General features: G+C 63.2%; 193 protein-coding genes and 1 pseudogene. 130 read left to right on the top strand and 64 right to left on the bottom strand.

The genetic code is table 11. From position 1 onward, the window contains the following. From QRD43_RS21340 to QRD43_RS21140, 41 genes are all read left to right on the top strand, one after another. A partial coding sequence (locus QRD43_RS21340; protein ID WP_285984537.1) for a ribonucleoside-diphosphate reductase subunit alpha occupies positions 1-1,548 on the top strand: 1,548 nt, incomplete at its 5' end. 78 nt (positions 1,549-1,626) lie between these two features. Beyond that, on the top strand, positions 1,627-4,068 hold the full coding sequence (locus QRD43_RS21335; protein ID WP_285984536.1) for an ATP-binding protein: 2,442 nt from the start codon (positions 1,627-1,629) through the stop codon (positions 4,066-4,068). Positions 4,069-4,151: 83 nt separating this feature from the next. Beyond that, positions 4,152-4,580 (top strand): hypothetical protein, encoded by a 429-nt coding sequence (locus QRD43_RS21330; protein ID WP_285984535.1) that lies wholly within the window; start codon positions 4,152-4,154, stop codon positions 4,578-4,580. A gap of 256 nt (positions 4,581-4,836) precedes the next feature. Then, positions 4,837-5,694: a methyltransferase gene (locus tag QRD43_RS21325; protein WP_285984534.1), complete on the top strand. Its 858-nt coding sequence runs from the start codon at positions 4,837-4,839 to the stop codon at positions 5,692-5,694. Positions 5,695-5,701: 7 nt separating this feature from the next. Then, positions 5,702-6,247 carry a hypothetical protein gene (locus QRD43_RS21320; protein WP_285984533.1) on the top strand — a complete coding sequence of 182 codons (546 nt, stop codon included), beginning with the start codon at positions 5,702-5,704 and terminating at the stop codon, positions 6,245-6,247. A gap of 32 nt (positions 6,248-6,279) precedes the next feature. Beyond that, positions 6,280-9,054: an ATP-dependent DNA helicase gene (locus QRD43_RS21315; protein ID WP_285984532.1), complete on the top strand. Its 2,775-nt coding sequence runs from the start codon at positions 6,280-6,282 to the stop codon at positions 9,052-9,054. Beyond that, complete coding sequence (locus QRD43_RS21310; protein WP_285984531.1) at positions 9,017-9,445, top strand: DUF4031 domain-containing protein; 429 nt, start codon at positions 9,017-9,019, stop codon at positions 9,443-9,445. The genes QRD43_RS21315 and QRD43_RS21310 overlap by 38 nt, the downstream gene beginning before the upstream one ends. Continuing rightward, on the top strand, positions 9,423-10,484 hold the full coding sequence (locus QRD43_RS21305) for a hypothetical protein (protein WP_285984530.1): 1,062 nt from the start codon (positions 9,423-9,425) through the stop codon (positions 10,482-10,484). The genes QRD43_RS21310 and QRD43_RS21305 overlap by 23 nt, the downstream gene beginning before the upstream one ends. A 75-nt stretch (positions 10,485-10,559) precedes the next feature. Further along, the gene (locus tag QRD43_RS21300; RefSeq protein ID WP_285984529.1) at positions 10,560-11,579 is read left to right on the top strand and encodes a hypothetical protein; all 1,020 of its coding nucleotides are present in this window, start codon (positions 10,560-10,562) and stop codon (positions 11,577-11,579) included. Further along, positions 11,576-12,322: a hypothetical protein gene (locus QRD43_RS21295; protein WP_285984528.1), complete on the top strand. Its 747-nt coding sequence runs from the start codon at positions 11,576-11,578 to the stop codon at positions 12,320-12,322. The genes QRD43_RS21300 and QRD43_RS21295 overlap by 4 nt, the downstream gene beginning before the upstream one ends. A gap of 1 nt (position 12,323) precedes the next feature. Next, entirely contained in the window at positions 12,324-13,811 is a 1,488-nt protein-coding gene (locus tag QRD43_RS21290; protein WP_285984527.1) for a DNA cytosine methyltransferase, read from the top strand. An 86-nt stretch (positions 13,812-13,897) separates the two neighbouring features. Continuing rightward, complete coding sequence (locus QRD43_RS21285; protein WP_285984526.1) at positions 13,898-14,440, top strand: DUF262 domain-containing protein; 543 nt, start codon at positions 13,898-13,900, stop codon at positions 14,438-14,440. Further along, entirely contained in the window at positions 14,437-14,796 is a 360-nt protein-coding gene (locus QRD43_RS21280) for a hypothetical protein (protein ID WP_285984525.1), read from the top strand. The genes QRD43_RS21285 and QRD43_RS21280 overlap by 4 nt, the downstream gene beginning before the upstream one ends. A gap of 267 nt (positions 14,797-15,063) precedes the next feature. Next, complete coding sequence (locus QRD43_RS21275; RefSeq protein WP_285984524.1) at positions 15,064-15,453, top strand: hypothetical protein; 390 nt, start codon at positions 15,064-15,066, stop codon at positions 15,451-15,453. A gap of 32 nt (positions 15,454-15,485) precedes the next feature. Continuing rightward, a complete protein-coding gene (locus QRD43_RS21270; protein WP_285984523.1) occupies positions 15,486-15,719 on the top strand; it encodes a hypothetical protein in 234 nt (77 codons plus the stop codon). Positions 15,720-15,745: 26 nt separating this feature from the next. Continuing rightward, entirely contained in the window at positions 15,746-15,886 is a 141-nt protein-coding gene (locus QRD43_RS21265; RefSeq protein WP_285984522.1) for a hypothetical protein, read from the top strand. Positions 15,887-15,905: 19 nt separating this feature from the next. After that, positions 15,906-16,118 carry a hypothetical protein gene (locus tag QRD43_RS21260; RefSeq protein ID WP_285984521.1) on the top strand — a complete coding sequence of 71 codons (213 nt, stop codon included), beginning with the start codon at positions 15,906-15,908 and terminating at the stop codon, positions 16,116-16,118. A gap of 17 nt (positions 16,119-16,135) precedes the next feature. Continuing rightward, complete coding sequence (locus QRD43_RS21255) at positions 16,136-16,417, top strand: hypothetical protein (RefSeq protein WP_285984520.1); 282 nt, start codon at positions 16,136-16,138, stop codon at positions 16,415-16,417. Positions 16,418-16,432: 15 nt separating this feature from the next. Next, positions 16,433-16,663: a hypothetical protein gene (locus QRD43_RS21250; protein WP_285984519.1), complete on the top strand. Its 231-nt coding sequence runs from the start codon at positions 16,433-16,435 to the stop codon at positions 16,661-16,663. Positions 16,664-16,682: 19 nt separating this feature from the next. After that, entirely contained in the window at positions 16,683-16,916 is a 234-nt protein-coding gene (locus QRD43_RS21245) for a hypothetical protein (RefSeq protein WP_285984518.1), read from the top strand. A 17-nt stretch (positions 16,917-16,933) separates the two neighbouring features. Further along, a complete protein-coding gene (locus QRD43_RS21240) occupies positions 16,934-17,119 on the top strand; it encodes a hypothetical protein (RefSeq protein WP_285984517.1) in 186 nt (61 codons plus the stop codon). A gap of 19 nt (positions 17,120-17,138) precedes the next feature. Beyond that, positions 17,139-17,330, top strand: coding sequence for a hypothetical protein (locus QRD43_RS21235; protein WP_285984516.1), 192 nt, complete (start codon positions 17,139-17,141; stop codon positions 17,328-17,330). Positions 17,331-17,420: 90 nt separating this feature from the next. Continuing rightward, positions 17,421-17,807 carry a hypothetical protein gene (locus QRD43_RS21230; protein WP_285984515.1) on the top strand — a complete coding sequence of 129 codons (387 nt, stop codon included), beginning with the start codon at positions 17,421-17,423 and terminating at the stop codon, positions 17,805-17,807. 52 nt (positions 17,808-17,859) lie between these two features. Then, positions 17,860-18,129, top strand: coding sequence for a hypothetical protein (locus QRD43_RS21225; protein ID WP_285984514.1), 270 nt, complete (start codon positions 17,860-17,862; stop codon positions 18,127-18,129). Between the two features lie 15 nt (positions 18,130-18,144). Further along, positions 18,145-18,624, top strand: a complete 480-nt coding sequence (locus QRD43_RS21220) for a hypothetical protein (protein ID WP_285984513.1) — start codon at positions 18,145-18,147, stop codon at positions 18,622-18,624. Between the two features lie 21 nt (positions 18,625-18,645). Next, positions 18,646-18,966, top strand: a complete 321-nt coding sequence (locus tag QRD43_RS21215) for a hypothetical protein (protein WP_285984512.1) — start codon at positions 18,646-18,648, stop codon at positions 18,964-18,966. A 15-nt stretch (positions 18,967-18,981) separates the two neighbouring features. Continuing rightward, a complete protein-coding gene (locus QRD43_RS21210; RefSeq protein ID WP_285984511.1) occupies positions 18,982-19,248 on the top strand; it encodes a hypothetical protein in 267 nt (88 codons plus the stop codon). A 14-nt stretch (positions 19,249-19,262) separates the two neighbouring features. Further along, on the top strand, positions 19,263-19,502 hold the full coding sequence (locus tag QRD43_RS21205) for a hypothetical protein (protein ID WP_285984510.1): 240 nt from the start codon (positions 19,263-19,265) through the stop codon (positions 19,500-19,502). Between the two features lie 14 nt (positions 19,503-19,516). Beyond that, entirely contained in the window at positions 19,517-19,846 is a 330-nt protein-coding gene (locus tag QRD43_RS21200) for a hypothetical protein (RefSeq protein WP_285984509.1), read from the top strand. Positions 19,847-19,860: 14 nt separating this feature from the next. Further along, positions 19,861-20,052, top strand: coding sequence for a hypothetical protein (locus tag QRD43_RS21195; protein ID WP_285984508.1), 192 nt, complete (start codon positions 19,861-19,863; stop codon positions 20,050-20,052). A 16-nt stretch (positions 20,053-20,068) separates the two neighbouring features. Next, entirely contained in the window at positions 20,069-20,440 is a 372-nt protein-coding gene (locus QRD43_RS21190; RefSeq protein ID WP_285984507.1) for a hypothetical protein, read from the top strand. Positions 20,441-20,464: 24 nt separating this feature from the next. After that, positions 20,465-20,941, top strand: a complete 477-nt coding sequence (locus tag QRD43_RS21185; protein WP_285984506.1) for a hypothetical protein — start codon at positions 20,465-20,467, stop codon at positions 20,939-20,941. Positions 20,942-20,963: 22 nt separating this feature from the next. Then, the gene (locus tag QRD43_RS21180) at positions 20,964-21,194 is read left to right on the top strand and encodes a hypothetical protein (RefSeq protein ID WP_285984505.1); all 231 of its coding nucleotides are present in this window, start codon (positions 20,964-20,966) and stop codon (positions 21,192-21,194) included. Between the two features lie 19 nt (positions 21,195-21,213). Then, positions 21,214-21,783 (top strand): hypothetical protein, encoded by a 570-nt coding sequence (locus QRD43_RS21175; protein WP_285984504.1) that lies wholly within the window; start codon positions 21,214-21,216, stop codon positions 21,781-21,783. A gap of 23 nt (positions 21,784-21,806) precedes the next feature. After that, a complete protein-coding gene (locus tag QRD43_RS21170; RefSeq protein ID WP_285984503.1) occupies positions 21,807-22,094 on the top strand; it encodes a hypothetical protein in 288 nt (95 codons plus the stop codon). 510 nt (positions 22,095-22,604) lie between these two features. Further along, positions 22,605-22,775, top strand: a complete 171-nt coding sequence (locus QRD43_RS21165; protein ID WP_285984502.1) for a hypothetical protein — start codon at positions 22,605-22,607, stop codon at positions 22,773-22,775. After that, complete coding sequence (locus tag QRD43_RS21160) at positions 22,776-23,027, top strand: hypothetical protein (RefSeq protein WP_285984501.1); 252 nt, start codon at positions 22,776-22,778, stop codon at positions 23,025-23,027. 16 nt (positions 23,028-23,043) lie between these two features. Further along, positions 23,044-23,250 carry a hypothetical protein gene (locus tag QRD43_RS21155; protein ID WP_285984500.1) on the top strand — a complete coding sequence of 69 codons (207 nt, stop codon included), beginning with the start codon at positions 23,044-23,046 and terminating at the stop codon, positions 23,248-23,250. 381 nt (positions 23,251-23,631) lie between these two features. Continuing rightward, positions 23,632-24,018 carry a hypothetical protein gene (locus QRD43_RS21150; RefSeq protein WP_285984499.1) on the top strand — a complete coding sequence of 129 codons (387 nt, stop codon included), beginning with the start codon at positions 23,632-23,634 and terminating at the stop codon, positions 24,016-24,018. Positions 24,019-24,155: 137 nt separating this feature from the next. After that, on the top strand, positions 24,156-24,638 hold the full coding sequence (locus tag QRD43_RS21145; protein WP_285984498.1) for a hypothetical protein: 483 nt from the start codon (positions 24,156-24,158) through the stop codon (positions 24,636-24,638). A 14-nt stretch (positions 24,639-24,652) separates the two neighbouring features. After that, on the top strand, positions 24,653-24,964 hold the full coding sequence (locus tag QRD43_RS21140) for a hypothetical protein (protein WP_285984497.1): 312 nt from the start codon (positions 24,653-24,655) through the stop codon (positions 24,962-24,964). 62 nt (positions 24,965-25,026) lie between these two features. Here the strand turns inward: QRD43_RS21140 and QRD43_RS21135 are convergent, their stop codons facing one another. Beyond that, entirely contained in the window at positions 25,027-26,202 is a 1,176-nt protein-coding gene (locus tag QRD43_RS21135) for a DNA-binding protein (RefSeq protein ID WP_285984496.1), read from the bottom strand. Positions 26,203-26,216: 14 nt separating this feature from the next. Then, the gene (locus tag QRD43_RS21130) at positions 26,217-26,450 is read right to left on the bottom strand and encodes a hypothetical protein (RefSeq protein WP_285984495.1); all 234 of its coding nucleotides are present in this window, start codon (positions 26,448-26,450) and stop codon (positions 26,217-26,219) included. Between the two features lie 246 nt (positions 26,451-26,696). Here QRD43_RS21130 and QRD43_RS21125 point away from each other — a divergent pair, with 246 nt between their 5' ends. Further along, positions 26,697-27,296, top strand: coding sequence for a hypothetical protein (locus QRD43_RS21125; protein WP_285984494.1), 600 nt, complete (start codon positions 26,697-26,699; stop codon positions 27,294-27,296). Positions 27,297-27,461: 165 nt separating this feature from the next. Here the strand turns inward: QRD43_RS21125 and QRD43_RS21120 are convergent, their stop codons facing one another. After that, positions 27,462-29,048 carry a Fic family protein gene (locus QRD43_RS21120; protein WP_285984493.1) on the bottom strand — a complete coding sequence of 529 codons (1,587 nt, stop codon included), beginning with the start codon at positions 29,046-29,048 and terminating at the stop codon, positions 27,462-27,464. 236 nt (positions 29,049-29,284) lie between these two features. Here QRD43_RS21120 and QRD43_RS21115 point away from each other — a divergent pair, with 236 nt between their 5' ends. The 3 genes from QRD43_RS21115 to QRD43_RS21105 all read left to right on the top strand — a co-directional run bounded on the left by QRD43_RS21115 (position 29,285) and on the right by QRD43_RS21105 (position 33,529). Further along, on the top strand, positions 29,285-29,641 hold the full coding sequence (locus tag QRD43_RS21115) for a helix-turn-helix domain-containing protein (protein ID WP_285984492.1): 357 nt from the start codon (positions 29,285-29,287) through the stop codon (positions 29,639-29,641). Then, positions 29,638-30,846 carry a tyrosine-type recombinase/integrase gene (locus tag QRD43_RS21110; protein ID WP_285984491.1) on the top strand — a complete coding sequence of 403 codons (1,209 nt, stop codon included), beginning with the start codon at positions 29,638-29,640 and terminating at the stop codon, positions 30,844-30,846. Before QRD43_RS21115 ends, QRD43_RS21110 begins: the two co-directional genes overlap by 4 nt. A 172-nt stretch (positions 30,847-31,018) precedes the next feature. Further along, positions 31,019-33,529 carry a DEAD/DEAH box helicase gene (locus tag QRD43_RS21105; protein ID WP_285984490.1) on the top strand — a complete coding sequence of 837 codons (2,511 nt, stop codon included), beginning with the start codon at positions 31,019-31,021 and terminating at the stop codon, positions 33,527-33,529. Between the two features lie 506 nt (positions 33,530-34,035). On the opposite strand, the gene QRD43_RS21100 is transcribed toward QRD43_RS21105, so the two are convergent. The 3 genes from QRD43_RS21100 to QRD43_RS21090 all read right to left on the bottom strand — a co-directional run bounded on the left by QRD43_RS21100 (position 34,036) and on the right by QRD43_RS21090 (position 35,760). Continuing rightward, positions 34,036-34,866, bottom strand: coding sequence for an ATP-grasp domain-containing protein (locus QRD43_RS21100; RefSeq protein WP_285984489.1), 831 nt, complete (start codon positions 34,864-34,866; stop codon positions 34,036-34,038). A gap of 163 nt (positions 34,867-35,029) precedes the next feature. Continuing rightward, positions 35,030-35,368, bottom strand: a complete 339-nt coding sequence (locus tag QRD43_RS21095) for a hypothetical protein (RefSeq protein WP_285984488.1) — start codon at positions 35,366-35,368, stop codon at positions 35,030-35,032. Next, a complete protein-coding gene (locus QRD43_RS21090; protein WP_285984487.1) occupies positions 35,335-35,760 on the bottom strand; it encodes a GIY-YIG nuclease family protein in 426 nt (141 codons plus the stop codon). Before QRD43_RS21090 ends, QRD43_RS21095 begins: the two co-directional genes overlap by 34 nt. A gap of 123 nt (positions 35,761-35,883) precedes the next feature. Here QRD43_RS21090 and QRD43_RS21085 point away from each other — a divergent pair, with 123 nt between their 5' ends. The 13 genes and pseudogenes from QRD43_RS21085 (at position 35,884) to QRD43_RS21030 (ending at position 48,691) form a co-directional block, all read left to right on the top strand. Then, complete coding sequence (locus QRD43_RS21085) at positions 35,884-36,390, top strand: HAD domain-containing protein (protein ID WP_285984486.1); 507 nt, start codon at positions 35,884-35,886, stop codon at positions 36,388-36,390. A 67-nt stretch (positions 36,391-36,457) separates the two neighbouring features. Next, positions 36,458-37,183 carry a metal-dependent phosphohydrolase gene (locus QRD43_RS21080; protein ID WP_285984485.1) on the top strand — a complete coding sequence of 242 codons (726 nt, stop codon included), beginning with the start codon at positions 36,458-36,460 and terminating at the stop codon, positions 37,181-37,183. 80 nt (positions 37,184-37,263) lie between these two features. Further along, entirely contained in the window at positions 37,264-38,232 is a 969-nt protein-coding gene (locus QRD43_RS21075) for a recombination-associated protein RdgC (RefSeq protein WP_285984484.1), read from the top strand. A gap of 1 nt (position 38,233) precedes the next feature. Further along, the gene (locus QRD43_RS21070) at positions 38,234-39,307 is read left to right on the top strand and encodes a hypothetical protein (protein ID WP_285984483.1); all 1,074 of its coding nucleotides are present in this window, start codon (positions 38,234-38,236) and stop codon (positions 39,305-39,307) included. Positions 39,308-39,335: 28 nt separating this feature from the next. Further along, entirely contained in the window at positions 39,336-39,581 is a 246-nt protein-coding gene (locus QRD43_RS21065) for a hypothetical protein (protein ID WP_285984482.1), read from the top strand. Positions 39,582-39,598: 17 nt separating this feature from the next. After that, positions 39,599-39,733: a DUF7352 domain-containing protein gene (locus QRD43_RS22760; RefSeq protein ID WP_434063917.1), complete on the top strand. Its 135-nt coding sequence runs from the start codon at positions 39,599-39,601 to the stop codon at positions 39,731-39,733. Then, positions 39,730-40,980 (top strand): hypothetical protein, encoded by a 1,251-nt coding sequence (locus QRD43_RS21060; protein WP_285984481.1) that lies wholly within the window; start codon positions 39,730-39,732, stop codon positions 40,978-40,980. The genes QRD43_RS22760 and QRD43_RS21060 overlap by 4 nt, the downstream gene beginning before the upstream one ends. Beyond that, positions 40,977-41,735: a hypothetical protein gene (locus QRD43_RS21055; protein WP_285984480.1), complete on the top strand. Its 759-nt coding sequence runs from the start codon at positions 40,977-40,979 to the stop codon at positions 41,733-41,735. The genes QRD43_RS21060 and QRD43_RS21055 overlap by 4 nt, the downstream gene beginning before the upstream one ends. 35 nt (positions 41,736-41,770) lie before the next feature. Then, positions 41,771-42,346 (top strand): hypothetical protein, encoded by a 576-nt coding sequence (locus QRD43_RS21050; RefSeq protein ID WP_285984479.1) that lies wholly within the window; start codon positions 41,771-41,773, stop codon positions 42,344-42,346. Between the two features lie 482 nt (positions 42,347-42,828). Next, positions 42,829-44,340 (top strand): annotated as a pseudogene (locus tag QRD43_RS22755) (DNA cytosine methyltransferase); the annotation flags it as partial. Between the two features lie 1,136 nt (positions 44,341-45,476). After that, positions 45,477-46,724, top strand: a complete 1,248-nt coding sequence (locus QRD43_RS21040; protein ID WP_285984477.1) for a DNA methyltransferase — start codon at positions 45,477-45,479, stop codon at positions 46,722-46,724. Between the two features lie 15 nt (positions 46,725-46,739). Then, complete coding sequence (locus tag QRD43_RS21035) at positions 46,740-47,840, top strand: phage Gp37/Gp68 family protein (protein ID WP_285984476.1); 1,101 nt, start codon at positions 46,740-46,742, stop codon at positions 47,838-47,840. Continuing rightward, positions 47,837-48,691, top strand: a complete 855-nt coding sequence (locus QRD43_RS21030; protein ID WP_285984475.1) for a methyltransferase domain-containing protein — start codon at positions 47,837-47,839, stop codon at positions 48,689-48,691. The genes QRD43_RS21035 and QRD43_RS21030 overlap by 4 nt, the downstream gene beginning before the upstream one ends. Before the next feature lie 90 nt (positions 48,692-48,781). Here QRD43_RS21030 and QRD43_RS21025 read toward each other — a convergent pair whose 3' ends face one another. From QRD43_RS21025 to QRD43_RS21015, 3 genes are read right to left on the bottom strand one after another with little or no spacing between them, the layout of a single operon-like run. After that, positions 48,782-50,200 carry an ATP-binding protein gene (locus QRD43_RS21025; RefSeq protein WP_285984474.1) on the bottom strand — a complete coding sequence of 473 codons (1,419 nt, stop codon included), beginning with the start codon at positions 50,198-50,200 and terminating at the stop codon, positions 48,782-48,784. Beyond that, positions 50,187-50,834 (bottom strand): response regulator transcription factor, encoded by a 648-nt coding sequence (locus QRD43_RS21020; RefSeq protein WP_285984473.1) that lies wholly within the window; start codon positions 50,832-50,834, stop codon positions 50,187-50,189. Before QRD43_RS21020 ends, QRD43_RS21025 begins: the two co-directional genes overlap by 14 nt. Positions 50,835-50,861: 27 nt before the next feature. Further along, on the bottom strand, positions 50,862-51,890 hold the full coding sequence (locus tag QRD43_RS21015) for a fatty acid desaturase (protein ID WP_285984472.1): 1,029 nt from the start codon (positions 51,888-51,890) through the stop codon (positions 50,862-50,864). 334 nt (positions 51,891-52,224) lie between these two features. Between QRD43_RS21015 and QRD43_RS21010 the strand changes: the two genes are divergently transcribed. Further along, on the top strand, positions 52,225-52,629 hold the full coding sequence (locus QRD43_RS21010; RefSeq protein WP_285984471.1) for a hypothetical protein: 405 nt from the start codon (positions 52,225-52,227) through the stop codon (positions 52,627-52,629). Between the two features lie 51 nt (positions 52,630-52,680). Here the strand turns inward: QRD43_RS21010 and QRD43_RS21005 are convergent, their stop codons facing one another. Both QRD43_RS21005 and QRD43_RS21000 read right to left on the bottom strand, forming a co-directional pair. Then, positions 52,681-53,379, bottom strand: a complete 699-nt coding sequence (locus QRD43_RS21005; RefSeq protein ID WP_285984470.1) for a hypothetical protein — start codon at positions 53,377-53,379, stop codon at positions 52,681-52,683. 2 nt (positions 53,380-53,381) lie between these two features. Next, positions 53,382-53,801, bottom strand: a complete 420-nt coding sequence (locus tag QRD43_RS21000; RefSeq protein WP_285984469.1) for a hypothetical protein — start codon at positions 53,799-53,801, stop codon at positions 53,382-53,384. 48 nt (positions 53,802-53,849) lie between these two features. Here QRD43_RS21000 and QRD43_RS20995 point away from each other — a divergent pair, with 48 nt between their 5' ends. Next, entirely contained in the window at positions 53,850-54,755 is a 906-nt protein-coding gene (locus QRD43_RS20995; protein WP_285984468.1) for a phosphoadenosine phosphosulfate reductase domain-containing protein, read from the top strand. Between the two features lie 514 nt (positions 54,756-55,269). Here QRD43_RS20995 and QRD43_RS20990 read toward each other — a convergent pair. The 11 genes from QRD43_RS20990 to QRD43_RS20940 form a co-directional block, all read right to left on the bottom strand. After that, complete coding sequence (locus QRD43_RS20990; RefSeq protein ID WP_285984467.1) at positions 55,270-56,196, bottom strand: DUF6685 family protein; 927 nt, start codon at positions 56,194-56,196, stop codon at positions 55,270-55,272. A gap of 110 nt (positions 56,197-56,306) precedes the next feature. Continuing rightward, on the bottom strand, positions 56,307-56,963 hold the full coding sequence (locus QRD43_RS20985; RefSeq protein WP_285984466.1) for a hypothetical protein: 657 nt from the start codon (positions 56,961-56,963) through the stop codon (positions 56,307-56,309). Continuing rightward, on the bottom strand, positions 56,963-57,826 hold the full coding sequence (locus QRD43_RS20980; protein ID WP_285984465.1) for a hypothetical protein: 864 nt from the start codon (positions 57,824-57,826) through the stop codon (positions 56,963-56,965). Before QRD43_RS20980 ends, QRD43_RS20985 begins: the two co-directional genes overlap by 1 nt. A gap of 8 nt (positions 57,827-57,834) precedes the next feature. Further along, positions 57,835-58,941, bottom strand: coding sequence for a hypothetical protein (locus tag QRD43_RS20975; RefSeq protein ID WP_285984464.1), 1,107 nt, complete (start codon positions 58,939-58,941; stop codon positions 57,835-57,837). Between the two features lie 2 nt (positions 58,942-58,943). After that, positions 58,944-61,880, bottom strand: coding sequence for a TraM recognition domain-containing protein (locus QRD43_RS20970; protein ID WP_285984463.1), 2,937 nt, complete (start codon positions 61,878-61,880; stop codon positions 58,944-58,946). A 28-nt stretch (positions 61,881-61,908) separates the two neighbouring features. After that, positions 61,909-62,577 (bottom strand): hypothetical protein, encoded by a 669-nt coding sequence (locus QRD43_RS20965; protein ID WP_285984462.1) that lies wholly within the window; start codon positions 62,575-62,577, stop codon positions 61,909-61,911. Between the two features lie 21 nt (positions 62,578-62,598). Then, positions 62,599-63,597, bottom strand: coding sequence for a thioredoxin fold domain-containing protein (locus QRD43_RS20960; protein ID WP_285984461.1), 999 nt, complete (start codon positions 63,595-63,597; stop codon positions 62,599-62,601). A gap of 26 nt (positions 63,598-63,623) precedes the next feature. Then, positions 63,624-65,093: a secretion/conjugation apparatus DotM-related subunit gene (locus QRD43_RS20955; RefSeq protein WP_285984460.1), complete on the bottom strand. Its 1,470-nt coding sequence runs from the start codon at positions 65,091-65,093 to the stop codon at positions 63,624-63,626. Positions 65,094-65,126: 33 nt separating this feature from the next. Next, on the bottom strand, positions 65,127-65,582 hold the full coding sequence (locus QRD43_RS20950) for a hypothetical protein (RefSeq protein WP_285984459.1): 456 nt from the start codon (positions 65,580-65,582) through the stop codon (positions 65,127-65,129). Positions 65,583-65,701: 119 nt separating this feature from the next. Beyond that, the gene (locus QRD43_RS20945) at positions 65,702-66,115 is read right to left on the bottom strand and encodes a hypothetical protein (protein ID WP_285984458.1); all 414 of its coding nucleotides are present in this window, start codon (positions 66,113-66,115) and stop codon (positions 65,702-65,704) included. Positions 66,116-66,231: 116 nt separating this feature from the next. Further along, positions 66,232-66,471, bottom strand: a complete 240-nt coding sequence (locus tag QRD43_RS20940; protein WP_285984457.1) for a hypothetical protein — start codon at positions 66,469-66,471, stop codon at positions 66,232-66,234. Positions 66,472-66,562: 91 nt separating this feature from the next. Here QRD43_RS20940 and QRD43_RS20935 point away from each other — a divergent pair, with 91 nt between their 5' ends. Next, entirely contained in the window at positions 66,563-67,936 is a 1,374-nt protein-coding gene (locus tag QRD43_RS20935; RefSeq protein ID WP_285984456.1) for a Fic family protein, read from the top strand. A 12-nt stretch (positions 67,937-67,948) separates the two neighbouring features. Here the strand turns inward: QRD43_RS20935 and QRD43_RS20930 are convergent, their stop codons facing one another. The 5 genes from QRD43_RS20930 to QRD43_RS20910 are packed head-to-tail and all read right to left on the bottom strand — an operon-like array spanning position 67,949 to position 72,672. Further along, the gene (locus QRD43_RS20930; protein WP_285984455.1) at positions 67,949-68,812 is read right to left on the bottom strand and encodes a hypothetical protein; all 864 of its coding nucleotides are present in this window, start codon (positions 68,810-68,812) and stop codon (positions 67,949-67,951) included. A gap of 45 nt (positions 68,813-68,857) precedes the next feature. Beyond that, on the bottom strand, positions 68,858-71,206 hold the full coding sequence (locus QRD43_RS20925; RefSeq protein WP_285984454.1) for a DotA/TraY family protein: 2,349 nt from the start codon (positions 71,204-71,206) through the stop codon (positions 68,858-68,860). Positions 71,207-71,230: 24 nt separating this feature from the next. Then, complete coding sequence (locus tag QRD43_RS20920) at positions 71,231-71,770, bottom strand: hypothetical protein (RefSeq protein WP_285984453.1); 540 nt, start codon at positions 71,768-71,770, stop codon at positions 71,231-71,233. A 1-nt stretch (position 71,771) separates the two neighbouring features. Next, complete coding sequence (locus tag QRD43_RS20915) at positions 71,772-72,308, bottom strand: hypothetical protein (RefSeq protein WP_285984452.1); 537 nt, start codon at positions 72,306-72,308, stop codon at positions 71,772-71,774. A gap of 52 nt (positions 72,309-72,360) precedes the next feature. Then, entirely contained in the window at positions 72,361-72,672 is a 312-nt protein-coding gene (locus QRD43_RS20910; RefSeq protein ID WP_285984451.1) for an HU family DNA-binding protein, read from the bottom strand. 183 nt (positions 72,673-72,855) lie between these two features. On the opposite strand from QRD43_RS20910, the gene QRD43_RS20905 reads away from it, so the two are divergent. From QRD43_RS20905 to QRD43_RS20865, 9 genes are all read left to right on the top strand, one after another. Continuing rightward, the gene (locus QRD43_RS20905) at positions 72,856-73,311 is read left to right on the top strand and encodes a hypothetical protein (protein ID WP_285984450.1); all 456 of its coding nucleotides are present in this window, start codon (positions 72,856-72,858) and stop codon (positions 73,309-73,311) included. Between the two features lie 25 nt (positions 73,312-73,336). Further along, complete coding sequence (locus QRD43_RS20900; RefSeq protein WP_285984449.1) at positions 73,337-73,876, top strand: bactofilin family protein; 540 nt, start codon at positions 73,337-73,339, stop codon at positions 73,874-73,876. A 19-nt stretch (positions 73,877-73,895) separates the two neighbouring features. After that, positions 73,896-74,654, top strand: coding sequence for a hypothetical protein (locus tag QRD43_RS20895; RefSeq protein ID WP_285984448.1), 759 nt, complete (start codon positions 73,896-73,898; stop codon positions 74,652-74,654). A 25-nt stretch (positions 74,655-74,679) separates the two neighbouring features. After that, positions 74,680-76,386 carry a DNA primase gene (dnaG, locus tag QRD43_RS20890; RefSeq protein WP_285984447.1) on the top strand — a complete coding sequence of 569 codons (1,707 nt, stop codon included), beginning with the start codon at positions 74,680-74,682 and terminating at the stop codon, positions 76,384-76,386. 213 nt (positions 76,387-76,599) lie between these two features. Then, the gene (locus QRD43_RS20885; protein ID WP_285984446.1) at positions 76,600-77,277 is read left to right on the top strand and encodes a bactofilin family protein; all 678 of its coding nucleotides are present in this window, start codon (positions 76,600-76,602) and stop codon (positions 77,275-77,277) included. A gap of 54 nt (positions 77,278-77,331) precedes the next feature. After that, positions 77,332-77,994 carry a hypothetical protein gene (locus QRD43_RS20880; protein WP_285984445.1) on the top strand — a complete coding sequence of 221 codons (663 nt, stop codon included), beginning with the start codon at positions 77,332-77,334 and terminating at the stop codon, positions 77,992-77,994. A gap of 4 nt (positions 77,995-77,998) precedes the next feature. Further along, the gene (locus tag QRD43_RS20875) at positions 77,999-78,964 is read left to right on the top strand and encodes an ATP-binding protein (protein WP_285984444.1); all 966 of its coding nucleotides are present in this window, start codon (positions 77,999-78,001) and stop codon (positions 78,962-78,964) included. A gap of 16 nt (positions 78,965-78,980) precedes the next feature. Beyond that, positions 78,981-80,924 carry a hypothetical protein gene (locus QRD43_RS20870; protein ID WP_285984443.1) on the top strand — a complete coding sequence of 648 codons (1,944 nt, stop codon included), beginning with the start codon at positions 78,981-78,983 and terminating at the stop codon, positions 80,922-80,924. A 202-nt stretch (positions 80,925-81,126) separates the two neighbouring features. After that, complete coding sequence (locus QRD43_RS20865; protein ID WP_285984442.1) at positions 81,127-82,293, top strand: CAP domain-containing protein; 1,167 nt, start codon at positions 81,127-81,129, stop codon at positions 82,291-82,293. Between the two features lie 53 nt (positions 82,294-82,346). Here QRD43_RS20865 and QRD43_RS20860 read toward each other — a convergent pair whose 3' ends face one another. The 20 genes from QRD43_RS20860 to QRD43_RS20765 form a co-directional block, all read right to left on the bottom strand. Continuing rightward, positions 82,347-82,814: a hypothetical protein gene (locus QRD43_RS20860; protein ID WP_285984441.1), complete on the bottom strand. Its 468-nt coding sequence runs from the start codon at positions 82,812-82,814 to the stop codon at positions 82,347-82,349. A 196-nt stretch (positions 82,815-83,010) separates the two neighbouring features. Next, positions 83,011-83,790: an N-acyl amino acid synthase FeeM domain-containing protein gene (locus QRD43_RS20855; RefSeq protein ID WP_285984440.1), complete on the bottom strand. Its 780-nt coding sequence runs from the start codon at positions 83,788-83,790 to the stop codon at positions 83,011-83,013. An 11-nt stretch (positions 83,791-83,801) separates the two neighbouring features. After that, the gene (locus QRD43_RS20850; RefSeq protein WP_285984439.1) at positions 83,802-84,869 is read right to left on the bottom strand and encodes a c-type heme family protein; all 1,068 of its coding nucleotides are present in this window, start codon (positions 84,867-84,869) and stop codon (positions 83,802-83,804) included. Positions 84,870-84,891: 22 nt separating this feature from the next. After that, positions 84,892-85,596, bottom strand: coding sequence for a DUF8082 domain-containing protein (locus QRD43_RS20845; protein WP_285984438.1), 705 nt, complete (start codon positions 85,594-85,596; stop codon positions 84,892-84,894). 26 nt (positions 85,597-85,622) lie between these two features. After that, positions 85,623-86,333 (bottom strand): superoxide dismutase, encoded by a 711-nt coding sequence (locus QRD43_RS20840; protein WP_285984437.1) that lies wholly within the window; start codon positions 86,331-86,333, stop codon positions 85,623-85,625. 1,643 nt (positions 86,334-87,976) lie between these two features. Beyond that, positions 87,977-89,437, bottom strand: a complete 1,461-nt coding sequence (locus tag QRD43_RS20835) for a pilus assembly PilX N-terminal domain-containing protein (RefSeq protein ID WP_285984436.1) — start codon at positions 89,435-89,437, stop codon at positions 87,977-87,979. Between the two features lie 33 nt (positions 89,438-89,470). Further along, positions 89,471-90,028 carry a type 4 pilus major pilin gene (locus tag QRD43_RS20830; RefSeq protein ID WP_285984435.1) on the bottom strand — a complete coding sequence of 186 codons (558 nt, stop codon included), beginning with the start codon at positions 90,026-90,028 and terminating at the stop codon, positions 89,471-89,473. A gap of 22 nt (positions 90,029-90,050) precedes the next feature. Further along, positions 90,051-91,214, bottom strand: coding sequence for a type II secretion system F family protein (locus QRD43_RS20825; protein WP_285984434.1), 1,164 nt, complete (start codon positions 91,212-91,214; stop codon positions 90,051-90,053). After that, complete coding sequence (locus QRD43_RS20820) at positions 91,211-91,747, bottom strand: lytic transglycosylase domain-containing protein (RefSeq protein ID WP_285984433.1); 537 nt, start codon at positions 91,745-91,747, stop codon at positions 91,211-91,213. The genes QRD43_RS20825 and QRD43_RS20820 overlap by 4 nt, the downstream gene beginning before the upstream one ends. A 4-nt stretch (positions 91,748-91,751) precedes the next feature. Then, positions 91,752-93,632 carry a GspE/PulE family protein gene (locus tag QRD43_RS20815; RefSeq protein WP_285984432.1) on the bottom strand — a complete coding sequence of 627 codons (1,881 nt, stop codon included), beginning with the start codon at positions 93,630-93,632 and terminating at the stop codon, positions 91,752-91,754. Positions 93,633-93,650: 18 nt separating this feature from the next. Beyond that, positions 93,651-94,151 carry a hypothetical protein gene (locus QRD43_RS20810; protein ID WP_285984431.1) on the bottom strand — a complete coding sequence of 167 codons (501 nt, stop codon included), beginning with the start codon at positions 94,149-94,151 and terminating at the stop codon, positions 93,651-93,653. 145 nt (positions 94,152-94,296) lie between these two features. Then, entirely contained in the window at positions 94,297-95,619 is a 1,323-nt protein-coding gene (gene pilO2 / locus QRD43_RS20805) for a type 4b pilus protein PilO2 (protein ID WP_285984430.1), read from the bottom strand. A gap of 18 nt (positions 95,620-95,637) precedes the next feature. Then, positions 95,638-97,407 (bottom strand): hypothetical protein, encoded by a 1,770-nt coding sequence (locus QRD43_RS20800; protein ID WP_285984429.1) that lies wholly within the window; start codon positions 97,405-97,407, stop codon positions 95,638-95,640. Between the two features lie 21 nt (positions 97,408-97,428). Continuing rightward, a complete protein-coding gene (locus QRD43_RS20795; RefSeq protein WP_285984428.1) occupies positions 97,429-97,965 on the bottom strand; it encodes a TcpQ domain-containing protein in 537 nt (178 codons plus the stop codon). Continuing rightward, positions 97,962-98,390, bottom strand: coding sequence for a hypothetical protein (locus QRD43_RS20790; RefSeq protein ID WP_285984427.1), 429 nt, complete (start codon positions 98,388-98,390; stop codon positions 97,962-97,964). Before QRD43_RS20790 ends, QRD43_RS20795 begins: the two co-directional genes overlap by 4 nt. After that, the gene (locus QRD43_RS20785) at positions 98,380-99,651 is read right to left on the bottom strand and encodes a type IV pilus twitching motility protein PilT (protein ID WP_285984426.1); all 1,272 of its coding nucleotides are present in this window, start codon (positions 99,649-99,651) and stop codon (positions 98,380-98,382) included. The genes QRD43_RS20790 and QRD43_RS20785 overlap by 11 nt, the downstream gene beginning before the upstream one ends. Positions 99,652-99,665: 14 nt before the next feature. Continuing rightward, positions 99,666-100,496: a type IV secretory system conjugative DNA transfer family protein gene (locus QRD43_RS20780; protein WP_285984425.1), complete on the bottom strand. Its 831-nt coding sequence runs from the start codon at positions 100,494-100,496 to the stop codon at positions 99,666-99,668. 47 nt (positions 100,497-100,543) lie between these two features. Continuing rightward, the gene (locus QRD43_RS20775; RefSeq protein ID WP_285984424.1) at positions 100,544-101,020 is read right to left on the bottom strand and encodes a DotD/TraH family lipoprotein; all 477 of its coding nucleotides are present in this window, start codon (positions 101,018-101,020) and stop codon (positions 100,544-100,546) included. Positions 101,021-101,301: 281 nt separating this feature from the next. Continuing rightward, positions 101,302-101,655 carry a DUF6283 family protein gene (locus QRD43_RS20770; RefSeq protein WP_285984539.1) on the bottom strand — a complete coding sequence of 118 codons (354 nt, stop codon included), beginning with the start codon at positions 101,653-101,655 and terminating at the stop codon, positions 101,302-101,304. A gap of 76 nt (positions 101,656-101,731) precedes the next feature. After that, positions 101,732-103,366, bottom strand: a complete 1,635-nt coding sequence (locus QRD43_RS20765; RefSeq protein WP_285984423.1) for a replication initiation protein — start codon at positions 103,364-103,366, stop codon at positions 101,732-101,734. A gap of 525 nt (positions 103,367-103,891) precedes the next feature. Between QRD43_RS20765 and QRD43_RS20760 the strand changes: the two genes are divergently transcribed. Beyond that, a complete protein-coding gene (locus QRD43_RS20760) occupies positions 103,892-104,449 on the top strand; it encodes a hypothetical protein (protein WP_285984422.1) in 558 nt (185 codons plus the stop codon). Positions 104,450-104,831: 382 nt separating this feature from the next. Here the strand turns inward: QRD43_RS20760 and QRD43_RS20755 are convergent, their stop codons facing one another. Then, entirely contained in the window at positions 104,832-105,857 is a 1,026-nt protein-coding gene (locus QRD43_RS20755; RefSeq protein WP_285984421.1) for a ParB/RepB/Spo0J family partition protein, read from the bottom strand. Then, positions 105,854-106,489 carry an AAA family ATPase gene (locus QRD43_RS20750; protein ID WP_285984420.1) on the bottom strand — a complete coding sequence of 212 codons (636 nt, stop codon included), beginning with the start codon at positions 106,487-106,489 and terminating at the stop codon, positions 105,854-105,856. Before QRD43_RS20750 ends, QRD43_RS20755 begins: the two co-directional genes overlap by 4 nt. Positions 106,490-107,172: 683 nt before the next feature. Between QRD43_RS20750 and QRD43_RS20745 the strand changes: the two genes are divergently transcribed. Together QRD43_RS20745 and QRD43_RS20740 are read left to right on the top strand one after the other, a co-directional pair. Beyond that, positions 107,173-108,294 (top strand): ParM/StbA family protein, encoded by a 1,122-nt coding sequence (locus tag QRD43_RS20745; protein WP_285984419.1) that lies wholly within the window; start codon positions 107,173-107,175, stop codon positions 108,292-108,294. An 868-nt stretch (positions 108,295-109,162) separates the two neighbouring features. Next, positions 109,163-110,419 (top strand): hypothetical protein, encoded by a 1,257-nt coding sequence (locus tag QRD43_RS20740; protein ID WP_285984418.1) that lies wholly within the window; start codon positions 109,163-109,165, stop codon positions 110,417-110,419. A gap of 652 nt (positions 110,420-111,071) precedes the next feature. Here QRD43_RS20740 and QRD43_RS20735 read toward each other — a convergent pair. Then, on the bottom strand, positions 111,072-111,722 hold the full coding sequence (locus QRD43_RS20735) for a competence protein CoiA family protein (protein ID WP_285984417.1): 651 nt from the start codon (positions 111,720-111,722) through the stop codon (positions 111,072-111,074). Between the two features lie 494 nt (positions 111,723-112,216). Here QRD43_RS20735 and QRD43_RS20730 point away from each other — a divergent pair, with 494 nt between their 5' ends. The 5 genes from QRD43_RS20730 to QRD43_RS20710 all read left to right on the top strand — a co-directional run bounded on the left by QRD43_RS20730 (position 112,217) and on the right by QRD43_RS20710 (position 119,404). After that, entirely contained in the window at positions 112,217-112,804 is a 588-nt protein-coding gene (locus QRD43_RS20730) for a hypothetical protein (protein WP_285984416.1), read from the top strand. 114 nt (positions 112,805-112,918) lie between these two features. Then, positions 112,919-114,886 (top strand): UvrD-helicase domain-containing protein, encoded by a 1,968-nt coding sequence (locus tag QRD43_RS20725; RefSeq protein ID WP_285984415.1) that lies wholly within the window; start codon positions 112,919-112,921, stop codon positions 114,884-114,886. A gap of 33 nt (positions 114,887-114,919) precedes the next feature. After that, positions 114,920-116,122, top strand: coding sequence for a P-loop NTPase family protein (locus tag QRD43_RS20720; RefSeq protein ID WP_285984414.1), 1,203 nt, complete (start codon positions 114,920-114,922; stop codon positions 116,120-116,122). Positions 116,123-116,484: 362 nt separating this feature from the next. After that, a complete protein-coding gene (locus tag QRD43_RS20715) occupies positions 116,485-118,701 on the top strand; it encodes a hypothetical protein (protein ID WP_285984413.1) in 2,217 nt (738 codons plus the stop codon). 139 nt (positions 118,702-118,840) lie between these two features. After that, a complete protein-coding gene (locus QRD43_RS20710) occupies positions 118,841-119,404 on the top strand; it encodes a hypothetical protein (RefSeq protein WP_285984412.1) in 564 nt (187 codons plus the stop codon). A 321-nt stretch (positions 119,405-119,725) separates the two neighbouring features. On the opposite strand, the gene QRD43_RS20705 is transcribed toward QRD43_RS20710, so the two are convergent. Genes QRD43_RS20705 through QRD43_RS20695 form a run of 3 tightly spaced genes read right to left on the bottom strand, consistent with a single transcriptional unit; the run spans position 119,726 to position 122,371 of the window. Next, positions 119,726-120,100, bottom strand: a complete 375-nt coding sequence (locus tag QRD43_RS20705; RefSeq protein WP_285984411.1) for a hypothetical protein — start codon at positions 120,098-120,100, stop codon at positions 119,726-119,728. A gap of 4 nt (positions 120,101-120,104) precedes the next feature. Next, positions 120,105-120,494 (bottom strand): hypothetical protein, encoded by a 390-nt coding sequence (locus QRD43_RS20700; RefSeq protein ID WP_285984410.1) that lies wholly within the window; start codon positions 120,492-120,494, stop codon positions 120,105-120,107. A 26-nt stretch (positions 120,495-120,520) separates the two neighbouring features. Further along, positions 120,521-122,371 carry a hypothetical protein gene (locus QRD43_RS20695; protein WP_285984409.1) on the bottom strand — a complete coding sequence of 617 codons (1,851 nt, stop codon included), beginning with the start codon at positions 122,369-122,371 and terminating at the stop codon, positions 120,521-120,523. Positions 122,372-122,602: 231 nt separating this feature from the next. Here QRD43_RS20695 and QRD43_RS20690 point away from each other — a divergent pair, with 231 nt between their 5' ends. From QRD43_RS20690 to QRD43_RS20660, 7 genes are all read left to right on the top strand, one after another. Continuing rightward, on the top strand, positions 122,603-123,019 hold the full coding sequence (locus tag QRD43_RS20690) for a hypothetical protein (protein WP_285984408.1): 417 nt from the start codon (positions 122,603-122,605) through the stop codon (positions 123,017-123,019). A gap of 689 nt (positions 123,020-123,708) precedes the next feature. After that, positions 123,709-125,025, top strand: coding sequence for a metallophosphoesterase (locus QRD43_RS20685; protein WP_285984407.1), 1,317 nt, complete (start codon positions 123,709-123,711; stop codon positions 125,023-125,025). 20 nt (positions 125,026-125,045) lie between these two features. Continuing rightward, positions 125,046-126,083, top strand: a complete 1,038-nt coding sequence (locus tag QRD43_RS20680; RefSeq protein WP_285984406.1) for a GTPase-associated system all-helical protein GASH — start codon at positions 125,046-125,048, stop codon at positions 126,081-126,083. 2 nt (positions 126,084-126,085) lie between these two features. Then, positions 126,086-127,132: a TRAFAC clade GTPase domain-containing protein gene (locus QRD43_RS20675; RefSeq protein WP_285984405.1), complete on the top strand. Its 1,047-nt coding sequence runs from the start codon at positions 126,086-126,088 to the stop codon at positions 127,130-127,132. Next, the gene (locus QRD43_RS20670; RefSeq protein WP_285984404.1) at positions 127,129-127,995 is read left to right on the top strand and encodes a TRAFAC clade GTPase domain-containing protein; all 867 of its coding nucleotides are present in this window, start codon (positions 127,129-127,131) and stop codon (positions 127,993-127,995) included. The genes QRD43_RS20675 and QRD43_RS20670 overlap by 4 nt, the downstream gene beginning before the upstream one ends. Positions 127,996-128,005: 10 nt before the next feature. Beyond that, complete coding sequence (locus tag QRD43_RS20665) at positions 128,006-130,063, top strand: GAP1-N1 domain-containing protein (RefSeq protein ID WP_285984403.1); 2,058 nt, start codon at positions 128,006-128,008, stop codon at positions 130,061-130,063. 298 nt (positions 130,064-130,361) lie between these two features. Then, the gene (locus QRD43_RS20660; protein ID WP_285984402.1) at positions 130,362-130,748 is read left to right on the top strand and encodes a hypothetical protein; all 387 of its coding nucleotides are present in this window, start codon (positions 130,362-130,364) and stop codon (positions 130,746-130,748) included. Positions 130,749-130,776: 28 nt separating this feature from the next. On the opposite strand, the gene QRD43_RS20655 is transcribed toward QRD43_RS20660, so the two are convergent. Further along, on the bottom strand, positions 130,777-130,911 hold the full coding sequence (locus tag QRD43_RS20655) for a hypothetical protein (protein ID WP_285984401.1): 135 nt from the start codon (positions 130,909-130,911) through the stop codon (positions 130,777-130,779). Positions 130,912-131,064: 153 nt separating this feature from the next. Here QRD43_RS20655 and QRD43_RS20650 point away from each other — a divergent pair, with 153 nt between their 5' ends. From QRD43_RS20650 to QRD43_RS20585, 14 genes are all read left to right on the top strand, one after another. Then, positions 131,065-131,409 (top strand): hypothetical protein, encoded by a 345-nt coding sequence (locus QRD43_RS20650; protein WP_285984400.1) that lies wholly within the window; start codon positions 131,065-131,067, stop codon positions 131,407-131,409. A gap of 186 nt (positions 131,410-131,595) precedes the next feature. Then, positions 131,596-132,558, top strand: coding sequence for an SOS response-associated peptidase family protein (locus tag QRD43_RS20645; RefSeq protein ID WP_285984399.1), 963 nt, complete (start codon positions 131,596-131,598; stop codon positions 132,556-132,558). 59 nt (positions 132,559-132,617) lie between these two features. Beyond that, positions 132,618-132,860 (top strand): AbrB/MazE/SpoVT family DNA-binding domain-containing protein, encoded by a 243-nt coding sequence (locus QRD43_RS20640; RefSeq protein ID WP_285984398.1) that lies wholly within the window; start codon positions 132,618-132,620, stop codon positions 132,858-132,860. Further along, complete coding sequence (locus QRD43_RS20635) at positions 132,857-133,252, top strand: type II toxin-antitoxin system VapC family toxin (protein ID WP_285984397.1); 396 nt, start codon at positions 132,857-132,859, stop codon at positions 133,250-133,252. Before QRD43_RS20640 ends, QRD43_RS20635 begins: the two co-directional genes overlap by 4 nt. Positions 133,253-133,266: 14 nt before the next feature. Further along, a complete protein-coding gene (locus QRD43_RS20630) occupies positions 133,267-133,536 on the top strand; it encodes a hypothetical protein (protein ID WP_285984396.1) in 270 nt (89 codons plus the stop codon). A gap of 2 nt (positions 133,537-133,538) precedes the next feature. Continuing rightward, positions 133,539-133,934 (top strand): hypothetical protein, encoded by a 396-nt coding sequence (locus QRD43_RS20625; protein ID WP_285984395.1) that lies wholly within the window; start codon positions 133,539-133,541, stop codon positions 133,932-133,934. Between the two features lie 109 nt (positions 133,935-134,043). Beyond that, a complete protein-coding gene (locus tag QRD43_RS20620; protein ID WP_285984394.1) occupies positions 134,044-134,364 on the top strand; it encodes a hypothetical protein in 321 nt (106 codons plus the stop codon). 83 nt (positions 134,365-134,447) lie between these two features. Next, positions 134,448-134,774: a hypothetical protein gene (locus QRD43_RS20615; protein ID WP_285984393.1), complete on the top strand. Its 327-nt coding sequence runs from the start codon at positions 134,448-134,450 to the stop codon at positions 134,772-134,774. 415 nt (positions 134,775-135,189) lie between these two features. Continuing rightward, entirely contained in the window at positions 135,190-135,330 is a 141-nt protein-coding gene (locus QRD43_RS20610; RefSeq protein ID WP_285984392.1) for a hypothetical protein, read from the top strand. Positions 135,331-135,374: 44 nt separating this feature from the next. Next, positions 135,375-135,584, top strand: a complete 210-nt coding sequence (locus tag QRD43_RS20605) for a hypothetical protein (RefSeq protein WP_285984391.1) — start codon at positions 135,375-135,377, stop codon at positions 135,582-135,584. A 20-nt stretch (positions 135,585-135,604) separates the two neighbouring features. Next, the gene (locus tag QRD43_RS20600; protein WP_285984390.1) at positions 135,605-136,018 is read left to right on the top strand and encodes a hypothetical protein; all 414 of its coding nucleotides are present in this window, start codon (positions 135,605-135,607) and stop codon (positions 136,016-136,018) included. Between the two features lie 14 nt (positions 136,019-136,032). Then, positions 136,033-136,359 (top strand): hypothetical protein, encoded by a 327-nt coding sequence (locus QRD43_RS20595; RefSeq protein WP_285984389.1) that lies wholly within the window; start codon positions 136,033-136,035, stop codon positions 136,357-136,359. Positions 136,360-136,382: 23 nt separating this feature from the next. Next, on the top strand, positions 136,383-136,688 hold the full coding sequence (locus tag QRD43_RS20590) for a hypothetical protein (RefSeq protein WP_285984388.1): 306 nt from the start codon (positions 136,383-136,385) through the stop codon (positions 136,686-136,688). A gap of 120 nt (positions 136,689-136,808) precedes the next feature. Then, positions 136,809-136,961, top strand: a complete 153-nt coding sequence (locus QRD43_RS20585) for a hypothetical protein (RefSeq protein WP_285984387.1) — start codon at positions 136,809-136,811, stop codon at positions 136,959-136,961. A 410-nt stretch (positions 136,962-137,371) separates the two neighbouring features. Here QRD43_RS20585 and QRD43_RS20580 read toward each other — a convergent pair whose 3' ends face one another. Genes QRD43_RS20580 through QRD43_RS20565 form a run of 4 tightly spaced genes read right to left on the bottom strand, consistent with a single transcriptional unit; the run spans position 137,372 to position 140,133 of the window. Then, positions 137,372-137,695: an HU family DNA-binding protein gene (locus QRD43_RS20580; RefSeq protein WP_285984386.1), complete on the bottom strand. Its 324-nt coding sequence runs from the start codon at positions 137,693-137,695 to the stop codon at positions 137,372-137,374. After that, a complete protein-coding gene (locus QRD43_RS20575) occupies positions 137,692-137,955 on the bottom strand; it encodes a hypothetical protein (protein ID WP_285984385.1) in 264 nt (87 codons plus the stop codon). Before QRD43_RS20575 ends, QRD43_RS20580 begins: the two co-directional genes overlap by 4 nt. Continuing rightward, entirely contained in the window at positions 137,949-138,749 is an 801-nt protein-coding gene (locus tag QRD43_RS20570; RefSeq protein ID WP_285984384.1) for a Mom family adenine methylcarbamoylation protein, read from the bottom strand. The genes QRD43_RS20575 and QRD43_RS20570 overlap by 7 nt, the downstream gene beginning before the upstream one ends. Next, complete coding sequence (locus QRD43_RS20565; protein WP_285984383.1) at positions 138,742-140,133, bottom strand: replicative DNA helicase; 1,392 nt, start codon at positions 140,131-140,133, stop codon at positions 138,742-138,744. Before QRD43_RS20565 ends, QRD43_RS20570 begins: the two co-directional genes overlap by 8 nt. A 662-nt stretch (positions 140,134-140,795) precedes the next feature. Here QRD43_RS20565 and QRD43_RS20560 point away from each other — a divergent pair. The 16 genes from QRD43_RS20560 (at position 140,796) to QRD43_RS20485 (ending at position 160,756) form a co-directional block, all read left to right on the top strand. After that, positions 140,796-141,635, top strand: coding sequence for a hypothetical protein (locus QRD43_RS20560; RefSeq protein WP_285984382.1), 840 nt, complete (start codon positions 140,796-140,798; stop codon positions 141,633-141,635). Beyond that, positions 141,635-142,228: a hypothetical protein gene (locus QRD43_RS20555; RefSeq protein ID WP_285984381.1), complete on the top strand. Its 594-nt coding sequence runs from the start codon at positions 141,635-141,637 to the stop codon at positions 142,226-142,228. Before QRD43_RS20560 ends, QRD43_RS20555 begins: the two co-directional genes overlap by 1 nt. After that, positions 142,225-142,503 (top strand): hypothetical protein, encoded by a 279-nt coding sequence (locus tag QRD43_RS20550; protein WP_285984380.1) that lies wholly within the window; start codon positions 142,225-142,227, stop codon positions 142,501-142,503. Before QRD43_RS20555 ends, QRD43_RS20550 begins: the two co-directional genes overlap by 4 nt. Positions 142,504-142,530: 27 nt before the next feature. Continuing rightward, the gene (locus QRD43_RS20545) at positions 142,531-143,139 is read left to right on the top strand and encodes a DotI/IcmL family type IV secretion protein (protein ID WP_285984379.1); all 609 of its coding nucleotides are present in this window, start codon (positions 142,531-142,533) and stop codon (positions 143,137-143,139) included. Between the two features lie 32 nt (positions 143,140-143,171). Continuing rightward, positions 143,172-143,426 carry a hypothetical protein gene (locus QRD43_RS20540; RefSeq protein WP_285984378.1) on the top strand — a complete coding sequence of 85 codons (255 nt, stop codon included), beginning with the start codon at positions 143,172-143,174 and terminating at the stop codon, positions 143,424-143,426. Positions 143,427-143,436: 10 nt separating this feature from the next. After that, positions 143,437-144,516 (top strand): DotH/IcmK family type IV secretion protein, encoded by a 1,080-nt coding sequence (locus tag QRD43_RS20535; protein ID WP_285984377.1) that lies wholly within the window; start codon positions 143,437-143,439, stop codon positions 144,514-144,516. Beyond that, positions 144,513-145,922, top strand: a complete 1,410-nt coding sequence (locus tag QRD43_RS20530; RefSeq protein WP_285984376.1) for a DotG/IcmE/VirB10 family type IV secretion system protein — start codon at positions 144,513-144,515, stop codon at positions 145,920-145,922. The genes QRD43_RS20535 and QRD43_RS20530 overlap by 4 nt, the downstream gene beginning before the upstream one ends. A 1-nt stretch (position 145,923) precedes the next feature. After that, a complete protein-coding gene (locus tag QRD43_RS20525; RefSeq protein ID WP_285984375.1) occupies positions 145,924-146,910 on the top strand; it encodes a hypothetical protein in 987 nt (328 codons plus the stop codon). Positions 146,911-146,962: 52 nt separating this feature from the next. After that, on the top strand, positions 146,963-147,475 hold the full coding sequence (locus QRD43_RS20520; RefSeq protein WP_285984374.1) for a hypothetical protein: 513 nt from the start codon (positions 146,963-146,965) through the stop codon (positions 147,473-147,475). Between the two features lie 81 nt (positions 147,476-147,556). After that, entirely contained in the window at positions 147,557-147,955 is a 399-nt protein-coding gene (locus QRD43_RS20515; protein ID WP_285984373.1) for a DUF6750 family protein, read from the top strand. Positions 147,956-148,044: 89 nt separating this feature from the next. Next, entirely contained in the window at positions 148,045-148,764 is a 720-nt protein-coding gene (locus QRD43_RS20510) for an HNH endonuclease signature motif containing protein (protein WP_285984372.1), read from the top strand. Then, on the top strand, positions 148,764-150,044 hold the full coding sequence (locus QRD43_RS20505; RefSeq protein ID WP_285984371.1) for a hypothetical protein: 1,281 nt from the start codon (positions 148,764-148,766) through the stop codon (positions 150,042-150,044). Before QRD43_RS20510 ends, QRD43_RS20505 begins: the two co-directional genes overlap by 1 nt. Beyond that, positions 150,031-150,405, top strand: coding sequence for a hypothetical protein (locus QRD43_RS20500; RefSeq protein ID WP_285984370.1), 375 nt, complete (start codon positions 150,031-150,033; stop codon positions 150,403-150,405). The genes QRD43_RS20505 and QRD43_RS20500 overlap by 14 nt, the downstream gene beginning before the upstream one ends. A gap of 42 nt (positions 150,406-150,447) precedes the next feature. Further along, positions 150,448-153,450: a hypothetical protein gene (locus tag QRD43_RS20495; RefSeq protein ID WP_285984369.1), complete on the top strand. Its 3,003-nt coding sequence runs from the start codon at positions 150,448-150,450 to the stop codon at positions 153,448-153,450. 567 nt (positions 153,451-154,017) lie between these two features. Next, positions 154,018-154,641: a hypothetical protein gene (locus QRD43_RS20490; protein WP_285984368.1), complete on the top strand. Its 624-nt coding sequence runs from the start codon at positions 154,018-154,020 to the stop codon at positions 154,639-154,641. A 184-nt stretch (positions 154,642-154,825) separates the two neighbouring features. Further along, complete coding sequence (locus tag QRD43_RS20485) at positions 154,826-160,756, top strand: strawberry notch C-terminal domain-containing protein (RefSeq protein ID WP_285984367.1); 5,931 nt, start codon at positions 154,826-154,828, stop codon at positions 160,754-160,756. A gap of 95 nt (positions 160,757-160,851) precedes the next feature. On the opposite strand, the gene QRD43_RS20480 is transcribed toward QRD43_RS20485, so the two are convergent. After that, positions 160,852-162,096 (bottom strand): hypothetical protein, encoded by a 1,245-nt coding sequence (locus QRD43_RS20480; protein ID WP_285984366.1) that lies wholly within the window; start codon positions 162,094-162,096, stop codon positions 160,852-160,854. A 214-nt stretch (positions 162,097-162,310) separates the two neighbouring features. Between QRD43_RS20480 and QRD43_RS20475 the strand changes: the two genes are divergently transcribed. The 14 genes from QRD43_RS20475 to QRD43_RS20410 all read left to right on the top strand — a co-directional run bounded on the left by QRD43_RS20475 (position 162,311) and on the right by QRD43_RS20410 (position 172,363). After that, entirely contained in the window at positions 162,311-163,828 is a 1,518-nt protein-coding gene (locus QRD43_RS20475; RefSeq protein ID WP_285984365.1) for a DNA topoisomerase, read from the top strand. A gap of 14 nt (positions 163,829-163,842) precedes the next feature. Further along, the gene (locus tag QRD43_RS20470; protein ID WP_285984364.1) at positions 163,843-164,358 is read left to right on the top strand and encodes a DNA topoisomerase; all 516 of its coding nucleotides are present in this window, start codon (positions 163,843-163,845) and stop codon (positions 164,356-164,358) included. Between the two features lie 78 nt (positions 164,359-164,436). Then, the gene (locus tag QRD43_RS20465; protein ID WP_285984363.1) at positions 164,437-164,757 is read left to right on the top strand and encodes a hypothetical protein; all 321 of its coding nucleotides are present in this window, start codon (positions 164,437-164,439) and stop codon (positions 164,755-164,757) included. Positions 164,758-164,820: 63 nt separating this feature from the next. Further along, positions 164,821-165,006, top strand: coding sequence for a sigma factor-like helix-turn-helix DNA-binding protein (locus QRD43_RS20460; RefSeq protein ID WP_285984362.1), 186 nt, complete (start codon positions 164,821-164,823; stop codon positions 165,004-165,006). A 12-nt stretch (positions 165,007-165,018) separates the two neighbouring features. Further along, entirely contained in the window at positions 165,019-165,537 is a 519-nt protein-coding gene (locus tag QRD43_RS20455; RefSeq protein ID WP_285984361.1) for a hypothetical protein, read from the top strand. A gap of 21 nt (positions 165,538-165,558) precedes the next feature. Continuing rightward, positions 165,559-166,017 carry a hypothetical protein gene (locus tag QRD43_RS20450; protein WP_285984360.1) on the top strand — a complete coding sequence of 153 codons (459 nt, stop codon included), beginning with the start codon at positions 165,559-165,561 and terminating at the stop codon, positions 166,015-166,017. Further along, a complete protein-coding gene (locus QRD43_RS20445; protein WP_285984359.1) occupies positions 165,981-167,318 on the top strand; it encodes a hypothetical protein in 1,338 nt (445 codons plus the stop codon). The genes QRD43_RS20450 and QRD43_RS20445 overlap by 37 nt, the downstream gene beginning before the upstream one ends. Then, positions 167,284-167,925 (top strand): hypothetical protein, encoded by a 642-nt coding sequence (locus QRD43_RS20440; protein WP_285984358.1) that lies wholly within the window; start codon positions 167,284-167,286, stop codon positions 167,923-167,925. The genes QRD43_RS20445 and QRD43_RS20440 overlap by 35 nt, the downstream gene beginning before the upstream one ends. Beyond that, entirely contained in the window at positions 167,834-169,201 is a 1,368-nt protein-coding gene (gene traW, locus QRD43_RS20435) for a conjugal transfer protein TraW (RefSeq protein WP_285984357.1), read from the top strand. Before QRD43_RS20440 ends, traW begins: the two co-directional genes overlap by 92 nt. Positions 169,202-169,206: 5 nt before the next feature. Continuing rightward, complete coding sequence (locus QRD43_RS20430) at positions 169,207-170,193, top strand: hypothetical protein (protein ID WP_285984356.1); 987 nt, start codon at positions 169,207-169,209, stop codon at positions 170,191-170,193. A 96-nt stretch (positions 170,194-170,289) separates the two neighbouring features. Next, positions 170,290-170,718 (top strand): hypothetical protein, encoded by a 429-nt coding sequence (locus QRD43_RS20425; protein ID WP_285984355.1) that lies wholly within the window; start codon positions 170,290-170,292, stop codon positions 170,716-170,718. Between the two features lie 53 nt (positions 170,719-170,771). Further along, positions 170,772-171,029, top strand: coding sequence for a hypothetical protein (locus tag QRD43_RS20420; protein WP_285984354.1), 258 nt, complete (start codon positions 170,772-170,774; stop codon positions 171,027-171,029). Then, entirely contained in the window at positions 171,023-171,265 is a 243-nt protein-coding gene (locus QRD43_RS20415) for a hypothetical protein (RefSeq protein ID WP_285984353.1), read from the top strand. Before QRD43_RS20420 ends, QRD43_RS20415 begins: the two co-directional genes overlap by 7 nt. 45 nt (positions 171,266-171,310) lie before the next feature. Beyond that, positions 171,311-172,363, top strand: a complete 1,053-nt coding sequence (locus QRD43_RS20410; RefSeq protein ID WP_285984352.1) for a M41 family metallopeptidase — start codon at positions 171,311-171,313, stop codon at positions 172,361-172,363. Here QRD43_RS20410 and QRD43_RS20405 read toward each other — a convergent pair. From QRD43_RS20405 to QRD43_RS20385, 5 genes are all read right to left on the bottom strand, one after another. Then, positions 172,348-172,629, bottom strand: coding sequence for a hypothetical protein (locus QRD43_RS20405; RefSeq protein WP_285984351.1), 282 nt, complete (start codon positions 172,627-172,629; stop codon positions 172,348-172,350). The genes QRD43_RS20410 and QRD43_RS20405 overlap by 16 nt on opposite strands. Positions 172,630-172,726: 97 nt before the next feature. Then, entirely contained in the window at positions 172,727-173,188 is a 462-nt protein-coding gene (locus tag QRD43_RS20400) for an HD domain-containing protein (RefSeq protein ID WP_285984350.1), read from the bottom strand. A 16-nt stretch (positions 173,189-173,204) separates the two neighbouring features. Further along, positions 173,205-174,209 carry a hypothetical protein gene (locus QRD43_RS20395; RefSeq protein WP_285984349.1) on the bottom strand — a complete coding sequence of 335 codons (1,005 nt, stop codon included), beginning with the start codon at positions 174,207-174,209 and terminating at the stop codon, positions 173,205-173,207. A gap of 20 nt (positions 174,210-174,229) precedes the next feature. Continuing rightward, entirely contained in the window at positions 174,230-175,660 is a 1,431-nt protein-coding gene (locus QRD43_RS20390) for a type II toxin-antitoxin system HipA family toxin (protein WP_285984348.1), read from the bottom strand. Positions 175,661-175,675: 15 nt separating this feature from the next. Beyond that, positions 175,676-176,065 carry a helix-turn-helix domain-containing protein gene (locus QRD43_RS20385; protein WP_285984347.1) on the bottom strand — a complete coding sequence of 130 codons (390 nt, stop codon included), beginning with the start codon at positions 176,063-176,065 and terminating at the stop codon, positions 175,676-175,678. Between the two features lie 307 nt (positions 176,066-176,372). Between QRD43_RS20385 and QRD43_RS20380 the strand changes: the two genes are divergently transcribed. Continuing rightward, a partial coding sequence (locus QRD43_RS20380; protein WP_434063914.1) for a ribonucleotide reductase barrel domain-containing protein occupies positions 176,373-177,743 on the top strand: 1,371 nt, incomplete at its 3' end.

Here is a 177,743-nt window from a genome sequence, read left to right as displayed (position 1 = left end):
GAGTCCTGGCACCTGGACATCGAGGAGTTCCTCGAGCTGCGCAAGAACACCGGCGACGACCGCCGCCGCACCCACGACATGAACACGGCGAACTGGATTCCCGACCTGTTCATGAAGCGCGTGGTCGAGGGCGGTGACTGGACCCTGTTCAGCCCCTCCACCTGCCCGGACCTGCACGACCTCTTCGGCCAGGCCTTCGAGAAGGCCTACGTCGAGTACGAGGCCAAGGCGGACCGCGGCGAGATCAAGCTCTTCAAGCGCATGCCCGCCAAGGACCTGTGGCGCAAGATGCTCTCGATGCTGTTCGAGACCGGCCACCCCTGGATCACCTTCAAGGACGCCTGCAACGTCCGCTCGCCGCAGCAACACGTGGGCGTGGTGCACTCGTCCAATCTGTGCACCGAGATCACGCTGAACACCAATGACAGCGAGATCGCCGTGTGCAACCTGGGCTCGGTCAACCTGCTCCAGCACCTGAAGGACGGCCCGGATGGCAAGAAGGTCATCGACCACGACAAGCTGAAGAAGACCGTCCGCACCGCCATGCGCATGCTGGACAACGTCATCGACATCAACTACTACGCCGTCAAGAAGGCGCGCGACTCCAACCTGCGCCACCGCCCGGTGGGCCTGGGCCTGATGGGCTTCCAGGACGCGCTGTATGCGCTGCGCACGCCCTACGCCTCCGCTGAGGCCGTGGAGTTCGCCGACCGCTCGATGGAAGCCATCTGCTACTACGCCTACTGGGCCTCGACCGAGCTGGCCGAGGAGCGCGGCCGCTACAGCAGCTACCGCGGCTCGCTGTGGGACCGCGGCATCCTGCCGATCGACTCCCTGGACCTGCTGCTCAAGGAGCGCGGCGGCTACGTCGAGGTGGACCGTTCCTCGTCCATGGATTGGGACAGCCTGCGCCAGCGCATTGCCACCCACGGCATGCGCAACAGCAACTGCGTGGCCATCGCCCCGACCGCAACCATCTCCAACATCATCGGCGTGGACGCCTCCATCGAGCCCTGCTTCGGCAACCTGTCGGTGAAGTCCAACCTGTCCGGCGAGTTCACGGTGATTAACGAGTCGCTGGTGCGCGACCTGAAGCAGCTGGGCCTGTGGGATGACGTGATGGTCATGGACCTGAAGCACTTCGACGGTTCGCTGCGCCGCATCGACCGCGTGCCTGAAGAGCTCAAGGCCCTGTACGCCACCGCCTTCGAGGTCGAGCCGCAGTGGCTGGTCGAGGCCGCCTCGCGCCGCCAGAAGTGGATCGACCAGGCGCAGAGCCTGAACATCTACATGGCTGGCGCCTCCGGCAAGAAGCTGGACGAGACCTACAAGCTGGCCTGGCAGCGTGGCCTCAAGACCACCTACTACCTCCGCACGATCAGTGCGACCCAGGCCGAGAAGAGCACGGTCACGCGCTCGGGTCAGCTCAACGCGGTGGCTATCGGCGTTGCGGCAGAAGCCACGGTCGCCCCCGCAGAAACTGAGCTGCCGGCGACTGACATGAAGTTCTGCTCTATCGACAACCCCGAGTGCGAAGCCTGCCAATAGGCCGGTTGCTCGTGATCGTGAGCCGGCCCGATTCCCGTTCTTGGGTCGCCGACCCATTACATCCCTAGAGGTGAAGCAATGCGACTTCCATTCACCCTCGATCCTCAAATCATCCACCACGTTATCTACAACCAGGCTGGGTCGATCGGGAAGGCGATCATCGAGTTGATCATGAACTCGATCGACGCCGGTGCCACTGGCGTGCAGATCACGATGACCGAGAGTGGGTTCGAGTGTGTGGACGATGGCCGTGGCTTCGCAAGCCGTGAAGACGTGCTGAACTACTTCGGTCGCTTCGGCACACCACACCAGGAAGGCGACGCCACTTACGGCCGGTTCCGCCTTGGGCGTGGGCAGATCATGGCGCACGCTCGCACGATCTGGACGTCGAACGCCTGGACGATGTCGGTGGACACCAAGGTCATGGGCTACCACTATGACCTTGACGACGCGACAGAACCCCGGGCCGGATGCTCCATCACGGGTGAATGGTACGACCCGCTAACGAATACTGAGCTGCTGTCGGCTGTTCAGGAGATCCGAGATCTCGTGCGCTACACGCCGATCTGCGTCGAGATGAACGGCCGCGCCATCAGTCGCGACCCAAAGGCTGAGAAGTGGGACTTCGAGGACGAGTTTGCCTACTACCGTGCAAAGCCGGAGGGCGCGGTGTCGATCTACAACCAGGGCGTGCTGGTTCGTCATGATGCCAGTCAACTCTGGGGCGCCGGCGGACTGATCGTCAGCAAGAAGGCAATCGACCTCAATGTCTCGCGCACGGAGATCTTGCGCAAGACCTGCGCTGTCTGGAAGCCCATCGCCAAGCAGTTCGCCAAACTGGCCGAAGCTGTGGCGGCCAGACTCGGAGAACATCGCAAAACCGAGGCTCGTCGGGAGAAGTGCGCGCATTCGCTGCTCAGCGGCGACCCGAAGGCCTACGAACTCTTCGACAAGGAGGAGGTCATCACGATTCTTCCTGGCAAGCGCCACTTGAGCCTCAGGGCGTTCCTGGAGAAGGTGCGGCAGGGCGGCCCCAGCAATTGCCGGGCACGCGACACCTATACGGTTGTTCTCAACGGCTTCGACGTGCCCAAAGGTGAGGCCATCGCAGCCGCCGACGTCGTGATGGTGTTGCACCCGAATACGCTGGAGCGCTTCGGCTGCTATAGCGTTCTGGAGTTCGAGGAGAGCCTCCGCCGTGTGATGGAACACGTCGAAACCGTGGCCCCGGCTTGGTGTCAGCGCCATTGGCACCGCTACTCCCTGCCCAATGCAGTTGACTTCGAGACCATCCGCGATGCCTTCGTTCAGCGCATGAGCATCGTTTCCGAGAAGACGTTGACGGACAGGGAGACTCGTCGGGCATGGACCGCCATGCGATGGTGCCTGCAGAACTACGCGGGCTTGGCAGCGGGTGGACATGCTGCCTACAAGGATGGCCGGCTGGCCTGGAATGACCCTCAACGGGTGCAGATCTTGCTGGGTGAATCGAACACCGCTGAGGCTTGGACGGATGGTGAGAGCTATATCGCGTTTGACAGGAAGGTGGTTGAACGCCTGAAGGTCGAACCGCTGCGAACCGCCAACCGCTTGTTCTCGCTGGCCGAACACGAAGTGGCGCACCAGGGGGACAGCGTGGACAGCGGTCACGACGAGGCCTTCTACCAGCGCTACCACGACATCTCCATTTCGATGAGCGAAATGCGGGCACGCTACCTTCACATCTTCCTGTCCAAGCTGCACAGGAGCATGGAGGCCGAAGGCAAGCCCAGGGACAACTACAAGGCGTACTACGAGATGCAGTTGGCCAAGCGAGTGGGCGACGGCAGGCAAATGCGTGGACTGCCGCCGGCGATTGAAGACGTTCGGGACGATCCTGTCGTCACGTCGCAGGTGCCCGCTGAGAACCTAGCCTTCATCGACCTGGTGAACAGCCGGCTCGTGCAGGCCGGCGTGTGCCCGCCGCCTCCTGATCTCAGCGACCTCATCGAGCGGGCGCGCAAGCAGCAAGAGGTCCTCAATGCTGAGCGCGCTGAGCAAATGCTCCAAGAGCGGACGATGCTCGAAATGGAACTGGAAGAAAGCGAAGCATGGTACGAGCTCCAGCGCAGACGCCTTGCACAAGTGTTGGGCGTCCCGATCAATGAGATCTGCAGCGAGGACGTCCTCGACCTGGAAGGCCTGGCGGACGAAGCACTTGAGGCCGCTTGGGCGCAACGACCTCGGGAGGAGGACTGCGGCCCATCGAATGTTGGCTTCGGCCATCTGGGTCAAGACGAGGAAGCGCGGAGACCGATCGACACAGAGCGTCGGATTGGAACGACGGCCAGTGACGCTCAACCCGCGGTTCTGAACCGAGATGCCGAAGAGATGGCAAGCCTCAGGAGTGAAGTTGGAGAGAGCCTCTCGGCAACCATCGAGCCGCATGAGACCAAGTGGAGCCTCGAGCGCAACGCTGCGGCCGCCGGCTTCTTCGGTATCGCCGACTACCTTGCCTGGCGTAAGGAAGCCGCTTCGTAGATCGCTGCCGTCCAGCAGGGACCTGTGCGCCGCCGCTCATGTAGACGCGGCCTGGTCCAATTCACCGACATGGAGACCGCCCCATGAAACTCGACATGAAAGCCGTCACGCAGCTGCTGCAGGAGCTCGCGCAATGCGCAGGCGGCATGGTCAACGGCAACAGGCTGGCCGCCCGGGCCCAGGAGCTCCTGGACGGTCCGCCTGGCGGTGCGCGCGTATGGCACCTCTTCCATGTCGAAGGGGATGTAGGCAATGACGTCGACGGCGACCAACCCGTGTCCTTCCTCGTCAGCGCGGAAAGCGGCAGCCAGGACCTGGCTGTTGGCCTGGCACGCGCGGCAGTCGAAGATTTGCTTCCCGAAAGTTCGACGGTCGACGCGCCGCGCTTCATTTGCGCTTGCGACGCCGATGTCTTTGTGCAGGTGAGCGGTGATGCCTACTTCGAGGCTGGCGAAAGAGCCCTCGTGGGGCTGACAGATTACGGGCCGCCGGATCGAGCAGCTCCTGGCTAAAGGAGAATAAACGATATCGCCTATTCGCCATGGCTTCGTTGTTGGTCTGATTAAGCGGTATCGGATAAGTGGGCGCCTGAGTAGTCCAGTCTTGCTGTCAGCGGTGATGGCTCGAATAAGCGATACCGCATAAGCGAGAAGCGAAGGGTTGACGCAATTAAGCGATATCGCTTAATTGCGACCAATCTTCGCCTGTTTGACGGCGATCTGCTCTTCATTCAGACTTGCGTAATACCAGCTACGCAAAATGAAAAACATGAGCAAATCGGCCGCCAAAGACTTTGCCAACCCTGCTGAGGATCGCGCTGGTCGCCGGATCGATCCCGACGTGCTGAGCGTTCTTCGCAGCTGTACTGCCGACGAGGAAGGCGTGACGCTGCCGCCGACCCAGCTCGACCGCAAGCTCTACGTCCGGGTCAACGAGGTGCTGACCGCCCTGGGTGGCAAGTGGAACGGCCGGCGCAAGAAGCATGTCTTCGACGAAGACCCGCGCGAGATCCTCGCCGTCGCGCAGTCCACTGGCAGCTACATGTCGCCAAAGGATTTCGGGTTCTTTCCTACGCCTCCGGATCTCGCCCGCCAACTGATCGAGTTCGCCGACCTCGAGCCTGGCATGCTGGTGCTGGAACCCAGCGCAGGCCACGGCGCGCTCCTGGACCTCGCGGCTGCAGTCGTCGGCCGTGAGAACGTGGTTGGCGTCGAGTTGCTCGAGGCCAACCTGAAGAAGCTCGCGGAGAAGGGCTACGCCACGATGGCAGGTGACTTCCTGAGCATGGAGCCCGAGCCGATTTTCGACCGAGTGGTGATGAACCCTCCGTTCTCGGGCCTGGCCGACATCGCGCACGTCCAGCATGCGGCCCGCTTCCTGAAGCCCGACGGCAAGCTGGTGGCGATCACGTCCCCGAGCTTCACCTACCACAGCAGCAAGAAGGCGCAAGCCTTCCGCGACCTGCTGGACAGCGCTGGCGAATTGCTAGCCGAGATCGAGGCGGGCGCCTTCAAGTCCTCGGGAACGGACGTCCGCACGGTGATGTTGACTCTGGACGCGGACCGTCTGCCCTGGAACCTCGACGAGACCGACTCCCAGAGCTCCTCCGAGCGGATGGCAGCCTAGACGCAGCATGGTCGCCTCGCTATCACCCTCGTTCACTTCATCCGCCGTTGGCCTCGCCACGAGGCCGGCCGCGCCCACGCTCGAGGAGTTCGAACGCGAGGTACTGGTGCTGGCCACTGAGGAGCAGTGTGGGGATGCCGGCGGGCCGCGGGCCGCAAGAATCTGCGAGGACGCGCAGACGCGGCTGCGATACGGTGCGGACGGCGTGCTGGGACTGCTGCTGGAACTCAAGCGATGGTGCCTGGCGGCGAAATCGGGTGAGGTCGAGCTCGGCGCCGGCCAGGCCACGGAGCTGATGGACAAGCTGCTCGCCTCGGCCGCAGCGAATCTTTGCGTGTACTGGATGGCGCCGGCCGCCATCCCAACGACCAGGCCGGTGGTCGTTGTGCGGCGCTCGACCCTGGCGGCTATAGGCCGGCGCGCAGTGCTCAAGGCCATCTGGGAACACGAGCGGGCGGCCGCGGCGGGGCAGGGGGGGGATGAAGAGCGGGGATCGCTCTACGACCCGCTCCATCGGTCTTTCGACGACGAGCCCGAAGCTCCGCAGGGCTGATTGGGCCCGCAGATTGACCGAACGAGACAGCCATGTCGGAATCACCTTTCGCACGCTTGACCAACCGGGCTCGCACGCAGTCTTCTGGGCAACGTCCACATACTCAGCCGCAACCTGCGCCCGATGCTCCGGTCGCTTCGCCTGCAGCGCCAGATCGCGAAGAGCTTGAGCAGGAGCTCCAGCACCTGATCGAGGTCACGTTGGAGACCGCCAAACAGCGTGAGGAAGCTACTCATGCGCCCGCGCAGATTGCGGAGTCGTCTGCTCAAGTTGCAGAGTCGGGCACGGCGGCCACTGCGCATCGATCGAAGGCGGAATCGTTGGCGGCGCTGGCCAGCCTGCGCCGCCAAGGCGCGGCACAGGCGAGGGCGGCAAGCCAGGCAGAAGTGGTCGGCATGCTGGAGTCCGTCAAGGTCTTCAACGCCTGGGGCATTGGCCGCGTGTGGACCGAGAACTCCGAAGAGGTCAAGATCACAGGTGCAGCCGTTGCGGACCTGGTGACCGGCCGCGACTACCGGTTCATTGGTCAGTTCCGTGACCACCCCAAGCACGGTCGCAGCCTCGACGTGCAGGTGGCGGCCGAGTATGTGCGCCTGAACGAGGGCGCGATCTTGCGGTTCATCAGCCAGAACTTCAAGGGCGTCGGCCCGAAGACGGCCCAGAAGTTTGTGGACAACTGGAAGAAGACGAAGGGCGCCGACGCACTTGAATTGCTTCGTCAGACCCTGATGCGCGAGCCGTGGACGGTGGACTTCTCCGAGGTCACTGGTCGTGACACCGCCTTTGCTGAGAACCGCGATGAAACGCTGTTGAACTACGTGCAACGAGATCTCGCGCTGCGGCTGGGCAGCCTCACGGGCGTGAAGGACGGCGTCATCAAGATCCTGTCCAAGTTCCTGGCTGAGAGCGTGGCAAACGAGGCCCGGGCCAAGGTGCGCGGGAAGGGGCAGTCCAGCGGGCATGCCAAGGACGAGGAGGCCCAAGTCAGCAAGGAACTGTTCCAGCCAGGGCAGGATCCCGTACAGACCTGCTGGGCTCGCCTCGTGCAGGACCCCTACGCGCCGATCAGCTCGGTTCCGGGCTACGGGTTCCTGACGGCCGACGCCATCGGCCGTTCCGTGAACATTCCCAGGGATGCCGAGCCGCGTCTTGCCGCGTTGGTGGCCCATGCACTCTCCGACTACTGTGAGGGTTATGGCCACAGCTTCCTGACCGAGCACCAGGTGCACACGCATGTGCTGCGCTTGGATCCGACCATCGATCCCAAGAAGGCCATTGCCCTGGCGCTCCAGCGCGGCACCATCGCCGTGTCCAGCGAGCTGGATGGCGTCGTGCGCTTCTATCCCTTCGAGCTCCTCGAAGCGGAGACCGAGCTGGCGGAGCACATCGCCGAGATGCTCGGGTCACGTGGCGAGGCCTTGACCGAAGGGAAGCAGTTCGCGCGCAACGAGACCACGCTCCACGCCCACATCCAGGTCACGGCAAAGAGCACGTCATCGAAGCTGGCCGAGAAGGGGCTCAACAAGGACCAGGTCAAGTCGCTGGCTAAGATCCTGACATCGACCAGCAGGCTCCACACGTTGACAGCCGGGCCCGGCCGAGGAAAGACGGCGCTGATGGAAGTCCTGGTGCGCCTGCTTCCCGACAAACAGATCCGCTTCTGCGGGCCGACGGGCATGTCGGCCAAGGTGCTCTCACGCCGCGTGGCCCACCTTGGCTGCAAGGTCTCGACGATCCATTCCATGCTGCAGGGCGCGGACCGGAAGTCCTTTGCGGTCAATGGTGAGCGGACGCTCGAAGAGGATGTCCTGGTCGTCGACGAGGGCGGCATGCCCGACCTTGAGCTGTTCTGCTCGGTCTTCGCGGCGCGTAATCCTCGTATGCACATCATCGTGCTGGGCGACGTGAACCAGTTGCCGTCCATCCGGCCCGGGCAGGTCCTGGCAGACCTCTTGCAGATTCCTGAGATTGACCACAACCGGCTGCACAAGTCCGAGCGCAATAGTGGCGGCATCCTCGAGGTCGTTGAAGAAGTGGGCAAAGGCGATCTGAAGCCTGTGAGCCGCGATGCCGTGATGTTCTCGAACGGCCTGGGAGAGGCAAGTTGCGACTTCAGGCGCGTGATGGGCGCCTATCTCGACGCCGTGCGCCGCTACGGCATTGAGAACGTGAAGCTGATGCTGAGCCGTCGCAAGGGCGAAGTTGGTACGCCGGGCTGGAACACAACCTATGCGAACGCCGTGCTGCGAGACGTGTGTAACCCGAACGCTTCCAAGATCCCGGGCACTTCCTTCCACGTCGGCGACCGCATTTCCATCCGCGAGAACATGTCCCTCGAGCAGCCGGCGCGTCGTGAAGGCGGCGAGCCCACCACCGAGCGAGTCGTGAATGGCGACGTCGGACGCATCACTGGATTCGAAGAGGACAAGGGATCGCAGCGCAAGGCGGGAGCGCAGACTCTGCAGTTGCTTCTCGATGATGGCCGCTCGATCACCTATCCCGCGACAGCTGTGTCGGCATTGGCGCTGGCCTATGCGCAGACCGTGCATTCGGCCCAGGGCAGCGAGTACCAAGAGGTCATTGCGGTGATGACGCCTGGCCAGGCCAGCTTCATCAACCGGAACATGCTGTACACCGGCGTGAGTCGCGCGCAGCAGCAGCTGAAGATCTACGGTGACGACGCAGTACTGCGCCAGATCGCGCGGACACCCTTGCCCGCACGCAACTCCGCGCTGGTGGATCGTGTACGGGTGCTGCTCGATCGCGACGATGAACGCGACGATCACGACCTGGCGCCGGTGCACTGAGATGGCAGTCTACGTCGACGACATGTACCTCGAGCCGATGGGAGCGTTCGGTCGGATGAAGATGTCCCACCTCATTGCCGATACCGACGAGGAACTGCACGCGATGGCCGATCGCATCGGTGTTTCGCGGCGATGGCACCAGGCGCCACCGAAGTGCAGCCATAGCCACTACGACATCGCCATGAGCAAGCGTCAAGAGGCCATCAAGGCCGGCGCGATCCCGATCTCGCTGCGCCAGTGCTCCGCCATGGCCACTCGATGCCGTGTGAAGGGCCATCTCGGGAAGCCGGAGGACGCCCTCGACTGGCTTCGGAGCTGGCGCGAGGCGCGTGCCGCTGCGAGGGCAGCAGCCGTGTCGGAGGTGAGCAGTGAACCCCAACCTGGAAATTGAGATGAGCAACGCCCCCGAAGGTCCAGCCCGTGCCCACTTCAACCGTTCTGTCCAGCCGGCGGCCGCCGGTTCACGCCAGGAGGCCATCGAGTCTGCGCTGGCCGCACTGGGATTCCGGATGGAGCCCAGCCTCTCCAGCCTTGATGAACAAGGCGATGCCATCATGGTCATCGGCACCGGCGAAATGGCTGACGACGACCAGTTGACGCCCGAGGTCCTGGCCATGGCCGAAGAGTGGACAGGCCTGACTACCCCGCCGGCGCCGACGGCAACCGCGGCCCAATTCGAGATCCGTGTCGCGGGCCACAGGCTGTTGCGCGGCGATGAGGTCACCATCAGCGTCATGCTGGGCAACCTGGACGGATTGAACTTCAAGGCGCCCCATGTCGAACAGACCCATGGGCAGTGGCTCGCCTACATGGCTGAGACTACCGGCATCGAGTTGGAAGTGGGGTTGCCATTCCTGGAGCTGAATGAGCAAGGGGCCGTGATCTACCAGGGGCTAATCGGCCTGGGGCCACAGCTCCAGGGCAGATCGGCACATCCTGCATTCACGGACACCCTGCTCGCCAGCGATGTGGCAGAGCGGCTCTCCCGCGGCGAGCGGGGTGACGATCTCCCCGTGCTGATGGAGGCATTCGGCTGTGACTACGGGGATGCCTGCGACCAGCTCTTCGGCGGCCGCCATGTGGACGCATTGGTGGCGCTCGCCAACGCTGCGCTCCCCAACAGCGACGTGATTTGGGGCGCTGGTCTGCGCGACAGAGACATTCGGCCCGTGCACTACGTCGTGAAGGACGAGCACACCCTGGGCTACATGCAGGATGGAACCAATCGAATGGACGTCCTCGCTGGCAGCGTCATCAAGGGCGGGCACAACTGGAAGAATGGCTCGGTGTCCATCTTAGGCTCGAGGATCCGCCGGGCAACCGCGGCCGACTTCGAGGCCTACCGCGTGCAGCCGCCCGCGGGCTGGATCGACGGCCATGTCGATGCTGACGCTGACGCAGTACCAGCATCAGAAGTTCCGAGATATTGATAATTGACTTCGCATAGCGTATAGCGCGCAAAGCCAAACTAGGCATAATTGAGCCTCCACTCTGGAGGATCAGTCATGTCGGCAACACTTCAAGCCCTTGGCCGCACGCTGCGGCAGGTCGGCGAACTCACCAGTGAGCGCTTCGCGGCGGGCGGTATGCGACAGCGCGCCATGCTGCTGTCCGGTGCGATCGCCCTGGCCGCGGCTGCACCTGTGCACGCCCAGACGTACGGCCAGACCATCACCAGCTCGGCTTCGGCAGGCTATGGTCAAGCCCAGAACGCTTCTATCGGCCAGCCCTACGCCCAGGGCCAGGTCAACCAGACCCAGGCGGAACGTGATGCGAACACCCGGACCACGGGGCGCGTCGTCGGCGGTGTCCTTGGCTTCGTTGCCTCGGCCGCCACCACCAAGAACACCTGGGGCCGCCTGGCCTCGACGGCCGTCGGCGCCGTCATCGGGGGGAGCATCGCGGACAGCTCGGTCAAGGCCGACCAAGCCAAGCGTCAATCCGCCCAGGCTCAGCAGATGCAGCAGGCGCTCTCGACCAATGCCCTGACCCGCTTCCAGTACGAAGGCAGTGGCGCTGCGCCGGTCGGCTACGCGCCTTCCTCCGCGTCCGTGCCTGCCAACGTGAAGCCGCTTCCCGAAGCGCTGCGCGCGAGGCTGACGTCGATGGTGGTTGAGTCCGCCGCTCGCCGCGTGGTTGCCCAGCACCAGCTCGAGCGGCTCGACGAGGCCGAGCTGGCGTCGGTGACTGCACCTGGCGACCTCGAGGCGCGCGCTGCAATGGCCCAGGCCAAGGCGAATTACCAAACCCGCTTCAACGACCTCGCGCTGTCGCTCACCGAGCTCAACAACGCGCTGGTGGCCGTTTCCAACAAGGGCTACGACGTGCGTGCCTACGCCGCTTCGCTGCAGGAGATGACCGCCAAGATGGAGGGCAACTCCCCGCTGCAGCTGGACAGCCCGGCTGTCATGGCCAAAGTGACCGAGATCGAGCAGGCTCCGGGTGCGACGGTGCAGCTGACCGCGGCGCGTGACCTGCAGCAGGTCACCCGCCAGGCCACCGGTCACGCTCCCAAGATGCATTGAAGGGGACGGCTGTGCTGCAATCTGAAACCTCTGCCCAGGCGCGCCTGGGCACCGAATCCGCTGTTCTGGCGGCACCGGCCGATCTGGGCGACGTCCAGTTCGACGAGATCGAACTGCTGAAGGCCGTCCACGAGAGCGGTGTCGCAGACGAGTTCCCCAGCCTTGAAGTCGAGGACCGCCTGCGTCTGGCCAGCATGAGCATGATCATCTGCTCGCTCGCCAGCAGCGCTGACTCGATGGCGCAGTTCGAGCAGGGACTTGATGAGCTCGAATTGCCTGAGGACGCCGAAGAGCTGGCCTTCATGTTCGGCTTCAGCGAGCACGTCCGCTGCGACCTGCTCGCTTCTTTTGAGGACTCCGAGGAAGCGAATGTGCTGCGCCTGATCATGCGAGGGCGCCTGGCCCGCGCCAGGTCGGTCGCTGACGGCAGTTCCGCGGCCGCGAATCCGGCCTCCGCCGCTTCGGCCGCACTGAACGACGTCGTCTACCGGCTCTCGGCCTACTTCCAGGAAGCGTTCGGCGACCTGGGCGCGGACGAGATCCGCGCCATCATGGCATTCCAGGACGAGGCTGGGAAAGCGTTGCACGATCTGGCGAGCGCCGAGCAGGCCTCTCGGATCAAGCCCGGTGATCGACTGGCCGAGGAAGTACTCAGCGCCGCCGTCCGCAGCACGTCCGCGGTCGTGACGACGCTGGACGCCCGCTTGGCGGATCTGGCCGCCAACAACCAACGCGCGAGCTGACGTGGCCACGTCAGCTCGCAACGGACCGAGTGTCTGGGTCAAGGGCGTCGGCCATCATCGCGGCGCGCCTCGCGTCTACTTCGATGGCCTTCAAGCCATCCGTGCGGGCTTCTCGCCAGGGGATCCCTACGAGGTCGTGCTTGAAGGGGAGGGGGAACGACAGCGCGTGGCCATCATCAAGTGCCCGGAGGGCACGCGCATCGTCTCTGCGAAGCCGGCGAAAGCTGCAAGGGGGGCTCGCGGCGATGGCGCTGACCCAGCACCGCTGGTGCCTGTGGTCGACATCAACAGCAAGGACCTGCTCGCGATCTTCGAGGGAATGAACGCGATTCGTGTCGTCGTGACAGAGCAGGGGGTCTACCTGCTGCCCCTGGCCTCCGAGCGGAAGAAGCGCGAAAGGTTGTCCCGCCTCTCCAACAAGCTCACTCAAGGCCAGCCCTTGCTGATGGGCAGCTTGTCCCACGGTGGCGGTGTTCTCTCTCACGCGATCCATCAGGGGCTCACCGACGCCGGCGTCAAGTGCGATCTCGCATTCGCCAATGAAATCAGGGAGGACCTGCTGCTGCAGGCCATGGAGCACAACGACGCCTGGTCGCCGGCGACGATGGCCCTGAACCTGCCGATGCAGGAAGCTGCACAGGATGACTGGCTGCTCGGCCAGCTGCCCAAGCTCGAAATTCTGGAGCACGGCCTGCCTTGCAGTGGTGCTGGGCGTGCTGGCCGCGCCAGACGTGGGCTGACAAAAATGGAGGACCATCCAGAGGTCGGGCACCTGGTGTTTGCGGCGCTGGTCATCCTGACAAAGGTCCAGCCAGCGGTCGTCGTCCTTGAGAACGTGCCGCTCTATGCCGAGACCGGCAGCGCCATGATCCTGCGCCACCAGCTGCGCGACATGGGCTACGAGTGCCACGAGGCTGTGCTCGAAGGCAAGGACTTCGGCAGCCTTGAGGATCGGGAGCGCTGGTGCCTGGTTGCTGTCACGCAGGGCGTCGAGTTCAACTTCAAGGACCTGGTGCCATCCGTGCGCATCGTGAAGACCGTACGCACCGTGCTGGACCCGTCGATTGGTCCAGACGATCCGCGCTGGCGCGCCATGGAGTATCTGAAGATCAAGCGTGAGCGCGACGCCGCCAAGGGCTCCAACTTCAAGATGCAGATTGTCGACGCGGACGACACCAGCGTGCCCACGCTGCGCAAGGGCTATCACAAGGGTGGCTCCACCGATCCGCTGCTGCAGCATCCTGAAGATCCGAACTTGCTCCGCCTGTTCACGGCCGAAGAGCACGCGCGCATCAAGCAGGTGCCGCCCCACCTTATGGCGGGCCTGTCCGACACGATCGCCCACCAGCTGCTGGGCCAGGGCATCGTTTACGAGCCCTTCCGGGCTGTGGGCCGGCGCATCGGTGAGGTAGTCGGCGAACTGATCGCCGCGGCCGACGATGAGAGCTACCAGTTCGAGCAGACTGCCCCACGGCCTGCGGTGGGCTGAAATCAAGGAAGCACATGACCTCGCCTCGGATGCCGCGACCATCGCGTTCCCCCTTTGTATCTCCCTGCGCCATCGCGGTTCTGCGGATGGGGCTGGAACGGTTCCTCGCTGATGAAGCCGAGATTCGCGCCGAATACCCTTGGGCCGATCGGTTCGTGATGGGGATGCCGTTGGCACCGTGGCAGCGCGAGTTGAAGTGGGACGAGGCCCAAAGCCGACGCTTCATCACCAGCGCCTGGACGGGCATCCCTCTCGGGGTCTACTCGGTGACGGACATCGATTTCGAGAAGTCTGATCAGGTCCGGTACTCGCGACTGTCGAACTGCGTGCTCGACGGCCAACAGCGCCTCCACGCGCTGGAGTTGTACTTCACGAACAAGCTGGCCGTGCCAGACGCCGCCGGCGTTCTGGCGCTTTGGTCCGAGCTGGACCTCGTGGAGCAACGCTGGTTTGAGCGGCGGATTTTCGAGCGCGGCTTGGTGCCAATGTCGGACGAGCAAGACCTGCGTCAGTTCTACGACCTGATGAACTTCGGCGGCGTGCCGCACGAGGAGCACGAGCGTGCACTCGCGCATTGCGATCGGCAGCCCGTCGCCGACGACGAGCATTGCGGGGCGCCTCGTCCATGAGCCGCTCGCAAGGCCGCCAGATGGGCCTGTTGGACATGAAAAGGCTCGGTGAGCTTCTGATCGCGGCTTCCTCAATTCAGGATCCTGCCGAGGGTTCAGGGATGCTGATCAGCGCGCCTGGCGCACTCACGATCGCGGCGCGCGCCTTGAACGACATGGCTGCGCCGCTCGACCCAGCTGCTTCTGGGGAACTGCTGCGCGATGACTTCGAGCAGCGCCTTCAAGAGGTGCAACCCCGCATGGCGGGCTACACCCTCGAGACCTTTGCCAAGCACCTGGCTCTGCTCCGCTCGGCGGTTGAGGCGGGAGATTCGGCGACGGTTGGCAAGTTCTTCCGTCTCTACGCGTTCGAATAGCCCGGCAGCCAGCGCCGTGCTGGCCAGCACATCGCAAAAAAAGAAAACCCCGACTCGTCAGAGCCGGGGTCGCAAAGCCTTATCGCTGTCATTACGTTAAGGCTCCTGCCCAGGGAGGAAAAGCAGGGAGCCGAAGCCCAAGGCCAGTATAGCAAATTTTCCTATGCGTTTTGCAATCGCATATGTTGGCGAAACTTAACATTTTCCGCATCCGAGGTGATCTGAACTTGCCCACGCCAGGGTCCGGCTGCACCCTCCGATGTCGGCTTGGCCATCCTCGATCTTTCCGAGATTGCGATCTCGGAGAGGCTGAAGCTCGGGCAAGGCGTCACCGCCTGGCGCTCCCGGTGGCGCGGCCTGGTGTTCCTGACCAACGACGGCCGACCCTTCACGCTGACCACGCGCGAGATCGGCGCCGGCAACACGTCCCGGTCCTGCGAGTCGCTGAACAGCATCCGCAAGCTGCACGACCAGGCAGGCATCGAAGGGGCAGGCGCCACGTCCACGCGGCGCACGTTCGGCGTGCGCCTGCACCGCGATGGCTACGACCTGAGGCACCTCCGCGAGGTGCTGGGCCTGGCCATGCTCTCCGCGGCCAAGGCGTTGTGCGAAGGCGACCCGGTGAATCTCGGTCGAATCGTTTCCAGGGTGATCTAGCCAATACAGGATCACCGTGATACGCTAGCGTCATGACCAATGATGAATTCAGGGCCGTTGAATCGGCCGTTGCTGATGGGCACGCCGACATGGCAAGGCGACTGGGAATTTCGGAGGTGTCGGTGAAGCGTTATGCCACAGGCACGCAGCCAGTCCCGGAGCACATTGCAAAGCTGACCGTGGCCCTCCTGCTCGTCCAGCGTGAGGGGCTGCAAAAGAAGTTTGAATCCCTGCTTGACAAGTATCACAGTGATACTGATAATTGAGCTATCAACAGAGCAAGGAAGCGCTCATGTTCACCAAGAGCACCTACGCCGCAGCCATCGCCGACTTGCGCGGTCTGCTGGGCAAGATCGGCCGGCATGAGTTCCGTGCCTACGGCTATGTGCCGCAGATCCGCGAGTACCGCGCAGCTATGCGCGCCGCAGCCTGACCCAATGAACCGAGGCGTTATGAACATTGGGCAACTGATCGAGGACTTGCATTGCTACGGCTGGCCCCAAAGCCGCATGCTGACGGAGCAGGAGCGCTGCGACATCGTGGAGTTTTCGATCACGTTCGAGGAATGCAGCTACGAGCGCGGCGACTTGGAGGGTATGGACGACAAGGACTTGGTGCAGGTGAGCTACTGGATCATGGCGGAGTACGCCAGTGGTCAGATCTAACCAAACGGAAGAGAGTCGTGAGCAAGAAGGTCTGGAACCTCATGTACGTTGTCGGCAATCCGGCCATGTTCACCCGGGTGACCGCGAACGCCGACAACCCCTTGTCGCGTGCGGAAGCGCTGGCTGCGGCCGAGACGGTGGCTAGCAACGGCTGGCGCGTCTGGGTGGAACACCGTGACCGCCCGGAGCGCATCTTCGAGTCGCAGGCCGAGAAGGACCACAAGGCCGCTCATGTGGCCAAGCGCCTCATCGACTTCGCCGAGGCCAACGTTCCTGGCTACAGCGCCGCTCGCGGCTGAAGGAAAGAGAGAGCAATGAGCAACTACACGACCATCGTATTTCGTACGCCGTCTGACGCCGCCGGCAGGGCTGCGGTGCAGCAGGCGCTGAAGCTCTTGGAGCCCTACCAAACGGCGATGTCGTTGGAAGACGAGATGACCCTTCTCGAACTGATCGAACAGCATCCCGAATTCGATAACTCCATCGCAGAGGACGCACGCTGCCAGGTCGCCGAGCTCCACAAGAGAGCCGAGGCTGCGGTTTGAACACCGAGGAAACGATGCCATGCACGAACACGAACTGCCTTCCATCGGTGCTGACGCTGCAATCCGCGCGATGAAGAACGGTGCGACGCTCACGCCGTTGGGTACCACCTTCTGCACGGCTGGCGGCACGTCGTTCACTCATTCGCTGGCCACCAAGCGTGGCACCATCTATCGCGTATCGAAGCGCGTTGCGGCGGCGCTGTTGACGGTAAGCGCACCCGCAGCGCAAACCAATCTGCAGGCCTCGGCCTGACGCAAGGAAACGACCCCATGGGCATCTATGACGAAATGCGCCGCGACTTGAACGAACTGGTTAGTCTGGTGCGCCAGAGTGAGCGCTACATGACATCCATCTCGGCAAATCCCAAGCTGGCCTCCGAGGCCACGCACACTGCCGAGCTGCAACGCGAGCACCGCATTGCCGAACTGTCGGCACGCTACGGCATCACTGCCTGACTACAGGAAAAGAGCACTCATGGCATCGACCGACAACACCCCGCAGAAGCTCGCACCAGGCGCGTACTGGTACGTGGTTCCTGGCAAGGCGCCGGCGATCTGTGAGAAGCGTGCAGGCGAAGACTTCGTGCGCTTCACCAACGGCAGCCGACAGACCTGGGCCCGCGAAGGTGAGAAACTCGTCGGACCGCTGCCGGCGCCGACCAACTGAACAGGAATCAGGCGGGCGTGGCGGAACTTGAACGCTGGTGCTATCTCTGTAGCCTGATCAAATCAACCAACAAAACAGGAGAGGAATCCCATGAACAAGATCGCTGCTAGCGCCATTGTTGCGTCCGCCATCTTCGCAATCACAGCGCATGCGCAGGGCGACGTGGTCGTCATCAAGGACACGCGTCAGTACGCACCCTTCAACAGCTCGGTCAGCGGCCCTGTGGGTTGCACCATGCCCAAGGATCTCGACCACCCCAACCTTGAAGATGAGAACGAATGCCGCGTCACCCGCGGCAAGCTGACCACATCGGGCGAACTGGTGACCCGTAGTAATTCTCGCGGCGTATGCGTTCGGACGGTGTTTTCTGGCGGCACCAGGCGAATGGGCGGCGACCCTGCCAGGGAAGTGATCCCTGACCAGAGCATGAGCGAAGAGACCTTCAAGTGCGACTCGGTTGGCGCTCGCGTCAGCTGAAAGAGGGAGCAGTCGCGCCGCCGCGACGCACCACTGAGCGAAGGAAACAGCCATGCAGCACGTCGAACATGACGACCGGGTGCAGGTCAGCGCGGATAGGCGAACTGTCTGGGTTCATGCCAACGACGGCTCCACGGTGGGCCGCTTCTCCAAGGTGTTCGGAATGGACGTTCACACGACGGTCACCGAGCAGCTGGCAGGAGCTAGTCAGTGTCTGCGCTGCACCCACGGAGCGCCTGGTCAGGCCGATTGGGTCGAGTTCTGCGACCTGATGCAGACGCACTACGGGATCACCGTCGAACGCTCTGCGTTGACGTTCTAACTAAGGAAACGACGAGTGAAGCCAATATCCCCAGCGCTTGCTGCTCTCGCCATTTCGGCAATCCTCATTTTTCCTTCGGTCGTTGTAGCCTCGCCAGGTGCTCCTGCACCGCAGAGCATCGCGGCTGCACAGGCGAAGGTCGCTCAATGGATGAAGCCCGTCGAGATCGAGCACGCAAGGATTGCAGTAGCTTTTGAGAAGCATGATGTTGTCTACCTTGAGCGTGCCGAGAAGCGAATGGCTTCTGCTCCAGGGCTTCCTGGTGGCGACTTGCTTATGCAGGACGAGTACGCCCCATTCCTGAAGTGCGATACCGCTGCGAGGGACCTCGCAATACTTGTGGGTGCCATGTCCCGATACCTCGCTCGGCCCAGCGATGCACTTCGCAAAATCGTCAGCCTGGAACAGGATGACTATGACCGAAGTTCTGCCGCTTGCAGGCGCCGGCTCTCGATGAAGCCGCAAGAAGCCTGGGCGGCCTACGATGCCGAATGACATGGAAAGAGGGAGAACACTATGGACCTACTCGACCTGGCAGACGGGGTGATCCCCGGGCACATCTTTGAATCCATCGTCAACAACGTGGCGGTCGAGTTTCGACAGGCGGCGGCCAGCCGCCGCGCTGCAGTAGCTCGAGGTGCTGAGACCCCTCAGTTCTCGGCAACGCTGCTCGATCGGTACGGCACTGCTCTCGCCAAGGCTCTCGCTCTTACCGGCATTCGATCAGACCTGCAGCAGGAGGTCGACGCGGCAGTGCGGGAGATTGATTCCGACTTTGAGGCGAATCGTCGGGCACGTTGGGCGGCCAAGCCGGCGAGCTTGTCGATCACCGTCTGACCATCGGAAAGAGCTATGGATCCGAAAGATCAAGTTCAACGTCGAGTCTGGCGCACCAACCGGATCAATGCCCTTCGTGCTGAACTGCAGACGCTGCTTGACGAGGAGGTTCAAGATCTGCGAGGCGCCGAACCTCTAGATCATGCCGCCCTCCGTGCCGAGTGTGCGCGCCTCAAGAAGCAGGGCGGCCACGGCGTCATCCAAGCCATCAAGTTCTACCGCAGCAAGACCGGACTCTCGCTCAAAGAGGCCAAGGACGCGGTGGATCTAATCCCGGTTTGAAGAGCGAAAAGGCCATGACTGCCACCGCTTCCATTCGCCTGCATGTGATCGACAAGGACGGCAACGTCCTCGGCAGCATTGCGTGTCGCGTGGGCCTTAGGACTTACGCTGGCCCGATCACCCGGCATACCGACAAGACGGTATGGACCATGAGCCGTTCTGGCATCGAACTCAAGCATCGCAAGTACGACGGCAACATGCCGAGCGTTTACAAATCCAACGCACCGGCCGCTGAAGTGGCCTGGCTGAAGTAGACAGGAAGGGCGCCATGACGACGAAGACTCAGCAAGCGATGGCGTGTGCGATTGACGCGCTGCTTCGCGCCGGCTTCGAGCCCGACGGGAGGACGCGCGAGGAGGTGGTGCGCGTGCCCACCAAGGCCTCGCCGCTCCTGGGTTTGTCAGGTGGCGAGTTGGCGAAGTTTGGCGGGCGGCAGCGCTTCGCGAAGACAGGGACCAACATCAAGGCCACGGTCGGGCCGCGCACGACGGCGATCTACCGGATTGAAGGCGCCGGCCTTGAAGGCGTGCGGGGTATCGCCTCGCACGACACCAGCGACGGCCAGGCGCTGCACGCGACCCTTGCGGGTCTTGCATAAGGCTGCCTGGTGCGATGGCAACGACAACCACAATCAAGCTGGGCCGCAAGGCCTACCGGGTTGTTCATGACGACCAGGGCGTGATCCGCATCGAATACACAAACGCCGTTCTCGGAGACTGCAATTTGTACCTGGACGGCGCCATCGCCAAGAAGGTGCTGGCCGAGTTCACCAAGTCTCGGGCCTCGGCCAACCCCACCAACTGAGAACGGAAACAGCGACATGCCCGCAGCCTCCATCTCCATGCAGCCCGCCAGGGTCTTCGTGCCTCACGGCAAGAAGCCCCCGCGCGGCGTGCTGTGGGCCAGCTGCGAAGCATTGCTCTATCACGCAACGCGCAGCTACTACAGTTGCATGCTGGGCCAGGATGTGCCCGCCGAGCCGGCTCGCCTGGAAGAGTTCCGCCAGGTCATTCGCAACTACGTTCAGGGCAAGTGTCTGACGGGTGGCTGGGACTACTACAAGGGGCGCCGGCTCGCATGCCCATATCGCTGCGCCATCGACAGCACGACGTGCCCAGTCGATGTGCTGGTCGAAGAGATCAACAAGCCCAGACCTGCTCGTCGGCATGCCGGCGACCTTGCTGCGGCATAGCCACGCAATGAGAGCCAACCCATCATGAACGACAACATTTGGCAAGACGAACAGGCGATGACCATTCTCCAAGAGGCAAAGGAGAAGTTGCAGGCACTTGGTGCAGTCTGTGAACTGACTCCAGCCGGCGTTCCTGGCGAGGGTGTTGTTGCCGCTCTCTTTTGCAGCTCCACCAAGCGAGGCCTGTCTGCCAGCCTGGTCGCCCAAGACCTCGGGGTTGAGCGGGCTGCTTCTGAGAGCCGCAAGCTCTTGGACACTCGCATCGAGCAGTGGAATCAGGACCGCGAAGTCGAAGCGTCGATGGCCAAGTCTGCCGCGGCTGACATTCCAGGCACGTCTGCACGCAACGGTTGGCGCAATGTCGGCGTGCAGGCCCAGACCTTCACCCAAGGGTCCGCGGACCTTGCGCGCCTTCAGTCGCTCTACAGCAATGGCGACGCGGAACGGATGATCGCGGGAGGTGTGATCGTGCAGACGACTTATCCGCGCGCCGAGGACTGATCCAAGGAGGTCGGGGACAGTCATGCGCACTTACACATCGGCCGAATTCGCGGCCGCTCTTGCTTCGGGGAAGCGAACGGCAACGGGCATGGTGTATTCGACGCATCTAGCCGGCAAAAAGACTGCTGGTATCGTGCTTTTCAAAGAAGCCCATCACACCAGCAAAGACACGCAGGCGGCCCGGCGCGATCTGGAGAGCAAGTTTCGCTTGGTCGAGATCGAGACAAGGGTGCCAGCGAAGGCGGCACCGTGATGCCGAGGGAACCAGCGCGATGACAATGACTCCCGAAGAGCGAGACCAGCGCCGCGCGCTCGTTCTGAAACTCAAACGCGGTGGGAAATCGTTCGCTGAGATCGGTGCCGCTATCGGCGTATCGGCCAGTAGAGCTCAGCAGCTGTACCGCGGCGCCTTTCGTTTGGAGCAGGCCTGCATCGTTGGCAGTCTTCCTCCAGGACTGAGTCTGCCTCTTTCCAGGCGAGGCCTTCACACTGCAGCGCAGATCCTCGCTGCGTGGAACGCCGGCACTATCCGCATGGGCGACGGCATTGCGGAGGGGAAGATGCGTGCCCTCGACAGCTGGGCGCTTAAGCAACCAGGTGCAGCGCGAGGCGAATCGCCCCAGCATGCGCTGCGGCTGACGAGCAAGCAGATAGCGAAGGCAGCTCGCCTGTACTCGCTCGCCCTGGCAGCACACGTCGGCGGAGCCGAAGATGATGAGGCGCAGGCAGCTGTGAAGCAGGCGGCCCGGGATGCGGCGCATGAAGCGCTCGGGCGGCTTGGATTCGAGGCGGGCCAGCTGGTGACCGTCGGAGACTGCATCAATGCCGTCTGCAACTCATAAACACCTGACCCTAGGAGAGCGCGGTGTATAGAACCCTTACCTTCGCCGCAGTGATCTACGGTATGTTCCTTATGGGCGGCGAAGCCATCGCGCTCGTCTTCCGTGTTGGGATTGCCTGGCCCGGACTTTTGGCTACCACGGTGATCATCATGGCAGCGATCGTCGGCGCACTGACCTTTCGCGTACTCAACGCGCAGCCGGACGTCGTCGCCCGCGGCGATTTGGCATCGTTCCAGTTTTCGAAGGGCCTACAGGCTTCGGCCCTTGCTACGCCAGCAGACGTATCGCGGATCAACGAGGCCTCGGCCTGATCATGCAAGGAAAGAGTTCGATGTCGGCCGACCCAGCAGACCCTCTGTTCGATGCCATGGCCAGTGAAACGCACCTGGCAACGGAGGTCATGCTCCGGGAGGTGCTGGAATACCTGCAGCGCTTGCCTGCTCACCCCATGACGACGGCGATGCTGCGCAAGGTGCAGGCGCACCTGGACTCCCCGGCGGCCGGAATAGTCCGAGACCGCGACAGGCGCAGAGTCGCTGCAGCCCGCGCCGTTGACCTGGGCCGGGGCGGGCAAGGTGGATATGTGACGGAGGGGTATCCTGAGCTATGCGTGTCGGTAGCCGAAGATGTGGTTCTCGTGGCTTCGCCCGCGGCAGAGCGCTTTGGCACTACGTCGAGGGGCCGGGCGTTCGCCCTGGTTCTTGCCGCGCAACTGGCGAAGGGCTACCGGATCGATCTGTCCCCTCTCCACGATGAGCGAAATGAAGCAGCTCGCCGCATAGCGCAGCGAGGCACATCCAATGCAAATGGAGGTAGGGGCCATGACGAAGACTGACACCGACTTCGACGACTGGTACACAAACCTGCAGGTGCACTTGCTGGACCGTACCGGCGTGGAATACCGTGACGTCGACGCGGCTCGCGTCGACTTCGACGCCGGGCGCGACGTGTTCGATGTCGTCGACCAGATTGCGGCCGAGTACGAAAGCTGAATGGAAACCACTATGAACATGGATACGCCGGACCCTGCAGGGGACGCAACCTGCCCGATCAAACAAGCCGAGACCAATCTGGCTGCTGCAAGGGCTGCCGTTTTGAGTGAGCTGGAGCAAGACGCCATGCGCTCTGAAGGGAGTGGTGCTCAGGAGCGCCGCCGAGAAGAGCACATGCAACGTCTTCGTGACGAGGAATACCGATGCGAGCGCGCCCTGGAAGCTGTCAAAAGGTCCAAGGGAGTTGATTGAACTTCGAAGAAAGAGCATGAAGAGACCATGCTTCCCGTCGAAATGGCTCAGCAAGCTTGAGTTGGAGCGCCGCGCCCTGCTCATCCAGCTCGGCGGGTACGAGAACAAGGGCGAGCTCATCTTCTATTCGGAGAGCGGCAAGCTGCATCTCGCCGCAGTGACAGCGCGCAAAGAACGCATTGCGAAGATGGCCGCTCTGAGCGCGACCGCCACCACCCATTGACCAGGAAGCCAACTATGCCGTCGTCGGTCCGTATTGGAGTCACGTATGGTGCCTTCAGGTGCAAGGCCTGCGGCGCGACGGGCGGCACTTCACGTGAGATGACTGTCGTCGGCTTTCAACGCGCGCTCCGCGCATTCGAGCGCAATCACAACGGGTGCCTATTGGCTAAGAGCGTTATGGATGCGCGTGCCGTCATTGCCAGAATGCGCAGCGGGTCAGCATAGGTCCGGGCTTCATCTCTCAAGGAAACACCATGCAACGGACCTACAGAGAATGGCGCCGATCCGCGCTCAGCAACTGGCCGCCATTCTGCTGGACAACCTGGACAGTTTGCACAGCAAGGGTCTCGAGCGCCATCACCTGATGCCTTGAAGTTAGGAATTGAACATGGAACATGGTGCAATCATCATCAAGGACGTAACTGGAGACTGGCCTGTCTACCCCGGGCATCCTCTGGTGCTGGCCACGGCGATCATGAGCGTATTCCCGAGGTTTGAGGACGCGAACAGGCCAACTGAGCACGGCTGGTGCCAAGCTTTGGCCGATAGTCGCATCCCTGGAGCTGGCGATCACGTCGGCGCGGCAATGCGAGTCCTCGGACTGGGCGCAAGCGGCGCGGGGACAGATGATATGGTCAAGGCCGCCATGGACTACTGGGACAGCGGCAACGCTGGCGGCCATCACAAGAACGTCGAGGCGGGCCGCGCTCAGGCGCAGGCAGTTGAGCACCGCTTTCGGGAGATGGCGGCGGTCTGGTTTGCACAGTGACCGCGAAAAACCGGCACCATGATGTCGCTCCATCGAGCCGGCTTGGCGAGTAGGGACGATCAAGGGTGCTGGTCAGCCACGGCCAGCGGCAAGGCCATCACGGCCAAGCTTGGGCTTTAGTCGAGGCAAGGAGCGGCATGCAGCATCAGCCTGGTCAATTCTTCGCTCGTGACGGGCGCCATAGAGAACTGGTTGCCGTGCGCGCCGGCAGCAGGCACAGCTCGACACCGTCGGTCGTCTGGCGCAAGCCGGGCGACTTGTGGCGCTCGCGTTGCTGCAGCTTTGAGGCCTGGTCCCGCTGGGCCAAGGGCGCGCAGGAGATCGACCCTGCGAATCTGGCCCTGACTCCTGCGGTTGTGCAGTTCGTCGAGGACCTCGGCTATGCCGGGGTCTGCTTGCGCACCGGGCGCGGCCTGTGCGGCGTGAAGTCCTACCTCCACACCTGTGCCGTGGTGTTCAACATCGGCTGCGAAGAGCACGGCGGACGCTACTGCTATGCCAGCCTCGCCGAGGCCTTCCATGCCCTGAACCATTGGAGCGGCGCGGGTGATCCGCCAGGCCTTTGGATCAAGCTCATGAGCCGAAGCGAAGAGCGGCCCGGTCCTGGCGGCAACGGCTGAGGAGGGGAGCAGTCGTGATCGCTCTTCAGCATTACCAGCTCCAGATGGCTGGCATCAAATCCCTGAAAGCTGTTCTCGTCGAAGAAGCGAGCCACCGGCGAGGTCGAACCTTCGAGGAGTGGTCTAAGGCGGAAGCCTCCGCGGTTTGGTTGGCCGCGCGCGACTTCGCACAGCAGCATGACCTCCGCGTGCCGCTGCTGGCAGAAGTTGTGCAGGTGGAGCGGCTGGCATGCGGGCACTGCGACTACAGCTCGAAGTGGGCGCAGTACGTCACAGATTTGATGTGGCGCGGGCAGGATCGCCGGCAGAAGCCGACGCCATCTTGAAGCGCGCAAACAGCGGCGTGGGCCGAGCGGGCCGATTCTGCAATTGACTGAGGTCGGTCCGCTTAGCTTTCCCGGCGCCCCGACTTGGCGCTGATCTTTGGCACTGCGGCCAGGATCGACCTGGCCACCAGTACTTCTACCTTCCCCAGCCCTTCGAAGGTTCCTTGCCCCCCTTGATCCAACCAGCTGAGCAGGGCCACGTAGTCGAAAGCTTGCTCTTGAATCTGCGCGATCTGCTGCTGGTGCTGCTGACGCGACGACGCGAGTTCAGCTTCGGCCTTGCCTGCACGCTCCACTGCGGTCGTCATGGCTCCCTTGGCTGATTCCAGTTCGTTGGCCAACTGATCGCGCCGAGCGATGGCTTCGGCCAAAGCCTGCTCGGCTCGTGCGCGCGCCAGATCGGCCTCCACGCGCTCGTCGACGGCCGTCTCGCGTGCCAGGCTTGCTGCGTCGCGTTCGCGCAGCAAGCGGGTTTCTGTGGCCTCGTGGGCACGGCGTGCCGCGTGGAGGCTTTCCCGGTGCTCCAGGGTTTGGCGCGCCAGCCGATCCTGCAGTTCCTGAACCTGGTCTGCGTGGCGCGCGCCGGCGGCCTCTGCTTCGGCTCGGAGGCCTTCGATGGAGGTGGTCAGGCTGGCTACCCGGTCCGTCAGCGCGCCTCGCTCAAGTGCCAGGGCCGTCACCTGGTCCCTGGCGAGCTGCAGCTGCTCATGCGCGGCCGCAGCGTCCTGTTCTGCCCGCCTGCAGGCCGCATTTGCCGCCTGCAATTCCTCATGTTGAGCCGCGAGGCTTGTTCGGAGCTCCCCCAGGGCCTGGGCATGTGCGCGGCGATCTTCCTCGAACTGGGCATGCGCTTCTCTGCGAGCCCCGGACCAAATCTGCGTGACGAGGTCCGACGCCGCGGCCGCAAACTCCTCTGGAACTTCGTCGCCCATGTCGAGCCGGAACTTGACCTTGCGGTGGAGGGCGGCCCGGAAGTCCACGATCGCGGCCTGGGCTGTGGTCTGTGAGCCGCCGCCAGCGAGCTCACGTAGCTGCTTGGCATTGAGCAGTTGCACATAGTGGCGGAAGGCGTAGTCCTGGATCGCCGCGTAGCGCTTCGGATAGTCGCCGAAGGTCTGCGTCCGGGCGTACTTCGCCAGGTCATCCCAGAGAGCCTTCGCTTGGTCGATCACCTGGTGCGCATCCACATCGGAAGCCGGCCCAACCTGCTGCTCGGCTGCCTTGGGTTCGGAGCTCATCGTGACCTCCGGCTTCAGAGCGTCGTCGCCGGCGTGCCGGTCGAGAACAGCACCGAGTCCAGGGCGGGCTGTGCCAGGGTGCGGTTCAGCGCCTTGACCAAGCTGGCCAGCGTTTCGCGGCCTTCCTCGAGGTTCAGGGCTGCGTAGAGCAGCAAGCCCTTGTGCAGGACCGGCGCGGTCGGATTCGTCTGGCCAGAAGCCTGCATCAGCGTGCGCTGCACAGCCCAAGGGTTCGTGGTGTCGAGCATTTCGCTTCTCCAACGGTGGGTTTACCGCCGATGACCGCGTTCGGCCGGGCGTGTAGAGAGCATTCTAGGCACGCCGGCATCGGCATGTAAATGCAGCACCGCTGTTTTTATTTGTGCTCGCTTGAATTCCATATGACATAACGAACATAATGTCATTTCTGAAGTGAGGCGCTGTTTGGCAACCGCTTAGTCATCAGGGCCAGATCGCCAGGCCACATTAAGCGACATCGGATATTGGAGAACGACATGAAAGCTGAATCCAAGTTCTGGCGCGAGGTCGCCCAGCAGCTGAACCCGGGCTGGGCCATCGAGCTGCCCCTCGACGGCGCCAGCCTTGCGGCCGCGCACGACTATCTCTATGTCGTCGATGCCAGCACGGGATGGCTCAAGGCCGGCGCGATCCCCGTGGCAGAAACCACTCGGGTCTGCGACCAGATGCGCAATGCGGGCCAGAAGATCCGCGACAGCGCACCTGGTGCGGCAGCGGAAGCCTTAACGGCCGTCATGTCAGTTCGAGGCACCGACACGGAGGCCGAGCGAGCCAGAGATGCGTTGTCAGCGTCGATGCTGGCGGTGACCCAGACTGAGACCTTCCGACTGGCCAGCGGCAATCGGAACAAACTCAATGGGCGCTCGCTGCACTGGATCTACATCGTCTACCGCCTGCAGCGAGGCGTCTTCGTCGGTCGGCCGGCTGCGATCGCATTGAGCACGACAGGCTTCGCCTCGCCCGAGGAGATCACTTCGCTGGTCTCGGCCGTCATGGCACGGGACTTGGACCCGACGGCAAACACCGACGTGGCCAGGCAGCTTCGCGCGGACGGGCCGCTGTTGCAAGCTGCCTAGGCAGCTTCAAATGGGCGGCACCGATCGGTGCTATCCCAGTCGCTCTCCGTCCACCAGCTGGCGCTGCCCATCGCAGGCAAATGCGAGGCCAGCTTTGCTGCGGTGGACGCTTGCAATCTGGCTACGACCTGACGCCGGCGGCCATCGTAATCACCGGCTATTGAGTCAGTTGCGCGGCGCCGGCCCACCGCCATCGTCCTCCACGATCTCGATCGCCTCGCGATCCTCGAAGGCCGACTGCACGGCCTCGACGACGCGAATCTGCATCGCCTCGTCCTGCAGGAAGGGGTACTCACCGAGCAACTTGTTCGACACCCGCCACTGGCTGTCCTTGATCGAGCGGATGATCCGCGCCGCATCGGGATTGGGCATCTCGACCAGGTTCTTCAGGCGCTGGGTCGCCTGGTCGAACCGGACGAGGATCCTCGCCTCGTTGGCCATCTCGCGGGTGATCGTCTTTTCGACAAGCTCGGCCGTGTAGATGGCGTGCTGCGTCAGGTCCGGAAAGCGCCAAGCGTGCGAAGCCTCGTCGTAGGCATCGAAGTAGAAGTTCGTCGGCGTACCGTCCTCTGCGGTGTACTGCTCCCCAAAGCGGCATGCACTGCCGTACTGGGCCATCAGTGGCTTCGAAAACACCTCTAACACCTGGTCATACTCGGCTCGCTCCCGCGTCGAGTTGGTGATTGTGGCGGACACCGGCAGAATCACATTGGCTGGAATGGCCTTGTCTCGCTGCAACGTGTCATTGATCAGGAAGCGGTGGATCCGTCCATTGCCGTCCCGCATTGGATGCACGTAGACGAAGGCGAAGGCGATCACAGCCGCGCGAACCAACGGCGACGTGCCTCGCGTGGCCACCTCAAAGGCCTGCAGGCCTGCCAGCATCGTCGGCGCGTCTTGGTAGCGCGGTGCCACGTAGTGCACGACGTTTTGGTACATCGTCTCCTGGCCAACGAAGATCGGGGAGCGCCGGATGCCCTTGCGCAACGCGTTCTCACCCAGGATGCCCTCCTGCAGCGTCTCCAGCGATGCGATGTCCAGCGGGTTGTCGATGCGGCCCGAGTGTTGGGCGATCACATGCGCGAAGCGCTTGATTCGCTCTGCCTTGTCAGCCTCCCGCTCGATCAAGAAGCTGGCCTGGGATTCCTTGAGCGTGAGCCAGCTGGCGCTGCGCATCAAGACATCGGTACCGAACTCCACATCGAGCTTCTCGATCTCGGCCTTCGTGTCGAAGGCCGCAGCCGTGGTCAGCTCTTGCGAGAGGCGAACCAGCGGGCAGAAGTCGGGTGTGCCCGGCAGGTTGTCCACGACACGCCAGCGACGGTTGCGCAGCAACTCTGCGCGCGTGATGTACTGGTCGGCGGGCAGCGCGTCGACGTAGTTGCCGGTGGCGCGATCAGGCACGCCGAGCTGCTTGGTCGTGATCCACTCGTAGAGGAAGCCAGCCCGGCGCGCATAGGATCCCGTCGGCTCCCTGTTGATCCAGGCCTCGAGCTCGGCTGGATCGATCTTGCTGAACAAGCGCGAGAGAAACTCGAGGTGGATCTCCTCGTACTTCAAGCCGAATTCGAATTGGCCCGCGAAGGAGTCCGCAGGCTCGTAGACGGGCGTGAAGACCTGCAGCACCTGGTCGCGGGTCTGCGAAGTGCTCTTTGACTTGCCGATGAATGAGATCGTCCGCAGGGGCTGCGCCAGACGGATGTCGAAATCGTCGGCTAGCTTCGCGAAGCCGACTTTGTTGCTCGGTTCCATGAATTTCAATTTGGAGAATACAAAATGGGTTCCGGACGGTGCATTCTCGTGAAATTCGAATTGGATGACAATTACCAAACCGCTTCAGCCCATCGAAAAATGCTTTGTGATCTTGTTGACACGAAAAATCAGCTTAGAGGTGCTCGCTCCGAGGCCTCAGCGCCGCCCGTGCCCACGTCTTGAGCGCCGACAAATCGGCGATTACACTGCTTTAGCAGTCACATGAGAGCGAATTGATGCCCGCCAACGACCAGCACCCTGCCGCACCCGCCGCGGCCACCATCGGCCGCGGCCTGCGCCAGGCCCGCCAGCGGCGGCGGGAGTCCCAAGAAGAAGCCGCCAGGCGCGTCGGCGTTGCCGTCTCTACCTGGCGGCGCATGGAGGCCGGAGACCCGACGGTCGCCTGGGGCGTCATGCTCAATGCGCTCACCCAGTTTGGCTTCGAGAAGCAGGTCCTCGCGCTAGGCGATCCGACCCTCGACACCGAAGGGCAGATGCTAGACAGCCAGAACCTGCCCAAGCGAGTTCGACGTCGCGCCGCGGCTGAGGGCCCAGCCTCAACGGGGCCTACTGGCCAAGCAGGAATCCCATGAGCAGCCGTCGAGATCGCGACCTCGAATGTGCTGCCCCACTCCCTGCCGTTGGCGCGGCTGACCAAGTCATCAGCGGCGCAAAGCCAGGGAACATGGTCGACGGGAGCTGGGTTGGCCAACCCAGCACGTCGACCCGCACCGACGCCGATCTGATCGAGCAGTTCCTGCGTGAGCGCTGCAGCCGCTCCGCGCACACGGAGAGCAGCTATCGCGCGCAGCTGCGCCGTCTCGGCTGGTTTTGCCGGTGGAAAGGCCTGCGCACGGTACGTGAGATGCAGCGAGAGCTCTGGAGCGACTTCCGGGACTACTTGAAGCGGCCGCCGGCGGAGCACGTCATGGTCAGGTCCGTAGGTTACGGCAACCCGGCCTGGGCGCCCTTCCGCACGCCGTTGTCTGAGCGCAGCGCGCAGCAGGCCGAGGTCATCGTGCGCGGCTTCTATGCCTGGCTTGCTGACCCGGCGATCGGAGAGATCGCGATCGACCCGGTGCGCAGCATCCGCACGCATGTCGCGCGGCGATCGGCCACCAAGGCCGGCGTGCATCGGTTCCTCGGCGAAGAGCAGCTCGCCTACGTGGAACGCGCGATCGCCCAGATGCCGGCCGACACCGATGTTCAGCTGCGCATCAAGGCGCGCGCAAGCTGGGTGGTTGAGCTCGCGCTGAAGACAGGCCTGCGCGCCTCTGAGATCGCGCGCGCCGACAGCTCGATGATCCAGCCCAGCGCGTCCGCCGGCGAAATGGTGCTGCACATCTCCCGCAAGGGCGGCATCGAATCTGAGCTGCCGTTGCTCATCGAGACCGTGCTGGCCTACGACGCCTATCTGGCAGCCTACGGCCTAGTCTTCCGCCGCTCCCCTGCCCTGCCCCTGGTCTTACCCGTCCGGATCAGCGTCGAGGCGCTGCGTAGTGCGCCCAAGGGACTCACGCGCAACCACGTCTGGAAGGTCTTCAAGGACATCATGCTGGCCAGCGCGGACCTGGCCGCCGTCGAGGGCAACGAGCATGCTGCCGACCGGCTGCGCCAGGCCTCGACGCACTGGATGCGCCACACCTTCGGCACCAGCTTGGTCGACGCCGGCGCCGACATCCGTTCGGTGCGAGACCTGATGGACCACGGTTCAATCACGACGACGAACCAGTACATGCACCGGCCGGCTGACAAGCTGCGCGCGGACCTACGGCTGCTGGTGCACAAGAAGACCTGAACGCCGAAAGGCGCACGGACTCTTGATCTGCCGGGATCGAGGCGAGGCACCGCATTGACTTCTATTAGTTTTGCTAATTATTCTTTATGCGAAAGAATTAGATAAGGTATCTGGTTCTCTTCCGCGCGGCCGCGGACGCTGCATCTGACCCGCCTAAACACGAAGTCACCCCATGAACGCGCCCCTCTCCCCCACCCTGCTGACTTCCGCGCTGCGCGCCGCCGACAGCCCTCGTCGCCCGCGCCCGCACCAGAGCGCCGCCCTGGGCGCCCTGTCGGCCGAGCTCATGCTCGCCGACCGAGCCACGGCCGTGATGGCCTGCGGCACGGGCAAGACCCTGGTGGGCCTGTGGCTCGCTGAAGCGATGGCCGAGCAGATCGGCGCGCGCCGCACGCTGGTGCTGGTGCCCTCGCTGGCGCTGATGCGCCAGACCATGCTCGAGTGGCAGGCACACACCGCGTGGAACGAGGGCACCGGTGCCGAAGGCTCCAACCGCATGCTCACCTGCAGCGTGTGCTCCGACACCTCGATCAGCGCCGGAGGCCCGGCAGCCGCCGGCGCCAAGCCGCGCGGCCGCAAGGCCTCGGCCGTTGAGCAGGAAGACGACATCTCCGTCGCCCATCTGGGTTTCCCCGCGACGACCGATCCCGAGGAGGTGAGGCGCTTCCTGGCCAGGCCGCTGTTTGCTGGAGACCACCAGGTGATCTTCGCCACCTACCAGTCCGCCGAGGTGGTGGGTCAGGCCTTGCGCTTGCTCAATGAGGCGCTGGAGAAGGAAGACGCGATCGCATTCGACCTCGCGATCTTCGACGAGGCCCACAAGACGGTGGGCCCGGCCGACGGCTTGTTCAGCTACGCGCTCTATGACGCGAACCTGCACATCAGGAAGCGCACCTTCTTCACGGCCACGCCGAAGCACTACAAGGTGGCCAAGCGCGATGCGAACGGCGACTTCCCCTTCACGTCGATGGACGACGAGAACCTGTACGGCCGCAAGGCCTTCAAGCTCTCGTTCGCGCAGGCGGCCGAGCAAAAGCTCATCGTCCCGTACAAGGTCATCATTTCGGTGATCGACAGCGCCCGGGTGGATTCTGAGATGCTGGCACGTGGTGCCGTGATCGCCGACGGCCCGGAAGGGGGCCGCATCGTCGACGCAAAGCTTGTCGCCGCCCAGATCGCCTTGCAGAACGCGATCATGCGCTACAAGACCAGCCATGTGATCACCTTCCACTCGACGGTTGCCGCGGCCCAGGAGTTCTCACGTCAGTTTGGGCACCAGGGTCTCAACCACGGGGTTGAGACGTTCCACGTATCCGGCAAGCAGCCGACGCTCGAGCGGGAGACACAGATGCAGGCCTTCGCCGAAGCGCCGCGTGCCGTGATCTCGAACGCCCGATGCCTCACCGAGGGTGTGGACGTGCCCGCGGTGGCGATGGTGGCCATCCTCGATCCCAGGTATAGCGAGATTGATGTCGCGCAGATCATCGGCCGCGCGATGAGGCTGGCCATGGGCAAGAAGTTCGGCTATGTGATGGTGCCGCTGCTCCTCGATCTGGCTCAGGGTGAGACCCTGGATCAGGCTGTGGCCCGATCCGGCTTCCAGGGCGTCATCCAGACCATCAACGCGATGCGAGAGATGGATGAGATGCTCGAGGTGCGCATCCGCGAGGCGAAGCCGGGCGGCAGATGGATGGATGGGCTCGTGGAGGTGATCGGCGACGATCGCGGCGGGAGGCATGGCAGCTCAGGTGAGTTGCTCGATCTGCATCTCCTCAAGCAGGCCGTGGGCACCCGGCTCGCGGAGAGCTTGCAGTCGAGGTTCGATCAGAGGGTGATTGAGCTCAGGGAGTTCAAGAGGGTCAATGGACATGCCAACGTGCCGAGTACTCAGCCAGGCCTGCAGACGTGGCTGATCCGCATGCGCAATGAAAGGCGCCGGGGAAGGCTGTCGGCGGATCGGATCGCCAGACTCGATGAGATCGGAGTGGTGTGGAATCCGTATGCCGACCACACGACCTTCGACAAAAGGGTCGATGAGCTACTAGCATTCAAGCAGAAGCATGGGCATGCTAACGTGCTGAGTTCCCAGCCTGGACTGGGGGTGTGGCTAAACCTGATGCGCAAGAAGAGGCGCCAAGGGAAGCTGTCAGCCGACCAGATCGCTAGACTCGATGAGATCGGAGTGAATCCGCATGGCAGCCACAGGAACTTCGACCAGTGGACCGAGGAGCTCCGATCCTTCAAGGAAGAGCACGGGCATGCTAACGTGCCAACTTCCCAGCCTGGGCTGGGGCCGTGGCTGTCATGCATGCGCATGGCAAGACGCCAAGGGAAGCTGTCAGCCGACCAGATCGCTAGACTCGATGAGCTCGAAGTGGTGTGGACTCTGAAGGGCGCCCGCAAGACCTTCGACCAGTGGGCCGAGGAGCTACGAGCCTTCAAGCAGAAGCATGGGCATGCCAAAGTGTTCAGTAAGAAGCCCGGGCTGGGGCTGTGGATTACCAGGATTCGCGATGCCAAGCGCAGGGGCGAGTTGTCAGCTGCTCAGGTCGCCAGGCTCGATGAGATCGGGTTGGTATGGGACCCGCCACTTGGCGCGTGGATACGGTCAATCGAATCGATATCGCCTGCTCCGTCAGTGAGAGAACTACCCGACGAAACAGATACGGATCGGCCCAGGTAGTTCAATCACTTTGCCAACGACGCTGGCCTCGAATCCATGACTTACCGGATCGACGCTCTTGAGGCACGCGGCGTCGCCCTGCATGCAGGCAGGCTCGATGCGCTTGAGTGGTAGGCCGTCGTTGGCGGACTCACCGCCAGCGAGCAAGGCCAGCTGGCAAGCGGCCTTGCTGGCGCCCTGGCCCGCGCTCCCGGTACGACAGCAAACACAGGGACCTGCCCAGGCCGCGCGGCACATGTAGCACGGGACCAAGCTGCGACCGGATCGGCGGCGCTCACCACGCTCTTCGCGGCTGCAGCGGGTCATCTGAGGCCGGGAGGCCGGGGCGACGGCAGCCGGAACCTGGCTGGCCTGTCGATCGGAAATGCCCCGCTATTGAAGAAAGTCGTAACCGATCGAACGCGTAGCCACTTTTTTTTTTCTCCGCCTATCCAAGAAAATTGTCCGAAAACGGCGTTCTTGGCATTTTTTTATCTTGACTGGCGGTCGCACTGCACCTCACTTCTCTAGGCCATCTCGCAAATGCCGCACAGGAGCAGCTGTCGCCAGCGGGCGGTCAGCAGTTCGACGTAGTGCCGCGGCGCTGGGCCGCCGCCGTACAAGCCCAGGGCCCAAGCGTCGTTGGCTTCCACCAGCACCGTCTGACCGGTCGACAAGACCCCGAGATCCAACGCGTAGGCGACGGGCGCGTCATCGCCGGTTCGCTGCATGGCCGCGATCGCGGCATTGAGGACGTGGATGTCAGGCGCCGGCGCGGCATCAAGACCGTCAGCGTCGTATCGCGCCGCGCCGATCACCTGGTGGTCGAGGACGTAGTAGCGCCATTCGCAGAGGAAGTTCACGGGCTCGGCAACCCAGATTTCGGTATCGAGGGGCAAGGATTGCAGCACCCGCAATTGCTCGGCGTCGTGCTCGCCATAGAGTTGCAGATCCTCGTGCGCCGTCTGGCCGCGGGAAGCGTGCCACATAAAGCCGGTGAAGAGCTTGGTCTGTATCGGCTTCACGAACCAAGTGCCCTGTACCTGGCCGACAGGCATCGACTGCAGCCAGCGGCCCAGAAAGGGCCTCAACGCCGGCGGATAGCTCATGGACTCCGGTTCCCGGATCCCCGCGACCTCCATGGCCGTTCTGAGGAACTCGACGCTGCCGACCGGGAGCGCGCCGCTGACCAGCATGCCCTTGAAAACGGCCGGCTGGTCGACCAGCTGCTCGATGCCCACCATCTGTACAGGCAGGTCGAGCATCAGACCAGCCTGCCGGACAGTTCGCGCCTCGGTGGACTGATTCGAGAGCCGCTGGCAGAGGATTGAACTGGGGAGTCGCGTGGCTTCAGTCATGTGAGGCGCCATTCATGTTTACTTGCTGACCGTGAACCATCCTCAGATGGTCGGCGTCAAATAAGCGACACCGCTTATTCGTGCACGAGACACCCTCAAGCACGCCATTGGACGGTACGCATCGGATTGCTAAAAGCGACGTCGGTTATTCAGCCTCCGACTCTCAGGATTTGGTCTTGGCTCGTCCGCGACCACCGGTACCACCGCTCCGTCGTGCCCCCCGAGCCTGCACGGCCCCGATGACTGCCAGACCCAGTGTGGCCAGCAGGGCCCCGAGGACAACCATCAGCATCTCCACCTGGCTCCGCGGAGCTGCGAAAGTCCAAAGGGCAAAGCCCATCAGCACCGTCGAGGCCAGGGCCTGCCAACAGCACAGCCGATCCAGCGGACCGCGGGCCTGCATGGCCGAGCTGGTCATGACCAGCACGCTGCTGATGGCGCTGAACGTCGCAGCGATCTCGAAAGCACTCAGCGCGTGGTGCATGGTGTCGGGGCCAGGCATGTCGCCTCCTCATCGAAGTCATGGTCGTGGTCGGCCGAATCGGACATCCCCGAGTCAGCCTCGAAGAACTGCGGCTTCAGCCGCCGTGGCAGCTGCTTGAGTTCGTATTCAGCCTTGCTGGCCAGCGAGCGGTCCGTGTAGGGGCGGGTCGCAATCACCCGCAGCGGTGGATTCGCTCTGGTGAATTTGGCCCCCATGCCACTCAGGTGCGCCTTGAAGCGCGCCTGCACGTCCTTGGCGATCCCTGCATAGAACTTGCCGCCCCGGCATTCCAGCAGATAGAGGTGCCAGTCGTCTTGGGCTGGCAGCGCCTGCCGAGCGTCATCGGCGCCCTCCTGGGGGCTCGTCGCGGACGGACTTGTGACGCATGGCATTTTCAGATGTTCGCTCACTAGATTTCACTTTGCCAGCTTAGTATCATGTAAAACAAATTCTAGCGACATGAAGCCTTTGATCTCAATGGCGATCACTCCCTATCGCTGGAAACGACAGCTGGAGCTTTTCATCGTATGCGCGTGTTGTGTTTGGACTTCGACGGGGTGCTGCACCCCGTCTCGGCCGTCAAGGACTGGGCCCGTGATGGCCGGACGTTGCGGGAGCTGCGCTACGCCCCCGACAAGCAGCTCTTTCGCTGGCTCGACCGGCTGAGCCAGATGCTCGACCAGCACCCCGAAGTGGCGATCCTCGTGCACAGCGGCTGGAGGACCATGAGCCGCGACTTCGAGCTGCGCGAGTACCTCGGCCCGCTGGCCGACCGATTCATCGGCAGCACGTCCAAGTCAATGCAGCGCTTCGCAGGAATCGCGGACGTTCTGAGCCGGATCGGCACGACGGACTACGTGATCCTCGACGACGCCACACACGAGTTCCCGGAGGGCCTGCCCGAGCTGATTGCCACCGATCCCGAGCTCGGTCTCAGCGAGCCTGGGATCCAGACGCGGCTGCAAGCCTGGCTGGACAACCCCAAGGACGAGCTCGCGACACACGACGAGTTGGTCGCCAGCTCATCGCCGACGTGCTGACCTCTCGAGCGCCACTCACCCGATGGAGAAACCCATGACCGCGAATTCCTCGTTGACAAGGCCCCGGATGAGTCCACGTTCTGCTCAGTCGCAGCCACCCGGCGTCAAGGGCTCGACCATCCACATGGCCAACGGCCACTACTTCGACTACCGACGCCCGGGCGACTCGCTCATCGACATCGAGACCATGTCGCACTCGCTGTCGCACATGACCCGCTTCACAGGTCACTGCAGCGTGCTCTACGTCGTCGCGCAGCACTGCTGGCTCATGTCGTACATCGTGCCGCGAGAAGACGCTTTCTATGCCCTGATGCACGAGGCTGCAGAGCCAGTGACAGGAGACATCAACAAGCCGCTCAAGATGCTGCTGCCGGACCTCGAGGTGATCGAGAACGAATCACAGCGCGCGATCCTGCTGCAGTTCGGCCTCGACCCGGACAAGCGCCCGGCCTCAATAAAGCCAGCTGACTGGCGCTTGCTGGCCACGGAGCAGCGCGACTTCATGCCCAAGCGCCGCGCCACGCGCTGGGATGCCCTCGGCTTCGCGATTGAGTGGGAAGACCTTCCCCCGCAGCAGTGGACGCTGACTGCAGGCATCACGCCGCTGCCCGATCGCATCGTGGCCTGGACACCCGAGCACGCCAACCGCATGTTCCTCGCCCGCTTCCGCGAGCTGGTGCTGGAAGCCATGCCTCACCTCGGCGCGCAGGACGCCCCCACCTTCAACCGGCCGCCGCGCTTTGACTTCCGGGCCGCCGTCATGCCGGTGGCTGGCGCAGCGACCAGCCACTAGGCCACCGACTCCACATCCTCCGCAGCCCTGCAGAGGCCTCTCACTGCCCCGAAGCCCTTCGGGAGAACAACAGGACCGACATGTTCAAGAACCTCATCATCTACCGCATCGCCGAGGGCTGGAACACCGATGCCGCCCAAATCGCTGAGCAGCTGGGCAAGACCCCATTCGAGCCGTGCATGCCGACCCAATCGCTGTCGGTAGGCTGGGCCCCACCCCGCGGATTCGAGCACGCGCCGTTCGTCGAAAGCATCGACGGCCACTGGCTCATCAAGCTGCAGCGGGAGCAGCGACTGCTGCCGACGTCAGTCGTCAATGAGCGTGTGGAGGAACTGGCCGAAGAGATCGAGGAGCAGACGGGTCGTAAGCCCGGCAAGAAGGCGCTGAAAGAACTCAAGGAACAGGCCACGCATGAGCTGCTCCCGCGCGCCTTCACGAAAGGCTCGACAACCCAGATCTGGGTCGCACCGAAGCAGCGCCTCCTCTTTGTGGACGCCGGCAGCAGCGGCCGCGCCGACGAAGTCATCACGTTGCTGATCCAGGCCTGCGCAGGCCTGTCCCTGCAGCTGCTGCAGACCGCCGAAAGCCCGGCTGCCGTCATGGCAGCCTGGCTGATGGACGGCGTGACGCCCGAGGGATTCCAGATCGATCGCGAATGCGAACTGAAAGGCAGCGACGAGATGAAGCCCGTCGTCCGCTACGGCCGCCACTCGCTGGACACTGATGAGATCCGCGCGCACCTGACCGCCGGCAAGATGCCGACCCGCCTCGCGCTGAGCTGGAACGAGCGCGTCTCCTTCGAGCTCACCGACGGCCTGGTCCTCAAGAAGATCAAGTTCCTCGACCTGGCGTTCGAGGGCCGCGACAAGCCGAGCAAAGACGAGGCCTTCGATTCGGACGCGGCATTGGCTACCGGCGAGCTCAGCAAGATGATCCCGGCGCTGATCGAAGGCCTGGGTGGTGAGCACGCTGGCCACAGCGCGCTTCAGGACCTCGGGGCTGCAGTCGTCGAACGTGACTCCGGGCAGCAACTGCAGGAAGGGGCCTGACATGAACACCGTCTCCATGATCCCGAAGGCTCAGGCGCGGGGTGAGCTGCAGGCTCGCATCCAAGACGCCATCGACTCGTCACACCTGTCATCCGAAACCGAGCTGTTGCTGCGCGACTGCTTGGCTGCCATGGCAGCACCTCACGGCGAAACGGTCGCCTACCTGATGACGAACATCGAGACCGGTGACGTCGTCGCCACGGTCGACACGGAAGGCTACGAGCGCTCGAAGTGGAGCAGATCTCCCCTCGTCCTGGCCGACGTGCATGCTGAGCCCGGCTTCTACAACGCGCAGCAGATCAAGGACAGCCACCGCTTCTTTGCCTACTGCCCCGAGATCGGGGCCGTCTGGCACGAAAAGCCTGACGACGCCGCCCAGGATGCCGCCATGCGCATCGCCTACTACCGCAGCGCGGCCAATGACGACGGCGAGTGGAGCGGGGACGTAGAGGAGGTGTACTGGGGCGAGCTCAGGGGCCGGGCAATTGCCAACGTCGACGCGAACGGCACCGACTACAGCCTTGAATCGATCGAAGGCGCGGGCGAAGCGCAGGCGCTCGAACAAGTGGCCTGCGACTCCTTCGAACGCCTGGGCTCCGCCGAGGTGTGGAACATCGTGCACCAAGTGGCCCGGCAACTTGCCGCCGGCACGGCGAAGCTATCCGACATGCTCACGGCCGTCGACGCCTACGGGCTTGCGTGCAAGACCGAGGCCAAGACGCCTGCGGGCTTCGTCAAGGCCGACCAGACGCTGCACGTCGAGACCATCTTTGCCGAGCTCCGCGATCTGTGGACCGAGGCCTTGGCCGTCGACAAAGCGACTGGCCGGCCCGTGGCGCTACGTGAACGGATTGCCAAGCTTCGGGACGCCGTTGGCCAGGCCGCGAACGGCTACATCCCGCTGGGCGGCAAGCTGCGCCCCATCCACATCACCGTGCTGCTCGACTGGCTGTCCGAGCGCTACCGTGCCGCCGGCGGCAAGGAAGGCATCACCGACCTGTCGGCCTGGTCAGAGGAGGTCATGCGCTGGACCGAGCGCCAGCACCGCATCAGCTTCGAGGAGGCCCAGGGATGACGGCCGCCAGCAACGAAAGGACCAAGACATGAACGACGTCACCAAGCAGCTGGTCGCGCAGCTGCAGCACAACATCCCCCGCGACGAGTGGGTGCGCCGGTTCAAGGTCCGAATCGCGCAGCAGCTGGGCACCGCGGATCACAACATCGCCGAGGCGGAGCTGGAGAGCTGGCCCGAGCTGGACGAACACCCCAGCGAGGGCATCCCGCCCGACTGGATGACCTCCACACCGGAGGACGCTGCCGACGAGAGCCCTGCCTGTGGGCTTGCTTGAAGGTCGGCACACCGCCTGTGACGCATCACTTCCGCATCGCCTGCACGGGGCGAGACCTCAGGCCCGGCGTAGGCCAGCACATCGACAGCTTCCAGCTTCACGGCTGGTCGCTTGTCTTTCACATTTTCGCTGACGAGGGGACGACACCATGAGCATCCACGACAAGCTGAGCCAGTTCGAACGGGCCATCGTCAGCAAAGAACACCTGTTCTTGTCCCACCTGGGACAGGCGATACCCGGCGACATCTACCACGCCTTCGCAATGCTGCGAGACGAAATCATCCCCACGCTGCGGCGCGAGCTTTCCGAAGCGCTGGCCGCCCACGAGACCCAGCAGCCGCCCACCCCGCAGGCGGTAGAGACAGTACAGGCGGCGTTCGTCGCATGGCTGTCCGGCACATATCCGGACGCATGGCCATTAGAAAGGGCCGAGCAAGCTTGGCGGTTCGATCACGTCGCTGCCCTTGCCTGGCAAGAACAGGAGCGCCGCAAGCGTGCAGCCATCCTCGCCGCCCACGAAGCCGAGAAGCAGGCCGGGCCGGTGGCAGTTCAAGCCTATGCGCCTGCGCCTGACGTTGCCGCCCTCCAGCGCGATCTCGCTCGGGCGCATGATTCGGCGACCGGTTTCGTGGCCGAGATCAAGCTGCTGAAGCAGCACATCCGCGAGCTGCGCGCCTTCCAGGCCATGGTCAACCGCTATGCGCCCGAGTTCCCCGTGGACCCGGATGCGCCACGCGATGTCTGGTACTGGCAGGGCGACGGACACGACCACCTGGAGAGCATGGTTCATCAGCTCCCGGTCGTCATCCGTGCGGAGCAGTTGCGCGAGCTGCTGGCCGCTGCTCAAGCCCCCGCGGCAACACCTGCCGCCCCGCCCTCCGAGCGCGCACCTGTGGAGCAAGCGGGGCCGGTGGCTGCACCTGATGGCTGGCGCATCGAGTTCGGCGTGGCTGAGGTCGCGCTGCACCAGCGTGGCACCGCACAGCCGACGTACTACCCTGAGGGAACCGTCGAATACGCGCTGCTCCGCGACATCGCGGCCGGCGCCCAGGTCGAGGCGCCCGACCTGCTGCGCATGGTGCTCGATGACATCGCCGTCTGCATCGACATGCATGGCGAGCACAGCACCGAAGTGTGGGAGTCCAAAGAGCTGAGCACCGAGACGGTCGAGACGCTGGAGGCGCTTCGCCGCAAGCTCAAGGCGGGCGCCTCTCCAGCCCCCGCAGTAAAGGCGGAGTCTGAGGATGCGTTGGCCGAACGGCTGCGCAACGCCTACCACTCGCAGACACGCATCGGCCACCCACTGTGGCAGAACCTGGACGCTGATCGCAAAGAGCCGTGGCTGGCCGTGGCCCGTGCCGTGATTTTGAAGCCCCCGGTACAGGGGAGCGAGTCGTGAGCCGCATCGTCTGCCAGTTCTCCTGCGGCGCTGCCTCGGCCGTCGCCACGAAGCTCGCCCTGGCCAAGTACGGCGACCGCTGCGTGATCCTGAATGCCTTCGTCAAGAACGAGCACCCCGACAACCGGCGCTTCCTGGCCGACTGCGAGCGCTGGTTTGGCCAGCCCATCACAGTCCTGCGCGATGAGAAATACGGCGCCGACACCATCGAGGTGTTTCGCCGCCATCGATTCATGGTGAGCTTCCGTGGCGCCAAGTGCTCGACGCTGCTGAAGCGCGAGCTGATGGACGCATGGAAGCAGCCGGGCGACGTGATGGTGCTGGGCTACACCGCCGAGGAACAGGATCGTCTTGACGACTTCCGGGAGCGCTTCCCAGACCGGCCAATCCTGGCGCCGCTGATCGACGCCGGCCTAGGCAAAGAGGACTGCAAGGCGATGGTGGAGCGTGCCGGCATCGGGCTGCCGCTGATGTACCGCCTGGGCTATGACAACGCCAACTGCATCGGATGCGTCAAGGGTGGCATGGGCTACTTCCGCGCGATCCGCGAGGACTTCCCGGCCGAGTTTGAAGAGCTGTGCCGCGTTCAGGACGAGATCGGCCCCGGGTCGTGGTTCATGCGCCACCGCAGCGGCCCACTGAAGGATCAGCGCTTCCCCCTTCGTGAGCTGCCTGCCGGCCCGGTGCGGCGCAACGAGTCCGTGCCCGCGTGCGGCTTCGTCTGCGAGACAGCCGAGGCGCTCTATGCCGCCTGATATTCCAAGCCACTCACAGGACACGGAGCCCACCCATGAGCAATGACAAGCTGTTGAGCAATATGGATCGCGCAGTTCTTTGCATGCCCCTTGAACTGGCATTTGCCGGAGACGTGGCCCAGTCGCAGTACCACGATCGAGTCCAGGCGCTCATTCGTCGAATTGATGCTGCCGAGGCCGAGAAGCAGGCCCCCTCTGACGACTTCGTTGAGGGCTTCAAGCTGGGGGCGATGCCCGCCCTTTGCGGGGCCGAGAAGCAGGCCAATCCCGGCTTTGATGAATGCATCGCATCAGGAGAATCGTGCAGCTACGGGCCGCACGGCCCGTCTGGCGAAATGCAATGCTGCAACTGCGGGAAGGCGAAGGCCGAGAAGCAGGCGGGGCCGGAGGCTGTGCACGCCTCCGTGCCTGCGGCTGGCTGGAAGCTGGTGCCGGTGGAGCCGGATGAATCGATGGTTGCCGCTGGCTATGACGCCACGCGCAAGGAAGACGGCACGCCGCAATTTTTCAAAGACGGCTTCTGCCTCGGACACGCCGCAAAAATTTACCTTGCCATGCTCGCCGCAGCTCCTGCCACCTCTTTGCAGTCCGAGGAAGGGCGCGGCTCATGAGCCAGCAACCACTACTCCTCGAAGCCTGGCACCTCTTCGCCAACTGGGGCTTCGGTGATGGCGACATGCTTTGCGAGCATCCCGTCTACCTTGAAGCCGCAATCGAAGCGGGGGTGAACGAGATTGCCCCGCTGGTCAATCACCGTGATGTCCTGGCCGACTTGATCGAACGCTTCCTGCTTCCCAAGCTGCCCAGCTCCGTTCAAACCGAACGCTACACCACTCACAACCCGGTCCGCGTCGTCGAGGAGTCCCGTGGTCGACGCGGTGAGTTCGAGGGCATCACCGTTGAAGTGAGCCGTCAGCAAGTCGTCGACGTCCTTCGTGAGCAACGTCGAGCAAACCTCGCTGACTCCGGCCGGGTCGAGTCCAGCACGCGGCCGCACCGCCTGCGAGTGGTCCCCAACGCACAAGGCACGGGGTCCAAGAAGTCGAAGGGTCGGCGCCTCACAGGGCCTGACGGCCATGGAGGGAGACAACGCCTGCTCCCGATTGCCGATGAGCTGATCATCGACAACTTCGCCGGCGGTGGTGGCACCAGCGAAGGTCTTGAGCAAGCGTTCGGGCGGCCCGTGGACATTGCGATCAACCACGATCCCGAAGCGTTGGCGATGCACGCCATCAACCACCCGCAAACGCTGCACTTGTGCGAGAGCGTGTGGGATGTTCAACCGCTGGCGGTCACCAAAGGTCAACCGGTCGCGCTGGTCTGGCTCTCGCCCGACTGCAAGCACTTCTCCAAGGCCAAGGGCGGAACTCCGGTGGAGAAGCGAATCCGCGGTCTTGCCTGGGTCGGAATGCGCTGGGTGGCAACCACCAAGCCCCGCGTCTTGATGCTGGAGAACGTCGAAGAGTTTCAGGACTGGGGCCCCCTGATGGAGGTGGAGCATTGGTGGGTTGACGACTTCGGAGAGCGGCACAAGAAGTCGGTCTGGCTACCCGACCCCAAGAAGAAGGGCGTCACCTTCCAGTCCTTCGTGAGGCAGCTCCGCGGCCATGGCTACGAGGTCGAATGGCGTGAGCTGCGGGCCTGCGACAACGGCGCTCCGACCATCCGAAAGCGCCTCTTCCTGATCGCCCGTCGCGATGGACTACCCATCGTCTGGCCCGAACAGACGCACGCCGAACCGACCCACCACGAGGTGATCGCGGGCCGCATGGCGCCGCAGCGAACTGCCGCCGACTGCATCGACTTCACCCTGCTGGCCCAGTCCATCTTCGGCCGCAAGCGCGACCTCGCTCGCAACACTTTGCGTCGCGTTGCCAAGGGCCTCTGGCGTCAGGTCCTGACCAAGGCTGAGCCGTTTCTTGTGAACACGCGCAACGGCGAGCGCGTTGGCCAAGATCCCCGGACGAGACCCATCGACGAGCCCTATTGGACCGTCACCGGCCAAGGCTCGCAGGGCGCACTGGCACGGCCAGTGCTGGCACCGTTCATGTCTGCCGCCGGCAGCCCGGCAAATGCCGGCAAGCCGGTGGATGGTGATCAGCCCTTTGGCATTCTCACAACCGAGAACCATCGGGCAGCGGTTCTGTCACATCTGCAGCCACTGGCAGCACCCTTCCTGACCGAGCACGCCAACAGCAGCAACCAGAGGACGATGCCTGCAGACGAACCGCTGCGCACGATCTGCGCGCAGGTCAAGGGTGGGCACTTCTCCTTGGTGGAGCCCTACCTGGCGCCTTTGATCATGACCAACACGAGCGGCCATCATGCGCTGGTTGCCCCAGTCATCGCCCCGTTGCGCGGCACCGAGGAAAGCCACCTTGCTGGCGACGACATCGGCCAGCCCCTGTCGACGATATCTGCCGGCGGCACGCACCATGCGCTGGCCAGCGCGTGCATGGAGGCGCTCTACCTGACGAAGTTCAATACCGGCAGCATCGGCTCCGGTCTGGACGAGCCCGTGCGCACCATCACAGCAGGCGGGACGCCGAAGCGACCCAGCACTGGCATCCAGATGGGGCTTGTCGGAACACAGATGGTGGAGGCGACCGCTCACCAGGTGCCCATCATCGCCGGCCTGGCTCATGGCTCGCACGCGGATCGGCCCGACGCCGGCGATCGCTCGCACGTCGTCGACGAGCCCCTCAGGACCGTCCATGCCGGTGGCGGCAACCAGGCCGTCGTGGCGGCCCACCTCGTGGATATGGGCCATGGCGAGTCCAGCCAAACCGGCGCGACACGCTGGAGCCACGGCGTCCGGAGTTTGGACGTGCCGCTCAACACGGTCACCGCGAGCGGCGCGACCAGCGCGCTGGCCGCGGTGCACTTGACCCATCTGACCCATCACGGCGAGCGCAGCGGCTACGGCGCCACCGAACCGATCAAGACCATCACGGGGGCTCATCGGGGCGAGCAGGCGATCGTGGCCGCCTGCCTAGAGCAGGCCTACGGCGGCTTCTCGGTGGACAACAGCGGCCGTTCGGTCGACGAGCCGGTTTCGACGATCATGTCCAAGGGAGCCAACCAGCGCTTGATCAGCGCATACCTCGAGCAAGCCAACGGCGGGTTCTATCGCGGAGAAGGCCGACCGGCCAACGAGCCGATGGCCACGATCTGCGCGTCCGGCAGCAAGAAGATGCTGGTGACCGCCTATATGGTCCAACAGCCGCAGGCCCTCAACGAGGTCAATCCTGCCGCAGCAGCCGGCCGCGGCCGTCGAGCCAAGGTCACCAAGGTCTCGCAGAAGGATGTCCAGACGGCCCAGTCGATCTGGGTACCGGAAGACTTCCTCCCCCAGGAGCAGCTGGAACGCGCCAAGCTCTGCGCCCAACTGCTGCATGACCATCTGCCGGAGCAATTCCCCGAGTCGGCCGACTTGATTCTGGTCTTCCAGAAGGGTCGCTGGTGGGTGGTCGCCGACATCACCTTGCGGATGCTCAAGCCGCGCGAGCTCTTCAACGCCCAAGGCTTCCCTCGCAGCTACATCATCCACGAGATCCCTGACCCTGCCTTGCTCTTCGTCAACGGCATTCAGGTCGCAAACCCGCTGCAGATCCCGCGCATCGCCCTCTCGGCCACCGCCCAGGTTCGCATGTGCGGCAACTCCGTGAGCCCCTACCAGTCCTATGCCCTCGCGAAGGCGAACTTCCGACACGAGGACTCCTACCGTATGCAGGTGGCAGCATGACTTCGTTTCAGCACGCCCAAGGCGACCTCTTCGAGCACATGCTCGAGGCCTACTCGGACAAGGGCGGCACACTCAGCAACGCTGAGCTCTATCGCGATCTGGGCGCGCGCGCTGGCATCCCCGCTGACGCGTGGGACGAGCAGCTCGACCTCGGCCCCGACCAGCCTGGTCACAGCGTCCTGAAGCGCAAGGTGCGCTGGTGGCAACAGAGCCTTCGCAAACTCGGACTTCTGGAGCGCGACGAAGCGAGCGGCCGCGGCTTCTGGCGCATCACGCCGGCCGGCCGAAGGAAGCTGACGCCGGCGACGCCCGGCCGCGTCCTGCTGGGCTTCTCGACCGACCTCGGTGTGGCCCTATGGGCGGACGCGAACGACGTCTTCCCGACCCTCGACGCGCCGATCGCGCTGTGTCTCAGCAGCTTGCCCTACCCGCTGTCACGTCCGCGCGCCTACGGCAACCCCACGTCACACGAGTTCGTGGACTGGACGATCCGCTTGCTCGAGCCGATCACGAAGCACCTGATGCCGGGCGGCAGCATTTGCCTCAATCTCAGCAACGACATCTTCGAACCCGGCTCGCCGGCGCGCTCCGACTACCTCGAGCGACTGGTGATCGCTCTCAAGGACCGGCTGGGCCTCTGGAAGATGGCGCTCGACCCCTGGGTCAACTTGACGAAGCCGCCGGGCCCGATCCGCTGGGCCAGCATCACCCAGCAGCAGCTGAACGTAGCTTGGGAGCCCGTCTACATCTTCTGCAACGATCCAGTGCTGTGGATGGCCAGGAACCAGCGCGTGCTCGAGCCGCACAGCGAGCGCCACCTGGCCTTTGTGCGCGGCGGTGGCGCCAAACGCGCGAAGTCCAATGGCGATGGTGCGTATCGCCTCTACCCGGGCAGCTTCGGGCGCGAGACTGCCGGCCGCATTCCGAAGAACGTGCGGATCCTTCCGCATCGGTGCGCCGACAAAGATCGCGCCCGCAAGATGGCCATCGCCCAGGGCCTGCCGGTCCACGCGGCGACCATGCCGCTCAAGCTGGCGCAGTTCTACATCGAATACCTCACCGAGCGGGGGCAGGTTGTGGTGGATCCCTGCTCTGGCTGGGGAACGACCGCCCTGGCGGCGGAGTTGGCCGGGCGCCACTGGGTCACGACCGAGTACATGGGCGAATACGTCCTTGGGTCCTCGAATCGCTTCCTCGCCGCACCCGGCTTCGAGCTCTTCGGTGGCCTTCAGCTCACGGCATAGCAGGGATCGAGCAACATGGCAGAGACCGTCATCGAATGGGTCCACACTCCCGACGGGGAGGTGGGATACACGCACAACCCCTGGATCGGCTGTGAGCACATCTCACTCGCCTGCGACAACTGCTACGCCGAGGTGGACGCGCCTGCTCGCGTGCTGCGAGCCAAGGGCATGGAGACCTGGGGGCCGCACGCCTCGCGGTACCGCACCTCAGATGCCAACTTGAAGCAGCCGGGTCGTTGGAACCGCAAGGCCGGCACATTGGGCAAACGTCTTCGCGTCTTCTGCGCCTCCCAGTCTGACTGGCTGGACAACAAGGTGCCGGTCCGATGGCTTGTCGACTTGCTGGAGGTCATTCGCCAAACCCCGAACTTGGACTGGCTGATGTTGACCAAGCGCATTGGTATCTGGCGCACCCGTTTGGAGGAAGCCTGCTCTCTGGCCAGCAGCATCGGGCTGACCGATCTCGCCACCTGGATCTCCGACTGGCTTGCTGGCAAAGCGCCTGACCACGTCTGGCTGGGGGCGACGGTGGTCAACCAGGTGGAGGTCGATCGGGACGTCAAGAAGCTGCTGCGAACGCCGGCCACCAGGCGCTTCTTGAGCATGGAGCCGCTGCTGGGCCCGGTGAGCTTTGAGGGTTTGTTCGCCAACTTCAGCAACCCGGCCGACGGCACCAACGCACTCGAGGCGCTGGACTGGGTGATCGTCGGCGGCGAGAGCGGTCCAAACGCCCGGCCCATGCACCCCGACTGGGTTCGCTCGCTGCGCGATCAGTGCGATGCGGTCGACGTGCCCTTCCTCTTCAAGCAGTGGGGCGCATGGCTCCCCATCAACCAGCAGGACGAGGCTTTCACCAACCGCCTCTACGTGTCGAACCGGAAGGCCAGGCTGCACCAGGATCAGGGCGTGCTCGATGACATCTATGGCCGTCGGTGCACCGTCCCCTTCGCGGTGGTCCATGCCGATGGCTCGGTTCACGAGCCGATGGAACCATTGGCATTCCTTGCCGGTACCGGCGCTATGACGACCTTCAAGGTCGACAAGAAGGCAGCTGGACGGCTGCTGGACGGGCGGCTGCATGACGCCTCGCCGCAGCCCCAGCTGCTCACCGCATGACTGCTATCGACCTCACCGATTCGGGCGAGCAGCGCAAAGCACTCGGCCAGTACTTCACGCCGCGATGGGTTGCGGAGGCGATCATCGACCGCCACTTCTCCGACCTGACGCCGGGCTCGACCGTGATCGAGCCGTCATGCGGCGACGGTGTCTTCCTGCACGCGCTGCCATCGCACCTGAATGCCGTGGGCGTGGAGATCGACCCGCGCTGGGCGGAGAAAGCTCGACAGGACACCGGCCGCACCGTGCTGCTCGGGGACTTCCTTACCGTGCCGCTGCCGTCCAGCGTCGCAGCTGTGGTCGGCAACCCTCCGTTCCAAGCCGAGACGGTTGCGCGCTTCCTGGGCCGCGCCCACCAGCTGCTCGAGGAAGGCGGAAGGTGCGGACTGATCCTCCCAGCCTATGTGCTGCAGACATCGAGCAAGGTACTGGCCATGTCTGAGCAGTGGTCCATTGAGCAGGAGCTCATGCCGCGGAACATCTTCCCCCGCCTCAGCGTGCCCATCGTCTTCTCGATGTTCACGAAGGAGGCCCGCCGGCGGCTCTTCGGCTTCTTCCTCTACCGGGAGGCCGCCGAGATCAGCGCGCTGAGCAAACCCGCGCGCCAGGTGCTGGAGCGATCAGGCAAGGGCGGCTCGGTATGGCGCCAGGCCGTGCACGCTGCGTTCGACCTCGTCGCCCAGGATGTCGCGCCTTTGGACGCGCTCTATCGAGCTCTGGAGGGCCGCAGGCCCACGGAAAACCAGCACTACCAGGCCAAGATCCGCCAGACCCTGCAAGTCTATCCAGAGTTCGAAAGCGTCGATCGCGGCGTGTGGCGCCGCCAGCGGGTCCGGAGCGCCGCTGCCTGAGTGAGTCTATCCACGGCATCCAGGTGCCCAACTCGGCCCCTGCGGGTGCGGCAAATGGCCCGCAATGGCCAGCATTCAGCTGGAGGCGTCTCAGTCCTTCTGCTCGATGGGAATGGCCACGTGGATGCTGGTGCCAGCCCCTGGCGCGGATTTCACATCCAGCTTTCCCGCCAGCGCGCGTGCGCGCTCGTGAAGGGAGGCTAGTCCAAGGCGCTTGCCAGGAATCGGTTTTGAGTTGTCGAAACCCTTACCGTCATCACTCACCGTCACCAGGAGGTGAGTCGAAGTTTCGCGCAAATCAACCACTACCGCGCCAGCGTCTGCGTGTTTGCTGACGTTGGTGAGCGCCTCTTGGACGAGTCGCCACACGGTCAGAGCTCGACCATTTTCCAGCCCAGATTTTCCATCCCTGGAAAGGGTTTCGAGTCCAGTGACAGAGAAACTGCATTGCGGCATCGCGGCACGATACTGATCCACCAAATCTGAAACGGCGTCGCCAAGGCCAGTTCGGTCCAGCAGCTCAGGACCGAGGGCCTTGATGGCGCGCCTTGTTTCCCGATACAGCTTATCGACGCTCTGACTGAGCAAATCAGTAGTGCGGGCAATATTTAGTCGTTGCTCTTCGGTGACTGGCCCGTCAGATACAGCATTCTTGATCATCGACAGGTATTTGCTCATCGCTGCTGTTTCTGCACCGAATGCATCATGCAGCTCAGCCCGCATTCGAGCGCGTTCATCTTCAATTTGATGATGGAGACGCTGAAGAAGCATCTGGACTTGCGAGTTAGCCTCTGCGGAGTTCTGCAGCGAAATCTTCAACTCCGCAGTTTTTTTGTCGACCTCCTTTGAAATATGGTCTCTCGCGTGTCCAAGTGTCTTCACCAGACGCCAGAAGAGTTTGCTATGCCTATAAAGCAGCCACCCAGCCCCCAGCGAACTCAGAGCAAACACCAAATAGAAACTGAGCAAAGGCGCGACCAGCCCGGGCTTGGGGCCGGAAATCATGCCGCTGGACTGGGCGATGAAGAGAAGCGTAAGTCCGATGGTGGAAATCGCACCCGTCGCCATGGCTGTTCGGCTTCCGCCTAATGTGCCGCTGATAACGACAACGGACGTCAGTGCGCCAATTCCGGAGGTCGAAAATCCCATGCCCGTCGAGAACGCCGTGCCGAAGATCATCGCTAGAAAACCGAAACAGCAGACGCGAGCCGTGGTCTCAAGTCCGTATTTTCGATAAATTATGGCAGCAATGCCAACGATCCCAAGTCCGACAGACCAAGAGATTAATCGCCCAATACGTTGCTGTTCACCACCGTGCGTGTCGAATGCGGCGGCCAAAACCGACAGGAAGCAAACTGACCCCATCAGGATGAACAAGACGATTCCAGAGTGCCTGATATCGTCATGATGAGCAATCTCCGCCTCCTCCAGCGTCATCTGGGGAGGCTCTTCGCCCGGAGGGAACGGCTCTGAGGCCCTTCCCTTTTGCATCAAATCAATGGAGCGCATTGGGATTCACCAGGCCAAGGCGAAGCGCCATAAAGGTGAACTGCAAGGGCCGATCGAATCCCAGCGTTTCCTTGAGATGGGCTGTCATCTTTGTCACTGTTCGCAAAGCCAACCCCATCTCCTCAGAGATTTCTTTGCCAGTCTTTTGAAGGGCAAGAAGGCGAAAAAGATGTTGCTGATCTGTGGAAAGCATCTCGTATTTCGAGCGCTCGCCAATCGAATCCAATCCAAGAGCAGCCAATACGTCGGGGTGGTAGTAGCGCTGTCCGGAAGCGGCTTGGATGATTGCCCCGATAAGGATGCTGTTATCAATGTCCTTTGTTAGATATGCCATCGCTCCCATGTTGTAGGCGCGGCGAACCAGGCTAGCGAGGTCATAACTACTCAGAAACACAATAGAGGCGGCTTTGTGCTTCATGAGCAGCTGTTGAGCAGCCTCGATCCCAGCGATGGTATCGCCACCAAATGCGACATCAAGCACCACCACATCAGGTTTCAGCTCTTCATACTTCGCCAGCAGTTCGCTTGCGGCACTGACCTCTCCTACAACCTTGATGCCTGACTGCGACGACAGGAGCATCGATGTGCCTTCGCGAAGAATCTGATGATCGTCGGCCAGAAGCACATTCACCATGTTTGTTCCTCCACACGCTCTGTGTTTTTAGTTGATCTTTCCGCGGGACATGTCCGTCAAGAAGCGCCAATAGCTTGGATAGCCATTGAAAACATTTTCTTGAATCACCAATCCTTCTTTTTGATAAATTTCATGGACCTTTGGCAACGCTGAGAACGGTATTCCCGGATGCCAATGATGATAGGGATGCAGGGTGAAATTGAGATTGGGGAGCAAAACGCGAGCAATGGGCCCGGGCAGAATCAACGGCGTGCTTGATTCAATAGTGTCGTTTGGCTTTCCATAGACATGCTCGCAAATAGCGCCCCAACGGACAATGGCGGACATCACCGTGAGCAGCGGCAGTACCCAAAGCACAGCAAAGTAGAACCAAGCATGCAAAAGGGTGAGTGCAATGGCGAGGGAAACCAGAAATGCGGGTCGAACCCATTTCGGAGTTGCATTCGGTCGCTTGAACTCCTGGTATTCGATAGCGGCAGCCTTCCCCTTGAATAGACTGATAACACTCAACCCAAGAAGATCTTTGAGCAACAGCGAAGCCAGGCGGCCGGCCGGCATAGGGAATGTCCAGTCACGGCCACTCTTGCGGGCAAAGTCGGGATCCGTCTTTCCAAAATAGTCACGATGGTGGGCCAGGTGGATCTGGGCATAGGTCTCCACTGTCAGACCCAGTAGTGGGTAGCCGGCGAGCAAATTCACGACGGTGTCGCCCCAGCGCCCTCTGTAGCCGCACAGGTGAGCCTGATCATGGACAAGCAGGCCCAGGATGTTCATGCGAGTGGCAACGATCACTGCCGCGACGACATAGACCACTGGGGAAGAGGAATAGATAGCCGCAGCCCATGCCAGGGCGATGACAACCCACGAACCTATCAGCTGCCATGTGAAGGCAGCAGGCGCTGCACCATTGAGTGCATTGATGTCGTCGAGCGCTGCCTTGCTCAGCGCCCGCTTGTCATAGCGCAACGCTGTGGGTAGTGCTAGGGAAGCACTTTGAGCCGCCGCCTCATCGCTCACACCATGATGGGATGCAGTCGCGGTCTGGAGGGTGGACATCGAATCGATCTCCTGAAGCCATGGTTTAAGAAAGCACGCACCGTGCGCTCTGAAGGCACGGCAGCGACACGAGTACTGCTATCGTGGCGGCGGTCTGAGCGCACCAGTTTAGCAGTGGCCTTGTCGTGGAGGCTTGCCAGTAATCCCGAAGTTCCTGCACTCCGAATGCATGCAAAGTGGACTTGTCTTGAGTCACTGCAGCGAACTACCACAAGCACGAGCGATCCGCAATACGCACAGTTTACGCACTCTAAGCGCACTTGACGTGCCATTTGAAGGCAACAATCGTGCGCACCGAACGCACGTGATTTGTATCAATTGATGGAGGGGACTGATGAACGGTGTTTGTGAGCAGGCGGCAGCCGAGAAGAACAGTTCAAGCTTCGCGCCGTCGTTGCTGGACAGAGCTCAGCATCATTTATCCGGCGCAGACACCACGGTTGCGGCTGCGCCTGCACTCCCCTTGGCAGCTTCCCAGAAGGCGGGAGCGCACCCGGGCATCGCCATGGCGCTTGCCTCCCCTTCGTGCATTGCGGAGTATCTGGGCTTCATGCGAACAGCTGAGGAGCTCTACCCCGACTTCTTCGCCCAGCTCGAAGCCTTCGGAGGCATGACCACGTGGTCCCTGGAGCAGATTGAAGCATTCGCGGCAACGGCGCCCCATCCGTTCCTGGCCGGCTGGGTCTGGGGGCGGATGTTCGAGATGCTGTCGGCAGGTCAGTTCACGCGGGCTTCGTGATCCTCAATAGAGGGAAGCCATAGGCGCCTGATTTCGGCGCCGAAACTGCCATCAGGGAGCCGGAGCCGCCTGCGCCCCCTGACAGCGAGAAGCGCCCAGGGGATCGCCCTTCTCATCGACAGCGCAGACCTGCACTACGTCGAGGCTTCCGACCTCAAAGCTCACGGTGAAGCGCACAACCTGCAGCAGACCATCGCCAGCCTGGCCATCGGCCTTTCGCGGAGCGACGAAGACGGTCCGGGTCCAGGCAGTGGCCCCGGGCCCGTCCAGGTAGTCCCATCCATTGGCCGCCTCCACACGGACGTCGTCACCGAAGTCGAAGTCGACGAAGGCCTGGTCAGCAGCCGCGCGGCGTGCTTCCTCCAGGCAAGGGCTATCTGATCGGAGATTCAAAGTCGCCATCAGTTTGAGCCCGAGCTGTGTGAGCTGATGGTTCGACTCGAGCTTCTTCAGCGCTTCGTCAATCATCGTCTCAGAGGACTTGCTCTTGGAGATCGCCAGTCGTCCGAAGCCAGGTGGCAGACCGTAGATCTGCTCTGGGAAGGTGAAGCTGTCGAAATCCTGCTTCTGGCTCCGGATTGCTCCTCTGATCCGCTCGGGACTCAGGTTTGCGCCGAGGCAATAGGCCATGACGTTGCGGCCGGCCTCCGTTGCGTCCCTTCCCCAGCCGTAGAGGTGGAGGGTCTTGGTAAGTCCCAAGGCCTGAGCGTGGACCTGCTCCTGCAGGTCGATAGTGATGAGGTGGATCATCTTCAGCCTCCAGCGGTGTGCTGGTGGTTCAGGTCACCCGACTCCTCATCAGCCACCGGATCGATGCGCTGGGCAATGTCGAGCAGCCATGCCTGTTGTGCCTGGGATAACGGGCGACAGGTGTTCAGTCGATTGCGACACGAGTTGATGAAGCTGCGCTCGTTCGCGGGGAGTTGGTCGAGGGCATTCAAGCACCTTTCGAGCGCTGCCTTCAGCTCGTGTTCCTCCTCTTCGAGCCTACGTTGCTCTTCCTGACGGGCGCGCTCTGCCGCGGCCTTGAATACCGGATCGTTCAGTGTTGAGAAGTTGATCGCTGTCGTGATATCGGTGGGAACTTGTCGAGCCTCTGCGACCGGCGCCGGCGGCACTGCTCGCGACTTCACCAGCTTGGCGAACGGGGAGTTCAGGTGTTCAAGGCTCATTGAATTCCTCTGTCTGGGTTGCTAGTATCGTTTTGCATAATATGTATTATGCATTTCATTTTCTACAGGACTGCAGGAATGCCGACCGCCTCTCCGCTCGCCTTGCCACCACAAATCGAGGATCTGATCAGCCGAGGCGCCTTGTTCGCCGTCAACCACAGCGGCGGGAAGGACAGCCAGGCGATGTACCTCTACTTGCGGCAGTTCGTCCCGGCAGACCAGATCGTCCACATCCACGCCAACCTGGGGGTGGTGGAGTGGGCAGGCGCAGTCGAGCACATCAAGGCAACCACAGCCGGTGAGCCGCTTCGCGTCTGCTCAGCCCGACGCACCCTGCTGGAGATGATCGAAGAGCGCGGCATGTTCCCGTCGCCGACGCGGCGCCAGTGCACCAGCGACCTCAAGCGAGGGCCCATCGAGCGAACGATCCGGAAGATCACACGCGAGCGCCAAGCCCTCGGGTTGGAGGCCTGGGGGCTGGTCGTCAACTGCATGGGAATGCGGGCCCAGGAGAGCCCCAAACGCGCGAAGCTGAAGCCCTTCCAGTACAGCGTTCGCAACAGCAAGGCGAACCGGGAGTGGTACGACTGGCTGCCGATCCACGACTGGACTGAGAAGCAGGTCTTCGAGGCGATTGCCCAGGCCGGCCAACAGCCCCACGTCGTCTACTCTCTGGGCATGCGGCGCTTCAGCTGCGTCTTCTGCATCCTTGCCAGCGAAGCCGATTTGAAGACGGCTGCGCGGCTGGCCACCGAACGGCCCGAGTTGCTCAACGATCCGCACCTGTATCGCAAGTATGTGCATCTGGAGCGCAGCACCGGTCAGGTCATGCTCATGCCGGACAAGAAGCGGGGGCGCCGCACCCTCGAGGACATCACGGGCGTTTACATCGACCCGGCACGCACCATCACCAAGGCCAGCTTCACGCCGGATATGCAGACATCCGCCGCCTGACCATTGGAGCAACCATGACCGAGGATTTCCCATCCAGCCGGCCTGAACATCGCAAGGTGCTCAATGCGTACACCATGGGGGACGCCGCCCAGCCCCAGCCCAGGGGACCGGATCGTGGGTAGCCGTCCGTTCAAGCTCGGCGGCACCTGGCGCGGCCTCACCACTCCGAAGTGTTCCCGTTGCCCAGCATGCCAGAAGAAGGGGCTCGGTCCATGGAAGGTCCACCAAGACCGCACCTACTGCGAGTGCCGGTATTGCCTCCATGTCGAAGCGAAGGACATCACATGAACGTTCTGCAACTTCGAGCCCTCTGGTCAGCTGGCACCGCCAAGCGCAACACGCGGCCCAGCGAGGCCCGCATGCTGCGAAGTTCTGGGAGCTCTTCGAGCGCTTCGATCTCGGCGTGACGCGTCTGATGATCACGCGCATCATTTGAGAGCCAGGCCGCGATCGCAATGGACCTTCGGCGATCGAAGGGTGTCTGCAGCTGGCTGGCCATAAGGCGCCGGCTGCCCTACCCGTGGTACCGATTGGCGAGGAAGCCTGGGTCCTCCACACCGTAGGTGTTGCGGTTGTTGATCAGCTCTAGGTGCCTTATCCACTTGTGCTGATTGCTGCACAGGCTTTCGAGATGCCCCAGCAGCTCGATATGGCCGGCCTCGTTCATCACCGCTGCGATCTTTTGGCCACGGCTCGTGCTGATGTCGATCGTGTAGATCACTGAGTAGCGCTCGTCCGGCGATTCAGGGAACCGAATCACCTGGCTGATGTCCCGGGCACTGCCAGAAGCACCGCCGAAAACGCGGACCGCGTCCTCCAGCTCACTGAACCCACTCTCAGAGATGCGAAAGGCACGGTAGCGTTTCTTGACCTCTTGGATCTTGAAGATGTTCAACCGACGCACCTCAAGCTTGCCAGTCATCTCGATCTGCTGGCCGAGCTGGCCGGCGACGTACTGCGCGGCCGCGAAATGGCGCGAACCGCCGTCGTTGGAGAGGTAGATCCGGCCATCCCAGGCGTTCACCATGAAGGTGCGCATCGGATCCGTATTGAAGTTCTTGCCTCCGTCGTGCTCCTTCAGCCGCTGCAGGCCCTCCAGCGAGACGTCGTTGAGCAAGCTCGGGAAGTCCGCCCGGACCATCTCCTCGAGGCTCGTAAAGCGACGCAGATCAGACTTCGAAGCGGCCAGGCCGAAAACATCACTGATGTCACAGGTCCAGTCCTCGATCACCTCGGTCGCCCCAACCACTGAGTTGTCGCCGTAGTCACGACAGAGGAGCTGATCCCACTGCATGCGGCCGCGCAAATCGATGCCCGCCTTGCTGTCGTCTGGCATTGGCAGAGGATCGCCGAGCGCCTGCATGGCGCCCCGAACAATCGTGGGGATGCCGACCAGGTCGCCGGCGAAATCGAGGAAGTGCTGGGAGAACGACTTGGTCATTTAGGCCGCGCAAAGATCACTATGCGCAGATTATCCTCAGCCCAAGCCTCAAATGAAAACTCGCCTGGTGCTCGACGCAACCAGGCGAGTCATAGGCTTGCGCACGGCGGTCAGATGAGGACTTTGATCTGATCCATGTAGCGCGCCTCCGCCGCCATGATGCGCGTCGGATCGGGCTTGAAGCTCGCGATCATCAGCGTGTCGCTGCGGGTTCGATCGAACTGCTGGATGACAGGATGCATGATCATGTACAGGTCCTCGCTGCGGCGCAAGAACTCCCGTACCGCCCGCGGCTCGGCCGCCAGGAACTGCTCCCAGTCGAGGCGCTCAAGCCCGATGAGATGCGGCTCCGGCCGATACTCACGGATGATGGTCATCAGCTTCTCACGCAGCTCCTGGCGGAACTTGGAAGCAATGCGCGCAAGATTGAGCATGCCCTTCGCACGCGCCTCGTCCATGCTGGAGATGAGCGCGCCCCCGGTGGCCTCATTGGTCTGGTACCAGGCCTGCAACAGCACCATCACCTTCTTGTTGGCGGTAGCAAAGTTGTTCGCGATGAACATGCCCGATTGAAGTGCATTCGAGCCGAAGATCCCCCAGGGCATGTCCACACCCGAGGGTTCGGCCTCGCTCCCCTCGTAAGGAATCAACCAATTCCGGAAAACGAGAGAGTCAGGCAGCTTGCCGTCGAGGAAGGCAAAGGTGCAGACCATCGCCCACCCCTTCTGACGGTGGTAAACAGGATGCAAAGGCTTGATCGGTTTCATCAGGTCTTCGTCTTAGGGTTGGGCGACTTGGCGACCTTCTTGACAGCAGGCGCCTTGGTCGTCTTCTTTACAGATGGGGACTTGGCGGCAGGGTTGACGCTCGCCTTTTCATCCACCCCGCCGGCCTTGCGCTTGATGATCTTCTTGATCACCGCGTCGTCCGCAGCGGCCTTGCGGCCCTTCGTTGGCCCTCTCTTGCCTGGAATGGGCGGGTTCTTGAGGTCGGGCAGCGGGAACTCGTGATCGAAGTCGAGGCCACGCAGGCCGTATATCTGGCGGGCCAGTTCCTCGGCAAGTGCCCGCGGGTTCTCCAACTCAGACAGCTTTTCCATGGCCCGCAGGGTCACCCGCTCTGCCTTGCCGTTCGACTCCACCCAGCGGCGCACAGCGTCCGCATACCGACCAAACAAGGCTCCGAACCGTGAATACAGCATGGCCTTCGCTGGCTTCTTGGAGACATCGCCGAACTCATCGGCAAGCTGACCATAGAAGCGCTCGAACATCTGCTTCGGCGTGACGACCACCCACGGCGCCGGCCTCGGGTGACGGGCGTAGATGCGGAGCAGCAGCTCGAACTCGATCTTCAATGGACCGCTCGTGCCCGCATGCTTCTTGAAATGAAACGGCGTGACGAACGCCAGCGCATCAGCGGCGGTATTGAAGGAGAGCTGGTTTCGAACGCGGAACTGCTCAACGTCGTGCCCCGTGAGCGGCCGGCGCTCGGGGTCAGGCTGTGCAATCCAGTCTACCGGCGTCGAATGATCGTTGATGACCGCCTGGAAAGCCTCAGAAGCCCTGTACTGGGCACCCCGAGGCGGTTTCACTGCAGTTTTGCCGCGCCCCTTCGACACGGTTGCATTCATCGAAACTCCTATTGCTGAATCTTGGGCGCCTCCGCGTCATCGCCAACATCCATCTGATGGATCCTGGCCAAGCGCGCAAATGGCGACGTCGAAAGACCCTTCATTTCCTCGCCAGATGGGCTTTCTTTTTGTTTTGCAGAATATACAACACCTGCTTCCGTATCACCATGGCCAACACCCTCGGCAGACCTGAACTGTTCGAGGTCCGGAAATTTGTCGACAGCCAGTTGATATTTCTCGACGGCGCCGAGCAAAACCTTGGCAGCCGTCGGCTTCTCGATACCGAAGGTCTCAGCCGCGTCGACCAGCGACTTCATGGCGACGGTGGCCATCTCGGCCTGGGCGTCCAGGAAGATCACGTTCTCGCGCATGGCCTTGAGGCTTCCTTCCTTGTCCAGCATCGACTGGACCATCGGACTCGCGAGCATTTCCTGGATCGATTCCTTGGAAGCGCCCTCACGCTCGGCCAAGTCGGAAATCATCTTGTCCAGCTCTTCGCGCTTGATCTGGGCCTCCTGCTGGTTGGCTGCCAGGATCTTGCAGAGATCATCGACCATGCGCTCGAAGTATTCGACGGCCGGCTCCTTGAAGATCACGTCGGGATCTAGGGGCATCGTGGCATCGACGTGCTCAGCCAAACTCGACGCAGCCTGCATCAGAGCGGAGTCGGCCATGGCTGGCTCGATCGGGACTGCCTTGCGTCCAGAGAGCGCCCCACTTACCTGGTCCGCAGTGGCGGCCTCAGCCGCCACATGCAAGGGCTCCTTGCCCTGCAGCTGCGCATCGGTCGGCTCGCTCGTCGCGACCACGTTGCGACCCAACGCGAATCCGATGCGACGGAGAAAGGCGCAGATCCATTCGTAGATCTTGCGGGCCAGCGCCGCGGCCTGTTCAGCGGTGAACATGGTCGCCTTGCCGCCGACGCCGCCGACCTTCTGGATGGCCCCCCAGGTCTTCGAAAGCGCCGGAGTGACATCGATGTTGCCGATGGAACGAAGGCGGGTGCCGAAGCCATGCTCGGGCGGTTTGATGGGCGAATCCCCGGCCGCATGGTCGGGCGCAAGCTCAGCCGTTGCTGCGGCGATGGGAGACAGGGCGGGAGCAGCTGCAGACATGGTCATCCTCCGTGGTTGGCAGCGGTATCAAGGTCATCGAGCAGCGCAGCCAACATGGCATGGTCGAGCTCGGTGGTTGCGGAAATGGTCGGGGTGATCTGGCGAGAGATCTGCGCTTCGATCTCGCGAGTCGCCCCCTTGGGGTCATCGTTGCCAAGTGCCGTGTGAAGGCGCTCAACGCTGGCGATGGTTTCAGCCGTGAATCCGACAACGGTTGACACGGCCGCCGTGCTCGACTCCGCCGACGTTTGGGGTTCCTGTGCAACGCCCGCGTCGACCGACTGAGCAGGCGAGGCCGCCGGCGTCGTGATGTCCTGGTTGACCACGTCGAAGGCCTGAGCCACCCAGGACTTGGCCGCCGGGCGCGGCGACGTAGATGCAGCGACCGATGACGGCGTCTCGACAAGGTCTGCAGGCGCACCGGAAGGGGCCAGCACCGCCATCGCCACAGCGTCCAGCACAGCAGTCCCGGACAGGTCACTGCTGCCTGCCGCGGCCATAGACAGAGGCAGAGGAGGCATGTTGAAGACCTTCAAGCCGGCCAGGAACGCATCCACAGGATCAGGAGACCGCGCCTCCGGCTCAGCGGCGACCGCCGGCACAGCCGCCCAGGCCGACGCCGGCGTGGCCACGGCCGACACCGGCTTGCGCTCGAAGGGAAGGAGATCTGCGAGCAGTGCCCCCTGCTCGTCGGCCAAGGCCATGATGTCGGCCTTCTGGGCACTTTGGGCATTGGCCACGACTGCCGGCCTCGCAGCATCGTCCGCTCCGAGATAGCTCGCCGCCACCTCCGCACTCACGACCGCTTGGCCTGCTTCAGCCTGCTGGGGCCGCTCGGGCGCCTCACCTTGGCTTTGTTGCTTGTTCCTGTCATCTTCAGCCAGCAGGGCGTCCTTCGCGGCCGTGTAGAGCGCGATGGCGCGCAGCGCGCCTCCGACATGAGGCGACAGCTTCGCCGAGCATTGCTGGACCGCAGCAAGAACCGAATCGCTCGGTAGCTGCGGCCGCACGAACTTGATGTCGCCGCAGATCCTTTGCTTGAGCACCTCACCTTTGCGGAACTTACTCTTGAAGACGTCCCGGTCGAGGCTGAAGTTGTCCATCTCATCCTGCTTCGGAGATGGAACCTGCAGGAAGCGCAGGACGAAGAAGTCGTCGTTCTGGTGCTTCTCGAGGTCCTTGGCCATGTACAGCGACTTCATGCGCATGGTCTGGCCCATTGAGTTCAACACGCACTCGCCACCCTTCATCGCCTGGAACTCGGGCAACGACACGACGTCCACTTCACGCACGTCGACCTCGCCGCCCTTGCGACGCCACCCACTGCCCGTCACTTCGTAGGCGCTGCGCACCGCCACCGTCACCTTCTGCAGCGCGTTCTGGATGAACTCCCAGGTCTTCTTCGCATCGTCAATGCGCATGAACACCTTGTTCACCTGGTTGCCCATCATGGCGCCGGCCTCAGCAGCGCGGTTGCCTTCGGTGAGCTTCTCCAGATCCTGCGCCGCGGCGATCATCGAGAAGCCCAGGCTCCGCGCCTGGGCGAAGATCACGGCGATGCCGTCGGCGAAGTAGTAGGCCAGCTCGTCGAGCGCGACGATGTACGGGTAAGGTGACTTCGTGACCTTGCTCTCGATCAGTTCCTGGCGCGAACCTTCGATGTCGGCGCCAAGGTTTCGGCCCATCATGACCCGAAGGCACGCGATCGCCAGCTTTCCCAGGTTCTCGGCCTCCTGGGCGCTCTTCTCGAGCGACGGGATCAGCATCGTCATAATGCGGTTGTTCAGCGTAACGTCGAGCATGTCGATCTCGCTGAACTTTGCGCGGAAGATGTGGCCGTAGGTCTTGTCCAGCAGGTTCATCACGGGGATGAGCTGCGAGGTCCGGTAGGCATGCTGGTTTGCCGTTTCCGGATCCTGGTCCGTTGTTGCTTTCGTGCCCGGGCGCGCCGGCGCGGGCATGTCAGCCAGGCCATGCTTGGCCAGCAGGCGGTCAATCTTGTAAGGGATGCCGGTTTCGAGGTAGGACTTGATGCCTGTGAAACCCAGCGACCACTCACCGTTGTTGCTCTGGGCCTCGCGGTAGCCCTCGACATAGAGCTCCTCGACACGGTGCAGCGCCAGGTAGTCGATGATGGTCGTCACCGAGACCTCGAAGCCCTGCGTGTCGCGCTTGTGGCACAGAGCGGCCACCGCGCCGCGCCACAAGTTCAGCGCCTTCTCCTGCCAGTTCTTGCCTTCGCCCTCGACCTTCGGGAGCATGTTGGCGCCCATCTGGATGATGGTGTCGGCATCGGCACTGGAGAACGGGTTCATACCGTTCGTGCGGCGTCGACGAGACTTAGCGATCTGCTGCGGCGTCTTCCCGCCCAGCAGGAAGTTCAAGCTGAGCATGTCGTCGTCTCGCCCCACGCTGCGCACCATCGTGTGCGAATCGGTGGGCAGCTTGTTGTCAGCCTTGCCGTCCGCGATGAAGTAGCCCGACGACCAACACAGGGCGTTGAAAAAGATCGCCTTCAGCATCTCGCTCTTTCCCGAACCCGTCGAGCCGATGATCAGCATGTGCTTGCGCAGATCGTCGTCGGAGCTCCATATCTCCTTGAACTTCTCGTAGGGTGATCCGGAGTCGATATTGCCGTGGAGCAGGATTCCGTCCCCCTGCTTGCCTGTCTTCGGGTCCGGCTCCTTGTTGATGACCGGATATCGAAGCGGCAATGTCGGCTTCGACGAGCGATGCAGCACGATCAGCCAGGTCAGCACCCCCAGCAATGGGAGCGCCAGGATTGGGATCGCCGCAGCAAAGAGCAGCACGGGGATGCCCAGCAACAACAGGGCGAATTTCTGCCCCATGAACTCGGCGAACTTCACATCCCAGGGACGCACATCCACGACGCGATCGCCGATCTTCAGTGCATGCCTGGACTCGATGAAACGGCTCATGAGCGGTTCTTCCTCAACAGCCGATTTGTCAGTGAACGCCGGGCCTGGAAGCCGAATCACCCAATCCGTCGGGTGCGTCCTTGCCCGCCCCCAAATCGGTGGCGTGAAGTCCGGCTCCGATGGCCCCTTCGGGCGCGCCAGCAATGAACTCAAGCGTGGTCAGCGCCGGCGCCAGCGTGGCGACGACCGCCAGCCGCAAGTCCGCGCCAGGCTGACTGGCTCTGCCCTTCTTTGGCATCGCAGCCGCATGCGCCCTCGCCTGCTCCTCCAGCAAGTCCGCGATGCGATGTGCGTCACTGGTCTCGCCAGTCGCACCGGCCGGCATCCGGCCGGTGTCCACCCACGACTTGATCGCTTCGTCGATCAAGGCCATGCTCGTATCGTGGGCCGGTCGGACAGGCAGCAGTACGGCCTGCAGGATCGCCTCCAGCGCAACGCCGGCCAGCCTTTGGCCATTGCGCGTCATCGGGTGGTCCGCCAACGCGGCTTTCCCCGGGAAAAGGGGCCCGGCAACGCCCGTGACGAACTCAGAGAGTTCCGCCGGCGTGCCCTCTTGAAGAAGCCTGAGCGCCTCCCCATGGTGCTGCGTCCGCACCTTCGCCAGCAGTGATCCAGATTGCCAGACCTTGCGGGTCTCTCGGCATGCCATTGCATAGGCCCCGGAGGCCAGAGGCTGGTCGTGAGTTTTGGCTGCCACGTGGTGACCTCTTGATTCGAACTATCGGCTGTGGCCAGCCACCCAGGCCACGAGGACAGGGGTGTCGGCCGCGCCCGCCGCGAGGGTGCCGTTCGGCGCCACCAGCGTAGGCGTCGCCGTGCCACCGATCTGCTCGAAGAGCACCTTGTTGGCATCCACCAGGGCCAGGCCCTTGTCGCAAGGGCCGTTGCCAGGCCGCTTGCCGGCCTGCATGTAGTCGGCCCAGGCCTTGCCGGGATTGGTCGAGCAGAGGATCGAAGCAGCCAGGTCGCGCGACCCCTCCTTGTAGGCCACCGGGATGACCGTCAAGCCCGTGTTGCCGTCGAACCGCGACGCCTGCATGTCCAGGTCGCGGCAAGAAGGGCAATTCGGGTCGCTGAACGCTACCAGCATCTTCTTGCCCTCACGAACCAGGACGCGGCCTGCACTTGCCACCTTCTTGGCCTCCTCGTCCGACAGGACGGCCTGCTGCTGCTTCGCCCCTGCACCAGGCGCCGCGGCGGAAGTCTGGGCCTGCTGCCGCGCAAGCGCGGCGCCCGTGTCGGCCAGCGACATGCTTGCGGCCGCCGCTGCGGCGCCCTGGTTGCTGCTGGCTCCCGGCGAGAAGAAGAAGGCCAGGGCCACCACGACCGCGGCGCCGCAGGCGAACGGCCAGAGGAACGAGCGCATTCCGACCTTGGCCGTTCCAGCGGCCGAGATCACCTGGCGCCAGGACTGGATCGTCTCCAGGTAGAACTCCCGGGCCTTCACGACATCGCTCAGGTCAAAGCGATGGTCCAGCACGGGCAGGGTCATGTCCGATCCGCCCCCGCCCAGATGGGCCACTCGGACGACGAACTTGGACACTGCGTCGTCGAGCTGCAGCGAAGCCTCGAACGCCATGCCACTCGACAAGTGCAGGATGGCCTTGTCACCAGAGACCCGCAACGAGCCGACCGCGGTGACCTGAAGTGTGTCGGACGGGTCCCGATTCCCAAGAATCCGCTGGATGACGTCACGGATCCGCTTGATGATGTTCATCTGTTCCTCTCGATTGATGGATAAGTTCAGAGTCGGGACAGGACATCCATGCCCTCGCCGCCTCCACTGAGATCGGATTGCGTCATGCGTGCCATGGCGGCCGCAGCATCCGCGTCAGCCTGAGCATTGGTGGGGAGCTTCAGCTTTTGGTTCAGGTCCTCAATGCCCTGCAAGTCATTCCAGGCGTCCTTGCTGCGCCACCACTCGTCGTTGTCATCGGTGCCGTTGAACCAGTGCAGCCAGGCGGCCTTCAAGCCCTCGACGGCGCCCAGAACGAAGATGCTCGGAACCAGCTTGTCTTGCTTCTTCCCGTCCGGGCTTTCGGTGACCTCGATCTGGCACGGCACCTTGCCCAGCTCCGCGCAGCGCACCTCGAAAGCATGCTGATTGAACGCGGCGGCGGCTTCTGTATGGGGCGTCATCCGACCCACGGTGTTCAGCACGTACCAGAGCGTGCGATTCATCGGCCGAAGCCAGAGGAATTCCCAGTGCCCGCACTTGCCTTGCTTCTTCGCTTGCATCAGGAGGCTGAAGAGGTAGGTGTACTCCCAGTGGTGCATGTTGAAGAGGCGATGCGCCATCTCATGCTGCCGGTAGGTCGTGTAGATCCACTGCGCGACAGTGATGTTGGCCATGCCACTGCGCGCGCCGCGGCATGAGTTATTCAGCTGGTCACGGGCGCGGCAGTAGTCCTGCTTGCCACGCTCGCCTCCGAAGGCCTGAGCCACCAGCATGCCGAAGAGGATCTTGCTGATGTCGCTCATCCGGTCAGCAAAGACGCCCGCACCTTCCTTGCTGAAGTGCCTGGTATCCGACGCCATGTCAACGATCTGTCGGCCGAGGCTGGTCGACACCAGTCGGTTGCCGTTGCCCTTGGCTCCTTGCACGATGCCCTTCAAGTAGTTCTCGACGTTGGCGTCGTAGAACTGTCCGGTGTGCTCATTGACCAGCTTCTGCCCACCGAGCTTCTTGTTCCCTTCGAGCAGGAACTCCTCAGGAAAGGTCTGGCGACGCCACAGAGGGTCGGTGTTCTTGGCCAGGGCCTTGCGCAGGTGCAGGATGGGTGCGACGCCCGTGAAGCGGTAGGACATCATGCGCAGCAGCAGGTCCGCGTCTGTGAACCGACGGAAGACGTTGCTCGTGGGCAGCAGCAAGGACCTGATGAGCCAGACCAGGTACAGGAGGCTGAGCAGGATGGTCAGCGGCGCCATCGCCAGGTTGACAAAGGCAAGCCAGCTGAACAGGGACACGTTCGCGGGCGCTGCGAGCATCCGATGGGTGGTGATCGCCACGTTGGCACCATTTCGGATGAACAGATCGACAGGCACCCAGCTCCATGCTGCTCCGATGACCTGGAGGATCGGAGCCCAGAAGACGACGATCTTGTCAGACGCCGCCAACCAGACAAGTCCGATGATGAAGCTGATGGCGAACAGCACGAGCCCGATCTGCTCGAGCACGCCTTCAGGTTTGTCTTTGTCGCGATGTGAGGCCATGGGGTTTCGAGGAACTTGGCAGCAGGCTGGGCCCTAGCTGAAGAGGTGCATGAACAGGTCCTGGCGCCCCAGGTAGACGTGGAACTTCATCAGGCGGCGCTGCTCGAGCTGCGCCTGAAACAGGCCGAACTGGAGAGTGCGGATCAGCCCCATGATCACGAAGAGGGCCGCGGCGGGCGCAATGACGAAGAGGATCCAGACGGGGACAAGGAACATGCTGGCCATTGCCAGAACCGTGCCCGCCACGCTGCCGCAGATCGCCATCAGCTTCGTGCGGCGCACTGCGAGCAGCTGGCGCTCCAGCTCTGAAGGTGTCCAGCCGTTCATGACCACCAATGCCTCGAAGCGATCCCGGTCGCTCATCGTGGCCAGGTCTGTGCCTTCCTGCACCGAGGCTTCGTCCTGCTCGGCCCGCCGGCGCGCGCGAAGCGCACGGTAGTCGCGGACGTCGGACGAGATCCGCCGGCTGCTGGCCACGATGGTTTCCATCGGGCGAATCACCGGATAGGCAAGAAGCCGGCCGAAGCCCCGGAGTATCCGACTGACCATTCCCATTCAGATCCCCTCTCTTCTCACCTTGCTCATCTGCTGCTCCATGGCCGCGTCGCTTACTGGCCCTGGGCGCGCAGCGCCTCTTCTTCGAAAGCCTTGGTCAACGCCTGGAGATTCCCCCGCTCGAAGATGCTCGCCATGCGCTCTGCGCGCTGCAGATGCTTCTGGTGGCGTTGAAGAGAGGGGATGCTTTCAATGGCGTCCGGCGCGTTGGCCTCAATGACCTCTGCCACCCGCAGCAGCGAGTCCCCCCCCAGCAGAGGCATCACCTCGCGCTCCATGAACGTGCATAGCGCGTGAATCTCCTGCCGGTTGGCGTCTTTCAGCCGCCCGCATAAGGCGTCGGCGAGACGCCGTTCGAGCAGCTCGGCGTTGGGCTGCTCTGCCTCCGGTATGGGCGCCGCAGACGCGGCTTCACCCGAGCCGAACAGCAAGGCAGCAAGGCGGGATCCGAAGCGGGGGAATTTCATGAGCTTGCGCGGTCCGGCCGACATGCACGGCCGCTCCATTTACTTGTGCATGATGATATTTGTGCATCACGATTTCCGCCATTTCGCTGAGATTCCATGGCGGTGGTTCTGCAGGCCTAGTCGTCCTCACCTCGGCTCCGGCGTTGTGCAGCGCACCCTGCGACAGCATTCACCACCAGCGCCCTGGGTCCTTCGAAGACCTTGCGTGCCGAGGTGGACATGAGGTCCAGCACCACGGAATCAGGCGACCAGCAGACCGCGATCGCCACAACGGCAACAGCGAGCCATCCGAGCGCACGATTGAGCCATGCTCCTTCGGCAATGGGATGGAATTCAGGTTCGACGCCTGCCGTCATCAGCATCTCCTAGTTCAATGTGCCGTATTTAGTGTTGCATGATTATAGTGATGCAAAATCATCCTATTGTCACGCGAGACTGAAATCAAGCATGCATGCCCACCACAACGTCGATGAAATGGCTGCCCGCGCGGCACATGCCATCCTGTCCAGCCCCGGGTGCAGTCGCGGCCAGGTCATGGAAATGCTGGCTGAAGACGCCCGGGCCCGAGGAATCCACTTCGACTCCGCGCCCATCACCGTCCTTCGGTGGATCAACCGCGCGTTGTCGCTGGGCCTGATCCAGAAGACCGGCGAAGGCAACCGCACGCGCTACAACGCCTCGGGCCTCGCTCGGCAGGCCCACGTCGAGGCGCAGCTGAAGCTGCCCCATACATCACGTCCCAAGGCGGTCTACCAGGAATCGTTTCTCGAAAGCTACAAGCCCAACGAGACCTTCTACCTCGACGAGCGGCAGCGGGAGTGCTTGGCGGCACGCTGTCCCGTCGGCAGCGCACCGCTCAGCCGACTGGGCGAACGCGACGTGAAGTCCTTCCTGTACGACCTGACGTTCTCCAGCTCACGACTGGAGGGCAACACCTACGATCACGCCTGCACGGTGGATCTGATCGAGCACCAGGTGAGCAAGCAGGGGGCCAGCCACACCGACAAGGTGATGATCCTGAATCACCGCGATGCGATCCAGTACATCATTGACAACGCCTGCGCCAGCTCGATCGCCACCGGCCATGCGATCAGCACGCGCGAATCGGACATCCGAACCCTGCACGCACTACTCTCGTCCGACTTGCTGAAGGATCCGCGCGACTCTGGCGCCCTGCGGCTCTCGCCCGTGGAGATCGGCCGGTCGGCCTACATTCCCCCGCGTTCTCCCTCGCAGATTGCCTCTCTCTTCCAGGCCATCCTGGCCAAGGCTGGTGCGATCGAAAACCCTTTTGAGCAGGCCTTCTTCCTGAACGTGCACCTGCCCTATCTGCAGCCCTTTGTGGACTGCAACAAGCGCACCGCTCGCGTGGCCTGCAACATCCCATTGTTGCGCGCCGGCGTGACGCCTATGAGCTGGATGGACGTGGACTACCACGCCTACACCGACGGCATCCTGGCCGTCTACGAGTTCAATGAGCCGGCCCTGCTGTCAAAGGTCTTCGTCGAGGGCTACCTGCGCAGCTGCGAGCGCTTCGAGCTGATGCGCAAGGATCGCGAGCCGTCACGCATCGCTGTCGACTACAGGCAGGAAGTCCGCGCGGCCGTGAAGGCCCTGATCATCAGCGACGAGGACCTCGTGCCCGAAGGGGTCGATCAAGATCGGGTGGTCGAGTTCAAGGCCTACGTGGAGGACCAGGTGCGCGCCATCTACAGCAATCCATTTGGCGCAGCGCGCTTTGGGGTCTCGGCAGATGACGTGCACGCCCACCTGGAGCGCATGGCCTTCACCGAGCAGACCGAGCGCATGCCCTCGCGCTGAACGTAGCGGCGATCACACTTGTTGATCGTCAGGGCCACCTAGCGGAGACACAGAGACCAGTTCCTCGGGACCATCGGGCACCCAATCATCCTGCCCGTGGTCCAGGGGATGCCCCCCGTCGTCAGGCACCACCTCATCGTCGACGCCAGCGCCGCCATCGAAAGAGCCCGACGTACCTTGAGACGCGCCAGCGAGGCCGCTGGCACCATGGGACGCGGGCTTGTAGGTCAACATGAAGGTCGCACCGGCCAGGTCGACGGCCTTCCATCTCTGGTCTGGCAGCGCGGCCGTGTAGGCCCAGGCGGAGAGTCCGGCGTCCGACACCCGCTGGCGAAGGCCCGCGTCCTGCACCAGTGGGTTGTTAGGGGCCACGCGCCCCAACTCTGCCCGGAAGGCCGCACGCTGGGCTCGGTGCCGCACCGTGTCCTCGAGCAGCCCCTTGTAGCGGCCCTCCAATTGGGCATGGTTCGACTTCAGCTCTGTCACCTGCGCATTGGCTGCGACCAGCGCCTTGGCCAGCGCAGCGAAGGAAACACCACCCTCGACACCGGGCACCGCCAGACCGCCAGCCAATTGCGCCACCTGGCGCAACGTCGCGCCGGACTGAAAGGCGTCCATTCCCTTTTCGCACACCGCATCGCGCAGGCGCTCATCGTTCAGGATGGGGTGCCGCGGCTCATAGCTGCTCAGGGTCTTCTCGATCACGCTCAGCAAGGCTTGCAGTCGGCCGCACTTCAGCCCTGCGCGCCGCAAGGAAGCACGGGCAGACTCCAGTTGTTCCTCGAGCGACTGAACTTCGTTGGCGTGACGCTCACCTTGCAGATTGCGTTCGAAGTCGAACAGCATCCAGTCAAACTCTTGCTGTGCATTGAACATCTACGGCACTCCGGGAACAGGAAGGGTCAGAGGAAGTCAAGCTGATCAGGCGGGAGTATCCCTCGGCGCGCCCTTCTTGCCCCCGCCGCCGCCTTTCGACTTGTCCTTCCCGGCGGGGGGCTTACCACCACCGAAAATCCCACCCATCGCAGCACTAGCGCCACGCGAGAAGTTAACGAACATGCCGTGGATCTTGCCTTCCTGGTCGCGGCCCAGCTCGCTCGTGTGGCCCGCGCCCATGTAGCCAAGCACCTGGTCAGGCAGCAGATGGATCATGTTGAAGAGCGCCTGGATCAGTGTCCACATGGAGATCAAAAAGATGATCAGCAAAGCCACGAGGCTGACCAGGCCCGTGATCGAGTTGCCCTGCGAATTGGCAATTGCGCTGGCAAACATCTTGAACTGGAATGCGCCAACCAGCACGACCAAGGCCGAGGCCATGAAGAAGCCCAGCAGCATGAGGGCCGGACGCGCAAGTGCGTTGAGCAGGAAGATGTAGAAGCGCTCCGTACGCTGGCCCATGCCTTCACCCTCAGCCTCCATGTGAGAGAGGGCGCCAATGGCCGCCGCGACCAAGCCTTCAACCACGACTACGAAGTACTGCACCAGTGCGCCCATCCATGTCAGATAGGGCACCAGCGGGATGTAGACCGACATGACCGTGCCGATCAGCAGGAATGTGCCCGCAACCATCATCAGCACGCTCAGCAGGCCAGAAACGAGGGATGCCGCATTCGACACCTGGCTGACACCCGGGATCGATTTGGCCAATGAACTGTCACCCACGGCCTCTACGGCCTTGCCAACGCCAGAGAACTTGAAGGCCGCCACCGCTCCGTAGCACGCCTCTCCGAACACCATGAGGTAGTCGCCCATGTTTTTGAACATGATGACCGGATTGACAGCCCCGTCCGAGGCCCCCACGCCGAGTCCAAAGCTACTGTTCATGAGGATGGCCTGACCCATGGACCAGTTGCCGGTCGGGGTCTCCCAGCCAAGCTTCGTGGCGATCCACTTCTTGATTGGCGCAAAGCTGCCTCCCTCATCATTTTGCGGGGTGGAGGAAGCCGCGCTCTGATCTGCCTGCTTTCTGATCCCCTGGCGAACCGCCTTGAGTGCATCGGCTACCTGGCCGTTGCGATCAAAGGTACCCTCCTGTGGATCCAATACCTGGACGGCGAAGGCATGGACCGCGTCGTTCAGGGCCGAGTTTGCTTCAGCGAAGGTAGCAAACCACGCACCCGCCGAAGACCAGCCTTCAGCACGCATGGTCTGCATCGCGCTTTCCGTGATCGCACTGCGGGTCTGGGACGTCGCGTTCGACATATCACTCGACATCGAGGTCGCGAAGGCCGTCGACGCTGCCTCCAACTCCTCCGACGGCACCGGCGGCACGTCTTCGCCCGATTGAAGCGCTGCCTCGCGCGCCTTGATCCACGCCGTCGCCAGCTGCGATACCTTGGTCTGAAAAGCTGGGAACTTGGAGACGTAGGCCCCCCTGACTTGCTCTGTAACAGCTTCGTAGTCGACGGATGCAACTCGGAAGCCGAAGGCGCTGCTGGACGAGCGCCCCGAACCCACGGGGAGGATTGCCACCCCACCGCAACGGGCCGGGTAGTAGGCGCTCCCGAACTGGAAGTCGACCAGCGAGCCGTACACGTGCCGCTGCACCTGCCTGTCGAGCAGCGAGACCACATCGGCGTCCTGCTGCTGCTTGTCGACGGCCTGCCGGCAGACCTCGGTCTGGAAAATCCCGTAGGCTGCCTCGCGCATCGAGACGCCCTTAGGGTTGGTGGCCACGACGGGAGAAACGACTCCCTGAAATTGGCTCGCGGCGGCGATAGCTCCAGACCACATCATGTTCGCCATGCCGATGCCCATCGTCGCGCTCAGCACGACGAGGACCTGGAAACCGTTGTAGCCACCGAAAATGGGAACAGACCCGACCAGTCCGGTGACCATCCTGATTGGCATCCAGACGGCGCTCATGCGCTGGCCCAGGACCTGGCCCTCATGGGCCGATGTCAAGATGCCACGGCCGACGCCATAGGAGCCCCACAACACCGAGATGCAGAAGATGGCCCCATTGAAGATCACGAACATGGAGCCCAGCACCGTGCTCGAACCGCCGACGGTCGAGAGCGGGTTCGTGAAAAAGCTGCCCAGAGCGCCAGTGAAAATCTTGATCGATGCGTCGTTCCCGCCGTTGTTCGCGGCATGCATCAGCTGATCAGGCGTGATTGGGCTACCGCCCTGAGCGTGCGCAACACTGGTCCACAAGGCCAGGCCGACAAGGAAGCCGAGATTGCAGACCAGCCAACCGAACCAGCTCGGCCCGCTTTGAAGCGAGCGCTTTGTGATGAAGATCGGGAGGGCTTGACGTGGATGCATCATGGACAGTCTCCGGTATCTACAGCCTCAAGCAGGCCGCAGACGAGCAGGCGGTACGTGCGCGCCCAGGTCGGTGAGCACAGACGGCTCGATGGCGAAGAGCTTCAGTGGGTCGGTAGGGAGGCGCCAGGCCTCATCAATCTGCAGGCCGGCCTGCAGCGCCCGAATGACTTCAAGTACACGCACCTCATAGCCGCCCATGAAGGACTTGGGCAGTAGGTCCCCATCCTCGAGCTTCTCCGCATCGGTCGCGAACATCCACTCCAGCTGGACCAGGGCGTTGGCACCAGGATGACCAGCCACATTGGCATCTGGCTCAAGACTGAGTCCTTCCATCCCCGCCGCAACCTCGAATGCCGTGGCTGCGACTTGCGTGAACTCGTGCAGGCTGACGCTGACCAGGCCTGTCGATTCGGTCCGGCGCGACCGGACCGCGGTGATTGCAGTGGCGAGATTCAGGGCCGCGAACTCCATGTCCTGAAAACGACGACGCCCGACCAGGTCGGGCAATCCTTCGACGAAGCGAGCCAGCGGGTGCTTCAGGTGAAATTGCTGGGCAGGGGTCATGTCAACCTGCCCGCGGCTGATTGCGATGCGCCGGCGCCGCGCGGTAGAACGCCAGGGTTGCCTCCGGCACTTCCTCTCCTCGCTGCACAGCCGCTTCAACCTCCAGCCGATGCATGGCCTGCGCTACTGCAGTGCGGCCATGCGCATCGATCACGTCGATCCGCGCAATCACCATCGGCTTGCCGCCCGGCAAGCGGTTGTAGAAGGCGTCGCCAGCCATCTCACGAGACATCAGGCCCATGAACAACCGAGTTTCGATGTCCTCGACGGATGCCAACAGGCGGCCTGGGGCGCGGGTGAAGTTGCGCGCCACACGCGCCAGCTCGTCACGCAGATCACCCAGGGCCTCGGATTCCTGCGGCGGAACCACGATGCGCCTCGGCGAGGCCGGATCAGCGTTCGGCGCCACGCCCAGCACGATGGCGTAGTTGGCAAACACCTCGGGCGAGATCTGCGCCAAAGGCATGGAATCAAGCGGCGTGTCGTGGAGCATGGTGAAGCAAGGCCAGGGTGTGACAGATGGCAGATATTGAGCCATTTCGCGCCATTCTAGGCCTCTATTCGTATTGGAACAATATAACTGTGCAATGCTAATCATCCTCATCGACCTGGCATTTCTCGGCAACCACCTGCAGGACCCGGGTCAAACGCCCCGCCGGCGCAAACCGGACCACCAGCTTTTCGGGGATGAAGATCACTGCTCCCGATGATGGACTTCGGCCATGCCGGGCAGCCCTGCGCTTCACGCGCAGCGAACCCGTGCCCGGCAGGTTCAGCTTCCCCGTGACCGCCAACTCCTCGGTGAAGGCGTCGAAGATCGACTCGGCCAGTGCCGTCAGCTCAGATGGATGGCGTGCCGGGAGGTGTCGCTTCAGAACGCGCATCAGTAGCGACTTGCTCATGGATTTCAGGACTCCTCGACGCTTGAGCCCCAATCGAGATCCGGGGCACTCGCAACTCCTGGTTGCTTATTACGTTTCGCGTTGTATTATCTCTACGCAATGCTTTCAACGCCAGCCCCCCACAATCCAATGCCAGTCACGAGGCCGAATGCCGTCGCATTGGGAACGCCACAGGACATCGCTGTGGCCCTGCATGGCGCAGAGGCCGTCACGTTGCGCGGCTTCAACGCCGAGCCCTTGCCTCCGAACTGGATGCGCAACGACGTCAGCTTCGTGGCCGCATCGGTGGGTCCGACCGACCTCATGCGCGCCGAGCAAAAACGGCACCGCACCACGCTGACTCTTCTTGTCGCGAGTGCTTTGGCCGCCCAAGTCGCCCTGCTGCTGACGTGGGTCGTCCTCCGCCCGCACACGAACGACGACAGCACCAACACAGGCAAGGCCTGGCATGTCAGTGCCGTGCAAGCCCGAGGCGTCGAAGTCTCCACCGGCGGCATATCCGGCCAGCGACCGATCACCGCATTCGTTCCCGTGGGCTCGCGGCTTCCCACCGGGGAGGTCCTTCAATCGACCGTCCCAGAGAAGAATGCCTACATCACCAGCACCGCAACCGTCGTGCTCCGACCAACGCAGCGCTAGACCCCACTTACTACCAGTGTTACTCATGGATCAAGCCCGCAACCCGATGCCCCCCGCGCACGCGCCGAACGCGGGCAGCACGACCGCTCCAAGCAGTCGCGCTTCTGAGCGCGCCGCCAAGGTCGACACACTGACCCTGTCGCTGCGAGAGCACGGCGTCGGCTTCTTCGTCCCCCCCGGCGCCACCATGCAAAGTGCTCGGCTAGTGATGCCATATGGTGCACTGATCAGCGGCACTTTCATCGGCGACCTGATCTGCGAGGCGGGCAGCGTCATCATCACGAAGGGCGGCATGGTCTGTGGCAGCATCGTCGCCGACCGGGTCTATATCGAGGGCGATGTCGCCTCCAGCAAGAGCAAACGCTCCCTGGTCACCGGCCGCGCACTCGTCGCCGCTTCCTCGACGGCACGCATCAACGGTGACCTCAAGAGCGCTGCCTTTGCCATCCACAAACCACAGCTTTGGGGCCAACTCATCAGCGTCGACGAACCGGCCCCGAAGTCCAAACCGGCGGCAGAGATCGAGAGTGCAGCCGCCAAGGCGGCTCAAAGGCTCACCGCCTGACAAGCCCCGGAGCGGCCCGATGAAGAACCTGCGCCACTTCGCAAGGCAGTCTCCGCTGATCATCTTCGGCGTCTCGCTGTTCATAGCCGGGATCGCCCTCGGCGCGGCAGCGACCGCCTGGGCGTCCCTTGGCACGACAGCTCAGTTGCGCGCTGGCCTGGTCGAAGCCGCTGGCCGTGAGCAAGCCCTGACGGATCTCCTGCGTGCCGCCTTGAACAATCAGACCGAAGACAACCTCATCGCCAAGGCGAGCGGCCTCGCATCCGCCTCGGGCCAGCCACTCCAGGCTCCAGCTGCAGCCTCGACCCCTGGTGCCGAAGCCAGTCAATCCGCCCCCACTTCGACCGCTGAGGCCCCGGCGACACAAGCCCAAGCACAACGCCCCTTAGCTGCACCAAGGCAGAAGGCCGCGGCATTTCTTCCAGCAACCCCGTCGCGCCAGAAGGCTCAGCTTCACGAGGGCGCCACACCTGCTCCCAGCAAGCAGCCAGCAGCATCATCAGTTGAGCCAGCAACCACCCAGATCGCTGTCATGGCAAGCCCTGCTCCAAGCGCGCCTACGTCGACTCTCGCAGCCACCCCGCCCACCAATGGGCGCCTCGAAGCGGTAACCGCCGCCAAAGCGCAGGTCGATGCACTCGACAAGGCCTGGGTGCGAATGACCAACGGCCAGACCATCCGAGTCAACGAGAAGTTTCCCTCTGGCGAGACGCTGATCTCGGTCGATCCCGCGAAGAGCCAGATCGTCACGGATCGGCGCGTACTCCTGATTCTGTGACGGGCAGCAGCCCCACACCAGTCCAGTGACCTCAAGTGCCAACCACGGCTTCGGCCGGGTTCCCGATGCATTCCTCGACACGCTGAAGGACCGCACAGACGTTGTGGCCCTCATTGGCCGCCGGGTCGAGCTGAAGAAAGCAGGCGCCACCTACAAGGGTCTGTGCCCCTTCCATTCCGAGAAGTCGCCCAGCTTCACCGTCAGCCCGAGCCGACAGACCTATCACTGCTTTGGCTGCGGGATGCACGGCGGCGCCCTGTCGTTCCTGATGGAGTACGAAGGGACGCCGTTTCGAGAGGCCGTCGAAGCCCTGGCAGCCGAAGCCGGCATCGCCCTGCCAGCAGAGATGACAGGCAGCGGCACACATAGCGTGGACACCAAGCCGCTGTTTGCCGCGATGGAACGGGCCGCCCGCTTCTACCGCTACTCGCTCGGCCAAAGCGAGGAGGCAAAGGCCTACCTCAAGAGTCGTGGCGTCATCAAGGAAACGCTGAACCGCTTCTGCATCGGCTTCGCGCCAGCAGGGTGGCGCAACCTCAGAGAAGCCTTCAGCGACTACGAGCGCAACCAACACATCCTCGATTGCGGCCTGGTACGTGAAAAGAAGGCCGATGCCCACGAGGGCAGCGGGACACCCTCGCCAAGTGCCCGGGCCAGCCGCTATGACTGCTTTCGCCGCCGGATCACCTTCGGCGTGAGGAATTCGCGCGGCCAGCTCGTAGCGTTTGGCGGTCGGGTCATCGATCCCGAGGAGGGCCCCAAGTACCTGAACTCGGCCGAATCAGCCATCTTCGATAAGAGCAGCACTCTGTTCGGCCTTTACGAGGCCAGAGAGCACATTCGCACCAAGCGTGAAGCGCTGGTCGTCGAGGGCTACATGGACGTGGTGATGTTGAGCCAGTCCGGCGTCCGCAATGTGGTGGCCGCGATGGGCACTGCCTTCACAAGGCTCCACCTCGAGCGACTGCTTTCTACGACCAGCCGCATCATCTACGCCTTCGATGGAGATGCGGCCGGACGCCAAGCGGCATGGCGGGCGCTCGAGACCACAATGACCGTGCTGGAGGACGAGCACGATTTCCGCTTCCTGCTGCTGCCCTCAGGCCTTGATCCTGACGAACTGGTGCAACAGGAAGGGCTCAACGCCTTCGAAGCACGAGCCGGCAAGGCACTGAGCCTGTCTGAGTTCATGGTCCGCGAACTGACGGAGCGCCACAACGGCCTGGCCACGCCCGAAGACCGGGCGCGATTTGAATCCGAGGCCACCGAGATCGTCTTGAAGATCTCGTTCAAGACCAAGCTGCGCCGCATCCTGCTGAGCCACATCGCGGCCGAGGCGCGCTCACCAGGATCAACAGCTCGGGCAATCCGGTCAGCGGCAAGGCCGCGCCCAACACGCAAGACGGTCTGGGCAGCGCTCACCGAGGCTGCGCGCCGCGCACCTGCCACAGCCGCCAATCTCGCCCAGACGATCGTTCCCCTGCTCGACCTGAGCGCGCCAGACGAGGCCGCGTTCTGCCAACTGCTGACCGACCTGGCGCGCCAGGCGGGCACCCCATCCTCCGACGTAGCGGACGAGGTCATCGCACGCGACACGCTGCATGCCGCGGTGGACATGATCGTCGGCTACCGCGAAGAGCAGGCCAAGGCGGACCTGGTACGTCAGTTCAACGCTGGTGAACTGGACGAGGCCAGCTACTTGCGCAAGCGTCAGGCGATGTTCTGCTCTTGAGCGAATGCCAGGGCATGCCTGGCTGGGATTTGCGGCGACCCAGAGTGCATGACGGCACGTCTTCCAAGGCACAAAACCTCACTGAACCAAGGACTTCGCCTCTTGGGCGCGATCTCATGCCCTTGATTTATTAGTTTCGCACAATATCATGTCTGCACATTGATTTCATTCCCTGCTGCGCAGGGCCTCATCGACCTCACCGAGCACCTCAACATGGCCCAGATCACCGAATCCTCCAAGCCGATCACCAACGAGCAGCTGCGCATCACCGATGCGGACCAGATCATGACCGCGATCGACGAGGACACCGTCGTCGAAGGGTCGATTTCGACCCGCAATGGCCGCGGCCTGCTCATCCTCGGCGAGGTGCGCGACGGCGTGCACTCGGAGGGCACCGTCGTCATCGCCGAAGGCGGCCTCGTCTCCGGCCCCATCTATGCCAGCCGCATCGTGGTCGCCGGCACCATCGCCGCAACGGCCAACGACGATGCAGCGAACCCCAAGGGCATTCACGCCGCGATGGTCCTCGAGGCTCTCCCCACCGCGCAGATCAGCGCCCACCTGATCACCTACGGCGAGATCGAAGCGCATCGCGGCGCACAGATCCATGGCCGTCTGGAGGCCCTGCCGAAGCGCGCTCAAGCTGCCGCCCCGGCGACCGTTGCCAAAGTCACCTCCCTTCCGATCCCGACCACCCAACGTGCCCGCGTCGAATCCGAGACCCCCTCGGATGCCGCGGCCACCAAGGCACCCGCCGACGGCTCGCACGTCACTCCGCCTCCGGCCTCATTGACGGGCAGCCTGCCGGAAGACCTCACCCTGGACGTTCCCGAAGCCGAGCCCCAGGACCAGGAAGTGACCTACACGCTGCCGCTGGCCGCTGGCCGTTAAGCCTTCCGTCGAACGACGAGCCGACGCCCCGTCCCTTGCACCACGGAGTGCCACATGCTTGCAGCTGCTCCATCGCATCCTTCCGACGCGAAGGGCCTCCAGCCCCACGCAGCCACACGTCCTGCGGCGCTGCGATGCCACGCTTGCCGCGTGCTGCTCCGGCGCAGCGATGGCGATGACGTAGATGCTGGCTTCTGCGGCGGGTGCAAAGGTACGGAGGCCGCTGCAGAACTGGCCCAGTCGATGCTGCCGCCCGCGTCATCGACTGGAACCACCCCCTTTTCGCAGATGGTGCAAAGCGCCTCTCGGTCCGGCCTCGGCGCTACCGTTGATGGCCGGGTAGTCTCCCCGCTGTCCAGCCCGCGACAGTTCACCTCAGCGGATCTCTCGTTGATCAAGAAGGTCGGCCGCTTCATGCCGCAACCCCAGCTCCTGAAGATCCTCAACGACCGCCTCCGAATCGACGCCGGCGACAGTGCCGCATCTTTCACGCCGGAACAGCTCCAGCAAGAACTTGCCAGACAGGGCGCCGTCAACGCCGGCGGTGGCCGCGACTGGACCAGCCTGCGCAAGCGTCTGGCGATCGCCCGCCGTGAGGGCGTCCTCGCCACGATCACCGAGCAGGTCATCAATGACTTCGCCATCGTCTACCAGCTCAACGCCAAGCAGGTGCTGGAGCTCAAGGACATCGTCCTCCCCGCCAGCCGCGAGGAATGAACCCATGAGCTCAGACGCCACCTTCGGCGCGATGCACGCCGTCATCCAACGCACCGAGATGCTGAGCGCCCAGCTCACCTTTGGGAGCGTGAACATCTCCCTGGCCGAGTACGCAACCACTGGCCTTCTCTCCATGGGCGTGGGGCCGCGCGGCTGCGGAAAGACCAACGTCGGTCAGGTCATGGCGGAGCAGCTCTCCGGACAGGGCTGGGTGGCCGTGATCTTCGACCCTGAAGGCGAGATGGAGCTGATGTACGGCGAGGCCGTGACTGATCCTGAGGACCTGCGCGAGAAGCTGACCTCTCGCAATACGCCGATCATCGTCGTGCGGGCGGCCAATGCGTCCGAGTTCGTCCCTTATGGCCGAGTCGTGCTCGAGGTGGCCGACAAGCTGCGCAAGCCCATGCTGGTGGTCGTCGACGAAGGCCAGGTCTTCAGTGCACCTCGCAAGAGGTCCGAGAGCCTGGGCGAAGCCGTGGACCTCATCAATGAGTTCGCCGATCGCGGCCGCAAGCGCGCCGTCGATCTCTACATGACGGCGCTGCGGTACACCGGCAGCGTCCATCGCACGCTGTTCTCAAACACCAACCTGACCTTCATCGGCTGCCAGAACGACGCCGCCGGCTGGTCCGCACTTTCCCCGCAATTCAAGTCAGCCGGGATCACCTTCGGAGACCTGAACAGCCTGGCACCAGCTGAGTTCTTCTGCATCAGCCGCTTTGGCATCGAGAAGGTGAAGATGCAGATGGCCGAGGCGTTAAAGAAAGTTGCGCCGGCCGTCGTGCAGGTGAAGAGAAATCTGCCGGCAACATACAGCCAGTGGGATCGAGCGATGCGCGAAATACCCACAGAGCGCCTGCAGGCGCTATCGGAACCCGTCACCGCCTTGCTGGGCCAGATTGCCGGCCTGACGGCCCAACAGATGATGGCCGGCCAGGAAGCGCTGGTCGACGAGCTCGAGTGCCGGTGAGGCACTGCATGTGCGCGTGGACGACATGGCCATCCCAACGAACGATTCCGATTGGAAGACGTTCGTCCTGATCCATGGAGTAGGAGCCAAGGGGCGCGATCTCGCCGCCGTCCTTGGACGATCGTTGGACGAAATCTTGCTCATCAGGAGAACGGATTCAACGGCCAGATCATCCGGGCAACGGCACCGTGGCTTGGCATTCGACGAACTCTTCACCCGCTGGCATGGCCGCGCGCCCTCCGAAGAGGAGTGGCCGAAGCCGCGGTTCATGCCTGGCCGCGGCGCCTATGAATGGCTGCCGCCCGAGATCACCTTGCTGGCCACCCTGGTGGGCCAGCTCGGAAAGAAGGAGATCGTCCAGGTCCTCACGGAACGACTGCGCGTCATCACCGGTGACCCGGCGGCGCAGCGCGATCCGATGGGCGTGCAGAACCGAGTCACTCGCCTGGGCCTGCAGTTCCGAGATGTCCTGGGCGGCATTGCTCTGTCGGAGGCCGGTCGAGAGATTGGCTCCTACCAGCTGGTTTCGCAGGCGAAGTCCAACGGCGAACTCGAGACTTTCCGCGTTGGCTCGATCGACGTCGTGCCCCACAAGGCCTGGGAAGCGTTCAAAGCCAAGAAGCAACTGCCGCCCGAAGGCTATGTGCAACTCAGCACGCTCCGCGAACGACTCTGCATTGCCTCTGACAAATTGAGCGAGTTCGCCCGCATGGGCTATGTGCCGGGCGCCATCCGTGTGAGACCCTTCTGCACACCAGGTGCGAGGAGCACCAAGTTCGGCACCTGGTACGTGCCCGCGGCGCTGGCCGACCAGCTGCTGGAGGATCGACGCGCCGGGCGGCCCATGCCATGGCATGGCAAGCCCATCATGGACAACCTGAAGGCCACTTTCCGCACCTGGCAGGCCAGAAGGCACCCGATCCACTGCACAACCTGTACAGGCATCTGGGGCGCGCGCGGCGCGCCGGCGGACTTCAAGGCCTATATGGAGCAGTACCCGCCACTGGACCACGGCAGCAAGCGTCACCTGACGATGGCATGGAAGCCCGGGCTCACACCCGAGGAGGTCGCGGCTCAAGCGCAGGTCAACGCAGACGCTGTCCACACTGCCATCTCCAACGGGGTTCTCGAAGCGAAGGCCATCGACGGCGAGACTCGCATCACGCGAACCAGCGCCACGCTATGGATCGCCAGGAAGTGCCCCTCGGGCGAGAGCCGCAAGTCATGGGTCTCCGTGGAGATGGCCATCAAGCAGTACGGATTCACGCGTGAAGAAATCGTCAGCATGATCGAGCGCGATGAGATCCGCAGCAAGCTGGGCATGCACGGCGGCATGCGCGGCATCGTCTACCTGCTACGCCAGCAATGCCGAGACATCCGCAACCGCGTTGGCTACTCCGAAGAGCAAGCCGCGGCACTGGCCAAGGTCAGCGTGCCTGAGCTGCGCGGGCTGCTCGAGGGCGTGAACTGGCGCGGCGCCATGGGCATACCACACTCCACGCTGCAGGCAGTCATCAAGCGACGGGACAGCTACCACGGCCGCACCATCGAGGAAGCCGCAGCAGCCCTCGAAGTCTCGACGGACAAGATCCAGGCGTTGATCGATGAAGGGGTCATTCGACTCAGTCGCGCCAGCTGGAGCAGCCGCGTCTACGTCACCAACCCGATGTTTGAACGGCTCAAGGTAGCGCTGAATGCGCCTGCGAGGCCTTCCAGGCTTCCTACCGACGAGTGGGTGCGCGTATCTCAGGCATCCAACCTTGCTGGAGTCAGCATGGCCACCCTGATTCGCTGGGCCGAAAATGGCGAGGTGATCCGGGAACCCAGGCCGTCTGGGCAGTTCTACCTGGTTCGCAGCGTACAAGAGCGCGCCCGACGGTATTGGCTCAACCCGCGGCTCACCCGGGCAACTCGACCGGCCTGGCTGCTCGCAGAGCAGTCCTGCTCGACGACCGATTGAGGCTTCGCCCTCCACCGTCATCCACCCGGCGCCACAAGCTTGTCACGGCATTGCACCCAAACATCGAGTTAGGAGCGCGGAATCTGCATCGCCCTAGCCGGTGCTATTGAGTTCCAGGAATTGGATTGCGTATAGTAATTTTCATGCTCCACGCAATTCAGCGTCCACACCGAGTGCAAATCTAGCAAGGGACCAAATGAATATGAACCAGACCCACACCACTCGCCTGGCCCAGCTGGCGACGTCCGTCCTGCTGGCCGCCACCTTGGCTCTGACGGCCTGCGGCGGCGGCGGGGGTGGTGCGGCCGGACCGTCCACCCCGACGCCCGCCGCACCGACATGCCCAGCTGGCCAGACCGAAATGACGGCACCGACCTGGAATGGCTCGGCCTGGGTGGGCCAAGTCTGCGCGTCCACGCCCGTCGTGGCTTCGACCGGTACGCTGACCACCAGCGTCTCGACTGCGACCTACGCAGACAACAGCCTGCAGCAATCGGCCTTCAACGCCCTGAACCTGGTTCGCAAGAACGCCGGCGCCGGCCTCGTGTCGCAGCATGCCGCGCTGGACACCTCGGCTGGTGCCCACGCCAAGTACTTGACGACCAACATCGCCACGGCCTTCACCGTCAACGCCCACACCGAGGACCCATCGAAGCCTGACTTCTACGAAGCGACGGTCGGCATGCGCATGGCCAAAGCCGGCTTCAGCGTGGGCAGCTACTGGACCGAGGTCATCGGTGGCACCGGCGCATCGCGCCAGGGCTCGGATTGCGTCCTGGGCCTGCTGGGCACGGTCTATCACGCGGCCGCCCTGCTGAGCCAGGCCACCAACGTCGGCATCGGCTTCGGCACGGACACCGCCAACATTCCGATGTGCGTGGTCGACCTCGGCTCGCAGTCAAACGAAAGCTACCCGCAGGTAGCGCCTTCCGGGCAGATCGTTGCCTATCCCTACGATGGCCAGACGGGCCTGTTTTACTCCTTCGACATTGCCTTCGAGGTCCCCCGCCCGCCTGTGGCCCTGTTCCCGAACGCCACGTCCGGCACCCCGGTCATCGTCAACATCCGCAACGCGGATTTCGTCAACTACAAGGCCGCCGGCACGCTGAACGCCGTCGTTTCCAAGTTCGAGATGAAGGACGCCAATGGCAATCTGGTGCCCGTCGGCATCTTGGCCAGCCCCGGCATCGGCGCAGCAAATGTCAGTCTGACTTCTGACGGCAACCTCGGCGAAGGCTTCGTCGTGCTGGTGCCCATCGCTCCGCTGAACAAGGGAGGCACCTACTCGGTCACTTTTGCCGCGACTCTCAAGGCCGGTGGCAGTTCCTTGAGCAAGACCTGGCACTTTGTTGCTGACCGTGATCGTTGAGCGGCGGTCAGCAAAGCGATTTGAGGGGCTGGCATGTATGCGCCGGCCCCTTTTTATCTGCGCCAGTCCGTCAATACTTCCAGGGGCTGCGTGTCTGCAAAGTCTCGCGCCTGCAGTGGATGCCCGGTGTCCGCTGGGAACAAATCGGCCATCAGATTGGAAGCTGGCGCGAAGGGCAAATTCGAACCATCCTTCTTTGAGATGGAGCAGAGATCCTCAGATTCTTGGCCGTCGGCAGCGCTGCGCTGCTCTGCGAACGCTTGAGCTCTCATCTCATGCTCTTGGGCCTTGCGGCGCATCTGCAGGTGCAGGAGCCCCAGTTCACCGCTCAGGTGCTGTCCGCCCCCCAGTCTTTCAAGCTGGCGCAACGCATGGCTGAGGACCTGCGCGGGGATGTAGGAGAAGGGATCCACCTTGGCCAGCTTCAGCGTCTGCTCGACGATGACCAGGTGCTTCAGTGTCGACCTGGCGGCCGGATGCTCGTTCAGCAGCGCCGTCAGTGCAACGGCAGAAATGGGCACGGCCCGTTCCACAGATCGGCCCTCGGGAACATCCATCAACACGGAGTCCCGAAATACCTCAGAGCCCGCGGGAACACTTTCACGCAGCTTGCGAAGAGTGGAACTCTTTCGGCGATGCTCCTTCCACGATCCCCAGGCACACCATAGGGACGCAAGGAAGCCGCGACGCATGTCACCGGGCCTGTAGTGCTGGGGTTCACGTTGCGTCATTGGCGGCCTCCGTCAACGTCCTGATGCGGCGGACGATGCCCTCCTCTTCTTGCGACGAGAAGCAATAGGCATACAGGCTCTTTGCAGGCCATTGCCCGCCCCGTCCGCCAAGCCTGCGAATCTGCCTCTCGGCGTGCTCTAGCGACAGCTTCAGGAGCACCGCAGGAGCATTGGCGCGATCGCATTTGCGCTCGGGACCGGCCAGCTCGAATCCCAGAGAACGCACGTAGAACGGTACATGCCTGGGATTCACTTCGGCTAGCAACGTCGTTCGACCATTGAGGACTCGCGCATAGATGTAGGCGATGTGGAACAACGATGCCAGGATGTGCTTATTGAGGTCCGTCGGGTCCATCGCCAGGCTGGTGATCTCGCAGAGCCGAACATCAGGCCCGCGGAGCTGGGCTACCTCAGCTGGATAGGCCTTGTCGCACAAGAGCCCCGTCTCACTGTCCAGACCGAGCGTCACGGTGCCCAACGGCCCGTTGTGACTGTCTGCAAACAACGTGATGACATTGGGCCTTCTCTCCCTCGCCAGACCGGGCACGTCATAGCCGCGCCAGCTGTAGCGCCGTTCGATGAGCAGGCTCGCTGCTCCACGCTGATCGTAGCTGTCAGCCACACGAACCTGAAACCGTCCAACAGCTCCGGCGGGTGTCGGTGGATGTGGAATTCGCGTATGGCGCGTTCCACTTGAGGACAGCACGATGTCAATGATCTCTGAATCATCGATGGTGCTGTCAGCGTAGACCTGTTCTGCGGGCATGATGGGACCTCCTAGGGACTCGAGGGAGTCACGTTGCTTGGCTGACCTCGGCTCTGCCGATGCAGCAAGCGGATGGACTGGTACATGGCCTTGATGGCGGCACTCAGGCGATGCACTTCGTTGTTCGAGCCATGCTCGTCGTCGATGAGGTGCAATTTCCCAATGTCGCTGCCAAGCTCAGAATGAGCGGCTCGCTCGGCATACGATTTGAGTTGGCGGACCGGCCCGATGATCGAGCGCTGGACGTAGGCCAGCACGCACAGCGTCGACAGGAAGAACGCCCCCACGGCCAGCCAAGTCTTCCAGCTGAACTCGCTTACCAGCTGCTGGGGTTCATAGTTCAGCGCGATCGCGACGCTGATCACGCCGGCGACTTCACCTTCCTTGTAGCCATAGCCCTGCAAGGCTCCGTAACGCGCCCGCACGGCCTGAGGTGCCTTCTCTGCGGTGTCGTGACACTTCAGGCATGCCGAAGTCGCGATCACGCTTCTGGCGTAATGGAGTTCGTCGCCACGCACTTCAGAGTATTCGGTCTGCTTCGTGGCGCGCAACGTCTCGATCGCCGCCAGCTCGAACTTCGACGGCGCGTTGTGGGGATTCATGGGCTTGTCACTGGTCATCCGGAACTTGACCTTCGAAGTGGATGCCTGGGTGACGTCACTGAGCTCTCGCTGGACCAGGGCCGGGTTCTTTCGGTGGTAGGCCGCCAAGCCGCTTTCAAGGTCATCCAGATCCTCTTGCGAAAGCACGGGGGTCCGCGCAGGCATAGCGCGCGCGCTCGCACCTGGTGCAGATGAAGGCGCTACTGCCGGTCGCGGATACGCCAGCTCGCGCTCGAGATGGTTGCCCACCTGGAGGCCTACGTCAGACGGATCGCTCTTGACCCAAACGCCCTTGTACTGGCTGGCCCAAGTCCCCACGTGCTCCACGAAGTCCGCTTCAATGCGCGCTTGGTTTCTCGCCTCGTTGAGGTAGATGGTTTCGCCTACCTGGTAGGCACATATGACCCCCAGCACCGTTGCCAACGCCAGCAGTGCCGTCAATTGAGCCGCAATGGGCAAACGCTTCCAAAGCTTCATGTGATCCTCTCCTCTGCGGCGCTCAGGCGCCAAACTCGGCGAGGAAACGATCGCGTTCGCGCGAGTCCTCAATGGTGGCCGCTACGGCGTTGACCAGTGCAAGCAATGACGCGCCTTGCGGCTGCCGCTTGAGTAGTGAGCGAAGGGCTCGATCCACGACATCGTCAGCGGCCGGACCGACGAACTTGCGCAGTCCGAGCTTCACCCGTCCCAGACCCGCCACGCTCACCATCGCCCCACGATCGTCAGGGAATGGCGTGTTGGCCGCGGACGTCGCCGCAGCGAGCATCGGCAAGGTGCCTGATTTGAGCCCTGTGACAGCCAAGTGAAGTGCGGCTTGGGTCCTTGCCACGAGGCCGACAGCACCTTGGCGCTTCGTGTAGGTTTCGTCGTAGACCGTGACCTGCTCTGTCATCAGGAAGACTGGGGGGACGTCGGCACGCGACTTCAGAGAATTGGCAAACCGGAAGCCACTCTCAGCTGGCCCCAGTTGCCCCATGTCGCAGAAGATCGCATCGAATCTACTCCGGTCCAGATGCTCCAGGCCTTCGCGACAGGTGCGCACGACGGCGAATGCAAGCCCCTGCGGTGGAAGCCGGAACCGCTCGGGAAATGCCGTGATGATGAGAAGGGCCAACAGACGCTCTGGCTTGGGATCACGTCCGGCCACGGTCTGTGGCCCGGCCTCGTCGGCGAGCGGAGTTTCCTTGCGCAGCAATCGAATCATGGCGTGTCTCCCGAGCAGCAGGGGGATTACAGGTGGGCGAGGTTTGCTTCAACGAAGCGCCAGTCGAGCAGGTGGTCGAGCACGGCCGCCGCGTACTCGCTACGGCGGTTTTCATAGTCGACGTAGTAGGCGTGTTCCCAGACATCCAGCACCGCAAGCGGCTCGAATGCGACCGATGCGATCGGTGTCTCTGCGTTGCTGGTCTTCATCAGCGCCAGGCGCTTGGTCGCCTTGTCGGCGACGAGCCAGACCCATCCAGAGCCGAACTGCCCCGCGGATGCACTGAGAAAGGCCTTGCGGAACTCGCCTAAAGAACCGAAGGATTCGTTCACCTTCTCCAGCACCTCCAGGCCAGGCTTGCCGCCACCTTTGGGAGTCAGGCTCTGCCAGAAGAACGCATGATTCCACCCCTGTGCCGCGTTGTTGAACAGTGCGGTCTTGTCGGCCAGCCCACTGGTGCCCCGGACGATCTGTTCGAGGGTGTGGCCCTCAAACCCACTGCCTGGCATCAGCTTGTTCAGGTTGTCGAGGTAGCCGGCGTGGTGCTTCCCATAGTGGAGGCCCACTGCGCGACTCGACATCACGGGCGCGAGGTCCCCCGGCTCCCAAGGCAGCTTGGGAAGATCAAAAGGAGGAACGGCTGGCTTGGATTGCGGATCCCCAGCCCAGCTGCGCCCTGCGGCACAAGCGACGCCCGATGCAGCAAGCACCATGATGGAACGACGTGGCATTTTCATTGGGTCACTCTCCTGAGTGGTTAGCGCCAAAGCTCATTGGCCAAGCGCCGTAGAAGGAGCTGCCGCAGGTGACCGACCCCTTCACGTGTCGGGGCCGGTCGACCGGATCGGCAATGGTTCAGCGCTGAAGCCGGATGGAAATGGTCTTGGAGATTCCCGGCGGATTGCCGCTCTCGTCAGCGACATACATCCACCACCTGCTGCAGGACCAAGACGTCTTGCCGACCTTGCCGGCCCGGTATCGATAGACGCACTTGTCAGAGCTGCCTCCGCCGCCTGCCAGGGGCGCGCACTGATCGGCCCAACTCGACACAGAGAGGCTGTCACCATCACATGCGCTGGCGGCCAGCCCATAGGCTGAGCTGGCCTCGGCGTCGATGGAACCGGACACAGACTCGCAGCGCAGCCAATCGGGCGTGCCTGCAGAAGTCACCCACACGCAGTCCGTCGATCCGGATGAGGTCACTGACATGGGGCCATAGGACGACGACGCGCCGCTGGAGAAGGTGCCGCTCCAGTAGAACCATGCCCAGGAAGAGGTCGAGCTGAAGATGTAGTCGATGGATGCCGGGATCGGCGGTGCGCTAGGAGTGCAGACCTGCCCCACCCAGGTGCTGCCATTCCAGGTCGGTGCCGTCGTCTGGGTGTAGCCAGTTCCACAAACAGGCGGCGGCGGCGGCGCGACCGGGCTGCAGACCTGACCCACCCAGGTGCTGCCATTCCACGTGGGCGCAGTGGTTTGCGTATAGCCAGCTCCACAGCTGGGCGGCGGCGGAGGGGCTACGGGTGTGCAAACCAGTCCCACCCAGGTACTGCCGTTCCAGATGGGCGCAGTGGTTTGCGTGAAACCACTGCCACAGGTGGGTGCCGGCGGTACTGACGGGGGAACGCAGGTAGGAGCAGACCACGAGGTGCCGTCCCAAACGGGGGCAACCTGCATCGTGTATCCCGAAGGACATGTCGGCGCGGGGGGGGGTGTCACTACCGTGCAGGTGGGCATTCCCCAGGTGCCTGTCGAGCTGTTCCATACGGCTGCAGATGTCTCGGTGGTGCCGGGCGGACATGTCGGAGGCGGCGATGCGGGAGTGCACACTTGGCCCACCCAAACGCCACCGGCATAGGTCGGCGCCGTCGTCTCCGTGTACCCTGCGGGGCAGCTAGGCTTTGGCGAGCTCGGTGCACACGTCGGCGCAGTCCATGCGCTACCCGTCCACACCGGAGGTGAGGTTTGCACGTACCCGCTGCCGCAGGTTGGCGCGGTTGGCTGGTCACAGTCCGGTGAGGTCCACGACGCACCGGTCCAGACAGCTGGACTCGATTCGACGTAGCCGCTTGGACAGCTCGGCGCGGGGGTGTAGTGGCATGTCGGCGCCGTCCACCTGGATCCAATCCACTTGGCCGGGGACACACTCACCCAGCCATCTGTGCTGGAGCAGGTCGGCGGCGCTGCAGCAGCTCGCAGCAGCGTGGTGTTGCATGCGCTGTCCTGGTAGCCACCAGTGCATGCCACAGGCCGCCCGCCTGCTGACTTGGGCGGCGGGGCATCACTGACTTGGGCCGATACCAACTGGCTGGCCAACAACCCGGCGGCAGCGCACAGGGCAAGCACAGCCGCCTTCGCGGTTCGCATCATCGCGATCTCCTTAGAGGTAAGCACAGTAGGTCTCCACCTGTGCGGTTGCCCCGGGGACGGGGATGTTTGATCCATCACGGATGTTGATCGTCCAAGGGCCGCTGCCAGGTCCGGTGAAGGAGATGGCGGCCGTTGGGTTGATGTAGAAGGTGGCGGGCACCACGATGATCTGGGGCGTTGCCGTTGCAGGACAGCCCGGGCTCGGAACCACTGCACCGTCAGAGGCGATGTAGAACGTCTGCTTCTGTTGCCTTCCGCCTACTGGGCGCCAAACGCCCGACACGCAGCTCAGCAGCGTCCCGGATGTATCAACCGTGAGCGCACCCACGTTGCCAGTGGTCGATGAGCAGGCGGCACCCGAAGTCCCCTTGGCGTTAAGCCCGATCACTCCATTGCTGGCGACCATGAAGTCGCCCGCAGCCCCTTTGATCGTCCCATCGCTCTTCATGGCCGCAGAGACCGTTCCGCCAGCTCCCGCACCAATGTTGGAGTGGGAATAGACGTCACCGGTGCTCACGCCACCTGCCCATCCCGAGGGCATGTCCGTCGGGGCGTAGCAATTGGTACCGACACGCCCGCTGGCATCGACCTGAAAGCAGTTGCTGGAGTTCTTGAAGGTCTCCCCGACGACGGCCCCACCTGCGGTCACTGTCGTCGTTGCATTGATCGTGTTCCCAGCGAGATTCGACGGAGTTGAAATGTTGCCGGCTACGCTGAGCGCACCTTGAAGGTCAGGGTTCCGGGAATCCTGAATTCGGACAAACTGGCTGGTGGTGCCACTGGTAGTGCCGAAGTAGGCGCCAGGCACTCCGGCCGGAGAACCTCCCACGGGGTTCGGAACCGCCCACGAGCCGCCATAACCGGTGATGGTGCCCGGGCTGACGGGCAGGCTTACCCCACCCTTCACTCCGAGCTTGCTGAGAATCGCCCCGACCACAACACCATCGAACTGCCCCGAGACAGCCGAGTCCTTGACAGCACCGTTGAGGACCACAACTCCGTCGACGCCGCAATTCACGGGAACGCAACCCGTGGGGCTGCGCTTGAAGCTGACAGAGTAGCTGGCGTTGTTCAGCGTCGACTTGGTGATGGTCCAATTCGACGTGAGGTAGTTCATCGCCTTGAGGTCGGCGATCGAAACGCTCCACACAAGGTCGGGGCCTACCGATGCCGGGGTGACAGTCACCCCGGCTTTGGTAATGGGATTGCCCTTCTGGATCTCGATCAGCTGTTCCAGCACCATGCTGTTGCCGGCATCCGCCAGAGCAGCCAAGACGCCGCCCTCAGCTGCGCCGGCACTGAGCTTCTGGTTCATGAGTTCCGTCTGCAGCGTCGTTGCCGCCACCAGAGCCCCGACCACCAGTGCCATCAGTGCATAGACCAGCGCATTGCCACGTTCAGCGTGCGTGCCAAGCCGGCCGCTGCCGCGGGCGCGCTCTGAGGCCCAAGACGGGTGCAAGGCGTACATCATCGTCAGCCCCTTCCTATGGGTTGCATCTCGCGGTCAGGTGCGGCCGATGATCCAGGCGATGGACGCGGTCGCTGCGGAGTTGCACTGCGTCGCCAGCGTCCCCGGAATGACCTTGCCGTCCAACGGCTTGACGTCCGTGCCGTTCACCTGCACCTGGCGGGCAAGCGACTGCGTGCCCATCACGATTTCCTTGCACTGGTCGGCATCGACGTTGGTGTAGGTCAGAACGGCGGTGCCAACGGTGCTGCTGTTGTTGTCGACGAGCGTGATCGAGCCCGAGAACTTGTTCGTGGCGGCAGTACCACTGGTCGCGCGATTCCGGGGAATGGTGCCCCCCGCGACTGCGATGGGGGTGGTGAGGCCCACATAGCCGATCTGACCGTCGTTCGATTTGGCATTGCCAATGGTGGCCGCCACTTCTGCAACCACCGAGCCAATGCTGGCGCTGCGCTCTGCATCGGTGTATTGAGAAATGCCGACGGCCACGAGGACGCCGCCAACGACCAGCGCCAGCAGCGTGAACACCAGCGCATTGCCGCCTTGCTTCGGACGGCTACGCATGGAACGGAGATGGGCTTGCTTCTTCATCATGGACTCCTTCAGTCGGATGCATTTAGGGGTTGGAAGGGAGAACTGGATCGGGTGCATCGATCGGGTGCGCAGCTTCATACTCGGCCTTTGCAGCCATCATTGCGGCCGGCTGCATGACGTTGCTGAACTTGCCGACGGCCGTCACCGAGGCGATGCCAAGGATCACGGCCGCGGTTGCGAAGACACCGGTCACCGACGAACCTGCCAGGATGGCTGCAAGGCGAACGCGGCCGACCAGGCGGTCGCCTTCAGAAGTGCCAAGCTGGACCAGCACATCGCTGAACGTTTTGTCCTTGCCAGTGCTTCGGTATAGGGTCGATGCGCGGGCCACCATGTAGGGCGAAAACACGCCACGGCTGAATGCCTCCACGGCACGATTGGGGGCGTCATCCAGCGATTGCAGGACGCGGCCAAGGTGCCAGCGCAGCACCGGGGAAGCGCGCAGGGCCAGGTCCTCGATCGATCCGCGCAGCGTGCCCCCCGCTTGAAGAAGCATCGCGATGGAGCTGCAGAGAAGGCCCGCCTGATAGTCCCGATACAGCGAATAGACCGGGAGCTGCTCGGCCCTCAGACGCCATGCCCCCTTCCAGCGCGGCAAGGAATGCACGAGCGCCATGAGCCCAATGGCCGTGACGACCATCAAGGCCGGACCGTAGTCGATGGAGATGTCAGCGATCCACTTGGCCAGGCCATTGAAGCCAGTCCAGATTGCGTCGCGGACATAGACCGGAGCATTCTGATCGACCTTGCGAAGCAGCCCAGCTACCGTCCAGATGAGCACGGAGCACAGCAGAATCACCACGATGGGAAGCGCACTTGCCACGACAACAATGCGGCGCATTTCGTCTTGCTGCTCGATCGTCCTCTTCATCGAGCGCAGCGCGGCGGGCTTGCTGTTCGCGCGCTCAACAGCCAGTAGCATCAGGGCGTCGCTACTTGGCACGATCCCGTTGAGCAGGTACTCCAGGCGTCCGCCTTCTGCGCCGGATTGATAGCGCGCCAGCATGAGGCGCAGAGCGACAGCCCGACTGCGCATTCCGGTTCGCGAGGCATTCTGAATTTCGCCCTCGAGGAAGCTGAGCATCGATTCACCACGTTCGAACATCTCAGCCAGGTCGCCATAGAACTCGGCCCGATGGAGGTTGAAATCGAAGAGGTCAAACTTGCGCTGGATGGCCTTGATCACGGTTGCGCCTCTTGAGTATTGGTCGCGCGAACGGCGGGGATGATGGCTGTGCGATTGATGCGAGATGCGCTTGCCAATACGCGCTGGACGTAGCTGCTACCGCCCGGCGAATCGGAGGCGAAGCCACGAGTGAGATTGCCGCTGTAGTAGCAACTGAAGGACTGCTGAAGAGCAACCTGGGGATCACGGGCTCCCGTGAGCGCGCGGCCATAGCATTCACTCAAGATGACGCCGCCCACGCGAAGGCTCGTGCAAGCATCCAAGGCGCTCTCGTAGGAGACACCTCGACGCTCCAGCTGATAGCGATTGATTTGCGCAGCCCCGACCGAGAAGTTCCAGCCGTTCTTGATGAGTTCGCGAATCGTTGCCAAGGCTTCGGCAGAGTTGCGTGGCTGGCGCTCCAGCCGCCCCCCCACGACACCAATCGCGTAGGGGTTCAGACCAGACTCCACGTGCACGATCGCGGCCATGGTCACGGGATGCACATTGGGGGCGCATTGCTGGGCCAGGATGAGAAAGTCGACTGGAATCATCGAATCACCCTGCCACTCTGAGGACTGGGGACGTACCACGCGCGCGCTGATGCGCCACCGTCGGCCCGGACAACTCGAAGCGGTCGAAGGTCTCGAACTCCGCGCATTCACGCGGGTCAATCTCACCTCGGATCGCCCGCAGCAGCGCGTGCTCGAACACGGTCTTGCCGGTCATGTCGTCGCTGCACAGATCACCATCCGACAGCGAGCGATAGTGGGCGAGAGCGGCATGGTCATCGCCTTGCCGGACCAACTCGAGCCAGGTTCGGTCAGGCTGGAACAATTCGGCGACCAGACGACGGCCGATGGCCCCTCGGCCCTTGCAATGGTGGCACCCCCCCACGCGTCGGAAGCGAACGCCATCGACCGGCACCTGGAACTTGGTTTGGAGCAGCTCGACAATCTCGACCAGCTCTTCCGCGCTGCTTGGCTCCTGCACAGCCTCTTCAATCGTCTGGCAGCAGTGCTTGCACAGCAGCGGCACCAGTGCCTGATAGGCCAGCAGGTTCAGGATGTGAGGGCCGGTCAGTTGTTGGCGCGACAGACCGATGTCCTTGTTCGTCAGGCGTGGCACGATGTTGGTCAGCATGTGCACGTGCACGGTACCGAGCCCCAGATGGCCAGTTTCGGCCATCTGCAGCAGGAAGTTCCCGGTCATCCCGTCACGCACCTCGCCCACCGAACAGACATCGAGGTCGCTTCGCAGCAACCCCTTGAACACCCGCCCATAGTTCTGCAGCGTCACGGCCTCGTCGATCAGGTCCCGCTGTACTTCCATCTGGTGGCAGTCGTGGATCTCATACTCGATCGGATCCTCGACCGTGTAGACGGCCTTCTCGTGCAAGCCCGGCAGCGTCTCAATGAAGTTCTTCAACTGCGTCGTCTTGCCTGAACCAGTGACGCCCGCTATCAAGACCATGCCCTTGCCGGCGGCTGCGGCATTGCGAAGAAGCCTGATGTGCGAAGGTGCATATCCGGCGGCTGCATAGATCTGCTTGTACGGCCGCGCATCGGCCAGTGATGGCCTTTGCCACGTTCCGTCCGAAGTGGCCGGAGACTGGACCCGCACTTCACCGGTTCGACCAGGCCTTTCAGCTCGCAAGATGCGAACCACGCATTTGGGGCCCAGGCGGCCGGGCATGTTCTGGAATCGCAGCTGGCCGCTCGCCGTGCTGGTGTCAAAACCGATCATGCAGTCGCAGAAGATCTTGTCCTCGTACTGGGACCCGGTGTTTCCCTTTCGCGTGGAGTTGAAACCTGCAGCAATCGCATCAGCAATGTCTCGGCGCGCATAGCGGCCACCTGCACTGCTTGCGAGCATCTCAAGCTTGCCGTCGATGCGAACCCGGACCTGAGCTGCATTGCCCCGAACTTCGAAGTGCACGTCAGACGCGCCGCTCTTCTCGGCGATGTCGATGATCTGCTCGAAGAGCTCAAGCGGGGCCCCCTTGGCATTGCTGCTTGCACGATGGCCTGGATTCGTGCGGACATGCCGAATCACGGCGTCAGTAGCCTGGAGGTCATGGGTCACCACATAGCCAGCTTGTCGCAGGTGAGCCAAGAGATTGCGATGTGTGCGAGCAAGATCGGCTGCGAATCCATTCGGGACCTCGACCGAACGCAGCACCTTCACGTCGCGTGCGGACGTGTGCATCGCAGTCAGGAACGGAGCCAACACTTCCGGGACCACATAGATGGCACCCTCGCCTTGAGTGAGGATTCGCGCAAAGTCGCTGACCTCAGAGAAGTCACGCACGACCAGTTCATTGATGGGCCGATTCGCTGCGCGGTGCGCACGAGTTGGCCGCGCAGACGTTGCCTGAGCAGGCTTTGCTGCCTTGGGAACTGCACCGCTGGCGCTGCGAAGGAAGTCGAGGATGCCCATGCTGTACTTCATCCCAATTCAGAGGGCACTCTTCTCGAATGTGAACCGGCGGACCACGGGTGCATAGGAACCCTTGAGGTCTGATGCCCGCCCCTTGGCTTGACCTGCCTTCTTGCCGCCCGCCTCTTCGGCCAGGTCATCGGCCGTTCCGGGACGGACCAGGGTTGCACCGCTCGGGTAGATGGCACTGACCGTCCACGGAGTGCCTGCAATGCGCTCGCCTGATTTCTTGAGCACTGACCCAGTCGCCATCTGCACTTCGGCGTACCACTGCCCGCCGAAGCGTGCGACGCCGGACACCGCAACGGTGGGCTCAGGAGGGCGGACAGGGCGCACAGGCGCACTCGCAGCGCCAGCATCGCTGGCCGGTGCACGTGCAGTCGATACAACGGCAATGGGTGCAGCACCGGTGGGCGCTGGAACAGCCGTTTGGCCGCCAGGCGAGACGCCGCCCGCCTTGGTGGCAAGACTCGCCTCCATGGCCTTGCGCTGCACTTCGACGAAGTCACCTATCGTCATGGGGCCAGAGGGTGCCGAAGGCGCCGAGGCCACCGGCTTGACCTCTGCAGCCAGGGCGGAAGCCCCTGAGATGGCGCCGCATGCCACGAAGCCCCAGGCGAGGCACCCCAGGATGTCCTGCAGGTCTGCAGGGCGAGGGAGGTTCTTACTTGCTTGCCACATAGTAGTTCGCAGTCATGGTGAACTTGACGAGGGATGCAGGCGCCAGCGAGTTCGATGGCAGCTCGACCTTGAGGTACTCCCAACTCATCCAGGCAGGCGCCGCTTTGATCACCTCCGCCAAGAACGGACCAGGTACAGAGCTGACGGTGACCTCGCCACGCCACACGCCATGCGGGGTGTTGAACGAGCTCGGGACGCCTGCAGCCTTGGGCCACAGGTCTGGTCCCTTGACATCGACGCTCATGCCAGCGTTCTTCCAAAGCTGAAACAGGCTGCCTCCCGAAACGAATGCTTGGTCAAACTGCGGCAGCTGCGGTGTCGATGTCAGGTTGCGCGACCAGGTCGGCGTGAACCGCATCTCGGCGATGTCAAGACTCGGGGCGGACCCATTCTTGGTCTCCAGCACCAACGACATGTTGGGCAGAGCAGCCTTGAGTTCCTCGAAGCTTCCCCCTTGCCTTTGCCATGTCGCTTTGCAGTACCTCTCCGCCGCATAGCACTGGACCATCATCAGCTGCCAGGCCGGGCTGCCAGAGCCCTTGCGCACCACTTTCGCCGGCATCGCCAGCAGCTGGCCAACGAGGCGCTGCAGATCTCCCCGATCGGAGTACATGCGAGACCGCGATGCGACAAGTGCCGCCAGGTACTTGGGCAAGGGATCGGCCTCGCGCGCTTCCTGCTCTGCTCGCTTCCGCTCCTGAGCCTTCTTGTGCTGGCTCCAGGCCTGCCATCCACCAACTGCGAGCACCACCACGGCCGTAATGACGAGCGCGGGCAAGATGTTCACAGGTGCCGCGAGCAGCCGAGCGGACTTGCCAGGCGGATGGCCCGTGAGCCAATGAAGGTCCACTGCTTCTTGCAGTGCATGACCATCAAGCTCTTCTTGGTCAGACCAAATGGGCCTCTTCTCTTCGCCGAGAGCTTCCAGCACCGAGTGGAGGTCGTTGACCATGTCCAGCGTCGGCATGCCGTCATCAAGCGTGACGAGATAGAAGCGGTCGGCATCACCCAGCCGAAGCAGAAGAGCCGCGTTCGGATGGTCAGTACCGACAATCGAGGCGAACACGGCCGCCGCGGAGGCAGCCCCCTTCGGCAGCCTCTGCCCTTCCTCCGAGGGCCTTGGAACGAAGAAGCCGTAGGCAGCAGCGTGAGCACCGCTCTGTACGACGTAGTGCGTTGCGTCCAGTTGCGCCCGGGCTTCGTCCAACCGCTTGCGCGAGTGCTTGCCGCCGGTGACGGGACGCCAGGTCAGACCGGCCACCAGCGTGCCGGTGCCCGATTGGGCGATGATGCGGTCGATGCTCATGCTTCGTGCACGGGGCCGTTACTGCGGGCTGGTAGTCGCGCGCATGAAGATCACGAAGTCCTCGCGCTGTCGACTTTGAACACGGCTGCCACCGAGCAACAGGGGCGAGTCCTCGGTCAGCGTTTGGCGCTTGTTGCTGCTGATGTAGCGAGACAGTCCAGTGATGGCCACCACCTGCCCTGCCTTCAGCACCTGCTCCTGCTGCTTGACGATCGACGTCGTATCAGGCGTTTGCACGGTCTGTTGAGACGACCCCGTGCCTGAGGTGAAGTTCGCCATGCTGACCAGGCTCGATAGGCCGATGGAGAACTTCACCAGGATGTCTCCGTTCGCCATGGGCAGTGCCTGAGCAAAGTAGCGATCGCCGGTGGTCAGTGTGGAAGTCTTCAGGCCCGGCGCTCCCGAACCCACCGTCGTAGCCGTGCCGGGTGTGGTCTCGGACACGTAGGCAACACTCTCCAGGTTTGCCGATCGATCCCACTGGCGGTTCTTGGACACCAGGGTGACCGGTCGATGTTCAGAGGCATCGCCATAGCTCGAGAGAAGGTCCAAGATCGCCGAACTGCCACCGAAATTGGCAGCCGTGGCACTGCTCGACTGATTCGGCCCCATCACGCTGAGAGAGATGCCGCCAGCACTCTTCGACACCGTCGAAGCCGGGGAAAGCAGATTCATGTTGAGTGCGCGGCTGAACGACTTCACCGCCAGCATCCAGTCGATTCCGCGTTGGTCGCCTTCGTTGCGGCGAACCGAGTAGATGTCGAATTCGATTTGCACCGTGCGCGACATCGCTGCGTTCTCGCTACGCACGAAGTGGCGCACCTGAGCCATCGCATCCTTGGATGTTGTGACAGCGATGCGTCCGGAGCCTTCGGCCCGAATCACTTCGCTTCCCGGCACATCCTTCACCATCTGCTGGATGGTCTTGATCATCGATGCCACGGGATTGAACTTCCCTGTGTCCATCACGTCGGTCACTGCAGAACTCGAGCTGGAGGTCGACCCCCCTGCACCACCGCCGGATGCGGTCGCGCTGGTGCTGGTCCCTGCGTCCGCGCCGGTCATACCCATCTGCGAGCTGGTGTCGCCCTCGAAAGCCGCCACCTCGAAGAACTCCGTCCTCAGCCGCTCAATGACGATCACGTTCTCGCGGTAATCCCACGACAGGCCGGTCTGATCGGTCAGCTGGTCGAGGAAGCCCTTCAGCGGGCCATCCCACTGCATCTTGGCGTAGACCGGGCGGGGTCGAGCTGCCCCGCCCTGCCCCGCCTCCGCCGCGTTGGCAGCAGCGCCCGTGCCGCCAATCTGGCGCAGGAGCGGTTGAGCTGCGGCACTGGGCGAGGAGGCCGAGACCTCGTTGATGGCATCGTCCTTGACGCGAACCGACACGCCGACCAGCGAGGACAGACGCTCGGCGATGACCCGCAGCGGGGCCGGCTGGTCGAAATTGAGGCGGATGTTGTCGTAGAAGAGCGTCGGCAGTTGGGCATCGGCGCCTACGGGCACGGACACCGAACCGATCCAAGGCATCGTGGCGTGCCGAAGCACAGGACCGTTGGCCTGATCGGCCGCGCGGGCCGCGGTCTCATGCTTGCCGCCCACCACATTCGGGCCGCCTTCTTCGGCCAGCGACGGCGAACCGGCGACCAGCTGGGATGCCGTCTTGCTCGTGAGGCGATCCTGCTCCAGGCGCTGGAGCATGTTGGGCGACGTGCAGGCCGCGAGCGTCGCGGTGCCGATCCCCACCCACAGGGCCAGGAAGGCGAGTCGGAAGTTCGGAGTCTTCATGTTCATTTCTCGATGCCGGTGTCAGTTCTTGGCGGAGGTCAGGCCGGCCTCTTCGGGGATCGCCACGGACGGGCAATCCCGGGCCTGCTCACCCTTGCGGGTCACGCGCATCAGCAGCGGCTTGTTGGGGTAGACGCACGCTTCGAGCGGGTAGTCGCTGTAGCGGATACCAGGCGTCATCAGCGTCTTGAAGACCGCATACTCAAAGGAGCCAGTCCAGGTGTTCGGTCCCGACACGAGGAAGTTCTTCTCGGCGTCCCAGCGCAGCGTGTAGCCGGCATCCTTCGCCCAGCGCTGGAAGGTCTTCATCAGCAGCACGTCGCTTGCCAGGACTTCCCAGGTCTTCACCGGCTCCTGCGTGGCCCCAGCCGCGGGAACGGCCTTGGCGGCCGCTGAAGCCGCCGGCGCCACAGAGGCGGCCACCTGCGGTGTCCGCTGGCCCAGCTCTGCGGCCTTTTCCTTCTCCGTCCGTTCGTCCACGAATCCGGCCCAGGCAAAGCTGGAAGCGAGAACGGAGACAAGCGCCAGCGCGAGGGTGGCAGAGTCCTTGAGCTTCATGGGATGGTCTTTCCTTGTTCGCGGGTCCGGCCGCTGTTCTCCGCTCCAGCCTGGCGCGGGGTGCTTGTTGATGGGGTGTGGCTTGGCTTCTTGGCCGGCGCCTTCACATCGGGCTCGATGCGATCGCAGGCTTGGATGTCGAGGGTTTCGTAGGACTCGATCTGTCCGCGGCGGCGCCGGTACCAGACCGGGCGAGCCGCGACGACTTCACCACGCAGCTTGGCCTTGCTGCGCCGTAGCACCCAGGAGGGCTTGCGCCCCTTCCATTGCAGGTAGCCCATGACGCCAGCAACGACCAGGACCAGAAAGAAGTTCCACCAGGACCACCAGATGAACCACATGGCCACCGGTGTCAGGGCGAAGGCGTGCACCTCGGTGCCAGGAACCACCGGCGACTTTGAAGCGAAGATCCATTCACGCGCCATGTGCTTCGCGCTCCTGGATGAAGTGAGTGGCCTCTTGCTTGGTCATGCTCGAGACCTCCATGAAGGCCTCGAAGGAGATCAGCTTCTCCCTGAACGCCCGGTACGCACTGTCTTCAAAGGTGCCGCCACGCTGCTTGGTGATCGCAGCCAGCATCGCCTCCCATTTGTGGAAGGGCTCGGCCGCCAGCGCGGCTCGCACCTCACGATCGAAGACCAGGTAGGAGCGGAACGCACTGCGCGTGCCGCGCAGGTTCGGCGTGAGCTTCTGGGCAATGATCAGCCGCAGTGCTGCGCGCAGCTTGTTTGCGGCGGCCGGCTGCCCGTCTACGGGAAAGAAGCTGACGATCCGGTCAACAGCCTGGGCCGGCGTCTCGACGTGGAGGGTCGCATAGACCGCATGGCCCGTCTCCGCCATCTCGAAGCCGGCCATGACCGACTCGAGGTCGCGGAGCTCGCCCATGACGATCACGTCCGCCTTGCGGCGCATCGCGTTCGGGCCGGCAAGGCTGAAGCTCTTCAAGTCGCTGCCGCGCCCGATCGAGACTTGGGAAATCATGGGCATGTTGCCCTTGCCCAGTTGCCCAAAGGTGTACTCGACCGGGTCCTCGTAGGTGATGATCTTGACGGGGTTGAGCCCCTCAAGGCGCTCTCGGTTTGCGGATGCCAGCAACGTCGATTTGCCCGACCCAGTCGTCCCGATGACGAGGACCAGCCCGTACTTTGGGAACAGTGAGTCGAGGATCTGCTGCTCGATGCCCAGCGTTTCGAGCTTGGGCGGCAGCCCCGGGATGCTGCGGGTCGTGATGGAAATGCCTGTGGCAAGGTCGCCGACACGGCACTTGGTCGCGTTCGCCCGATAGCCAAGCACGTTGTCGCGGTCGATCACGACCTCAAGGCGGAAGTCGATTGGCTCACCGCTGTCCAGGCGCGCCGGACCGGTCTGGCCGTACTTCATGGCCACGATTCGCTCGACTTCGTTGTGCTCAAGGGATCGCGTCGTCACCCTGCGCCAGATACCCTGGATCTGCGCCGTGATGAAGTCGCCTGACTGGATGGTCAAGTCGGAAGCCCGGTTCTCGGAGGCCCAGCGAATGAAGTGGTCGAACTCGACCTCGCTGAAGTCGTGATCGAGGTTGTAGGGTGCAATCACGCCAGCAGCCGAACCGAACACGGCATCCTGCTTGGCAGCGGCCGCAAAGGTGGAATCTGGCGCGGCGCTTGCGGACGCTTCGGGGCGGTCAAGAAGGCTGGTGTCGCTCATGGATCGTCAGCCCTTCACTTCCCCAGCGGCTGCCAGCTGCGGTCGTCATCAACGAACGTCGTGCCGGCAGTGATGCGGAAGACGGTCTCTCCCACGGCCACCGTGTTGGGATCCTCGCGATTGATCACGCTGGAGGACGCCAGGACGGTCGGCGCCGTCACCATGCCGCGCGCATAGAGCTCGTAGAAGCGGCGCATGCCGAGATACGTGCGCTCAAGACGCGCCAGGTTCAGAGCGTAGACTTGGTCGGCCTGGTCATAGCCGCGGCGGTACGACTCGCTGACCTGCTGTCGCCAGTAGGCACGCTCTGCGTCGTCGCGAGGCAGGAGCGTTGGGTCCGCGGGGAGCTGCAGCTGGCCATCGGCGGCCAAGCCAACCAGCAGCCAGTCGCGCCAGGTTGGCGCGATGGCGACCGGCCTGGCCGGTTCGTCAATGCGATAGATACTCTTCGCGATGCGCAGCACTGTCGCGTCACCCGCGATGGCATCACGAGCCTCACTGATGACGGCCGGAAGGATGCCAACGCCCATCATCAGGTCGGAAAACCGGTACCGACGATCCAGCTCGGCCGAGCTGCGGGAAATGATGGCTTGCAGCTCAGCCGAGCGATCACGCAGGCCAGCCTGCGCCCCGAGGGCACGGGCCGTGTCGCCCAGCGCAGCTTCACGAACCGGCGAGAGTCTGACAACGGCCACACCCGCCGCATTGCCGGCGTTTGCGTTGAGCAATTGGGAAAGGGAGGTCCTCCCCTCGGGGGCTGGCGCCAGTTGCGCTTCTGCCGGACGTGACCACGCGACAAGCAACGCGAAGCCGGCGATGCCACCCAGCAGTGTGACTGCGGACACGGAGGGCTTGGACAGAGACAACGACGACCGAAGCACGCGATCCCCCCTCACGGCTTACCGCGATAGCGGATCTCGAGGGTCTTGTCCGTCAGCACCAGGTCCGCACGCTGACCGAACTGGTGCCCCACGTCAGCCAGGAACTCCGAGAAGGTCACGTCAGCGAGGTCGACGTGAACTGGCAGCGGCAGGAACGGTTGAGGCCCTTGCACTTTGAAGGCCAGACCACGAGCGGCAGCGATCTTCGACAGAAGCTGATCCGCGCTCCCTTGAAAGGAGACCGTGATGCCTTGCCCTTTCAGTTTCGGGGTCGGCAGCTTTTCGTCCGCACCGCTTGTGAACTGGGGCAGGTTTGCCACGCGATCCAGGGACTTCTGCAGGGCCAGCTCAGCCGGATCCGCCGCCTTGACGGGCTCGATCTTTTGGGCCGCGCATCCAGCGATCAAGCCCATGACATAGAGCGCGCAAGCCAGGCCGACAAGTTGTCGCGGCCGGCGGCGCGAGGAGTTCGTGGTGCAGTCCTGCATGTGCTTCTGAATCAGGTTTGATTTGCAGGAATCGTAGCATGCAAAACAAAACTTTCAACAGATCACCGGCATTTACAGAAAGACCCGTGAAGTTTTTTTTGGGACAGAGTGTCTATGCGCCAGTCAACCAAGATCACACCGGCCTGCTAGGCCGGCATGCCACTCGAAGGAGTCGCCTTTGCATGCATAGCGCTCGAACTGGCGTCAGAGATGCGCTGAAGGTGCCGAGCAAGTCGAAGCCGTTGCAGCCTCGCTACGCCTTCCGGGGGCACTACGGCCGGTCAGTCCCTGCAGAGTGTCAGCACCGGATCGTCTGGGTCGACACCGTTTGCGACGGCCATCGCCCTGTAGTTCTCGTGGAGGTCACACCCGCCGTCGCTCACACCACCATTGAACCGACCCTGCATGTACCCCAATCGCACTGCGAGGTTGTGCGCGGAGCCGCGCAGCAGGAAGCCAGCACAGATCGCAGGCTTGGCCTGACCCGACTGGTGGCACGCGAAGGTACGGTCGCTCATGTCGTATGCAGTGGCAGCCGAGTGTCGAAACGCCTCGGCCGGAAACTCGCCCACGGCGTCTTTGCGCCATGGGCAGTCGCCACAAGGCCTTCGCCTGTAGGTGCCGGGCCCACCCACGACCGTGACGACCTGGTGGTCGGCACCGGCCTGGCGGACCTTGACGACCTTGGGTCGCGTGAGCGGGCCAGCCACGTTAGCTATCCGTGGGCGTCGTCCCCACCTGGTCCAGACGCCAAAGAAGCCAGGCCTCCAGGCTCTGGTCCTCCGGATTGGGCAGCAACTCCGCCCAATCCGATGGGCGGCGCTTCGCGGCCCATTCCCGGAGTTCGTTCCAAGCACTCATGCCCGCCGACTCCCAGCCCTTGGCGATGATCGCGCGGGTAGCGCTGCGGAAATCCTGGCTGCCCTCGAACTCCTTGAAGAAATTCATGCGCCTTTCCTCAGGCCATGCAAGCAACGCAGCCTTGAAGATCTTGTGGCGCCGCAAGTTGAAGTCGACCAGCGCCCTCTCCTCGCGCTGCTTGCGCAGCTTCTCGGCCTCCTCCGCCTTCGCAACCTTCTCGATCTCGGCGAACTTCTCCGCGTCAAGGACGGCCTGGTTGGCGACGTTGGTCAGGACACCGGTGAAGAAGCTCGTGGGAGAGCCGATCCGTTCCCCCTGCTTGGCCTTGCGCTCCTGGGCCTGTCGGAATCTGGCCAAGGATTCGATCACATCGTCCAGGCTGAAGCCCTGGCTCAGCGTCGCGACCTCGTCCTCGGTGAACCCGATCTGCTTGAGCGTCTCAATGATGGCCTCCGGCCAGCTCATTGGCAGCTCCAGGGACTCCTGGCGCTTGGCAACGAACTTGAATTGCAGTCGCTTGACCTTGAGTCCGGAGCGATGCTCGCGCAGCTCGATGGTGTGCCCAAGGGCGCTGATGCTGTTGATTCGTGCCAACGCCGGCAGGAGGTACCGGCGTTTGAAGTCGCTGTAGTCCACGACGGACTTCTCGCCGGTCTTGGGGTCCACCTTCACATGCCGCGAGTTGCCGATCAGCAGCTCGATCCATGTCGCGACCGGAAAGTCGGCCGTCACCTTGTTGAAAGTGCCGATGTAACGCCAAGCGTGTTGGTACAGGGTGTAGGCCGCCTCGAGCCGAAGATGCGGCGTGATCTCGAACTGCAGGGTCACCCAGAACTTCGGCTCGAGGATCAACGACAACACCCGCGGATCGATGGCAAAACAGACCATGCCCTGCTTCGCGCCTTTGCCGATCCCGTAGGTCGAAAGGAAGCGACTCTTCATGTCCCACTCGGTCGACGCATCCTCGCCAAGGATGTTCCAGCGCAATGGCATCTCGTGCAGCCGATCCAGGATTTTTTCGATCTCCTCGTAGTTCTTGGTGCCGATGCCAGCCATCTTTCGCAGTTCGCCCTTGCTCACGTAGAACATGGGGGACGCTTCGTATTCGCGCATCTTCTCGACCACGGCCTTGGGCATCCGCTTGAACTCGATCTGGACCAGCGCCACGATCGCATCCATGATCCGGCGCGAGTTCAGTGTGTGGTTCTGGTCGCGGCTCACCGGTGCCGAGTGCAGCAGCGCAATGCCCTTCCTGAACTTGGCCAGCGCCGGCGGCGTCAGCAGCTCGCCGGCCGGGAACAGCGCCTGCTGGCTTGCGCCGTCCGATGCCAGGATCTCGTAACCGGCTGCCTGAGGCTCTTGCAAAAGCCCGAACACCTCACCCGGCTTGCTTGCCTCACCCAAGGGCTCCTGCCCTTCTTCCCCAAGCTGAGGGGAAAAGAACTCGCCTGCATCCAAGGCAGGCGCTACAGTCTTCTTTGCCATGGCCCATGCTAGCAGCTGGCAGATCGTGAATTCAAGGCGCCACCATCCAACGCAACCCCGGCAGACTGTTCATGATAGCCACCAGGGTTCGCTGCGCCAGTGCGAACAAGAGTGCCTTCGCCTCAAAACCGCCAGGGTTTCGACCCGAAATCGCCATCTGCTTCCTGATTTCCGCCAGGGTCGAACTGGGTTCCGCCGTCTGCTTCCTGATTTCCGCCAGGGTTTCGACGATAAGCTGTTGTCACCAAAGGGAAAATTCAATGGAAACAACGGAACGTTGAATGAAAGTTTGAAACAATGGCCCGCGGCTTCGCCTCTGAAGGCCATAGGGCCGTCGTCGTCTTGAAGAATGAACCCCCCTCAGGGATGCTTTTGGCCCGAACCAGGGTCGGAACCCTGGCAGTTTTGAGTAAAGATGCGCGTTTCGTACTCAGAACAGCGACCTGCGAAGCGCAACCCTGGCAGTTTTGAGTACTTTCTGCGTATGCAGTGCATACTCAAGCCGTGAGTACTGATTGAGCGAGCTTGAATACGGCCTTTCATACTCTGTACACTGTCGGCGTGGAAGAAAAGCCTGACCCCCGACTTGCGCTCATCACTGGCGCGGCCATCAAGTTGATGGCCGAGGCCGGTGCGGACGCGGGCGTCATCGGCCACTTCGCTCTGCGTTACCCAAGCATCGTCGCTGCGCAATTGGCACCTCCTCCTTCGCCTCCGCCTGTTCAAGAGATCGACATCGAGGCTTTGGTGAGGACTACTGTCGAGATGGTCCTGGGCCTGTCGGGCGGCGGGCAAGATGGTGACGCCAGGCCGAGGGCTGTGAAGTCCAAGCGAGGCCGCGGCGTCGATCTGGTGAAGCGGAACGTAACCGTTGGCGGCAAGCGCACGTCGATCAGCCTGTCGGCCGAGCTGTTCCGCAAAGTCGTCGCTGTCGGCGGCAATGACCAGGCTGACAAGTTGATCCAATCTTTCGTGGACCAGACGCCGGCAAGCGAATTGAATCGATCAGCTTGGGTCGAATCCCAGATCACACAACACTTGGTCTTGAACCAAATGACCGGAGACGGCGCCAGAGCACATTGAAGACCGGCCACCGCCGAAATGAGGAACGGGCGCTAATGCGCCCGTTCCTGCTTGTGGAGCTTGGGCCCGACCTAACTACAGCCTGGACCGAGTCGCTCTCCTCGCGAGCTTTTGAACTTGATCCAGGCGCCCGGCGGGTCTCCCTGCCCTGACCAGGTTTCAATGGCCGTGATGGCCTCCGTCAGGCTGGCATAGCAATACCGGCCTTTGTGGCCGAACTGCTCGATGCCGATCACTAGACCGCCGGTGAAGAGAAAGGGTTGGACCGCGCAGATGCCAATTCCTGGAATCTGCCTGGGTTGCCGGTAGCCCAACGCCTCGACCCACGCCAGGCCTGAGTCAACGGCCTGGTCGGATTCGCAAACTGCGGTCGGCATTGGCATCAGGCCTCGTTGAGGCCGAAGCGCCGCTTGAGTTCGGTCAACAGCTCGATTCGCTGCACCGGATCCACCAGGTGGATCTCGAAGGCGACCTTGCCGCTATCCCACTCCTTCAGGAAACCCACCTGCGACTCGCCTGTCTTGATCTTGTACTGACGGCTGATCTCCTTCGGCTTCCGCGTCGTGCCAGCCTCGAACTTCGAACGTAGGGCCTCAAGCTCTCGTGTCGACATCTGACCCGCGATCACCTTGTCGACCAAGGCCGTCAGATCATCACCAGCCACATGCTTCGAGATAAGGAGGAGCTCGTAGGCTGCAGTTGCAGATAGCCGCTCCGCCCCATCGGAGTCCTTGATGTACTGAATGATGTAGGTCGGCAACTTCAGGATGCCCAGCGTCTTGGACACGACGGATTTCGACACATGCGCAATCTCCGCCACTTCGTCCTGGCTGTTGGCAACTTGGTCGTCGAGCAACTTCTGCCAGACCAGCGCGCTGTCGATGACCGTGCCATCGTTGCGTTCCTTGTTCAGGACCTCACTGAGGCAGTACAGATCCTTGTTGGTCTTCGGCCCATCGTTCTTGATCCTGATCGTGCTTCGCCCCAGATGCATCAGGGCGCGCTTGCGGCATTCGCCATCGATGATGATCCAGTCACCCTTGATGGTCGGATGCGGGCACACGATGGCTTCGTACTTCTGCCCCTCCTTGGCGATCGAGTTGGCGCGCTTCTCGATCAAAGCTGCGGGATAGACTTGACGGGCGCCATAAGGATTCATGTGGCACCGTGCGATTTCGACCTCAGCGATCCCGCCAATCGGCAAGTCGTCCGAGCTCGAAAGCAGGGTGACAGCCGCCAGTTTCGGCGCCGAAACTGGCGGCTGCCGGTCGACAACCTGAGTACTCAAAGGAGCCATCCTCACGGCGGAGGGGGCGACGGCGCTGCCTTTGCTGACCAACCCCGCGCGTGAGGTTGATCCCAGGCCAACAAGTCCGGCGGAAAGACCGGCGGGTTTCTGCTTGGTCATTTCTTGACTCGCTTGAGTTGAGACGAAACATAGTCCCAAAGATTTGAGACTTCACCTGCGCTACGCGATTCGGCATCCAATTCCTGGACAGACCTTCCGTCGGTCATTGACGAAGCAAAGTCCGTCCGCTGATGAATGATGACTGGACAAACCGCGCCGTACACGGAGAGGGCCATGACCGCCTCGGTTGTGATCTTCGCGCGCTGAGCCGCACCGTTGATCACAAATAGAGGGCGGACGCCGGCGTTCTCGCACAGCTCTACGGTCCGTCCTACCGAGCGCAGGTCATGGGGACTCGGCCGGGTAGGGATCACAACCACGTCCGCGCAATCCACGACGGCTTGGATCGTGTCGGTGGCCTGGGGCGGGGTGTCGATGAACGCCAACTTGAACCCCGCAGCCTCCAACTCCTTGAGCTGCGCCGCCAGACCTGTCACATCCTCAACTGCCGCAAAGGCAATGTCCTGTGCCTCACGGGCATTCCACCAGTCGGCAGATGAAGCCTGAGGATCCGTATCCAGAACCACGACCGGCCCACGACTCGATCTCGACGCCTCCACGGCGAGATGGCCGGTCAAGGTGGACTTGCCCACACCGCCTTTCTGGTTGGCCAACACGACCACATACATCATCTAGTGCTCCTTGGTTGAAGGCCAGTTTCGGCGCAGAAACTGGCTTGCTGGTTACTGTAAACGCGTCACCTTCTGTAAACGACTCCAAATATAACAGCGCAAAACTTGGTAATCAATTACCGGCATTTGGATCGATGCCAGTCTTCACGTCCCTGACCGCGCCCTGGAGGATTAGGGGTTGCCCCAGATCGCCGGAGTGCCAGCGATAGGCCGGCACTCCGGCCGCATACAGGCCATGGGGACGGCAGCGCCGGAGCCAATTGCCACAGCGCGGCGAAGCTCAGGATCTGGCCCGTCTCACGTATCGCATACCTCTAATCGAATGCAGTCACCAGGCTGGGAGTGCGGCAGTGGTGCGGTTTCGGCGCCGAAACTGCACCACTGCCGCACTCGTGATGCATCAGCGGCGCAGCTTCCATAGCCAGCCATACCGATGCCTTGCCCCTGGTTCACTGACTCATCACTGGTCCATCGCTGAATGGACTGGCTGTCTGGTTGCGCAACCACGGCGCCCGCCAGATAGCGAAGCGCCATCAGCGGCGCATCGCTGGTACAGCACCAGTCGGCTAGTCCGGCGCACCTTGGAATGCAATCGCTGATCGGCCGCTTATTGATTTGTGCACTATCAATGATGCACAATGAAATTGTCACAACCCATCAACCACTTCTGAGAGGAGCTTTCGATGAGCAAGAGCAAGGCCGCGGTGGCGGCTATTCCGACGGTCCGCGTGATTGACGTGGGCTTTGGCCGCGTCAAACTGAGCCGCCGAGCTGCCGGCAGGGCACCGGGGGAAGTCGAGTTCATGCACTTCCCCAGTATGGCCATTCCGTCCGACCCCAGCGCCATGCGCGCCCTGGGCCAGAGCACTCGCGACACCTTCGACGTCCCGGCCGCCGGCGCAATGTACGAGGTCGGAATGGACATCGACCTGGCACAAACCGGCGGCGATTTCGGCCGGGACATCACGGATCAGTTCTACCTCTCCCCGATCTACGAGGCCCTCACCAAGGGGGCCCTGAGGTACATGGATGAAGAGACCATCGACCTGCTGGTCCTGGGCTTGCCCGTCAACCAGTACCTCAACAGCGACCGTCGCGACTACCTGGAGAAGACCTACCAAGGCGAGATCGACATCGGCGGCGGCAAGAAGGTGCGGATCAACGAGGTCCTCGTTCGTCCCCAGCCCCTGGGCGGCTACGTCGAGCTCGGCAACCACGTCGATGACTTGAACAAGGCGATTGCGAGCACCAGCGGCGCTCTGGAGCCGCTCTCGAGGGACGAGGACCTGGCAGCGCTGACGACGCTGGTCGTGGACCCGGGTGAGCACACGACGGACTGGCTGCTGATCCGTCGTGGCCAGATCAATACCAAGGCCAGCGGTGCAGCATCTGATGCAGGGCGCCACCGCGTCGTTCGAGCCGTCCTTGAAGCGCTGCAGGCCAAGGTCGGCCGGCCTCTGGGCCCGGCAACGATGCCGTTGATCAATGATGCGCTGCGCCTGGGCAAAGCACTGAAGCTGTCCGGAACGACCTACGACCTGGGCGAGTTCGAGGAGGTGATCAAGGCCGCCGTCGACGATCCGGTGAGCCGCTTGATCGAGGGCGTGCGTGGCATGCACGAGCTGATCGACATCATCGTGATCGTTGGCGGCCACCCGGATCGATACCGCGATGCCCTGGCCAAACGGTTCCCGGCCATCCCGGTTTTCGTCATGGCCGACAGCATGTTGGCCAATGCGCGCGGCTTCCAGATCATCGGCGAGGCGGTAATGGACGCCGCGTCGGAGCAGCCGAAGGCGGCCTGAAATGGAGCCCTTGCGCATCCAGATCGAGATCGACCCGGAGATCACGCCGGATCTGTATGCCGTCCTGGCGCCGCTCAAGCGCGTGAAGCGGACAGAGAAGCTTCGCGCGCTGGCCGCTGAGTCACTCGCCCTGAAAAAGCTCCAGCAACTTGCGTCCCAAGGCCTTATCCACGTTCAAGTTTCCGGCTTACGAGAAGGGATGGGACATGGCGGCGTATCTCAGCACCTTGAATCGCCGGCTGGGTCAGATGAGGGAGGACAGACCGGGCGGGCGGCACTTGCAGTAAACACGGCACCCAGCAAACCGACAGCAGCAGAGCCGGCGCCACCGCCACCCCAGCAGCGGCCTGGGAGCCGCGGCCGGGCGGTGGCGGCAACAATGAGCCAGGCGCTTCTGCGGGGATGAGGTGCGGGCCACGACGCGCCAATTCAGCGTTGAGGCCTGCGACCGTGATCCGGTTCGACGTCGACCACCTGGCGGCCTCAAGATGAAGGCCCTGGACATTCAAGCAGATGTCCAGGGCCTTTGTGTTTTTGACCTTGGAGTTGGGACATGACGGCCAGTAGGACACTCCAGGCTCAGCAAAGTAAACGGTGTCGCAAATTCGAATGGGGCGAAATAAGCGGCACCGCAAATGTCACGGTCCAAGCACTTCAGCGGGGTCGGGTAGGTCGTGAAGGATCGACCTCTATAGCATTTTGCTTCATAATTGTTTTGCAAAGTCAATCAGGACCCGGTCAGCTGGCTTCAGTAATCGGGACAAAAGGAAAGCCGGGCTCGGAATAGCCGATACCGTCAATTCGCCGCAGCCATCGAGCACGACTCCAGCACAAGGCCACCGCAGAAGGCGGCCGCGTCCGACAAACCATGAACGACAGCCAGGCCGCGATGCCCCCAAGCTCGGAAGATGAATTCACCCCCCAGGCCAACCCGTCGGGGCTCAACGAACTGAGCGCGGCAGTCGGGCACGGGGTTCAGACCACGGCCATTGAGCCCGGCCAGCAGGCGTCGACACCTGAACCGGCAGCCGTGTCCCGAAAGCAGGTCAAGGCTCGCCGGCTCCTGTCTACCGAAGATCAATACCGGTACCGGGTCGGCCTGCTTTGGCGCCAGGCCACGGAGGCCAGGACGACGGATCCGCAACAGCCACCCTTGATCAAGCCCACCGACGTCGTCGACTACCTGATTGAGCGGTCGAGGTCGCTCAGGCCAGCGACGTGGGGGATCTATCGAAGCGCCCTGCTGTTCTGCTTCGGCGAGCTCGCTGGCAGCGACAAGAACTACGCCGAGGCTCATGATCGGCTGTCGCAGAGCAGGGACTCCACCGGCCCTCGCGGTCGACGGTCGAGCTCGGGTCACCAGGACACGCCCCCTCTGCGCGCGTTCCGCTCCGGCAAGACCGGCATCCCCAAGAACGACCTGACCATGCTGCTGGATCAACTCGGCCTGCAGAACCGCACGGCAGGGTGGGGCGCCCGTGCCCAGTACTGGCTTCTCGCCACGCTGGCCACGGGCGTCAGACCCAACGAGTGGGAGGAGGCGTCCTGGGGCGACCAGGAGAAGACTTGGCTGCTCGCACCGAACAGCAAGCGCAAGATCGATGTGCCGGCCTTCAATCGCACCGACGCCGAGCAAGGAGAGGCCGAAGCCGAACAGCAGGAGGAGGGCGCCGAGGGCGAGCCCGCGGCCAAGACCTTTCGGGCCATCCCTGTCGGTTCCGAGTCCCGGGTCTTCGTCGACCTGCATCTGAGTTCGCTGAACAGCAGTGGCGTCGCCTTCCAGGCTTACTACAACAACTGCCGGACAGCCATCTGGTCGGCCTGCAAGAAGATCTGGAAGGGCAAGAAGAGCTACTCACTCTACTCGGCCAGGCACCAATACTCGGCCAACAGCAAGGCGGCATACCCGATCGGGGACGTCGCAGAGCTCATGGGCCAGACCGACGAGAAGAGCCCAATGTTCTACGCACCGCGGCGCCTGGCCTACGAGGGCGCGGGAGGCCTGCGCCCGCAGAACGTCGAAGGCCATGGCGAGGCACACCAATCTGATCCCAGAGGGCCGAGCAATGCCGCAGACAGGCCGGAGCAAGGCCAGAACCGATCTCAGGGCTCCGGCGCGAACTAAGCCGCCCGACCTCAGGGTAGACCTGGACAGCGGCAGGATGTGGGGAGGGGGAGGGCCATCGGCGGGCGGGGAGGGCGACGCACTGTTCACTTATCGCATCACTTGTGAAGCCATGAGTGATGCAATAAGGATGACGTTTATCAGATGTCGCAGTATCTCTCCAAGACCCGTGGTCGGGCGTGATTGCGCGAAACGCGCGGCAGCATCGCACCCTCAGCTTGGCCGCCGTGCGTTGCCCGCGGGCAACGACGTAAGGCCAACTGATGGCAACTGGAAATGACAGCGGTAGGAAAGGCATCCCCGCGGGGCCCATGGATACGGGCCCCGCTTGCGTGAAGCGAGGTGGGGGGCTAGAGTCTGGGTAACCGGTTGAGGAATCGGCGGCAGACTCAGGGGCTCAGACACGACGGGAATCGTGTTTGAGCCTTCTGCCTTTCTGGGGTCTGTCAGCGGCGCTGCTACTACACCTTGCGCTCCTTTCTCTGGATCACGTGCTGATCCAGGGAATCCAGGTAGTCGACCAAGTCACTGGTGCGAGCGAAGAGACCCTGCCGGTGCGGCAGGCGGATGACCTTCAGCCCCAACTGGCCGCGCTCCACGCTGCGCTCCAGCGCTTCCGCTGTGCGGAAGCCGATTCACCAAGTACGTGCCGTCAGCCCAGATTCCAGGAGCCGCCCCTGTACTGGAACGAGCCGCCGAGCACGCCCGCGAGCCACGCCGGCACCGATGTAGCCTTCCCGCCGCCGAACATCACGGGTTGCGCACCGTTGGTGTCCAGCACGGCCACAGGCAGCTCTGGCAGCATGCCTGTTCCGATACCCCCTGCCGGCCAGGTGCTATTGAAGTCACGTTTCAACAACAATCGGGACGTGGCCTTGCCCAACGTGAGGAAGGTCTCGCGGCGAACAAGCCAATAGCACTCGACCGACGAGGCCGCGTACCTTTCCTGGCGCCGCAAGTAGTCGCGGAGATGCTGGTAGGACCGCTGCAGCTCGATCGCGATGGTGCGGCCGTTGGCAGAGAACAGGACATCAGCCTCCCATCTGTCTCCACTCGGCGATCGGCCAGGTGCCTCTTCGCGGCCCTCAATACCCATCCCAAGCAAGGCGGCCAGCACCGAGGCCTTGCCAGCCTGGTGCCAAATGGTCTCAGGCGCAGTGGCACACTCGTCCGAGAGGTGGGCAAAGAAGGGCACTCCATTGATGCTGGTCTTGAGCACGGCCGGCGCCCTGCAGCAAGGCATCACGAAATCGCCGACTGCCGCCGACTGCTTCAGCCCCTCCCAGATGTCGATGGGGATCAAGCCTGTGTCCACTGGCCGACCATCGCGTGTCCAAGCTGCATGAGTCATTCATTCGTCCTTTGGCCCGGAATTACTCCGTCAATGGGGCGCCTCCGTGGCAACGCGACAACCCACCATTGGGATGTCGAAATGGGCATTGCCTCAAGCTCATTGTGGACTGGCAAACCCAGCCTCCTGAGTTCAGGCTACAGCGCAAACCGACAGACAGGCATTGCCGAAGTGGTGGCACCACTTCAAAAAAGTGTCAACTGGAGACACCATCCATCAAATGTTCCACGGAAAATTTCTGCGGTGGCTGTTTGCAAGAAAAATCCTTATAAACCAATAACTTAAGATCAAAGTTTCTTTGCAATAGTGCCGTGAAACATTTTACCTGCGGCGCCAATCAACCTACTTCGGTATCAATGGTTGAATTTCGGTATCTTATGAGCCTTGAGTGATACCATGACGGTATGGCTACGTCGTCAGATCCTCCGGTGCCCCAGATGGGACCGATGCTGTCCCTCCTGGACTGTTCGAACCGGCTGCGAGAGGAGCTCGGAGAAATTGCCCCTGCGTACATCACTTTGAAGCGCTGGTCCGCCGCTGGGCGGCTGAAGGAGGCGAGGGATCAACTTCCAGGTCGGCGCCCGCTGTACGACTACGCGGCAGTGAGGAACTTGGTTTGCCGGGCACACTTGCCGAGCCCAGGCCTGGCTGCAACCCAAGCGTCACCCTCTGCCCAAGAGGCAGCGGCGCCCGTCGCAGGGGAGAAGCAACATGGCAACCTCGAGCAACTCCTGATCCGCTTGGTTGAGTCGCAAGAGGCCCAGGCCGCGGCCGTCATCGAGCTGCGCGAATCCATCGCTCCCTTCATGCGGCACGCAGCCAGCATGGCCCGCGCCGTCGAGCAGCTGGACGCGGTACGCAAGATGTTGATGACGAGTAAGGACGCGGAGATTACCTCGGCGCGCCAAAGGCTGGAGCTTGCCCAGAAGGAGATCGCCCGCCTGACGGATCTGGCAAATCCGGTGAGCCAGGCACGAATGCATGCGCTGCTCGTGCGCGTTGAGGATGCCCTTCGAGGCATTCAAGAGGGATGAGCAGCAGCAGGGCGCATGTGAGCGCATGAAGGGGTAGACGGAAACCAAGGACGGTTTGGCCCTAGAATAGATTTGCCGACTACTTATTAGGCAAAACATTTAAAGGGCTGAATCATGGCCAACGCGTTCGCACGGCTTGTCGAGAACATCAACGCCGCCCGGCTTGCATCGCAGGCCGCGTTGCAAGCCAAGCCTCAGGTACGCCCTGAGCCGAAGGAGGTAGCCCCTCCGGCAGTCAGCCCTTTTGCAGCGCTCTCTGCACGCCCGGGCCGACCCATGGTCTCCGCGTCTGCAGCCACCACACCCGCCGAGGTGACTCCTTCCAGGGAGGCAGTGCAGCTGGCTGCGCGGTCCAGCGCGCCAGCGTCGCAGGTGGTCGTACCGCGGGCCCTACCTGAGGACTTCGTGCCGGACGGACCGGATGTCGACGCACCCAAGGGAACTGGACGTTCACTGGGCGGGCTCAGCAAGATCTCCTCATCTGGTTCCACGCAGGCCGCACGGGATGGCGGGCTTGGCGGCGGTCTTTCCCGCGTGGGAGGGCTGAGTCGAAGCGCGGCCATCTCCTCCAGCAAGCCCGTGCCGGACGTCAGGTACACCGACGAGCAGCAGGCGATCATCGACTGTCACGACCAACTCGTTGTTGCCGACGCCTTCGCTGGCTGCGGCAAGACCACAACCGCCGTCGGCTATTCCAGGGCGCGGCCGCAGAGCCGGATCCTCTACCTCGTACTCAACACGGGCAACGCGGCGGAGGCGCGCCAGCGCTTCCCGAAGAACGTTGAGCCGATGACGACGCACTCGCTGGCCTGGGGTGCGATGAAGAAGCAGGTGGGGAACCGGGTCACCCGGAATTGGAAGCCTCACAACCTGATGCGGGACCTGAACATCAATCAGGCCCGGCAGGCATCAAACGCTCAGCGCGTGCTCAACGCCTTCTTCGGTTCGCCGGACGCCGAGATCTCGGAGAAGCATGTCGAACAGGTGGCCTTCGAGCGTGATCTGTCCCCGAGCGAGCAGATCAATGCCGTGGCCCTGGCCAGGCTTGCCTGGAAACGCATGATGGATCCAGCTGACCGGCTGGAGATGCCCGACGACGCCTACCTGAAGATGTATGCGCTGGGCAAGCCTCAACTGCCCTACGACGACATCATCTTCGACGAGGCCCAGGACGCGAACCCTGTGACCTTGCAAATCGTTCGTGCGCAGCAGCGCGCCAAGGTGCTGTGCATCGGCGATCGTCATCAGGGCATCTATCAGTTCCGGGGGGCAATCAACGCCATGGAACAGCTCTCGGTCGGTGCAACCCGCTTCCACCTGACCCGAACCCATCGGTTTGGCCCGGCCATCGCCGAGGTCGCCAACCTCCTCTTGTCCGAGCTCAAGGGCGAGACTCACCCGATCGTCGGCCTGGCCAAGGACGGCGTCTGGAACCCCGAGAAGGTCACCCACCTGTCGCGCACGAACGCGCAGCTTTTCAACCTGGCGGCCGAGCGCCGCGGCGAAGGTATCCACTGGATCGGCGGTCCGGAGAAGTATCGGCTGGAGCTCGTCCGCGACGCCTATCGGCTCTACGCCCGTGACGTCCAGTCCATCCAGGATCGGACGCTGCGGGAGATCGGCTCGTGGCACGACTACACCCGCTATGCCGAAGAAGCCTCGGATGGCGAGGCCAAGATCCTGGTGAAGTTGGTCGATCAGTTCGGTCACGACACGCCGCAACTGCTCGATGACATCGTCCGAAACGCAGTCGCATTGGAGGCGGACGCCTCGATGGTGCTGACCACGGCCCACAAGTCCAAGGGCCTCGAGTGGGATTGTGTCCAGCTCTGTGATGACTTCGAGTTCCTCAACGACATGGAGTGGGAGCTGAGCCAAAACCCCAACGCGACGCCGCCGGTGGCTGAATCCAACCTGCTCTATGTGGCGGCGACACGGGCACGCAAAGCGCTGACCCTGAACAGCGAAACGCGCGAGTGGATCAAGAACCTCCCGCGTCATCGCGAAGAGCGCCGCCAGGCAGCGCAGCGCTTCGAGATGAACCGAGTCAACGAAGAGGCCGGCATGCAGTGCGGTGCCTGACGCAATCCAGCTCAACGACAGGAGACCATCGAGATGTCCAAGAACGCTTTCGCCGCGCTGATCGCGCGGAATCGGGCCGCCGCGGCTCAGCAGACAACGCCGTCCGCTTCGGCCCCATCAAGCGCCGACGAGGTCACTGGCACCTCGACATCGATTCCACCGGACGTCGAATCGATGATCGCGCAGCTGATCGAAGATGACGACGCGCCGAGATCGACACTGATGGCGCCCCCGAACCGTGAGCGCCTTGAGGGACCCCACCCCGTCACGATCATCACTCACGAAGACCCGGTCGAGTACACCTATGGTCAGCTGGGACAGGGCAATATGCCCACGGCATCGTCTGCAGACACAGAGGCGGTGGCGGTACGCGAGGAGCCGACGGATGAGGCCGCGCATGATGGTCTCGAAGGGCACACCCGACTGTTCGTGCTCGACGACGCGGGGTCCAGTCAGATGAACCGGATCCTGAGCGGGGTAGTGGGTACCGTCGATTCCGACGGCCGGTTCGCCATTCATCCGGATTACAAGCAGCTCTCCTATCTGTTCACCTTGGCCGACACCGGGCAGCTTCCTGTCTTTGATGACCAGGTGGATCACAGTGCCCTGGTGCCTGTGAATCTTCCTGCGGCCGCAGTGCCTGCGCTGCTGGCCTCGATGGTCGCCAACGTCAGCAAGCGCTGGAGCAGCCTCTACGAGTCGGTGATGGGCGGCTCAGCAGCGTCCGCCGTCGGTCTGGGTCGTGCCATGCTGCAGCAGGAGCGCTCAAACACCGAGCGCGCGGTGGCTACCTATTTGAGCCAGTCCGGAATGAACCAGTGGATCGTTCCCATCATCTACGAGGCTTCCATCTTCGAGGAAGACCCCAGCCTTCGTCCGCAGACCCACCAGGGCCTGATGGCCAGTGCGGTCGGCCCTCACAACATCCAGGTCCGGTCCGACCCGCAACCTTGGCAGGTGCAGTACGCCAGAGCCGAGCAAGGCGTCGAACAAGTCGCCGGAGGTGGTGCGCCGGGCTGGGCTGGCCACCAGGGGGCGCTCAGTCTTGTTTTGGAAGGCGAGTTGACGGTCTATGCACCTTCGGCGGCCGTAGCGGTCCAGGTCGGGAAGGCCTTGGTCGACCTCCACGGCCGTGCACGCAACCTGTCCGAGCTCCCCGTGAGACCGGACACGGTCCTGCGCATTGAACTCGAAGCGCCTTCGTCCGATGAGGTCGATGGCTATCGCTACCACTGATCGACCACGGCGCTAGGTCTGGCACGCCAGGCGCCTTGAACGTGAAGGAGTTGATTGCCGGTAATGGTTCGCAATCAGTTCTGGTTGCGGAATCAATAATCGCGCGCCTAACAGCTCTGCTGTACGGCGCCTTCCACAAAACCAATGCGAGACATATAGGCAAAAAAAAGTCGGCTTGACACCGCAAGCCGACCGCCAATCCTTGACCCACCCATTCAAAGAGTCTGCTGCTTATCCAACCATGGAAGGCCGGACCACATGCAGAACACCCAAAGAGGCGTTCAAAGCAAATTCACAGGGTCAAGAATAAGCGGTATCGGATAACTGGGTCAAGCTGATTTTCTGCCGTCGTTGCAGAAACAATGCTCCTAGACGTCGACCTTGAGGACGGCGCGGCCGAGGCACGGCTGCTCCATCCCAGCAAGCATGGATACGTGGCCATCATGCGCAAGACGCGCGCAGGGGGCCTGATCCAGAACATGTACCCGTCCGCAATGGTGGAGGACGTTGTGCGCGCAATGCGCTCGACACCTGATGCGTACCTTTCACAGGCCGCATTCGTCGCGAAGAGCCGGCGCGTGTCCAGCTTGATGGAGATCCGCTCTGCCTATGTTGACATCGACTGCTACACCCTGGGCCTGACCCCCGATGCCGCCTTCGTCGAGCGTGTTTCTCAGCAGGCCGCCGAGATCGGGCTTCCTGAGCCGAGCTATATCGTTGGCTCAGGCCGCGGGCTCTATGCGAAGTGGGTGTTCGAGAAGCCCATGGCAGCTCAGCACCTGCCTCGCTGGCAGGCTCTTCAAAGCGCGCTGACTCAGATCTACAGGACCCTCGGTTGCGACGTCAAAGTCCGTGACGCCGCGCGAGTTCTGAGGCTGCTCGGCTCCACCAACAGCAAGGCCCTCAAATCCGAGGAGACCGTGCGGCTGCGCAAGGTCGGTGGCCAAATCCATGACTTCGACAACCTGTGCCTCCAGGTCGAGCTCGCGAGGGTGTCAGGCCTCTTGGGTGGCATCCCTGAGGCTCGGTGGGATCTCCCCTTCAAGGACATCGCGGCGGGCGAAGTCCGTAGGATCGTCGAGGCGGTCAAGACCGGGAAGCCACTGCCTCCGTCGGTGACAAACCTCGAATTGCTGGAGCAGTTTGCGGCCACGCATCAGCCTAGCGGGCTGAAGGGTGGCACCGTGCAGTCCTTGAACTGGGCGCGCTTCATTGACTTGCGCAATCTGGCGATGCAGCGTGGTGGCATCGACCGGGGAAGCCGAGATCTGTTCATGTTCTGGGCGATGAACTTCCTTGCCCATGCTGACGTGGTCAACGCGAAGAACTTCTGGCCAGAGGCCACATCACTGGCGCAGGTCATCTGCGCCGAGGACTTCAATCCTGTAGAAGACGGTTCGCTGACGACTCTCTTCTCCAGGGTTCAAGCCAAGTGCTCAGGCAAGAAGGTCTCTTTCAACGGCGGTGACAACTGGTCGCCGCTCTACACGCCCAGCAATGACCACCTCATCGAGTCCCTGCAGATCAGCGAAGGCGAGCAACGCCAGCTCTGCACCCTCATCGGTGGCCGGGAGAAGCAGCGCCGGCGCGACGACAAGGCGCCTGGACGCGCGGAGCGCCGAACCGATCGCATTACGTTCCGCGCCGAGGCCTCCAAACTGCTCGGCGCCGGTGAGAACGTGAAGGCGGTGGCGCAGAAGCTCGGGGCCAGCGAGCAGAAGGTTAGGCGGCTGCGCCGCGCCGCTGCCCTACCAGCGAGCAGGCCCGATTGGCACCAGCGCGCGCGCGACTACGCGGCCGCCGGCGTTCCGCAAGCACAGATCGCGCGGGACTTGGGCGTGCACCGTTCCAGCGTGAAACGGCTTCTTGAGAGGGAGCTGTGTAGGGTGGAGCAATCGACGCTGCCTGGCACTTCGAGTTCGCACCAGGTGCATTCAGCCAAGGTGAGGGGTGAGCCGGCGGGCAGGAACTCGGAAGGCGCGCAGCTGATCGCAACCGTGGCCGCGAGGGCAGAGCTGCTTGCTGCGGAGCGGGCCAGGGATCAGGCCGCGCAACTGGCAGAGCGAGAGCAGGCCGCGCTGGCCGCTCTCAGCAGGGTCGAACTGTTGCGCCAGGCCGCAATGAGACGATCGCGGGAGGTGGCCGGAGTGATCGCCCCTACACCATCTGCCGGGCCGCCGTCTGGTGGTGCAGAGGCCCAGCAAAGCTCGATCACGATGACGGCGACGGCCAGCGTCGCTTCATGGCCGGCGCGAGGGCCGACTGAGGTCCATGCGCGGAGTGACACATCACGACCACTTTCAGAGGAGACGAGAGATGGACACACCGGCTATCAAGTCCACCAGAACGCCCAGCAGGGCGCAGGAGATTCTGGGCAGGACCAGGTCCGCACAGGCGGGCTCGGGCCGTGCCTTGCCACCCGACCAGCCAGTTCAGCAGGAATGCGGCGCGCAGCGCCCGGCGCCTGGGGAGGCAACAGCAGCCCCGTCGTTGTCGAACTCAAGCAGCGGGCCCTCATCGCCTTCAGGGAACTCGCGGAGCGGTCAAAGCGCCTTCGCGGCTCTCGCCAGAAGAAGTAGCCAGTCCGCCGGCGCGCGGGCAGGGCGCTCGGCAGACACTCCTCGACCAACAGTCGCTCCCAGCTCCTCGCAGGCCTGCCTACCTGGCCAGCCCAAGAAGCCCAGCGGCGCGATTGACCGCGGTGTTTTGGAGCCGTTCATGCCCCCACTCACCGACCAGCCAGATCCGCCGTGGCCAGACTCGACGCGGCCGGCGGGCACCTTGTATGACGATGCAGAGTGGGCCAAAGCGCGTGCGGCAGGCCAACAGATCGTCATCGAGCTCCGCGAGGCGGACTTCGGACTTCTCTTGGTGGCGGACAGACCACCGCAACCGGTCATGCGCAAGGAGGTGCGCGGCGGCAGGGTCGAGGAGGTCTTGATCCCGGTGCCCTCCGAAGAGGCACAGCAGTTCATGGATCCCTTTCTGGCCTCCATGCTCGAAGATTGTCTGCTCCTCGGTCCGGGGGCGTCTACGTCGCATCCCGGGTCCGTATCGGGTCACCTGGTTCTCGAGCACGCCGTGCTCGGGGATCGCCTTTATCGCATTGTCCGGCCGGAGGCCCACCGCGAGTCGCGACCCTGGTTCTTCGGGATGACAGGGCGCCACAAGCCGCCGCCAGGCGAGCCGCAATCCCTCGACTTCTTCCTGGGCAAGACGCGCGAGGCCTCTGTCGATGTCGACTCCCTGGGTGAGCCGAGCGAACCTGACGCTCCGAGATGATGCGCGCGGAACTTCGTAGAGTGATCAGGGAGAGGCGCAGAGGCCTTGGCCACGCGCAATGTGGACACGAACACCGACGCGTCGTCCTCGGGTTGTTCGCGAGGAGCTTTGACCAGGACAAGGTCGCGTGGTCTAATTCTGCCAACGGCGTGATCGAGCCCTCGTCCACGCCGAGGTCGCTGTACTACCTGGGACGTCATCCCCAGGATGCGACCGGAAGCCCAGCCGTGCGCTGGGTTTTCTCTTTCAGGGCGCTATTTGGTACCTGGCGCCATAGCATCACTTGTTGCCGCAAAAGTGCAGCCATAAGTGATCCTACTTTCACTCCCCTTGCGACCCTTCAGGATCGGCGACTTGCCACCACTTCCGCCGGTCGGTGCGCAGATGCAGATCGCCACCGCAGTGTTTGCACAGCTCGCGTGCCGATGCGCATGGCAAGCAGAGCACGTCCGTCGAGGTACTCGGGTAGGTCTGATCGACGAGGCAGATCCCGCACGGCTGCTGCGTGAAGGCCTGGCCCGCGAGTCGAACGATGTAGTGACAGGGCAGGCACCGCTGAGCGGCCAGGCGCTTGTCCTTGTCGGGATCGTCGCGGAGGTTGTCCGCCAGCTTCAGTGTGGAAGTGACCTGCGATGCGCTCATCATGGTGCTCGTCACCGCCGATCGGGGCGAGACAGGGTAGGGCGGCTTGTTCATCGCGTCAGGCTCCCATCGGTGCGGCCGGGCAGTCCTCGAGGCTGCCGATGGCAGGATGTCGCCCTGCTGCCGCATAGACGTCCTGCAGGACGTCGTTGATCGCTTCGATCAGGTCCGCACCGTCCACCTCGTTGTCGTCGCCCTCAGCCCCGATCCCGACGCTCCGGTAGGCCTTCAGGAGCAACTCCAGCGCTGCGTGAGCACGGATCTCAGAATTGTCCGCCGCCCTGGTGCATCGGCAGTGTTCGACACATGCGAGGACGTCCCAGTAGGACCGGCTGACGACTTCGACGGCATCGGCTGCGCTGATGGGGTCGTCGGTGCCGAAACCGAGTTCTTCCAGCAATTCCAGCGTCGAATTCAGGCTGGCAATAGGCGCGCTATGTGCGGTCATGACGTTCTCCAATGGGTGATGGCGCGTCAGCCGACTTCGTGAGCCTCGTGGCGCGACTCAAGGTGCGGCGCGGGTGCCTCGTCGACGTCGTTGCGCAGCTGGCCAGCCGCCAGCGCCATGAACAGCTCTTCGCTGTTCGTGACGCGATGTTCGAGAACGACGCGCTGGATCCAGCGCATGCACACCTTGATGGCTTCGAGCAGTTCGTCAAAGAGGCCCCGCACCTCCAACTCGAACAGCGAGAGGCGGCCCGCGTTCCACATCTGGAAGCCGTGGGCAGCCGCTTCCTCGGCCGATTCGAGGCACTGGCGCGCCGCCGGCGAGTTGATGCCCAGCGCCTCACGCACGCGGAAGTTAAGCAGCGTGCCTGGAGCGAACTCGCGAGCGACCATGTCGCGCTCGCGCTGGGTCAGCAGCTTGTCGTGGGCGAAGTGGAAGATCTCGTGGTCGACGGCCCCAACGACGTTCTCTGCGTTGAGCGAGACCAGGATGCGATTGCTGTATTTCCCGGCGACCTGACGGCCTGTGGCGAGGTCGTAGACGGCCGAGGCGAAGAGGACATGCCGGGCGGAGCCCAACATCTCGTGCGCGTTGTGCAGGCCACGCTGCACGGCACTGTAGGTCGCGGGATCCATGCGGCGCTCGGACTGATTGCGGATCGCGCGCAGAGGGGCCCGCGAGTAGACGACCTGCGAGGCCGCGAGCTCCTGGCGCGCAGCGTCGGTCATCTCGAAGCCAGGCACCTTGACCGGCAGCGCCGGCGTGCCCAGGGACACTTCGATGATGGATGCCTTCACTCCCGACTTACCCAACGCTTTGTCGGCGAGCTTGGGGACCACCTTGAGATAGAAGTCGTTGAGCATGTCGCCGGGCACTCGCAGGCCGACCCGATGAGCATCGTGACGGGCCTCTTCGTCAATCTGCTCCTCGATCTGCTCGACTCTTTCGGGCGGGAGGGCGGCGTTGATGCGCGCGGCCCGTAGTTCGGCAACGCGGGCCGACACAAAGTCGCCGAAGGCTTTGCGCTGGAGTTCCTTCGTCTTCTCGCCTTCGAGGTCCTGCTGTCCACCGTTGCGCATGGACTCCGTGATCCAGGCGACATGCTTGATGGTGGGCATCTGCGCCGCCAGCTGGAGGTGGCGACGCAGCACCATGCCGGCCCAGGCCTCGGTGTTGGTGACCAGCGGCCCCCTCGGGACGGTTTGCCAGTTGTTCCGACGGCCTTGCTGGGCCCAGTCGGACTGGATTTCTTCGATGAAGTAGATGCCGCCATGAATCGTCACGCGGCAATGGGCCATCAGGTTGCGGCCCAGACGGCCGTTGACGACCTTGCTGAAGTGGTGCTGCGGGAAGTCGTAGGCGGTTCCCTTATGCGTCATCAGTTCTTCGCGCCGCCTCTCGAGTTGGATGACGGCCGCAGGATCCTCGGCGAGCAGCTCGGGCGAGAAGTTGAACTGCTCCATGCGGTACTCGATCTCTTCGATGAGGTCGATCACGTTGTCGCGCTCGGAGTTGGCGATGTAGAGGAACTCGAAGTAGTTGCCTCCCTTCTGGTGCCAGCCTTTGTACTGCGGACTGCTGAGCACCACCTCCTTGATCGTGAAGGTGCGGTTCTCGAGGTGCTCGATCAGCGCTTCGCGCGTGATCGCCTCATCGCCGCGGGCTTCGAGCCAGGTGCGAATGCCGGTATCCTCGAGTTCCAGCGCCTTCACGCCTTTTTGCTTGAAGGCCTCGATGGTAGAGAGCCACTGCCTGGCGGGGGCGCGTGCCTGCTTGCTTTCCTGCAGCAGCTGGACCAGCTTGCTGTGGAGGGGAGTGGGACCGGCCTCCTGTGGACCGTTGAGGTAGGTGATCTTGTCGGTGGCCAAGCTGCCCATGGGTGTCTCCAATCCTGGCGGTCGAGTTGAGCAGCGGCGCAATTAATTTGCATGACTGCTATAACGCAAAATTCTATTGGAATAGCCCAGAACTTTTCTGACATAATTTCCGGTATCGCTTAATGGATGGCGTGACCATCTGATGACGATTAGGCGATGACGATGACCGCTGGCGACGCCGAGCACCCCTGCTGGCGTTCGTGTTGACGGTTGGCCGCATAGGACGAGGGCATGGATGTAGACGACGGACAGGCGCGGGACGAGCCCGCGCCCACGCAGGTAGGCATTCCCGGGGTGGCCGACCCTGCGCCCAAGCGTTCGCGAGGCCGTCCGGCAATCGGGAAGGCCAGCCCCGTTCGGTTGAGCGACGACGAACACAACCTGGCCTGCGAGCTCGGCGCCGGGAGGCTGGCCGAGGGCGTTCGGCATGCGCTGCAACTGGTGCTGGTCATCGGGCTCGACGAGACACGCAAGCTGCTAGGGCTCAATGCGATCGCGGCAGGCTCTCCAGGGGCACAAGAGCAGCCAGGAGGTCTCGCGGCCAATGCAATGCTGCCTGGGGCTGAAGGCACGCTCTGGGACGCACCTGACGGGGATCCAGGGTCTGGGCTTCCGTTGTCCGCAGAGGTGGTGACATCTCGGCCGTGAACCCTGTGGTGAGGGGCCTCCTCAACCACTGCGACAGGCGAGTTGCTGGCTCAGCCCTCGATCGCTTTTCAGATGCTGAAGCGTATCGCGACCGGGGCCTGCTGGTCTGAGGTGTCGGGGCGTCGCAAGTCCTGTGCCCCCTGATCCCGACGGCGCGAGTCAGATTGGTCGGTTTCAAGGGCAAGTTATCCACAGAACCTGTGGGAAACCCGACCCGCTCTCCAGCTCCCAGGCCACCGAAGTGCTTGGTTTACAACAAGCGGGGCCATATGGCCTCGGGGTGCCTAAAAGTTAAGCAGCACGGAGCCACCAGCTCGCGCAATGCTCGATTCCTCTGTGGAGGGGCCGCATGAAATCTTGAAGTGGTCCGCCCGGCCAGGCCCGCCCCCGTTTCTAGCACTGGTTCCGGCTTCTCCGGTTTCCAGAGGTCTCTCCCTTAGTCAAGGGCAATCCTGATCACGACGCAACACGATACGGGTGACGCGTGCGCAGGTCGGAAGGGGCGGGTTTGGAGCTGACTTGTAGGCCATTGCCCTGAGCTCGCCAATCTCCAATGCCATTTGCCCGCTGTCCATCCATATTCGGCTGAACCCCGTCCTCGATCTGGGTTGGACGGTGCGTGTCGGCTTCCCCAGTCCGTTGGTCCACAGTTCGCCAGCCACCGTCGAGAGAGTCGTTATGATTTGTTAATGCGTCTCCTGCATCTCTCCGACATCCACTTCAAAGAGCCCGACTGCCTGGAACCGCTGACGGACCCCGAGCGCCCATATCGGACACGCCTAAGGACGGACTTGGTATCGTTGTGTGCCGAAAAGGGGGTAGACGCCATCCTGGTCAGTGGCGACATTGCCTTCAAGGGTCATTCCGCCGAATACGCCGCCGCAGACGCGTGGCTGAAGGACCTTGCGGCCGCTTCCGGTTGTCGTCCAGACCGGATCTACGTAGTCCCAGGCAACCACGATGTTGACAGGTCCGCCTGCCGCGCTTCAGCGGCAATCTCGAACGCGCAGGCTGCAATCGCCAATGCCCATCAGCAGCATCGTGAAACCGTGTTGCGGACGCAGCTCAAGGACCCTGATTCCGGCCCGGCGTTGTTCAAATCGCTGGCCGCCTACAACGCCTTCGCGTCGCCTCTGGGCTGTTTCGTCAGCCCGGCTCAGCCTTACTGGTTCTACAACCTGGACGACCTCGGCGGCGGAGTGACCTTGCGCCTGCATGGCCTCACCTCGACATTGATCTCCGGCTTGGACGGCCGCGATGACCAGCCCGGCAGGCTTTACCTCAGCCCACTGCAGACGGTGCTGGATCCTGAGCCCGACGTGCTCAATTTGGTGATGTCTCACCATCCACCGCGTTGGTTCCTTGATGAACACGCCGTCGATGATGCCGTGAATGACCGTGCGCCCCTGCAGTTCTTTGGTCATGAACATCGCCAGCGTTGCGTTTCGACCGACAGCTACATGCGCTTCAGCGCTGGTGCCGTGAACCCCGAGCGCCACGAACACGACTGGAAGCCTGGCTACAACGTCATCGACATTGAGGTCGTCGGCACAGGCAAGGACCGGGTGGTTCGGGTACGGGCGCACGTGCGCCAGCTGCAGAAGAGTCCGGAGAGGTTCATCGCGCTGACGACCAAACAAGGGCAAGATGTATGGGCCCAGGACATTCTCTTCCCCAGCCATGCGACGCACGTCATACGTCCGGCCGAAGCCCAGTCCGCCCCGGCGGCCGCTGCAGTGCCCGCCGCGCCCGGAGCACCCGTGCACGTCGCAACGCCGGCGGAGGCGACCATGAGCAGCCCTAGCACAAAGGGCTTGGTTTTTCGGTTCTGGAACCTGCCCGACAGCCAGAAGCGCGAGATCATGTTCAAGCTCAATCTCATCACCCAGGAAGACTTGGCGCTGACTGACGAGGAGCTGTATGACCGTGGGCTGCGGCTCGCTGCCAAGCTAGGGTTGCTCGAGCAGCTGGCCCGAGAAGTCGACGCTCTGCAACAACAAGGCTGACTGCCAGACAAGGGAGAGAAATGAAAGCTGAATTCCAGCGTTGGTACGAGGCGGTGCAGTTGGCCCTCGACCCACATGCCATGGAAGCGCGCTGGGCGGCCGTTCAGGCGCTGGCCAGGTCGGTCAATGACGCGGAACTGGATGCCCTCGCACGTGCCGCCTTCCGCTCCGACCAAACCACGGTCGCGACCAGCGCGGTCCGCACCAAACTGGCCGACAAGGGCGGAGCGATGCCGGATGAGGAGTTTGCGCTGCTGGCCGCGGTCACCCTCACCGTGATCCTGCAGCAGGGCGAGCCTGCGGCCGCACGAGCGGCCACGATGATCGGCACGGCTCATTTCAAGGGCCTGCGCAAGGTCAGGCAGCCCATGGACCTCGTCGGGCTTGCTGCGGACGCACGGCTGGCGCTGGCCCGGACCACGCGCCGCCGCCCGTCACTGGAGTTGGGACCGATGCCGTCGCTTGAGGTGGACACGACGCAGGCTGAAGAGACAGAGGGCAGCGACGAGCGCATCAGCCTGCTTGCAGAGGCCTTTACTGGCGTCGTGCAGCAGCTCGCTGAACGGCAGGCGGCCTTCGAGCAGCGGGCGCTGCATTACGTCAGCATGCAGGCCGAAGAGCTGGACATGCTGTGGTGGCTGCAAGGCGGCCGCACCCAGGCCGGCCAGCTATTCTCGGAGGTTTCCCGTGAACAGCAGCCATTCGTGCTGGCTCGCGATCTCGCCGAAGTCACCTTTGCCCTGCCTGGTGCGTCCGCTATTGGCTCGCTGCTTGAGCGAGCCGGCATCGAGGACAGTGAGCCCATGGAGATCGCGAATGCCATCCAGGCCTTGCCGATCGAATGGCTCAAGACCGCGCTGCCGGATGCGGACAAGCACAAGGCTTCGCCAGTCACCACGCCGCTGCATGAGGGGATCAGGCGTCGGCTGGAAGTGCGTGGCGAGAGCACGTGGATAGCAGGCTGGGCGGGTGTCTGCGACATCGACTCCGCTGCGCGTCTGACTCCGCTGCAGTTGGCGGACCTCTGTTACTGCGAGCAGCTCCTGCTTCACAAATAGCCATGGCAGATCTTGAACCGCAAGAAGGCGCTGCGTCGCCTCGCTGCGCCAACCCAGACTGCCATGTGGGGGTGGACGGCCGCTGCATCGAGGGCTTCTCCGACACGGCCGATTGTCCGCAGTTCGGCCGCATCCCGATTACGCCGGACGCATCAGTGTCAGGCGCATACCCAGAACCGAGGAATGGCGTGGCCATGCAGGCTTCGACCACGTTGTCCGTGGATGAGGCGGATGATGTGGTCAAGGAAAGGCCGTCCCGTGTCATCGCCATCGCAGGCCCCCATGCCGCAGGCAAGACCAGCCTGATCGCCGGCCTGTATGACTTGTTCCAGCTCGGCCAGGTTGGCAACGTGGCGTTCGCCCAGTCCTTCTCCTTGCAAGCCTTCGAGCAGGCCGCGCACGATTCGCGCGCAGCGTCGCGCCGCACGACGCCCAACACGGCTCGCACCGAGCGCGGCGAGGTCCGCTTCTATCACCTGGAACTCGTCGACACCGATTCCGGTGCCGTACCCAGTGTGCTGCTGGGCGACCGGGCGGGCGAGGAGTACCTGGAGACGCGGAGCAACCCGATGTCGGCGCAAGAGTTCCCAGAGCTGAGGCGGGCCGATGTGCTGACCCTGCTCGTCGACGGCCAGCGGCTGCTGGATGCTGGTCAGCGTCACAACCTGCGCTCGGAAATCCGCCAGACTCTACAGGCCTTCGTCGAGGCTGGCGTGGTCAGGCCCAGCCAGCGCCTGGCGCTCGTGCTGACGAAGCTGGACGTCATTCGCAAGGCTGTCGACGGCGGCGAGCGGGCCTTTCAGGGCTTCGACACCCTGGTGGCAGGGCTGCGCGCCGACTACGGCACGAACTTCGCGGCCGTCGAGTCCTTCCGGATCGCGGCTCAGCCCAGCACGGATGGCGCCAAGCGCGGCGAGAACCTCGATCATCTGCTTGAGTACTGGATGGCCGAGCCATTGCGATACCGGCCGGCCACGATGGTCTTTGAGGTCCCTGAGGCGGAACGTTACTTTGCCAGACTGATGCCAGTGGCGAAAGGCGTCCAATGAGCAAACGTTCCGTCGTCGTCATGGGCTTGCCGGGGTCCGGCAAGACCACCTTCCTCGCCGCGCTGTGGCACCTGGTCAGCGAGAAGGAGGTGCCCTGCAAGTTGACCTACGTGTCTTTGCAGGCCAGCAACATCGAGCACCTGCATGAGATCGCCTCCCAGTGGCGGGCGGCCAAGAAGCAGGAACGCACCGCCCAGGGCGGCGATAAGCTGGTGTCGATGATCCTCAAGGCGGAGGGAGGGGAGCCGCAGACGGTCACTTTTCCCGACGTCGCCGGCGAGGCCTTTTTGCAGATGTGGGGCCGGCGCGAGTGCGACGAGACGGTCGCTGGCTGGCTCAAGGCGCCGGGCGTGCTGCTCTTCATCCACGCGGACAAGGTCACCGTGCCCAAGTGGGTGATCGACGAAAAGCTGCTGATGGAAGACCTCGGAATCCCACCCGAAGACGGAGCTGAAGCCGAGGCATTAGTCGACTGGTCGCCGGACGTGGCGCCCACGCAGGTGCAACTGGTCGATTTGCTGCAGTCGATGCAGACCGAGCCACTGGACGTCGGGCCGCGCCGCCTCGCCATCATCCTCTCCGCGTGGGACAAGGCGGCAGGCCGTGGCCTCTCGCCCGAGGAGTACCTGGCCAGGCGGATGCCGCTGCTCGACCAGTTCCTTAAGAATGGCCTGGGCCCCAGTTGGGAAAGGCGCATTTATGGAATCAGCGCCCAGGGCGGCGACTACGACGATGCCAAGACGACGCTGGCCGATGCAGAGCGCCTGCGTGACATCGAGTTGCCTTCCCAGCGAATCTCGGTGGTCCATGCTGGTAGCCAGTCCAACGACCTTACCGAACCCCTGCAGTGGCTGCTGACGTAGTGATTTCGCTGTGATCATCAAAGTTCATCAAGCGCTGCACGGGTACTCGGACGGACATCGCCAGCTTGCCTGCTCGGCCAGACTCTCCCCACAAGACGCCAAGTTGGTCTTGGTGATGAGCGACGTGTCGGGGTCGGGTGTGGCGTCTGAAGGCAGTAGCTACCTGACCGGTTACCCACTCTCGGAAGGCGGCATGTACGCGCTGGCCAGGACCTGGTCGGCTCCGGAGATGCCGCGCCCGGGCTGCGTCTGGACACACACGCTCTTCATCGACTTCCCGGACCTGGCTGCCATTGGCGCCCCGTCTCGGCTGTCCAAGCTCTTCGCCCGTCCGAACTCGCCGTCCTGGTCCACCTACAGCATGCCCGAGACCCTTGATACGCTGGACAGCGTCGAGCCCGAGCCGCGCATGTCGACTCTGGAGGAAGTCTGGCTGGCGGCCGTGCTTGCCGGGCTCTATGAGTCGTCCAACAGCCGCGTGATCGCCAAGCGGGATCCGGGTGTGCCGGTGGACGCCTTGACGCTGCGGATATGGGACCAGCAGTGGCCGCGCCTGCGCCGCTCGTTTCGGTTCTGTACCTTCACGACCAAGGATCGCTCCACACCGGGCGCATCTTTCGACCTGCAGGTCCTGCCCGGCGCCAACATGTCGACCCGAGCGCGCCTGCCGAACACGCGCGAGGTGTCGCCGATGCTCTTTGAGTGCCTGCCAGATTGGCTCATGACCCTCATGGACGACGCACGGCAGCCCAACCACGACGGCCTTAGGGACACGCTGAAGCGGCTCGGTGCAGATATCTTGGGCGGTCGCGAGGCCATGCCGACCTTTTGCACCTTTCACCGCCTCACGAGTGGCCCGGCGTCGCCGAACCAGCTTGACGACGCGATCGAGATGGTCAACGAGCTTGGGCCGCTCTCGACTTCGGATGTGGCCCGCGCCCTGCTCGCTGATCATGTGCTGTCCAACGTCGAGAACGCTGACGCCATGGCGGTGGATTTCCTCTGGGACCAGTGGCACTACCTCGAGCCGTCGCGGCTACAGCAGCGCCTTCCACAGGTGGCTGCGCCGCTCTGGCGGGCATCAAAGCAGCGCCTGCTTGCCGCATTGTGCAATCCCGCAGAGGACGCGGCCGGCAGTGCGGCGCAGGTGCTTAGGGCCATTCCTACCGAAGAACTGTTGGCGGACTGGCCTGATCACGACGTCCCGCTGGCCGAGTTGCTTCGGGTGCGTCCTGACCTGGTGGAAGTACCGGCCTTCTGGACGAAGGTCGACATTCGCTCCCCCCACGACTTCTACGGCCTGCCGATGACGGACACGGCCGCCATTGCGCTGCTTCGAGGCATGAAGCAAGAGCCGGGCATGCGCGCGGCGGTCCAAGTGCTCAGGCGGGCGCACGTTCTGAAGCTGATTCAGTCCCTGTCTGGCTCGAACGATTCTGACGAGAGCAAGCTGCGTTGGGTTGGCTACTGCGTCGACGATGCCTCGGCGGTTGCCGAGTTCCTGAGTCAGGTGCACGCGCCGTCACCGGCGCTGCTGCTGGCAATTGCGAACGCAATGTCGCCCGATTCCGTGCCCAACCAGTTTGGCGACGATCCATGGTACATCGCGTTGTTGAAGCTCAGGAAAGTGAACGGGACATTGCCGAACCGACTGGCCGCCTATGCGTTCGCGCGGGCGCTGGGGCGAAGTTCAAGGAGCGTTGGCGAACTTCTGCAGATGACCTTTGAGCAACTGCACGTCGCAGTGTCCAACTCGGCTTTGGCTGACGGCGACTGGCAGCTCATCGAGCCGCGGTTGCATTGGGTGCCAGAGGGCAACCGCTGGAATCGTGCAGGACGGCTGAGGACCGCCGTGGCTCGCGCTTACCTTGACCGGCACCTGTGGCCGCGCGGGTTCGCGTGGATGGCTTCAGACAACGACGTGTTCGTGGCCTTAATGGAGGAGATGGTGGATCGCTTGGGGGGCAAGCGCTACCTGAAGACCGTCGAAGAGTCCCTGGAGAACGAGGCCGACGCCTCATGGCGTGGCAGGCGCGAGCTAATCCACTGGTATCTCAATCACCAATAGTTGCAGGCTGGGTGATCCTTCTGCCCAAATCCAGGGCAGTTTGTGCGCGCGGCGCCATCAAGAGCATGGCGTCGTTGGTGTCCAGAATCGGCACCGAACCGTCCAAGCTGCTCGAAGTCGAGCGCTTGGACTACGTCGCAACCTTCATTGAGGAGACCTAGAGTGCCTATGAACTCCCGGCGCCGAGCCGGCCCGTTGCCCAGTAATGGGCCATTGCCGACCATGGTGATCTGGTCTTGCGGTCCCCTGCCGACGCACTGCCGGTCTAACTGCCCAGGGCGACGGTCCGAGCGGCTGCATGCGTGACCGCTACCTCGTTCGTCTTTGGGACACGCCCGACCAGTTGACGGCCTTTGCCTTGCAGCAGAAGGATGGCGCCTACTTGTCTCCGACGGGTCGCCTCGCGGCCGGCAGCAGGGCCGTAGCCTTCCCGAAGCCGGAGGTTGCCGAGCTATGCCTGGCCCTGTGGATGCCCCGTCTGAGGGATCGCTGGGGAGATGACTTCCGGACTGAGCTCGAGCACTGGCGAAGCGAGGATGGGCACGCGGACGCCGATTTGAACAACACCGCGCTGCTCTTGGCCAAGGCACGGTCCGGTCGCTGGGCATCCAACCTGTCGGTCGCTGAAGAAGACTTGCAGGCTGCCCTGGAGGAAATCCACGGCATGGTCCACGGCAAGGTCTGACCTGCAGCCTCTTGTTCCAGGCTATGCATCAGGTCTTCCAGGTCCACAGTCCAGCCACGCCGCAGCTGGCCAGCAAAACCAAGATCACGCTACCGAAAGGATTGGCCTGAAAGGTCACAGCCAAACGGCAGGCTGCAGAGGTCAGGACGTTGATGGTTTTCATTGGACGGTGTTGCAAGAGTGGAGAGGCCCGCATGCTCGCAGCTTGGCTGAGGGGTGAGCAAGCGGAGGGCGCGTCTATGGAAACGGCCTTCGCTTGACAACGTAGTGAGCAGAGTCTGGCAAGGCGGATGTAGACTGTATAAAAATACAGCCCATGCAGTCCAACCACTTCTGGTGCCTCCTAGCCCGGCACGCCGGGGCCCCGATGCCGCGGTGGCAGCAATCCCGTGCGCCCTGGGTCCAGGGCCTGCTGAGCGTGCGAGAGCAACATGAGGCGGCATTGGGACGTTCAACGATCGTGGCCAAGATGCTGGCGGAGGATCAATCAGAACTGGTTCCCCCGCTGCTGGACGCGCGGCTGCTGCTGGTGAATCACGACAGGATGGTGCTGACGGGCCTGGAGCGGGACGTACTGACCCGGCGGGAGGTGGCGCAGACCTGGCTGCTGATTCGCAGTGCGGAGGAGCCCGGGGGCGCCGGCATCATGCACCCGGACTGAGAAACTGCATGCGCCAGGCGGGCCGGGTTCCTGTAGAGTCGTGACCCACGTCACCGTTCAAGTTCCTCCCTCCCTATTTGGTGACGCGCCGCCTTGATGGCGGCTTCTTTTTCTTTGGCCCTTGGTGGTGGGCCAGCAAGTGAGCCAGGCAGCGTGCCTTCACACCGCCTCGATTGGAGGACCTGCATGTGCTATTCCGCCCTGGTGCAAGCTGACTACCGGGCCTACGTCCGGGCCTATGGCGCCGACGTAGATCTGCAGGCGTTCGTGCGTCTGGCCGAGCGGCGGCTGCGTGAGGGGCGCGTGCCGATGCCCAAGGCCATGGTCGACGCCTTCGCGCAGGCCTCGACGCCGGCCGAGATGGAGGTGAGGGCGCTTCTAGACCAGTACGCAGCCCAGGAGGCCACGAGGCTTCAGGAAGGGCTGTTTGCTCAGAAGAAGCGCCTGGCAGATGCCGAGCGCGTGCTGGCCAGCGCCAAGCCCACCAAGAAGGCTGGCGAGGATCAGCGCATCGCCTCGAACAAGATCGAGCAGTCGCTGGCCAAACTGGCGGACCTGCAGCGCACCGAGCCCAAGGAAAGGGACTCCCGCATCTTCCCCGGCCACTTCTGCCCGGTGATGGTCTGGGAGGACGGCCGCCGTGTCGTGAAGCCCATGCGCTACCAGTGCCGACCGGCCGGCAAGCCTGCGTTCTATGACGCCAAGTACCCGGGCACCTACAACGCCAGGCGAGACAACCTGGAGGGCTTTTGGAAGGGCCAGTTCGGTCACACGCACGGTTTGCTCGTGGTGACCTCGTTCTTCGAGAACGTCGCTCGGCACCGGGTCGAGGATCGCGAGTTGGCTGAGGGAGAAGATCCAGAGAACCTCGTTCTGCGATTCGACCCTGCAGGCGGCTTACCCATGCTGGTTGCCTGCCTGTGGTCGCACTGGGCCGGGGCAGGCGGCGAGGAGTTGCTGTCCTTTGCAGCGATCACCGACGAGCCGCCACCCGAGGTGTCGTCGGCGGGGCACGACCGCTGCATCGTGCCGATCAAGGCCTCGGCCATTGACGCCTGGCTGCGCCCGGGCCGCGGCGACCTGGCCGCGCAGTACGCGATCCTGGATGACCGAGAGCGGCCGTACTACGAGCATCGACTAGCTGCTTGATCGGAGCTTGCCTTTGAATCTTCCTTACCATAAAGTAAGGAACATCAGGAGTACGCAACATGACCACCGCCACCATCACGTCAAAAGGCCAGATCACGATCCCCGCTGATGTCCGCCACGCACTCGCCGTTGATGCGGGTGATCGGGTGGAGTTCGTTCAGATCGAGCCGGGCCAGTTTCTGTTCGTCGCCGCGAATCGATCGGTCACGGAACTGAAGGGCATGTTCGGCAAGCCGGCCAAGCCGGTGTCCATCGAGGAGATGAACCGGGCCATCGCTGAACGCGGGGCGGCTGCACGATGATCGGCCTGGATACCAATGTGCTGGTCCGCTACATCATGCAGGACGATCCGAAGCAGGCGGCCAAGGCGACCAAGCTGATTGAGGGCCTGACAACGGACGCCCCGGGCTTCATCACCCTGGTTTCGGTTGTCGAGCTGGTGTGGGTGCTGACGTCGTGCTACGACCTGAGCCGGCCCCAAGTGGCGCAGGCCCTGGAGGTCATCCTGCGCTCCAAGCAACTTGTCGTGGACCAGGCAGCGCACATCCTGCGTGCTCTGCGTGCATTCAGTGCTGGGAGCGCGGACTTTGCGGACTGCCTGATCGAGCGCATTGCAGAGTCCGCAGGCTGTACTCAGACGATGACGTTCGACAAGGCCGCAGCGAAGACTGCCGGCATGACGCTGATTCAGTAAGAGACAAGCCATGAATGGCGATCTCATTCTCGCCGCCACCGCGCCCGACCGATCCAATCAACGACTGCCCTATGGTTCAACTACTACGCGCGACAGTCACAGGCGCCGCCCTCGGTGCCACGCTTTGGCTGCTCTCCTGCTTCTTCGCGCCGTTTGTGGGCGCCGGAGATTGGATGGTCGCCAACTCCAGTTCGATGTCGTCCTGGCTGATGGCCACAGGTGCCTGCGTCGGCCTCACCGTGTGGCTGACGGATCGCATTCGTTTGGATGACCGAAAGGAGTAAAGATGCTGAAGCTTCAAATTCAAGGCTTCGAATTCATCGTGGATGTCGTTCACGTCGATTCCATGGAAGAGCCTGAAGGCGAAAACACGATGTGCTTGGCCAAAGTCGGCAATGTGACATTCCAGTATCCGGTGGACGCCGAGAAGGCCTACAGCCTGTTCAAGAGCGATATGGCCAAAGCCATCATCCTCGGTGAAGTCAAGCCTCAACAACGACATGCGGTCCCGTTCTTGGTCGTTCAGTACCACCAAGCGTTCAAGATCGACTGGGAGTTCTATGAGCGACGCCTGCGAGGTCAGCTCATTGCATCCCAACTTGCAGCGGATCATGCCAAAGGCGTTGCTGAAGCTGCGATCAGCAAGGCCGCCGGCGGGCCAGCTACGGAATTGCCTCGATAGCATCAAGGGTCAGCGCACTCAGCATCGGTATGCACACCACTTCCATCTGGTGTCTGTGCCGCTACCTGTTTGTCGCTGACCACCATTCAAAGAAGGAAGGGAGCGGCACATGGGTATGTTCGACAACGTCAAATTTGATCACCCGATGCCCGATGGCTTCGGTGGCGGCAACTTCCATTGCAAGGACCTGCGCCACGGCATGGATATGGCGACTTACGAGGTCGGCGCAGATGGGAGGCTTCGCCGCATCGCGAGCGATGAGGGGCAACCTTTGGGCGACCTCAACTACAGTCACCATCTCGTTATCACGGGGGACGGCCATCCCCATTCGTATACCTTGGTTTTTAAAGCTGGGACGTTGTGTGAGATCCGCTGTTTCCAGACAGGCGTAGCAGTTCCGTTTGTCGCCGTGGACGGTGGCACCAATTGACAGCGGAAATGGCAGGCTCACGTAGAGCGCTATTCAATCGCAAGCATGGATATGTCGCTTGTGCGGCGTGGAAGGAACACTGAATGGCAGACCAACTTTTCAAGTTCGTGTCGCAGCACATTGGCGTTGCGTTAGTGGGTCTGATCGTTGGTGTGCTGGTCACCCAGGTTTCGCATGCATGGCTCAAGACTGCCGAGGGCTGGAAGCGCAAGGTAGCAACGATAGGCTTTGCCGTCGCGTCGGTGATGATGATTGCAGGAGTGCTCGCTGCGATGGTCTTCACGGCCGCTGAATTCAGGGCAACCCGCGGGAGTGACCTTGCAGTGGCCGACGTGATGGGGGCGCGGTGTCAGGCATTGAGCCAGATCGATGATCTGGCGCAAGCGAGACGCAGAGGAGTAGCGACATGACACTCAAGATCAAGATCGTTGTGGGCGCCATGCTGGGTGCAGGTGCCGTCGCCGCATTTGCGGCGTCGGACGATGGGCGCGAAGTGATCCTGGAGGCCACGATTGAGCCCTCGGCGGGGCCTGGCGATTTGGTGGCGCTCCGAGACGCTGACTGCCGATTTTTCGGTCAGCTGGAGCGGCACGCGCCCGCCAGCAACGCGGGCCGCCTAGCACAGGCCGCAGGTGCCGATGGCGGGCTGTGGAGAATCTCCGTCACTCGGCGTATCTGTCGAGATGTGAGCGCGCCTCTACGGCTTCACGTCGACTTGCCCAGAGCTCCTTCCCTGATGGGAGGCGGAGGCATACCGCCCGCTCCCATGGGCTATCAAGCTGGCACAAGGTTCTCCCTGCGGGCAGACTGAGCAGGGACGCTACCATGAGCGACAAGGCTCAATTTTTGGTCTACCAGGCGATGTTTTGGCTGGCGCGAGGCGACAGCGTGAACGGAGGTCGCCGCTCGTTCTGGGAACGTCGCTGCCGAGAATTGGGAGCCGAGTTGATCGGCGCCGGCTGCTGAAGCACGGCGACACCTGACACCGAGGAACCAGGAAGGACCCTTTCATGAGCATGCAGCGAATCGAGGACAACGCAGACCTTCGTCAAGCCTTGCCGACCTTCTCGGTCGAGGAGTTGCTGGACGAGGCGCAGTTCACCTTCGGGTACTACGGCAACGCACTGCATAACCTCCAGGTGGAGAGGCAGGACGACGCGATCGAACGGTTCTGCGTTGTCAAGGCCGAGCTGGCCCGACGCCTGAGCGCCATGAATTGAAGGGAAGTAGGTAGAAGGCGATGTCGTTCGAAGCAGAGGCAGTGGTACTTTTCGCCGTGCCAATGAGACAAACAGTTGTCGAGTCCATCCGAGCACGTGCTGGTGTCGATGAGATGTGGGAGGTCGACGACGCAGACCTGCATTGCTGGGTATCTGAATCGCGGCAGCTCGAGTATTGTGACCAGGCCCGCAGCGGCCCTTTGCTCGGTGAGGCGTCTCTCCAGGGCCGCCTTTGGCGGGTTTCGCTTGGCGGGCGGTACTGGGCCAAGGGGTTTGAGAGCTATGGAGGCATGCCTGAGAAGTACCGCCGCTCGCTGACCATCCTGCTCGCCGAGCCATGCGTGGTTGGCGTGTGGTATGGAACAGCGATGCTGTCTGACGACGGGCCTGCATTGAGCGAGCACGTCGACCTTCGCATCTTCGATACAGACTAACTTTGGAAGTGAGTATGTCCAGCCCGTTCGTCGAACGCCTGCTTGCTCAGGCAAAAGCAAATCAAGCCGATCAACTGCAAGCGTTCGATCAAGCCCTTGCATCGACCGTTGAAGACGCTTCGCTGACTGATGACGATCGCCGCAAAGCAGAGCAGCTGCTTTTCGCGCTGAATGTGGTCGCCGTGGTTGCGAACCAGATGGCTCCGTGGGTGGCCAGCGGCCCAACCTTGCAAGACAAGCATTGGGCTACCGATTACTACATGGCCATTCGAGATGGCAAGGTACGCCCCTTGCACTTCGACTCTGAAATCGAAGAAGTACTTCAACACGTGATTCCGTGAGGCTCGGGAAGAGAGTGCCAACTATGAGCGAAGACAGGCACCACCAACGGGTCGTTCTGGACACGATCCGGCGCCGCATTGACTCGCTGACCGAGATCCAAGCGCTGCTAGACACGGCAGCGGAAGCGCTGGGCCGGGCAGTGATGATTTCCGAGTCCGGCTGCAGACCGAATACGCCAGAGCCCTTGAAATCGGCCTTGGTGGATCTGAGCCAGCGTAGCGCAGCCGCACGCGTCAACTGCTTGCAGGTCACACACAAGCAGCAGCGCAGCTATGCGGACCAGCTGATCGTGGTGGCCGGCGCAACGCCCCCGGGCTCTACGATGTAATGCTCGCAGCGGTGGTGCTTTCGTGAGTTGCTGCACGTGCACTCAGCAGGGAATTGCATATGGACCGCTTCCGGTCGTTGAATGCAGCACGTGCGGTGTTAGGTCATGGGAATGTGAGCGATGAATGCCTTGAACCTTAAACGACAGGCTGTTGTCCGTTTCGCCCAGTCTGCATGGGCTGGATTAAAGGTAGTCGTGGGGGTCATGGTGCTCGTCTATGCGGCGGCATTGATGACGGGTCTGTTCACCATCTACAAGTACATGCTGTTGTAGGGCGCCGTGGCTTCGAGAGCCTGAACCTACCCCTGCACAGCGAGTGCTTGCAGATGCGCGTGTACATCTCATCAAAGGCTACCGGCTCACGTGTTTGGCTGCGCCAAGGTACCGAACCGAGGACCAACAGGAGTTGAAATAGGCCTGACCTACTCGCTGAGCTTGCAAGGCTGTTGGCCGACCGATAGAACGGTTCGACATCGCTAGCGCAGAGCCGGGCGACGAGCCCGCGCTTTGCTCGCCCTGGCGGTGCCGTACGTCGGGTTGTAGCCCATGCATCCAGATGCTCGGCGTGGGGCGCCAGCTTGAGCGGCAGCACTGTCCGCATGTTCTGAAGCGCCTCCGTCTTGCCCTGCCGCAGGTACTTGCGCTTCAGGTGCCGTGCCAGCTGTGGCCCATCACGAGCTCGTTCAGCCCAGGCCCAGTTGCATCTGGCCGTCATCGACCTCGGCTTGGCGCTCTTGCTCTGCGGCGGCACGGCGATCCGACGCGTGCTTGAACACCAGGCGTGTGCGCGCCGGCGCGGTCACGCGCTCGCCGGTTCTGGGGTTGCGGGCCGGCTTGGCGGCGAAGTGCTGCATCTTGAAGACGCCGAAGCCACGCACCGCACAGCGGCCGCGCGCGACCGTGGTCTTCTCGATCAGTTGCAGCACGTCGACGACCAGGTCGCGGGCGACGTCGACGGGCATCTCGTGCTTGGATGCCAGGGCCTTGCTCAGGTCAGCGATGCTCATGGAAGCTTTCCTTGTTCGTGGAGGCTGAGACGCCTCAGGTGTTCGATGTAGGGGTCGTAGATGTGGAGATGGAACATGGCCAGCGCGCTGGGAGACCGGGCGATCTCGGATCGCGACTCGACTCCACACCGCTCGCGGGTGATGTCGGCGGCTTCCGCGGTGGAGGATGCTCCGATCCAGAGCTGGAAGTCGATGTCGCCGCAGTGGATCCCGAGCCAGCGCGCTGGGTCCACCTTGCGTGCTCCTCGCTTGCTCAGCATGGCGAGTGCCTCGATGCCTGAGGTGCGAAGCGGCGGACGTCCCACCCGAACACCAGGTTCCCTGGGTGGCGGATGCGGCGGAAGAAGCCAGCGGCATCGATGCGTTGCAGATACGCCGCCCCGCTTTCAAGCGGTAGGCGCCGCGGCGCGCCGGCGGAGACGAGGAGCTGCGAGGCGTAGGCTGCCCCCTGGTCCTCAGTGCGGATTTTCGACAGGGCCCGCTCGGAAGCTACGCGGCCATCAGGCAGGAGCTTCAAGGTGCGCGGCGAAGAAAGGCCCAGCGAACGCGCGTTCCCCGCTCGGTAGATGGTGCCCAGGTGGCCTGGGGCAGTGACGGTGCCGTCTAGCGCCGTGCGTGCGACAGGGTCACAGTAGCTCAGCACGGCCTGTAGGCCGGCCAGGTGCTTTGCAGCCAGACGCAGGGCTCGGGCCTGGAACCATGTCTCCGCGTTGGCCTCGGCTTCGTCCAGCAGTACGAAGCGGCCCAGCTCGACACCCTGCGCTGGCTGCAGGCCTGGGAACCAGGCAGGCACCGCGGCGTTGTTCATGGGAACCGAGAAGACGGCGACGCCCTCGAGTCGCTCGGCTTGGAAGGCCCGGCGAACGAAGAGCCCGACGCGAAGCCGCGCGGCCGGATAGGAGCGCGAGTAGTGGTGCTCGAGAACGAAGTCCTTGGCCAGCGCTTCGTCGATCAGCTCGACGCTGGCCCGGCCGTGGTCGAACACCTCGCCGCTGGGGCGATACGATGCGCGGCCGCCACGCCAGCGCTGGCAAAGGGCGAAGAGGTCAGTCATGGTTGTGCGTGCCCAGTTCGCGGAAGCGCATGGTCGCGCCCTCGAAGCTCATCTTCACGGTCTTGGTTTCGCCATCCCGGTTCTTGCCGACGATCACCTCGGTGATGCCCCGGTCGGGCGTGTCCGGGTTGTAGACCTCGTCGCGATACAGGAACAGGATGACCTCGGCGTCCTGCTCGATCTGGCCGGACTCGCGCAGGTCGGACAGCATCGGACGCTTGTTGGCGCGTTGCTCGAGGCCACGGTTGAGCTGCGACAGGGCGACGATCGGGCAGCGTAGCTGGCGAGCGAGCAGCTTCAGGCCGAGGCTGACCTCGGAGATGTGCTTCTGACGATCGACGTTCTGTTTGTCCGATGCGACGAGCTGCAAGTAGTCGATCATGATGGTCGCGCCTGGATACGCAGCGACGAAGGCGCGCGCCCGTGAGCGAATCTCCGAGAGCGTTAGTCCTGGCGAGTCATCGATGTAGGCAGGGGACTGGCACAACGCGTCGATCGAGGCCGCGAACTGGCTCCACTGGTGCTCCTCCAGTTCGCCTGACTTGAGCTTGGGAATCGGGATGTAGGAGTGCCTGGCCAGGCCGCGAGTCGCTACTGCCACCCCTGTCATCTCGAGCGAAAACAGCAGGGTGGGGCGCTTCCGATCGACCGAGATGTGCTGTAGAACGGCGTCGCCCCAGGCCGTTTTGCCCATTGCCGGGCGCCCGGCCACGACAGTGAGGGTTTCGGGGAGTAGTCCGCCGATGACGGAGTCGAGCTCTGGGAAGCCTGTTGGCGTGCTGTCTTCTGGAACTTCGCCGTCCAGCTTTGCCTGGATCTTGGCCATGATCGAGTCGCAGAACGCGCTCATTGGTTGCGGCCCCGATCTTGAGGTCTTTGACGAGCGCATCAGGTTCTGCAGGTCATCCTCCACGAACGATGCGGCCTGACTGAAGCTCTGACCGGTGCGGCACAGGGCAAGTCCCTGCTGAAGCGAGGCCTGCAAGCGGCGCAATAGTGAGAACTCCTTGATGCGTCCCGCCGCAACCTCCACCGCCTGGTCGCTTGCTGCGCGCGCGATGGGCTCGTCCAGCAACTGAGAAAGGTAGATGGCGCCGCCAAGGAACTTGTCCTGCCTTCGCCCAGCGTCGTTGATGGCGGTGACATCGAAGGGCAAGCCGGCGTTGCGCAGGGTCGCGATGACGGACCAGATGGCCTGGTGCTGCTCGATGTGGAAGTCGCTGTCGCAGAGCAGTTCGAACAGCCGGTTGTGCAGCTTCTCACGGTTCGGGTTCAGCATGATCGCGATCGCCAGGCGTTCGGACTCCTCGCTGTAGACGGTTGACTCTTCAAAGTCGCCGGCGAGCGGGCTCGTCGGATCGGGATGCTGCTGGGCTGCGGTCATGGTGCGAAGGGGCTGGTGGGTCTCAGAAGGGGGTGTGGTCGGCATCGGGGTGGAAGGGGTGCAAGTCGGTCGATGGCGCGCCGTTCTCCGGCGGTGGGGACGCGGGAGTTGCGGCGGGCCCTGCCAGACGCGGAGGCGAATTGCGTGCACCCGACCGGATGCGGCTGAGTTGCGCGAAGGCGGCTCCGGATCCCGGGATGGCGGCCGGAGACCTTGGCACCTGGGCGCTCGAAGGTGAGGGTGCGGCATCCAGGTCTTCGCTGCCGGCCCTGGTGAGGACCATCACCTCATCTGCGACCCAACCCTCCGCTTCGAGGTGAGCCCGCAATTGGAGAGCAGGGCGATCTGCCAGGTCGAGATCGTGGGGTGGGGCACCCTTGGCAATAATGGTTAGGCCCGAAAAATGAATTGCGATGTAGTCATGATGCAAATCAAATGACGATGGCGAGGCTAGAAGTGACAAAGTCCCCTGGGTCTTAGTAAACATGTTCTTCATAGGGAAGAATGGCATGTGAAGAATGATAGGCTGCTGACCTATTGATTTTCAATGACTACATGCATGCAAAACTAAACCTGTTGCTTTACATGCGGGCGCATGGTAAAAATCCGACGCAGTTGGAGGCCAATCTGGGCCGAAGCGAGGGCGAGTGAGGGCTGTGCAGATGACGAGACAGGACGAGAGCGCAGAAGTGAGAGCAGCGATGGCGACGTGCGTCGGCGCGTTGCCGCTCTTCACCTTCGCGCCTGCTTGGATCGAACAGAGCGCGGCCTTCGTCCATCCTGACGCCCGGCTGGGCAAGGCCTACATGAAGCTGCTGTTGGCGGCATGGCGGAGTGCGCCGGCTGGGACGCTCCCGGCGAGTCACCAGTACCTCGCCGACGCGACAGGGCTGCCACTGGCGCTGGTTGATGAGCACTACACGACGCTGACCGATGGCTTCGAGCTCGTCGACGCGCGACTTCGACACACGAGGCTTGCTGCCCACCTGGACACAATGGTCGCCAGGTTCGGCAAGTCGTTGGAAGAGTTCGCCCTGTCCACCGCGATTGCCGCCCAAGACCCCGAGCAGTTCTCGCTGGTCACGGTGGAGGCCGCCGGGACGCGAGCGCGCGGCAAGTGCGCACTACCCAAGAGGTTCGGTTACGAGGCTCACCCAGAGCTCATCGACTGGGCGGCGAAGCATGGATTCCCGGAGCCGGTCGATCGCGTCTGGGTGATGGAACGCTTCATCAACTACTCGCTCAAGAAGGGCGACAAATGGGTCAGCTGGCCTGCAGCGTTCCGTAGCTGGGCGCTGAAGGAAATTCAGGAGTTCGGCCACCTTCCGCCTAGCCAGGTCAAGCGCCTGCCGCCGCGTCCCGAGGGAGTGGGCCCATTTGCAAAGCTCAAAGTGGGGGCATCGAAAGGAGAGGTCGCTCGCGACCACAACGTCGACGTCTTCGCCAGCTTGAACCAGAGCAAGCCCGTTTCGGCCGCATCGATGCGGAGAGGGGATGCGTGATGGCGACGAAGTCTTCTGCATCCAAGAGCCAGGACCTGTCCTCTGCGCAACGTCTGTTGACCGAGGTCTTCGGGTACTACAAGCACCAGGCCACCCCGTTTGAGGCGACCTTGTGGAACCGTCTCATCGACGAGTTTGGTGATCCACCTATCGAGCGGTTCCTCTCGCAGCATGTGCAGCGCAGCTGCTTTGCGCCGCGAGTCAACGACGCGATGGCGGTGCTGAACCCTGGGGCTGGAGATTCCATGAGCGCGATGCTCACGTTGCACCAGGCCATCGCCCGGGTCGGCCCTTACGGAGTGCCTGACTTCTCCGCAGACCCAGCCATCGCTGCCGCGGTTGCGGATTTGGGCGGCTGGGTGGTGGTGAATACCCAGATGCCCGAGGCTTCGGATCGCTTTGCCTGGGATGCCTTCTACAAACGCTTCGACGTCGCCTACAGGGGTGCATGCGGTCGGCTGGCATTCCAGTCGGCTGCGGTACCGCGACTGCGAGGGCTGCACGATGTCGGTTCGTCCGTTCTGGCTCTCCAAAGCATGTCTGGGGCCGACTCACCAGTCGATGCTTCTCTCGTGGAGGGTGCACCCCGATGACGCCTCAAACCCGAAACGAGATCCGCGATGCAGCGCCGGTCGTCAGCCGGGTCGCGTTGCGCGTCAGCTGGTACTTCGCATTCGCTCTGCTCGTGGCGGCCATTGCCGCGGCGATTGAGGCGGCCGTCGTGGTGACCAAGAAGCCGGAGATCCATGTCCAGACGGACAACGGCGACGTCTTCTTGGCCGAGCAATTGACCGGTGCCGAGCGTGACAAGGTGCTCGAGGCGCCTGGTTCCCAAGCAGCAATCCGGCAGGCGCTCGACCAGCGTTGAACTCCATCCAGATCAGGTAGTAGCCCAGTGACCACCGCCACCCCACCGACCGCAACCGAGAACGCCTCCAGCCTCGTCAGGCTATGCACGACGCTGGGGATTGCTGCCTCGATCTCGACGATTGCCGCAGTGGTCGGCATCTATGCCGCTGCCAGGGCCAGCCTGGCCGTCATTGCGGCGACCAACTCGGGCGTGGTCATCCCGGCTGTGCCTCTTGACAAGCCCTACCTGAACGAGGCGCGGGTCCGTGCCCTTGTTGAGGAGTGCCTGCGCCGCAGCTTCTCGCACGACTTCGTCAACTATCGCCAGACGATGAATGAAGCCAAGGCTTGCTACACGGACGACAGCCACTTCGTCGAGGCGATGGATCCCAAGATCGAAGAGATGAAGAAGAACCGCATGGTGATGACGAACACGATGCCCGGTCCGCCGGTGGTGGTTCGACAGCGCATCGTCGGCGGTGTCTTCACTTGGGAACTCCAGGCTGAGATTGCTCTTGGCCTCGAGGGCACGCAGACCAAGTTCACACCGACCCGTCTCAACGTCACGACGACGTTGAAGCGGGTGCCCTTGACCGCCTCGACGAAGGGGGCGCTCATCAACAGCATCGAACTCCGCCCTGTCGTGGGTGGATGACGCGACAAGCCAGACCCGAACCTGGAGATCCGATGGAAACCTCAACTGACAACGCTGCCGTCGAGCGGCAAGTGCTGGACCTGTGCCAGGCCGAACTCGCGTCGTTGCGCACAACCCACCCTGACTGGTACGTCTTCCTCGACGATGTGGATCCCGACATCTGTTCGCGCACGGACCTCGTCGAGCTCATGAATACCGCGCCGACGCCCGGTGCTCGGCAGTACCTCTTCGGCAAGTTCACGATGCGCATCGCGATCAGCCTCATCACCGGCCGCCCGTTCGATTGAGGGCCACGCGATGAACCGGATCAACATGACCTCGAGTGCGCGTCTCAATCGCGCCCTGTGCGTTGGGTTCCTGCTGGCGATTCCCGCGCTGGTTGCGGCGGACCCCGTGGGTGGCTTCGGAGCCAATGGCCGGGGCAGTCAGTCGGCCCAGCAGGACTCCACCGGCCAGGTGCCCAATGCCAAGCAGGGCAGCCAGCCGATCAAGGTCAAGGCAGACGACAAGTCCAAGGACGATGCGCTGATCGAAGAAGCGCTGGACCAGTCCGCACCGCTCACACCGGAGCAGATCGTCAAGCTGCGCAAGGAACTCGATCGGCGCGCGGCGGCGCTCAGCATGAACGTGAGCGGCAACCCGCCCCCGAAGCCGACCATGTCGGTCTTCCAACTGGACCTGTCGCCGCGTGCCGAAGCCTCTCCGCCCTTCGTGCGGGTCTCGATGTCCCAGGGATGCGTGGTGTCCTTCCTCGATGCGACGGGCAAGCCCTGGCCCATCGAGTATGCAGACAACTACTCCAAGGACTTCTCGGTCACCAAGTTCTCGGGCCATCAGCTCTCGGTGGGTCTGCTTCGTGAGGGCGGCTTGGGCAATGTATCGGTCAAGCTGGAGGGCTTGCCCACCTCGATCAGCTTCTCGATGCTGACGGGTCAGGCCGTCACCGACTACTCGTCGCAGATGATCGTGCCGCGGTACTTCGGGGCCGTGCCGAGCAATGTGATCTCCCAGGGCAGCGTTCCTCAGCTCGGCTCGGCTGACCTCTTCGACTACCTGCTCCGCACCCCGCCGCAAGGGGCTGTACCGCTGGTCGTGTCAGGTGTGCCCGGCGCTCTGGCATGGCAGACCTCCGGTTCGCGCATGGTGATCCGCACGGAGGCCCTGCTGACCTCGGCAGTTCGCTTCTTCTCTTTGGACGGCGTCACGGTCTACGAAGTCCCGCTGTCGCCGTCCGTGCTGGGCACCTTGAACGGTCGCTACGTGCAATTGAATGTCTCGGGCTTCAAGGTGGCGTCGCCAGCTGCCGGCGTACCTAGCGGCAACCCCAACCCCATGAATGTCGTGGCCGGCTCGGCATTGAACGGAGGCAACAAGTGAGCGAGCAAGTTGAACCTGGTGGCGACGATCTCATGCCTCCGCAACCTCAGGGCAAGACCCTGGACAAGGGTCTGAAGCGCAATCTGCTCATCATCGGCGGCGTCCTTGCGTTGGCGGTGTCCGCGGTCGTTTTGATGTTCCTGTCACGTTCGAGCGGATCGGCTGACGGCAAAGGCAACTCCGACGTGAATGCCTTGAGGACGACAGTCCCGTCGACTGGACAGACGAACCAGCAAGGCCTGAGTCCCGCTGCTCGCGACATGGTGCAGCGGGTGCAGCTGGAGGAAGCTGAAGCTGCACGGAAGAGGGGGCAGTCCTATGTGCCTGCCGATCAGACCGGCACGCCCATCAAGCTGGACGCCCAGGGTCGCGAGATCCAGGGTGGCAATCAGTACGGACAGCCCGGCGGCAGCCAGTATGTGCCGAATGCGCAGGCCAACACTCAGCCGATTCAGGTCACCGAGCAAGAGCGTCGTCGCGATGACATGCGCCGCAAAGGCCTGGAAATGCAGCTGGCCGGCATGCTCAAGACGATGGCCATCTCCGGCGAAGCGCCAACGCATGTGGAGTTCAAGGCGGCGGACTCAGCGCTGAATGGGGCTCGTACCGGCGCGCAGCAGGGCCAGTCGGGCAATCCGGGGGACGCCCAGGTCCCACAAGGCGCAGATGCCGGTCCGATCCTGGTGGATGCGCTGGAGATCTTCGCCGGTGTAACGGCCAGTCCGATGGACACCTACAAGACGAGCTGGGCGTCGGCACGGATCACGTCCGGCCGTCTGGCCGGTGCCTATCTCATCGGCAACAGCACGATGATCGACGAGGGCCTGCAGGTCGCCTACACGGCGATGCGTTGGAACGGCAAGACCTACAAGATCGATGCAGTGGCGCTCGATGAAAGTGAGGCCACCAATGCCGTGACGGCCGATCTGGATCGGCGCTATCTGCAGCGCTACGTCATGCCGGTCCTGATGGCCGCCGTTGGCGGCTATGCCACGGCACGAGCGCAGACAGGTAGCGAGGTCGTGATGACGGCGGGTGGCGTGAGCGTGTCCCAGCCGCCCGCGACGAAACAGCAGGCGATCAATGCCGGCATCGCCTCGGCGATGGGCATCGCTCAGCGCGCCGTAGACAAGGAAGCGCAGATGCCCATCCGAGCCACGCTGCCGGCGAATTCGTCGATCGGGATCATGTTCCGTCAGCCCCTGCATCTGGGCGATCAGGGCACGACCGCAAGCACCGGGGTGACAAAGCCGAACTCCGGCATCGCGGCTGTGCAAGGCGTCCAGCTTGGGGCAGGTGGCCGTCAGGGCGCCGCGAACCCCTACCAAGTCAATCAAACGCCGGCGACCAATCAGGGCTACTCGGTCCCGGGCTTCAACGGACAAGTCCCTGGAAGGATCAACTGAAATGGCTGACCACTGGAACGACACGGAGGCCACGGACGTGCCTCACGATCTGAACCTGCACACGGGCGAAGACGCAATGGACGGGCAACACTCGTTGCACGACGGCGAAGTTCTCGAACATGAGGAGGTGGAGGCCCCGGCCCCAGCCCCGGTCCCGAAGAAGCGCGGAAAGGGCGCCCGGGTTGCCGTGTTGGGCCTGGGCGTCGTGGTGCTCGGCTTCGTTGGCATGACGCTGATGAAGGTGGTGTCGAGCGGCCATACGCAGGTGGAAGTTGTTGATGCGTCGCCTGAGCCTCATGCTGCTGCCACGACTGGCCAGAACGGCGGCGACGCGTTGCTCGCGGGTGCTCAGCAACAGGCAGGCGGCGCGGCTGGCGTGTTGAGCGGCGCCGTCTCCGCCCCGACGGGTGCTTTCCCGATGGCGTCATCTGCTTCCGATCCGGCGCCCAGCGCCAGCTCGTCTTCGCCCGCAACCTCTGCCACCACTGTGGTTGCCCAGGCCGCTTCGTCGCAGCAACCCGCTCAGCCGCAACCCAATGCCGCTACTGCGCCGGCCAGCGATAGCCGTGTTTCGAGCCTCGAGCAGCGCATGGACAAGGTGGAGAGCCGGGTGGATGAGATGGCCCGCAAGAAGGCGGCCGGAAAGGCCAAGGACACCTCGACCGCGGCGGGAGGCAAACCTGCGACGAAGCTGGCCAAGGAACATGCGACGGGACGCCATGCGTCTGCAAAGTCGAAGGACTCCAAGGACGGCGACACCCTCGCCGCCGCCAGGGAGGGCAAGGAAGAGCTCATCGAGAGCAAAGAACTTGCCAACTACAGGCTGCAGGCCGTCTATCCGGTGCAAGGGGCCGACGCACGCGCTTGGGTCTTCGACGGCCAGATGGTCCGTGTCGTCGCCCGGGGCGACTACCTGGGTTCTTCCGGCGCCCAGGTGGTTGAGGTGCAGCGCGACAAGGTCCTGACCACGAAGGGCGTCGTGCGTTGACTTGAATGGCATTCGACAGCAAGCGGTCTCAGGACCTGGAACGGATTCCCCAATGAATCTCGATATCACCGGCATGCTGAATGCCATGGTCGCGGTCACCCGGGCCTTCTGGCCCATGCTCTCGGCGTTGGGCGTTGTTACGGGTCTGATCCTGATCGGCCAGGCGGGCAAGCTGCTTGTCGACGCGGGCGGGCCCAACTCGCAACACGAGAGTGTTCCCATCGGGTTCGTGCTGACGAAGACCTTCATCGGAGCGATGCTGCTGTCATTCATGCGCTCCGTGGACATGGCGGCTTCCGATCTTCTCGCGGGTGTCGGTTCGGACGCGCGCACCACGCTCGCCTACTACGCGCCGGCCAACTCGGGAGGTGGGATCTGGGGCCTGGTGCTCAACGTCTGCTTTCTCTGGGTTGGCGTCATGGGTGCGTGTGCCATCTTTCGCGGGCTCTATAAGTGGCATGCCGCGGGGAGCGGCAAGTCGCAGACACGAGGCGACGACTTCTGGTCCGGCCTCTGGCACATCGTCTTCGGCGGAATCGCCGTGAACATGGGCCGCTTCGTTTAGCAGTTTCTCCAAAAGACAGCGCGGTGCCGACGGCGGGCTGTCCACATCGTCAACCGTCGGAAATTTCTGCGAGGTATCACCATGAACTTCAAGACCTTCGCGGGCCGTGCCCGCGAGACCATCAGCAAGGCCAAGTGCATCCTGGCCGTCAAGCGCGAGGCGCTCGGCGCATTCATCCTGATGATGAGTGCGCGGGCCCACGCCGGAGGCCTGCTCGACCTGATCACCAACTTCACCGCTCTGTTCAACGCGGCAAAGGTCGCGGTGGTCGCGTTGTTCGGCGTCGTCGGCCTGGTCGCGATCGGCTACGGTGGCAAGAAGATGTGGGACAAGGGTGGCGAGCGTGGCGACGACGTCAAGATGACTCAGATCATCTATCCCATCCTGGGCGGCACGATCTGCTTGGCCATCACCTACTTCGGTGTGCTGACGTTGATCACCGCTGGCGGCTCTGCTGCCGACATGGGCCGCACGCAATGACCCTCAGCTGACCTCGCGAAGCACGGGGCGCCAATGCGCCCCGTGACATCGCGAACCAGCAATCTACGATCCGGGGTATATCCACTTCCATGCTCAAGCTGCTTCTCTCAGTGAAGCGCCGCGTGTTCCGGCAGAACGATGCCGAGGCCACGCTGCATGACCAGGCGTTCAAGGCCAAGCGGGCCAATGCACTGCAGCGTCATCGATTCACCTGCAGTGGGTGCGGCTATTCGAGCAAGAACACCTCCCATCTGGATGTCCATCATCTGGATGACAACCACCGCAACCAGGCCGACGAGAACCTCGTTGCCGCCTGCCACATCTGCCACAACTACCAGCATATTGGCGAGGCCGACTTCCGCTACTCCAAGGGTCCGACGCAGCCGCGCCGCACGATGATCGCAACGATCCCTGAGATCTCGCCCGCGGACCTTAACCTCCTTCAGCGAGCCATCGGTGTTGCGCTGCTCGATGCGCAAGAGGCCGACTTGGCTCGCCGCTTGGCTGATCGTCTGGCCGCCCGGGGCGAAGTGACGGAGATGCTTTTCGGCAGCAAGTCCCCTAGCAGCTGGGCCGGCGCGATGGCCAGCATGTCGGCGGGCCAGTTTGCTGCCCGGGCGGACGTGATCGTCGATGAGAGGCTCCTGCTGCACCCTGAAGAACTCAAGGAACTTGGCCGTGAGATGCTCGCTGACAACCCGACGCTGCCGCTGTCCAAGTGGGCCAACGTTGCGCGCTCGACCATGTCCAGCGCCGCAGCAGCACCCAGCAGTCCGTCGGCGGGTCTGCTCGTCGAGGAGGCCGCCTGATGGCCCTCGGCCAGCGTACACGACAGCAGGGTGCGGGGCATGATGCTGAGCCGCCTCTCGAAGAGCTGCCGCCCTTTGGCCGCAAGCTTCAGCGCTTCGGTGTAGCGATCTTCGACAATCCGCGGGACATGTCGTCGGGTTGGGCCTGCGAGGCCGAGGGGACGCCGCGCTACTTCACGTCCGTAAACGACCTGCCCACGAGCACGGTCTGGTGCACAACGCTCGACTGGGACGAGTATCAGCACCGCGGGAAGCAACTGCACCATTTGCGTCGCAACGACTACTTGCGATCCTCACTCGGGGCGATCGCCACCGACATCGGCATCCGCATCGACGGCGAGTTCGCCGAGACGGGGTGCTTGCGGCTGGCGCAGGTTGTCGGCAACGCCATGCAACTGGCGGCCACTGTTTATGGTTGGCAGGATCCTGCATCGGACATCAGAGAGGACACCCTCCATGAGGACATCCGTCGCACGATCGTGCAGGCCCCCAAGCCGCACCAGCATGTACGTGGTGCACTTCTGGGCGCATTCCAGGGGCATAGCAGCCCGGACTGGGCACCGGTCTACGAGGCGGATTGCGTGGCGATCACGCTGCGCTACAACCGGTTGGACTACGCAGCCAAGCTGATGAATTGCACCGTGCCGGACGAGGGTTGGACTCGCGTGACTGAAGAGCGTGCAGCCGATCTGTCCCTCGATCGACTGCTTGATCCAGCCTGCCCGTCGATGGTCGAGGCGACCATCGAGTTCACTGGCTCGGATCCTGACGTCGCGACGCTGATCGCATTCGGCTCGCAGCCTGGCAAACGGGCCGGGCTGCGGAAGTGGGTCTCGCAGCCGGAGCTGCTGTGGATCAGCCGATTCGCGCGGATCCACGTCAACAGTGCCCTGATCTGTCGTGCGAGCCGCACGCTGCCCGACGCAGTGAAGTTGCCCCCGCCGATGCTCAAGGACCCGACGTTCAGCCTGTCCATCTCTGCTGGCCTTGTCGCTGAGTCGCATGTCCATGCGCTGAGTACGCTGACCTACAACCGGGCGGCCAAGCATCAGGTGGCTTCGGCCTGGGCCGTCTGGCTGCGCGCACTGGATCGCTCGCTGTGCTTCTCGCTCGCGCACAAGGCCATGCAGGCCGGCTTCACGCCGCTGAACTACGGCAGCGGATCAGTGCGAGTGCGTGTGCCGCGGACGCGCTTGGGCGACTTGCTCGAGTTCGCTTCGGAGAACGGCATCGCCTATCCAGCCTTCAGTCCCATCTTCGAGGAGCATGGTGTTTCCTAAGCACTCCGCACCTGAGCTCGTGCCAGAGCCTGCATTTGATCTGGATGCTTTGCGCCGGGTCATGCTGCGCGCGCCCATGTCGCGCGGCGCCGACGGTCACCCCAAGTCCATGATGACCGACCTCGATGTCCTGGTCGGCTTGCCCCCGATCAACCGCGTGGTCCTGATCGCCCAGACCCTCAAGGCCGCGATTCTTGAAGACGATGGGTGCCGTCGCATCGTCGTCAATGGGAATGTCAACGCCGGCATCCGAGCAGAGATCGACCTCCGCATGAGCGGCAAGCTGCCGCTCCAAGCGCCGCTCATCCGCCCCCAGCAAGCGGAGGCGGCGCAGCGGCAACAGTCAGTGCCGACGGCCTGACCCACTTGTCCAGTTGCCCTCTACACGCCGCTGAAGCGCCAAATGATCGAATCCATCGAACGCACCTTCTACTGGTTCTCGTCCTTCCTGCTCGAGGGCGATGCGTTGGCCCACACGCAGCTGCGCAGCGCCGTGGACGACATGATCCTGGTCACGACGTCCGACGACCTCATCTCGTTCATCGAGATCAACGGCTCCCGAAAGCTGGTGGGTGGGTTGGAACTCGACATGCAAATCGCGGCCGTTGCAGCCAAGCTGGCCCAGGTGATGAAGAGCGGAAATGGTGCCCAGCACTCCTTCGGGATCTCCTTCCGTTCCTCTCCCGACGGCGCAGAGCGCGTGCTGCGCGAGCTCGTGGCTCCGGGTGTGGCCACCGCCGAGCGTCTAGGTGTTCCCAGTGACCGGCTGGACTACTTCGAGGACCAGGTGAAGGCCTTGATGTCGAAGTGCACTGATGAGCAGGTCTATCTCTGCGCCTTGACCCACCGGGAAGGCCTATCGCCTGCCGAGAAGAAGCGTGCGTCGGAATGGCGCTTCGAGGCCCAGGGCAAGTTCATCAAGGCGGCCAAGGGAGTCCGCCTCAACGACGATCACGCCCAGAATCCACGCGTGCCTTCTCCGATGCTGTTCCCGCGGCACCGCTCGATGGTCACCAACCTGGTGTCCGCGCTGAGGGGCGACGTCGATGCGAACGGCGCTGGACTTCAGGTGCGCGAGCTCGATTGCGGCGAGGCGTTGAATCTGATGCGCCGGCAGATCGATGCGACGCCATTCCCCACCAGCTGGCGCCCGCGGTTCATCGGTGACAGGGGAACAATTGCCAGCACTGCCGGCACCCGAAAGGGCGACAGCGCCAACATGTTGCCGCCGCCCCTTGCCCGGCAATTGGTCACCGAGAAGTACCGCGAGCTGTTCGTCGATGCGGAGATCGCGAAGAAGGGCCAATGGCACTTCGCATCGGTGGTGCTGGAGATGCCGCCAGAGTCCGGTGGCGAGCCCTTCTCTGATCTGGCTAGCATGATTGGCAGAGAAATTCCGTGGTCGGTCAGCTTTGAAGTCAGCCCGAACGGCACGTCGTTCCGCCAGGCCGACCAGATGTACGGCGGATTCGTGGGTGGCTTCGGCGACACCAACAAGAAGATCCGCGCAGCCTGGCTGGAATTGAAGAGGCTCCACAAATCCGGCGATTACGTGTGCGCCATCCGCGTTGTCTTCACGACGTGGGCGAAGACAGAGAGCGGATGCGTGGACAACCTGTCCATGTTGCGCTCGAGCATCGAGTCGTGGGGCTCGTCGATCGTCAGCAACGAAACCGGCTCGCCGGCCTTGGCGGCGCTGTGTGCAGCTGCGGGCTTCGCAAAGCGCAACCCTGCCCCGTACATCCCGGGCCCGATCAGCGAGCTTGCGACGATGTTCCCCATGTTGCGTCCGGCCTCGGTATGGAAGACGGGCCAGTTGCTCACGCACACGAAGGAAGGGCGTCCCTACCCGGTGGCATTCGGGAGCACCTTGCAGAACTTCTGGGGCACGATCGGATTCGCGCCCTCCGGCTACGGCAAGTCCTTCCTGCTGTCGATGCTGAACTACGGCATCCTCACGTCGGCTGGACTCGACGACGTGCCCTACCTGGTGGTGATCGACGTGGGCCCATCCTCGCGGCTGGTCATGGATTTGGTGCGAGACATGCTGCCCGACCGGCTGAAGCCCCAGATCGCGTCGATCCGCATCCGCAACGACAAGCGGTACACGGTCAACATCTTCGACACCCAGCACGGCTGTGACATGCCGACCCAGGTGGATCTGGACTTCCAGGTGTCGGTCGTCAGCTCCCTTGCTCCTACCCTCGGCGAGGAAGGGGATCGCTTCTGCGCCATGGTGATCCGTGAGGCCTACCGTAGGTTCGGCCGCAAGAGCCCGGACCAGCGAGTGTGGCAGCGCTCCTTTGATCCGGCGCTGCACGACCGGCTGGAGCAGAGCGGCTACACCTTCAGCGAGAAGACCCGTGTGTGGGACGTCGTCGACGTGCTATTCGACATGGGTAGGATCGACGACAGCATCCTCGCGCAGCGCTACGCGGTACCCCGGCTTGCCGACTTGGTCGGAGCTGCTCAGAGCAAGGTGCTGCGCGACCAATGGGGCGCGGCCATCACCAAGAACGGCGAGTTGTTGACCGATGTCTTCATTCGCTCGATCACGTCTGCGCAGTCCGAGTACGAGCTCATCAGCGGCTTCACGAAGTTCGACATCGGACCTGCTCGCGCCATGTCCATCGACTTGGAAGAGGTCGTTGGCTCCATGAATTCGGAAGAAGGGAAGCGGCGATCGGGGATCATGTTCATGCTGGCGCGCCGGCTGGGCGCCAAGAACTTCTTCCTGCGGTGGGACGAAATCGAAGAGATCGTTCCGAACCGCTACCGCACCTACCAGCGCGAACGCATCGAGAGAATCTCAGCAGCGATCAAGTTCCTCGAGTACGACGAGAAGCACTACACCTCGGGCGTCACCGGCGTCGACAACCAGATCAACGTCGACCTGCGTGTGGGCCGGAAGTACAAGACGGTCACGATGATGTTCTCGCAACTGCTGGCGGACTTCCCCCGCGCGGCCGTGGACAACTGCTACACCTACCTCGTCCTCGGAACCGGGTCGAGTGCCTCGACCAAGGAACTGCAGGAGACCTTCTCGCTCAGCGAGTCTGAGATCGGCGCTATCGAGAAGGAGTGCACGGGCCCGGGGCGTGTGTTTGCCCTGTTCAAGACCACCATGGGCACGACTTCGCAGGTGCTGCATACAACAGCCGGCCCCTTCATGATGTGGGCGTTCTCGACCAGCACCGACGATGCGCTGTTGCGCAAGCTCGTCACCGAGCGGCTTGGCTACCTGGAAGGCCTGCGCGCGCTCGCCAAGGCCTACCCAACAGGCTCGGCGCGCAGGGCGATGGAGCTCTATCAGAACAAGCGTGGCAACGATGACAGCGACAAGCGCACGCTGCCGGAGATCTTCGCGGATCGTCTGCTGTCTGACATCGAAGCCGTTGCGGCATGACGGCGGTGCCTCTTACTGGAGGGGCTGCCTCATGAACGCGGCCGCACTTTGCGTGCAGGACGTCGCCGCCAACGACGGCGAGGCGTCCGGCCTGGGCATCGCGATCAACTGTCACTGAGCTGCTGCGGGCCGCTTCCGGCCTGAGATCGTAGGCCGAGATCGCGCCGATGGTCGTGAGACCGGTGCCGTTGACGTTTGCTGCGGCGGCCCGCGTGCCGCACCAGGCGTCGCCCTGGTGGACGGCCAGCCGATGGGATTTGCCGTGCATCTGGCCTCGCTGGCGCAGGCGTTGAGATCTGGCGGCGGGCCATGTCGGCGAATTTGCATCTCGATAGAGCAGGGCGGTGATTTGCAGAAATGCATCTACCGCCCTGTTTGCGTTTTACACGATGTTCGTTGCGCGTCCCATTCAGAAGCACTAGAGTCTATTTAACCACTTTGCAAACGTAGTAGTACGCAAAGTGAATTGAATGGTCGCGAGGGGCAGGACACCGAGCACTCGGCCCAGCGATCTATCGGCTCCAGTGCTCGGTGTTTACCAACCCTTCAACCTCAAAAGGAATTCTCATGGCACTCGCAAAGCGTTCCAACAACGGTGGCAACAACATCTTCGTGGACATCAAGGGCAACACGGGCGAGATCGTTCGCAAGCTGGAAGGCGGCGGTGTCGAGACCTACGACTCGCTGGATGGCACCGTCACCGGTGTGGACGTCCGCAGCAACACCTACAAGGGCGAAGAGATCCACAGCCTGCGCATGAAGATCGAGGACGGCAGCGACACGAAGATCTTCGCGTCTGTGGGCCTGGGCAGCTTCTTCGCCGGCAAGATCGTCGGCCTGCTGAATGCCGCGGACCTGTCCAAGCCGATCACGCTCAACGTGGGCCAGATGAAGGCCGGCGAGACCGTGGGGGATCGCGTGGTCGAGAAGGACACGACCTGGGTCACCGCCTGGCAAGACGGCAAGCGCCTGACTCCCGACTTCGGCAACGGCGCGACCGAGCTGCCCAAGGCCAACAAGGTCGTCGTCAGCGGCAAGGAAATGAACGACATGACGCCCGTCAATGAAAAGGTCGCTGAGCTGATCGGCGGCCTGATCGACAAGCTGCACCCCGAGGCCGGCCCGAGCGACGACCACGAACAAGTCGACGTGGACGCCGCCGCCGGCGCTGCGCAGCGCATGGCGGCCTGATCCCAGCCAGGGAAGCCTCGCTGGATCGCCGCAGCGCGACTCGAGACCGAGCTGCGGCTTCTTGATCGACGACACACCAGAGGGGGCTTGTAGCCCCCTTTTTCCTTCCTGCCTCTTTTGCCTCGCAGCGGCTTGGGCATGAAGGAAAGAGCTACCTCGCAACCCATCAAGACCAGGATCGCACATGAGTAAGTGGATCGACCTCAACGACAGAACCACGGGCGGCAAGCTCAAGGTGGCCTCCATCGACGGCGGCACCTATTTGTTCATCGTCGGGATGAGCAATCAGTCGCCTCGGTGGCAGGCTGCCGTCGACAAGCTGGGCTTCGTCTCCGGCGGTAACGGCAAGTTCCTCATCCGCCGCGCGCAGCCAGGAGAGCGCACGAACGCGCGGCAGTTTCATCCGGTCTGGCCGAATGCCGCGCTGGTCGAAATGCGCCCAGAGGATTTCTATCTGGACCTCTCCAAGGCCAAGAAGCAGCGTACGCAGGCCTCTGAGGAGGAGCGCCAGCTGTCGAACGAGACGGCCGGTGCCATCCGCCTGGGGCGCAACCTGGATGGCGACGTCGTCTACGAGGGCTCGTTGGGCCGCTTTATCTGGCGCGATCGACACGGCGCCACCTACGAGAGTCCGAGCCTGCGGCCCGAGATGGTGCTGCGTGCCGACGGCGATGAGTCGCTTGACCGCTGCGCCGATGGGTTCGTCGCCTCGATGGTGATCGGTGAGGTCCAGCATAGCGAGGACTTCGACCGTTTCGTGCGCGCCGTGAATTCAATGCCTTTGGAAGGAGCCGCCAGGCCCGGCCAGGCGGCTCTCGACAAGGCGCACGCCGCGGTCGAGGCGGCTGTAGTTCGGCAGCTGGCGCGAGACTACGAGACGGCGCAGGACGCCTACGGCGAGTCTGTGCGCCTCTACGAATACCTGCCGCCCTACGCCGGCAGCCGCCGCGGCGCTGGTGTGATGCCGCAGCCGCTGTCCATCATTGCCCAGCGGCTGCTGGGCGACACGTCAGGCCAGACTGTCACCGTGCCCAATGCCTATGACGGCGCGGCCTTCGCGTTCCTGGCGCCCGACACGACCGTGCGCGCCTATCGCGGCGACAAGGACCTGTCCTCCAAGGCGGTCGGGTTTCGGCCGGCCAAGGTGGAGTGGCTCGATGCCTTCTCGCCGGCGCGCGAGATGGGCACGCAGGCCCTCTTCTTCAATGCGGATCCTGTGCGAGGCTCCGATGGCCTTCGCGTGGACTACCGGGATGCCCTCAACACGCTGCGTGCGCTGGCCGAGAACGGCCGGGCCGTTCTCGTGCTGGCGGGCGACGACCCGCAGTTCCCGGGTGAACTGAGCCGGGAGTCGCGGCGATTTGTCGAGACGCTGGCGTCGACGTACACGATCGAGGCGGCCTTTGAGACCAACTCGGCGCTCACCCAGCGCGTGGGATCGCAGAACACGTTGCGGGTCTATGCCGTGCGCAATCGCCCCCCCGCTGAGCGCTTTGAGGCTGCGCAATTGCCTGTGCTGCACAGCTGGGACGAGATCAAAGCAGCCGTTGACGAGGCCCTGGTTCAGGCCAAGGTGAAGGAGGCCGAAGCGCAGAGCGTCGACATCGAGCGCGCGGCCAAGATCAACCTGTTCCAGTCGCCCTATATCGCCTTCTCGCGCGTCAGCGAGTCGCGCACGATGGTGCCCAAGAACCTGCAGGCCCCATTGCAGGCTGCGCTGGCCGACGTGGAGGCCGTGCACGGCCCGGTCGACACTTTCGTCGAGCGCGAGATGGGTTTCGGCGAGAACACGCTGGGCTCTCGATTGAGCGCGGAGCAGGTTGACGCCCTGGCCCTGCTGATCTCGCGCATGAAGCGCGGACGCGCCGGAATCCTGGCCGACGAAACGGGCATTGGCAAGGGGCGCACGCTGGGCAGCCTGGCGACCTGGGCGTCCAAGCAAGGCCGGCCCGTCGTGTTCATCACCGACCGGGCCAACCTGTTTTCCGACCTGGCGCGCGACCTGCGCGACATCGGGGAGTGGGGCCGCTTCCGCCCGCTGATCACCAACGCCGACGGCCGCATCGTGGATTCGATCGGCGATGCCGGTGTCCTGGCCGAGGGCACCAAGCAGGAGCGCATGCGTGAGATCCTCGAGAACAACACACCGCTCGCCGAGTTGGATGCCAACATCGTCTTCTCGACCTACTCGCAGATTTCCGGCGAGGCCAGCGAGAAGTCCCAATGGATCAAGAACCAGCTGGCCGACGCACTGCTGATCGTGGACGAGGCCCACATCGCCGCCGGCTCGGATAGCACGATCGCGCGCCAGGTGGCTGAGATGACCTCCCTGGCCTGGAATGTCGTCTACTCCTCGGCGACCTGGGCGAAGTCCGCCAAGAACCTGCACATCTATGCGCGCGCATTCCCTGAGACTGTGAATGTGGGCTCGCTCACCGAGACCATGAAGCGTGGTGGTGACGGCTTCGCCGAGGTCTTCTCCAGCATGTTGGCACGCGACGGCGCCCTCGTGCGGCGTGAGCACGACCTGAGCCGCCTCGAGTTTGTGCTGGAGGCCGACGTCGGCAACATGGCACGCAATCGCGAGGTGGCCGACAAGGTGGCCACCATCATGGGCGCCATCAGCTATGCCGCTGGCGACCTCTCCAAGCTGATGATCCGGTTATCCCAGACCAGCATCGACGCGCTGAAGGCGGCTCGCGGCGTGCGCAGCCAGCACCAGCGCGCCAATATCTTCAGTTCGTCCTTTGCCGCGGGGAGCATGCTCTACCAAGTGCAGCGGCGCATGAATGTGGCCCTGAACGCCGACAACGCCGTGCGCCTGGCCCTCGCCGACCTTGAGCAGGACATCAAGCCGGTCATCGTCTTCGACGATACGGGCGAGTCGTACTTGCGCCGCGTGTTGGAAGATCATCAGGTCTACGGCCCCGATGGCAAGCTGACGCGGCCCGACTTCATCCGGATGCCGAATCTGCGCGATCTGATGCGCAAGGTCCTGGAGGACGTCGAGACGGTCAAAGTCACCGAAGTGACGCTCGAGGAAGTCGATGCGGCCGAGTCCGTGGGCATCAACCTCGCACGCCAGCACACTGGCGATGACGAAGACGAGGCGGAGGGTATTCAGGACGGCCTGGCAATGACCGAAGCCGCAGACGGCGTGGATGTCGATGCGGCGGTAGCTCTGGCCCGCCGGGCTGCCGGCGGCGCCGGCACGGGCGCTCACGGGAATGGCCGCGAGGTCGGTTCCGCGGGCGGGGATGGGGACGAAGCCGCTGACGAGGCTCCTGCAGCAGCAGCGAAGAGCCGCCGCCGCAAGCGCGTGAGGCGGGTGAAGTTCTCGTCGATGCCGGATATCCCGGCTCAGGACCGCGAGGCCTTCGACACCGGGATGACAGAGCTGCGCAAGCTCATCGAGGATCTGCCCGAGCTGCCGTTGAGCGTGGCCGACTACATCCACAACCAACTGCGCGCCGCTGGCGTGCGAACCGGCGAGATCTCCGGTCGCACCTTCATGCTGACGACCGCTGAATCGACGGTGCCTACAGAAGGGGGCGCCCCGCCCGCTCCGGGCGAGATGCTCTACCGCGTGAGCGTGCGCCCGAAGTCCAAAGGCTTCGTCAACTCGACGGTGCGCGCCTTCAACAGCGGAGAACTAGACGTCGTACTGCTGAATCGGTCCGGCGCCACCGGTCTGTCGTTGCATGCGAGTCCGCGCTTCATCGACAAGCGTCGTCGCTCGCTGATCGAGATCCAGACGCCGGAGAATCCCAACGAGCGCGTGCAGCTGTTCGGGCGTGTGAACCGGTTCGACCAGGTCTCGTTCCCGAAGATCGTCGTCGGCTCTACCTGCATCCCTGGCGAGTTGCGACAGCTCATGATGCAGAACAAGAAGCTCGCCGAGATGTCCGCCAACGTGCGTTCCTCGCGCGAGACGCACACGGTCATCAAGGATGTGGTGGATCTGCTGAACCCGCTGGGGCGAGAGGTGTGCAAGCAGTTCTTCATCGACAACCCGCAGTTCGCGACGCGGATGGGCCTGCCCATGGCCCGCATTGAGGATGGCTCGCTCGACGCCGCGAATGCCTTCAGCCAGCGTGTGTCGCTGCTTCGGGTCTCTGAGCAGGAGCACCTCTATGAGCTGGTGACGGGCATGTTCGACGAGGCCGTCATGAAGGCCGAGCTGCTGGGTGAGAATCCCTTGAAGCCGAAGGAGATGGACATTCGTGCCAAGTCCTTGAGCCGACGGGTGGTGATGGGTCTCGACCACGGTGGCCTCGGTTCCGCCTTTGACGGTCCGGTGTTCGCGCGTCAGCTTGAGTACGAGGAGACGCTGGCTCCGTTGACCTGGAGCGAGCTCGCTCAGCGCATCGCTGCAGCGCGCAAGAATCTCGTCGATACCGGCCGGGCACGGCAAATCGGCACGGTTCTGGATGAGCTCCGCACGCCCATCATCGACGTCGGTGACCTGGCGGCAAAGACGACGCTGCAGCTCGATGCGCTGGCGCGTACGGCGTTGGTGGCCACGTCGTTCACCAGCACGGCCGAGGCGATGGCCAGCGACAAGCCCAATCCCGTTCGCCGTGGAATGACCCGAAAGCTCTGGATCGAGCAGAACCTCCGCAAGCTGGTCCCTGGTGCCCGCATTGGGTTGCCGGTCAACGATGAGCGCATGCAGGGCATCCAGATCCCCGGCGTCATCGTCGACCTGATTCCGCCGCCCGAGAAGAAGGAATCTCAGCTCGCGATGTGGAAGGTGCTGGTTGCGCAGCCGGGCGATGAGCACCCTGTAGCGCACTCTCTGTCCTCGCTGATGGAAGGCGTGATTCTGGTGGAAGATTCCACAGGCCAGCGTGCGATCTCCAAGACGGTCGTCGGCCACGACATGCTGATGGCTGAACGTAGCGGCTCCGACGACATCCTGCGCCGTGCTTTTGATCAGTCGATCCGCGGCAAGAAGGTGCGACATGCCGCCATGCTGACCGGCAACATGTACATGGCCTCTGAGTTCGCCGCGCAGTCGAAGATCGGCCACGGCGTCATCTACACCGACGATCGAGGTCTTCGTCAGCGGGGCATCTTGCTGAACCGGCAGTTCAGCGCGGCCTCGCTTCGGCACATGCCGGTACGTGTGTGGACGCGCAGGGCCATCGAGGAGCTGATCCTTGAGCTGGCGGGTATGAAGCCAGACCAGATCCAGGTTCTCGATGGGCAGGAATTCCCGGGCGCTTGCGAGGTCAACAAGAACGTCGGCAGCGGCTACCTCATGCACATGAGTTTCCACGGCGCCTGGAGCTATGCGAGCAACGCTGGGACGAACTTCGACACCATCGTGGTGACGCCAGGTCAGGGCTTGGTCTTGCTGCCTGGCAAGGAGTCGGGCAAGCGGATGGCATTCCTGATCCGAGCTGCGCAGAAGCGCATCCGCGAGCGAGAGTTGGAGTCCCTGGCTGCTTCAGGCCAAGCGCCACAGGCCGGGCCTACCGTGGTTGTGGCCGACGGTGAAGAGCAGGGGGCTGATGGCGGCGTGGCGCAAGCCGCGGCGCCTGCCGTCCCCATTGCCGCAGGCCCGGTGCACCGTGGATTGCGCGGCCGCAGGCTGAAGCCGAAGCCGCCTGAGGATCCCAACCATGTCGCGATCACCCAGCCAGGTGCCAAGCGAGGCCTGGCGCCGATCCTGCTGAAGGCCACGACGCCTGGCACCATGCGGCGGGCAATCAATGTGCTGATCGAAGGCGTCGGCCTGCAGTTGTTTGTGTCCCCGCACATCCAGCTCGGTGAGCGAGCCAGGCAGATCGTTCGCGATGACCTGGTGAGCCGCATCCGGGAGGAGATCGGGGACGACCCTGCCCGTCTGCTCAAGCTTGAGGAGCAACTGCAGCGGCTCGATAGCAGCACGCATTTCGAGGAGCTGGAAGAACTGGCAGAGGACGGGGAGCAGGAGCAGCCCTTGCTGTTCAGGGAAGACGGCTCGATCTACGAGCCTGGCCAGGCCGGCGAGGCAGCGGAGCAGCCTCCGCTCGATGACGTCCTTGCTGAAGTCCATGGCACTGATGCAGCGGCCGAGGGAGGAGATGGCGCGGCTGGCGGCCAAGAGGGGCCTCGATTGGCTGCGTGAGGCGCCTCCGGCCATCGTCAAGGCCGGTTGGTCGCCAGGCGCTCTGACATCTGAATCACCACATTCTGATACCTGAACGCCGCCCGTACTCCGGCTTAGCGGGGGTGGTCAGTGTCGATGCGATAGGTCGTTGACTTGCCAGACACCGTGAGCTCGGCGTCGTCGACGGTGACCATCAGCGGATGCCTTGTCGCGCTGTGGTCCCAGAGGGAGCTGCGAGGGTCCTGATTGCCTGCGACAACGATGGTGTTGGCACCGAACTCAAGCAGCCTGGGCAGTCGATCAGGCGCCTGGGTGCTCAGGTACAAGCAGGGCCGGAACGTGCGTGTGCTCACATAGGGTGCGTAGTGCATGTCGCGGATCAGGGCTGCCAGGGTTGCAGATACCGGATCATGCGCGTCGAACAGGATGACGGTCGGCCGATGCCGCGTCTCGCTGGCCAGCAGGGTGCCGGTGCCCGGGAGCCGGTGCTCGAGGGCCTTCAGCAGCCCCTGCAGCTCAGTCATGGCTTCGGCCACTGCAGGCGAGTGCGTTTCGTGCAGAAAGCGGTCGATGACCTCGGTGCGGTCCACATAGTCCCACTCCATCTGCAGGACGGCCGCATGGTTGGTCAGGAGGTGCGCCACGTAGCCGAAGTTGTAGCTGTCGAAGCCGGACTCATGGCCATTGTTGATCGACCGCCGGCCAAGCTTGTCCAGCAGGCTCTCCAGAATGGTCAGGATGTTCCGGTCGTCCAGCTGCGCTGCGGTTGACGCCGACAGGCCGCATCGGATGGCGGACACCCATGCTCTTGCTCGCCCTTCCAGGACCAGATGCAGGGACGGAGCGCGTGTGTCGACCACTCGGAAAGACTGGAAGATCTCCGCGAGGCCCAAGGCCTTGGCTGCCTGTCCCACAGGCGATTTCTGGTAGGTGGCTGCCTGTGTGTCGATGACGATCACCCCGGGCATGCGTTGCGCGGAGATCTGCTCGGCCCACAGGCACACGGCGGGAACTGCTGCGTGCTCAGGGCTCCCGAGCATCACGACCGCGCGGCTCTCATCCAACTCGACGTCGGCGGTATAGAGCGCCTGAAGGCATTGCTCATGCAGGGGCTCGCGATGGTGAATCGTCCAGGCGGGCTGGCTTCGGTCCTGGCCGACTTGCTCGGCCAGCCGTGTGACTTCTGTCCAGGCGCGAAAGCCATTGGCCCGCGCGATCGCCTGCTGGCAGACGTCCAAGGGAACCGAATGCCCGAAGACGTCGGGCGCTGCGGCATGCAGCTTCCTGGCCTGGGACTTGAGGGCAGCAAGGTGGCTGCGCGCCGAATTGGCGAGCGCACGCAGGAGCGACATGCTCATGGGGTGATCTCCAGTCTCGCTGCGGCGTTGCGCAGCTCAAGGGTTGATACAAGCGCGCCCTCTTATCCATCCGGAGTGCCGGGCCAGCATGGGTGCATCTTAGCGGATGCAAAAGCTGGATTGGTTGCGGCAGCCCAGCCCATGAATTACCATTGCAAAATAGTAGTAATGCAAAACAAATAGTCTGCCGCCGCTGGCGCTGGACCTTCCGCAGATGGTTGCACCTAAGAAGCTCTGGGTTGTCGAGAAGCCCAATATGGCCAGCGCGCTAGTCGCGGGTTTGACGAAGGCCTTCGGCGCGAAGGTCACCAATCAAGGGACTGCCCGCGCGGACGGCTACTACGAGCTGTCCAACGGCGACGTCGTCGCCCCCTTCTTCGGTCACATGATCGAGCCGATCTTCCTCAACGAGGCGCAGAAGGCGGCCAAGAAGGAGGAGTTCTTCGCCAAGATCCTGCCTGTGCGCGTCAACGATTTCGAATATGCGCCCAAGCCCGACGTCAAGGATGGCAAGCCGAAGATGCGGGACGGCAAACCGGTGCCGCCAGCCCAGTACAAGACCCTGATCAAGCTCTTCAAGTCTGCCAAGGAAATTGTCAACGCCGGCGACATCGACCGTGAAGGTCAGCTGATCGTGGATGAAATGCTCGAGCATGTCGGCATTGATCCTCTCGGCAGCACCAAACCGGTCTGGCGTCTGCCACTCGTGTCCAACAAGGAGGACGACATCGTGAAGATCGTCGGCGCGCTCGAGCGAAACGGCGATCCGAAGTGGGTTCGTCGCCGGCTGGCAGCGCTGGCGCGACAGCACTGTGATGCAGCGACCGGCTACAACGCGTCGATGGCCTATCAGGCTGTGACCGGTTACAACCGGATGTCCCTGGGCCGGGTCCAGACGCCGGTCCTTTACCTGGTGGTCAAGCGCGACGAGGAGATCGACAGGTTCAAGCCGTCGAACTACTTCGTGCCCGTGGTGACGCTGCCCGACGGGACGGAAATGCGCTGGTTCAAGCGCGCGGGCGCCGAGGGCATGCCGGGCTTCGACGCGCAGGGCCGGATCATCGATGAGCGCATCGCACGCGAGATGGTGGACAAGATTTCGCGCGGTCTGCAGGGCACGATTTCTGTTTGCGACAGCAAGACGGGAAGGGTCGAGCCGCCGCTGCCATTCTCGGCCGCCACGCTGGCCTCTACCGTCGCGAAGCGGACGGGCATGACGCCCAAGGAAGCCGAGCGGGCCGCGCAATCGCTTTACGAGCGGCACAAAGCCATCAGCTACGTTGGCACGGACTGCCAGTTCCTGCCGCAGTCCTTGCATTCCGATGCCAACCAGACCCTGGCCGCACTGGCGCGCCTGTACCCGCAGGCGGCGGCCGGCGCCAATCCGATGCTCAAGAGCAAGGCCTGGAATGACGCCAAGGTCGACGAGCACTACGCCATCATCCCCACGGGCAAGCTGCCGACGTCTGCCACGGCCGAAGAGAAGGCGGTCTTCGACACCGTCTCGAAGCGCTTCATGGCGCAGTTCTATCCGGCGCACGAGTTCCTGCGTCACTCGCTGGCGGCCCTGTTTGGCCAGGACGAGTTCCGTGCCTCCCGCCGAGAAGTGACCCGCTTGGGCTGGAAGGAGGTCGAGGGGGATCAGGAGCTGAGCAGCCGCGATGCGGATGCCGCGGAGGAAGCAGAACACGACGGCGAGGCCGATCGCGCTGGCGGCGAGCGCATGCGCTGAAGAGGAGAGACGAAGTGTCCCAGGTTCGCAGCAGCCCGTTGTCCGGGTACACGGTTGGCCAAGTCATTCGAGCGGCAGGCGCACGTGTGGAGGCCAAGGTGACCCAGCCGCCCGATCGCTACACGCAGGACACCCTGCTCGATGACATGGTGTCCGCCTACAAGTTCGCGCGCACGCCCCAGGATCGGGAAGTGCTCAAGCAGGTCGATGGCCTCGGCACCAGCCGGACCCGGGTTCCCATGATCGAGAGCCTGATTGCCCGAGGGCTGCTGCAATCCGTCAAGAAGGGCAAGAAGCATGAGCTCCGCTCCTCCGACTTCGCGCGCCACGTGATCACGCTGGTGCCCGAGACCCTGACCGATGTTGCGATGACGGCGAAATGGGAAATCGCCTTCGGGCTCATCGAGGAAGGCAAGGTCGACTGGCGGCGGGTGGTTGATCACAACTACCAGTTCGTGGACCAGGTTGTCGCACAGGCCAAGCAGCAAGTCGGGAATTGCAAGGCGGTGGTGCCGGGCACCAAAAAGTAGGCTTCCCGCCCGAGATAAGAATTGCATAATGAGTACAATGCAAATCCAATCAGACACATCCCAACTGGAGGTGCCATCGTGAGCAGCGCCACCCAATCTGTTGAAGAGGGCCGCGGCCTGGTTCAGGCGCGCAAAGCCCTGCTGTGGATGCGCAGCGGGATCATGCCGAGCCAAGTCAACGCGCGAGAAGCGCAGATGGCCGTCGCCGAATTCATGCGCGATTTCGAGGAGGCGGTGGACGTTTCCTTCGCCAAGCGCGTGCTGGGCATGATCGCCGCGGGCATTTCGCCCAGCGCCGAGAACTGCTCGGCAGCAGCCAACGAGGTCGAGACGGCGCTTGATGTGCTGCGCAACGGCCACTCCGCCGATCTCCGCGCGCGCTTCGAACGGATGCACTAGCCTGGCCGCACTTGCGTCCAATCTCTCATACCTATGCCTTCCACCCTACCAAGTGAGAACGCCATGCCCAACCTGTCTCGGATGCTGAGCGCCAGCGAGAAGCTGCCGGCCGATCAGCGCAAACTGTTCGACGCCCTCTACAGCCGCGGCCTCTCGATTGAGAGCGCCGCAGCCGAGCTGGGCATGTCTGTCGCCGACATCGAGACCATGCGCTCGACGATCCTCCGCTCGTTGCGGGCGGCCAGCTGATCGGGAGGCAACATGCATAACGTGAATCCGTCTCCGTCCAACTTCCCGTCGCAGGACTACTTCTGCCGGGAAGGACATGTGCGACTGGCCCTGGATCTGCTGCGCGACAGCGTGGAAGTGATCGCCAAGGATCCGAAGCTGGAAAGCCGTGAAGCCCGTGAAGAGCTTGAATGGCTCCGCGGCAACTGCAAGGGCTGCCTGCTGGACGTCGGCCCGGTCTATGAGTCCTTGAGGATCACCAGCTGGGCGAGGAAGTTCGCAGAGTTCGCGGAGCAGGATCCCGTTGGCCTGTCCAAGCGGCTGCGGCTGGTGAGCCTGAACATCGTCAACTACATCGAGGGGGATGAGTTCATGTACGGTGACCTCGGCCAGCCGCCGATCGAGAAGGAAACCAAGTTGCCTCGTCTCGGCGCTGCTGCCCTGGAGAAGGCGGGCCTCGCCAGCCAGATGGATCCGCAGCTGGTCTCTCAGCACGACGACGAAATCGAGTCGTCCATGACCGAGTACGCCGACCGGGCGCGGATGTGCTGACCCAGTAGTGCGGAGGTTCCGATGGGCGTCAGGATTCAGTCGTTGTCGATGGAGCGCGTGTTGGCGGCCTACCTGCGCGCACGCCGCGTCAAGTTGCTCGCCGATGGTCAACCCCAGGCGGCCATCCTGATGCTGTCTCCGGAGGCCCTGCTTCCGGTGATTGCCATGCACGCCGAGATGGCGGCCAAGGAACTCTTTGGGAAGGACGCCACTCTGGGCGTCCAGTACCGGCGGGACGAGGCAGCGATGTTCGGTGTTTATGCCAAGGTGCCGCCAATTCAGTCCGACATGCAGGGCGTGATGCGCGCCCTGATGTTCGTCTATGCCACCAACAAGGTGTTCCAGATCAAGCCTGGCGAGCACATCGAGTGTCAGCCGATCTACGACCATTACCGCAATGGCTCATTGGCTGGAATGCTCGACAACCCAGACGCGAGGGTCGAATGGCCATTGGCGACGGCAGCAGCTTTGCAGCACTGAGCCGGGCATCGCGCCGCGGCGCTGGCGGTCCGGAACACGGTGCGGCCTCTCGCCAGGGCGCTCATCAGGGCGATGCCAGCGATGAGGCCTGCATCGCCGGCGCTGCGCTGGAGGCGCGTCGTCAGCTCGAGGATACCGTGCACGAGCTGGAATCCGCACCCAGCAAGACGGGCTCGCCATTCGACAAGCTTGCCCGGCAAAGGGCACCCGGGCGCGATGCTGGTTCCGCCCAGCAGGCCCAGGCGGGCGCGGCCGAGGTGGGCGAGAAGCTGGAGGTCGACAGCATCTTCCGCAGGCTCGCCCACCCGCCTGGTGAGGTGCAGATCGAGGATGTCGCTCCCGCCCGTTCCTACGAGAGCGCGGGGGCTTCTGGCGCCGCGCCATCGGCATTCGGGCGCCTTGTGAAGCCCGAGGCGCGGCCGATGGCAAGCTTTGCGCGCCGGGACATGAACGCTGCCAAGGTGCTGACTCGACTGGTCATGGCCATCGTGCGCAAGCCGGGCTCCGGTGTACCCGACGGCGTGAAGAGCAAGGCTCTGGCCGGGCTTCTTCACGAGACGCGTGGGGCCGCGGAGCGCCTGGTCAGCAGCATCGCCCCACTGGACGCGAACAAGGGCTGGATCATGGCGGCGGCCCAAGAGGCCGCGGCGACGATGGTGGCCTCTCGATGGGAGAGCGACCCGAGCGCGGAGCCCCAGCCGATCATCGAGCACATCGAAGTGCTGGAAAGTCTATTCCATCTGGCCGAGGAGGATGTGGGCCTGCGGGCAACGCTGGACGATCTCGGCGCTGCGCGCTATGTGGAGTCCACCGACTCCACCATCGCCTCCGCCCGCATCGAGCTGAGCGCTCGCATGGCGCTCTGGGATCTGCTGGGTTGGGTGAACCATCCCAGCCTGGGCGCTGGTATCGAGCGGTACACCTACGACCGGCCGGCGACCCAGATCGTCGAGATGCTGGCCCCTGAACTGGTGTCGATCGCCCGCGAAGGCAATATCAGGATCGACAGTCTCGACCTGCGCACCACGCACATGCAGAGCTCTCTACGGCGGCTGGCCGATCTGATGGGCGCCGAGTATGTGGCTCGCACCCGGCAGCTCATGAACTGGATTGCCGAGGAAGGCATCAGCGACGACGTCCATCAGGAACGGCGCGCCGAGGCCAATGCTCAATTCGAAACCCGTGTCCTGCCTGACCTGATCGACTGGACGCGGCGCAACTTCATGGCCGTCGAAAGCATGGCGGCCCGTTTCAGCGAGGACATCGATGATCGATCTGACCGCCAAACCCCGCGTCAGTAGTCCGGGCCAGCTCGGCAAACTGCGCCGCTTCTTCCGCCAGCTCGCCGCCGGCGCCATGCTGGCGGTGTTCGCCGCCGGTGTGGCCCCGGCCTTCGCCCAGCCCTCGCCGTCGCCCTGCGACCAGATCAAGAACGCGCTCGCCAACGGGAAGTCCTCCGCCAATGGTGTGATCGCCGGCAGCGAGGCCTCCACGAAGGAGGCGACGACGAATGCGCGGGCTTGCCTGGAGAAGATCCAGAACGCCATCAGCAAGATGATCCCCGGCATGCCCAGCATCACGCCGGCAGACTTTCAGCAGTTGCTGGACGCCATGATGACCCGGGCCTGCCAGATCGTGACGACCCAGATCGACAGTGCTGGGAACGTGATCCAGGGCACCGTGTCGGGTGCCAGCAATCGCTATATCGGAGACGTCAACTCAGCCGTCAACAACGCCACCGGCGGAATGCTGGGCGGCAACGTCATCAACACAGGCCAGAACGTGCCGATCACCGGCATTCCTGGCTCGGGATCAAATGCAAACCCCAGGGCCGCGCCTCAACCCGCCGCGCCGCGGCCGGATATCTGGGAGCGCCTCCAATGCGCCCTGTCCCCGAGCTGCAAGTAAGGGCAGTGCCATGAAGAAATTCAAGCTCAAGAAGACCTTTGTCGGCGCATCGATGGTCATGACGCTATTGATGGCTTCGAGCGCTGCCTACGCGGTGTGCGACACCTGCGTGACGGGGGCGATTTCTGCGGCCACCACGACGCTGGTCACGGCCATCACCAGCGCAGCGACCGCTGCAGCTCAGTCAATCAACTCGGTCATCACGATGACCATCAAGGGCGCGGAAGCTGCGCTCGCCACTTCGGTGAGCCGCTCGGCAGAGCTGCAGGCGGATGCCGTCAACCGCGTCGTGCACAGCAACGAGCGCGCCAAGCAGGAGGGCCGCTACCAGTACACCGACCCATGCTCAGTGCCGGCCGCTGCGCAGGGCATGACCGAGGTGATGGGGACCACCATTCTGTCCTCGGCCTCTCTCGGCTACGGTGGCAGCCGCGGCGGAGGCTCGCTTGTCGGCTCGATGAAGCGCGTCGTCGACGAGTCGACGGGCAAGGCGCCTGCGCGCGATCCGGGCAACACTGCACTCTCCGCCGCCAAGGGGGCGTGCGAGACCTTTGCGTCGAGTTCCGGCAATGCGATGCGTGCCAGCATCTGCCAGACGGCCGGGTTTTCGCCCTCGAACACCAGCGGCTACGCGGATGGCGATGTGCGCGCGGAGACCCTCGTCTACGGTCCCCAGAAGACTGGCCAGGCCATGCGCATCCGCCGCACCTTGGATCCTGATGGCAAGGACCTCGATGTCGTGAACTCCTACCTGCGCAATCTCAGCTCGCCACTGCAGATGCGCGACCTGAACAAGGGCGAGCTGGCCTCGGACGAGGGCAAGAAATACATGGCGCTCAAGGACATCTACGACGCCCGCATGTCGATGGCCACCCACCCGATGCGTCGCAACATCGGCATGATGACCGCGAGCACTTCGTCGATCCCCATGCTCAACCAGCTGATCCAAAGCCAGCAGGGCAACTTCGTCAAGGCCTACTTGAACCGAGAGGCGCCGAGCTGGGCAAGCAAGGGCATCAGCGAGGACGAATTGATGAACCTGGAGGTCACACGCCGGTACATGAACATGGACTGGCAAACCCGGATGGCCGGCGCCTCGCCCGAGGAGGTCGCGCGCGAGCAGCTGCAGCTCACGGCCGTCCAGAACGTGATCCTGCTGGGCCTGCAGCGCGAGATGCGCGAGAACGGCCTGCTGCTCGGCACGATGGCCGCTTCGCAGACGCGCGCCGAGCTCGTGCCGCAGCTGATGCAGCAGCACCGTGCTGCGGCACGCTGACGCGTATGGACACCACGCAGCAACGAATGCAGCTGGCAAGCCTGCGAATGCAGGCTGCGCTTGAGCGGCATCTGGCTTTCGCCTTGAGCTCCCTGGGCCTACCTGTTGACCAGGCAGCCGTGGAAGAAGCGGACCGACAGCTTCGCGAGGCCGGCCCCAGGTTTGTCGGGCGCCTCTCGGCCACCGGCACTGTGCCGCGCAATGCCTATGACGAGCACCCGTGCTACGCCTATTACGCGTCCGAGACGGGTGGTTGGCGCCGCCTGCCGGAGCTCACCTTGCAGGATGCTCAGCGCCAGGTCATCGAGTTGTACCAAGAGACTGTCGAGCCGGAGATGGAGCCTGCATTCTCCCTGTTCCGGCTGGAGCTGTTCGACGTGACGGGTGAGCTGCTGCAGGTCGGCCGGTTCCATCAGGGTCGCGGACTGTCACGCCCTTGGTGCGAATGGCTTTCGCTGCCGGCACCGGAGGACTGGCCTGGCATGCGAGCCCGAAGCGTGGAACTGGACGATCAGATCGCGGCCATCCATCGGGATCCTCATCGGCAGAGCTTCGACAAGCACAATGCCACGGAGCCGCTGGAGGAAGAGCGGGACCGGCTTGAGCTCTTGCTGAAGTGCGCCCAGGCCTCGGCTCGAGTCGTCGGCGGCGCAGAGACACTGGGTCGTATCGCGCCGGCGACGCTGGTGGGTGAGGCTGTCGCATCGTCAACTTGGGCCGGCAACCTGGAGCGGTATGCCGTTCCGCGCAGCTGGGAGGCTTGGGTGGCCCGGGCCAAGGCGACCGTAGCGAGGCTGACGCCATTCGACGACGCAGACCCTTTCGCGGCCAAGCTGGCTGAGTTCGTCGAGCTCCATAACCGGGAGAGTGTGTCGCCGGAAGCCTGGGCTGCGTGGGTACAAGCTGCAGCGCATCTGACGACCCATCATGCGTACGAGGATGACGAAGCAGACTTCGACGCCGACTCGCACCCGTCAGTTGCAGGCACCTGACCTTGGTGCCTTTGACGTCGGTCATCGTTGATTTCCGAAATTGCGCCCCGTAGAGTGATTTCGACCGAGCAGTTCAGCTCGGCATGAAACTTGAACTTGATGCTGACCTCTCTATCCCTCGGTGCCTGCCAATTCGTCTACGTCTCTGATCCCGGCTTTCAGTTGCTCGACTCGCGCGTTGGCGACGGCCCCGCGGCCTTTGCAGGCTTCGAGATCCGCAGCGAGTCCGGGTTCTTCATGTGGGGTGAGAAGTGGAGCTCCAACTACCGTGGGGCTGCCTTTCACGGGCCGGCGCTGGCCAGATCTGTCATGGTCGACGGCAGGCCCTACGTCGATTTCCAGCCGATGCCTGATGGCGTTGAAGAAATCGCCAAGGGACGCGTGATGGAGGGCCAGCGGCCGCTGCGCGTCCCTCTCATCGACCTGATCGCAGTTGCTCCGCAATCGATCGATGGCAACCCGACCTACGTCGAGGACCTGCTCGAGTTCGTCGCGGGCTTCCATAGGAGCCGCAGCCTGCAGTAGCACCGCTGAATCAAGGAATCCAATTGAACCCAAGGCTACATGAGAGGCACTTCATGGAAACGGATCTGTTTGCGGAGACAAGCTTCGGTCGCGCTGCGCTGAAGAAGCTGGCCCCTGTGCCGGAGAATTTCCGCCTGTATTCAGCGGAATGGCTCGGCAAGAAGCCCGAGGAGTGGAATGAGATGCGCGTGACCGGCCGCGTGTTCCGTGCGTCGAGGAGCGGCTGTCTGGACATCCCAGTCGCGGGCACCATCCAGAGCGTCATCGTCACGCGCGACGAGATGCGCGCTGTGGATCAGATCTCGTGCTGACGACCAACCAGGTTGTGCTCGCGCGGCTGCTTGCCGCCAATGCCATTTCAAAGGCCAGCCGAACGCCGGTCGAACCGCCCCAGCGCCAAGTGATGGAGGCGCTCCGAGAGGCCATTGCCGGCAAGCAGCGTGAACTCGAGGCGCTGGTCCTGGCCGGCCAGCTGGACTCGGAGGCCTATCGGGAGACGAAGCGCCAGGTCGAGCGCTGGAACCAGGCCTGGACCTCGAACAGATGACATCGAGGCCTTGCTGTGTGCTACAGCAGTGCCAGAAGAAAAATCATGATGAAGTATCTCAAGCACATCGCCAGATGGCTTTCCCACAACACCTGGTCGATCTGGGCTGCTGTCGCCATTGCCGTTGTGCCGCTCGGTCTCTCCATCGAGCCGAACACGGATGCATCGCCGCTGTTGCGCAAGATCCTGACCTACACGTTGAACCTCGGCGTGATGGTCCTCGTGCTGAGGCTCTCCGTGCGATCGATCATCGGTGATGGCCAAGCGCTCTTCCGTGCCTGCGCGCGTGGATTTGCCGCTCTGGCGATGACCTGCATGGCTCTGGTCCAGTTCGGAGATGCGGTGATTGCGTGGGCCCGAGCGGAACCTCTTGCCGCTACAGCTGCAGGTGTAGCCCTCGTTCTGGTGCGCTTTGTGGTCCACGCCGCCCAGACCTCTCGGCAAGGCGACCTGCTTTTGCACCCTCGCCTTGCCGGTGGTGCAGATGGACTTGCAAGCTTGATGCAGCGCCAGAGGCCATCGGCGCTAGACGACCGGTCCACCGCGGTCCACGAGGCCGGGCACGCGATGGTTCACGCGGCGTTGGAGGAGCTTCCTTCCGAATTCGAGATGGTGATGGGGCAGGACCTTGACACCGGCTCCCTGGGCTTTGTGACGGGGCTGGTCGATGGCGAGAACCTCCTGGTGCGGCGATCCTTCGCTGAGTGGCGAATGCTGATGCTTCTGGCCGGCATGGCGGCGGAGAAGGCTTTGCTGGGCTGCGAGACCCTGGGAGGCGTTTCGGACTATCGCATGTGGATGGCGACAGCCAGCGTCTACCTGGCGAATGGCGTCAAGGGCGTATTCTTCAGCGAACCTCGAGGTGCCGATCAGCTGATGATGAACAAGGTCGCACTCGGCCAACTTCAGCGTGATCAGGAAGCATTGCTGGCCGAGTTCTTCGAGATGAACATCGACGTGCTGACGGAGCTAGCGAACCAGCTTATGGCCCATCGCCGTCTCGACGCCGGCGCTCTGGAGCCGTTCTTGGCTCGAGTGAAGTTCCCAGATGCCTTTCCGCGGCTCAAGCTTTCTCCGCCGGCTCAATCCGCTGCTTGAGCGCCGTCTGGGACAACCAGGTACGCCAGTTCGGCGGTCGCTGCAGCTTCTGCAGGATCAGCCGCAACAAACGCGGCCGCTGGCGCGCTGCAACCCTGGCAGCTGAGGTACCGGCTGGTTTCGTGCCGACGCTTGTCGCCGGTGGCCGCTGCAAATGCATTGGCCTCCTCGACCAACTGCTCGGCGGTCTGCCGTGAAATGCCCACAGCGATGTGGCCGCAGGACGTGCAGCGGAAGTGGCCGAGGGTGTGAAGGGTGTCTGGCATGGTGAAGTGTGGTTGCCGGTATGGGAGTCGCCCGTCGACTCTTCCCCGGAGCGCCGGGACAGTGATCGGGTGGATGGGCATGGCGAACCACTTGAGGTCAGGCGCTGCCCGAATTTAGGAATTGGATGGCGCGCTGGTACTTCTTAGCCAGGCGGGCCGCGTCGCCGGCATCCAGTAAGGCGAGCCTGTCCGGGTCGCTGTTGTCGTCGAGGTCCGCCAACTTCACCGGGACGGCCCTCGGCTCCTTCAGCACCTCGCGAAGGTATGCCATGTAGTCCTGGCCGGCAGGACGCGTCAGAACCTGGGTGAGCACGATCGCCCCCTTAGGCACGCCCGCGGCCGCCAGTGATTCTGCGCTGGCCTTGCCATCCTCGATGGTGTCGTGCAAGAGTGCAGCGATCTGCTGGTCGCGATCGCCGCCGGCGTGCATGACGCGCAGGAAGACGCGGGACAGGTGCTCGATGTAGGGCCGCCCAGCCTTGTCCAGCTGACCAGAGTGCAGCTGCGCTGCGAGGCGGTAGGCGTCGAGGATCTTCATGGGGTGGTTGTGGTCGCTCATGGCCATTGTCCAGGACTCAGCCCTGGGGGCGATCTTCGATGATGTCCTCGTCTTCATCAAACGACGTGTGTATGGTGCTGAGCTGTTCGGCCTGCTCGATCTTGGTCACATCTCGCGCGCTGTCCACCAGCGCGATAGCGACGGCGGCCAGGCGCTCTCGTTCTTGAGGAGACTGGTCGCGGAAGTCGGCCGTCTCGCTGAAGAACTTGCGGAGATCTGCTGTCGAGGTGCCGAACTGGTCGTACAGGAAGGCCCACGCCTTCTGCTTGACGTCGGGCAGCGCCGCGTCGGCGTTGATCGAGGCTGACTGCTCGGCGTCCAGGGCATGCAGGCGGCGCGCTGCTCGAAGCAGGAAGGCTTCCATCACGGCAACGCGTTCGATCAGCTGGTACTGCTCGCTGGCGACGTAGGCATCGAATGCGTCGTCGTCCAACGGCGGGCGGCCCATCAGATTCGCCATCTCGTCGCTCGAGTAAGTGGCGATCCATTGAGCAGTCCGCGCAAGAGGCCAATCCCGAGCATCACGGCCGTGCACGAAGGCCCGAAGTGAGGCGCCAAAGGTGTCGCCAACCGGCAGCCCGTCGCGATCGCGGAAGTCGTTGGCGAAAATGCCGCTGCTTCGCTTGTTGAACAGGTGCTGGTGTACGGGATGTGCAGGCCCTTCAACGTGGAGGAAGGGAACCTCTTCATGCTCTCGATAGAGGCTGAAATTTCGCACGACCTCCTGACTGTGGGTGGTCAGCACAACATGCGGGCTTGCGTAGCTTTCGAGCTTGTCGTGCGTCGGGAGGTCATCGGGACTCACGTGGATGAGGCGGCCATCATCGTTGCGCTTCAGTGCCATGAAGGGCTCGGACGAATCTCCACGCCACACCACGACGGCGACGGGCTGGTTGTGCCGGCTGTAGACATCGACCGACCGAACATCGTGCCAGCTTGATTGGCGCCCTTGGCTTTGTGGGCGTGTCGCCCTTGCGGTGGCTTGGTGAGGCGCCAGGTCTTGATCGAGCAGAGTCGTCATGGAGTGATCCTTGTTGAGTTTCAGCCCCGCGGAGCATTCTGTGTCTGGTCGCCCTGTGCGTCGGTCGCTTCCTGCTGCCGCTGTTCCATGCGGGCAACCAGGCGCTGCACGAAGCTCTCCTGGGCCCGCTCGTTGAGCGGCGCCACGGCACGCAGGCTCAGCTGTGCGTCGACCTCGGAGACCCCGCACTCCTGCAGCACCCTGGGGAACTGTGTGAGCACCGCTTGCTGGATCTCGGCCATGATGGCCGCGGCCTGGTCAGTGCTCAGCCCGAACGCTCTGCACTGGCTAAGGATGTTTGCCTCGCTGATCTCGCGTCCCATCCGACCGATGTTCATGGCCAGGGCGGACTCTTTGCGGCCTTCGCCGCGGCCGACGACGCAGTCGTACATGGGAGAGAGGCGCCACTGGCCCAGCGTACTGCCGCCGCGGCCCTGGTTGGATGCGCTGTTGGGGTCTCTGATGAGCGCGTAGTTGCGCGGGTGGTCGTCACCATCGGAAAGCATGGCGCGCAGCACCATACAACGGAACAGTTGCTCCTTGTCCTTGGCTGGTTCGCTGGACCAGCGGTCGAGTTCCTGGGCCAGCAGCGGGTATGACCAGTTGGTGCGCTTGTATGCGTCGTCGTCGGCGCCCAGCACCGTCATTGCGCTGACCATCTGCAGCTTGCGCGTGCCGTCGCGGTCGAAGCGCCTGACGGACAGCAAATCGGGCTCGGCGCCATTGGGCCGGGCTCCCACGCTGGCGACGTTGATTCCGACCTGCTTGGCCATGCGAATGCTAGCGTCTTCGAGGCGTGCATTCGACGTCGTGTCCTGGCCAGGCGCGCCCATCTTGATGAGGTAGGTGCCGTTGCGGGCCACCAGGTTGACCTTCGGGCGCGCACCGCCGCTGGCGGTTAGCAGTGCGTCGAGCTCCTTCGGGTAGGCCTTGCCGAACTGGCCGACTGGATCCTTCAACACCGTCCGGACATGCTGGGCGAGCGCTTCGGCCTCGGGCAGTGCTTCCGGCTCGATGGCATGCCGGTCCCAGTCGGGTGTGCCATCCGATTTGAAGCCGGTCGCAAAGTGCAGATTGCCGCTCCGGTCACGGGGTGCTGCCAGCAGGTAGTCCACTTCGTGAAGCGGGCCCTCGATCTCCCGAGCATAGAAGTAGCGACGAATCAGTAGCCGCCCCCAGTTGTCTGGAGCGGAGTCTCGGATGGCGGAGGGTAGGCCGCCCATGCTGGCGAAGCGGAACTCACCATCGGTGAGCGGAAGCTTGATCGGATCTAGGGCAACGGCATCCGGTCGTTTCAGGTAGCTCGGCGCGTACTTGAAGCGGCCCAATGAGGTGTCGCGATCGCCCGTCATCGAGCGATCGACCTGCAGGATGCCCACGGCCACCACGCCATGCTCGGTGGCCATGCCAACGATGACCTGCTGGGTCTTGGAGGGAGCGCGTGTGGCCATCGATTCTGTTCCTCGTTAGAGCTTGTCCAGGCCATCCCAGCCGGCACTTTTCAGCTGCCGGCGGCCGCGAGCGCGGGACGGCTGCCGCAGTTCGGCCAGGCGTTGACCTTCGGCGTCCAGGTGAGCTGCGGCCACGTCGTTCAGGTGGCTCAGCAGGCCCATGTGCCACAGGGCCAGAGCCATGACCTCGATGCCAGCGCCAGGCGCGCCGCGTTCGAGGCGGGAGAGCGTGCTCGGCTGGACGCCCATGCGCTGCGCCATCTCAGCCAGGGTCACGTCGCGTGCAATGCGCGCGCGACGGAGTCGCTCGCCAAGTGCGGACAAGCTGGCGCTGACCTCAGGGTTGGTCGAGCTTGTGCGGGCGGTCGCATTCGCCGCGGCCTTGGGGTCTCTTTGGTCGTTCATGGCATGCATCGTGCAAGGCCTTCTAGGAAGGATTGTGTGTTCGGCTTCAGCAAGAGTCAATAAAAAGCTTTCAAGTGCATGTTATGAGCAATATATAGCATTTTGCAAGAACATTGCCATTTATATGTGCGTGATATTATGTACGCGAAAGAAAACAACGGGGCCGCGCGGCGGCGAAGCATGCACATCGCCCCAGCCATTTGCGAATCGGGCGCCAATCCACCACGGGGAGGTGAACTCCCATGCCGATGACCTGACCGAAACCATGACCGATGGATCGGCTCATCTTCAAGAAGGAACCCTGATCATGAACGCTGACCTGGCCGCTGCACGCGGCGTCATCAAGCGCGACGGCACCGTCGTCGTCTTCAACCCCGAGAAGATCCTCACCGCGATCAAGAAGGCTTGGCTGGATGTCTACAAGGGCGTCGGTGGCCAGCGCATGTTCGACGTGGCGCAGAGCGCTACCGAGCTCGTGACGATGGCGCTGTTGCGCGACGAGAGCCGGGGCAACTTCCACATCGAGGACATCCAAGACCAGGTGGAGCTGCAGCTCATGCGCATGGGCGAACACGAGCTGGCGCGCGGCTACATCGTGTACCGCGAGCAGCACGCTCAGGAGCGTGCTGCCCGTTCGGCCGCAAGCTCTGAGGCTCCGAGCCAGCTGATGGTGGTGGACGGCGGCGAGCACCGACCGCTGGACCTGGGCGAGCTGAAGCGCTTGATCTCCTCAGCCTGTGAGGACCTCGGCGCCGACGTCAAGCACGAGCCCATCCTGGCCGAGACCAAGCGCAATCTGTACGACGGCGTGTCCATCGACGAGGTCTACAAGGCCTCCATCCTGGCCGCCCGCACGCTGATCGAGAAGGACCCGGGCTACAGCCAGGCCACCGCCCGCCTGCTGATGCACACGATCCGCAAGGAGATCCTCGGCGAGGAGGTGACCCAGGCCGAGATGCACACGCGCTACGCCGACTACTTCCCGCAATTCATCAAGAAGGGCATCCAGGCCGAGCTGCTGGATGAGAAGCTGGGCCAGTACGACCTGGCCAGGCTGGGCGCCGCCCTGAAGGCCGAGCGCGACTTCCAGTTCGACTACCTGGGCCTGCAGACCCTGTTCGACCGCTACTTCCTGCACACCGAAGGCAAGCGCATCGAGATGCCTCAGGCCTTCTTCATGCGCGTGGCCATGGGCCTGGCGCTGAACGAGATCGACCGCGAAGCCCGCGCCATCGAGTTCTATGAAGTGCTGTCGAGCTTCGACTTCATGAGCTCCACGCCGACGCTGTTCAATGCCGGCACCCGCCGCTCGCAGCTCTCCAGCTGCTACCTGACGACCGTCGCCGACGACCTCGATGGCATCTACGAGGCCCTCAAGGAGAACGCGCTGCTGTCCAAGTTCGCCGGCGGCCTGGGCAATGACTGGACCCCCGTGCGCGCGCTGGGCTCGCACATCAAGGGTACCAACGGCAAGTCGCAAGGCGTCGTGCCTTTCCTGAAGGTGGTCAACGACACGGCGGTGGCCGTGAACCAGGGTGGCAAGCGCAAGGGCGCCGTCTGCGCCTACCTGGAGTCCTGGCACCTGGACATCGAGGAGTTCCTCGAGCTGCGCAAGAACACCGGCGACGACCGCCGCCGCACCCACGACATGAACACGGCGAACTGGATTCCCGACCTG

Origin of the sequence: Roseateles subflavus, assembly GCF_030285365.1 — a bacterium.
Lineage (GTDB): Bacteria > Pseudomonadota > Gammaproteobacteria > Burkholderiales > Burkholderiaceae_C > Roseateles_B > Roseateles_B subflavus.
Note: the sequence above shows the minus strand (reverse complement) of the source record. Positions and strands in the feature narration are given on the sequence as shown.

Bases quoted from the DNA above. Each gene is read 5' to 3' on its own strand.
- QRD43_RS21020 (WP_285984473.1), bottom strand. From the start codon at position 50,834: ATGGTGAATGTGCTTCTGGCCGACGATCATCAGATTCTTCGCGAAGGC.
- QRD43_RS20525 (WP_285984375.1), top strand. From the start codon at position 145,924: ATGGCTGACCACTGGAACGACACGGAGGCCACGGACGTGCCTCACGAT.
- QRD43_RS20640 (WP_285984398.1), top strand. From the start codon at position 132,618: ATGACCACCGCCACCATCACGTCAAAAGGCCAGATCACGATCCCCGCT.
- QRD43_RS20610 (WP_285984392.1), top strand. From the start codon at position 135,190: ATGAGCGACAAGGCTCAATTTTTGGTCTACCAGGCGATGTTTTGGCTG.
- QRD43_RS20940 (WP_285984457.1), bottom strand. From the start codon at position 66,471: ATGACGGCAGGCGTCGAACCTGAATTCCATCCCATTGCCGAAGGAGCA.
- QRD43_RS20840 (WP_285984437.1), bottom strand. From the start codon at position 86,333: ATGAAAATGCCACGTCGTTCCATCATGGTGCTTGCTGCATCGGGCGTC.
- QRD43_RS21040 (WP_285984477.1), top strand. From the start codon at position 45,477: ATGACTTCGTTTCAGCACGCCCAAGGCGACCTCTTCGAGCACATGCTC.
- QRD43_RS21280 (WP_285984525.1), top strand. From the start codon at position 14,437: ATGAGCCGCTCGCAAGGCCGCCAGATGGGCCTGTTGGACATGAAAAGG.
- QRD43_RS21165 (WP_285984502.1), top strand. From the start codon at position 22,605: ATGACGAAGACTGACACCGACTTCGACGACTGGTACACAAACCTGCAG.
- QRD43_RS20515 (WP_285984373.1), top strand. From the start codon at position 147,557: ATGAACTTCAAGACCTTCGCGGGCCGTGCCCGCGAGACCATCAGCAAG.
- QRD43_RS20670 (WP_285984404.1), top strand. From the start codon at position 127,129: ATGAGCAAACGTTCCGTCGTCGTCATGGGCTTGCCGGGGTCCGGCAAG.
- QRD43_RS20440 (WP_285984358.1), top strand. From the start codon at position 167,284: ATGATCGATCTGACCGCCAAACCCCGCGTCAGTAGTCCGGGCCAGCTC.
- QRD43_RS20405 (WP_285984351.1), bottom strand. From the start codon at position 172,629: ATGCCAGACACCCTTCACACCCTCGGCCACTTCCGCTGCACGTCCTGC.
- QRD43_RS21030 (WP_285984475.1), top strand. From the start codon at position 47,837: ATGACTGCTATCGACCTCACCGATTCGGGCGAGCAGCGCAAAGCACTC.
- QRD43_RS20725 (WP_285984415.1), top strand. From the start codon at position 112,919: ATGGCCAACGCGTTCGCACGGCTTGTCGAGAACATCAACGCCGCCCGG.
- QRD43_RS20550 (WP_285984380.1), top strand. From the start codon at position 142,225: ATGACGCCTCAAACCCGAAACGAGATCCGCGATGCAGCGCCGGTCGTC.
- QRD43_RS20820 (WP_285984433.1), bottom strand. From the start codon at position 91,747: ATGATTCCAGTCGACTTTCTCATCCTGGCCCAGCAATGCGCCCCCAAT.
- QRD43_RS20715 (WP_285984413.1), top strand. From the start codon at position 116,485: ATGCTCCTAGACGTCGACCTTGAGGACGGCGCGGCCGAGGCACGGCTG.
- QRD43_RS20810 (WP_285984431.1), bottom strand. From the start codon at position 94,151: ATGACGATAGGTGACTTCGTCGAAGTGCAGCGCAAGGCCATGGAGGCG.
- QRD43_RS21080 (WP_285984485.1), top strand. From the start codon at position 36,458: ATGAGTCCACGTTCTGCTCAGTCGCAGCCACCCGGCGTCAAGGGCTCG.
- QRD43_RS21175 (WP_285984504.1), top strand. From the start codon at position 21,214: ATGACAATGACTCCCGAAGAGCGAGACCAGCGCCGCGCGCTCGTTCTG.
- QRD43_RS20985 (WP_285984466.1), bottom strand. From the start codon at position 56,963: ATGAAACCGATCAAGCCTTTGCATCCTGTTTACCACCGTCAGAAGGGG.
- QRD43_RS20585 (WP_285984387.1), top strand. From the start codon at position 136,809: ATGAATGCCTTGAACCTTAAACGACAGGCTGTTGTCCGTTTCGCCCAG.
- QRD43_RS21205 (WP_285984510.1), top strand. From the start codon at position 19,263: ATGACTGCCACCGCTTCCATTCGCCTGCATGTGATCGACAAGGACGGC.
- QRD43_RS21180 (WP_285984505.1), top strand. From the start codon at position 20,964: ATGCGCACTTACACATCGGCCGAATTCGCGGCCGCTCTTGCTTCGGGG.
- QRD43_RS21010 (WP_285984471.1), top strand. From the start codon at position 52,225: ATGAACGGTGTTTGTGAGCAGGCGGCAGCCGAGAAGAACAGTTCAAGC.
- QRD43_RS20920 (WP_285984453.1), bottom strand. From the start codon at position 71,770: ATGACCCCTGCCCAGCAATTTCACCTGAAGCACCCGCTGGCTCGCTTC.
- QRD43_RS20960 (WP_285984461.1), bottom strand. From the start codon at position 63,597: ATGAACATCATCAAGCGGATCCGTGACGTCATCCAGCGGATTCTTGGG.
- QRD43_RS21330 (WP_285984535.1), top strand. From the start codon at position 4,152: ATGAAACTCGACATGAAAGCCGTCACGCAGCTGCTGCAGGAGCTCGCG.
- QRD43_RS20630 (WP_285984396.1), top strand. From the start codon at position 133,267: ATGGCGATCTCATTCTCGCCGCCACCGCGCCCGACCGATCCAATCAAC.
- QRD43_RS21230 (WP_285984515.1), top strand. From the start codon at position 17,421: ATGAACAAGATCGCTGCTAGCGCCATTGTTGCGTCCGCCATCTTCGCA.
- QRD43_RS20845 (WP_285984438.1), bottom strand. From the start codon at position 85,596: ATGATTCGATTGCTGCGCAAGGAAACTCCGCTCGCCGACGAGGCCGGG.
- QRD43_RS20930 (WP_285984455.1), bottom strand. From the start codon at position 68,812: ATGTTCAATGCACAGCAAGAGTTTGACTGGATGCTGTTCGACTTCGAA.
- QRD43_RS20510 (WP_285984372.1), top strand. From the start codon at position 148,045: ATGCTCAAGCTGCTTCTCTCAGTGAAGCGCCGCGTGTTCCGGCAGAAC.
- QRD43_RS20650 (WP_285984400.1), top strand. From the start codon at position 131,065: ATGCAGTCCAACCACTTCTGGTGCCTCCTAGCCCGGCACGCCGGGGCC.
- QRD43_RS20685 (WP_285984407.1), top strand. From the start codon at position 123,709: ATGCGTCTCCTGCATCTCTCCGACATCCACTTCAAAGAGCCCGACTGC.
- QRD43_RS20935 (WP_285984456.1), top strand. From the start codon at position 66,563: ATGCATGCCCACCACAACGTCGATGAAATGGCTGCCCGCGCGGCACAT.
- QRD43_RS20450 (WP_285984360.1), top strand. From the start codon at position 165,559: ATGGGCGTCAGGATTCAGTCGTTGTCGATGGAGCGCGTGTTGGCGGCC.
- QRD43_RS20880 (WP_285984445.1), top strand. From the start codon at position 77,332: ATGCTTGCAGCTGCTCCATCGCATCCTTCCGACGCGAAGGGCCTCCAG.
- QRD43_RS20750 (WP_285984420.1), bottom strand. From the start codon at position 106,489: ATGATGTATGTGGTCGTGTTGGCCAACCAGAAAGGCGGTGTGGGCAAG.
- QRD43_RS20910 (WP_285984451.1), bottom strand. From the start codon at position 72,672: ATGAGCAAGTCGCTACTGATGCGCGTTCTGAAGCGACACCTCCCGGCA.
- QRD43_RS20615 (WP_285984393.1), top strand. From the start codon at position 134,448: ATGGCAGACCAACTTTTCAAGTTCGTGTCGCAGCACATTGGCGTTGCG.
- QRD43_RS21245 (WP_285984518.1), top strand. From the start codon at position 16,683: ATGCACGAACACGAACTGCCTTCCATCGGTGCTGACGCTGCAATCCGC.
- QRD43_RS20695 (WP_285984409.1), bottom strand. From the start codon at position 122,371: ATGGGCAGCTTGGCCACCGACAAGATCACCTACCTCAACGGTCCACAG.
- QRD43_RS20895 (WP_285984448.1), top strand. From the start codon at position 73,896: ATGAAGAACCTGCGCCACTTCGCAAGGCAGTCTCCGCTGATCATCTTC.
- QRD43_RS20990 (WP_285984467.1), bottom strand. From the start codon at position 56,196: ATGACCAAGTCGTTCTCCCAGCACTTCCTCGATTTCGCCGGCGACCTG.
- QRD43_RS21265 (WP_285984522.1), top strand. From the start codon at position 15,746: ATGTTCACCAAGAGCACCTACGCCGCAGCCATCGCCGACTTGCGCGGT.
- QRD43_RS20815 (WP_285984432.1), bottom strand. From the start codon at position 93,632: ATGGGCATCCTCGACTTCCTTCGCAGCGCCAGCGGTGCAGTTCCCAAG.
- QRD43_RS20900 (WP_285984449.1), top strand. From the start codon at position 73,337: ATGGATCAAGCCCGCAACCCGATGCCCCCCGCGCACGCGCCGAACGCG.
- QRD43_RS21270 (WP_285984523.1), top strand. From the start codon at position 15,486: ATGACCAATGATGAATTCAGGGCCGTTGAATCGGCCGTTGCTGATGGG.
- QRD43_RS21210 (WP_285984511.1), top strand. From the start codon at position 18,982: ATGGATCCGAAAGATCAAGTTCAACGTCGAGTCTGGCGCACCAACCGG.
- QRD43_RS21240 (WP_285984517.1), top strand. From the start codon at position 16,934: ATGGGCATCTATGACGAAATGCGCCGCGACTTGAACGAACTGGTTAGT.
- QRD43_RS20565 (WP_285984383.1), bottom strand. From the start codon at position 140,133: ATGACCGCAGCCCAGCAGCATCCCGATCCGACGAGCCCGCTCGCCGGC.
- QRD43_RS21135 (WP_285984496.1), bottom strand. From the start codon at position 26,202: ATGAGCTCCGAACCCAAGGCAGCCGAGCAGCAGGTTGGGCCGGCTTCC.
- QRD43_RS21335 (WP_285984536.1), top strand. From the start codon at position 1,627: ATGCGACTTCCATTCACCCTCGATCCTCAAATCATCCACCACGTTATC.
- QRD43_RS21070 (WP_285984483.1), top strand. From the start codon at position 38,234: ATGAACACCGTCTCCATGATCCCGAAGGCTCAGGCGCGGGGTGAGCTG.
- QRD43_RS21035 (WP_285984476.1), top strand. From the start codon at position 46,740: ATGGCAGAGACCGTCATCGAATGGGTCCACACTCCCGACGGGGAGGTG.
- QRD43_RS21065 (WP_285984482.1), top strand. From the start codon at position 39,336: ATGAACGACGTCACCAAGCAGCTGGTCGCGCAGCTGCAGCACAACATC.
- QRD43_RS20915 (WP_285984452.1), bottom strand. From the start codon at position 72,308: ATGGCTCAATATCTGCCATCTGTCACACCCTGGCCTTGCTTCACCATG.
- QRD43_RS20970 (WP_285984463.1), bottom strand. From the start codon at position 61,880: ATGAGCCGTTTCATCGAGTCCAGGCATGCACTGAAGATCGGCGATCGC.
- QRD43_RS21325 (WP_285984534.1), top strand. From the start codon at position 4,837: ATGAGCAAATCGGCCGCCAAAGACTTTGCCAACCCTGCTGAGGATCGC.
- QRD43_RS20505 (WP_285984371.1), top strand. From the start codon at position 148,764: ATGGCCCTCGGCCAGCGTACACGACAGCAGGGTGCGGGGCATGATGCT.
- QRD43_RS20745 (WP_285984419.1), top strand. From the start codon at position 107,173: ATGAGCAAGAGCAAGGCCGCGGTGGCGGCTATTCCGACGGTCCGCGTG.
- QRD43_RS21200 (WP_285984509.1), top strand. From the start codon at position 19,517: ATGACGACGAAGACTCAGCAAGCGATGGCGTGTGCGATTGACGCGCTG.
- QRD43_RS20955 (WP_285984460.1), bottom strand. From the start codon at position 65,093: ATGGCCTCACATCGCGACAAAGACAAACCTGAAGGCGTGCTCGAGCAG.
- QRD43_RS20535 (WP_285984377.1), top strand. From the start codon at position 143,437: ATGAACCGGATCAACATGACCTCGAGTGCGCGTCTCAATCGCGCCCTG.
- QRD43_RS20835 (WP_285984436.1), bottom strand. From the start codon at position 89,437: ATGATGTACGCCTTGCACCCGTCTTGGGCCTCAGAGCGCGCCCGCGGC.
- QRD43_RS21235 (WP_285984516.1), top strand. From the start codon at position 17,139: ATGGCATCGACCGACAACACCCCGCAGAAGCTCGCACCAGGCGCGTAC.
- QRD43_RS21110 (WP_285984491.1), top strand. From the start codon at position 29,638: ATGAGCAGCCGTCGAGATCGCGACCTCGAATGTGCTGCCCCACTCCCT.
- QRD43_RS21250 (WP_285984519.1), top strand. From the start codon at position 16,433: ATGAGCAACTACACGACCATCGTATTTCGTACGCCGTCTGACGCCGCC.
- QRD43_RS20925 (WP_285984454.1), bottom strand. From the start codon at position 71,206: ATGATGCATCCACGTCAAGCCCTCCCGATCTTCATCACAAAGCGCTCG.
- QRD43_RS21115 (WP_285984492.1), top strand. From the start codon at position 29,285: ATGCCCGCCAACGACCAGCACCCTGCCGCACCCGCCGCGGCCACCATC.
- QRD43_RS21320 (WP_285984533.1), top strand. From the start codon at position 5,702: ATGGTCGCCTCGCTATCACCCTCGTTCACTTCATCCGCCGTTGGCCTC.
- QRD43_RS20580 (WP_285984386.1), bottom strand. From the start codon at position 137,695: ATGAGCATCGCTGACCTGAGCAAGGCCCTGGCATCCAAGCACGAGATG.
- QRD43_RS20800 (WP_285984429.1), bottom strand. From the start codon at position 97,407: ATGAAGACTCCGAACTTCCGACTCGCCTTCCTGGCCCTGTGGGTGGGG.
- QRD43_RS21300 (WP_285984529.1), top strand. From the start codon at position 10,560: ATGTCGGCAACACTTCAAGCCCTTGGCCGCACGCTGCGGCAGGTCGGC.
- QRD43_RS20575 (WP_285984385.1), bottom strand. From the start codon at position 137,955: ATGCTGAGCAAGCGAGGAGCACGCAAGGTGGACCCAGCGCGCTGGCTC.
- QRD43_RS20540 (WP_285984378.1), top strand. From the start codon at position 143,172: ATGGAAACCTCAACTGACAACGCTGCCGTCGAGCGGCAAGTGCTGGAC.
- QRD43_RS20975 (WP_285984464.1), bottom strand. From the start codon at position 58,941: ATGTCTGCAGCTGCTCCCGCCCTGTCTCCCATCGCCGCAGCAACGGCT.
- QRD43_RS20385 (WP_285984347.1), bottom strand. From the start codon at position 176,065: ATGAACGACCAAAGAGACCCCAAGGCCGCGGCGAATGCGACCGCCCGC.
- QRD43_RS21145 (WP_285984498.1), top strand. From the start codon at position 24,156: ATGCAGCATCAGCCTGGTCAATTCTTCGCTCGTGACGGGCGCCATAGA.
- QRD43_RS20875 (WP_285984444.1), top strand. From the start codon at position 77,999: ATGAGCTCAGACGCCACCTTCGGCGCGATGCACGCCGTCATCCAACGC.
- traW (WP_285984357.1), top strand. From the start codon at position 167,834: ATGCAAACCCCAGGGCCGCGCCTCAACCCGCCGCGCCGCGGCCGGATA.
- QRD43_RS20720 (WP_285984414.1), top strand. From the start codon at position 114,920: ATGTCCAAGAACGCTTTCGCCGCGCTGATCGCGCGGAATCGGGCCGCC.
- QRD43_RS21215 (WP_285984512.1), top strand. From the start codon at position 18,646: ATGGACCTACTCGACCTGGCAGACGGGGTGATCCCCGGGCACATCTTT.
- QRD43_RS20995 (WP_285984468.1), top strand. From the start codon at position 53,850: ATGCATTTCATTTTCTACAGGACTGCAGGAATGCCGACCGCCTCTCCG.
- QRD43_RS20600 (WP_285984390.1), top strand. From the start codon at position 135,605: ATGTCGTTCGAAGCAGAGGCAGTGGTACTTTTCGCCGTGCCAATGAGA.
- QRD43_RS20395 (WP_285984349.1), bottom strand. From the start codon at position 174,209: ATGACGACTCTGCTCGATCAAGACCTGGCGCCTCACCAAGCCACCGCA.
- QRD43_RS20635 (WP_285984397.1), top strand. From the start codon at position 132,857: ATGATCGGCCTGGATACCAATGTGCTGGTCCGCTACATCATGCAGGAC.
- QRD43_RS20490 (WP_285984368.1), top strand. From the start codon at position 154,018: ATGGCACTCGCAAAGCGTTCCAACAACGGTGGCAACAACATCTTCGTG.
- QRD43_RS20475 (WP_285984365.1), top strand. From the start codon at position 162,311: ATGGTTGCACCTAAGAAGCTCTGGGTTGTCGAGAAGCCCAATATGGCC.
- QRD43_RS20520 (WP_285984374.1), top strand. From the start codon at position 146,963: ATGAATCTCGATATCACCGGCATGCTGAATGCCATGGTCGCGGTCACC.
- QRD43_RS20400 (WP_285984350.1), bottom strand. From the start codon at position 173,188: ATGAGCGACCACAACCACCCCATGAAGATCCTCGACGCCTACCGCCTC.
- QRD43_RS20700 (WP_285984410.1), bottom strand. From the start codon at position 120,494: ATGACCGCACATAGCGCGCCTATTGCCAGCCTGAATTCGACGCTGGAA.
- QRD43_RS20455 (WP_285984361.1), top strand. From the start codon at position 165,019: ATGCATAACGTGAATCCGTCTCCGTCCAACTTCCCGTCGCAGGACTAC.
- QRD43_RS20795 (WP_285984428.1), bottom strand. From the start codon at position 97,965: ATGAAGCTCAAGGACTCTGCCACCCTCGCGCTGGCGCTTGTCTCCGTT.
- QRD43_RS21315 (WP_285984532.1), top strand. From the start codon at position 6,280: ATGTCGGAATCACCTTTCGCACGCTTGACCAACCGGGCTCGCACGCAG.
- QRD43_RS20885 (WP_285984446.1), top strand. From the start codon at position 76,600: ATGGCCCAGATCACCGAATCCTCCAAGCCGATCACCAACGAGCAGCTG.
- QRD43_RS20645 (WP_285984399.1), top strand. From the start codon at position 131,596: ATGTGCTATTCCGCCCTGGTGCAAGCTGACTACCGGGCCTACGTCCGG.
- QRD43_RS20785 (WP_285984426.1), bottom strand. From the start codon at position 99,651: ATGAGCGACACCAGCCTTCTTGACCGCCCCGAAGCGTCCGCAAGCGCC.
- QRD43_RS20850 (WP_285984439.1), bottom strand. From the start codon at position 84,869: ATGAAGCTTTGGAAGCGTTTGCCCATTGCGGCTCAATTGACGGCACTG.
- QRD43_RS21190 (WP_285984507.1), top strand. From the start codon at position 20,069: ATGCCCGCAGCCTCCATCTCCATGCAGCCCGCCAGGGTCTTCGTGCCT.
- QRD43_RS20690 (WP_285984408.1), top strand. From the start codon at position 122,603: ATGGATGTAGACGACGGACAGGCGCGGGACGAGCCCGCGCCCACGCAG.
- QRD43_RS20765 (WP_285984423.1), bottom strand. From the start codon at position 103,366: ATGGCAAAGAAGACTGTAGCGCCTGCCTTGGATGCAGGCGAGTTCTTT.
- QRD43_RS20855 (WP_285984440.1), bottom strand. From the start codon at position 83,790: ATGCCCGCAGAACAGGTCTACGCTGACAGCACCATCGATGATTCAGAG.
- QRD43_RS21120 (WP_285984493.1), bottom strand. From the start codon at position 29,048: ATGGAACCGAGCAACAAAGTCGGCTTCGCGAAGCTAGCCGACGATTTC.
- QRD43_RS20675 (WP_285984405.1), top strand. From the start codon at position 126,086: ATGGCAGATCTTGAACCGCAAGAAGGCGCTGCGTCGCCTCGCTGCGCC.
- QRD43_RS20430 (WP_285984356.1), top strand. From the start codon at position 169,207: ATGGACACCACGCAGCAACGAATGCAGCTGGCAAGCCTGCGAATGCAG.
- QRD43_RS20775 (WP_285984424.1), bottom strand. From the start codon at position 101,020: ATGCAGGACTGCACCACGAACTCCTCGCGCCGCCGGCCGCGACAACTT.
- QRD43_RS21100 (WP_285984489.1), bottom strand. From the start codon at position 34,866: ATGACTGAAGCCACGCGACTCCCCAGTTCAATCCTCTGCCAGCGGCTC.
- QRD43_RS21125 (WP_285984494.1), top strand. From the start codon at position 26,697: ATGAAAGCTGAATCCAAGTTCTGGCGCGAGGTCGCCCAGCAGCTGAAC.
- QRD43_RS20500 (WP_285984370.1), top strand. From the start codon at position 150,031: ATGGTGTTTCCTAAGCACTCCGCACCTGAGCTCGTGCCAGAGCCTGCA.
- QRD43_RS21000 (WP_285984469.1), bottom strand. From the start codon at position 53,801: ATGAGCCTTGAACACCTGAACTCCCCGTTCGCCAAGCTGGTGAAGTCG.
- QRD43_RS21015 (WP_285984472.1), bottom strand. From the start codon at position 51,890: ATGTCCACCCTCCAGACCGCGACTGCATCCCATCATGGTGTGAGCGAT.
- QRD43_RS21025 (WP_285984474.1), bottom strand. From the start codon at position 50,200: ATGCGCTCCATTGATTTGATGCAAAAGGGAAGGGCCTCAGAGCCGTTC.
- QRD43_RS20790 (WP_285984427.1), bottom strand. From the start codon at position 98,390: ATGGCGCGTGAATGGATCTTCGCTTCAAAGTCGCCGGTGGTTCCTGGC.
- QRD43_RS20755 (WP_285984421.1), bottom strand. From the start codon at position 105,857: ATGACCAAGCAGAAACCCGCCGGTCTTTCCGCCGGACTTGTTGGCCTG.
- QRD43_RS20705 (WP_285984411.1), bottom strand. From the start codon at position 120,100: ATGAACAAGCCGCCCTACCCTGTCTCGCCCCGATCGGCGGTGACGAGC.
- QRD43_RS21095 (WP_285984488.1), bottom strand. From the start codon at position 35,368: ATGCCTGGCCCCGACACCATGCACCACGCGCTGAGTGCTTTCGAGATC.
- QRD43_RS20830 (WP_285984435.1), bottom strand. From the start codon at position 90,028: ATGATGAAGAAGCAAGCCCATCTCCGTTCCATGCGTAGCCGTCCGAAG.
- QRD43_RS20710 (WP_285984412.1), top strand. From the start codon at position 118,841: ATGCCCCCACTCACCGACCAGCCAGATCCGCCGTGGCCAGACTCGACG.
- QRD43_RS20495 (WP_285984369.1), top strand. From the start codon at position 150,448: ATGATCGAATCCATCGAACGCACCTTCTACTGGTTCTCGTCCTTCCTG.
- QRD43_RS20945 (WP_285984458.1), bottom strand. From the start codon at position 66,115: ATGAAATTCCCCCGCTTCGGATCCCGCCTTGCTGCCTTGCTGTTCGGC.
- QRD43_RS20660 (WP_285984402.1), top strand. From the start codon at position 130,362: ATGCGTGACCGCTACCTCGTTCGTCTTTGGGACACGCCCGACCAGTTG.
- QRD43_RS20560 (WP_285984382.1), top strand. From the start codon at position 140,796: ATGACGAGACAGGACGAGAGCGCAGAAGTGAGAGCAGCGATGGCGACG.
- pilO2 (WP_285984430.1), bottom strand. From the start codon at position 95,619: ATGAGCATCGACCGCATCATCGCCCAATCGGGCACCGGCACGCTGGTG.
- QRD43_RS21075 (WP_285984484.1), top strand. From the start codon at position 37,264: ATGTTCAAGAACCTCATCATCTACCGCATCGCCGAGGGCTGGAACACC.
- QRD43_RS20570 (WP_285984384.1), bottom strand. From the start codon at position 138,749: ATGACTGACCTCTTCGCCCTTTGCCAGCGCTGGCGTGGCGGCCGCGCA.
- QRD43_RS21105 (WP_285984490.1), top strand. From the start codon at position 31,019: ATGAACGCGCCCCTCTCCCCCACCCTGCTGACTTCCGCGCTGCGCGCC.
- QRD43_RS20445 (WP_285984359.1), top strand. From the start codon at position 165,981: ATGGCCATTGGCGACGGCAGCAGCTTTGCAGCACTGAGCCGGGCATCG.
- QRD43_RS20420 (WP_285984354.1), top strand. From the start codon at position 170,772: ATGGAAACGGATCTGTTTGCGGAGACAAGCTTCGGTCGCGCTGCGCTG.
- QRD43_RS21005 (WP_285984470.1), bottom strand. From the start codon at position 53,379: ATGATCCACCTCATCACTATCGACCTGCAGGAGCAGGTCCACGCTCAG.
- QRD43_RS20680 (WP_285984406.1), top strand. From the start codon at position 125,046: ATGAAAGCTGAATTCCAGCGTTGGTACGAGGCGGTGCAGTTGGCCCTC.
- QRD43_RS21185 (WP_285984506.1), top strand. From the start codon at position 20,465: ATGAACGACAACATTTGGCAAGACGAACAGGCGATGACCATTCTCCAA.
- QRD43_RS20485 (WP_285984367.1), top strand. From the start codon at position 154,826: ATGAGTAAGTGGATCGACCTCAACGACAGAACCACGGGCGGCAAGCTC.
- QRD43_RS20390 (WP_285984348.1), bottom strand. From the start codon at position 175,660: ATGGCCACACGCGCTCCCTCCAAGACCCAGCAGGTCATCGTTGGCATG.
- QRD43_RS20980 (WP_285984465.1), bottom strand. From the start codon at position 57,826: ATGAATGCAACCGTGTCGAAGGGGCGCGGCAAAACTGCAGTGAAACCG.
- QRD43_RS20410 (WP_285984352.1), top strand. From the start codon at position 171,311: ATGATGAAGTATCTCAAGCACATCGCCAGATGGCTTTCCCACAACACC.
- QRD43_RS21225 (WP_285984514.1), top strand. From the start codon at position 17,860: ATGCAGCACGTCGAACATGACGACCGGGTGCAGGTCAGCGCGGATAGG.
- QRD43_RS20730 (WP_285984416.1), top strand. From the start codon at position 112,217: ATGCTGTCCCTCCTGGACTGTTCGAACCGGCTGCGAGAGGAGCTCGGA.
- QRD43_RS21060 (WP_285984481.1), top strand. From the start codon at position 39,730: ATGAGCATCCACGACAAGCTGAGCCAGTTCGAACGGGCCATCGTCAGC.
- QRD43_RS21160 (WP_285984501.1), top strand. From the start codon at position 22,776: ATGGAAACCACTATGAACATGGATACGCCGGACCCTGCAGGGGACGCA.
- QRD43_RS21050 (WP_285984479.1), top strand. From the start codon at position 41,771: ATGAGCAATGACAAGCTGTTGAGCAATATGGATCGCGCAGTTCTTTGC.
- QRD43_RS21260 (WP_285984521.1), top strand. From the start codon at position 15,906: ATGAACATTGGGCAACTGATCGAGGACTTGCATTGCTACGGCTGGCCC.
- QRD43_RS20605 (WP_285984391.1), top strand. From the start codon at position 135,375: ATGAGCATGCAGCGAATCGAGGACAACGCAGACCTTCGTCAAGCCTTG.
- QRD43_RS21285 (WP_285984526.1), top strand. From the start codon at position 13,898: ATGGGGCTGGAACGGTTCCTCGCTGATGAAGCCGAGATTCGCGCCGAA.
- QRD43_RS20480 (WP_285984366.1), bottom strand. From the start codon at position 162,096: ATGAGCATGTCGCTCCTGCGTGCGCTCGCCAATTCGGCGCGCAGCCAC.
- QRD43_RS20595 (WP_285984389.1), top strand. From the start codon at position 136,033: ATGTCCAGCCCGTTCGTCGAACGCCTGCTTGCTCAGGCAAAAGCAAAT.
- QRD43_RS20655 (WP_285984401.1), bottom strand. From the start codon at position 130,911: ATGAAAACCATCAACGTCCTGACCTCTGCAGCCTGCCGTTTGGCTGTG.
- QRD43_RS20460 (WP_285984362.1), top strand. From the start codon at position 164,821: ATGCCCAACCTGTCTCGGATGCTGAGCGCCAGCGAGAAGCTGCCGGCC.
- QRD43_RS20625 (WP_285984395.1), top strand. From the start codon at position 133,539: ATGCTGAAGCTTCAAATTCAAGGCTTCGAATTCATCGTGGATGTCGTT.
- QRD43_RS21195 (WP_285984508.1), top strand. From the start codon at position 19,861: ATGGCAACGACAACCACAATCAAGCTGGGCCGCAAGGCCTACCGGGTT.
- QRD43_RS20620 (WP_285984394.1), top strand. From the start codon at position 134,044: ATGGGTATGTTCGACAACGTCAAATTTGATCACCCGATGCCCGATGGC.
- QRD43_RS21155 (WP_285984500.1), top strand. From the start codon at position 23,044: ATGAAGAGACCATGCTTCCCGTCGAAATGGCTCAGCAAGCTTGAGTTG.
- QRD43_RS20590 (WP_285984388.1), top strand. From the start codon at position 136,383: ATGAGCGAAGACAGGCACCACCAACGGGTCGTTCTGGACACGATCCGG.
- QRD43_RS20950 (WP_285984459.1), bottom strand. From the start codon at position 65,582: ATGGAAACCATCGTGGCCAGCAGCCGGCGGATCTCGTCCGACGTCCGC.
- QRD43_RS21130 (WP_285984495.1), bottom strand. From the start codon at position 26,450: ATGCTCGACACCACGAACCCTTGGGCTGTGCAGCGCACGCTGATGCAG.
- QRD43_RS20555 (WP_285984381.1), top strand. From the start codon at position 141,635: ATGGCGACGAAGTCTTCTGCATCCAAGAGCCAGGACCTGTCCTCTGCG.
- QRD43_RS20740 (WP_285984418.1), top strand. From the start codon at position 109,163: ATGAACGACAGCCAGGCCGCGATGCCCCCAAGCTCGGAAGATGAATTC.
- QRD43_RS20865 (WP_285984442.1), top strand. From the start codon at position 81,127: ATGAACCAGACCCACACCACTCGCCTGGCCCAGCTGGCGACGTCCGTC.
- QRD43_RS21310 (WP_285984531.1), top strand. From the start codon at position 9,017: ATGAACGCGACGATCACGACCTGGCGCCGGTGCACTGAGATGGCAGTC.